This window comes from Methylobacterium radiodurans, from assembly GCF_003173735.1.
In the GTDB taxonomy this organism is placed as follows: Bacteria; Pseudomonadota; Alphaproteobacteria; order Rhizobiales; family Beijerinckiaceae; genus Methylobacterium; species Methylobacterium radiodurans.
Genome location: NZ_CP029551.1, coordinates 1 through 229,194, shown reverse-complemented (window position 1 = coordinate 229,194; position 229,194 = coordinate 1). Strand labels below are relative to the sequence as shown.

Annotated in this window: 191 protein-coding genes, 1 tRNA gene and 1 pseudogene (1 of these 193 only partly in view); 94 read left to right on the top strand and 99 right to left on the bottom strand. The window is 70.1% G+C overall.

Annotated elements, in window-relative coordinates:
• The 3 genes from fliI to DK427_RS00945 all read left to right on the top strand — a co-directional run.
• Positions 1–752, top strand: the 3' portion of a protein-coding gene (fliI, locus tag DK427_RS00955) for a flagellar protein export ATPase FliI (RefSeq protein ID WP_109953914.1). The gene continues 601 nt to the left of window position 1, outside the view; only the last 752 of its 1,353 coding nucleotides appear in the window; its start codon lies beyond the left edge, outside the window; its stop codon occupies positions 750–752.
• Positions 753–814: 62 nt separating this feature from the next.
• A complete protein-coding gene (fliJ, locus tag DK427_RS00950; protein WP_109949627.1) occupies positions 815–1,222 on the top strand; it encodes a flagellar export protein FliJ in 408 nt (135 codons plus the stop codon).
• A 198-nt stretch (positions 1,223–1,420) separates the two neighbouring features.
• Positions 1,421–3,886, top strand: a complete 2,466-nt coding sequence (locus tag DK427_RS00945; protein ID WP_245930744.1) for a PAS domain-containing protein — start codon at positions 1,421–1,423, stop codon at positions 3,884–3,886.
• A 7-nt stretch (positions 3,887–3,893) separates the two neighbouring features.
• Here DK427_RS00945 and DK427_RS00940 read toward each other — a convergent pair whose 3' ends face one another.
• A complete protein-coding gene (locus tag DK427_RS00940) occupies positions 3,894–4,145 on the bottom strand; it encodes a hypothetical protein (protein WP_109949626.1) in 252 nt (83 codons plus the stop codon).
• Positions 4,146–4,490: 345 nt separating this feature from the next.
• On the opposite strand from DK427_RS00940, the gene DK427_RS00935 reads away from it, so the two are divergent.
• Positions 4,491–4,991, top strand: coding sequence for a hypothetical protein (locus tag DK427_RS00935; RefSeq protein ID WP_109949625.1), 501 nt, complete (start codon positions 4,491–4,493; stop codon positions 4,989–4,991).
• 106 nt (positions 4,992–5,097) lie between these two features.
• Positions 5,098–5,391 carry a hypothetical protein gene (locus DK427_RS00930; RefSeq protein WP_109949624.1) on the top strand — a complete coding sequence of 98 codons (294 nt, stop codon included), beginning with the start codon at positions 5,098–5,100 and terminating at the stop codon, positions 5,389–5,391.
• Positions 5,392–5,527: 136 nt separating this feature from the next.
• Here the strand turns inward: DK427_RS00930 and DK427_RS00925 are convergent, their stop codons facing one another.
• Positions 5,528–6,196, bottom strand: coding sequence for a sigma-70 family RNA polymerase sigma factor (locus DK427_RS00925; protein WP_245930743.1), 669 nt, complete (start codon positions 6,194–6,196; stop codon positions 5,528–5,530).
• 479 nt (positions 6,197–6,675) lie between these two features.
• Between DK427_RS00925 and DK427_RS00920 the strand changes: the two genes are divergently transcribed.
• The 4 genes from DK427_RS00920 (at position 6,676) to DK427_RS00905 (ending at position 11,904) form a co-directional block, all read left to right on the top strand.
• Positions 6,676–7,155, top strand: coding sequence for a YidB family protein (locus DK427_RS00920; protein ID WP_109949622.1), 480 nt, complete (start codon positions 6,676–6,678; stop codon positions 7,153–7,155).
• A gap of 471 nt (positions 7,156–7,626) precedes the next feature.
• Positions 7,627–9,024 (top strand): LysM peptidoglycan-binding domain-containing protein, encoded by a 1,398-nt coding sequence (locus tag DK427_RS00915; protein WP_245930742.1) that lies wholly within the window; start codon positions 7,627–7,629, stop codon positions 9,022–9,024.
• Positions 9,025–9,247: 223 nt separating this feature from the next.
• A complete protein-coding gene (locus DK427_RS00910; protein ID WP_245930741.1) occupies positions 9,248–10,561 on the top strand; it encodes an alpha/beta hydrolase in 1,314 nt (437 codons plus the stop codon).
• Positions 10,558–11,904 carry a glycosyltransferase gene (locus DK427_RS00905; RefSeq protein WP_109949620.1) on the top strand — a complete coding sequence of 449 codons (1,347 nt, stop codon included), beginning with the start codon at positions 10,558–10,560 and terminating at the stop codon, positions 11,902–11,904. The genes DK427_RS00910 and DK427_RS00905 overlap by 4 nt, the downstream gene beginning before the upstream one ends.
• Here the strand turns inward: DK427_RS00905 and DK427_RS00900 are convergent.
• Complete coding sequence (locus DK427_RS00900; RefSeq protein WP_109953912.1) at positions 11,889–12,653, bottom strand: tRNA1(Val) (adenine(37)-N6)-methyltransferase; 765 nt, start codon at positions 12,651–12,653, stop codon at positions 11,889–11,891. The two genes, DK427_RS00905 and DK427_RS00900, sit on opposite strands and share 16 nt — an antisense overlap.
• Before the next feature lie 173 nt (positions 12,654–12,826).
• Between DK427_RS00900 and DK427_RS00895 the strand changes: the two genes are divergently transcribed.
• On the top strand, positions 12,827–13,849 hold the full coding sequence (locus tag DK427_RS00895) for a polyprenyl synthetase family protein (RefSeq protein ID WP_109949619.1): 1,023 nt from the start codon (positions 12,827–12,829) through the stop codon (positions 13,847–13,849).
• Between the two features lie 49 nt (positions 13,850–13,898).
• Here DK427_RS00895 and DK427_RS00890 read toward each other — a convergent pair whose 3' ends face one another.
• From DK427_RS00890 to dinB, 5 genes are all read right to left on the bottom strand, one after another.
• Positions 13,899–14,774, bottom strand: a complete 876-nt coding sequence (locus tag DK427_RS00890) for a 4-(cytidine 5'-diphospho)-2-C-methyl-D-erythritol kinase (RefSeq protein WP_109949618.1) — start codon at positions 14,772–14,774, stop codon at positions 13,899–13,901.
• Between the two features lie 143 nt (positions 14,775–14,917).
• On the bottom strand, positions 14,918–16,780 hold the full coding sequence (locus DK427_RS00885; protein WP_109953911.1) for a tetratricopeptide repeat protein: 1,863 nt from the start codon (positions 16,778–16,780) through the stop codon (positions 14,918–14,920).
• A 135-nt stretch (positions 16,781–16,915) separates the two neighbouring features.
• The gene (locus DK427_RS00880) at positions 16,916–17,986 is read right to left on the bottom strand and encodes a sensor histidine kinase (RefSeq protein WP_109949617.1); all 1,071 of its coding nucleotides are present in this window, start codon (positions 17,984–17,986) and stop codon (positions 16,916–16,918) included.
• 71 nt (positions 17,987–18,057) lie between these two features.
• Positions 18,058–18,810: a Crp/Fnr family transcriptional regulator gene (locus tag DK427_RS00875; protein ID WP_109949616.1), complete on the bottom strand. Its 753-nt coding sequence runs from the start codon at positions 18,808–18,810 to the stop codon at positions 18,058–18,060.
• A 132-nt stretch (positions 18,811–18,942) separates the two neighbouring features.
• Positions 18,943–20,031: a DNA polymerase IV gene (gene dinB / locus DK427_RS00870; RefSeq protein ID WP_109949615.1), complete on the bottom strand. Its 1,089-nt coding sequence runs from the start codon at positions 20,029–20,031 to the stop codon at positions 18,943–18,945.
• A 275-nt stretch (positions 20,032–20,306) separates the two neighbouring features.
• On the opposite strand from dinB, the gene DK427_RS00865 reads away from it, so the two are divergent.
• Complete coding sequence (locus DK427_RS00865) at positions 20,307–20,762, top strand: hypothetical protein (protein WP_245930740.1); 456 nt, start codon at positions 20,307–20,309, stop codon at positions 20,760–20,762.
• A 65-nt stretch (positions 20,763–20,827) separates the two neighbouring features.
• Here the strand turns inward: DK427_RS00865 and DK427_RS00860 are convergent, their stop codons facing one another.
• Together DK427_RS00860 and DK427_RS00855 are read right to left on the bottom strand one after the other, a co-directional pair.
• Complete coding sequence (locus tag DK427_RS00860) at positions 20,828–21,034, bottom strand: hypothetical protein (protein ID WP_109949614.1); 207 nt, start codon at positions 21,032–21,034, stop codon at positions 20,828–20,830.
• A gap of 142 nt (positions 21,035–21,176) precedes the next feature.
• On the bottom strand, positions 21,177–21,863 hold the full coding sequence (locus DK427_RS00855) for a DUF3750 domain-containing protein (RefSeq protein ID WP_109953909.1): 687 nt from the start codon (positions 21,861–21,863) through the stop codon (positions 21,177–21,179).
• Between the two features lie 200 nt (positions 21,864–22,063).
• Between DK427_RS00855 and DK427_RS00850 the strand changes: the two genes are divergently transcribed.
• A complete protein-coding gene (locus DK427_RS00850) occupies positions 22,064–25,159 on the top strand; it encodes a glycosyltransferase (RefSeq protein WP_162559634.1) in 3,096 nt (1,031 codons plus the stop codon).
• 229 nt (positions 25,160–25,388) lie between these two features.
• On the opposite strand, the gene DK427_RS00845 is transcribed toward DK427_RS00850, so the two are convergent.
• The 6 genes from DK427_RS00845 to DK427_RS00820 all read right to left on the bottom strand — a co-directional run bounded on the left by DK427_RS00845 (position 25,389) and on the right by DK427_RS00820 (position 32,875).
• A complete protein-coding gene (locus DK427_RS00845) occupies positions 25,389–27,107 on the bottom strand; it encodes an AMP-binding protein (RefSeq protein ID WP_109949612.1) in 1,719 nt (572 codons plus the stop codon).
• 98 nt (positions 27,108–27,205) lie between these two features.
• Positions 27,206–27,979: an enoyl-CoA hydratase gene (locus tag DK427_RS00840; RefSeq protein WP_109949611.1), complete on the bottom strand. Its 774-nt coding sequence runs from the start codon at positions 27,977–27,979 to the stop codon at positions 27,206–27,208.
• Complete coding sequence (mmsB, locus tag DK427_RS00835) at positions 27,976–28,878, bottom strand: 3-hydroxyisobutyrate dehydrogenase (RefSeq protein WP_109949610.1); 903 nt, start codon at positions 28,876–28,878, stop codon at positions 27,976–27,978. Before mmsB ends, DK427_RS00840 begins: the two co-directional genes overlap by 4 nt.
• A 91-nt stretch (positions 28,879–28,969) precedes the next feature.
• Positions 28,970–30,007: an enoyl-CoA hydratase/isomerase family protein gene (locus DK427_RS00830; protein ID WP_109949609.1), complete on the bottom strand. Its 1,038-nt coding sequence runs from the start codon at positions 30,005–30,007 to the stop codon at positions 28,970–28,972.
• The gene (locus DK427_RS00825) at positions 30,007–31,149 is read right to left on the bottom strand and encodes an acyl-CoA dehydrogenase family protein (protein ID WP_109949608.1); all 1,143 of its coding nucleotides are present in this window, start codon (positions 31,147–31,149) and stop codon (positions 30,007–30,009) included. Before DK427_RS00825 ends, DK427_RS00830 begins: the two co-directional genes overlap by 1 nt.
• A 229-nt stretch (positions 31,150–31,378) precedes the next feature.
• Complete coding sequence (locus DK427_RS00820; protein ID WP_109949607.1) at positions 31,379–32,875, bottom strand: CoA-acylating methylmalonate-semialdehyde dehydrogenase; 1,497 nt, start codon at positions 32,873–32,875, stop codon at positions 31,379–31,381.
• A 142-nt stretch (positions 32,876–33,017) separates the two neighbouring features.
• Between DK427_RS00820 and DK427_RS00815 the strand changes: the two genes are divergently transcribed.
• Both DK427_RS00815 and DK427_RS00810 read left to right on the top strand, forming a co-directional pair.
• Positions 33,018–33,932, top strand: coding sequence for a LysR family transcriptional regulator (locus DK427_RS00815; RefSeq protein ID WP_109949606.1), 915 nt, complete (start codon positions 33,018–33,020; stop codon positions 33,930–33,932).
• A gap of 58 nt (positions 33,933–33,990) precedes the next feature.
• On the top strand, positions 33,991–35,154 hold the full coding sequence (locus DK427_RS00810; RefSeq protein WP_109949605.1) for an iron-containing alcohol dehydrogenase: 1,164 nt from the start codon (positions 33,991–33,993) through the stop codon (positions 35,152–35,154).
• A 10-nt stretch (positions 35,155–35,164) separates the two neighbouring features.
• Here the strand turns inward: DK427_RS00810 and DK427_RS00805 are convergent, their stop codons facing one another.
• Positions 35,165–35,428 (bottom strand): hypothetical protein, encoded by a 264-nt coding sequence (locus DK427_RS00805; RefSeq protein WP_245930739.1) that lies wholly within the window; start codon positions 35,426–35,428, stop codon positions 35,165–35,167.
• Positions 35,429–35,922: 494 nt separating this feature from the next.
• Positions 35,923–36,624, bottom strand: a complete 702-nt coding sequence (locus DK427_RS00800) for an HAD family hydrolase (protein ID WP_245930738.1) — start codon at positions 36,622–36,624, stop codon at positions 35,923–35,925.
• Between the two features lie 161 nt (positions 36,625–36,785).
• Here DK427_RS00800 and DK427_RS00795 point away from each other — a divergent pair, with 161 nt between their 5' ends.
• Positions 36,786–37,106, top strand: a complete 321-nt coding sequence (locus DK427_RS00795; protein WP_109949604.1) for a PetM family of cytochrome b6f complex subunit 7 — start codon at positions 36,786–36,788, stop codon at positions 37,104–37,106.
• Here the strand turns inward: DK427_RS00795 and DK427_RS00790 are convergent.
• Positions 37,093–37,587, bottom strand: coding sequence for a PAS domain-containing protein (locus DK427_RS00790; protein WP_109953906.1), 495 nt, complete (start codon positions 37,585–37,587; stop codon positions 37,093–37,095). The genes DK427_RS00795 and DK427_RS00790 overlap by 14 nt on opposite strands.
• Before the next feature lie 121 nt (positions 37,588–37,708).
• Here DK427_RS00790 and msrA point away from each other — a divergent pair, with 121 nt between their 5' ends.
• On the top strand, positions 37,709–38,365 hold the full coding sequence (gene msrA, locus DK427_RS00785; RefSeq protein WP_109949603.1) for a peptide-methionine (S)-S-oxide reductase MsrA: 657 nt from the start codon (positions 37,709–37,711) through the stop codon (positions 38,363–38,365).
• 85 nt (positions 38,366–38,450) lie between these two features.
• A complete protein-coding gene (locus DK427_RS00780; protein ID WP_109949602.1) occupies positions 38,451–38,954 on the top strand; it encodes a TIGR00645 family protein in 504 nt (167 codons plus the stop codon).
• Positions 38,955–38,982: 28 nt separating this feature from the next.
• On the opposite strand, the gene DK427_RS00775 is transcribed toward DK427_RS00780, so the two are convergent.
• Positions 38,983–42,396 carry an acyl-[ACP]--phospholipid O-acyltransferase gene (locus DK427_RS00775; protein ID WP_109949601.1) on the bottom strand — a complete coding sequence of 1,138 codons (3,414 nt, stop codon included), beginning with the start codon at positions 42,394–42,396 and terminating at the stop codon, positions 38,983–38,985.
• Positions 42,397–42,751: 355 nt separating this feature from the next.
• On the opposite strand from DK427_RS00775, the gene DK427_RS00770 reads away from it, so the two are divergent.
• Both DK427_RS00770 and DK427_RS00765 read left to right on the top strand, forming a co-directional pair.
• Positions 42,752–42,967: a hypothetical protein gene (locus DK427_RS00770; protein WP_109949600.1), complete on the top strand. Its 216-nt coding sequence runs from the start codon at positions 42,752–42,754 to the stop codon at positions 42,965–42,967.
• A gap of 86 nt (positions 42,968–43,053) precedes the next feature.
• On the top strand, positions 43,054–43,305 hold the full coding sequence (locus DK427_RS00765) for a hypothetical protein (protein WP_109949599.1): 252 nt from the start codon (positions 43,054–43,056) through the stop codon (positions 43,303–43,305).
• 41 nt (positions 43,306–43,346) lie between these two features.
• Here the strand turns inward: DK427_RS00765 and DK427_RS00760 are convergent, their stop codons facing one another.
• Together DK427_RS00760 and DK427_RS26605 are read right to left on the bottom strand one after the other, a co-directional pair.
• Positions 43,347–43,613: a hypothetical protein gene (locus DK427_RS00760; protein ID WP_109949598.1), complete on the bottom strand. Its 267-nt coding sequence runs from the start codon at positions 43,611–43,613 to the stop codon at positions 43,347–43,349.
• Between the two features lie 50 nt (positions 43,614–43,663).
• Positions 43,664–43,834, bottom strand: coding sequence for a hypothetical protein (locus tag DK427_RS26605; RefSeq protein ID WP_204165244.1), 171 nt, complete (start codon positions 43,832–43,834; stop codon positions 43,664–43,666).
• A 90-nt stretch (positions 43,835–43,924) separates the two neighbouring features.
• Between DK427_RS26605 and DK427_RS00755 the strand changes: the two genes are divergently transcribed.
• The 3 genes from DK427_RS00755 to DK427_RS26600 are packed head-to-tail and all read left to right on the top strand — an operon-like array spanning position 43,925 to position 44,991.
• The gene (locus DK427_RS00755) at positions 43,925–44,194 is read left to right on the top strand and encodes a DUF1488 family protein (protein WP_109949597.1); all 270 of its coding nucleotides are present in this window, start codon (positions 43,925–43,927) and stop codon (positions 44,192–44,194) included.
• Between the two features lie 16 nt (positions 44,195–44,210).
• On the top strand, positions 44,211–44,783 hold the full coding sequence (locus DK427_RS00750) for a DNA-3-methyladenine glycosylase (RefSeq protein ID WP_109949596.1): 573 nt from the start codon (positions 44,211–44,213) through the stop codon (positions 44,781–44,783).
• A gap of 55 nt (positions 44,784–44,838) precedes the next feature.
• Positions 44,839–44,991 (top strand): hypothetical protein, encoded by a 153-nt coding sequence (locus tag DK427_RS26600; protein ID WP_204165243.1) that lies wholly within the window; start codon positions 44,839–44,841, stop codon positions 44,989–44,991.
• A gap of 13 nt (positions 44,992–45,004) precedes the next feature.
• Here DK427_RS26600 and DK427_RS00745 read toward each other — a convergent pair whose 3' ends face one another.
• Positions 45,005–45,958 carry an alpha/beta hydrolase gene (locus tag DK427_RS00745; protein ID WP_281276971.1) on the bottom strand — a complete coding sequence of 318 codons (954 nt, stop codon included), beginning with the start codon at positions 45,956–45,958 and terminating at the stop codon, positions 45,005–45,007.
• Positions 45,959–46,076: 118 nt separating this feature from the next.
• On the opposite strand from DK427_RS00745, the gene DK427_RS00740 reads away from it, so the two are divergent.
• From DK427_RS00740 to DK427_RS00730, 3 genes are all read left to right on the top strand, one after another.
• On the top strand, positions 46,077–46,862 hold the full coding sequence (locus DK427_RS00740; RefSeq protein ID WP_109949595.1) for a glutathione S-transferase family protein: 786 nt from the start codon (positions 46,077–46,079) through the stop codon (positions 46,860–46,862).
• A 161-nt stretch (positions 46,863–47,023) separates the two neighbouring features.
• Positions 47,024–47,902, top strand: a complete 879-nt coding sequence (locus DK427_RS00735; RefSeq protein ID WP_109949594.1) for an SDR family oxidoreductase — start codon at positions 47,024–47,026, stop codon at positions 47,900–47,902.
• Between the two features lie 331 nt (positions 47,903–48,233).
• The gene (locus tag DK427_RS00730; protein ID WP_109949593.1) at positions 48,234–49,781 is read left to right on the top strand and encodes a TolC family protein; all 1,548 of its coding nucleotides are present in this window, start codon (positions 48,234–48,236) and stop codon (positions 49,779–49,781) included.
• 31 nt (positions 49,782–49,812) lie between these two features.
• On the opposite strand, the gene DK427_RS00725 is transcribed toward DK427_RS00730, so the two are convergent.
• The 4 genes from DK427_RS00725 to DK427_RS26870 form a co-directional block, all read right to left on the bottom strand.
• Positions 49,813–50,079 (bottom strand): hypothetical protein, encoded by a 267-nt coding sequence (locus DK427_RS00725; RefSeq protein WP_109949592.1) that lies wholly within the window; start codon positions 50,077–50,079, stop codon positions 49,813–49,815.
• 113 nt (positions 50,080–50,192) lie between these two features.
• A complete protein-coding gene (locus tag DK427_RS00720; RefSeq protein WP_109949591.1) occupies positions 50,193–51,218 on the bottom strand; it encodes a histone deacetylase family protein in 1,026 nt (341 codons plus the stop codon).
• A 19-nt stretch (positions 51,219–51,237) separates the two neighbouring features.
• Positions 51,238–52,035: an MFS transporter gene (locus DK427_RS26875; RefSeq protein ID WP_245930737.1), complete on the bottom strand. Its 798-nt coding sequence runs from the start codon at positions 52,033–52,035 to the stop codon at positions 51,238–51,240.
• Positions 52,035–52,556, bottom strand: coding sequence for an MFS transporter (locus tag DK427_RS26870; RefSeq protein WP_245930736.1), 522 nt, complete (start codon positions 52,554–52,556; stop codon positions 52,035–52,037). Before DK427_RS26870 ends, DK427_RS26875 begins: the two co-directional genes overlap by 1 nt.
• 168 nt (positions 52,557–52,724) lie before the next feature.
• Here DK427_RS26870 and DK427_RS00710 point away from each other — a divergent pair, with 168 nt between their 5' ends.
• Both DK427_RS00710 and putA read left to right on the top strand, forming a co-directional pair.
• Complete coding sequence (locus tag DK427_RS00710) at positions 52,725–53,204, top strand: DUF882 domain-containing protein (protein WP_109949590.1); 480 nt, start codon at positions 52,725–52,727, stop codon at positions 53,202–53,204.
• 87 nt (positions 53,205–53,291) lie between these two features.
• The gene (gene putA / locus DK427_RS00705) at positions 53,292–56,945 is read left to right on the top strand and encodes a bifunctional proline dehydrogenase/L-glutamate gamma-semialdehyde dehydrogenase PutA (protein ID WP_109949589.1); all 3,654 of its coding nucleotides are present in this window, start codon (positions 53,292–53,294) and stop codon (positions 56,943–56,945) included.
• A gap of 112 nt (positions 56,946–57,057) precedes the next feature.
• Here putA and DK427_RS25940 read toward each other — a convergent pair whose 3' ends face one another.
• A complete protein-coding gene (locus tag DK427_RS25940) occupies positions 57,058–57,213 on the bottom strand; it encodes a hypothetical protein (RefSeq protein WP_162559633.1) in 156 nt (51 codons plus the stop codon).
• A 557-nt stretch (positions 57,214–57,770) separates the two neighbouring features.
• On the opposite strand from DK427_RS25940, the gene DK427_RS00695 reads away from it, so the two are divergent.
• The 5 genes from DK427_RS00695 to DK427_RS00675 all read left to right on the top strand — a co-directional run bounded on the left by DK427_RS00695 (position 57,771) and on the right by DK427_RS00675 (position 64,814).
• On the top strand, positions 57,771–59,393 hold the full coding sequence (locus tag DK427_RS00695; RefSeq protein WP_109949587.1) for an ABC-F family ATP-binding cassette domain-containing protein: 1,623 nt from the start codon (positions 57,771–57,773) through the stop codon (positions 59,391–59,393).
• 61 nt (positions 59,394–59,454) lie between these two features.
• A complete protein-coding gene (locus DK427_RS00690; protein WP_109949586.1) occupies positions 59,455–59,673 on the top strand; it encodes a hypothetical protein in 219 nt (72 codons plus the stop codon).
• A 700-nt stretch (positions 59,674–60,373) separates the two neighbouring features.
• The gene (locus DK427_RS00685; RefSeq protein WP_109949585.1) at positions 60,374–61,327 is read left to right on the top strand and encodes a lysophospholipid acyltransferase family protein; all 954 of its coding nucleotides are present in this window, start codon (positions 60,374–60,376) and stop codon (positions 61,325–61,327) included.
• A gap of 9 nt (positions 61,328–61,336) precedes the next feature.
• Positions 61,337–62,635, top strand: a complete 1,299-nt coding sequence (locus tag DK427_RS00680) for an HlyD family secretion protein (protein ID WP_109949584.1) — start codon at positions 61,337–61,339, stop codon at positions 62,633–62,635.
• 28 nt (positions 62,636–62,663) lie between these two features.
• Entirely contained in the window at positions 62,664–64,814 is a 2,151-nt protein-coding gene (locus DK427_RS00675; protein WP_109949583.1) for a peptidase domain-containing ABC transporter, read from the top strand.
• Between the two features lie 85 nt (positions 64,815–64,899).
• Here DK427_RS00675 and DK427_RS00670 read toward each other — a convergent pair whose 3' ends face one another.
• The 4 genes from DK427_RS00670 to DK427_RS00655 all read right to left on the bottom strand — a co-directional run bounded on the left by DK427_RS00670 (position 64,900) and on the right by DK427_RS00655 (position 70,009).
• On the bottom strand, positions 64,900–65,622 hold the full coding sequence (locus tag DK427_RS00670; protein WP_109949582.1) for an ABC transporter ATP-binding protein: 723 nt from the start codon (positions 65,620–65,622) through the stop codon (positions 64,900–64,902).
• A complete protein-coding gene (locus DK427_RS00665; protein ID WP_109949581.1) occupies positions 65,615–67,669 on the bottom strand; it encodes a branched-chain amino acid ABC transporter ATP-binding protein/permease in 2,055 nt (684 codons plus the stop codon). The genes DK427_RS00670 and DK427_RS00665 overlap by 8 nt, the downstream gene beginning before the upstream one ends.
• Before the next feature lie 39 nt (positions 67,670–67,708).
• On the bottom strand, positions 67,709–68,581 hold the full coding sequence (locus tag DK427_RS00660; RefSeq protein WP_109949580.1) for a branched-chain amino acid ABC transporter permease: 873 nt from the start codon (positions 68,579–68,581) through the stop codon (positions 67,709–67,711).
• Positions 68,582–68,797: 216 nt separating this feature from the next.
• Complete coding sequence (locus DK427_RS00655; RefSeq protein ID WP_109949579.1) at positions 68,798–70,009, bottom strand: ABC transporter substrate-binding protein; 1,212 nt, start codon at positions 70,007–70,009, stop codon at positions 68,798–68,800.
• Positions 70,010–70,409: 400 nt separating this feature from the next.
• Between DK427_RS00655 and DK427_RS00650 the strand changes: the two genes are divergently transcribed.
• The 13 genes from DK427_RS00650 (at position 70,410) to DK427_RS00590 (ending at position 82,903) form a co-directional block, all read left to right on the top strand.
• The gene (locus DK427_RS00650; protein ID WP_109949578.1) at positions 70,410–71,222 is read left to right on the top strand and encodes an ABC transporter permease; all 813 of its coding nucleotides are present in this window, start codon (positions 70,410–70,412) and stop codon (positions 71,220–71,222) included.
• A 247-nt stretch (positions 71,223–71,469) separates the two neighbouring features.
• The gene (locus tag DK427_RS00645; protein WP_109949577.1) at positions 71,470–72,420 is read left to right on the top strand and encodes an NAD-dependent epimerase/dehydratase family protein; all 951 of its coding nucleotides are present in this window, start codon (positions 71,470–71,472) and stop codon (positions 72,418–72,420) included.
• A 3-nt stretch (positions 72,421–72,423) separates the two neighbouring features.
• Positions 72,424–73,197, top strand: a complete 774-nt coding sequence (locus DK427_RS00640) for an NAD-dependent epimerase/dehydratase family protein (RefSeq protein WP_109949576.1) — start codon at positions 72,424–72,426, stop codon at positions 73,195–73,197.
• 172 nt (positions 73,198–73,369) lie between these two features.
• Positions 73,370–74,302, top strand: coding sequence for an NAD-dependent epimerase/dehydratase family protein (locus tag DK427_RS00635; protein WP_109949575.1), 933 nt, complete (start codon positions 73,370–73,372; stop codon positions 74,300–74,302).
• A 166-nt stretch (positions 74,303–74,468) separates the two neighbouring features.
• A complete protein-coding gene (locus DK427_RS00630; RefSeq protein ID WP_109949574.1) occupies positions 74,469–75,104 on the top strand; it encodes a D-sedoheptulose 7-phosphate isomerase in 636 nt (211 codons plus the stop codon).
• Positions 75,079–76,392, top strand: a complete 1,314-nt coding sequence (locus DK427_RS00625) for an HAD-IIIA family hydrolase (protein WP_245930735.1) — start codon at positions 75,079–75,081, stop codon at positions 76,390–76,392. Before DK427_RS00630 ends, DK427_RS00625 begins: the two co-directional genes overlap by 26 nt.
• A gap of 1 nt (position 76,393) precedes the next feature.
• Positions 76,394–77,197, top strand: a complete 804-nt coding sequence (locus DK427_RS00620; RefSeq protein WP_109949573.1) for a glycosyltransferase family 2 protein — start codon at positions 76,394–76,396, stop codon at positions 77,195–77,197.
• A 90-nt stretch (positions 77,198–77,287) separates the two neighbouring features.
• Positions 77,288–78,280 (top strand): GHMP family kinase ATP-binding protein, encoded by a 993-nt coding sequence (locus DK427_RS00615; protein ID WP_245930734.1) that lies wholly within the window; start codon positions 77,288–77,290, stop codon positions 78,278–78,280.
• Between the two features lie 55 nt (positions 78,281–78,335).
• On the top strand, positions 78,336–79,292 hold the full coding sequence (locus tag DK427_RS00610; RefSeq protein WP_109949571.1) for a glycosyltransferase family 2 protein: 957 nt from the start codon (positions 78,336–78,338) through the stop codon (positions 79,290–79,292).
• A gap of 30 nt (positions 79,293–79,322) precedes the next feature.
• A complete protein-coding gene (gene rfbG, locus DK427_RS00605) occupies positions 79,323–80,411 on the top strand; it encodes a CDP-glucose 4,6-dehydratase (RefSeq protein ID WP_109949570.1) in 1,089 nt (362 codons plus the stop codon).
• 52 nt (positions 80,412–80,463) lie between these two features.
• Complete coding sequence (gene rfbF, locus DK427_RS00600; RefSeq protein ID WP_109949569.1) at positions 80,464–81,234, top strand: glucose-1-phosphate cytidylyltransferase; 771 nt, start codon at positions 80,464–80,466, stop codon at positions 81,232–81,234.
• A 45-nt stretch (positions 81,235–81,279) separates the two neighbouring features.
• Positions 81,280–81,816 (top strand): dTDP-4-dehydrorhamnose 3,5-epimerase family protein, encoded by a 537-nt coding sequence (locus DK427_RS00595; RefSeq protein WP_109949568.1) that lies wholly within the window; start codon positions 81,280–81,282, stop codon positions 81,814–81,816.
• A gap of 91 nt (positions 81,817–81,907) precedes the next feature.
• The gene (locus tag DK427_RS00590) at positions 81,908–82,903 is read left to right on the top strand and encodes an NAD-dependent epimerase/dehydratase family protein (RefSeq protein ID WP_109949567.1); all 996 of its coding nucleotides are present in this window, start codon (positions 81,908–81,910) and stop codon (positions 82,901–82,903) included.
• Here the strand turns inward: DK427_RS00590 and DK427_RS00585 are convergent.
• Positions 82,875–83,774, bottom strand: a complete 900-nt coding sequence (locus DK427_RS00585) for a CatB-related O-acetyltransferase (RefSeq protein ID WP_109949566.1) — start codon at positions 83,772–83,774, stop codon at positions 82,875–82,877. The two genes, DK427_RS00590 and DK427_RS00585, sit on opposite strands and share 29 nt — an antisense overlap.
• A gap of 440 nt (positions 83,775–84,214) precedes the next feature.
• On the opposite strand from DK427_RS00585, the gene DK427_RS00580 reads away from it, so the two are divergent.
• The 3 genes from DK427_RS00580 to DK427_RS00570 all read left to right on the top strand — a co-directional run bounded on the left by DK427_RS00580 (position 84,215) and on the right by DK427_RS00570 (position 87,914).
• Positions 84,215–85,264, top strand: coding sequence for an FkbM family methyltransferase (locus tag DK427_RS00580; protein ID WP_109949565.1), 1,050 nt, complete (start codon positions 84,215–84,217; stop codon positions 85,262–85,264).
• A gap of 87 nt (positions 85,265–85,351) precedes the next feature.
• Positions 85,352–86,671 carry a lipopolysaccharide biosynthesis protein RfbH gene (gene rfbH, locus DK427_RS00575; protein WP_109949564.1) on the top strand — a complete coding sequence of 440 codons (1,320 nt, stop codon included), beginning with the start codon at positions 85,352–85,354 and terminating at the stop codon, positions 86,669–86,671.
• A 289-nt stretch (positions 86,672–86,960) separates the two neighbouring features.
• On the top strand, positions 86,961–87,914 hold the full coding sequence (locus tag DK427_RS00570) for a UDP-glucuronic acid decarboxylase family protein (protein ID WP_109949563.1): 954 nt from the start codon (positions 86,961–86,963) through the stop codon (positions 87,912–87,914).
• 534 nt (positions 87,915–88,448) lie between these two features.
• Here DK427_RS00570 and DK427_RS00565 read toward each other — a convergent pair.
• The gene (locus DK427_RS00565; protein WP_109949562.1) at positions 88,449–89,966 is read right to left on the bottom strand and encodes an HlyD family type I secretion periplasmic adaptor subunit; all 1,518 of its coding nucleotides are present in this window, start codon (positions 89,964–89,966) and stop codon (positions 88,449–88,451) included.
• The gene (locus DK427_RS00560) at positions 89,963–92,188 is read right to left on the bottom strand and encodes a type I secretion system permease/ATPase (RefSeq protein ID WP_109949561.1); all 2,226 of its coding nucleotides are present in this window, start codon (positions 92,186–92,188) and stop codon (positions 89,963–89,965) included. Before DK427_RS00560 ends, DK427_RS00565 begins: the two co-directional genes overlap by 4 nt.
• A 576-nt stretch (positions 92,189–92,764) precedes the next feature.
• Between DK427_RS00560 and DK427_RS00555 the strand changes: the two genes are divergently transcribed.
• Together DK427_RS00555 and DK427_RS00550 are read left to right on the top strand one after the other, a co-directional pair.
• Entirely contained in the window at positions 92,765–93,172 is a 408-nt protein-coding gene (locus DK427_RS00555) for a Ros/MucR family transcriptional regulator (RefSeq protein WP_109949560.1), read from the top strand.
• A 94-nt stretch (positions 93,173–93,266) separates the two neighbouring features.
• Entirely contained in the window at positions 93,267–93,473 is a 207-nt protein-coding gene (locus DK427_RS00550; RefSeq protein ID WP_109949559.1) for a hypothetical protein, read from the top strand.
• A 76-nt stretch (positions 93,474–93,549) separates the two neighbouring features.
• Here DK427_RS00550 and DK427_RS00545 read toward each other — a convergent pair whose 3' ends face one another.
• Positions 93,550–93,765, bottom strand: coding sequence for a hypothetical protein (locus DK427_RS00545; RefSeq protein WP_109949558.1), 216 nt, complete (start codon positions 93,763–93,765; stop codon positions 93,550–93,552).
• 380 nt (positions 93,766–94,145) lie between these two features.
• On the opposite strand from DK427_RS00545, the gene DK427_RS00540 reads away from it, so the two are divergent.
• Both DK427_RS00540 and DK427_RS00535 read left to right on the top strand, forming a co-directional pair.
• On the top strand, positions 94,146–94,769 hold the full coding sequence (locus DK427_RS00540) for a DNA-3-methyladenine glycosylase family protein (RefSeq protein WP_109949557.1): 624 nt from the start codon (positions 94,146–94,148) through the stop codon (positions 94,767–94,769).
• Positions 94,770–95,055: 286 nt separating this feature from the next.
• On the top strand, positions 95,056–95,265 hold the full coding sequence (locus tag DK427_RS00535; RefSeq protein ID WP_109949556.1) for a hypothetical protein: 210 nt from the start codon (positions 95,056–95,058) through the stop codon (positions 95,263–95,265).
• Positions 95,266–95,299: 34 nt separating this feature from the next.
• Here the strand turns inward: DK427_RS00535 and DK427_RS00530 are convergent, their stop codons facing one another.
• The 6 genes from DK427_RS00530 to DK427_RS00505 all read right to left on the bottom strand — a co-directional run bounded on the left by DK427_RS00530 (position 95,300) and on the right by DK427_RS00505 (position 107,808).
• A complete protein-coding gene (locus DK427_RS00530; protein WP_204165242.1) occupies positions 95,300–96,475 on the bottom strand; it encodes a YncE family protein in 1,176 nt (391 codons plus the stop codon).
• 415 nt (positions 96,476–96,890) lie between these two features.
• Positions 96,891–100,259 (bottom strand): PAS domain-containing protein, encoded by a 3,369-nt coding sequence (locus tag DK427_RS00525; protein WP_425452518.1) that lies wholly within the window; start codon positions 100,257–100,259, stop codon positions 96,891–96,893.
• Positions 100,260–100,927: 668 nt separating this feature from the next.
• The gene (locus DK427_RS00520) at positions 100,928–102,694 is read right to left on the bottom strand and encodes a monovalent cation:proton antiporter-2 (CPA2) family protein (protein WP_109953903.1); all 1,767 of its coding nucleotides are present in this window, start codon (positions 102,692–102,694) and stop codon (positions 100,928–100,930) included.
• A gap of 103 nt (positions 102,695–102,797) precedes the next feature.
• Positions 102,798–103,736, bottom strand: coding sequence for a pirin family protein (locus DK427_RS00515; protein ID WP_109949554.1), 939 nt, complete (start codon positions 103,734–103,736; stop codon positions 102,798–102,800).
• A gap of 580 nt (positions 103,737–104,316) precedes the next feature.
• Positions 104,317–105,018, bottom strand: a complete 702-nt coding sequence (gene bcsS, locus DK427_RS00510) for a cellulose biosynthesis protein BcsS (protein ID WP_245931125.1) — start codon at positions 105,016–105,018, stop codon at positions 104,317–104,319.
• 333 nt (positions 105,019–105,351) lie between these two features.
• The gene (locus DK427_RS00505) at positions 105,352–107,808 is read right to left on the bottom strand and encodes a response regulator (protein ID WP_109949552.1); all 2,457 of its coding nucleotides are present in this window, start codon (positions 107,806–107,808) and stop codon (positions 105,352–105,354) included.
• A 439-nt stretch (positions 107,809–108,247) separates the two neighbouring features.
• On the opposite strand from DK427_RS00505, the gene bcsA reads away from it, so the two are divergent.
• The 5 genes from bcsA to bcsN are packed head-to-tail and all read left to right on the top strand — an operon-like array spanning position 108,248 to position 117,515.
• The gene (gene bcsA, locus DK427_RS00500) at positions 108,248–110,647 is read left to right on the top strand and encodes a UDP-forming cellulose synthase catalytic subunit (protein WP_109949551.1); all 2,400 of its coding nucleotides are present in this window, start codon (positions 108,248–108,250) and stop codon (positions 110,645–110,647) included.
• 7 nt (positions 110,648–110,654) lie between these two features.
• Complete coding sequence (locus DK427_RS00495) at positions 110,655–113,258, top strand: cellulose biosynthesis cyclic di-GMP-binding regulatory protein BcsB (RefSeq protein ID WP_109949550.1); 2,604 nt, start codon at positions 110,655–110,657, stop codon at positions 113,256–113,258.
• Positions 113,255–114,454, top strand: coding sequence for a family 8 glycosyl hydrolase (locus tag DK427_RS00490; RefSeq protein ID WP_425452517.1), 1,200 nt, complete (start codon positions 113,255–113,257; stop codon positions 114,452–114,454). The genes DK427_RS00495 and DK427_RS00490 overlap by 4 nt, the downstream gene beginning before the upstream one ends.
• Positions 114,439–116,499, top strand: a complete 2,061-nt coding sequence (locus tag DK427_RS00485) for a hypothetical protein (RefSeq protein ID WP_109949549.1) — start codon at positions 114,439–114,441, stop codon at positions 116,497–116,499. Before DK427_RS00490 ends, DK427_RS00485 begins: the two co-directional genes overlap by 16 nt.
• The gene (gene bcsN / locus DK427_RS00480) at positions 116,496–117,515 is read left to right on the top strand and encodes a cellulose biosynthesis protein BcsN (RefSeq protein ID WP_245930733.1); all 1,020 of its coding nucleotides are present in this window, start codon (positions 116,496–116,498) and stop codon (positions 117,513–117,515) included. The genes DK427_RS00485 and bcsN overlap by 4 nt, the downstream gene beginning before the upstream one ends.
• A gap of 433 nt (positions 117,516–117,948) precedes the next feature.
• Here the strand turns inward: bcsN and DK427_RS00475 are convergent, their stop codons facing one another.
• The 7 genes and pseudogenes from DK427_RS00475 to DK427_RS00450 form a co-directional block, all read right to left on the bottom strand.
• Positions 117,949–120,540 (bottom strand): TonB-dependent receptor, encoded by a 2,592-nt coding sequence (locus DK427_RS00475; RefSeq protein ID WP_245930732.1) that lies wholly within the window; start codon positions 120,538–120,540, stop codon positions 117,949–117,951.
• Between the two features lie 109 nt (positions 120,541–120,649).
• On the bottom strand, positions 120,650–121,594 hold the full coding sequence (locus DK427_RS00470) for a FecR family protein (protein WP_204165241.1): 945 nt from the start codon (positions 121,592–121,594) through the stop codon (positions 120,650–120,652).
• 165 nt (positions 121,595–121,759) lie between these two features.
• Positions 121,760–122,269, bottom strand: coding sequence for an RNA polymerase sigma factor (locus DK427_RS00465; RefSeq protein WP_109949546.1), 510 nt, complete (start codon positions 122,267–122,269; stop codon positions 121,760–121,762).
• A 1,256-nt stretch (positions 122,270–123,525) separates the two neighbouring features.
• Positions 123,526–124,254 (bottom strand): SDR family NAD(P)-dependent oxidoreductase, encoded by a 729-nt coding sequence (locus DK427_RS00460; protein WP_109949545.1) that lies wholly within the window; start codon positions 124,252–124,254, stop codon positions 123,526–123,528.
• Positions 124,251–124,886 carry a DUF938 domain-containing protein gene (locus tag DK427_RS26865; RefSeq protein ID WP_245931124.1) on the bottom strand — a complete coding sequence of 212 codons (636 nt, stop codon included), beginning with the start codon at positions 124,884–124,886 and terminating at the stop codon, positions 124,251–124,253. The genes DK427_RS00460 and DK427_RS26865 overlap by 4 nt, the downstream gene beginning before the upstream one ends.
• Positions 124,887–124,991: 105 nt before the next feature.
• Positions 124,992–126,242: pseudogene (locus tag DK427_RS26860) on the bottom strand (AAA family ATPase); the annotation flags it as partial.
• A 690-nt stretch (positions 126,243–126,932) separates the two neighbouring features.
• Positions 126,933–127,274 (bottom strand): hypothetical protein, encoded by a 342-nt coding sequence (locus DK427_RS00450; protein WP_109949543.1) that lies wholly within the window; start codon positions 127,272–127,274, stop codon positions 126,933–126,935.
• Positions 127,275–127,950: 676 nt separating this feature from the next.
• On the opposite strand from DK427_RS00450, the gene DK427_RS00445 reads away from it, so the two are divergent.
• The 9 genes from DK427_RS00445 (at position 127,951) to DK427_RS00405 (ending at position 149,996) form a co-directional block, all read left to right on the top strand.
• Positions 127,951–130,893, top strand: coding sequence for a DEAD/DEAH box helicase (locus tag DK427_RS00445; protein WP_109949542.1), 2,943 nt, complete (start codon positions 127,951–127,953; stop codon positions 130,891–130,893).
• Positions 130,894–130,896: 3 nt separating this feature from the next.
• On the top strand, positions 130,897–135,705 hold the full coding sequence (locus tag DK427_RS00440; protein WP_109949541.1) for a DNA methyltransferase family protein: 4,809 nt from the start codon (positions 130,897–130,899) through the stop codon (positions 135,703–135,705).
• Positions 135,705–142,052, top strand: a complete 6,348-nt coding sequence (locus tag DK427_RS00435; RefSeq protein WP_109949540.1) for a DEAD/DEAH box helicase — start codon at positions 135,705–135,707, stop codon at positions 142,050–142,052. Before DK427_RS00440 ends, DK427_RS00435 begins: the two co-directional genes overlap by 1 nt.
• Positions 142,049–144,220, top strand: a complete 2,172-nt coding sequence (locus DK427_RS00430; RefSeq protein ID WP_109949539.1) for a UvrD-helicase domain-containing protein — start codon at positions 142,049–142,051, stop codon at positions 144,218–144,220. The genes DK427_RS00435 and DK427_RS00430 overlap by 4 nt, the downstream gene beginning before the upstream one ends.
• Complete coding sequence (locus tag DK427_RS00425; protein ID WP_109949538.1) at positions 144,217–144,942, top strand: hypothetical protein; 726 nt, start codon at positions 144,217–144,219, stop codon at positions 144,940–144,942. Before DK427_RS00430 ends, DK427_RS00425 begins: the two co-directional genes overlap by 4 nt.
• 81 nt (positions 144,943–145,023) lie before the next feature.
• Positions 145,024–146,559, top strand: a complete 1,536-nt coding sequence (locus DK427_RS00420) for a hypothetical protein (RefSeq protein WP_162559632.1) — start codon at positions 145,024–145,026, stop codon at positions 146,557–146,559.
• A gap of 216 nt (positions 146,560–146,775) precedes the next feature.
• A complete protein-coding gene (locus DK427_RS00415) occupies positions 146,776–147,450 on the top strand; it encodes a hypothetical protein (protein ID WP_109949536.1) in 675 nt (224 codons plus the stop codon).
• Positions 147,451–147,573: 123 nt separating this feature from the next.
• A complete protein-coding gene (locus DK427_RS00410) occupies positions 147,574–148,581 on the top strand; it encodes a nucleoid-associated protein (protein ID WP_109949535.1) in 1,008 nt (335 codons plus the stop codon).
• Complete coding sequence (locus DK427_RS00405) at positions 148,578–149,996, top strand: hypothetical protein (RefSeq protein ID WP_109949534.1); 1,419 nt, start codon at positions 148,578–148,580, stop codon at positions 149,994–149,996. The genes DK427_RS00410 and DK427_RS00405 overlap by 4 nt, the downstream gene beginning before the upstream one ends.
• 69 nt (positions 149,997–150,065) lie before the next feature.
• On the opposite strand, the gene DK427_RS00400 is transcribed toward DK427_RS00405, so the two are convergent.
• Positions 150,066–151,964: a DUF262 domain-containing protein gene (locus tag DK427_RS00400; protein ID WP_109949533.1), complete on the bottom strand. Its 1,899-nt coding sequence runs from the start codon at positions 151,962–151,964 to the stop codon at positions 150,066–150,068.
• Positions 151,965–152,177: 213 nt separating this feature from the next.
• Here DK427_RS00400 and DK427_RS00395 point away from each other — a divergent pair, with 213 nt between their 5' ends.
• Positions 152,178–153,260 carry a DNA-binding protein gene (locus tag DK427_RS00395; protein ID WP_109949532.1) on the top strand — a complete coding sequence of 361 codons (1,083 nt, stop codon included), beginning with the start codon at positions 152,178–152,180 and terminating at the stop codon, positions 153,258–153,260.
• Between the two features lie 69 nt (positions 153,261–153,329).
• Here the strand turns inward: DK427_RS00395 and DK427_RS00390 are convergent, their stop codons facing one another.
• Positions 153,330–154,772, bottom strand: a complete 1,443-nt coding sequence (locus tag DK427_RS00390; RefSeq protein WP_109949531.1) for an ADP-ribosylglycohydrolase family protein — start codon at positions 154,770–154,772, stop codon at positions 153,330–153,332.
• A gap of 99 nt (positions 154,773–154,871) precedes the next feature.
• On the opposite strand from DK427_RS00390, the gene DK427_RS00385 reads away from it, so the two are divergent.
• Positions 154,872–155,546, top strand: a complete 675-nt coding sequence (locus tag DK427_RS00385) for a hypothetical protein (protein ID WP_109949530.1) — start codon at positions 154,872–154,874, stop codon at positions 155,544–155,546.
• An 82-nt stretch (positions 155,547–155,628) separates the two neighbouring features.
• On the opposite strand, the gene DK427_RS00380 is transcribed toward DK427_RS00385, so the two are convergent.
• The gene (locus tag DK427_RS00380; protein ID WP_109949529.1) at positions 155,629–156,168 is read right to left on the bottom strand and encodes a metallophosphoesterase; all 540 of its coding nucleotides are present in this window, start codon (positions 156,166–156,168) and stop codon (positions 155,629–155,631) included.
• A gap of 292 nt (positions 156,169–156,460) precedes the next feature.
• On the opposite strand from DK427_RS00380, the gene DK427_RS00375 reads away from it, so the two are divergent.
• The gene (locus DK427_RS00375) at positions 156,461–157,096 is read left to right on the top strand and encodes a glutathione S-transferase family protein (RefSeq protein WP_109949528.1); all 636 of its coding nucleotides are present in this window, start codon (positions 156,461–156,463) and stop codon (positions 157,094–157,096) included.
• A gap of 92 nt (positions 157,097–157,188) precedes the next feature.
• Here the strand turns inward: DK427_RS00375 and tehA are convergent, their stop codons facing one another.
• The gene (tehA, locus tag DK427_RS00370) at positions 157,189–158,211 is read right to left on the bottom strand and encodes a dicarboxylate transporter/tellurite-resistance protein TehA (RefSeq protein ID WP_109949527.1); all 1,023 of its coding nucleotides are present in this window, start codon (positions 158,209–158,211) and stop codon (positions 157,189–157,191) included.
• Between the two features lie 194 nt (positions 158,212–158,405).
• Between tehA and DK427_RS00360 the strand changes: the two genes are divergently transcribed.
• Complete coding sequence (locus DK427_RS00360; RefSeq protein WP_109953900.1) at positions 158,406–159,239, top strand: oxidoreductase; 834 nt, start codon at positions 158,406–158,408, stop codon at positions 159,237–159,239.
• A gap of 41 nt (positions 159,240–159,280) precedes the next feature.
• On the opposite strand, the gene DK427_RS00355 is transcribed toward DK427_RS00360, so the two are convergent.
• From DK427_RS00355 to DK427_RS00325, 7 genes are all read right to left on the bottom strand, one after another.
• Positions 159,281–160,171, bottom strand: a complete 891-nt coding sequence (locus DK427_RS00355; protein ID WP_109949525.1) for a LysR family transcriptional regulator — start codon at positions 160,169–160,171, stop codon at positions 159,281–159,283.
• Between the two features lie 119 nt (positions 160,172–160,290).
• Positions 160,291–160,620, bottom strand: coding sequence for a hypothetical protein (locus DK427_RS00350; protein ID WP_245930729.1), 330 nt, complete (start codon positions 160,618–160,620; stop codon positions 160,291–160,293).
• 29 nt (positions 160,621–160,649) lie between these two features.
• Positions 160,650–161,114: a nuclear transport factor 2 family protein gene (locus DK427_RS00345; RefSeq protein WP_109949524.1), complete on the bottom strand. Its 465-nt coding sequence runs from the start codon at positions 161,112–161,114 to the stop codon at positions 160,650–160,652.
• Between the two features lie 89 nt (positions 161,115–161,203).
• Positions 161,204–163,267: a 2Fe-2S iron-sulfur cluster-binding protein gene (locus DK427_RS00340; protein WP_109949523.1), complete on the bottom strand. Its 2,064-nt coding sequence runs from the start codon at positions 163,265–163,267 to the stop codon at positions 161,204–161,206.
• A gap of 59 nt (positions 163,268–163,326) precedes the next feature.
• The gene (locus tag DK427_RS00335) at positions 163,327–163,944 is read right to left on the bottom strand and encodes a glutathione S-transferase family protein (protein ID WP_109949522.1); all 618 of its coding nucleotides are present in this window, start codon (positions 163,942–163,944) and stop codon (positions 163,327–163,329) included.
• Between the two features lie 179 nt (positions 163,945–164,123).
• A complete protein-coding gene (locus tag DK427_RS00330; RefSeq protein WP_109949521.1) occupies positions 164,124–164,747 on the bottom strand; it encodes an isochorismatase family protein in 624 nt (207 codons plus the stop codon).
• A gap of 175 nt (positions 164,748–164,922) precedes the next feature.
• Positions 164,923–165,789, bottom strand: a complete 867-nt coding sequence (locus DK427_RS00325) for a LysR family transcriptional regulator (protein ID WP_109949520.1) — start codon at positions 165,787–165,789, stop codon at positions 164,923–164,925.
• Between the two features lie 109 nt (positions 165,790–165,898).
• Between DK427_RS00325 and DK427_RS00320 the strand changes: the two genes are divergently transcribed.
• Positions 165,899–166,645, top strand: a complete 747-nt coding sequence (locus DK427_RS00320; protein WP_109949519.1) for a pirin family protein — start codon at positions 165,899–165,901, stop codon at positions 166,643–166,645.
• A 61-nt stretch (positions 166,646–166,706) separates the two neighbouring features.
• Here the strand turns inward: DK427_RS00320 and DK427_RS00315 are convergent, their stop codons facing one another.
• The 3 genes from DK427_RS00315 to DK427_RS00305 form a co-directional block, all read right to left on the bottom strand.
• Positions 166,707–167,102 (bottom strand): nuclear transport factor 2 family protein, encoded by a 396-nt coding sequence (locus tag DK427_RS00315; RefSeq protein ID WP_109949518.1) that lies wholly within the window; start codon positions 167,100–167,102, stop codon positions 166,707–166,709.
• Between the two features lie 64 nt (positions 167,103–167,166).
• Complete coding sequence (locus DK427_RS00310; RefSeq protein WP_109949517.1) at positions 167,167–167,901, bottom strand: SDR family oxidoreductase; 735 nt, start codon at positions 167,899–167,901, stop codon at positions 167,167–167,169.
• A 41-nt stretch (positions 167,902–167,942) separates the two neighbouring features.
• Positions 167,943–168,665, bottom strand: a complete 723-nt coding sequence (locus tag DK427_RS00305; protein WP_109949516.1) for an SDR family oxidoreductase — start codon at positions 168,663–168,665, stop codon at positions 167,943–167,945.
• Positions 168,666–168,771: 106 nt separating this feature from the next.
• On the opposite strand from DK427_RS00305, the gene DK427_RS00300 reads away from it, so the two are divergent.
• Both DK427_RS00300 and DK427_RS00295 read left to right on the top strand, forming a co-directional pair.
• Positions 168,772–169,743 carry a LysR family transcriptional regulator gene (locus DK427_RS00300; protein ID WP_109949515.1) on the top strand — a complete coding sequence of 324 codons (972 nt, stop codon included), beginning with the start codon at positions 168,772–168,774 and terminating at the stop codon, positions 169,741–169,743.
• Positions 169,744–169,908: 165 nt separating this feature from the next.
• Positions 169,909–170,118 (top strand): hypothetical protein, encoded by a 210-nt coding sequence (locus DK427_RS00295; RefSeq protein WP_109953898.1) that lies wholly within the window; start codon positions 169,909–169,911, stop codon positions 170,116–170,118.
• A 164-nt stretch (positions 170,119–170,282) separates the two neighbouring features.
• On the opposite strand, the gene DK427_RS00290 is transcribed toward DK427_RS00295, so the two are convergent.
• The 3 genes from DK427_RS00290 to DK427_RS00280 form a co-directional block, all read right to left on the bottom strand.
• A tRNA-Ser gene (locus DK427_RS00290) sits at positions 170,283–170,375 on the bottom strand.
• An 86-nt stretch (positions 170,376–170,461) separates the two neighbouring features.
• Complete coding sequence (locus tag DK427_RS00285) at positions 170,462–171,259, bottom strand: glycosyltransferase family 2 protein (RefSeq protein ID WP_109949514.1); 798 nt, start codon at positions 171,257–171,259, stop codon at positions 170,462–170,464.
• Between the two features lie 21 nt (positions 171,260–171,280).
• Positions 171,281–172,822 (bottom strand): acetate--CoA ligase, encoded by a 1,542-nt coding sequence (locus DK427_RS00280; RefSeq protein ID WP_109949513.1) that lies wholly within the window; start codon positions 172,820–172,822, stop codon positions 171,281–171,283.
• Between the two features lie 720 nt (positions 172,823–173,542).
• On the opposite strand from DK427_RS00280, the gene DK427_RS26855 reads away from it, so the two are divergent.
• Entirely contained in the window at positions 173,543–173,938 is a 396-nt protein-coding gene (locus tag DK427_RS26855) for an acyltransferase (RefSeq protein ID WP_342772553.1), read from the top strand.
• A gap of 631 nt (positions 173,939–174,569) precedes the next feature.
• Here the strand turns inward: DK427_RS26855 and DK427_RS00270 are convergent.
• The 4 genes from DK427_RS00270 to DK427_RS00255 form a co-directional block, all read right to left on the bottom strand.
• Positions 174,570–176,795, bottom strand: coding sequence for a xanthine dehydrogenase family protein molybdopterin-binding subunit (locus DK427_RS00270; protein ID WP_109949511.1), 2,226 nt, complete (start codon positions 176,793–176,795; stop codon positions 174,570–174,572).
• Positions 176,796–176,803: 8 nt separating this feature from the next.
• Positions 176,804–177,769, bottom strand: coding sequence for an FAD binding domain-containing protein (locus tag DK427_RS00265; RefSeq protein ID WP_109949510.1), 966 nt, complete (start codon positions 177,767–177,769; stop codon positions 176,804–176,806).
• 10 nt (positions 177,770–177,779) lie between these two features.
• A complete protein-coding gene (locus tag DK427_RS00260; RefSeq protein ID WP_109949509.1) occupies positions 177,780–178,433 on the bottom strand; it encodes a 2Fe-2S iron-sulfur cluster-binding protein in 654 nt (217 codons plus the stop codon).
• A 156-nt stretch (positions 178,434–178,589) separates the two neighbouring features.
• Positions 178,590–179,330, bottom strand: coding sequence for a sigma-70 family RNA polymerase sigma factor (locus DK427_RS00255; protein WP_109949508.1), 741 nt, complete (start codon positions 179,328–179,330; stop codon positions 178,590–178,592).
• A gap of 434 nt (positions 179,331–179,764) precedes the next feature.
• Here DK427_RS00255 and nadA point away from each other — a divergent pair, with 434 nt between their 5' ends.
• The 4 genes from nadA (at position 179,765) to DK427_RS00235 (ending at position 184,213) form a co-directional block, all read left to right on the top strand.
• Complete coding sequence (nadA, locus tag DK427_RS00250; protein WP_425452516.1) at positions 179,765–180,799, top strand: quinolinate synthase NadA; 1,035 nt, start codon at positions 179,765–179,767, stop codon at positions 180,797–180,799.
• Positions 180,796–182,322 carry an L-aspartate oxidase gene (locus DK427_RS00245; RefSeq protein WP_109949507.1) on the top strand — a complete coding sequence of 509 codons (1,527 nt, stop codon included), beginning with the start codon at positions 180,796–180,798 and terminating at the stop codon, positions 182,320–182,322. The genes nadA and DK427_RS00245 overlap by 4 nt, the downstream gene beginning before the upstream one ends.
• On the top strand, positions 182,319–183,170 hold the full coding sequence (gene nadC / locus DK427_RS00240) for a carboxylating nicotinate-nucleotide diphosphorylase (RefSeq protein ID WP_109949506.1): 852 nt from the start codon (positions 182,319–182,321) through the stop codon (positions 183,168–183,170). The genes DK427_RS00245 and nadC overlap by 4 nt, the downstream gene beginning before the upstream one ends.
• A 380-nt stretch (positions 183,171–183,550) precedes the next feature.
• Positions 183,551–184,213: a L,D-transpeptidase gene (locus DK427_RS00235; RefSeq protein ID WP_109949505.1), complete on the top strand. Its 663-nt coding sequence runs from the start codon at positions 183,551–183,553 to the stop codon at positions 184,211–184,213.
• Between the two features lie 54 nt (positions 184,214–184,267).
• On the opposite strand, the gene DK427_RS00230 is transcribed toward DK427_RS00235, so the two are convergent.
• Positions 184,268–184,699, bottom strand: coding sequence for a gamma-butyrobetaine hydroxylase family protein (locus tag DK427_RS00230; RefSeq protein ID WP_109949504.1), 432 nt, complete (start codon positions 184,697–184,699; stop codon positions 184,268–184,270).
• 128 nt (positions 184,700–184,827) lie between these two features.
• Here DK427_RS00230 and moaA point away from each other — a divergent pair, with 128 nt between their 5' ends.
• Positions 184,828–185,856, top strand: a complete 1,029-nt coding sequence (gene moaA / locus DK427_RS00225) for a GTP 3',8-cyclase MoaA (protein ID WP_109949503.1) — start codon at positions 184,828–184,830, stop codon at positions 185,854–185,856.
• A gap of 16 nt (positions 185,857–185,872) precedes the next feature.
• Here moaA and DK427_RS00220 read toward each other — a convergent pair whose 3' ends face one another.
• The 3 genes from DK427_RS00220 to serB form a co-directional block, all read right to left on the bottom strand.
• The gene (locus tag DK427_RS00220; RefSeq protein WP_109949502.1) at positions 185,873–186,085 is read right to left on the bottom strand and encodes a hypothetical protein; all 213 of its coding nucleotides are present in this window, start codon (positions 186,083–186,085) and stop codon (positions 185,873–185,875) included.
• A gap of 84 nt (positions 186,086–186,169) precedes the next feature.
• Positions 186,170–186,760 (bottom strand): BA14K family protein, encoded by a 591-nt coding sequence (locus tag DK427_RS00215; protein WP_425452614.1) that lies wholly within the window; start codon positions 186,758–186,760, stop codon positions 186,170–186,172.
• Positions 186,761–186,919: 159 nt separating this feature from the next.
• Positions 186,920–187,816 (bottom strand): phosphoserine phosphatase SerB, encoded by an 897-nt coding sequence (serB, locus tag DK427_RS00210; protein ID WP_109949500.1) that lies wholly within the window; start codon positions 187,814–187,816, stop codon positions 186,920–186,922.
• 18 nt (positions 187,817–187,834) lie between these two features.
• On the opposite strand from serB, the gene miaA reads away from it, so the two are divergent.
• Positions 187,835–188,866: a tRNA (adenosine(37)-N6)-dimethylallyltransferase MiaA gene (gene miaA, locus DK427_RS00205; protein WP_109949499.1), complete on the top strand. Its 1,032-nt coding sequence runs from the start codon at positions 187,835–187,837 to the stop codon at positions 188,864–188,866.
• Here miaA and DK427_RS25935 read toward each other — a convergent pair.
• The gene (locus DK427_RS25935; RefSeq protein ID WP_162559630.1) at positions 188,860–189,159 is read right to left on the bottom strand and encodes a hypothetical protein; all 300 of its coding nucleotides are present in this window, start codon (positions 189,157–189,159) and stop codon (positions 188,860–188,862) included. The two genes, miaA and DK427_RS25935, sit on opposite strands and share 7 nt — an antisense overlap.
• A 206-nt stretch (positions 189,160–189,365) precedes the next feature.
• Between DK427_RS25935 and hrcA the strand changes: the two genes are divergently transcribed.
• Together hrcA and DK427_RS00190 are read left to right on the top strand one after the other, a co-directional pair.
• The gene (hrcA, locus tag DK427_RS00195; protein WP_109949497.1) at positions 189,366–190,451 is read left to right on the top strand and encodes a heat-inducible transcriptional repressor HrcA; all 1,086 of its coding nucleotides are present in this window, start codon (positions 189,366–189,368) and stop codon (positions 190,449–190,451) included.
• Between the two features lie 168 nt (positions 190,452–190,619).
• Positions 190,620–191,969: an MFS family transporter gene (locus DK427_RS00190; protein ID WP_109949496.1), complete on the top strand. Its 1,350-nt coding sequence runs from the start codon at positions 190,620–190,622 to the stop codon at positions 191,967–191,969.
• Between the two features lie 63 nt (positions 191,970–192,032).
• Here the strand turns inward: DK427_RS00190 and DK427_RS00185 are convergent, their stop codons facing one another.
• A complete protein-coding gene (locus tag DK427_RS00185; RefSeq protein WP_109949495.1) occupies positions 192,033–192,587 on the bottom strand; it encodes a superoxide dismutase family protein in 555 nt (184 codons plus the stop codon).
• 84 nt (positions 192,588–192,671) lie between these two features.
• Between DK427_RS00185 and DK427_RS00180 the strand changes: the two genes are divergently transcribed.
• From DK427_RS00180 to DK427_RS00170, 3 genes are all read left to right on the top strand, one after another.
• Positions 192,672–193,424: a TlyA family RNA methyltransferase gene (locus DK427_RS00180; RefSeq protein WP_109949494.1), complete on the top strand. Its 753-nt coding sequence runs from the start codon at positions 192,672–192,674 to the stop codon at positions 193,422–193,424.
• On the top strand, positions 193,421–194,680 hold the full coding sequence (locus DK427_RS00175; protein WP_109949493.1) for a class I SAM-dependent RNA methyltransferase: 1,260 nt from the start codon (positions 193,421–193,423) through the stop codon (positions 194,678–194,680). The genes DK427_RS00180 and DK427_RS00175 overlap by 4 nt, the downstream gene beginning before the upstream one ends.
• Positions 194,681–194,742: 62 nt before the next feature.
• Positions 194,743–195,009, top strand: a complete 267-nt coding sequence (locus tag DK427_RS00170) for a hypothetical protein (protein ID WP_109949492.1) — start codon at positions 194,743–194,745, stop codon at positions 195,007–195,009.
• 41 nt (positions 195,010–195,050) lie between these two features.
• Here the strand turns inward: DK427_RS00170 and DK427_RS00165 are convergent, their stop codons facing one another.
• The 6 genes from DK427_RS00165 to DK427_RS00140 form a co-directional block, all read right to left on the bottom strand.
• Positions 195,051–198,293, bottom strand: coding sequence for an efflux RND transporter permease subunit (locus DK427_RS00165; RefSeq protein ID WP_109949491.1), 3,243 nt, complete (start codon positions 198,291–198,293; stop codon positions 195,051–195,053).
• 254 nt (positions 198,294–198,547) lie between these two features.
• Positions 198,548–199,207: a response regulator gene (locus DK427_RS00160; protein ID WP_109949490.1), complete on the bottom strand. Its 660-nt coding sequence runs from the start codon at positions 199,205–199,207 to the stop codon at positions 198,548–198,550.
• 83 nt (positions 199,208–199,290) lie between these two features.
• Entirely contained in the window at positions 199,291–199,725 is a 435-nt protein-coding gene (locus DK427_RS00155) for a tellurite resistance TerB family protein (RefSeq protein WP_109949489.1), read from the bottom strand.
• 80 nt (positions 199,726–199,805) lie between these two features.
• A complete protein-coding gene (locus DK427_RS00150; RefSeq protein ID WP_109949488.1) occupies positions 199,806–200,006 on the bottom strand; it encodes a DUF3606 domain-containing protein in 201 nt (66 codons plus the stop codon).
• A gap of 80 nt (positions 200,007–200,086) precedes the next feature.
• The gene (locus DK427_RS00145) at positions 200,087–200,308 is read right to left on the bottom strand and encodes a YbdD/YjiX family protein (RefSeq protein ID WP_109953896.1); all 222 of its coding nucleotides are present in this window, start codon (positions 200,306–200,308) and stop codon (positions 200,087–200,089) included.
• Between the two features lie 4 nt (positions 200,309–200,312).
• Positions 200,313–202,382, bottom strand: a complete 2,070-nt coding sequence (locus tag DK427_RS00140) for a carbon starvation CstA family protein (protein ID WP_109949487.1) — start codon at positions 202,380–202,382, stop codon at positions 200,313–200,315.
• A gap of 237 nt (positions 202,383–202,619) precedes the next feature.
• On the opposite strand from DK427_RS00140, the gene DK427_RS00135 reads away from it, so the two are divergent.
• The 4 genes from DK427_RS00135 to hemW all read left to right on the top strand — a co-directional run bounded on the left by DK427_RS00135 (position 202,620) and on the right by hemW (position 206,121).
• Positions 202,620–203,486 carry an NAD(P)-dependent oxidoreductase gene (locus DK427_RS00135; protein WP_109949486.1) on the top strand — a complete coding sequence of 289 codons (867 nt, stop codon included), beginning with the start codon at positions 202,620–202,622 and terminating at the stop codon, positions 203,484–203,486.
• A gap of 84 nt (positions 203,487–203,570) precedes the next feature.
• Positions 203,571–204,287: a ribonuclease PH gene (rph, locus tag DK427_RS00130; protein ID WP_109949485.1), complete on the top strand. Its 717-nt coding sequence runs from the start codon at positions 203,571–203,573 to the stop codon at positions 204,285–204,287.
• Positions 204,284–204,913: an RdgB/HAM1 family non-canonical purine NTP pyrophosphatase gene (gene rdgB / locus DK427_RS00125; RefSeq protein ID WP_109949484.1), complete on the top strand. Its 630-nt coding sequence runs from the start codon at positions 204,284–204,286 to the stop codon at positions 204,911–204,913. Before rph ends, rdgB begins: the two co-directional genes overlap by 4 nt.
• 35 nt (positions 204,914–204,948) lie before the next feature.
• On the top strand, positions 204,949–206,121 hold the full coding sequence (gene hemW, locus DK427_RS00120) for a radical SAM family heme chaperone HemW (protein WP_109949483.1): 1,173 nt from the start codon (positions 204,949–204,951) through the stop codon (positions 206,119–206,121).
• Positions 206,122–206,201: 80 nt separating this feature from the next.
• Here hemW and DK427_RS00115 read toward each other — a convergent pair whose 3' ends face one another.
• Entirely contained in the window at positions 206,202–207,437 is a 1,236-nt protein-coding gene (locus DK427_RS00115) for a penicillin-binding protein activator (protein ID WP_109949482.1), read from the bottom strand.
• 114 nt (positions 207,438–207,551) lie between these two features.
• Here DK427_RS00115 and rsmI point away from each other — a divergent pair, with 114 nt between their 5' ends.
• Positions 207,552–208,535, top strand: coding sequence for a 16S rRNA (cytidine(1402)-2'-O)-methyltransferase (gene rsmI / locus DK427_RS00110; RefSeq protein ID WP_109953895.1), 984 nt, complete (start codon positions 207,552–207,554; stop codon positions 208,533–208,535).
• Entirely contained in the window at positions 208,516–208,905 is a 390-nt protein-coding gene (locus DK427_RS00105; protein ID WP_109949481.1) for a YraN family protein, read from the top strand. The genes rsmI and DK427_RS00105 overlap by 20 nt, the downstream gene beginning before the upstream one ends.
• 13 nt (positions 208,906–208,918) lie before the next feature.
• Here DK427_RS00105 and DK427_RS00100 read toward each other — a convergent pair whose 3' ends face one another.
• From DK427_RS00100 to DK427_RS00090, 3 genes are all read right to left on the bottom strand, one after another.
• Positions 208,919–209,308, bottom strand: coding sequence for a response regulator (locus DK427_RS00100; RefSeq protein ID WP_109949480.1), 390 nt, complete (start codon positions 209,306–209,308; stop codon positions 208,919–208,921).
• A gap of 263 nt (positions 209,309–209,571) precedes the next feature.
• A complete protein-coding gene (locus DK427_RS00095) occupies positions 209,572–210,672 on the bottom strand; it encodes a L,D-transpeptidase (protein ID WP_109953894.1) in 1,101 nt (366 codons plus the stop codon).
• A gap of 77 nt (positions 210,673–210,749) precedes the next feature.
• Entirely contained in the window at positions 210,750–211,739 is a 990-nt protein-coding gene (locus tag DK427_RS00090) for an extensin-like domain-containing protein (protein WP_109949479.1), read from the bottom strand.
• Positions 211,740–211,918: 179 nt separating this feature from the next.
• On the opposite strand from DK427_RS00090, the gene DK427_RS00085 reads away from it, so the two are divergent.
• Both DK427_RS00085 and DK427_RS00080 read left to right on the top strand, forming a co-directional pair.
• Positions 211,919–213,988, top strand: coding sequence for a M3 family metallopeptidase (locus tag DK427_RS00085; RefSeq protein ID WP_109949478.1), 2,070 nt, complete (start codon positions 211,919–211,921; stop codon positions 213,986–213,988).
• A 92-nt stretch (positions 213,989–214,080) separates the two neighbouring features.
• Complete coding sequence (locus DK427_RS00080; protein WP_109949477.1) at positions 214,081–214,908, top strand: hypothetical protein; 828 nt, start codon at positions 214,081–214,083, stop codon at positions 214,906–214,908.
• A 4-nt stretch (positions 214,909–214,912) separates the two neighbouring features.
• Here DK427_RS00080 and DK427_RS00075 read toward each other — a convergent pair whose 3' ends face one another.
• From DK427_RS00075 to recQ, 8 genes are all read right to left on the bottom strand, one after another.
• Positions 214,913–215,131 carry a hypothetical protein gene (locus DK427_RS00075; RefSeq protein ID WP_162559617.1) on the bottom strand — a complete coding sequence of 73 codons (219 nt, stop codon included), beginning with the start codon at positions 215,129–215,131 and terminating at the stop codon, positions 214,913–214,915.
• Positions 215,132–215,350: 219 nt separating this feature from the next.
• Positions 215,351–216,250, bottom strand: coding sequence for an NAD(P)/FAD-dependent oxidoreductase (locus DK427_RS00070; protein ID WP_109949475.1), 900 nt, complete (start codon positions 216,248–216,250; stop codon positions 215,351–215,353).
• A gap of 119 nt (positions 216,251–216,369) precedes the next feature.
• The gene (gene grxD / locus DK427_RS00065) at positions 216,370–216,708 is read right to left on the bottom strand and encodes a Grx4 family monothiol glutaredoxin (protein ID WP_109949474.1); all 339 of its coding nucleotides are present in this window, start codon (positions 216,706–216,708) and stop codon (positions 216,370–216,372) included.
• 11 nt (positions 216,709–216,719) lie between these two features.
• Entirely contained in the window at positions 216,720–217,604 is an 885-nt protein-coding gene (locus DK427_RS00060) for a DUF29 family protein (protein ID WP_109949473.1), read from the bottom strand.
• A gap of 21 nt (positions 217,605–217,625) precedes the next feature.
• Complete coding sequence (locus DK427_RS00055; RefSeq protein WP_109949472.1) at positions 217,626–217,862, bottom strand: BolA family protein; 237 nt, start codon at positions 217,860–217,862, stop codon at positions 217,626–217,628.
• 16 nt (positions 217,863–217,878) lie between these two features.
• Positions 217,879–220,107, bottom strand: a complete 2,229-nt coding sequence (gene purL, locus DK427_RS00050) for a phosphoribosylformylglycinamidine synthase subunit PurL (RefSeq protein ID WP_109949471.1) — start codon at positions 220,105–220,107, stop codon at positions 217,879–217,881.
• A gap of 173 nt (positions 220,108–220,280) precedes the next feature.
• Positions 220,281–221,486 (bottom strand): hydrolase, encoded by a 1,206-nt coding sequence (locus DK427_RS00045; RefSeq protein ID WP_109949470.1) that lies wholly within the window; start codon positions 221,484–221,486, stop codon positions 220,281–220,283.
• Between the two features lie 112 nt (positions 221,487–221,598).
• Positions 221,599–223,446 carry a DNA helicase RecQ gene (recQ, locus tag DK427_RS00040; protein ID WP_109949469.1) on the bottom strand — a complete coding sequence of 616 codons (1,848 nt, stop codon included), beginning with the start codon at positions 223,444–223,446 and terminating at the stop codon, positions 221,599–221,601.
• 114 nt (positions 223,447–223,560) lie between these two features.
• Between recQ and DK427_RS00035 the strand changes: the two genes are divergently transcribed.
• Positions 223,561–223,770 carry a type II toxin-antitoxin system VapB family antitoxin gene (locus tag DK427_RS00035; protein WP_245930728.1) on the top strand — a complete coding sequence of 70 codons (210 nt, stop codon included), beginning with the start codon at positions 223,561–223,563 and terminating at the stop codon, positions 223,768–223,770.
• A gap of 45 nt (positions 223,771–223,815) precedes the next feature.
• On the opposite strand, the gene DK427_RS00030 is transcribed toward DK427_RS00035, so the two are convergent.
• The 5 genes from DK427_RS00030 to dnaA form a co-directional block, all read right to left on the bottom strand.
• Positions 223,816–224,427, bottom strand: a complete 612-nt coding sequence (locus DK427_RS00030) for a LysE family translocator (protein WP_109949468.1) — start codon at positions 224,425–224,427, stop codon at positions 223,816–223,818.
• Positions 224,428–224,435: 8 nt separating this feature from the next.
• Entirely contained in the window at positions 224,436–225,593 is a 1,158-nt protein-coding gene (gene recF, locus DK427_RS00025) for a DNA replication/repair protein RecF (RefSeq protein ID WP_109949467.1), read from the bottom strand.
• A gap of 82 nt (positions 225,594–225,675) precedes the next feature.
• Entirely contained in the window at positions 225,676–226,020 is a 345-nt protein-coding gene (locus DK427_RS00020) for a hypothetical protein (RefSeq protein ID WP_109949466.1), read from the bottom strand.
• A 109-nt stretch (positions 226,021–226,129) separates the two neighbouring features.
• Positions 226,130–227,251, bottom strand: a complete 1,122-nt coding sequence (dnaN, locus tag DK427_RS00015; protein ID WP_109949465.1) for a DNA polymerase III subunit beta — start codon at positions 227,249–227,251, stop codon at positions 226,130–226,132.
• A gap of 446 nt (positions 227,252–227,697) precedes the next feature.
• Positions 227,698–229,191 carry a chromosomal replication initiator protein DnaA gene (dnaA, locus tag DK427_RS00005; RefSeq protein ID WP_109953893.1) on the bottom strand — a complete coding sequence of 498 codons (1,494 nt, stop codon included), beginning with the start codon at positions 229,189–229,191 and terminating at the stop codon, positions 227,698–227,700.
• Between the last annotated feature and the right edge of the window lie 3 nt (positions 229,192–229,194).

The following is a 229,194-nucleotide window of genomic DNA, read 5'->3' as shown; positions in this document are numbered from 1 at the left end:
TCGGCCTCGTCGGCGAGCGCGGCCGCGAGGTGCAGGAGTTCCTGCAGGACGATCTGGGCGCTGCGGGCCTCGCCCGATCGGTCGTGGTGGTGGCCACCTCCGACGAGCCGGCGCTGATGCGCCGCAATGCCGCCTACGTCACCCTCTCGGTCGCCGAGCATTTTCGCGATCAGGGCGCGCGGGTGCTCTGCATGATCGATTCGATCACCCGCTTCGCCATGGCCCAGCGCGACATCGGTCTCGCGGCCGGCGAGCCGCCGACCGCTAAGGGCTACACGCCGACCGTCTTCTCCGAGCTGCCGCGCCTGCTCGAACGCGCCGGACCGGGCGTGGGGGAGGGGACGATCTCGGCCCTCTTCACGGTGCTGGTCGAGGGCGACGACCACAACGAGCCGGTGGCGGACGCGGTGCGCGGCATCCTCGACGGGCACATCGTGATGGAGCGCGCGATCGCTGAGCGCGGGCGCTACCCGGCGATCAACGTGCTGCGCTCGGTCTCCCGCACCATGCCGCGCTCCTGCGACCCGGCCTTCCTGCCGACAGTGCGCCGGGCGCGCCGGGTTCTGGCCACCTACAGCGATATGGAGGAGCTGATCCGCCTCGGTGCCTACCGGGCCGGCTCCTCGGCGGAGGTCGACGAGGCGGTGGCGCTCATGCCGGATATCGAGGCTTTTCTGGGACAGGGTAAGGAAGAAGCAACGTCCATCGGCGAAGGATATGCCCGTCTCGCCCAGATCGTGGGGGCGGGTTGAGAGGCTCAAATCCGGCGTGACCGGGCGGGGCCTCGATCGAAGCGTGGAGTGAGCGTCCCCCCATGAAATCGCGTGACACGCTGATCCGCCTGCGCCGCTTCCAGGTCGACGAGAAGCGCCGCCGCGTGACCCAGATCGAGATGATGATGGCCGACTTCCTGCGCATGGCGCAGGAGCTCGACCGGGAGATCGCCCAGGAGGAGGCCCGCGCAGGCATCTCCGACACCGCCCACTTCGCCTACCCGACCTACGCCCGCGCCGCCGCGGGGCGCCGGGACAACATGCGCCAGTCCGCCGCCGCCCTGGAGGACCAGCTCGCCGAGGCCAAGGCGGAGCTCGGCGTGGCCTTCGAGGACCTGAAGAAGGTCGAGATCCTCGACGACCGCGAGCGCTCCGCCGAGCGCGCGGCGGAGGCCGCCCGCGAGCAGGCCGCCATGGACGGCATCGGGCTCGGCCGCGCCCGGGCCTGACGACAGCCGCTTCGCCGGCGCGGAGCCGCCGACGCGTGCCGTGATGCGGGGCGCGTGACAGGCTGCCGGCTTGCCCAGAGGGCACCGGGGCGAGATATCCCGCCCCATGTCCAGCCCACCCTCCGTTCCGCGACCGGTCGCCCGCGCCCCTGTTCCCACCCTGCCGCCGCGCGGGCCTCACACCGCTCGGCCGGCGGCGTGAGCGATCCCTTCGCCTTCCTTCCCCCGGGCGGACGCACCGGCGCCGAGATCCGTGCCCACGACTGGTCGGCCACCGCGCTCGGGCCTCCGGAGCTGTGGCCTCCGGCCCTGCGCAGCGCCCTCTCCCTGATGCTGGCCTGCCCCACGGCGATGTTCCTGGCCTGGGGGCCGGACCTGCTCTGCTTCTACAACGACGCCTACCGGCCGATCCTCGGTTACCGGCTGCCGACATCCCTCGGGCGCCCGTTCCGGACGGTCTGGGCCAGCATCTGGGACGAGATCGAACCCCTGGTCGCGGCCACCCTCGCGGGCGAGAGCCAGGTGCTGACCGACCGGATGCTCGATCTCTCCCGGGAGGGCCTGCCCGAGCAGAGCTGGTGGTCCTTCACCTACTCGCCGGTGCGCGACGATGCGGGCCGCATCGCCGGCCTGCTCTGCGTCACCGCCGAGACCACGGCGCGGGTGCTCGGCGAGGCGCGTCTGCGCGAGAGCGAGGACCATTTCCGGCACACGGTCGAGCTGAACCCGCAGGTGCCCTGGACCTGCGATCCGGACGGCAACGTCACCTCCTACTCCAACCGCTGGCTCGACCTGACGGGGCAGGCGCCCGGCGAGCCGCTGGGGGCCGGCTGGATGCGGGCGCTCCACCCGGACGACCTCGCCCCGACCCAGGCCGTCTTCGCGGCGAGCCTCGCCTCCGGCGAGCCGGTCGACGTGGACTACCGCATCCGCGTCGCTGCGAGCGGCACCTATCGCTGGATGCGCGCCCGCGCCTATCCGCGGCGGGACGCGGGCGGCACGATCATCCGCTGGTACGGCGTCGTCGAGGACATCCACGACCGCAGGCGCGCCGAGGAGCGCCTGCGCGAGGTGAACGCCGTGCTGGAGCGGCGCGTCGCGGAGGCGCTCGCCCAGCGCAAGCTCTGGGCCGACGTGTTCGAGACCACCGACGCGCTGGTCGCGGCCCTCGACGCCGAGTACCGCGTGCTCGCGCTGAACCGGGCCTACGCCGAGGAGTTCGAGAGCCTCTACGGCGTGCGGCCCCGCATCGGCGACGATCTCCTCGCCCTGCTGGCGCCCTGGCCCGAGCATCAGGCGGCCACGCGGGCGATCTGGGGGCGGGCGCTGGCGGGCGCGGATTTCACCGTCGTCGAGGCCTTCGGCGACCCGGCGGTCCGGCGCGCGAGCTACGAGCTGACCTATACGAGCCTGCGAGACGCGGAAGGGCGCCGGATCGGCGCCTTCCAGTACGCCACCGACGTCACCGAGCGTCTGCACGAGCAGGAGCAGCTCCGCCAGGCTGAGGACGCTTTGCGTCAGTCTCAGAAGATGGAGGCTGTGGGCCAGCTGACGGGCGGGGTCGCGCACGACTTCAACAACCTGCTGACCATCATCCGCTCGTCGGTGGAGTTCCTGCGCCGGCCCGAGCTGCCGGAGGTGCGCAAGGCGCGCTACTTGGATGCGGTCTCCGACACGGTCGATCGCGCCGCCAAGCTCACCGGCCAGCTGCTGGCGTTTGCCCGGCGCCAGGCCCTGAAGCCCGAGATCTTCGATGCCGGCGCCCGCCTCCAGGCCATCGCCGAGATGCTCGACCAGATCATGGGCGCGCGCATCCGCGTGGCCGCCGCGCTGCCCGAGGCACCCTGCTTCGTGCGCGCCGACGCCAGCCAGTTCGAGACCGCGCTGGTCAACATGGCGGTCAACGCGCGCGACGCCATGGCGGGCGAGGGGCACCTCACCCTGCGGCTGACCGGGGGGCAGGCCCTGCCGGCGATCCGCGGGCACGCGGCCAATGCCGGGCCGTTCGCGGCAGTCTCGGTGAGCGACACCGGCTCCGGGATCGCGGAGGCGGATCTGGCGCGCATCTTCGAGCCGTTCTTCACCACCAAGGAGGTGGGCAAGGGCACGGGTCTGGGGCTGTCCCAGGTGATCGGCTTTGCCAAGCAGTCGGGCGGGGACGTGGCGGTGGCCAGCCGCCCGGGCGAGACGACCTTCACGCTCTACCTGCCGCAGGCCGAAGCACCCCGGGCCGTGGCGGGTCCGGCCGCGCCGGCGTCTGCCCCGGCGGGTCCGGGGCGGGGCCTGTGCGTACTGGTGGTGGAGGACAACCTGGAGGTGGGCCGGTTCTGCACGCAGATCCTGGAGGATCTGGGCCACCGGCCGGTCTGGGCGCACAACGCGGAGGCGGCTCTGGCCGAGCTTGCGCGGGAGGGGGACGGGGGCGCCGCGCGCTTCGACGCGGTGTTCTCGGACGTGGTGATGCCGGGCATGGGCGGGATCGCGCTGGCGCGGCGGCTGCGGGCGAGCCGGCCGGACCTGCCGGTTGTGCTGACCTCCGGCTACAGCCACGTCCTGGCCCAGGACGACGCCCACGGCTTCGAGCTCGTGCGAAAACCCTACTCCGCCGAGGAACTCGCCCAAATTTTCGAGACGCTGACGGCGCGCCGGCACGAGGCCGATTGAGGCTCCGTCAATCCGGTGCGGCGAGTGCGGCGTCGAAGGCGGAGCGGCCGGCCTCCGTGATCTCGTACTCCTCGTGCCGCCTGGCCGGCAGCGCGCGCCCCGTGCGGCGGATCAGGCCGCGCTTCTCCAGATAATGGTTGATGCTCTGGGGCGCGTAGTAGCGCGGGGCAGCATAGAGGAGCCGCAGGCGATAGAGATAGACCGGCTTCAGCTTGCCCATGGACGGGGCATAGATGAATCGGAAGAGCCCGTCAGCCATATGTTTGCGCAAATCTTCTCTTTTTTGCGGGAATATAGTGGAATCAGATTAATTATAAACTTCGGATGCTGATGCCTTCCTTGCTCGCTCGCGGTGGTCGGCCAAGCCATGCGCCCGTACCGCTCCTGAGCCGGAACGGCAGTGGGGGCGGGCCGGAACGGAGCGTGCCACGGAGCACGGCGGTGTCTCCAGCATGGTCCCTGCGCGGGATCTCCAGTTTCGGGCGCGTCCCCGCAAGTGGGAGAAAAGACCTCACGCCCACAGGACTGATCAGACGGATGGTGGCGCCCGGTCACGCCACCGAACGCGAGCGGAACGATTAGCTTGGCCGTTCGTTCTGCTGGTATGGATCATCGCAGATCGACCTTTGCCGTCACGGGCATTGCCGTGCTGGGTCTGCTGGCCGCGGCCGGCATCCTGCATCCGGGCAACTTCGCGGCGGAGCCGCGGTCAGCGTCCGAGAGCCACGCGGTGGCGGCGGGCCCAACGGCCTGGGTCGATCCACCGGCGCGCTCCCGCGTTACGCCCCGGTCCGCGTCGCGCCTGTCGGATACGGCAGCGCTCATGAAGCCTGAGCCGACCGCGGTGCTCTCCGCGGACGGCACGACGGTGCAGCCCCTGCCGGCGCAGCAAACGCAGGTGGCGACGACCGCCCGCACTGCCCGACTTGCGTCCGGGCCGAGGCTGGCGCGCCGCGTCGCGCCGACGCACCAGACCGCGCTGGTCGATCCGGCCTCCGAGACGCCGGGCGGCGCCCAGCGGGCGAGCCGCCCGAAGGCCGCCGATGACAAGACCGACCCGATCGGCGATCTGATCCGCAGTCTCGGCCTCGGCGACCAGGGCTGAGGGTACCGGACGTCGGGTGATCGCCGACCCTGAACGAGGATGCCCACGCCGGGTTGACCCAGTCTGACGCCTTGCGAGACGTCTTGCGAGCGGGAGAAGGCGAGTGATGCAGCAGGATACACCCGAGGTCGACCGGACGGCGCGCACGATCGCCGAGAATGTCTGCGAGGCCTACATGCGCCAGGCCCAAGGCGGCTTGAACCCTCAGACGGAGCAGACCCTTCTCACGCGGCTGGCGGAGGCAATCCGGCCGGAGGTTCCCGGAGGAACGCCGCGCGACATCATCGACGCGGCCAACGCCGCTCTGGATGCGTGGGAGCAGCAGCAAGCCGGGTTTCACGGTCCGCGCGTCAGCGCTCTCAACCGAGCCGACGGATCTGTGGGGATGAACGCGGCCTGAGGCCCGCCTGCACCGGGGCCGCGTAGATCTCATCGTTGCCGGTCTCGATCGTCGCGTCGAGATTACCGCCGTCCCTGCGGGTCAACCGCAGCGCCCGCCGGGGTTCGCGTTGCGGACTCGGGCTCGCGGCGGTCGCTCAGGTCGCGCCAAGCTCGAACGCGAGCCGGCCCCGGGCCCGACTGACCCGGCTTTTCACCGTGCCGGGAGGGCAACCGATCCGTATCGCCGCGTCCTCGTAGGACAGGTCCTCGATGGCGACGAGGAGCAGAGCCTCGCGCTGGGCCGGGTCGAGCCGGTCGAGCGCTTCCTGCAGATCCCGAAGGTCGAGCCGGTCCTCCTGGTCGGCTAGGCTGGACAGCCCAGCCGCGTGCGCGCCGTCCGGGTCCGGAACCTCGCGACGGTGCTTCCTTCGACCGTTGATGTGGCGATTGCGCAGGATCGTGAAGAGCCATGCCTTCAGGCCGGTGCCGGGCGTGTAGCGGGTTCGGTGCTCCCAGGCCTTGAGCAGCGTGTACTGAACGAGATCCTCGCTCTCGGTCGCGTCGCGCGTCAGCGACAGCGCGAACCGGCGCAGATCGGGTAAAACCCCGATCAGATCGGACGTGAAACCCTGCTCGGTGCGCGCTTCGGCAGCGTCAAGTGCCTCGGCAAGCCGGCGCATTCCGAGACCCAGAGGCGGTGTTTCTTCGAGAAATGCGGCCTCTGGACGGAGCGTATATGGATCTCGACCGGATTCAGAGCCCCGGATGGAGATCACGGCGCTGTCTGCTGCGGACGAGTGCAGATGTTCGGCGACATGCGGCACGGTTGTCAGCTCATCATCACCTTGAGTGCTGGGTCCGGACGGTGTGTCGGTCCAGTTGGCTCGATGAGCAGCAATCTTTGGCCGCGTTTTGCGACGTCAATGGTACATTCGTACTAGGATGCTAACATAAATTTTGGAACCGCTTTGCGCGCAACCTGTTTGTCGAGCGCTGCCAAGGGGGCAGTGGCAGCGAACAGGGGCGACGCGAGCCGTGGCCGCATCAGGATTCCGCTTAGGGCCCACGCAGCCTCTTCGGAACGGCCGCGACGGCGTGAGATGGGCGCGCGTCCGGCTCGACCGTCGGCGCCATCCTTCGGAGGCACCGATGATCCCGAAGATTTTGACGGCTCTCATCCTACCGAGGCTGATCGCGTTCCTCACATGCCGGCCGCATGGCCGCCCGCCACGCCGGGGCGGCTGACGACGGCGCGCCGACGGCGCCCGCATCACCACCAGCACCACCACGGAAAGGACATGACATGAGCAAGGGATATCCCTCGATGACTGCCCTGCTGGGCCTGCTCGCGGTGGCGGGCTACCAGAACAGGGACAAGATCGCCGAGTGGCTCGGCAATCCCGGCCGCGACGCGCACGGGTCGAGCGTGCCGCCGGTGGCCCGGAGCGCACCGGCCGCCGGGTCGACGATCCCGTCCAACCTGGAGCGGATTCTCGGCGGCGTCGGCTCGGCCGGTGTCGGCGGCCTGATCGCCAGTGGACTATCGGAACTCGTCGAGCACTTCACCAAGGGCGGCCACGGCGAAACGGCGAGTTCCTGGGTCAATCAGGGCGCCAACCGGGCCATCGCCGAGGCCGACCTGGAGCGCGCCATCGGCCCGATGACCCTCGACCATCTCGCGCAGCAGACCGGCCTCAGCCGCTCGGAGATCCTCTCGCGCCTGACGCGCGAACTGCCCTCGGCCATCGATCGCTACGCGACCGACGGACGCCGCTTCGCCTGACGCCCGAGAGCCCGACACCCGACAAGACCCAGGGCCGCGACCGTCGCCTGCCCGCGACGGCCGCGGCCCTATCGAGGGCCGGCCTAGCCGATCCCCTCCACGCCATCGGGGGATCCGCACGACATGATGACCGGCCTGCGTCGCATCGTCCTCTCCGCACTCGTCGGCGGGCTCGCCGCGTTGGGCGTGATCCTGGCCCTGATCGCACGCCGTCGCCCGCACAGGCGCCTCGGCGCTCCCGTCGGGGATCTCGGCCCCGACCCAGCCCCGGTGCCCAGGAGCCGGCAGGCGGGTGGCGGTCGCAGCCTCGCCACCGGTCTTCTCGTCCTGCTGCTCCTCGTCGGGTTGACCGGGACCATCGTCGGGAACCGTGACGCGCTCCTCGGGCCGGGGTCGCGCACGACCGGCGGGGACGGGCAGCCTCTGGCAGCTTTGTCGCAGCCGGAGACCGGCGCAGACGCCGCTCCGAAGGTGGACACGCCGGCCAGGCCCGGCGCGACGCCCGGGCCCGGGGGAGCGGCCGGCATCGCGCCGGCGAAGCCTTCCGCCCCGATCGTGCCGAGCTTCGACGTCGTGCGCGTCGAGCCGAACGGGGACGCCGTCATCGCCGGGCAGGCGGCGCCCAATGCCGCCGTGGAATTGCTCGTCGATGGCAAGACGGCGGCGCGCGCCCGGGCCGGTGCCGACGGCCGGTTCACCTTCATGCCGCCGACGCTTCCCCCCGGGACCAGCGAGATCGGGCTGCGCGCAACGGATGCCCAGGGCGAGGCACGACGCTCCTCCGCGAACGTGGCGGTCGTGATTCCGCCGTCCCGGGACACGAGGCCGCTCGTCGCCGTGACTGCGCCCGACAGGCCGACCGTCGTCCTCTCGCAACCGGATCGGCCTGCCGCGACCGGGTCGGGGCACGGCGTCGAGCTGGGCGGCCAGGCGCTCCGCGATGCCGGGGCTGATGCGGCGAAGCAGGGCCGGAAGCCCGTCGAGCATCGTGCGCCGAACCCTAGGGAGAGGCCTGACGGCTCGGAGATCGGCGGCCGCCTGGCGACCGGTGTTCAGGCCGGCGCGAGCGAGACGGACGGCGCCCCGACGAATCGTGCGGGCGCGACGGCCTCGGCAGATTCACGAGGCTTGGCCGATGAGCCAGGTCCGGCCGCGAGGCCCTTGGATGGCAGCGCGACGCCCGTGACGATCGTCAGCATCGACGCCCGGGATCGCGGGCAACTCTTCGTGACGGCTCGGGGGGCCGCCGGGGCCGACGTCCGGTTCTATCTGAACGACACGCTGATCGCCCCGGCCACCGTGGGGCGCGACGGGAGCGTGACGTTCACCATCGGCCGCGGCGTGGGGCCGGGCGACTACAGGGTCCGGCTCGACAGCGTCGATCCGCTGACGGGCAAGGTCCGCGACCGGGCGGAGGTGGCGTTCTCGGCGCCCGATCCCGGGCGCGACGAGGTGGTCGCACACGCCGCCAATCCGCAGGACCGGGCGCCCGTGGCTAACGGGCTGGGCGTATCGCAGCGACGGCCGGCCGGGGAGGCGCAGGCGCGGGACGTGATCCCTGCTGGCCCCGCCGATCCGACGCTGTCCTCCGGCACCGGGAGCCCGCCCCCGAGCGACCAGCCCGGAACCGGCACCTCAGAGGTCTATGTCCCAGGGATCGAGACCGCGCGCATCGCGCGAGGCGACAGCCTTTGGAAGATCAGCCGACGGACCTACGGTGAAGGCGAGCGCTACACCCTCATCTACGACGCCAATCAGGACCAGATCCGTGACCCGGACCTGATCTATCCCGGGCAGGTCTTCGTCCTGCCAGGCCAGGGCGACCTCGATACCGTCCCGGGTGCCGACAGGGATCCGAAGCGCGACTGACGGGCGGCGCGTCCGTCCGCACGATCGGGCGCGGCTCCAGCACGGTCATCGAAGGTCCGGCCGGCACGTCGGGAGGGCCGGCGCCCACGATATCGACGGAGAGCATGCCGAGCGGCATAAATAACATGGTATAATCGTACTATTGTGCCTTTGGTGATAGAGGCTATGAACAAGGATCGTTGGCCTCATATCGTGAGTGCCGCCGTGTTACAGGCGGACAAGAATGCCGAAATCCATTGGCTTTACTCCGCCGCTACTCTCTGTCCGTGAGGCGCTGCCGGTAAGGCGGCGGGTCCTCTTCTATGTCCACGGCTACGATCCCGAAGCGGACCGGCGCTATCGGGCGCTCTTCATGCGAGAGCTTCGCCTTTATGCCAAGCGCTTCGGCATCGCGTTCCCGCGTGTCTCACGCACCGCGCTGGATCCGAGCGGAACCGTGCAGACCTGGACGGTCGAGCACGAGGGGGAAGCCGGACGCGTGACGACCACGTACAACGTCCTGCTCTGGCACGACCTCGTGCGCGCAGACATGGCGCGCCCCTATCTCGTGGGGGCCTGCCTCAATGTCCTCGCCTTCCTGCACGTTGCCCTCAGCGGCGCACTGTTCCGCATGTATCGCGCAAGCTGGAAGTGCGGGAACGTCATCCTCTATCCGACCTTGGTCGCTGGCATGCTGCCTTGTCTCGCGATCGGGCTGGGGCTGCTCGCGGCCGGCCTGATCGAGGCCGGCCTCATCGGGCCAGCATGGCTCGCCCCGGTGTTCGGCGCCGCCTGCGGGATCCTGGCTCTGCGGCTCGTCATTCCGCGTCTCGACCGCACCTTCCTGTGGCAGCTGATGAACGACTGGGTGTTCGCCTGGCAGCAGGCGATGGGCCGGCGGGCCGACTACCAGACCCGCCTCGATACGTTCGCCGACCTGATCTGTACCGAGATCCGCAGCGCGGACGCCGACGAGGTGATGCTGGTCGGGCATTCGAGCGGCGCTCTGACGGCCGTCGAGATCGCCGCGCGCGTGCTCCAGCGCGACGACGCCCTCGGCCGGGAGGGGTCGATTCTCTCTCTGCTCACGCTGGGCTCGAGTCTCCCAATCGTCGCGATGCAGCCAGCGGCGGCGCCGATCCGTGCGGCGATCGCGAGCCTGCTGACGTCGCAGCGCCTCGTCTGGGTCGATTATCAAGCGCCGCAGGATTGGATGAACTTTCCCGGCTTCGAGCCGGCCAGAGACCTCAGGCTCCGCGTGCCGCCGCTGCAGGCCACGAATCCGATCGTTCGATCGGCCAAGTTTCGCGACATCATCGACACGCAGACCTATGAGCGCATCAAAAAGCATCCGTTTCGCATGCATTTCCAGTTTCTCATGGCGAACGAATTCCCCGGTGTTTTCGATATCTTCGCGCTGACGCTCGGTGATCAGCGCATGCCCGATCGGGTGCTTGACGAGAACGCCGCACCGCTTCGGTCCCCCGAGGCTCGGGTCGTCGCCGCGATTCCGGCGGGGGGACTCGATGCCCCTGCCGCGGAGCCGGTTCTCCCATGAGGTTCCTGCTCACGGTCCTGGGGACGCACGGCGACGTGCTGCCGTTCCTCGCGCTCGGCGCGGCGCTGAGGCAGCGCGGCCACGAGGTGCTGCTCAGCGCACCGGCGCCCTTCGCGGCCCTCGCGTCCCGCGCCGGTTTCCCCTTCCACGCGGTCGGCACGCAGGACGACTTCGATCGCGCTGTCGGAAATCCCCGGCTGTGGCACGCCCGCCGCGGGATCGAGGTCGCCTTCGGGTACGGCCTGGACTTCGCCCGCGAGGTTGACCGCTGGATCGAGGCGAACCGGACCGAGCGCTGCGCCGTCATCGCATCGTCGAGCAGCTTCGGTGCCCGCCTCGCCCAGGATCGCATCGGCGTTCCGACCGTGACCCTGCACGTGATGCCGATGCTCGTCGAGAGCCGCCACGCGCCGCCGCGCCTGCCGGGCCTTCCGCTGCCCTCCTTCCTGCCGCCGCAGATCCGGCACTGGCTCGGCCGCGGGGCGGACAGGTACGTGATCGATCCGGCCGTCCTGCCGCGCCTGAACGCTATGAGGGCCGAACTCGGCCTCCCGCCGGTCCGGCGCCTCCGCCACTGGTGGAACAGCCCGACCCTCGTTCTCCTGATGTTTCCGAATTGGTTCGCGCCGCCGCAGCCGGATTGGCTGCGGCACGCCGTGCAGGTCGGCTTCCCGATGGCGGACCAGTTCGGCGACACATCGGACCTGGGCGCGGAGCTGCGCGCCTTTCTCGACATCGGCGAACCGCCCGTGGTCTTCACCTACGGCTCCGGGATGAGCCAGGCACAGACGTTCTTCAGGACCGCGCGGGCGACGTGCGAGCTCCTGGGCCGGCGCGGCATCTTCCTGGCGCCTCGGCCCGGGCAGATACCCTCGGATCTGCCCGAGCAGATCCTGCACCTGCCCTACGCGCCCTTCAGCAAACTCCTGCCGCGCTGCGCGGCCCTGGTCCACCACGGCGGTATCGGAACCGTCGCGCAGGCTCTCGCGGCGGGTATCCCGCAGCTCGTCGTGCCCGTGGCGTTCGACCATTTCGACGAAGCGCAGCGTTTGGAGCGCCTGGGTCTCGGTCGGACACTGAGGCGGAGGGCGTTCACGCCGGCCCGGGCGGCGCACGCGATCCGCTGCATGATCGGGGATGCCAGGATGCAGAGCGCCTGCTCCGCAGCGGCAGCACGGGTGGCGGCCGAGGACGGCGTGCGGGGCGCGTGCGACGTCCTCGAACGTCTGATCACGCGGCCGCAGGCCGGCACCGTCCCGCCGGGCCCGTTCCCAACCGCGCAAGTTCAGGGGTACGGAGCGGCCTACGACCGCTTGGGACCGGGCATTCAGAGCCTGTCGTGAGCCACCGGCGGCCAGGGCTCGCCGCCGTGGAGAGCCGCCGATTCCGGGGTCGCCGCACCGTTCGCCGATTGAAGGACCAGCGGCGGCAGCAGGTCCAGGGGAGCGCGGCTGCCCTTCAGGGCGCGGATCAACACCCGGATCGCGGGCCGGTCCGCCCGGGCATGGACCGGGCGGACGCTGATCCCGCCGAAGCGCCGGTCGAGCGCCGCGAGGCAGGCCGGCAGCGCGTCGGCCCTGTGGATCAGGCCGAGCTGGCCGCCGGGCCGCAGGATCCAGGCGCAGGCGCGGATCCAGCCATCGAGGTCGCCCGGGCCGAAGCTGTGCGCGGCCGCTCGTAGGGCGTTCGGTGAGGGCCTGTGCGCGGGGCGGCTCCCGCTCTCGAAGAAGGGCGGGTTGGTGACGACGGCGTCCTGGCTCTCCGGCTCCAGGCCGGCGGCCTGCCGGCTCGCCGCCGGGGCCAGCAGGTCGGTCTCGACGATCGTCGCCGCGATACGGTTGAGCAGAGCGTTCCGGCGCGCCAGCGCGGCCATCTCGGGCTCGCGCTCCACCAGTGTCACCCGGGCGCCGGCGAGCCCGTAGGCGAGGCCGACCGCGCCGCTGCCGGCGCCGAGGTCGCAGACGCGCGCCTCCGGTCCCGGATCGAGCAGGCGCGCGAGCAGCACGGCGTCGGTGCCGGCCCGGTGCGCGCCGCGCGCGGGCTGGAACAGGCGCAGGCGCCCGCCGAACAGGCTGTCGGGCTCCGCGCTCACTGGGCCGGCGCCCCCGTGGCCCGGCGCATTCGCCGCGGGGCCGCACCGGCGGCGCGGAACCATATCCTGCGCATCTGTATCGCTTGCATCCGCGCATGTTGCGGCGCCGAGAGCCCCGTGCGAAGGGGGGCGACGCCGCCTGTCGCGGCCGGACGGTCTGGAGGCATCGGACCTTGGGTGTCGTGGTTCCCGTGGAGAAAGGCCGTCCCGAGGCGGAGGCGAGCCTGAACGATCTGGTCGCGCTCGTCGCCGACGGCATGGCGCGCGTCAACACGACGATCCTGTCGCGCACGGGGTCCGAGGTGGCGATGATCCCCGAGGTGGCGAGCCATCTGATCTCGTCGGGCGGCAAGCGACTGCGGCCGATCCTCACGCTCGCCTGCGCGGATCTCTGCGGCTACGCGGGCGGCGAGGGCGCCGTGAAGCTCGCGGCCAGCGTGGAGTTCATGCACACCGCGACCTTGCTCCACGACGACGTGGTGGACGAGAGCGACATGCGCCGCGGGCGCGTGGCAGCCCGCATCAAGTGGGGCAACGAGGCGAGCGTTCTGGTGGGCGACTTCCTGCTGGGTCAGGCCTTCCGCATGATGGTCGAGGTCGGCTCGCTCAAGGCCCTCGACATCCTCTCGGCTGCCGCCACGGTGATCGCCGAGGGCGAGGTGATGCAGCTCACCGCCGCCAAGAACACCGAGACGACCGAGGAGGAGTACCTCGCCGTCATCCGCGGCAAGACCGCCGAGCTCTTCGCCGCCGCCTGCGAGGTCGGGCCGGTGCTGGCCGGGCGGCCGCAAGGCGAGCAGGACGCCTGCCGCGCCTACGGCATGAATCTCGGCATCGCCTTCCAGCTCATCGACGACGCGCTCGATTACGGCGGCACAAGCGACGCGCTGGGCAAGAACGTCGGCGACGACTTCCGCGAGGGCAAGATCACCCTGCCGATCGTGCTGGCCTTCCGGCACGGCAGCGAGGAGGAGCGCGCCTTCTGGCGCCGGACCCTTCAGGACGGCGAGATCCGCGAGGGCGACCTCGATCAGGCCCGCGCCATCCTGCACCGGCGCGGCGTGCTGGCCGAGACCGTCGAGCGCGCCCGCCAGTACGGGGCGTTGGCCCGGGAGGCCCTGGCGCCGTTCGCCCCCGGGCGGACGAAGGACGCGCTGCTCGAAGCGGTCGATTTCTGCATCGCGCGCGCGCACTGAGGCGCGATGCTGCGCCGGGCGCACGACGCGCGCCCTGACGCCCCGTGCCCTACCGCAGGTAGGATGCGCTCACCCACCAGCCCGGATTGGCGGCCCGCAGCGTGCGCGCGGCGCGCATGGCCGTGCGGCGGTCGGCGAAGACCGCGAAGACCGTCGCACCCGAGCCCGACATCCGGGCGAGCCGGCAGCCGTCCTGCGCGCGAAGGGCCGCGAGCGCGACGCCGATGACCGGCGCCACCGTGAGGGCGGGCGCCTCCAGGTCGTTGCGGGCCGGGCCGATGCGGGCCAGCAGATCCGGCCCGGCGAGATCCGGCGCGATCTCCGGGTGGGCGGCGCCGGCCAAGTCGTCGCCGACCTTGAGACCGAGGGCCTTGAATACGGGGGCGGTCGGCACCGGCACGCCGGGATTGATCAGCACGGCGGGCAGCGGCGAGAGGCCGAGCGCGGGCCCGACATGCTCGCCCGCGCCCCACATCATCCGGGCCCGCGGCTCCAGGCAGACCGGCACGTCGGCACCCGTGGCGCGGGCGGCGGCCACGACGCCCGGGTGATCGAGGGGCAGGCCGTTCAGCTGGGCCAGCAGCCGCAGCCCCGCCGCGGCGTCGGAGGAGCCGCCGCCGATGCCCGCCGCCACCGGCAGGCGCTTGACGAGGCGGAAGGACCCGAGTCGTAGGGCGGGTACCCGGTCCCGCAGGTGGCGGGCCGCGCGCAGGACGAGGTTGTCGTCATCGGGGCCGGCAGGGCCGGCGGTCGGCCCGCTCACGGCGAGCCCGAGCTCCGGACCGGGCGCGAGGCTCAGGAGGTCCGCCGCCCCCGCGAAGGCGACCAGGCTCTCCAGCACATGGTAGCCGTCCTCGGGCCGGCGCCCGAGGACGTGCAGGGTCAGGTTGATCTTGGCCGGGGCGCGGGTGGTAAGGGCGGGCACGGGCGCTCCGGGCAGTGACGGGACGGGCAGGCCTTACGGGGCCGGCCCGGTCCGGGCAAGGTCCGGGCAAGATCCGGGCAAGATCCTCGCCGTGCCGCGCTCTCCTGCGCCGAACCGGCGTCCGCTTCGGCGGAGAGCGCTGTTTAGCCGCCCGTCTTCTTGTCGGCGGCGCCCGGAGGCTCGCTCGGCTGGGGCGCGCCCTTCGGCAGTTCCGGGTTCTCCGGGTTGTGCGGGGCCGCGACCGGGGCCGGCGGGTTCTCGGCGGTGGCGGTCGGCTTCTCGATGTCCGGCAGGCCGTTCTTCAGCTTCTCGTTGATCTGCGCGAGATCCTCCGGCTCGGGGTTCAGGTCCTTGGCGTGCTGCCACTGGAACTTGCCCTCGAGGCGGCGGCCGGCGCGCCAGTAGGCGTCGCCGAGGTGGTCGTTGATGGTCGGGTCGCCCGGCTTCAGCTCGACCGCCTTCTCCAGCTCGCGCACCGCGTCGTCCCAGCGGCCCAGGCGGTAATAGGCCCAGCCCAGGCTGTCGACGATCATGCCGTCGCGCGGGCTCGCGTCGGCGGCCTGCTTGAGGAGCTTGAACGCCTCCTCGATGTTCATCTTCTGGTCGACCCAGGAATAGCCGAGATAGTTCAGCACCTGGGCTCGGGCCGCGGGCTGGCTCGCCGGCACCAGTTCGAGCGCCTTCTTCAGGTCGGCCTCGGCCTTGGGCCACTGCTTGGCGCGCTCGTAGGCGGTGCCGCGGAAGTAGAAGGTCGTCCAGTAGTTCTGCACCGGACGGTCGCCGATCAGATTGATCGCTTTCGTGTAGGTCTCGGCGGCCTCGGCGTACTTCTTGCGCGATCGCTGCACGTTGCCGAGCGCCGTCACCACGTCGATGTCGTCCGGATGCGCTTTCATCACGGCGTCGAGATGGGCCAGCGCCTCGTCGCCCTTGCCCATCTGCTCCAGGTTCAGCCCGATCTGGATGTCGGCATTCAGCTTGAGCGGGGAGGAGGCCGGGATCTGGGCATAGGCCTCGTTGGCCTTCTCGGTCTGCTTCATCCGGTCGAGGATGTCGGCGAGCGTCAGGCGGGCGAGGCCGTGCTCGGGCGCGAGGTAGAGCGCGAGGCGCAGATAGATCACCGCCGGCAGCTCGTCCCCTTGGGTCGAGCCGGCCGAGCCGAGGCCGTACAGCACCTCGCCCGCCCCCTCCTGCGCGGTGGTGATCAGGCGGCCGAGCGGCTTGCCGGCCTTCAGCTTGTCGAGGGCGTCGCGCACGATCGGATGGCGCGGCATCAGGCTCTCGAAGTCGGTGTAGGCCTGAATCGCCACGTCGGTGCGCCCGGATGCCGCCTGCTGGCGGGCGTAGGCGTCGACAACCCGCAGCGTGTTCTTGTCGGCCTCGTAGGCCGCCTTCAGGCGCCGCTCGGCCTCGGCTTGGTCGCCGACGACCGAGGCGATCAGGCCCGCATGGTAGTCGCGGAAGGTGTTGTAGTAGCGCTCGCCGCGCAGGCGGCCGACCGTCTCCAGCGCCTTCTTGCCGTCGCCCGCGCCCGCGAAGGCCCAGGCGGTGAGCAGCGTCGCCGTGAGGTCGGCGGCGGCACCCCGGCCGCTCCGGGCGAAGTTCTGGCGGGCGGCCGACCACTGGCTCGCCTTGATCTGGCGCACGCCCAGCGCGAGGTTGGCGAGCCCGTTGGCGCCGTCGCGGCTCGTCAGGCGCTCGGCCGCCCGGAAGGCGTCCGGCAGGGAGCCGTCGGCCAGCATCGAGATGAAGGCGCGCTCCAGAAGCTCGGCGTTGCGCGGGTCAGCCTTCACCGCCTCGCGGTAGAAGGTGGCCGCCGCGGCGGTGTCGCGGGCCGCGCCCGCGATGTAGGCGGCGAGGAAGTTGCCCTCGAGGGACTCGGCGGGTTCGTACTCGGTGACGGGCGCGGATTCGCGCGGCTGCGCGGCCTGGGCGGCGGGCGCGAGCCCGGCGGCGAGGGCGAGGGCGAGCACCGAAACGGTGCGGCGGACGCGTCGGTCGAGCATGAACAAGGGTCGCGGCTCCTGGGGCGCCGCGACCGGGAACCCGGGAGCGGCGCGAGGTCGGGCGGACAGTGGACCCTTCGGGCCATGCTCGCAAGGCGAAAGGATGGCGCGCCCGGCCAGCCTCCGCCGCCCGCCTCAGACCTGCGGTCGCACCGCCGCGGCCCCGGTTCCCGCGCCGAGCGGCAGGACGATGCGGCAGCTCAGCCCGTCCGGGCGGAAGGCGACGACTACCTGCGCCCGCAGGTCGTGGGGTAGCATGCGCTCCAGCACGTCCATGCCGAAGCCGTAGCGCCGCGTTTCCGGCCCGGCCAGCACCAGGCCGCTCTCCGTCCAGTCGAGTACCAGGACGGGATGGCCCTTCCGCTCCTCCGTCGTCCAGGAGATCGCGATCGTGCCGCTCTCCTGCGCGAGGGCGCCGAACTTGACCGCGTTGGTCGCCAGTTCGTGAAGGGCGAGCGCCAGGCGCTCGGCGGCTCGGGCGGGCACGAGGACCAAGGGGCCGTCGATCGTGAAGTCCTCGCCCTCGCGGGCGTGGTAGGCGACGAGTTCGTCGGCCACCAGCATGGACAGGCTGAGGTCGTCGATCGGGTTGCGGATGATCGCGCTCTGGATCCGCGAGACGGCGCCCAGCCGGCCCTCGAGATGCATGGCGTAGTCCTCCACGCTCTCGCTCGTCTCCGCGGAGCGCCGGGCGATCGCCCGGACCGTGGCCAGCGTGTTGCGGACCCGGTGCTGCAACTCGGAGAGCAGGTGGGCCTGCTGCGCCTGCAGCGTCTTCAGGTCGTGGATGTCGGTCGCGGTGCCGAACCATTCCCGTACCCGGCCCTCGGCGTCGCGGGCCGGCAGGGCGCGGGTCTCGAACCAGCGGTACTCGCCCGTCGCGGCCTGGAAGATGCGGTGCTCGACCTCCAGCCGGCCCTCCGTCTCGGCCCGGGCCCAGGCCGCCTCGGTCCGGTCCCGGTCGTCCGGATGGACGGCCGCGAGCCAGCCGCGGTCCAGGGCTCCCGCCGCGTCCTGGCCGGTGAAGCCCTGCCATTGCTGGCTCGACCAGACCCAGTCGCCACGGCCGCGCGCGCGCCAGACGAGCTGCGGGATCGTCTCGATCAGCAGGCGGAACCCGTCGTCCCGCGGTGCGGCGGCGGACGGGGCCGGTGCGGGCTCCGCTCGTGTCTCCCCCTTGGCCTCCTGCTCCATCCGGTCATTCATGGGTTGTCGCGTCCGCTGGGACGAACCACTCGCCGCTCGCGCCAGAGCCGATTTGCATCGAGCACAACCGACTACACGGCCACGGGTTCAACGGCGTCGAGGTGCCGCCCGATATGGTCGAAGTGCAGGTAGTTCGGCGTGAACAGCGAGGCGGCCTGCAAGGCTGCGAGGTCCGGTATCGTGAGGTTGCGCCCCTTCAGCACGATCAGCCCGGCGCGGCGCAGGTCCTGCAGCGTCCGGTTGATGTGCACCGTCGAGAGGCCCATCGCGTCCGCGAGGTCGGCCTGCGTCGTAGGCAGCACGCAGTGGTTGCCCTCCGTCAGCCCGACGCCCCTCAGCCGCAGGAACAGCTCGCACAGGAGGTGGCCGAGCCGCTCGCTGGCGGAGCGCTGGCCGAGATTGACCGTCCATTCCCGCTGGATCGAGGCCGAGACCAGCGTGTCCCACCACAGGGCCTGCATGATCCGCGGATGGCGCGCCGCGATGGCGCCGAGCGTGTCTCGCGAGACCTCCGCGTAGGTCGCGGGGGTGAGCGTGCCGATGGCGTGGTCCATCTCGCGCAGGACGTCGATATGAGTATCGCATAGGTCGCCCGGCACGAAGAGGGCGACGATCTGGCGCCTGCCGTCTTCCAGCTGCTTGTAGCGGCAGGCCCAGCCTTCGAGGACCAGGTTGACGTGGCCCGTGTGGTCACCCTCGCGGACGATGTCCTCACGGGGGCCGACGCGGCGGCGCTTTTCGCCGACGGCGCTCTCCAACGCTTCCCGGTCAGCCGCCGAGAGGTGGGTGTACAGTTCCAGCTTGCGGAGAAAATGCCGAGGCATCCGGTCCCTCGAACGGTCCTGTGCACGAGCCTAGTGCCGGTGCAACGCCTGAAAAACTCACGTGCGCTATTTTTTATGACACATCCTGTGGTCGTCGTAACGGCCAGGTTAATGAACTTCAGTTGTAGAAAGTCAGATCCCTAACCCAAGTTGCACCGGATCCCCTAGGTTGTTGGAGCTCAGGCCGGACAGGCTGAGGCCGATCAGGCGCGCGCTGCGGCGCAGAGGCAGCGCCTCGTCGAGCAGTGCGAGGGCCAGGCGCTCCAGCCCGGCGCGGTCGCCGACCGGCTCGGCGAGCGAGCGGGCGCGGGTCATCAGGGCGAAGTCGGAGAGCTTCAGCTTCAGCGTCACGGTCCGCCCGCGCACGCCCTTGGCCACGCTCGCCTGCCAGACCCGGTCGATCATAGGTTGCAGCCGCTCGGCCAGCACGGACCGGTCGGCCGTATCGTCGCCGAAGGTGGTCTCGGCGCCGATCGACTTGCGGACGCGGTGCGCCCGCACGGGCCGCGCGTCCATCCCGCGGGCGACCGCGTGGTAGTAGGGCGCTGCGCTCCCGAAATGCGCCGTCAGCTCCTCCAGCGAGCGCTCGCGCAGGTCGCGCCCGGTCTCGATGCCGAGCGCGCGCATCCGCGCCTCGGTGACCGGGCCGACCCCGTGGAAGCGGCCGATCGCCAGGGTCTCCACGAAGGCCGGCCCCATGGCGGGCGGGATCACGAACAGCGCGTCGGGCTTCCGGTGGTCCGAGGCGACCTTGGCCAGGAACTTGTTGTAGGAGACGCCCGCCGAGGCGACGAGGCCGGTCCGCTCCAGGATCTCCGCCCGGATCGCGCGCGCGACGGCGGTGGCACTCGGCAGGCCCTGCAGGTTCTCGGTGACGTCGAGATAAGCCTCGTCCAGGGCGACCGGCTCGATGATCGCGGTGTGCGCGGCGAAGATCGCCCGAATCTCCTCCGAGACCGCCCGGTAGACCTCGAAGCGCGGCTTGACGAAGACGATGTCCGGGCAGCGCCGCCGCGCCGTCACCGACGGCATGGCCGAGCGCACACCGTAGGCGCGGGCCTCGTAGCTCGCCGCGGCGACGACGCCGCGCTCGCGCGAGCCGCCCACCGCGATCGGGCGACCGCGTAAGGAGGGATCGTCGCGCTGCTCGACCGAGGCGTAGAAGGCATCCATGTCGATATGGATGATCTTGCGCGGATCGGGGTCCGTCTCGGGCGGCATCCTGGACTCGCGTCCGTGGCGGCGGGTTCGACTTTCGTTCTCTCGATGCGACCGGGGACCGGTCCGGTCAAGCAGGGCCTCGACGGTCGTCCACCGCCATAACGGAGGCGCCGTCACAACCGCGGGCGGTGCCGCAGGCTCGGCGGGGGAACCGGATTCCGGATTCGGGACCGACTGGGGATTCAGAACCGACTTGGCGGCGGCCGCCCGCGCGCTATCACCCTGGGCGGGTGCCCTCCGCCGGAGGGCTTGGTCGCGTGAGGGTCTCGGGAGCCATGATGCACTGGAGAAGGGGCGCCGCGTTGGCGGCGGCGGCGATCCTCGCGGGTGCCTGGAGCGCCGAAGCCGCGGCCGGCTGCATGCGCCGGGTCTACAACCGCTCGGCCTACCTGCTGGTGGCCAGCCGCGACGGCGGTCCGCCCGTCACGATCCTGCCCGGCCGGTCGGTGCCGCTCCGCCTGGAGCGGCCCGGAACGCTCAGCGTCGCCGCCTATTGCGACGGGGCCGGCCCCGGCGCGGGACCGCTCGCGCAGGCGAGCTTCAGCTACACGGCGGTGCAGGACCGGTGCTTCATCGATTTCGGCGACAGGCTGTTCGTGCCGCAGCTCGGGCGCGGCTTCACGGGCCGGCAGGGCACGGCGCCCTTCACGGTGAACAACCCCGAGCAGGGGGACGTCATCCTGGGCCCCTTCGCCAGCGAGGCCTGCCCGGTCCTGCGCCGGGGCGGGTAGGCCGTCGAGGAAGCGACCGGCCTATCCGGTCGCTCTCTGCGGGTCCCCGGGGCCGCCCCGGAGGATCAGGCCCGGTGGCGGACCGGCATGGTCCGGACGAGGCCGAGGGCGCCCGTCAGGAGGCCGAGATCGGCCGCGCCGCGCCACGCCGCGAGGGCGCCGCCGAGGATCAGGCAGGCCGAGACGAGGAGCGGATTCGCGAGCGGGGCGATGACGAGCGCCGCCGCGAACAGAACCGCGCTGAAGATTCGGAACAGGTGGGCGACGACCATCGGGCTGCCTTCCGCGCTCGCTGACGCGGCAGGCATCGGGCCGGCCGGGTTTCGCCCGTATGTCTTGGCCGTTCGGCCGCCCGTCCGCGGTGTGGGGGCGCACGTCCGTGCGCACCGTAGCATCCGTCCTGTGGCGCCCGCCTCAGAAGCCGAGCCGACCGATCGCCGGGAGCTTCACCGCCGGGCGGCGCAGGTCGAAGCCGGCGACGGCCCCGAGGATGTTGAGCTCGACACCCTCGACCCAGCCGAGCGTCAACCCGAGATAGCCGCCGAGATTGAGCCGGACCCCGGTGCCGGACGGCGTCGGGCCGAACCAGCGCCCGTCATACGGGAAGTCCTTGCCGATCGCGGTCGCCGGAAGGCTCGCGCGCATCTCGGGAACGGCCGCCATCACGGCGGCCACGAAGGTGTTCGAGTTCGGCCCCGGCCAGACCGTGTAGTCGCCGGGCGCGGCGTAGCGGTAGCCCGCGATCACCGCGCGGATGCGCGGGATCGCCGCCGCCGCCTCCGCGCCGTCGAGTCCCACGACGGTCTCCGGCACGCTGCCGAACCAGCGCCCGTCCGGCACGAAGCGGTCGATCCAGATCGGCCGGCCCCAGGCGGTGTAGTCGAAGCGGCTGTAGGTGCCGGCACCCTCCTCCTTCACCACGATCCAGGCATGGGTCGCGAGAATCCCGCGCCAGCTCACCGTGCGCGCCGAGAAGACCCGCACGAGGGCCTGACGGTGCGTGCGCGGATCGGGCAGCAGGCCCGCGCTGGAGCGGTCGGCCGAGCGCCAGTCGCCGCGCGCGCGGGCGGCGTAGAGCAGGGCGGAGACGGCGATCGGCATGAGGTAGAGGAGGACGAGCGCGAGAACGGCGATCCTGAGCACGCGGGGACCTGGGCGGGACGGGGAGCTTGGGCGGGCGTTCGGCGGATATGGTGCCGGCTCAGCGCCGCCGCGAGGGCCGCGGCGTTTCGCGGACAGATCGGAACCGTTATGAGGAGCCGCGCCCGCTCGGGACGCCGATGCTTTGGAGCCGCGCGGCCTTGGATCTTCTGAAACAGCTGAAGCGGCTGGGCACGGACGGACGACGCTGGCTGCGCCGCCCCGGCTCGGTCACCTGGGCCGCGCCGTTCAACGGCGGCGTCGCGGTGGCGCTCGAACCGGGTACGGCGCCCGATTCCGTGCGGATCGCCGTGCGGATGGGCGACGCGCCGGAGCGCGCGATCGAGGGCGTGGAGGTCTTCGCCGGGGACGGCGCGCCGCTCCTCGTCGCGCCGCTGCCCAGGGCCGGTGCGGGCAGCTGTACCTTGAGCGTTCAGACCGGGGGCCGGACGCACCGGCAGAGCTTCGTCCTCGGGCCCGGCCGCTACGCGGGCCGGATCGAGGGCGTGCGCGATTACGGCCTCGAAGGCTGGGTCTCGCCGCTCTTCCCCTGCGACACGCCCCGGGTTCAGCTCGTGATCGACGGCGAGGCTGGGGAGCCCGTCCCGCTCGACCGCTTCCGGCGCTTCCTGATGGCGGGCGGGGAGGGGGGCTGGAACGCCTTCCGCCTGCCGCTGCCGCCGCGCGTGCTGGACGGCTCCGAGCACCGGCTCGGCGTGCGCGCGGGCGAGACCCTGCTCGATCTCGGGTCCTGGCGCGCGCGGCCGAAATTCCACATCGAGACGGCAGGGTCGGATGGCCTCTCCGGCTGGTACTTCGACCGTTCCGCCGAGGACGCGCCGACGACGCTCAGGATCGTCACGGATGGGATCACCCGGGCGAGCGCCACCACCCACGCCCGGGCCGATCTCCGGGCCGCCTTCGGGCGCGGCTGGGCGAGCTTCGCCTTCGAGGAGCCGATCGAGCCCGGCAGCCTGCTCGTCGCCGGCCCCGAGGGCAGCGGCCGGGTCGTCGGCCGGGTCGGCAGCGATCTCCTCGGCCGGATCGGCGCGCACCGGGCGGAGGCGCGGGCCGCGCTTCTCGGCTCGGACGGGCGGGCGTCCGAAAGGGCCGCGCTCAGCCTCGCGCGGCGCCGGGCGCTGCGGGCGCGGATCCACGACGTCGAGCGCCGGGCGCCGACCGCTTCCATCGCTTTCCAGCCCGGCGCTGCGGCGGGTTCCGCGCCGAGCTTCACACCCGGCGAGGCGGTGCGCCCGACCGTGCAGCCGCCGCCGGTCTGCGCGATCGTGCCCGTCTATGACGGGCTCGCCGACCTCAGACTCTGCCTCGCCGCCCTGCTGCCGCAGCTCGCGCTCCGGCGCGTGCGGGCGATCCTCATCGACGACGCCTCGCCGGATCCCGAGGTCGGGCGCTATCTCGCGGAGCTTGAATCCCGGCGCTACCCGGGCCTGACCATCGTACGGAACGCCCAAAACCTCGGCTTCATCGCCACGGTGAACCGGGGGCTCGCGATGCTCGCCCGCGGCGAGGACGCGCTGCTCCTCAACGCCGACACGGTTCTGCCGCCGGGCGCGGTCGAGCGGCTGGCCCGCCACTGCCACGTGCGGCCCGGCATCGCCTCGGTGACGCCGATGTCGAACACCGCGACGATCCTGAGCTTCCCGAGCACGACGGAGCACAACCCCGCGCCGCTCGGCCTCGACGCCGCCGCGCTCGACGCCGCCTTCGCGGGGCACGGGGCGGAGCCGGTCGAGATCCCGACCGGCGTCGGATTCTGCATGCACCTCAACCGGGCCGCCCTCGACGAGGTCGGCCCGCTCTCCCTCGACTGGGGCCGCGGCTACTGCGAGGAGGTCGAGTGGTGCCTGACCGCCCGCGACCTCGGCTGGGTCCATCTCGCGGCGACCGACACCTTCGTCATGCACGAGGGTTCGGTCTCCTTCACCCCAGCGGCCCGGCTGGCGCTGCTCGCCGTCAACCACGCCCGCCTTGAAGCGCTCTACCCGGACTACGTTCCGGAACTCGAAGCCTTCACCCGCGCCGACCCGCTGGAGCCCCTGCGCGAGGCGGTTCTGCTGCGCCTGCTCGCCGGCCGCTTCGCGCGCCTGACGCTCCACCTGACCCACGGCTTCGGTGGAGGCACCAAGCGCTTCATCGCCGACCTCTGCGCCCTGCCGCGCGCCCCCGAGCACGAGGTCGCGGTGCTGCGCCCCGTCGACACCGACGGCGAGGACCGGCGCTGGGAGCTGAGCCTCGACCGGGCGGGCGTGAGCCTCACCCTCAAGGCCGACCGCATCGAGCCGCTTCTCGCCGGTCTGGAGGCGCGCGGTGTCGCGGTCGCCCTGCACGTCCATGCCCGCTTGTTCCTCACCGGCGACGTGCTGGCGGGGCTGCTCGACGGGCGCCGGCCCTACGCGGTGACGCTGCACGATTTCCAGTGGTACTGCCCGCGGGTGAATCTCACCGACGGCCGGCGCTTCTACTGCGGCGAGCCGCCCCCGCAGGTCTGCCAGATCTGCGTCGCGCGAGACCTCGACTACGATTTCGCCGACCAGGCGGGCCTGATCCAGTCGGACATGCCGGGCTTTCTCGCCTTCAACGCGCGCCTGCTGCGGGGCGCGAGCGCCCTGCTGGCGCCCTCACACGACACGGCCGGGCGCTACGCCCGACGTTTCGGCCTCACCGACATCGCGGTGGTGCCCCATCCCGAGCCTGACCCGAAACCCGTGCCGGACCGATCCCGCCGCGCCCGAAATCCGGGCGCGCCGCTCCACGTCGCGGTCGTGGGCGCCATCGCCGAGCACAAGGGCTACGAGATCCTGCTGCGGCTCTGCGAGCAGGCGGCGCGCGAGCGGGCGCCGCTCTTCCTCACGGTGATCGGCCACACGATCGACACGCCGCGCCTGCTGCGCTTCGGCAACGCGGCGGTCACCGGGCTCTACGCGCCGGAGGAACTGCCGCGGCTGCTCGCCGAGACCGATCCGGACCTCGTCTTCCTTCCGAGCGTCTGGCCCGAGACCTACTCCTACGTGCTCTCGGAGATCCGGGAGGCCGGCTACCCGACCGTGGCCTTCGATCTCGGCGCGCCGGCCGAGCGGATCCGGGCCGAGGGCGGCGGCCATCTGATCCCGCCGACACGGGACGCGAAGGTGCTGCTCGACGCGCTCCTGGCGCTCGGTGATCCACCGGCGCTGACGCCGGTACCGCGCCCGCCCGTGCTGAACCTGGAGGCGTACTACCGGGCCTGCGGGTTCTGAGCCCGCCCATCCCCTCGCTCCGCTTGCGGGGAGAGGGGCGAACCCCCCCGTCGGGGGCGAGCCGAGCGATCGATCCCGCAGGGATCGACGCGAGGGTGAGGGGGCGGTTCAGGAAGAGGCTCCTCCGGAGGCGCCCCCTCACCGTCGCCTGCGGCTCGCTCACCCGACGACAAGGTCGGCTGAGCCCTTTCCCCGCGCGGGGAGAGGGGATGGGCGGCCGTTCCGAAGCCTAATCCGGCTTCTTCTCCTCCCGCAGCTCCGGGAAATCCGCCTGCGTGAAGGCCTCGCCGCGGAAGGGGTCGTCGGTGCGTCCCTCGTGCTCCAGGCGGCGCAGCTGAACCCGGCGGATCTTGCCCGAGATCGTCTTCGGCAATTCTTCCACGAATTCGATGCCGCGCAGGCGCTTGAACGAGGCGAGCCGGGCGTTGGTGAAGCGGAACACGTCGAGCGCCGTCGCGCGCCCGCCCTCCGCCGTGCCGACCAGGGTGACGTAGGCCTTCGGCACCGTGTGACGGATCGCGTCGGGGGCCGGCACCACCGCGGCCTCGGCCACCGCCGGGTGCTCGATCAGCACGCTCTCCAGCTCGAACGGGCTGATCCGGTAGCCCGAGGACTTGAACACGTCGTCCGCCCGCCCGACGAAGGTGAAGCGCCCTTCCGCGTCGAGGAAGGCGACGTCGCCCGTGCGGTAGAGGGCGCCTTCCGCCCCCGAGAGGCGGCCCGCGCCGTCGTCGTAGCCCTGCATCAGCCCGGCCGGGCGCTCGTCGTCGAGCGCGAGGCAGACCTCGCCCTCGCTGGCGGGCTGGCCGTCGATGTCGAGCACCCGCGCGCGGTAGCCCGGCAGCGGGCGGCCCATCGAGCCCGGCTGCACCGGCTGGCCGGGCGTGTTGGCGACGAGCGCCGTCGTCTCGGTCTGGCCGTAGCCGTCGCGCACCGTGAGGCCCCAGGCCTCGCCGATCCGCTCGATGATCTCGGGGTTCAGCGGCTCGCCCGCGGCGCAGACCTCGCGCAGCGCGAGCTTTCGCGCCGTCAGGTCCTCCTGGATCACGAGGCGCCAGACGGTCGGCGGCGCGCACAGAGTCGTGGCGCCGCAGGCCGCGATGGCGTCGAGCAGCACCCGCGCGCTGAACGGTGCTTGGTTGACGACGAGGATCGTCGCGCCCGCGTTCCAGGGCGCGAAGAACGAGGACCAGGCGTGCTTGGCCCAGCCGGGCGAGGAGACGTTGCAGTGCACGTCCCCGGGCTGGAGACCGAGCCAGTACATGGTCGAGAGCGCGCCCACCGGGTAGGAGCGGTGGCTGTGGCGCACCAGCTTCGGCTTCGCGGTCGTGCCGGAGGTGAAGTAGAGGAGCAGCGGGTCATCCGCCTCCAAGGGAGCGTCCGGCGCGAAGCTCTCGGATTCCGAGAAGGCGGCCTCGTAGGCCGTCCAGCCCTCCGTTTCCGGCCCGGTGACGACGCGCAGCACCTTGGCCGTGTCGAGCCCCGCGAAGCGCGCGACCTGCTCGGGTCCCGCGACGATCATCCGGGCGCGCCCGCGCTCCAACCGGTCGGCGAGTTCCTCGGCGGTCAGCAGCGTGGTGGCGGGGATCACCACCGCGCCGAGCTTCATCGCGGCGAGCATCGTCTCCCAGAGCGCCGGCACGTTGCCGAGCAGCAGGAGCAGGTGGTCGCCGCGCCGGAGGCCGAGGCGGCGCAGGTGGTTGGCGACCTGATTGGAGCGGCGGCTCAGGTCCCCGAAGCTCAGCGCGAGGTCCGAGCCGGTCGCCGGCTCGACGATCCGCAGCGCCGCCCGGGCGCGGCTCTCCGGGTTGCCGGCGAGTTCCGCGTCGAACCAGTCGAGCGCCCAGTTGAACGGCACCGGGTCCGGCCAGCGGAAGCCATCATAGGCCGCCGCGTAGTCGGTGCGGTGAGCGAGAAGCAGGTCTCGGGCCTCACGAAAGCTCGGCATCGGCGCAATCTCCCAAGGCGTTGTGTCGAGGCGCTTCTTGCGGCCGGAACGGCCCGTCGCCCGTGTGCGGTCACCCGCGCGTGATCATCCTCGGACGATCAGCCGTGCGTGAACTTGGCCGGCCGCTTCTCCACGAAGGCGGCCATGCCCTCCTTCTGGTCCTGCGTGGCGAACATGGCGTGGAAGACGCGCCGCTCGAAGCGGACGCCCTCGGTCAGCGTGGTCTCGTAGGCGCGGTTGACCGCCTCCTTGGTCATCATCGCGATGGGCAGGGACATCGCGGCGACGATCTCGGCCACCCGCATCGCCTCGCCGAGCAACTCGGCGGCCGGCACCACCCGCGAGACCAGCCCCGCGCGCTCGGCCTCGGCCGCATCCATCATGCGCCCGGTCAGGCACATCTCCATCGCCTTCGACTTGCCGACGAAGCGGGTCAGGCGCTGGCTGCCGCCGATGCCCGGCATCACCCCGAGCTTGATCTCGGGCTGGCCGAACTGCGCCGTGTCGGCGGCCAGGATGAAGTCGCACATCATGGCGAGCTCGCAGCCCCCGCCGAGCGCGTAGCCCGAGACCGCGGCGATGATCGGGGTCCGTACCGCGGTGAAGCGCTCCCAGTCGGCGAAGCGGTCGCCCGCGTACATCTCGGCGTAGGTCGCCGCCTGCATCTCCTTGATGTCGGCGCCCGCCGCGAAAGCCTTCTCGGAGCCGGTGATCACGATGCAGCCGATCTCGGGATCGGCATCGGCCTTGGTCACGGCGTCGATGACCTCTGCCGTCAGTTGCCGGTTGATGGCGTTGAGCGCCTTCGGGCGGTTCAGCGTGAGCAGCAGGACGCGCCCGCGCGTCTCGGTGAGGATCGTCTCGTAGCTCATCGGCCCGCATCTCCCGCCTTGGTCCCGCGCAGCATACGGATGATGCCGGAAAAGTCCTCGCCCCCGTGCCCGAGCGCGTCGAACAGGGCGTAGAGCTGCGCGGCCTCGGCGCCGAGCGGGGTCGCGGCGCCGGCCGCCGCCGCCGCGGCCTGGGCGAGCCGCAGGTCCTTCAGCATCAGGGCGGCGGCGAAGCCCGGACGGTAGTCGTTGTTGGCCGGCGAGGCCGGGACCGGGCCGGGCACCGGGCAGTACGAGGTGAGCGACCAGCACTGGCCGGAGGACACCGAGGCCACGTCGAACAGGGCCTGATGCGAGAGCCCGAGCTTCTCCCCCAGCGCGAAGGCCTCGCCGACGCCGATCATCGAGATGCCGAGGATCATGTTGTTGCAGATCTTGGCGGCTTGGCCCGCGCCCGCCGCGCCGCAATGGAAGACCGCCTTGCCCATCTGCCGGAGGATCGGCTCGGCCCGGGCGAAGGCCTCCGCCGCGCCGCCCGCCATGAAGGTGAGCGTCCCGGCCTTGGCGCCGCCGGTGCCGCCGGAGACCGGCGCGTCGATCGAGGGGCAGCCGCGCGCCTCGGCCAGCGCGTGGGCGCGACGCGCGCTCTCGACATCGACGGTGGACGAATCGATCAGCAGCGTGCCCGCCGGCACGCTCTCGCAGAGCGCGCTCCAGACCTCCACCACGTGCCGCCCGGCCGGCAGCATCGTGACGACCGTGTCCACGCCCTGCGCGGCCTCCGCGGCCGAGCCCAGGACCGTGACGCCGGCCGCGCGCGCCGCCTCCAGAGAGGACGGCGCGAGGTCGAAGCCCAGCACCCGGTGCCCGGCCGCTACGAGGTTGGCCGCCATCGGCCCGCCCATGTTGCCGAGCCCGATGAACCCGATGGTCTGCGCCACGCGCTCCTCCCCTCTTGTCGGCAGGCTAGGTCCCGCCCTTCGAACCTGCGCCGCTTCCCGCCTCCGCAGAGGGGAGAGGGAATCGCGCGCCTTACGGGAATACCGGTGCCGCCCGCGGCTCCAACCACCCGGCGATCTTGGCCGGATCGACCGCCTCCAGCGTCGCCGGGTTCCAGCGCGGGTTCCGGTCCTTGTCGATCACGGCGGCGCGCACGCCCTCGCGGAAATCGCCCTCCGCCAGCACGGCCAGCGAGGCGTGGAACTCGCGCTCCAGGCAATCCTCCAGCGACCGCGCCGTGCGGCCGCGGCGCAGCAGGCAGAGGGTGAGGACGAGGCTCGCGGGCGATTTCTCGAGAAGCGTCGCGCACGTCTCCATCGCGAAGTCCGAGCCGTCCGCCTCGAGGGCGGCGAGGATCTCGTCCATCATGTCGAAGGCGAAGCAGCGGTCGATCACCGCGCGGTGCGCGCGGAGCGTGCCGGGCCCCGGATCCCGCGCGAGCGCCCGGATCGCCACCGCGACATCCTCCGCGTCCGCCTCCTCGGGCAATTCCGCGAGCGCGGCGACGAGGCGGGGCAGTGCGTCCACGGGCACCATCGCGTCGGCGAAGCCCGCATCGATCGCGTCGGCCGCGTCCATCGGCGCGCCGGTGAGGCCCAGATAGGTCCCGGTCTCGCCGGGCGCGCGGGGCAGGAGCCAGGTGGCGCCGACATCCGGCAGGTAGCCGATGCCTGTCTCGGGCATCGCGACGCGGGAGCGCTCGGTGACGATGCGGTGGCGGGCGTGGCCCGAGAGCCCGACGCCGCCGCCCATGGTCAGGCCGTCCATCACGGCGACGAATGGTTTTTCGTACGCCGCTATCCGCGAATCGAGTCGGTACTCGTCCCGCCAGAAACCGTCCGCGAAGGCGAGGTCGCCCTCGTAGAGCGAGCGGATGTCGCCGCCCGCGCAGAGGCCGCGCTCGCCCTCGCCGGTGAGCAGCACCGCGGCGATGCCGGGATCGACGGCGAAGCGGTCGAGCGCCGCGTCGATCTCGCCGACCATGCCGTGCGTGAGGGCGTTCAGCGCCCGCGGGCGGTTCAGGCGGATGCGGCCGAGGCGGCCCGTGCTCTCGATGAGAACGTCGCCCATCAGCGGCTCCCGACGAGCTGGCGGGCGATGATCATCCGCATGATTTCGTTGGTGCCCTCCAGGATCTGGTGCACGCGCAGGTCGCGGACGATCTTCTCGATGCCGTACTCGGCGAGGTAGCCGTAGCCGCCGTGGAGCTGCAGCGCCTCGTTGGCGACCCGGAAGGCGGCGTCGGTGACGTGGCGCTTGGCCATGGCACAGAGCGAGGTCGCCTCCGGGGCGCCCGCATCGAGCGCGGCGGCCGCGTGGCGCAGGAAGGCGCGCGAGACCTCCAGGTCGGTCGCCATGTCGGCGACGCGGAACTGCAGGGCCTGCATGTCGGCGAGCCGGGTGCCGAAGGCGCGCCGGTCCGCCATGTAGGCAAGCGTCCGGTCGAGGGCGCCCTGCGCCCCGCCGAGCGCGCAGGCTGCGATGTTGAGCCTGCCACCGTCGAGGCCCGCGAGCGCGATCTTGAAGCCCTGGCCCTCGTCGCCGACGCGGTTCGCCACGGGCACCCGCACGCCATCGAGGCGCACCGCCCGGGTCGGCTGGGCGTTCCAGCCCATCTTGCGCTCGTTCGCCCCGAAGGAGAGGCCGGGCGCATCCTTCTCCACGAGGATCGCCGAGACACCGTTCGGGCCCGGCCCTCCGGTACGGGCCATGACGAGGTAGAGGTCGCTCGCCCCGGCACCCGAGATGAACTGCTTCTCGCCGGTGATGACGTAGTGGTCGCCGTCCCGCTCGGCGCGGGTGCGGAGCGCCGCTGCGTCCGACCCCGAGCCCGGCTCGGTCAGGCAGTAGCTCGCGATCCGCTCCATCGTGGCGAGGCCGGGCAGCCAAGCCTCCCGCTGCGCCGCGCTGCCGAAGCGGTCGACGATGACGGCCGTGAGATTGTGGATCGACAGGAAGGCCGCCACCGTGGGGCAGGCCGCGCCGAGCGCCTCGAAGATGATGGCGGCGTCGGTGCGGGTCAGGCCGGAGCCGCCGACATCCTCCCGCACGGTGATCGCCGCCATGCCCAGCGCCGCCGCCGCCCGCAGGGTCTCGACGGGGAAATGCTTGCGCTCGTCCCAGTCGAGGGCGTGCGGGGCGATGTGCTCGGCCGCGAAGCCGGCGGCCATCTCGCGGATCGCGACTTGGTCTTCGGTGAGGCCGAACGTCATCGGGGAAGGCCCTCATTCCATCGTCCGCAACGCTCCCTCCCCCTCTGCGGGGGAGGGTGGCCGGCCGTCAGGCCGGGTCGGGAGAGGGGTGAGCGGTGCCGGATCGGGCTGCGCCCTTCATGAAGGCCGCGCCTATACCTGAAGCGCCGTCCCCTCTCTGCGGTACTTCGTCCCGACCGTCTCGCTTCGCTCGGCACCCTCCCCCGTAGAGGGGGGAGGGTGATGTCGGTCAGCGCATCGTCGGGATCGAGAACTCGGCGCCGCTCTTGATGCCGGAGGGCCAGCGCTGTGTCACGGTCTTGGTCTTGGTGTAGAAGCGGACCGAGTCCGGGCCGTGCTGGTTGAGGTCGCCGAAGCCCGAACGCTTCCAGCCGCCGAAGGTGTGGTAGGCGATCGGAACCGGGATCGGCACGTTGACGCCGACCATGCCGACATTGACCCGGGCGGTGAAGTCGCGCGCCGCGTCGCCGTCCTGGGTGAAGATTGCGACGCCGTTGCCGTACTGGTGCGTCGAGGGCAGCGCCAGCGCCTCCTCGTAGCTCTGCGCGCGGACGACCGAGAGCACCGGCCCGAAGATCTCCTCCTTGTAGATCGTCATGTCGGGGGTGACACGGTCGAACAGCGAGCCGCCGAGATAGAAGCCGTTCTCGTAACCCTGGAGCTTGAAGCCGCGGCCATCGACGGCGAGCTTCGCGCCCTCGCGCACGCCGGTCTCGATGTAGCCCTTCACCTTCTCGACGGCGTCGCGCGTGACGAGCGGGCCGTAATCGGCGCTCTCGTCGTGCGACGGGCCGATCTTCAGGCTCTCGACGCGGGGGATCAGCCGCTCCATCAGCGCGTCGGCGGTCCGCTCGCCCACCGGCACCGCCACCGAGATCGCCATGCAGCGCTCGCCGGCCGAGCCGTAGCCGGCGCCGATCAGCGCATCGACCGCTTGGTCGAGGTTGGCGTCCGGCATGACGATCATGTGGTTCTTGGCGCCGCCGAAGCACTGGGCGCGCTTGCCGGTCTGCGCGGCGCGCACGTAGATGTACTCGGCGATCGACGAGGAGCCGACGAAGCCCACCGCCCGGATGTCCTCGTCGTCGAGGATCGCGTCGACCGCCTCCTTGTCGCCGTTGACCACGTTGAGCACGCCCGGCGGCAGGCCGGCCTCGGAGAAGATCTCGGCGATGCGCAGCGGCACGCTCGGGTCGCGCTCGGAGGGCTTCAGGATGAAGCTGTTGCCGCAGGCGATGGCCGGGGCGCATTTCCAGAGCGGGATCATCGCCGGGAAGTTGAAGGGCGTGATGCCCGCCACCACGCCGAGGGGCTGGCGCAGGGAGTAGACGTCGATGCCGGTGCCGGCGCTCTCGGTGTACTCGCCCTTGAGCAGGTGCGGGATGCCGCAGGCGAACTCCACCACCTCGACGCCGCGCTGGATGTCGCCCTTGGCGTCCGGCACCGTCTTGCCGTGCTCGGAGGCCAAGAGCTCGGCGAGTTCCTGGTTGTAGCCGCGGATCAGTTCGAGGAAGCGCATCATCACGCGGGCGCGCTTCTGCGGGTTCTGGGCGGCCCAGGCGCCTTGCGCGGCGGCCGCGCTCTGGACGGCGCGGCGCATCTCGGCCCGGCTCGCCAGCGCGACCTTGGCCTGGACCTCGCCGGTCGAGGGGTGGAACACGTCGGCGAAGCGCCCGCTCTCGCCCTGGACGATCCGGCCGTCGATGTAATGCCCGATGGTGCGCATGCGCGCTCCTCCCGTGGTCGTTTCCTCGTTTGTTGGCGCGCAGCCTACCAGCCCGCCTTGGGCGATAAAGTTGGACGCGCTCGCAGCCGTTGTGCATTCTCGCACAATGTAAGGGAAGAGGCGCGGTAGGGGAGAGGCGGTCGTGCGGAAGCGGGCGGGGGCCAACTGGGACGACCTGCGCTTCTTCCTGGCGGTGGCGCGCACCGGCACGCTGACGGCCGCCGCGCAGCTGACGGGGACCGAGCACACAACCGTCGCCCGCCGCATCCAGGCCCTTGAGGAGGGGCTCGACCGCTCGCTGTTCCACCGGAGCAATCTCGGCTACGCGCTGACCGAGGTGGGCGAAGGGCTTCTCGCGACGGCCGAGGCGATGGAGAGCGCCTTCCTGTCGGCCAGCGCCGCGCCGAAGGCGGGACGTACGGTCTCGGGCACGGTGCGGGTCGGCGCGCCGGACGGGTTCGGCAGCGTGTTCCTGGCGCCTCGCGCCCACCGGCTGACCCGCCAGCACCCGGACCTGGAGATCGAGATCCTGGCCACCGCCCGGATCTTCAGCCTCTCGAAGCGCGAGGCCGACATCGTGATCAGCCTGTCAAGCCCGCAGCAGGCCCGGGTGGTGACGCGGCGCCTCACCGATTACCGCCTCTGCGTCTACGCCGCGCCGAGCTACCTCGCGGCGGCCGAGCCGATCCGGGCGGTCGCCGATCTCGGGCGCCACCCCTTCGTCGGCTACATCGAGGACATGCTGTTCGCGCGCGAACTGAATTACCTCAGCGTGGTCGGCCCGGAGACGGTGGCGCAGATCCGCAGCACCAACCTGCTGGCCCAGGTCCACGCGACGCTCGCGGGCGCGGGGCTCTGCATCCTGCCGGCCTTCATCGCCGCGACCTATCCGGGTCTGGTGCCGGTACTGCCGGACGCGCTCGCCCTCTCCCGCGCCTTCCACATGCACATCCATGAGGACAACCGGAAGGCGCCCCACATCCGCGCGGTCGCGGCCTTCATCGCCCGCGAGGTCGAGGCGGCCCAGGGGCTGTTCTCCGGCGCGGGCGCGGTCTAGCGTCGCCGCCGATCAACGAAGAGGCCGCCGGACACGGGCGGCGCACCCTGGAGGAACCATGGCCCACGCGATCGCTCTGCCGCGCCTGATGCGGATCGGCGCCGGGGCCTCGGCGCTGCTGCCGGAGGTGCTGGCGCAGCTCGGCCTGAGCCGCCCCTTCATCGTCACCGACCCCTATCTCGCCCGCAGCGGGCGGGTCGAGGCGCTGGTCGCGGGCCTGCGGGGCGCGGGGCTCGAGGCCGCCGTGTTCAGCGACACGGTGCCGGACCCGACCGTCGCCTCGGTCGATGCGGCGCTCGCCGCGCTCCAAGCCGGTGACCACGACTGCGTGGTGGGCTTCGGCGGCGGCAGCCCGATGGACACGGCCAAGGCCGTGGCGGTGCTGGCCCGGTTCGGCGGCGCCATGCGCGCCTACAAGGCTCCCCACCTCCAGGACGCGCCGGGACTGCCGATCATCGCGATCCCGACCACCGCCGGTACCGGCTCGGAGGCGACGCGCTTCACCATCGTGACGGACGCGGAGACCGACGAGAAGATGCTGTGCATCGGGCTCGCCTACCTGCCGGTGGCGGCGCTCGTCGATTACGAGCTGACGCTGACGAAGCCCCGCCGGCTCACGGCGGACACAGGCATCGACGCGCTCACCCACGCGATCGAGGCCTACGTCTCGAAGCGCGCCAACCCGTTCTCGGACGGCATGGCGCTGGCGGCCATGCGGGCGATCGCGCCGAACCTGCGCCGGGTCTGGGCCGATCCCGGCGACCGGCCGGCGCGCGAGGCGATGATGGTCGGCGCGACGCAGGCCGGCATCGCCTTCTCGAACAGCTCGGTCGCGCTGGTGCACGGGATGAGCCGGCCGATCGGCGCGCATTTCCACGTCGCGCACGGGCTCTCGAACGCGATGCTGCTTCCGGCCGTCACCGCCTTCTCGGCACCGGCCGCGCTCGCCCGCTACGGGGCCTGCGCCCGCGCCATGGGTGTGGCGGCGGAAGGGGAGGGCGACGGGCTCGCCGTCGAGCGCCTGATCGCGGAGCTGCGGGCGCTCAACGCCGAGCTGGAGGTCCCGAGCCCGGCAGCCTACGGCCTCGACCAGGGCCGCTGGCGCGAGTTGACGCCGCTGATGGCGCGCCAGGCGCTGGCCTCCGGCTCGCCCGCCAACAACCCGGTCGAGCCGAGCGCGGCCGAGATCGAGGCGCTCTACGCAGAGGTCTGGGCGAGCTGAGGGGTCCCGCTCAGGCGGCTGTGCGGCGGCGGCCGAGCGCGCGCGAGCGCTCCCGCGCGGCGCGCGCCGCCTGTTCGGCATTGCGGAACAGGGTGCCGTCGAGGCTGTCGAAGGCGCGGGCCGAGGAGAAGAAGCGCACGCCGTGCTCCTCGGGGACGGCGATGCCGACGGCGGTCTCGCCCACCTCGATGATGCGGGTCGGGGCCGCCGCGCTCTGCACGCGCACGTCCGCGCGCGCCTCCGCGAACGGGTCGGCGACGAAGGGATGGGTCATCTGGCAGAATGCTCCTGCGAGCCGGCCAGGGGCCGGACTGTCTGCGGTGTCGGGGGCTTGAGAGGGGCGGAACCCGCGCGGGCGGGCGGCTCAGCGCCGACAGCGAGCACCGGATCGGCCCAGAAGGCTGCACCGGGAGCGGAGAATATCAACATACGATAAGGTCACGCGATGTCCTCCTGAAGAAGGACCACGAAGCCTTGGTTAAAGCCAACGACCACGTGGTGCTTTAGCGTTTGTTATCGCGGCGCAAGCTACGCTCTTCAAATCACCGCGGCCCGAAGCTGCAAGTCCAACCTCGGACACCTGTAAGATGTGCGTGTTACCGTTCCGCGTCAACGGAATGGTCTTTTGAAATTCCGGCCTAGCCTGGGAGGAAATCGGGTTATGGCCGAGCTTCGCGCCGGGTTTCTGCCCGGCGCGCCGGATCGAGTGATGCGTCCGGAACTCCCGGTCGTGATCGGCGCGGCTCGGTCGAGCCGCGCCGATACCGACTATACTGGGCCGGCGCCCGCGATGATCCGGGCCAGCGCCGGATAATCGGACACCACCCGCTCCGCGCCCGCGGCCGTGAGGTCGGCGCCGAGCGGGTCGTGGCCCCAGTGCCCGCCGCCCGTGAAGCCGACCACCCGCATCCCGGCCGCCCGCGCCGCGGTGACGCCCGGGACGCTGTCCTCGATCACGAGGCAGGCTTCCGGGGGGAAGCCCATCCGGGCGGCGGCGTGCAGGAACAGGTCCGGGAAAGGCTTGCCGCGGGTCACCTCGACCGAGGAGAAGATCCGGCCCTCGAAGAGCGGCAGCAGCCCGGTCAGGCCGAGCGAGTGCCGCAGCCGGACGGGATCGCTGCTCGACGCCACGCAGCTCGGCCGATCGAGCACTGCGATCGCCTCAGCGGCGCCCGCCATGGCCCGCAGCTCCGCGTCGAAGGCCCGAAGGGTCTCGGCCTTCACCGCCTCCACGAAGCCCTCCGGGGCCGTGACGCCGTAGTCGCGGGCGACGTGCTGCATGATCGAGGTCATCGCGGTGCCGGCAAACCGCGCCCGCACGGTCTCGACGTCGATGTCCACGCCGATCCGGTTGAGCCCGGCCGTGAGACAGGCGAGGCTGATCGGCTCGCTGTCGACGAGCACGCCGTCGCAGTCGAAGATCACCAGGTCCGGGCGCCGCGCGCCGGCCTCGTCCGCCTGAGGGTTCACCGCATCGTCCTGTGGGAAAAGCGCGCGCCCCTCTCGCACGGGCGGCCCGTCGCCGCAACGCGGGGTGGCATCGCCCGTCTTGCGCTGGCCCCGGCGTGGCCGTACGCCACCGCGTCCGGGCCGAGGTCCGGGCAGGCCCCGGATCGTCAGGACCCCGCGCGATGCTCCGTTTCCTCAGCCGCTTCCTCGGCTTTCTGTGCCTGGCCGGCGGCTTCGTGGCGCTGGTCTACGACGGGGCGCGCTCGATCGCCAACAACGGCCTGCGGGTGACCTCGCTCTCGGACGTGTTCCTCACCCTGTTCAAGGACAAGGCCGCGGGCCTCCAGGCGAGCGTCCAGGGCGTGGCGCCCTGGCTCTGGGATCTGGCCGTGCTGCCGCTGACGCTGGCGCCCGCCTCGCTGATCGGCCTCGTGCTCGGCGCGGTGCTGCTCTGGCTCGGGCAGCCGCCACGCGAGCCGATCGGGTTCCTCACCCGGCCGTGAGACGGGCCTCCGCCTCGGCGAGGCGGCCCTTGAGATCCGCGATCTCGGCGAGCAGCCGGTAGCGCTCACTCACGTCGAGCTGGGAGGCGAAGAAGTAGCGCAGCGCGCCCGCATCGTCGTGGACCGGGCCCAGATAGAGGGCGTTGCGGAAGGTGGTCCCGTCCCGGCGGTAGTTCAGCAGGTCGATCGTGAGCGCCGTCTCGTTCCGGACCGCCTCGCGGATCCGGGCCACCGCCCCTGGGTTGGTCTCCGGACCCTGGAGGAAGCGGCAGTTGCGCCCCATCACCTCGAACCGCTCGTAGCCCGTCAGCGCCAGGAAGGCATTGTTGGCGAACACGATCGGGTTGTCGAACTGGTGCGGGTCCGTGACGATCATCGGCATCCGCGTGGCGCGGATCGCCGCCGCGAAGGGGTCGCCGCGGTGCGACTCGCCCTGCAGGCGATCGAGCAGACGCCCGGGACCGGCTGCCTCCACGCTCATCCTCACCCCCGGCTGCCCGCCGCGCGCCACCGCGGCACCCTGCATCAAGGTCGCGCGCTACCCACGCGATCCTCGATTACCCATATCAGGCATCGAACCCGAGAGACTATCGGAGATCCCCATGTTTCTGTTCCGCAAGCGGCCCGAGATGCCGACGGCGGCCGAAGCCCTGCCGGGGCGCGAGACTCCGCTGCCGACTGCCGAGCGGCACTTCGTCAACGGCAACCCGCTCAAGGGGCCCTATCCGGAAGGCACCGAGACGATCGTCCTCGGCCTCGGCTGCTTCTGGGGCGCCGAGCGCCGGTTCTGGCAGCTGCCCGAGGGCGTGTTCGTCACCGCCGTGGGCTACGCGGGCGGCCACACGCCGAACCCGACCTACGAGGAGGTCTGCACCGGGCTCACCGGCCACAACGAGGTGGTGCTCGTGGCCTTCGATCCCGCCGTGCTGCCGCTCGAAGCCGTGCTGAAGACCTTCTTCGAGAGCCACGACCCGACGCAGGGCATGCGCCAGGGCAACGATGTCGGCACCCAGTACCGCTCCGGCATCTACACGAGCGGCCCGGACCAGGAGGAGACGGCGCGGGCGGTGCGCCAGGCCTATGCGGGCGCCCTGAAGGCGCAGGGCTTCCCGGATGTCACCACCGAGATCCGGCCGCTCGAGGAGTTCTACTTCGCGGAGGCCTACCACCAGCAGTACCTCGCCAAGAATCCGGGCGGCTATTGCGGACTGGGCGGGACCGGCGTGAGCTGTCCGGTCGGGACGGGCGTCGCCGCCTGACGATCCCGGCGGCCGAGCTTCGTCTTGCCGCTGTCGCCGCCCCGTGCGACATCCGGCCCGTTCACGCGGGCCGGAGATAACCGAGTTGTTGGAACGCACGTTCGAGCGGGCGCTGTTCGCCTGTCGCTGGCTGCTCGCGCCCTTCTACGCGGCGCTGGCGATCGGGCTCGTCGTCCTCTTGGTCAAGCTCCTGCAGGAGCTCGGCCATTTCATCCTGCACGCCTGGGAGTCGAACGAGTCCCAGACCATCCTCGGCGTGCTGACGCTGGTCGACCTCTCGTTCACCGCGTCCCTTCTGATCATCGTGATGTTCTCGGGCTACGAGAACTTTGTCTCCAAGTTCGACCACACGGACCATAAGGACTGGCCCGAATGGATGGGGACGATCGACTTCACCGGCCTGAAGCTGAAGCTGATGTCGTCGATCGTCGCGATCTCGGCGATCCAGCTTCTGAAATCCTTCATGGACGTGAAGGCCTACTCGGACCGGGAGCTGTACTGGCTGGTGGGCATCCACATGGTCTTCGTCGTCTCAGGCATCCTGATGGCCCTGACCGACCGGATCGCGGCCGGCCACCACGACAAGTGAGCCGTGCGGGCTCCGCCGGGGCCCGCGCTCACGCCGCCGCGGAGGTCGCGGCGCGCTCGGCGGCGAGCTTCGCGACCGCCACCTGATCGACCTTGCCGGTGCCGAGCATGGGCAGGCGCTCCAGCACCACCACCTCGGCCGGGATCGCGATCTCTGGCGCGCCGCGGCCCTTGGCGAAGCTCTGGTAGGCCGCCCGCGTCGCGTCCTTGACCTCCGTGAACAGCACCAGCCGCTCGCCCTTGCGCGCGTCCGGCACCGCCGCGACGGCGCTCGGCTGCTCGGGCCAGAGCTCGGCGGCCAGCGCCTCGACGGAGGCGAGCGACACCATCTCGCCCGCGATCTTGGCGAAGCGCTTGGCCCGGCCCTTGATCGTAACGAAGCCGAGCGGATCCACCGTGACGATGTCGCCGGTGTCGTGCCAGCCCCCCGGCGGGACCTCCAGCACGCCGGGCCGCTCGCTCCGCAGGTAGCCCAGCATCACGTTGGGGCCGCGCACGGAGAGCCGTCCGCCCTCCTCGATGCCCGGCACCGGCTCCAACCTCCAGTCCATGCCCGGCAGGATCCGCCCGACCGTGCCGAAGCGGTTGAACATCGGCGTGTTGAGCCCAACGACCGGCCCGCACTCGGTGACGCCGTAGCCCTCCAGGATGCGCAGGCCGAACTTCTCCGCCCAGGTCCGCCGGGTCGAATCCTTCACCGCCTCGGCACCCGCCACGACGTAGCGCAGCGAGCGCAGGTCGTAGGCATTTGCGGCCTTGGCGTAGCCGCGCAGGAAGGTGTCGGTGCCGAACAGCACCGTCGCGTTCGAGCCGTAGATCAGCTCCGGCACGATCCGGTAGTGCAGGGGCGAGGGGTAGAGGTAGACCGGCACCCCCGAGACCAGCGGCAGAACGAGCCCCGCGGTCAGCCCGAAGGCGTGGAACACGGGCAGCACGTTGAAGACCTTGTCGCGCGGGCCGAAATCGATCCGCGCCGCGACCTGGGCGGTGTTAGCCAGCATGTTGCGGTTGGCCAGCACGACGCCCTTCGGCGCGCCCTCGGAGCCGGAGGTGAACAGGATCGCGGCCGGGTCGTCGCCGCGCCGGGCGACGAGCGGAGCGCGGGGGCCTAAGAAGCCGCGGATCTTGTCGCCGGTGGTGACCGTCGCCCGCACATCCTCCAGGTAGACGATCTCGACCGTCGCCCCGACCGTCTCCACGACGGCGCCGAGCCGCCCCTTCTCGATGAAGGCGCGGGAGGTGAGGATCTTGCCGACCTCCGCCGCCCGGCAGGCCGCCAGGATGTTGGCCGCGCCCGCCGAGAAGTTGATCATGGCGGGGACGCGGCCCGCGGAGTTCAGGGCGAAGAAGGTCACGGCCGCCGCGTTGGCGTTCGGCAGCATCACGCCGATCGCCTTGCCCTCCGGGCAGAGCGGCATCAGCTTGCGGGCCAGGATGTTGGCGCCCATCACGAGGCGCCCGTAGGAGAGCGTGCCGGTGACCGGGTCCTCGACCGCGGTGCGGCGCCAGCCGTGGCGCTCGCCGGCCTCGCAGAGCGCCGCCATCGCGCCGCGGTCGAAATCCGTGGTGCGGAAGACGAGGTTCGACATGATGCCGTAGAGGGCCGCTCCCGCCGCCTGCCGGCGCGCCTTGCCCTTGAGCGCCGGATCGACCTCCAGCCGCACCGGCGGCTCGATCGTGACGACGACCTTCGGCCACCAGCGCCGCCGCACCTGATCGCGGGCGAGACGCGAGAACACGGTGCGCTCCAGCCCCTCGATGCGGACCGGCACGACCATCGCACCCGACTTGTCGGCGATGAGCCCGGCGCCGTCGTAGACCTTCATCAGGCTGCCCGTGACGGTGAGCCGGCCCTCGGGGAAGATGATCAGCGTCTCGCCGCCCTTGACCGCGTTGATCAGCGTGCGGGTGGCGAGCGGCCGGGTGGGATCGAGCGGCATCGCCTTCGTGACCCGCAGGAACGGCTTCACCCACCAGCGCTGCGCGATGCCGTGGTCGATGGCGAAGACCGGCTCGGTCTCGAGGAGCGAGAGGGCGAGCGGCGCGTCGAGGAACGAGACGTGGTTGAGCGCGACGATCGCGTTCGGGCCGGCGGCCTCGACGTTCTCCAGGCCCCGCACCTCCAACCGGTAGAAGGCTCGGAACAGGATCGAGAGCGCGTCGCGGAACGGGCTCGTCGGCAGGGTCGCGAAGACGACGGCGCCGACCACGAGGTTGAGCACCGCGACGATCGCAAGCAGGCTGGCGATCGAGACGCCAGCGCCCTGGAGCGCGGCGAGCGCCAGGGTGCCCGCCACCATGAAGGCGGCGGTGAGCACGTTGACGGCGCCGATCACCCGGGCGCGCTTCGCCTTGTCGGTCCAGGCCTGCACTGCCGCGAAGGGCGGCACGATGTAGAGCCCGCCCGCCACCGCGAGGCCCACGAAGTCGATCGCCGCGCGCAGGCCCTCGGCCGTGCCGAGGAAACCGAGGGCGTCGAGCGGAGCGCCCGAGGGCGGGGGCAGGTGCGCGACGGTCCAGGCGAGGTCGAGACCGAACAGGCCCATCAGCACCGCGCCGACCGGCGTCGGCAGGAGCACGATGCGCCCGCTGGCGAGCCAGGAGGCCAGCCCCGAACCCAGCGCGATCCCGATCGAGAATAGGGCCAGCAGCAGCGTGACGACGGTCTCGGTGCCGTGGAAGCGCTCCTTGACTAGCACCGGCAGCAGGGAGAGCACCACGACGCCGACGAGCCAGAACCAGCTCACAATGACGGAGCCCCGCCACAGGCGGGTGTCGCCCCAGATGTCGCGCAGGAGCTCGGCCGTCGAGCGCAGCACGTTGCGGTCGATCGCGAGGTCGGGCGCGCCCTCGCCGGTCCTGGGGATCATCCGGGCCGAGAGCCAGCACAGCACGGCGAAGATCATGATCAGGCCCGCGAAGGCGAGGCCGGTGCCGCCCATGGCGCTGGCGAGCCCTGCCGTCATGGTGCCGAGCAGGATCGCCAGGAAGGTCGCGCCCTCGACGAGCGCGTTGCCGGCGGGCAGCTCGGCGCGGCGGAGGTGATCGGGCAGGATGCCGTACTTGATCGGGCCGAACAGGGCCGCGATCACGCCGAACAGGCCGAGCGCCACGAACAGGATCGGCACCGAGTGCAGCACGAAGCCGAGCGCCGCGGCGCCCGCGGCGAAGATCTCGGCGAATTTCAGCCGCCGGGCCATCAGCGCCTTGTCGTAGCGGTCGGCGAGTTGGCCGCCGAGACCGGAGAGGATGAAGAACGGGCCGATGAACACCGCGCTCGCCAGCGTGACCAATACGCCCGCGTTGCCGCCGGCGGTCTCGTTGACCTTGAACAGGATCAGGAAGGCGAGCGCGTTCTTCAGGAAGTTATCGTTGAAGGCCGAGAAAAACTGGCACCAGAACAGCGGCGCGAAGCGCCGCGCGGTCATCAACGCACGGAACATGGTGGTCTCCCGGTCTGCGCCATGGTTGGACCAGGGCGCGCGGCGGCGTCAAATCCGGTCCGGTTCGGCGCTGTCGCCGGACGGGCGGATCTCTGTCGTGAACGATGTTCATAATGCTCCGCCGGCGCCGCTCCGCAAGCGCGGCGGGCATCGGCCGGTGCGGGCTCGCACGGGGATGGAGGTGAGCCTGCCGACCCGCCGCGCGCGTCCTCTCCCGCTGCGGAGGGCGTACGCGCAAGGAGGGGCGCGACACCCCGGTTGGCACACGGCTTGCCAGCGAACCTTGAGGCGGCAATACTGCAGACGAGAAACGGCCGTTGGAGGAGGCGCCCCGTCATGAACGGGGAGAACTGTCTTGCTCTACGGGCTCTACTTCCTCACCTGCCTGGCCGAAAATCCGGCGCACTGCGTCACCCGCGTCCACCTTTTCAGTGACGAGGTGCAGACGCCGCAGCAATGCCTGTCCGTCGCGCAGCCCCAGATGGCGGCGTGGCAGAACGCCCACGGCCGCTGGCGCGTGACCCACTTTCGCTGCGGACGTCCGCCGAAGAGCGACGGGACCCGGATCTGAGGTTTCGCGGCCCGCCCCGAACACGCGGGACGCGATCAATCCGCGCACAACCTTCCGTCATGGGAAGGTTGTGATACGATGTCCCCATGGCACGCCGCGTATTCTGCCGGATCGTCGACAGGCCCGATGGCCTGTTCGACGTCACAGCCACGATCGAGCCGGACCAGATCTTCCGCCGCGAAGGGGTTGCCTCCCTCGCCGAGGCGGAGCGCTGGATCGACGGCCTGCGTACCCTGATGGCGGCGCTCGGCGCGCCCGTGCTCCGCGCCGACGAGCCGGGGGGCGAGGCGGTGGCCGAACCGGCGCGCGCGCGGCTCGACAGCGGGTCCGGCCTGTAGGCGCGGGCCACCATCCCTGAAGCCGCCTGGAAGGGCGGGTCCTATCGCCCGTCGAAGAACGGGCGGAAATTTTCCAGCCAGTCCCTTAGCCAGGTCTCGCAGTGCTGCTGGGCGCCCTCGGCGCTCGGCGCGTGACCCCAGACGTCCTCGGCCAGCGGGCTCCACCACGTCCAGAGCCGGTTCGAGCCGTCGTACTCGCAGATGCCGACCTCGACCTGACCGACCCGGCCGACGCAGCGGCGCAGGGGAACCCCGGCGACGTCGGTCGTGGTCCAGGCGATACGGCTTTCCGGGCGGCTCTCGGGCATGCCCTGAAACGGCCGGAGGGCCGCGCCGGTTCGACCGTGCGGATTTTGTGTCAGCCCTCGGCCTTGTCGCCCTGGCCCTGCTTGGCGCCGCCGGCCGGGTCGGTGCTGTCCTCGCCCGCGACATCGCCGCTGCCGTGACCCTGGGGCGTCAGGCGCGGGCGGTCGAGTGTCAGATCCTCGGGCCGGGTGCCCTCGCGTGCATCGTTCCGCTTGTCGTCCATCGGGTACCTCCGTCCTGGGGCGAACCGCGCGGCGGGGATCCGGGTTGCAGAGGAAGCACCGGGGATCTGCCGGAGCCTGGAGAGTAGCGAATGCCGATGCGCCTGTCCGGAGAGGAGCCGCGCCTGGAACAGGGGGAAGCGGCTCACGTGACCTTCACGATCACGGACGGCCATGTCGTGGTGCCCTGCCGGGTAGGGCACGCGGCGCTGCAGGAGGCCTTCGGCACCCCGGGCGGCAACGCCATGGCGATCTTCCGCGCGCATCGGGACGCGGTCGTGGACGGCGCGATCCGCCGGTACGAGCGGGCGGGCGCCGAGGGTGGGGTCGTGACGCTCGCGGGCGCCGATCTCACGCCTTGAGCGACAGGCCCGGCGCGTGAGCCCCGACTTCTTCGCCCGCGGCGCCGACGCGGTTGCGCCCGAACTGATCGGCTGGCGGCTCCTCGTCGACGGCGTCGGCGGCGTGATCGTCGAGGCCGAGGCCTACGATACGGCCGATCCGGCTTCGCACAGCTTCAAGGGGCCGACGCCCCGCAACGCCAGCATGTTCGGACCGCCCGGCCACGCCTACATCTACCGCTCCTACGGCATGCATTGGTGCCTCAATCTCGTCTGCGCGCCGGGCAGCGCGGTGCTGATCCGGGCGCTGGAGCCGACGGACGGGCTGGAGGCCATGCGGGCGCGCCGGGGCACCGACACGCTCCGCCTTCTCTGCGCCGGGCCCGGGCGCCTCTGCCAGGCGCTCGCGGTCTCGCGGGCGCAGGACGGCCTGCCGCTCGACCGCGTCCCCTTCCGCCTGGAGCCGCCGGCCGGGCCCGTCGCGGTGGCAGCGGGGCCGCGCGTCGGCATCACCCGCGCCGTCGAGACGCCCTGGCGCTTCCTGCAGGCCGGTTCGCCGTTCGTCAGCCGCCCGCTGCCGCGCACCGTCCGGCCGCCCGCGGCGCCGTGAGTGCGCGTGCAAAGGGCTTGGACCCGACCGGTCCGGGATGGCATGGATGGTGGCCATGAACCCCGTCGCCATCGCCGTCATGCTCGGGATCCTGGTCGCCTGGGCGGGCCTGCTCGCCGCGGCCCTCTATCTCGGCAACCCGCTCCTGCTCGCGATCTTCGCCATCGTCTCGGTGGCGATGTTCATCCGCTGGGACGTGTTCGGCTGAGATCGGAGCGCGATCAGAGCCGGCGCCGCAGCCAGTCCGCGATCAGGTCGAGCGCGTCGGCGGCGGCCGCGATCACACCGCCGAGCTCGATGAAGCCGTGGACCATGCCCGGAAAGGTCTTCCGCTCCACGGGCACGCCGGAGGTTGCCAGCCGATCGGCATAGGCCTCGCCCTCGTCGTGCAGCACGTCGCGGGCGCCCCCGATGAGCAGCGCGGGCGCGAGGCGGCTCGCGTCAGGGACGAGGATCGGCGAGGCGCGCCAGTCGAGCGCCAGGGCTGGATCGGGCATGTGCCGGGCGTGGAAGTAGCGCACCATCTCCCAGGTCAGCGGCGGCACCGCGGCGTTGCGGCGCCGCGAGGGGTAGAGGTCCGGGTCGAGGCGGTTGTCGGTGGAGGGATAGATCAGGACCTGCCCGCGCAGGGGCAGGCCCGCGTCGCGGGCCGCGATCGCCACGACGGCCGCGAGGCTGCCGCCGGCACTGTCGCCGCCGACCGCGAGCCGGGCCGGATCGAGGCCGAGCGCCGCGGCGCTATCCGCGATCCACCCGAAGGCCGCAATCGCGTCCTCGGCCGCCGCGGGCGCCGGGTGCTCCGGGGCGAGCCGGTAATCGACCGCCACCACCGCGACGCCCGCCCGCGCCGCGATCTGGCGGCAGACCTTGTCGTGCGATTCTAGGTCACCCAGCACCCAGCCGCCGCCGTGAAGATAAACCAGAGCCGGAGCCGGCCGCTGCCCGAGTTCCTGCCCGAGCCCCTGCGGCCGATAGAGGCGGAGCGGAATCGGACCGCCCGGCCCCGCCGCCGCGAGATCCGCGACCGCTTCCATCTCGACCGTCGATCCGCCGAAATGCCGGCTCTGGCGCCGGTACATCGCGCGGGCCTCGGAGACCGGCAGCTCGCTCATCGGCGGGGTGCGGCGTCGGGCGATGCGCTCGAGAAAGGCCGCAGCCTCCGGATCCAGATCCACCGCACCCTCCCCTGCATCACCGATCCGTGTCCCGCGCGAAGTCTCGACAAGGGCCGCCGCCGCGCCGATGACGGCGCGACGCCGAGCCCGCAGCCCCAAGAACGGTTGAGCCCGCACCATGCTGCTCTACGAGCACCCGCTCTCGTCCTACGCGCAGAAGGTCAAGATCGCGCTGCGCGAGAAGGGCCTGGATTTCACCGCCGCGCTGCCGGAGGATTTCGGCACCGGACGAAGGGCCGGCCCCTTTGCCGAGGCCAACCCGCGGGCCGAGGTTCCGATTCTCGTCGACGGCGACGTGACGCTCTTCGAGTCGACCGTGATCCTCGAATACATCGAGGAGAGCCGGCCGGAGCCGCCGCTGCTGCCGCGCGATCCCGCCGCCCGCGCCCGGGCACGGTTGACGGAGGAGATCTGCGATACCCAGTACGAGGCGGTGAACTGGGGCTACGGCGAGGTGCTGTGGTTCCGCCGCGCCACGGGCGATCTGGCCGAACGGCTCAAGGCGGTCGCCGCGCGCCAAACCGCGGAGCTTCAGGCCTGGCTCACGGAGCGGCTCGGCGCGGCCGAGTGGTTCGGCGGCGCGCGCTTCGGCTGGGCGGACGCCGCGGCGGCCCCGATGGTCAACCGCTCCGTCCATTACGGGCTCGGGCCGGAGGCTGGCAGCCCGCTCGCCCGCTGGCACGCGCGGCTCGGGGAGCGCCCCTCGGTCGCCGCGACCTTCGCGGAGTTCGACGCCGCGGCCGCGCGCATGGCTGCGGCCTCCGCGCACTACACGACGGGCGGGCGCCGCCGGGAGTACCGCGACCACCGGCTCGAATGGATGGTGCGGTCGGGCGGCGTGGAGGTGGTGCTCGCCGGCCTGCGGGACGGCAACATCCGCTTCTCCTGGCCGCACGGCGACTGAGGCGCGGGCACTGACGTCGCGTTCACGCGCGGCACACAGCCTCGGATCTCGTCCTCCGGATGGGTCTGGCACATCGCGTTCGCGGCATCGCGCCGCCCGGCCCGCGGCGGAACGCCCGGCGGCACCACCGGTTGGCCCTGCGACTCCACCGGAGATACGCAATGACCGCCAGCAACCCGCTGACCAAATATCCGCGCCCGCCCTTCGAGGCCCAGCCGCAGAGTTTCCCCGGGAAGACCGGCCGGATGAGCCCGGAGCCGGACCACGGCGAGGAGAGCTACCGGGGCTCGGGCCGGCTCACCGGCAAGGCGGCGCTGATCACCGGCGGCGACTCGGGCATCGGGCGGGCGGTCGCCATCGCCTACGCGCGCGAGGGAGCGGACGTGGCGATCTCCTACCTGCCCGAGGAGCAGCGGGACGCCGAGGCGGTCGGCGCCTGGATCGAGAAGGCGGGCCGGCGCGCCCTGCTGCTGCCGGGCGACCTCAAGGACGCGGCCTATGCCCGCGAGATCGTCGCGCGCACCGCCGAGACCTTCGGCCGGCTCGACGTGGTGGTGAACAACGGCGCCTTCCAGCAGCCGAACCAGGACCTCGCCGAGATCGAGGACACGGTGTTCGAGGACCATTTCCGCACCAACGTGTTCGGGGCCTTCTACGTCACGAAGGCGGCGGCGGGGCACCTCAAGCCCGGCGGCTCGGTGATCTTCACCTCGTCGGTGAACTCGAAGCACCCGATGCCCTCGCTGCTCGCCTACAGCGCCACGAAGGGCGCGCTGAGCAACCTCGTGCTCAGCCTCGCCCAGCTTCTCGCCGCGAAGGGCATCCGGGTGAACGGCGTGCTGCCGGGCCCGATCTGGACGCCCTTCATCCCCGCAGGGATGAGTGAGGACGCGGTGAAGAGCTTCGGCAGCCAGGTCCCCTTCGGCCGCCCCGGCCAGCCGGCGGAACTCGCCTCGGCCTACGTCATGCTCGCCGCGGAGGAGAGCAGCTACACGTCGGGTGCCCTGATCACGGTGGCCGGCGCGATGCCGGTGCTCTGAGGCGCCCGTCTGCCGGGTCACGATCTCGGGCCCGCCCGAGATCGGCTCCGGGGAAACCGAGGCGGGCAGGGCCGGTTGCGAGCCGGCAGGCGTGAGCGCGGACTCTGAGACGTCCGTTCCCATCAGGATCTTCTGCATCCGGCCGCGCCCGCGCGCCGAATGCAGAGGAGACCGGCCGCAGGACCCGTCATCCGCATCGAACGGTCCCTCAACCCGGCGGCGAAAGCGATTTTTAAGCCTAATGTCCGATGAAGAGGCGCGAGGTTTCCGGGCCGGTGCGCCGCTCGAGCCATGGAACACATCTTCAGGCCTTGCCGCCGTAGGACGAGGGATGCCGGGTCGGATCGTCACAGCACGGATGGGGAGGCGGGTGCGGCTCGCGGGCCTTGCCGTGGCGCTCCTCGCCGGTCCGGTCGGCGCCCAGACGCTCGATCAGGCCGCGACCGCGGCGCTGGAGAACAGCTTCGTCCTGCGCGCCGACCGGGCGCGCCAGGAGGGGGCGGAGGCGCGCGAGCGCGGCGCCGTCGACGCCTTCATGCCGACCGTGTCGCTCCTGGGCGACAAGCCGCTCTCCAGCCGCTTCACCTACGGCCCGCGCATCGAGCCGACCCAGATCGGCATCGACTCGACGCCCCGCGCGGCCCCGCGCCAGTACGGCATCACGGCCGACCTGCCGCTCTTCGACGGCTTCCAGCGCCTGCACACCCTGCGCTCGGCCCAAGCCCTCACCGATGCGGGGCGCTTCACAACCCTGAGCCAGCGCCAGCAGGTGCTGCTCGACGCGGCGGTCGCCTACATCGCGGTCCTGCGCGACGTGCGCATCTTGGCCGCCCGGGAGGCCCAGGTCGCCGCGATCATGCGGATCCGCGACGCGACCGCCCGGCAGTTCGAGGTCAACGACGCGACCCGCACCGACGTGGCCCTGACGCAGTCCCGCGTGCAGGAGGCGGAGGCCTCCCGCGACCGCGCTCGGGCGGAACTTGCCGCCGCGCGCCTCGCCTTCAAGCGCGCCACGCAGATCGAGCCCGAGCGGATGGTGCCGCCGCGGTTCCCCGACCGGCTGCCGCGCGACGAGGCGGCCTATGCCGAACTCGTGCGCGCCGCCAATCCGGGGCTCGCCGCCGCCCGTCTCGACGCGAAATCGGCGGCCTTCCAGGCGAGCGCGACGGTGAGCGCCGTGCTGCCGCAGGTGAACCTGCAGGTCACCCACAGCTCGACCTTCGGCTACAGCCCGACGCTCGACCGCATCACCGACACCACCGCCCGGGTGATCGCGCGCGTGCCGATCTACCAGCCGGGCGCCTTTCCGAAGATCGACGAGGCCTCCGCGCTCGCGCGCCAGCGCGGCTACGAGGTGCAGGACCAGGAACTGGCGACGCTGACCGCGGCCCGGACCGCCTTCGCCCGGCGTGTGGCGGTGGCCGATCAGGTGCGGCGCCTGACCGAGCGGGTCGCCTACCTGCGGGCGACGATGCGGGGCTTCGAGGTGGAGCGGGGCGCGGGCTTCCGCACGGTTCTGGACGAACTCAACATCCGGGCCGAACTCGCCGACGCGGAGGTCACGGCCGCCGCAGCCCTCACCGAGCGCGACGCGCTGAGCCTCCAGCTCTCGGCCGCCGCCAACCTCCTCGATGTCGGCCATGGCGTGCCGGCGGACCGCCGCTTCGAGACGCTGGCGTCCGTGCGCGACCCGCTCACGACCGCCGCGCTGCGGCGCGGCGGCGAGGCCCCGCCGGTGAAGCTCGCCGCCCGCAGCGGGGGAGGGCGCCCCGAGGCGGCCGCTCCGGCGCTGCGCGGCCGGATCGACGAGCCGGCGCGCGCCCGTTTCGGGATCGCACCCCACGGCCGCCCGACCGGCTGGGTCGCGATGGTGCCGTAAGCCGGCCGCGCGCCGAGGGCGCCGGCTCGTTTCAGCGGTTGCTGCCGCCGCCGTTGGCGCTGCCCTGCGGGACGGCGCGTTCCGGCTGACCGGCATTGCCGCCGGCGGCCGAGTTCGTGGTGGCGGTCTCGGCCCCGGTCCCGCCGCGGGAGATCACGACGTCGCGGTTGTTGCCCGTGGTGTTCGGCTGCGTCGTCACGACGCCGCCCGCCGGGCGCCCGGCCGGCGCCGCGGTCTGCGCCAGGGCGGGCACGGCCGTCAGGGCGGCGAGGACGGCGAGCGGGGCTGCTTTGATCATCGATGACTCCGAGTGATGGTTTCGATCACGAATGCAACCAAAGGATGTGCCTTTGGTTTCGCGGCCGCGACCGAAAGCCCCGCTCCGGCTGCCGCGCGGCATCCGGCGCGCTCTCAGCTCCGGGCCGCCGCGAAGCCCTCGAAGAAGCGCCGCGACAGGTCGGTCAGCGCCGCGATGCAGTAGCCGCCCTCCTGCACGATCAGCGTCGGCAGGCCGAGACCGCCGACCGCGGCGCTGAGGCGCCCGAAGCCTTCGGGCGTCACCGCCACCTTGGCCTGCGGATCGCCCGCGTAGATGTCGAAGCCGAGCGAGAGCACGAGCGCGTCCGGCCGGTAGAGATCGAGCGCCCGGAACGCCCGCGCGAGCTCGGCGAAGAACGTCGCCTCGTCCGAGCCGTGCGGCATCGGCAGGTTCACGTTGTAGCCCTCGCCCGCCCCGCGCCCCCGCTCGTCAGGGAAGCCCGCCACCGCGGGATAGAAGTTCGTCGGGTCGCCGTGGATCGAGACGTAGAGCACATCCGCCCGGTCGTAGAAGATCTCCTGGATCCCCTGGCCGTGATGCATGTCGGTGTCGAGGATCGCGACGCGGGCGTGGCGGGCGCGCAGGCGCTCGGCGGCGATGGCCGCGTTGTTGAGGAAGCAGAAGCCGCCGGCGGCTTCCCGCCGCGCGTGGTGGCCGGGCGGCCGGCAGAGCGCGTAGGCCTCCCGCGCGCCCGCGTTCAGCGCGTCCGCGCCCGCGACCGCGCAGAGCGCCGAGGCGTAGGCCGCCCGGAATGTGCCGGGCCCGATCGGGGCGCTGCCGTCCGCGATGTAGCGCCCGGCCCGCGCCAGCACGCCCCGGAGCGCGTTCGGCTCGCGCACGAAGATGTTCGAGACCACCTCCTCGCCCCAGTCCGGGCCGAGCGCGGTCCAGTCCGCGTGCGCGTCCTGAAGGAAGCGCAGATAATCCATCCCGTGCACGGCGAGGATCGGCGCCGCGCCAACGTCGGGCGGCGCTTCGAGCGGGAAGCCCAGGGCCTCGACCGCCGCGAGCAGCGCCCGCTCGCGGGCCGGCACCTCCTGCGGCTCGCGCATCTGCCCGCGGGAGAAGTAGGTGCGCGGGTGGTGCAGCGCTTGGTCGGGGTGGTGGAAGGTCTTCATCCGGTCCTCCTCGGGGGCTTCAGGCCGCCCGCTGCAGCGGGCGCTCGCGCAGACGGCGCAGCGCCAGCACCGAGACGAGTGAGATCGCGGCGATCAGGCTGAAGAGGAGCGCGAGCGGCCACCACGCGCCGCCGGCCTTCTCGGCCAGGATCGTGCCGAGGATCGGCGTCAGGCCGCCGAAGATCGCGCCGCTCAGCTGATAGGCCATCGAGATGCCGGTGTAGCGGATGCGGGTCGGGAAGCTGTCGCTGACATAGCCCGCGATCACCGCGTAGAAGGCGCCGAGGCCGGCGACCGCGAGGCCGACGCCGAGGATCATGCCGGTGAGCGTGCCGGAATCGACCAGCGTGAACATCGCGTAGGGTGTCAGCACCGAGACCGCGGCCGTGGCCACGAGGAAGCGGTGCACGCCCACCCGTTCGGCGATGTAGGCCGAGAGCGGCGTGATCAGGAACTGCATCACCGAGACGGCGAGCAGGCAGTCCAGCACCAGGGCGCGCGAAATCTTCAGGTAGGTGGTGGCGTAGGCGATCATGAAGGTGTTGGTGAAGTAGAAGCCCGCGATGCCCAGCACGTTGGCGCAGATCGCGAGCACGAGCAGGCGGGGCGCACCGAGCACCACCTCCCGCAGCGGCGCCTGCGCGGCCTTCACCTCGCCGAGGCGCCGCCGCCGCTCGGCCAGGAAATCGGGCGACTCGTTGACGCCGAGGCGGATGGCGAGGCCCACCACCAGCATCACCGCGCTGAACCAGAACGGCACCCGCCAGCCCCAGGCCAGGAAGTCCGCGTCGGGCAGCGCGGTCACGAGCTTGAACATCAGCATCGACAGGATGAGCCCCGCCGGGCTGCCGGGCTGCCGAGCTGCGCGAAGGAGGCGAAGAAGGTGCGCCGGTCCTGCGCGGGGGCGTGCTCGCCGGCCATCAGCACCGCACCGCCCCACTCGCCCCCGACGGCGATGCCCTGGACGAGGCGCAAGGTCACCAGCATCACCGGTGCCCAGAGGCCAGCGGTCTCGTAGGTCGGCAGGCAGCCGATCAGCACCGTGACGACGCCCATCATCAGCAGGGTGATGATCAGCGAGGTCTTGCGCCCGACACGGTCGCCGACATGGCCGAACACCGCCCCGCCGAGCGGGCGCGCCAGGAAGCCGACCGCGAAGGTGCCGAAGGCGGCAAGCGTCCCGTAGAACCCGTCGACCTGCGGGAAGAACAAGCGCCCGAAGACCAGGGCCGCCGCGGTGCCGTAGACGTAGAAGTCGTACCACTCGATCATCGTGCCGACGAAGGCTGCGGTGGATGCGCGGACCGGTTGGTGCGCGCCGTCGGAAGCCTGTGCCATCGTCCCGTACCGTCTCCCCGGACGCCCGATCCCCCGCTTGCATCAGGCCAGCCCCTGGCCACTGCCGCAAGGGTGCGGCGCGCATCCGCGCCTGCGCCGGCCCCGGTTGACCTGGGCACCGGCCTCCCTTACCCGGCCCGCCTCCTCCAACAATCACAGGATGACTGGATGCGGATCCGGATCGCGCTCGCCTGCCTCGCTGCCCTCACGGGACTGTCCCCGGGTCTCTCGACAGCCGCGCAAGCCCGACCAGCCACCCGCTACGTCTCCTTCCAGCCCCAGGTCCGCGGCCTCTCCTGCCTGCAGCCGCGCACGCGCGCGATGATCGCCCAACTGACCGCCCGCGTCGGACCGATCGAGATCACCTCGACCTGCGGCGGGCGCCACGCCCACAACTCGCAGCACTATCGCGGGGCCGCCGTGGACTTCCGCCCGCGCGGGGCCTCGGTCGGCGCGACGCTCGCGGTCCTGCGCGGCATGCCGCAGGTCGGCGGCATCGGCTCCTACGCGGGCGGCCTGATCCACGCCGATACCGGTCCGCGCCGCCTCGCCTGGCACGGGCGCGCCCGCCACCGCGTCGCCCGGGCGCACCGGTCCTACGCGCGCTACGCGGTGCGGCGCGGCCCGCACCGCTCCGGCGCGGTCTGAGGCGTCGCGTCGCTGGCCACTCCCGCGGCGGATGGTAAGCTCCGGCCGGATGAGGCCGGCCCATCCGGCCGGGGAGGCTGCCGGACGATGCGCGAGACCGCAGGACCGCCCTTCGCCGACCTCGCCGGACCGGCCGCCCCGTGCGGCGCGCTGCGGGAGCGCATCCGCGCCGAGGGCCGCCGACCGGAGCCCGATTGCCTCCTGCCGCTCCTGGCGGAGGCCGCCCCGACCCCCGCCGAGGAGGCGCTGGCCGGTCCGCTCGCCGAGCGCCTCGTGCGGGCCCTGCGGGCCAAGGGCCAGCACGGCCCGGTCGAGAGCCTGATGCGGGAGTACGACCTCTCGACCCGGGAGGGTGTCGCGCTGATGTGCCTAGCCGAGGCGCTGCTGCGCATCCCGGACGCGGCGACCCGCGACGCGCTGATCCGCGACAAGATCGGCGGCGGGGACTGGCGGGCGCATCTCGCCCACCCCGCCTCGCTCTTCGCGGGCGCGGCGACCTGGGGGCTCGTCGTCGCCGGGGAGATCCTCGGCGCCGACGAGGCGGACGGTCTCGGTGCGGTCCTGACCCGCCTGCTGCGCCGGGGCGGCGAGCCGCTCGTGCGCGCGGGGCTCGATCGGGCCATGCGGGTGCTCGGCGGGCAGTTCGTCACCGGCCGCACCATCGCGGAGGCGCTGGAGCACGCCCGCGCCTTCGAGACGCGGGGCTTCACCTACTCCTACGACATGCTGGGCGAGGCGGCGATGAGCGCCGCCGACGCGGCGCGCTACGCCGCCGCCTACGCGGAGGCGATCGCGGCGATCGGTGCCGCCTCGGCGGGGCGCGGGCCCTATGCGGGCCCGGGCATCTCGATCAAGCTGTCGGCGCTCCATCCGCGCTACGCCCGCGCCCAGCGGGAGCGGGTGCTGGCGGAATTGCTGCCCCAGGTCGCCGATCTCGCGGCTTCCGCCCGCGCCCACGAGATCGGCCTCAACATCGACGCCGAGGAGGCCGACCGGCTCGACCTCTCCCTCGACATCCTGGCGGCGCTGGCGGCCGACCCGCGGCTCTCCGGCTGGGACGGGCTCGGCTTCGTGGTGCAGGCCTACGGCAAGCGCGCGCCGGCCGTGATCGCGTTCGCGATCGATCTCGCCCGGCGCACGCGGCGCCGCCTCATGCTCCGCCTCGTGAAGGGCGCCTACTGGGACGCCGAGATCAAGCGGGCGCAGGTCGAGGGTGTGCCCGAGTTCCCGGTCTTCACCCGCAAGCTCCACACGGATGTCGCCTACCTCGCCTGCGCCCGGAAGCTGCTGGCGGCGCGGGACGCGGTCTTCCCGCAATTCGCCACCCACAATGCCCGCACGCTCGCCGCCGTGCTGGCGATGGCGGGGCCGGATTTCCGGCCCGGCGACTACGAGTTCCAGTGCCTGCACGGGATGGGCGAGGCGCTCTACGGGGAGGTCGTCGGCGCAGGGAAGCTCGACCGGCCCTGCCGCATGTACGCGCCGGTCGGCAGCCACGAGACGCTGCTGGCCTACCTCGTGCGCCGCCTCCTGGAGAACGGGGCCAACGCCTCCTTCGTGCACCGGATCGGCGACCCGGCGGTGCCGGTGGCGGAACTGGCCTCGGACCCGGTCGCCGAAGCGAGGGCGGTGGTCCCGCCCGGCGCCCCCCATCCCGGCATCCGCCTGCCCGGCGCGCTGTTTCCAGACCGGGCCAACGCCGCTGGCTTCGACCTTGCCGACGAGGACGTGCTGGCGGGCCTCGCGCGCGGCCTCGCGGGGGCTTCCCGCGCACCGGCCGAGGCCCGGCCGCTCCTCGGCGACGGGCCCGGCACCGGCGAGGCCCGCCCGATCCTGAACCCGGCCGACAGCGCCGACATCGTCGGGCGCGTGGTGGAGGCCGACGCGGCGACCGTCGAGGCGGCGCTTGTCCAGGCCGAGACGGCGGCGCCCGCCTGGGCCGCGACGACGCCGGAGGCACGCGCCGCCATCCTTGAGCGCGCCGCCGACCGGATGGAGGCCGAGCCACACGCCCTCCTGGCCCTGCTGATCCGCGAGGCCGGCAAGACCCTGCCGAACGCGATCGCCGAGCTGCGCGAGGCGGTGGATTTCCTGCGCTACTACGCGGCGCAGGTGCGGCGGGACTTCTCCAACGCCACGCACCGCCCGCTCGGACCGATCGCCTGCATCAGCCCCTGGAACTTCCCGCTGGCGATCTTCACCGGTCAGGTCGCGGCCGCGCTCGCGGCCGGCAACCCGGTTCTGGCCAAGCCCGCCGAGGAGACACCCCTGATCGCGGCGCGCGCCGTCGCCATCCTGCGCGAGGCCGGGGTGCCGCCCGCCGCCCTGCAGTTCCTGCCGGGCGACGGCGCGGTCGGGGCCTGGCTCGTCGCCGATTCCCGCGTCTGCGGGGTCATGTTCACCGGCTCGACCGAGATCGCCAAGCGCATCCAGACCGTGCTCGCGGGGCGGCTCGGGCCCGACGGGCGTCCGGTGCCGCTGGTGGCCGAGACCGGCGGCCAGAACGCGATGGTGGTCGATTCCTCGGCGCTCCCCGAGCAGGTGGTGGCCGACGTGCTCGCCTCGGCCTTCGATTCGGCCGGCCAGCGCTGCTCGGCGCTCCGGGTGCTCTGCCTCCAGGCCGAGATCGCCGACCGGGTGCTCGCCATGCTGAAGGGCGCCGTGGCGGAGCTGCGCGTCGGCGATCCGGTGCGCCTCGCCACGGATGTCGGTCCGGTGATCTCGGAGGCCGCGCGCGCCGGCATCCTCGACCACGTGGCCGGGATGCGGGCGCGGGGCCGGACGGTGCACGCCCCAGCCCTGCCGCCGGACCGCGCGGCCGGCCACTTCGTGGCGCCGACGCTCGTCGAGATCGACGACCTCGCGGAACTGGAGCGCGAGGTGTTCGGTCCGGTCCTGCACGTGCTGCGCTTCCACGCGGAGGATCTCGGCAGCCTCCTCGCCGGGATCGCCGCGACCGGCTACGGGCTGACCTTCGGGGTGCACAGCCGGATCGACGCCGCCGTCCGGCGGATGGTCGAGGCCGCCCCGGCCGGCAACCTCTACGTCAACCGCAACATGATCGGCGCGGTGGTCGGCGTGCAGCCCTTCGGCGGCGGGGGCCTCTCCGGCACCGGGCCGAAGGCCGGGGGCCCGCTCTACCTGCGCCGACTGCTCGCCGCCTGCCCGGCGGAGACCGGCCTCGCCGCGGGCGCGCCGGTTCCAGCGTCCCTGCGGGCCCTGCGCGACGCGCTCCGGGGCGAGGGCCGGGCGGCCGAGGCTTCCCTGTGCGAGCGGGTGGCCGCGCGCGCGCCGTTGGGCCACGCCGCCGTGCTACCCGGCCCGGTCGGCGAGGAGAACCGCTACGACCTGCTCCCGCGCGGTACGATCCTCTGCCTGCCGCTGACCGAGACCGGCCTGTTCGCCCAGCTCGCCGCGGCGCTCGCCACGGGCAACCAGGTGCGTCTCTGCGCAGGGGGCGCCTTGCGCGCCAGGGTCGCGGACCTGCCCGAATCGGTTCGCGCCGTCGTCGGCCTCTCGGACGCGCCCGATCCGGCGGGCTGCGCGGCGATCCTCGCCGAGGCGGAAGGTGCGGCGCTCGAAGCGATCCTGCGCGCGGTGGCCGAGGGCGCGCCCGCCGTGATCCCGGTTCACACGGCGGTGAACGGCTTCTACCCGCCCGAATGGCTCGTGCGCGAGCGCAGCCTCAGCACCAACACCGCCGCCGCCGGCGGCAACGCGAGCTTGATGGCGGTGGGCTGAGATAAGTCAGGCTCGGAGGGGTGCGCGAACTCCTTGACCGGGATTTGAACCCGATCGGCCTGACCATCCGGGAGACCGCGTTCGACCCCTCTTGGATTTGCCGCGCGTCCGGTCATCGGTGCTCTGTTCGAATACTCAGGTCGCGCTTCACGATGCGGATCGAGGAGCTTCCCGCCGTGAAAGGCCGGATAACGGCGGCGATGATGATACCGATCCGCGGACGGGCATGCTTGCCCTGGACGGGGGCGCGACTATCGGCACTGCTCATCGAGCATCCTCGCGAGGTCGAGCCCTCCGAACGACAGGCCGGGCTTGAACGGCGGTCCAGGAGAGATGCGGACGCGACCGTTCTCGCTGAAGAGTTCGAGGGGCTGCTTCACGCTCCAAGACCCGTCCGGGTTGTGCGTGAACCGTGAGCAGTCCAGCTCCATCTGACCTGTCGGCTGCTGCCCATGAGCAGAACCCGCGAGGAGCGCCGATACGGACAAAATCAGTAGAGCAGACCGCGACAGCATGAACGGTTCCCAAATACACGCCCTCTGGGGGAGGGTAGGAGGTTCATTTGCCGAAAGCCAGCCTGGATAGCCGACGCACGACCGCTCGAGGCCCGCAACACTCATCGCTTCCGGGCAGCGGGCGCGCGCCATCGGGATCGAGGTCAATGTCCGCACCGACCCCGAGCGGCCGCTCGCTGGTTCGGGCCGCTCGCGGTTCGACCGGTGGGCCCGTGCGGCCCGTTCACGGGCGGACCCCGCCGGCAAGCCTTCCGCTTGCCCGGCCCATGCCGTAAGGCCCGCGGGATCCTCCCTCAACGTCCGCGACCCGATGATACGCCTCGACAAGATCACCAAGCAGAACGGCCGGCAGCTCGTCTTCGTCGAGGCCTCCGCCGCCCTTCAGCGCGGCGAGAAGGCGGGGCTCGTCGGCCCGAACGGGGCCGGCAAGACCACGCTGTTCCGCATGATGACCGGCGAGGAGCAGCCCGACGAGGGCCAGGTCGCGGCCGACCGCGGCATCACCATCGGGTATTTCAGCCAGGATGTCGGCGAGATGTCCGGCTGCTCGACCGTGGCGGCCGTCATGGAGGGCGCCGGTCCCGTGAGCGCGGTCGCAACCGAGCTGCAGGCCCTGGAGGCGGCGCTCGCCGATCCCGACCGGATGGACGAGATGGAGGCCCTGGTCGAGCGCTACGGCGAGGTCCAGGCCCGGTTCGAGGAACTCGACGGCTACGCGCTGGAGGGCCGCGCCCAGGAGGTGCTGGCCGGTCTCGGCTTCAGCCAGGAGATGATGGAGGGCGATGTCGGCAAGCTCTCGGGCGGCTGGAAGATGCGCGTGGCGCTCGCCCGCATCCTGCTGATGCGCCCCGACGTGATGCTCCTCGACGAGCCCTCCAACCACCTCGACATCGAGAGCCTGATCTGGCTGGAATCCTTCCTCAAGGGGTTCGACGGCGCCCTGATGATGACCTCGCACGACCGCGAGTTCATGAACCGCATCGTCTCGAAGGTGATCGAGATCGATGGTGGCACGCTCACCACCTATTCGGGCGACTACGCCTTCTACGAGCAGCAGCGGTCCATCAACGAGCAGCAGCAGCAGGCGCAGTTCGAGCGCCAGCAGGCGATGCTCGCCAAGGAGATCGCCTTCATCGAGCGCTTCAAGGCCCGCGCCTCCCACGCCGCGCAGGTCCAGAGCCGGGTAAAGAAGCTCGACAAGATCGAGCGTGTCGAGCCCCCGAAGCGGCGCCAGTCCGTCGCCTTCGAGTTCCAGCCCGCGCCCCGCTCCGGCGAGGAGGTCGCCACGCTCAAGGGCGTGAACAAGCGCTACGGCAGCCGCACCATCTACGAGGGGCTCGACTTCGCCGTGCGGCGCCGCGAGCGCTGGTGCGTGATGGGCATCAACGGTGCCGGCAAGTCGACGCTGCTCAAGCTCGTCACCGGCACGACCGAACCCGATGATGGCACGGTGGCGCTCGGGTCGAGCGTGAAGCTCGGCTACTTCGCACAGCACGCGATGGACATCCTCGACGGCGACCAGACCATCTTCGAGATGCTGGAGGAGACCTTCCCGCAGGCCGGCCAGGGGTCGCTGCGCAACCTCGCGGGCTGCTTCGGCTTCTCGGGCGACGACGTGGAGAAGCGCTGCCGGGTTCTGTCCGGCGGCGAGAAGGCCCGCCTCGTGATGGCGCGGATGCTCTACGACCCGCCGAACTTCCTGGTGCTCGACGAGCCGACCAACCACCTCGACATGGCCACCAAGGAGATGCTGATCGCGGCGCTCGCCCGCTACGAGGGCACGATGCTGTTCGTGTCCCACGACCGGCACTTCCTGGCCGCACTCTCGAACCGCGTGCTGGAACTGACCCCGGACGGGGTGCACAATTACGGCGGCGGCTACACCGAGTACGTCGCTCGCACCGGCCAGGAGGCACCGGGCCTGCGCGGCTGAGGCGCAGGCTCTGCCTCACAGGTGAAAGCCTGGCCGGCGCGCAGCGGCTAATCTCGCGCCCATGGCCGACGATCCGCTCCTCGCACGGATGAACGCCGCCCTCCGCCAGGCCGAGGCTCTGCGCGCCGAGGCGCGGCGGGTGCAGCAGGAGGCCGCCGCGCGCGCCGCCGCCCTCCGGCGCGCGCGCGACCGCCTCAGCGAGGCCATGGACTGCAGTGTCGGCCTCGAAACCTGCACCCACCGCCCGCGTGCCCCCGGCCGTCGGCGCGATCCGGCCTGATCCGCAGTCCCGCCGCGCGCCGGGCGTCCTGACCCGCGCGGGCGGCGCCCCGCCTCGGCGGGAAGCGTGCAGACTCCTGGGCTGCAAAACCATCGGTTGTACAGTGTCGGTCTACGTAAGTACTCATACGTAGTCTGTTAACGATTTAACCAAGACCTTCTATCCTGTGCAATGATGGTAGAAAATTCATTAGCACTCGCTGGACAGTGATGTCCCGAATGCGCATTGTCCTCTCACCGAACGGGGGAACACCAGTTCGGAGCAGGAGGCAGAACCATGACGAAGCTCGACGCGAAGACCCTGAAGGCTGTGACCGGCGGCACCGCCAAGTGCGACCCGAAGCCCGACAATTGCGGCCCCAAGGACAACGGCGGCAAGTCCAAGAAGTGCTGATTTGACGGACGCGCGCCGTTCGTGCGGCGCGCGTCCTCCAAGACTTCAAACGGCAGACGCAATCCAGAGATCGGGAGTACAGGCCATGACGAAGCTCGACGCGAAGACCCTGAAGGCTGTGACCGGCGGCACCATCTGCGCCCCCGCGCCGAAGTGCGATCCCTGCGGCCCCAAGGACAACGGCGGCAAGTCGAAGAAGTGCTGATCTGACGGATGCGCGGCCTCTCGCAGGCCGCGCTCAACGAGGATCGAGGTCGGGGTGCGTTCCGCCCCGATCCTGTATGCGTCAGGATCACGGGGCTGCGGCATGACGGAGATCGACCCGCGCATCGGCTCTCTCGCCCGCCGGATCGCCGGCCTGCCGCTCCGGATGCGGCGCCGGGTTCTCAGGACGACCTTCACCCTGTCGGGCCTGGTCCGGGGCTTCGAGAAGACCGGGCACGCCCGCCTGTTCCAGCGCCTCCTGCGCCAGCCGAGCCGTGAGGCCCGGCGCCTGGAGCGCGAGGTGGTGCTCCACAACGTGCAGACCGAGGCCGAGTGGCTGGCGCTCCTCGTGCGCAGCATTCCGGCCCTGAAGCGCGACACCCGCCGCATCGCGGTCTCGGACCCGGCCGCCCTCGAGCGCGCCGCCGCGACCGGCCGGCCGGTGATCCTGACGCCGCTCCACATGGGCGCCTACGTCCTGTCGCTCGCCTGCCTGATGATCCGCTTCTTCCCCGGCCGGCCCCTCCTCGTGCTGCGCCAGCGCGACGACATGCCCCTGGAGACCGCCGTGATCGAGCGGATCCGCGAGGTCGGCGTCGAGATGCGCTTCCATCAGGTCACCGACCGGATGGGCTTTCTCGAGGCCGTGCGCTTCGCCCGCAACGGCGCGGTGATCGTGAACTTCTGCGATCTCGACCCCGCCTACGGCGCGCCGGCCCCGATGCCGGTGCTGGGCCTGGAGACCCGCTTCGCCTTCGGCACGGACACGCTGGCGCGCCTCACCAACGCCCTCGTGGTGCCGCTGGCCTGCACGATGGAGCCGGAGGGCGACCTTGTGCGGGTCGGGCCCACCTTCGAGGTGCATTCGAGCGCGCCGGAGGAGCGCGCCCGCGTCGCCGCCCTGGTGCGGGCCCATATCGAGGCGAGCCTCAGGGCGCGCCCCGAGCAGTGGCACCTGTGGTCGGCGCTGCGAGACTATTTACCGGTCACCGATACAGTCACGGACGACGCCTCCCGGACCAAGGAGGCGGATGAACCGATCCGGACTGCCGCGTGACCCCTGACCATGAGCGAGCCTGACACGCCGGATGCCGGTCCCGACCGGACCTCGGCCGTCGCGGCGTTCCAGAAGCGCCGGCCCGGCGCGACGATCCACCTGCAGCAGGACCGCGGCGCCGCCTGGATGGCGTGGTTCTTCGGCGCGATCGTCGTGGCCCTGGTGGCGGCCCTGTTCCTCGGGCGTTTCGCGCGCAGCGAATCGGTGCGCGGCTACGTGTCGGCAGCCTCCGGCCTGACCCGGCTCGACGCGCGCGCGGCCGGCATCGTCCAGGGGATCGACGTACGCCAAGGCGACCGCGTCGCCCGCGGCCAGCGCCTGATGCAGATCCAGGTGCGCGACCAGACCACGGGCGGCGTCTCGACCGTGACGGCGAACCTGCGCAGCCTGCGCGAGCGCAAGGCCAACCTCCAGCGCGACCGCGAGCGCCTGATCGCCTTCCTCGACGCCACGAAGGGCGACCGCAGCGAGACCGAGAGCAACGTCGCCAACGTGACGCGCGCCTTCGACGAGCAGGAGCGGGCCCTGAAGGAAGGCCTGCGCCAGCAGGAGGAGATGGTCGCGCGCGTCCAGTCCTACATGAACCAGGGCTACGCGACGCGCGAATCGCTCAACAGCCAGCGCCGCATCGCCCTCGACTACGCCCGCCAGATCGCCGAGCTGCGCGCCCGCCGGGCCGAGCTGAAGCAATCGACCGCCGAGCGCCTGACGGGTCAGCGCACCACCGCCACCGAGAAGGCTGCGCAGCTCGCCGCGACCGAGAACGAGCTGAGCGCGATCGAGGCGCAGCTCACCGGCTACAGCGCCCTGGAGCGCCTCGACATCGTCTCGCCCGTGGACGGACAGGTGGCGGGGCTGTTCGTGGAGCCCGGCGCCTCGGTCTCCGCCGACCAGATCCTGGCGATCGTGGGTGATTCGGGCGCCGAGCCGCTGATCGTGCTGGAGGTGCCGGCCCGGGCCATCGGCCTCGCCAAGGTCGGCCAGGACGTGGTGATCAAGTACGACGCCTTCCCGTTCAAGACCTTCGGCATCGCCCACGGCACGATCACGCAGATCGCCGGCACGCCCCTGCGCGCGCCCGCCGTGGCGATGGCGGATGCGGGCGAGGCCGTGTTCGACCCGACCTCGCTCACCCGCCAGTCGACCTACCGGATCGACGTGCGCCCTCACGCCCGCACGATCAGGGCCTACGGCGTGGACGAGCCGATCCGGATCGGCTCGACGCTGTCGGCCGACATCGTCGTCGAGAAGCGGCGGCTGATCGATTGGATGCTCGACCCGATCCGCGCGATGCGCGGGCGCGGCTGATCCTGCCAGGAACCGGAGCGAGGCTCGGATGAGCGAGTGGCTGAAGGGCTTGGCCGGGGGACGGCGGCGCGTGCGCTCGCTGGTGCAGAGCGAGACCAACGAGTGCGGGCTGACCTGCCTCGCCATGGTGGCGAACTACCACCGGCACGACATCGACCTCGCCTACCTGCGCGCCCTGTTCCCGCTCTCGCGCACCGGCATGTCGCTCGGCGACATCGTGGAACTGGCCGACACGCTCGGCCTCGATGCCGGCGGATACGCGCTCTCCAACATCGACGAGCTGAAGGGCGTCCAGCTCCCGGCGATCCTGCACTGGAAGGGCAACCACTTCGTGGTGCTCGAATCGGTCCGGGGCGGCCGCTACCGGGTGCACGACCCGGAATTCGGCCTGCGCCTCTACGAGCGCGCCGACATGGAGCAGCTCTTCTCCGGCGTCGTGCTCGAATTCGCGCCCCGGATGGACCTCAAGCGGGTCCAGGCCGAGAAGAAGCTGACCTTCCGCGAGGTGTTCCGCGCCACGCGCGGGCTCGGCGGCACGGTCTGGCAGATCAGCCTCGTCACGGTGGCGATCGCGCTCCTCGGCCTCGCCATGCCGGTGCTGCTGCAGATCGCCCTCGACGTGGTGATCCCGCAGGTCGATCTCGACCTGCTCCACGTGCTGGCGATCGGTCTCGTCCTGCTGCTGAGCTTCGAGGCGATCGGGCGCTGGCTGCGTGACTACGTGACGCTGCGGGCCTCGACGCTTCTCCAACTGCAGTTCACCCGCAACGTGGTCGGCCACGCCTTCCGGCTGCCGCTGAACTACTTCGAACTGCGCCACCCCGGCGACTTCGTGGCCCGGGTCGACTCGATCGAGCACGTCAAGGCCTTCCTCGTCGGCGGCCTCGTCACGGCGTTTGCCGACAGCGCCACCTCGATCCTGATCATCGGGCTGATGCTCTACTACTCCCCCGCCATGGCGGTGGTGACGATGCTCACCCTGGTCGCGGTGATCGGGATGCGCTTCCTGACCTTCCCGAAGCTCAACCAGGCGACCTTCGGCTCGCTGGAGGCGCGCTCGGAGGAGCGGGCGCGCCTCCTCGACGGCCTGCGCCGGGTCGACAGCCTGAAGGCGCATAACGGCACCGAGCTGTTCGCGATGCGTTGGTTCGAGAGCTTCTCGCGCTTCGCCAACCTCGACTTCCGGGCGCGCAAGGCCGGGATCGACGCGGAGCTGTTCATGCATCTCGTGATCGTGGCGAGCACGGTCGCGACCCTCTACATGGGCATCGTCGGCGTGATCTCGAACACGCTGACGATCGGTACGCTCTACGCCTTCTTCGCGCTGCGCGGCGAGTTCTTCGAGCGCGTCAACCTGCTCACCAGCAACCTGATGCATCTCTCGGCGATGCGGGTGCATTTCCAGCGCCTCGACGACGTGCTCGGCCAGGAGCCGGAATCCGGCCTGCAGGACGCGACCTTCCACCGGACGCTCAACCGCGAGGTGCGGCTGGAGAACGTGACGGTGCAGTTCGGCCGCGCCGACGAGCCGATCCTGCGCGAGGTGAACCTGCGCATCGACCTCGCGACCCACGAGACCGTGGCGATCGTCGGCGTCTCGGGCTCGGGCAAGTCCTCCCTGATGAAGATCCTGGCGAGCCTGCACGAGCCGGCCGAGGGCCGCGTGCTGGTGGACGGCAGCCCGCTCAACCAGTTCGGCAAGCGCGAGTACCGCAGCAATCTGGGCGTGGTCTTCGCCGACGACGGCCTCTTCGCCGGAACCGTGGCCGACAACCTCTCGCTGTTCGACCCAGCCGTCTCGCGGGCCGAGATGGAGGCGGCGCTCGTCTGCGTGGGCCTGCGCGACGAGATCGAGCGCCTGCCCCAGGGCTACGCCACGCAGGTCTCGGAGGAGGGCGGCCTGCTCTCGACCGGGCAGCGCCGCCGCCTGCTGCTGGCCCGCGCGCTCTGCCGCCGCCCGCGCCTGCTGCTCCTCGACGAGGTGACGGCCAATCTCGATCCGACGACCGAGGCCGCGCTGGTGGAGAGCCTGAAGGGCATCCGGGCCGCCAAGGTCTTCATCACCCACAGCGAGCGCATGCTCGATCAGGTCGATCGCGTCCTGCGCATCGAGGGCGGCCGCCTCGTGGAGGACGCCCGCGCGCCGGGCGCCGGCCGGAGGATCCCGTCCAGGGCGTGAGGCCGTCTCGGGGCCCTCCGCGCCCAGTCGGCACCGGGCCGGCGGTCCAAGTGCGGGGCGCCCGGGGAGCGCCCCGCCTCTCCCGTCAGTGGCCGCCGCCGAGATAGGCCGCCCGCACCGCGGGGTCGTTCTTCAACTGCTGCGCCGGACCCTGGAAGCGGATGCGGCCGTTCTCCAGCACGTAGGCGTGGTCGGCGACGCCCAGCGCCGCCATGGCGAACTGCTCGACCAGGAGCATCGTCACCTGATCGGCCTTGAGCTGCCGGATGATCCGGAACACCTCCTCCACGAGCTTGGGGGCGAGCCCCATCGATGGCTCGTCGAGGAGCAGGATCTCCGGGCGCAGCATCAGGGCTCGGCCCATGGCGAGCATCTGCTGCTCGCCGCCGGACAGCGTGCCGGCGAGCTGCGTGCGCCGTTCCTTCAGCCGCGGGAACAGCTCGAAGGCGCGGTCGCGGTCGGCGGCCACGTCGCCCTTCGGCCGCGCCCCGGTGAGCCGGGGAAACGCTCCGAGCGTCAGGTTGTCCTCGACCGAGAGCGTCGGGAAGACCCGGCGCCCCTCGGGCGAGTGGGCGAGGCCGAAGCGGGCGACGTCGTAGCTCTCGAGCCCGCCGATCTCGCGCCCGTTGAGGCGGATCGAGCCTGCCCGCGGCCGGATCATCCCCGACAGCGCCCGCATGGTGGTGGTCTTGCCGGCCCCGTTCGAGCCGATCAGCGCCACGACCTGGCCCTTCGGCACCGCGAAGTCGAGGCCGTGCAGCACCTCGATCTGGCCGTAGCCGGCCGAGAGACCCGAGACCTCAAGCATGGGCCGTCTCCTCGTCGGCGACCGGGCTGCCGAGATAGGCCTCGACGACCTTGGGATCCTGCTGCACGTCGCGGGCGCTGCCCTCGGCGATCTTGTGGCCGAAATCGAGCACGCTGACGCGGTCGCAGAGCCCCATCACCACGTCCATGTGATGCTCGATCAGGATCACGGTGATGCCCGCGTCCCGGATCTTGCGGATGATCGTGGTCAGCTCGGCGATGTCGGGGGCGGTCAGGCCCGCCGCCGGCTCGTCGAGGAGGAGCAGCACCGGATCGAGGGCGAGCGCGCGCCCGATCTCGAGGAGGCGCTGTTTGCCATAGGGAAGGTTGCGTGCCTCCACCTGCGCGAGGGCGCTCAGGCCCACGAAGTCGAGGATCGACATGGCGCGGGCGCGCTGCTCGCGCTCCTCGCGGCGGCGACGCGGCGTGCCGAGGATCGCGTCGAAGATGTTGCCGCGGAAGCTGTGATGGAGGCCCACCAGCACGTTCTCCAGAGCCGTCATCTCGCGGAAGAGCTGCACGTTCTGGAAGGTGCGGGCGACGCCGGACGCCGCGATCTCGGAGGGCGTGCGCCCGTCGAGCCGGGTGCTGCCGTCCGCGCGGGCGAGCGTCACGCTGCCCGCGGTCGGCTTGTAGATGCCGGTGAGCACGTTCATCATCGTGCTCTTGCCCGAGCCGTTCGGGCCGATCAGCCCGTGGATCGTGCCCGGCCGCACCGTGAGGTCGACGCCGGCGAGCGCCTTCAGGCCGCCGAACTGCATCAGCGCCTGCTCGACCTTGAGGAGCGGGTCGGCGCCGCCGCGCCCGCTCTGGACGCTGAGCGCCGCGCCCTCGGCCTGCACGCTCTTGCCCTCGGCCGTGTGGGCCGGGCGGAGAGCCGGGATCTTCTCGCGGACGAAGCCGACGATGCCGTCCGGCAGGTAGTAGACCACGAAAAGGATCATCAGGCCGAAGACCGTCAGGCGGAAGTCGGTCACCGATTGCAGGGCGAGCGTCGCCGGGAAGAAGGCGAGGCAGAGCGCCACCGGCACAAGGATCGCGAAGCGGTTCTCCTGGCGGCGCAGGAAAGCCAGCGCCCCGACCACCAGCGCGACCGCCGCGATGATGCCGGCCATGATCCGCACGAGCTGGATGTCGGCCAGGATGTTGGGCATCATCACGATGATGGCCGAGCCGATGATCGGGCCGGCGCGCGACTTGCGGCCGCCCATCGTGACGGCGAGCAGGAACAGCACCGTCAGCTCGAAGCCGTAGGAGTTCGGCGCGACGTAGCGCTCCGACCACGCGAAGAGCGCGCCGGCCAGCCCCGCGAGGGCCGCCGAGATCACGAAGGCGTAGACCTTGTAGCGGTACACCGAGACGCCCATGCAGTCGCAGGCGATCGGCGAGTCGCGCAGGGCCTCGAAGGCGCGGCCGAAGGGCGAGCGCACCACCCGGTTGACGATGAGAATCGTGGCCAGCAGCGCGATACAGGTGAGATAGTAGAACTCCAGCTTGCGCCCGGCGGCCCCCCAGGGGGCCTGCATGCCGATCAGCGAGAAGTCGAGCACCCGGGCCGGCGGCAGGGTGATGCCCAGCGGCCCGTTCGTCAGCGGCGTCAGCTCGTTGATGAAGATCTGCACGATGGTGCCGAAGGCGAGCGTCACCATGGCCAGATACGGTCCGGTGACGCGCAAAGCCGGCACGGCGAGCAGCACGCCGAAGGCCGAGGTCACGCCGATGCCGGCGAGGATCCCCCACCAGAGCCCGAGCTTGAAGTGCAGGAACAGCACCGCCGCACCGTAGGCGCCGACGCCGAACAGGCCGGCATGTCCGAGCGAGACCTGGCCGGTATAGCCGACCACGATGTCGAGCCCGAGGATCAGGATCGCGTAGATCGCGATCACCACCACGAGGTGGATGTAGTACGAGCTCGTGACCACGTGCGGGAAGGCGGCGAGGAACACCACCAGGAGCACGGTGCCGATGAGGCCCGCGTAGCGGGACAGGCTCGGGGCGGAGGCCGGCGCGGGCGCGGCGGCGGGAGCGGGGGCAAGGGTCTGCGCCATGGCGTCAGGCAGCCGTAGGATCAAGCCGGGGGTACACGCTCAGACCTTCTTGATGACCGCTTTGCCGAACAGGCCGACGGGGCGGATCGAGAGAACGACGAGAAGCAGGATCAGGCCCGGCACGTCTTTGTAGCCGGTCGAGATGTAGAAGCCGGTAAGCGTCTCGGCGACGCCGAGGATCAGGCCGCCGACGATGACGCCGAGGCCGGATTCGAGGCCGCCGATGATCGCCACCGCGAACGCCTTGAGCGCCAGCACCGCACCCATCGTGGCGCCGGTGAGCGTCACGGGGGCGACGAGCACGCCGGCGAACGCCGCCGTCATGGCGCTGATCGAGTAGGACAGGGTGATGACGCGCTGGGTGTTGATGCCCATCAGGCCGGCGGCGTCGATGTCGTTGGATGTGGCAACGACAGCCTTCCCCCAGATCGACTTGCGGTTGAAGATCTCGACCGCGAGCATCATCAGCAGCGCGCCGGCCACGATCAGCAGCTCCATCGGCAGGATGCGGATGCCCGCGACCTGGATCGCCTCCTCGGGGAGCGGAGAGGGGAACTTCAGGTCGTCGCGGCCCCAGACGTTCTCGGCGACGTTCTTGAAGATGATGCCGAGCGCGATGGTGGCCATGATCCACCCGTACTCGGACTTGATCTTCACGGCCGGGCGCACGCCGAGCCGCTCAACCACGGCGCCGAGCGCGAAGCCGAAGACGAGGACCAGCGGGATCATCAGCCAGTAGCCGGTGAAGGGCACCAGTGTCAGGCCGAACAGGGCGCCGAGCGCCAAGGCCTCGCCCTGGCCGAAGTTCAGCGTCTTCGAGGTGGCGAAGGTCAGCTGATAGCCGAACGCGATCGCCGCGTAGATCATGCCGACCGCGACGCCGGACGCGATGAGCTGGAGCAGGATGGCCATGGGTACGCCGTGAGGGGGGATGCCTGGGATCCGCGGACACGGCCGTCGGATCGATGGGAATGGTGCGGCACCGGGAGCGGGCCGGCTGCTCCGGCCCGCTCCCGATCGCCGTGCGCGTATCCGGATCGGAGCCGCCACGCCGGGGGGCCCTGCGGGCCGATCTTCCGCGGAGTCGAGCCACCGGCTTCCGGAGGAAGCCGGTGGCGATGGCCGACCTCAGTTCGAGGTCTTCTCCTTGAGGCGGACGACGCCCGCGTTCTTGGCATCCTCGGGCTTGGCGTAGACGATCTTGCCGTCCTGCACCTTGCCGAACACGACCATGTTGCGGGAGATCGCGTTGTGGTCCTTGGCCGTGAAAGGCTTGTCGTAGGTGGTGACGACGCCCTCGACCTTCTCGTTCAGGTTCTCCAGGGCGGCGCGGATCTTCGCCCCGTCGGTGCTGCCGGCCTGCTTGATGGCCGCCGCGAGCAGGAAGATCGAGTCGTAGCCTTGCGCGCCCGCCACGGGGGTCGGGATCTTCGTCACGCCGTACGTCTTGTAGTAGTTCTCGAGGAACGCCTTGCGCTTCGGCAGCGTCTGATCCTCGATGAAGGTCTGCGGCATGATCACGCCGTTGCCGTTGGCGCCGGCGATATCGATGAAGCTCTGCATCGAGGACGGCCAGCTCGTGATCATCGGCACCTTCCAGCCGAGCTTGGCCATGCCGTTGGAGATCTGCGCCAGCTCCGGCCCGATGCCGTAGGCGAGGATGACTTCGGCGCCGGCCTGCTGCGCCTTCAGCAGCTGGGCCGTCATGTCGACGTCCTTGATGTTGAACTTCTCGACCGCGACCGGCTTCACGCCCTTGGTGGCGAGGTACTTTTCGATGTCCTCGCGGCCGAGCTGGCCGTAATTGGTCGAGTCTGCCAGGATCGCGATCTTCTTGTGGCCCTGGGCGAGAGCCTCGTCGACCATCAGGCCGGCCTGGAGCACGTCGTAGGCGGAGTTCCGGAAGACGTAGTTGGCGTCGTAGTCCGGCTCCTTGAACTGGTTGGTGATGATCGTGCCGGTGGCGACGTTGTTGAACACCGGGATCTCGGCTTCCTGGTAGAAGCGCTGGGCGGCCAGCGCCACGCCGGTGTTGATGAAGCCGACGCTGGCGACGACCTTCTCCTTGTTGATCAGCTCCTGGGCGACCTGGGCGCCGACCTCGTTCTTGGCCTCGTCGTCGCGCTCCACGAGCTGGATCGGCCGGCCGAGCACGCCGCCCGCCTTGTTGATCTCGGCGGCGGCGAGCTTGGCGCCGTCGCGCATCGAGACGCCCATCGAGGAGGAACCGCCCGTGTAGGGCCCGCTCAGGCCGATCTTGATCGGGTCCGCGGCCCGGGCCGGTGTGAGCGCCAGCGCGCAGGCCAGCGCGAGCGCGGACGCGCCTACGGTAAATCGCATCGTTTCCTCTCCCAACAGGCCGCTCGCGCGGCGGTGCCCTTCGCGGTGGCACTCTGTATTCAGTAGCCTTGAATCACGATCGACCGTCAAGCGGTCGCCAGGGGCGATGCCTGGTTTTCTCTGCTGATCATGTGAGCATGTGGCGGAAGAGCTAGTGACAGCGAGGCCCGTTCGATCCGCAATCGTCGATCGAGCCGGGATTAAAGCAACGGGCTATGCCTCGGAGATGCAAGCCAGAGCTCGGAACGCCGTCGTCTGCTCCCAGCGCCGGCCGGCATCGGAGCATCCGGAAAGGACGTCGGCGGCTCGCGCCGCAAGGCCATACTCTCGACGTGTTGCCCGCGCAGAGCCTGCGGCTTAACCGGTGGCTGACGCCCCGATCCGAGAGACGCAAGACGCCATGAGCTACCAGGGTCCGTCGGCCCTCGCGCTTCCGGACGCCGCGCCGCGGCTGAGCGCGACCGAATCCTACCTGCGCGTGCTGCACGCCCTGATGCTGCGCGACATGCGCACCCGCTTCGGCGCCTCCTACTGGGGCTACGCCGTGGTCGTGCTCTGGCCTTGCGCCCACGTCTTCATGCTGGTGGCGATCTACTACTTCCGCAAGGTGCCGGCGCCGATCGGTGAGAGCAGTCCGATCTTCTTCGCGAGCGGCGCGGTGCCGGTGCTGATTTATCAGTACATGTCCCGCGAAGTGATGAAGTCGGTCGGCGCCAATCGGCCGCTCACGTATTACCCACAGGTGAAGCTCATTGACGTGATCTTCGCGCGCCTGCTCGTTGAGATCGTCAGCGGCTCCCTCAGCCTGATCGTCGTGCTGGCGATCCTGGCCGCCCTCGGCGTCGATCCGCGACCGGTTGAACCCTTCACGGCGGTGACGGGATTCCTGGCGGCGATCCTGCTCGGTATCGGGATCGGCTTCGTGAACGTCTGCATCATGGCGTACTTTCCCGCCTGGGCGATGGGCTACGTCCTGTTCAACATCATCATTTACATCACCAGTGGTGTGATGTTCCTGCCGAATTATCTGCCCGAGCAGATCTACTCTATCCTCAAGTACAATCCTGCGGTTCAGATCATCGAGTGGGTTCGGCTGGGTTATTATCCGGCCCTCGATGTCCAAGTGGATTACTTCTACGTGGTCATGTTCGGGCTCACGACGCTCAGCATCGGCCTGCTGATGGAGCGGTTCGTCGTCCGCAAGCTCTCGTAGCGCCGCCGGCCGGCGGAGCGTGTCATCTTCGGCCGGGCGTTCTGCGCCGGCCCATGCCGCGGGTGCGGCCGAACCGGGTTTTGCGTCTCGGACGGACGATCAAGGGTGTGCCTGCCGCGATCACCGAGGGCTGGATCGGGGTGGTGATCCCCGCGAGGATGGGTTGAGCAGGCACCCGAGAGAGCGAGTGCTTGCGAGCGGCCGGGTGCGGTCCTAAAGCGGCGGCCGACGAGAGGACGAGGACGCCATGCCGAAGCGCATCCTGATGACCGGGGCTTCCGGCTTCCTCGGACGCCACACGCTGCCGGTGCTCCGAGAAGCCTATGGTGCGGACAACGTCGTCGCAGTCTCAAGCTCGGATCACGACCTGATGGATCTGCGCGAGGTCGAGCGGCTGCTCGACGCGACCCGGCCCGACGTCGTGGTGCACTACGCCGCCTATTCCGGCGGCATCGGCGCGAACCGGACCTACCCGGCCGACTTCTACTATCGCAACACGATCCTGACCGCGCACATGTTCGAGGCCGCGGCCCGGCGCCGGATCGGCAAGCTGGTCTACCCGATGGGCGGCTGCTCCTACCCGGCGACGGCTGCGAGCCCCATCGACGAGAGCCAACTCTGGAAGGGCTACCCGCAGGACGAGAGCGCGGGCTACTCCACGGCCAAGATGATGGGCACGGTGGCGGCGCGCTCCTACCGCCGCCAGTACGGCCTCGACACGGCCGTGATCATCCCCGGCAACATGTACGGCGAGTTCGACAACTTCACCACCCTCGACAGCCACGTCGTCCCGGCGATGATCCGGCGTTACTACGAGGCCCGGCGGCAGGGCGTGGGCGAGGTCGTGATGTGGGGCAGCGGCCAACCCCAACGCGACTTCGTCTACGCGGGCGACGTGGCGGCGACGATCCCCTACTTCATCGAGCGCTACAGCGCCGACGAGCCGGTCAACGTCAGCCAGGGCGAGCCCACGCGTATCCGTGACCTCGCCGAGATCATCGCCGAGCTGGTCGGGTTCGAGGGCCGCATCGTCTGGGACAGGGACAAGCCGGACGGCCAGATGGTCAAGATCTTCGACACCGCGCGGCTCGCCGGTCTCGGGCTTTCCTGTCGGACGCCCCTGCGGGACGGGCTGCGCCGGACCATCGACTGGCTGGCGGCGAACTACGAGACCCGCGGCGACGGATTGCGGCTCTGAGCCATGATCTACGTTCTCGGCGGTGACGGCTTCGTCGGCTCGGCCTACGCGCGGCTCTGCGCCGCGCGCGGGCTGGAGCACCGTGTGATCACCCGCGCGAACTACGAGGCTCATATCGGCACGGCCTGCGCGCTCCTGATCAACGCGAACGGGAACTCGAAGAAGTTCCTGGCCGACCGCGACCCGCGCTGGGAGTTCGACGCCTCCGTCCGCTCCGTCTGCCACACGCTGGAGGATTTCCGCAGCGACGCCTACCTCTACCTGTCGAGCGGCGACGTCTATCCGGACCCGAGCAGCCCGTCGCTCGCGCACGAAGCCGCTCCCATCGATGTGCGGCGCCAGAGCCGGTACGGCCTGCACAAGTACCTCGCGGAGCAGCTGGTGCTGGCCCGCCACCCCCGGCCGCTCGTGCTGCGCATGGGCGGCTTCGTCGGGTCGGGGATGCGCAAGAACGCGGTCTTCGACATGCTCCACGACCAGACGGTCCGGCTCGCGCCCGACAGCGCGCTGCAGTTCATCGGCACCGACACGGCCGCCGACCTCGTCTGGACCCTGGTCGAGCGGCAGGTCTGCGGCGAGATCGTGAATCTGGGCGCCACCGGCACGGTCCGGATCGGCGACCTGCACGCCCGGCTGGGCGCCCGCGCACCCTTCGCGCCCGAGGCGCCGACCCTCCGCTTCGAGATCGCGACCGACAAGCTTGCCGCGCTGACGGGCCGGCCGCTCCCGGAGAGCGGAGCCGAGGTCGAGCGCTACCTCCGGTCAGTCGGCCGCTAGCCGCGGGCCGAGTCCTCCCGGACACAGGTGCGCGCCGTCGTCGCCCGCCCCGCGCGCGTCGTCTTCAAGCGCGGTGCCGAAGCGTGGTAGGCGCGCACCAGGGCGGAGCGCCGCCGCGAGTGCGGTCCCGCCGGGGCACGGTCTCGGACGAGACCCGAAGCAGGGCGGAACCATGCGCGTACTCGTGACCGGCGGGGCCGGCTACATCGGTTCGATCCTCGTGCCGATCCTCTTGCAGCGCGGCGATTCGGTGACGGTGCTCGACACCTTCCGGGCCGGGGGCACGGAATTGGCCGCCGCCTGCGCCTACGAGGGGTTCAGGCCGGTGCGCGGCGACGCGCGCGACCATCGTCTCCTCGATGAACTCGTGCCGCAGCACGACGTGCTGATCCCGCTGGCCGCCCTGGTCGGCGCGCCGCTCTGCAAGGAGGACGCGGTCGGCGCCACCACCCTCAACCGCGACGCCGTGCGCGACCTCGTCGCCCGAAGCGGCGGCGACCAGATGATCGTCTATCCGACCACGAATTCGGGCTACGGCATCGGCGAGGCCGGAAAGTTCTGCACCGAGGAGACGCCGCTGCGGCCGATCTCGCTCTACGGTGTCACGAAGTGCGAGGCCGAGGACGCGGTGCTCGGCAGTGGCCGCGGCGTCTCCCTGCGGCTCGCCACGGTCTTCGGCATGGCGCCGCGCATGCGCCTCGACCTCCTCGTCAACGACTTCACTCACCGGGCGGTGAACGACGGCGCACTCGTCGTGTTCGAGGGGCACTTCAAGCGCAACTACATCCACATCCGCGACGTCGCGAAGGGCTTCCTGCACGCGATCGACCGGTTCGCGCAGATGCGGGGCGAAGCCTACAACCTCGGCCTGTCCTCGGCGAACCTGTCGAAGCTCGAACTCTGCGCGCGGATCAAGGACCACGTGCCGCGCTTCGTCTACATCGAGGCGCCGATCGGCGAGGATCCGGACAAGCGCGACTACATCGTCTCGAACGACAAGCTCGAGGCGACGGGCTGGTCGCCGGACATCGATCTGGACGCTGGCATCCGCGAGCTGGTGCGCGGCTACACGATGCTGCGCAACGGTCGCTTCGCCAACGTCTGAGCCGGTGCGGCCCCGCCCGAACGCGGGACGCAAGTCTGACACAAGGCGCGTGCGCCAGACCGTAGGCCTGAAGGTCCGCCCCTCGGGCGCGGGTCTTGGCGGGAGCGGCGGGACGGGTCCTGATGGCCGGCCCCGCCGCTCCGCGACAGGCTGGACGGCGCCGACCATGACCGACTTCACCGAGTACCTCGTCAGCTCGCGGGACGTGATCCAGGCAGCGATCGACTGCCCCAACCTGCTCGCTGCAGCCGAGCAGGCCGCCGACCGGATCGGCGCGTCGCTCGAGGCCGGCGGCAAGCTGCTCGTCTTCGGCAATGGCGGAAGCGCGGGCGACGCCCAGCACATCGCGGGCGAGTTCGTCTCGCGCTTCAACTACGACCGCGCGCCGCTGGCGGCGCTCGCGCTGACCACCGACACCTCCGTCCTCACCGCGATCGGCAACGATTACGGCTACGAGCGGGTGTTCGAGCGCCAGGTGTTGGCCCTCGGGCACCCGGGCGACGTCTGCCTCGCGCTCTCGACCTCCGGCAACTCGCCGAACGTGCTTCGCGCCATGCACGCCGCGCAGGATCTGCGCCTCGCCACGATCGGTCTCACGGGGCGGAGCGGCGGCCTGATGGCGCCCTTCGCCGACGTGCTGCTGTGCGTGCCCTCCGACGCGACGCCGCTGATCCAGCAGGTCCACATGGCGCTCGCCCACGCGATCTGCGGCCGGGTCGAGGCGCGCCTGCGCCCGAACCTGGCCGAGCGCTTCGCGCAGAAGGATGCGTCCCGGGATGGTGCGCGGAACCGGGCGGCCTGATCCCGTGCTGCGCCAGGCGATGATCCTCTGCGGCGGGCTCGGCACCCGCCTCGGAGCCCTGACGGCCGAGACCCCGAAGCCGCTCCTGTCGGTGGCGGGCCGGCCCTTCCTCGACACGCTGCTGTTCGAGCTCGGCCGCCACGGCTTCGAGGAGGTGGTGCTGCTCGCCGCCTTCCGCAGCGAGAAGATCGAGGCCTATATCCGCGCCAACCCGGTTGCCGAGCGCTTCGGGATGCGCCTGCGGATCTGCATCGAGCCCAATCAGGCCGGGACCGGGGGCGCGCTCGCCCACGCGGCCCGCCTCGCCGACGATGAGTTCCTCCTGCTCAACGGCGATTCCTGGTTCGACTGTAATCTCCTGGCGCTCGCACCGCTCCTCGCGCGCAACGCCCGGGCGGACATCGCGCTGACTCTGCGCGCGGTGCCCGACGCCGCGCGCTACGGCGTCGCCCTGACCCGCGGCGAGACGGTGACGGCCTTCCTGGAGCGGCCGCCAGCGCCGGGGCCGGGCCTCATCAACGCGGGCATCTACCTCGTCCGCCGCTCCCTGCTCGCGGAGATCACTGGCCCCTGCTCGCTGGAGCGGGACGTGCTGCCCCGGTTGGCGGAGGCCGGCCGCGTCGCCGGACTCATCCGCTCCGGCTACTTCCTCGATATCGGCGTGCCGGAGAGCTTCGCGCGGGCGCAGGTCGAGATTCCGCGCCAGAGTATGCGCCCGGCCGTGTTCCTCGACCGCGACGGCGTGCTCAACCACGACGACCACTATGTCGGCTCGCGAGACCGGTTCCGCTGGATCCCGGGCGCCGCCAAGGCGGTGGCCGCCCTCAACGAGGCCGGCGCCTTCGTCTTCCTCGTCACCAACCAGGCGGGAATCGCCCGCGGGCTCTACGCGGAGACGGATGTCGAGGTGCTTCACGCCGGGATCCGGGCGGAGCTGCGCGCGGCCGGCGCCCACATCGACGACGTGCGCTACTGCCCCTTCCACCCGGAGGGCGTGGTGCCGGCCTACGCGCGCGCCCATCCCTGGCGCAAGCCCGAGCCCGGCATGCTGCTCGACCTCATGGCGCATTGGCCCGTGGACCGCGCCGCGAGCCGCCTCGTCGGCGACCGGGAGAGCGACTGCGCGGCCGCCCGCGCGGCGGGCGTGCGCCCGCATCTCTTCCCCGGCGGCGACCTCCACGCCTTCCTGGTCGGCGAGGGCATCCTCCCGCGACCCCAGGCGGATCCGTCCGAACAGATCACCGACGACCCGTCCGGCACCGTGCCGCGACGGCTGCAAGAGGCGTGAGATGAAGATCGCGATTATCACGCCGTCCCGGCTGAAGCTCTCGACGCTCGCGGGCGACGAGGGCTCGGGCGTCTACTTCCTCGAACACGCGGTCCGCAGCGCGGAGGCGCAGCAACTCGACCGGCCGGTCGAGCTGCGCTTCTTCGTCGGCGTCGATCCCGGCACCGAGATCCCGGCGCGGCTGGCCGAGCACCCGCTGCTCACCTTCGTGCACAGCGACCGCAGGACCCAGGTCGCGGCCCTGAACGCTGCCCTCCAGGCCGTGGACGACAGCTGGGACCTCGTCGGCTTCCTGGAGGACGACGATCGCTGGCTGCCGCAATACCTCTCGGTCGCGATTCCCGCCCTCGACAGCTTCGACTTCGTCTCTTCGACCCAGCTCGAGGTTGACGAGTCGGGCGAGGCCGTGCGGATCAACGACTTTCCCACGCCCTCCGGCTGGCTGATGCGCCGCAGCACCCACGCGCGCGTCGGCGACGTCAGCATGTGGTCGAAGTGGCACTACGACAACGAGTGGCTCGGGCGCCTGGCGGAGACTGGCCTGCGCCGTGGCCATCTCGTCGAGGCGACGGCGCCCGCCAGCCTTCGGGATGCGCAGCAGGTTCGGCCCTGGCTCGCCAACGTGCTCAGCCTCGGCGGCCCGAACAGCCACCTCGTGCGCCACGGCTACGTGCTGCCCCTGGTGCGGCGCCTCGTCCATCCGGGTTCGGGCACCTCGGCGGTCGGCCAGGGCTCGACCGCGAAGCAGGAGAGCGACGCCGAGTACCAGGGGCTCGTGGACCGGTTCGGGCATATCCCGTGGTGAGGGTTCGGACCGGCCCGGATCCCGCGCGCCGCCCGCGCCCGGACGTTCGACACCTCTCGCTCGCATGAGAACGCGCGTGCCATGCTCTGGATGACGAAGACCCCTGTGCGGGTCAGCCTGTTCGGCGGCGGGACCGACTATCCCGAATACTTCCACCGCTATCCCGGTGCGGTGGTCGGGCTGTCGATCGACAAGTACATCTACATCACGGCGCTCAAGCTGACGGCCTTTCAGGCCTACAACTACCGCGTCAGCTACTCGCAGCTGGAGCATTGCGACAGCGTGGAGGAGATCGAGCATCCGGTCGTGCGGGAGGTCCTCAAGCACTACGGCATCTCGGACCGGCTCGACATCAGCGTGATCTCCGACCTGCCCGCGACGGGCAGCGGGCTCGGCTCGTCCTCGGCCTTCACGGTCGGCTTCCTGCGCGCGGTCTACGCCATCCAGGGGCGGCGACCGACGAAGATCGAGCTGGCCAAGGCGGCGATCTCGGCCGAGCGCGATCTCCTGCGGGAGAACGTCGGTGTCCAGGACCAGCTGCACGCGGCCTTCGGTGGGATCAACCGCTTCGACTTCGACCGCGGCGCGATCCGGATCAGCCCGGTCCAGGCCTCGTCGGCGGTTATCGAGGAGCTCAACCGCGCGATGGTGCTCGTCCATACCGGCATCGCCCGCCGGGCGACGCAGGCGGTGGCCACGCAGATCAAGGCGACGGCCGAGCGCCGGATCGACCGGGAGCTGTCGGATCTCTACGCCCTGGTCGGGCAGTGCGTCGACCTGCTGGAACGCGGATCCCCTGGCTGGCTGCGCGAACTCGGCGCGATGCTCTCCCAGTCCTGGCTCATCAAGCGGACGCTCTCCGACCACGTCTCGAACGCGACGCTCGACGCGATCTTCGAGGCGATCACCGCGGCGGGCGCCCACGGGGCGAAGCTGTGCGGGGCGGGCGGCGGCGGCTTCTTTCTCGCGCTGATCGATCCCGAGCGCCTGCCGCTGCTGCGGGCCGGGCTCCCGGGCCACGCCGTCATACCGATCCGCCTCGACGTCGACGGCTCCGCGGTGATCGTCCGCCAGGACACGTGACGCCGCACCGCACGCCGCTTCCGCCCCAGTCCGGCTCCCGATCAAGGACGACCCGATGTCTCAGCCGCTCGTTTCCATCATCATCCCCACGCTGAACCGGCTCGAGTTGCTGGCCCAGTCGATCTGGTCGGTTACCGCGCAGGACTACAAGAACATCGAGATCATCGTCAGCAACAATGCCAGCCGGGACGGGACGGCGGATTTCCTGCGCCGGATCCACAACACGGATTTCCGCGTCATCACCCATCCGTTCACGCTGCCGCTGGAGATCAACGTCGCCGAGGCGGCGCGGCAGGCACGGGGCAAGTACATGCTCGTGCTGAGCGACGACGACCTGATCTCGGACACCTACATCTCGACGATGGTCGCGGCCTTCGAGGCGGACGAGGCGGTGCAGGTCGGGCTCGGCCGCAGGGTCCTGATCAACGAGAAGAACGAGGTTCTGCACCAATCCGAGCCCTTGGCGCCGGCTGCCTACAGCGAATCGGCGGCGACCTGGCTGCCGCGCTACTTCGCGAGCCCGACGGAGCACAACCAGATCAACACGGTGTTCTCGGTCTTCTACCGCCGGTCCGAGTGGCTTCGCTGCGGCGGGCAGCCCGCTCTGTCCTCGTCCTTCTTCGCCGACACGATCCCCTTCATCGGCGTCAACACGCCGGAGACCAAGGTCTTCTACGCCCCGGACGCCATGTTCCTCTACCGGATGCACCAGAGCCAGGAGACGCGGCAGAACGCGGCGAGGCAGACCTATCTCGGCCTGTTCCAGTTCTTCGACCACCTCAGGGGCGTCATCGGACCGTTCGGGGCTTCGGAGGCGTTCAAGGCCGCCGTCATCCGCTACATCCTCATGATGTTCTTCGGTTCCTGCGGACCGTTCGCACAGCAGGAGCGGATCCAGCCGGCCGACCTCTACAGGGTTCTCTTGGAGCGCCTGGGCGAGGCGCCGCAGGCGGGACTGGAGGACGGACAGGACGCTGCCGAGGATCGCGTCCCGTTCGCTGGGGCCGCCTGATGCGCCGCGCGCCGCCTGGGGAGAGCCGCCATGACGCCTGAGCGCTATCGCGACGTCCGCGTCCTCCTCACGGGGCATACGGGCTTCAAGGGCGCGTGGCTCGCCGCCTGGCTTCTGGCCGAGGGCGCGGAGGTGATGGGCCTCGCGCTCGCGCCGGAGCCCGGCCGGCCGAGCCTGTTCGAGGAACTCGATCTCGCCCGACGGATCGAGTCCCGCTTCGTGGACATCCGCGACGCCGAGGCGGTGCAGGCGGCCGTGGCGGCCTTCCGCCCGCAGGTCGTGTTCCACTTGGCCGCCCAGGCCCTGGTGCGGCGCTCCTACGCCGACCCCCTCGCGACCTTCGCGGTCAACGTGATGGGGACCGCCCACGTACTGGAGGCGGCGCGGCGCACCGATTCGGTGCGGGCGGTGGTCTGCGTCACCTCGGACAAGTGCTACGACAACCGCGAATGGGTCTGGGGCTACCGCGAGACCGACCCGCTCGGCGGCAAGGATCCCTACAGCGCCAGCAAGGCCGCCGCCGAGATCGTGGCGGCGAGCTACCGGCAGGCCCTTGTGCCGGGCGACCGGCTGCGCCTCGCCACCGCGCGGGGCGGCAACGTCATCGGCGGCGGGGACTGGTCCGAGGATCGCCTCGTGCCCGATCTCGTGCGCGCCATCCGGGCCGGCACGCCGCTCGTGCTGCGTAAGCCGGGCGCCGTCCGGCCCTGGCAGCACGTGCTCGAACTCCTGCACGGCTATCTCCTGCTCGGCGCGCGCCTGCTCGACGGCGACGCGCGCGCCGCGGGCGCCTGGAACTTCGGCCCGGCGCGCTCGGGCGAGGTCGCGGTGGGCCGCTTGGTCGAGGCCGCCCTCGCGGCCTGGGGCGGCGACCCGATCCCGGTCCGCATCGAGCCTTCCGCGGTCGCCGAGGCCGGGATCCTCAAGCTCGACACGGCCAAGGCCGAGGCCGGCCTCGCCTGGCGCCCACTCCTCGACTTCGCCCGCACGGTGCAGCTGACGATGGACTGGTACCGCGGCCACGACGCGGACCCGGCGGCGGCCCGCTTCCTCGTCGAGACCCAGATCGCCGGTTACCGCCGGCTCGCCGCCGGCGACGAGGACAGCGCCCGACCATGACCGCCCCATACCTGCCGATCCGTGTCCCCGGCCGCGCCGCGGAGGCCCGGCGATGAAGGCCGTCATCCTGGCCGGCGGCCTCGGCACGCGCCTGTCCGAGGAGACCGCCACGCGGCCCAAGCCGATGGTCGAGATCGGCGGACGGCCGATCCTCTGGCACATCATGAAGGGCTACAGCCGGCACGGCATCAACGACTTCGTGATCTGCCTCGGCTACAAGGGCTACGTCATCAAGGAGTACTTCGCGAACTACTTCCTCCACATGAGCGACGTGACGATCCACATCGCCGAGAACCGGATGGAGATCCACCGCAAGACCGCCGAGCCCTGGACCGTGACGCTGGTCGATACCGGCGAGCACAGCATGACGGGCGGGCGCCTCAAGCGGGTTCGGCATCACCTGGAGGGCGAGGAGCTGTTCGCGCTCACCTACGGCGACGGCGTCAGCGACGTCGACTTCACCGCCCAGATCGCCTTCCACCGCGCGCACGGGCGGCGCGCCACGGTGACGGCGGTGCGGCCCGACAAGCGCTTCGGCTACCTCGCGCTCGACGGCGCGCAGGTCACCGCCTTCGAGGAGAAGCCCGCCAACGAGGGTGGTTGGATCAACGGCGGCTTCTTCCTGCTCGCGCCCTCGGTCATCGACGCGGTGGAGGGCGACGAGACGGTCTGGGAGCGCGCGCCCCTGGAGCGCCTGGCGCTCGCGGGCGAGCTGCAGGCCTTCGTCCACGACGGCTTCTGGCAGGCGATGGACACGCTGCGGGACAAGACGAACCTCGAGGCGCTCTGGGCGTCGGGACGGGCGCCGTGGAAGACGTGGTGAGAGCGCCTGCGCGGAACCCCTGAGGAGGGCGCCGGAGAAACCCCGATGTTCGAGATCCACCCGACAGCCCTACCCCAGGTCGCCTTCCTGCGCGCTCCGGGAAGCCGCGACGCGCGCGGCGGCTTCCGGAAGCTCGCTCACGCACCGGCCCTCGCGGCAGCCGGTCTTCGCAGCGACTTCGCCGAAATCTACTGCTCGACGTCCCAGGCCGGGGTCGTGCGCGGGATGCATTTCCAGGCGCCGCCCCACCAGCATGCCAAGCTCGTCTGGTGCCTGGAGGGGCGGGTGACCGATGTCGTGCTCGACCTGCGGCCGGGCGAGCGATACGGCCGCGCCGTCGCCCTGGATCTCGATGGCGCGGCGCGGGACGGCGTCTACGTGCCCGAGGGCTGCGCGCACGGCTTCGCGGTCCGGTCGGACCACGCGACACTGCTCTACATGGTGACCTCCGTTCACGCACCCGAGGCGGATCTCGGCATCCGCTGGGACGGGTTCGGATTCGACTGGGGCGTCGAGAGCCCGATCCTGTCGGAGCGCGACCGCCGCCATCCCGGGTTGAAGGACTTCGCGACGCCGTTCTGATCCGGGTATTGGAGAGCGCGCGTCTCTGCCAAAGGTCGGACCTGTCGCGGATGCGACGGGTCCGGGGTCGCGGCACAGGCTGGGAGCACCGATGAGCGCGATCGTTCGACCTGCCACGGTTCTCGTCACGGGCGCGCGGGGCTATCTCGGCGGCAGGCTCGTCCAGTATCTTGCCGGGCGCGGGCGCGCCGTCCACGGAACCAGCCGATCCGATCGCCCGGCCCCGGACGGCTGGCCTGCCGGCGTGCCGCTGACGAAGCTGGATCCGCTCGGCGATCCCGCCGCGGCGATCGCGGCCCTCTCAGGGGTCGGAACGGTCATCCACCTCGCCGCGGCCAACGAGGGCCGCAGCGCCAGCGAGCCCGATGCCGCGCTCGCCGAGACGGGGGCCGGCACGAGGCGGCTCGTCGAAGCCGCGGTCGCGGCCGGTGTCGAACGCTTCGTCTTCCTGTCGACGATCCACGTCTACGGCACCCCGCTGCGCGGTCTTCTGTCCGAGACGGACCGCGTCCGGCCTGTCCATCCCTACGCCATCACGCATCAGGTGGGCGAAGCCTTCACGCTGGCGGCGAGCGATGCGGGTCGCATCGAAGGCGTGGTGATCAGGCTCTCGAACGCGATCGGAGCACCCGCCTGGATCGACGTAGACCGCTGGACATTGCTCGCCAACGACCTTGCCCGCCAGGCGGTCCGGACGGGCGAGGTCGTGCTTCGAACACCGGGGCAATGGCGCGATTTCATCGCGCTCTCGGATGTGTGCCAGGCCGTGGAGCGGATCATCGATGCGCCGTCGCAGGCCCTTCGAGACGGTATCGTCAATCTGGCAAGCGGCAGGACCAGCCGGGTCGATGACATCGCGGTCCGAGTGGCGCGTGCGGCCGAGAAGGAACTCGGACGACCCATCGTCGTGCACGGCCCGACGCCGGATGTCGGAGCCGCCGAGCCGCCTTTCACCCTCTCGGTCGATCGGTTGCAGAGGCTCGGCCTCGTGTTGTCGACCACTGAGAGTCTCGACCACGCCCTGGCGGAGACGATTCGCCTCCTGAAGCATCGTTCTCTCAGGACCGACTCGCCTCGGCCTCGTTGACCTGCCGCGCAGCCTCGATGAACCCGTCGATATCCTTCGACATGATCAGCGGAAGGTGGGCGTTCACCGTGGCATCGGACCATGTCCACCACTTGGTCTCAACGAGAGCGGCGATTGTTTCCGCTGAGAATCTGGACTTCACGACGCGGGCCGGGTTTCCCGCGACGACGCTGTAGGGCGCGACGCTCTTGGTCACGACGGACTTCGCCGCGACGACCGACCCGACGCCCAGATTCACCCCGGACATGATCGTCGCCCCGTATCCGATCCAGACATCCGGGCCGATGACGATGTCGCCCTTGGAACTGGGCAACGACGTCGCGTGCGCTGCCGGGACCGGAGAGTTGGGCCAGGGCGGATTGAAGAACGGATAGGTCGTGACGGTGTCCATGCTGTGGTTGCCATCCGTGAGCATGAAGACGTCATTGGCAATCGAAGAGAACTTGTCGATGAAGATGCAGGCCGGAGCGCCCCAGCTTCTGACATTGGGCGAGCCGTATGTATACGTTCCGATGAACATCCTGGGGTGGACGATGTGCTCTTGGAACGAAATGCCGGTTTTCCGCGAGAAGAAATTCCTGGCAATCTCGACTGTCCTGTGGCTGACGATCGGAGCGGCGAGAGCCGCGCGAAGGACATCCTCATGGTCGTCCAGCGCGTCGCTCATCGATAGGTGCTGGCAATAGATATCGTATGCCATGCCGAGCGGCTGATGGATCTGATTGTCGAGGGGGTTCGACCAATTGATGCCCTGAAGCGTCTCGACGGCCCCCGCGAAGTCCTGACCATCGACCTGCTGCTGTGCGCGGGCCAGGGCTTGGAGCTTTTGAGCTTGCGTCAGTTCCTGGAACGGGAAGTACGGTGCCGTCAACGGTCGGTCTCCAAGATCATCTGCGAAAACGTGAAGCTATCGGAGGCGGATGGCGAATCTTCTCGTGATCGAGACGATCCCATGATCATACGCGCCTCCGCTTCGCGGGCCGGTGCCCGGCAAGTGGCCGGGACGCCTTCGAAGCGCTTGTCCGAGGAGTATCCCCTCAAATCCGCGCCGGTGGAAGATTCCGATTGCCCGTTCGGATCGTCTGCCAGGTGTTCGCGTCAGCCTCGCGCAACGCTGCCGGCCCTATACCATGCTTGGTCCGAAGGGCCGTACCCGGTTGCCGGTGCCGTGAGCAGCGATATCCCGAATGGGCCGAAGCCATCGCGCGGTCCGCACCGCTCGTGTTCCCGGCCCGGTAGGTCCGACCTGCCGCCCTCCGGAAAGGCGTGGACCGCGGACGAGCTGGGCGGCTGCGAGACCGAGAGGCTACGATGATGGACCAGAGCGAGCTCCTTCGGCAGTTGGATGCCAAGGTACGGATGCTTCAGGAGGAGGCCCAGCAGCTGCGCGTGGAGGTGGGGCTCCTCAGGTCGGCAGCGTACGGTTCGGGTGTGGACCTGGTCATTCTCGATGACATCGTTCTGTATGTGCCGACCAACGACAATCTGTACTCGAACTTCATGCATAATAGTAACAAGAATTACAACATCGGGGTGCACGGTCTGCCGCAAGTAAGGACCGATGGCTTGGTCGATGACGCCGGGAAGGTCTTGCACAACTACCTCGGGCTCGTCGCGCAGGATTGCGGCGCCGTCGATCTGTTCGATATCGGTTCGTGGGCCGGCGACGTCGCGATCCGGCTCGGGCGCTACGCGAAGCTCGCGGGCCTCGATTACCGCGCGCATTGCTACGACCCGTCCTTCGCCGGGTCGCTGGTCCCCTTCAACACGCAGCTGAACGGCGTGTCGGACAGCGTCGATTTCGTGCCGGCCGGGATCAGTCTCGAGGGCGGTCCGCTGCTGTTCAACCAAGTGCGCGGCCACTCGGACTCGTCCGGCCTCTCGACCATGGACAGCTTCGGCCGCCCCGTGGACGCCTACGTGATCAACACCTACACGCTGGAGCAGATCCTGGCCCGCCATGAGCGGGAGGCGCACAAGATCATCAAGATCGACGTGGAAGGCCTCGATGCCCTGATCGTCCGGAGGAACTTCGACCTATTGGCGAATTGCACGATCATTATCGAGTTCAACCCCGGTCAGAGACAGTACGTCGATATCAATCCGTGGAAGTTCCTCGAGGACATGGCCTATACGCACTCCCTGTACGATCTGTTCTATGCTCCGAAGCCCGCCCGGGTCGAGAAGATCGAGAATTATCACGCCTTCATCATGGACGTGGCGCAGCGCCCGCATCGTTACACCGACATCCTGATGGTCCCGCAGACGCAGCCCTTCCACGACCGGTTCGACGCGGCCTCCAGGCTGTACGCGCGAAAGCCCGATCATGCCGTGTTCGCGGAGCCGTTCCGCGGGGCGTAGGCCCCTGCCGGCACAAGCCCGGCACCATGCCGACCGGCTTGTATGGGTTCCGGAGACCAGCGACCCGACGAGAGCCTTTCGCCACCCATGACCGATGCCCTGCGCGCCGAGATCCTGAGCCTCGCCCGGCGCCATTACGAGGCCCGGGCGACGCCCGCCTTCGTGCCCGGCGAGACCTACATCCCGCCATCCGGCAAGGTGATGGACGCGGAGGATTGCGCCCACCTGATCGACGCCTCCCTGGACATGTGGCTGACCGCCGGGCGCTACGCCGACCGGTTCGAGCGCGAGCTCGCCGCCGCCTTCGGGCGGCGACACGCGCGGCTGACCGTCTCGGGGTCGGCCGCCAACCTGCTCGCCTTCGCGGCCCTGACCTCCCCGAAGCACGGCGAGCGCCGCCTGCGTCCGGGCGACGAGGTGATCACCGTGGCGGCGGGTTTCCCGACCACCGTCGCGCCGATCGTGCAGCACGGCTGCGTGCCCGTCTTCGTGGATGTCGACGTCGAGACCCACAACGTCGACGTCGACCTCTTGGAGGCGGCGGTGACGCCGAAGACCCGGGCCGTGATGATCGCCCACTCGCTCGGCAACCCGTTCGACGTGGTGCGGGTGGCCGAGATCTGCCGGCGCCACGGGCTCTGGCTGGTGGAGGATTGCTGCGACGCCTTCGGTGCGACCATCGGCGGCCAGGGGGTCGGCACCTTCGGCGACGTCGCTACCCTGAGCTTCTACCCGGCCCACCACATCACCACCGGCGAGGGCGGGGCCGTTCTGATGGACAAGGGCCCGCTCGCCAAGATCGCGGAATCCTTCCGCGACTGGGGCCGGGACTGCTACTGCAAGCCCGGGACCGACAACACCTGCGGCAACCGCTTCGGCTGGAAGCTCGGCGACCTGCCTCGCGGCTACGACCACAAATACACGTACTCCCACCTCGGCTACAACCTGAAGGTCAGCGACATGCAGGCCGCTCTCGGGGTGAGCCAGCTGACCAAGCTCGATCATTTCGTGGCGCGGCGCCGCGAGAACTTCGCCGGCCTCGACCGGCGCCTGCGCGAGCGCGGCCTCGACCGGATCTTCCACCTGCCGGTGGCCACGCCGGGCTCGGAGCCGAGCTGGTTCGGCTACCTCTTGACCGTCCGGGGCGGGGTGAGCCTCGACCGCAACGCGCTGGTGGCCCGGCTGGAGCAGCTGCGCGTGGGGACCCGGCTGCTGTTTGCCGGGAACCTGACCCGCCAGCCCGCCTTCCGCGACGTGCACCACCGCGTCCACGGGACGCTGGAGCGCACGGACAAGATCATGCGCGACAGCTTCTGGATCGGCGTCTGGCCCGGTATCACCGAGCCGATGCTGGACTACATGGCCGACACGCTCGACGCGACGGCGCGGGATCTCGGCGCCCGATGAGCGCGGGCCCGTGCCGCCGCTCCGGCGGACGGGGACAGTCGAGCTCGATTCGCCGCCGGGGCTTCGGCAATGGTACCACGACCGCCTCGTGCGATGGATCCACGTCGTGCCCGCCTCGGCCCATCTCGGGAAGCTCGCCGAGGTGCGGCCCTGACTCACCCGCGCCGGAGGCGGCGGCGATTGCCGCACGAGACCGGGCGGTCGCCGCCATCATCCTCGATCAGGCGCTGCTCGACGGTACCCCGCGCGTGAGCGCCCATTTCCGAGCCCCAGAGGCCAGCCCGTGCGCATGACAGCCAGACGCGTTCTCGTCACCGGCGGAGCGGGCTTCGTGGGCTCGCATTTGTGCGAACGGCTGCTCGATCATGGCCACGAGGTACTCTGCGTCGACAACTTCTTCACCGGTGCACGGGCGAACGTCGCGCATCTCCTCGTGCATCCGCGCTTCGAGCTGATGCGCCACGACGTGACCTTCCCGCTCTACGTAGAGGTGGACGAGATCTACAACCTCGCCTGCCCGGCCTCCCCGGTCCACTATCAGGCCGATCCCGTCCAGACGACGAAGACGAGCGTGATGGGCGCGATCAATATGCTGGGGCTCGCCAAGCGCCTGAAGGCGAAGATCCTGCAGGCCTCGACTTCGGAGGTCTACGGCGATCCGGACGTCCACCCGCAGCCGGAATCGTACTGGGGCCGCGTCAATCCGATCGGCTTCCGCTCCTGCTACGACGAGGGCAAGCGCTGCGCCGAGACGCTGTTCTTCGACTACCGGCGCCAGCACGACCTGTCCGTGAAGGTGGTGCGCATCTTCAACACCTACGGGCCGCGCATGCGTGCCGACGACGGGCGCGTGGTCTCGAACCTGATCGTGCAGGCGCTGCGGGGCGAGCCGATCACCCTCTACGGCGACGGGGCGCAGACGCGCTCGTTCTGCTACGTGGACGACCTCGTAGAAGGGCTGATCCAGATGATGGAGACGCCTCACGCGGTGACCGGCCCGATCAATTTGGGTAATCCGGGCGAGTTCACGATTCGGGAGCTGGCGGATCTGGTGAGGGAGCTGACGGGCGCGGCCTCGGCGATCGAGCACCGGCCGCTGCCGCCCGACGATCCGCGTCAGCGCCGGCCCGACATCGCGCTGGCGCAGGAACTCCTCGGTTGGGCACCGACGATCCCGCTGCGCGAGGGGCTCGCGCGCACGATCCGCTACTTCGAGCGGGCGCTTCAGCCGGGCGCGGCGTAGATCGGCGCGCGGGTGATCGGGATGGAGATATCGAGCGCGGCATCGACTCGGACATCACACCGTTCCGGGTTTCCGGCCGCAGCCTCCGCGGTCCGGTCCGCGCCCGATATGTCGCAAAGGCGGTGCTGTCCGACAGTCCAACGATGTCCACCTGCTGATCAGGTTCATTGTTGAGGTCTCTGGGTCAGCGTCCTGCTCATAGACGACGGGCGAGCGGTAGCTGAACGCCGAGTGGCGGCGCAGCCGGTTTTAGAAGCCCTCGATGTCGCCGAAGCAGGCCATCCGGGCTTCAGCCTGCGATCGATTCGCATCCCGGAGGCGGCTCAGGCGGAATACCCGGCCTGAGGGACGATCCGCATCGCGTCAGCGGTCTGTGAGGATCGGGCGGCGCCGTGCCAGAGGCCCGGACAGATGCACGCTCCGGCGTCCGGCTGCCAACGGTCGCCGCGGCTTCGATGGGCCCGCCGCCGGACGCGGCGTCGCGCCCGGACAGAATGATCAGGAGGCGCTCAGCGCTCGATGATCAGAAGGCGCTCAGCGCTCGTGGCCCGCGGTCGATGTCGTCTCGCGGATCGGTGCGAACAGGTAATCGATCACCCGGCGCGAGCCGGTCTGGACCTCGACGGTCGCGGTCATGCCGGGGGTGAGCGGCAGGTTCTTGCCGTCGACGAGGAGCGTCGTCTTGCTGAGCGCGATCACGACCGGAAAGACGAGGTTCTGGCCGGCCGGCGTCGCTGAGAAGATCGAGCTGTTCTGCGCACGCGAGGCCGTCGCCGCATCCGAGGTCTGGGACGCGTCCTTGGCGTCGACCGCGTCGCGCGAGACCCGCACCACGCGGCCGTCGAGGGTGCCGTAGCGGGTGAACGGGAAGGCGTTGACCTTGATCGTCGCCTCCTGGCCGATCTCGACGAAGCCGATATCCGTGTTCTGGACCAGGGCTTCGATCTCGATGTTGCCCTCGCTCGGCACGATCACCATCAGCGGCTGGCCGGTGGTGACGACCTGGCCGATCGTCGTCACGGCGAGCTGCTGCACGGTGCCGCTGATCGGGGCCCGCAGTGTCATGCGATCGACGCGGAAGCTCGCCTTGGCGAGATCCTCCTTGAACCGGTCGAGCTTGCGCTGCGCGTCGGTCAGCTTCTGGGCCTGCTCGGCCACCGACTGCTTCTGGAGCTGCTCCAGCTTCTTCACGAGCGAGATGCCGGCGGCCTCGGCCTGCATCATCTGGCCCTTGTCGTAGGCGAGGTTCGTCAGCTCGCTTTCCAGCGCCTGCTGCGACTCGAGCAGGGCGGCGCGGGTGCCGGCGGCGCGCACCACCAGCTCCTGCTTCATGCCGAGACGTTCCTTCAGGACGTCGATCAGGCGCGTGCGGGCCGCGACGCTGCCGGCGAGCCGGGACTTGAGCGCGTCGTTCTCGCCGACCTGACCCTCGAGGCTCGCCTTGGCCGATATGTACTGGGCGAGCTCGGCGACGAGCACGCTCTCCTCCCGCAGCCGGATCTCGGCGCCGATCTCCTCCGGGAAATCGATCTTCGGCGGCACGGTGGCGCCACTCTCGAGAGCCTTGATCTCGGCCTGCCGGCGCGGGATCTCGGCGCGCAGCGACCAGATGTCCCAGGACGAGGCCTGCTTGTCTGCGTTGGCGACGGTGGGATCGAGTTCGAGCAGGATATCGCCTGCCCGCACCTGCGTGCCGTTCTCGACGCGGATCGCCTTGACGGCGCCGGGATCGAGCGGCTGGATCACCTTCGAGCGGCCCGCCACCTGCACGCGTCCGGTGGCGATCGCGAAGATGTCGAGCTTGGCGAAGCAGCTCCAGACGAGGGCCGCCGCGAGCGCGCCGCAGAGCAGCCAGAGCGCGGCCACCCGCTGGGGCGAGGGCGGCGTCTCAAGGATCTCGAGATGGGCGGGCAGGAACTCGGTATCGTCCGTGCGCCCCGAGAGCAGCGAGGACCCCGAGATGTAGGTGCGAATCCGCCCGGTGACCGGGCCGGCCCGCACCGTCACAGCCTTGCCGATGGCGTTGGCGCGACTGAGGACGAGGTCGTTCATGCCGCGATGGTCTCCCCCGATTGCAGGCGCCACAGGCGGCCGTAGAGGCTGTTCGGCCTTGCCACCAACTCGGCGTGAGAACCGTCCTCGACCAGCATGCCGTCCTTCAGCGCGATGATGCGGTCGGCGTCGCGGACCGCGGCCAGACGGTGGGCGATAATGATGACCGTCCGGTTGCGGACAATGTGGCGCATGTTCTCCTGGATGATGCGCTCGCTCTCGTAGTCGAGGGCGGAGGTGGCCTCATCGAAGATCAGGATGCGCGGATTGATGGCGAGCGCCCGGGCGATCGCGAGGCGCTGGCGCTGGCCGCCTGAGAGGTTGCCGCCGCGCTCCTCGATAAGGGTATCGTAGCCGAGCGGCAGGCGGTTGATGAATTCGTCGGCGCCCGCGAGCCGGGCGACCCCTACCACCTGAGCCCGCGACATGGCGGGGTTGGCCAGCGCGATGTTCTCGTGGACCGTGCGGTTGAAAAGCAAGTTCTCCTGCAGCACCACGCCGATCTGGCGACGTAGCCAGGTCGGATCGACCTGCGCGATGTCGATGCCGTCGACGAGCACCTGTCCCTTCTCGGGTTGGTACAGGCGCTGCATCAGCTTGGTGAGCGTCGACTTGCCCGAGCCGGACGGGCCGACGATGCCCACGACCTGCCCGGCCGGAATGTCGAGCGAGACGTTCCTCAGCACCTCATTGCCGCCAGGCTGGTAGCGGAACACGATGTTGCGCAGCTGGATGCTGCCGCGGGCCGGCGGCAGCGAGGCCTGGGCCATGGCGCGGCTCTCGACGGGCGCGTTCATCACGTCGCCGAGGCGCTCGACCGAGACCTTTACCTGCTGGAAGTCCTGCCAGAGCTGCGACAGGCGCAGGATCGGTGCGGTGACCTGGCCCATCAGCATGTTGAAGGCGATGAGCGAGCCGACGCTGAGCTCGCCCGCGATCACGGCCTGCGCGCCGAAGAACAGCACCAGGGCCGAGGCGACCTTGTTGATGTACTGGATCGCGTTCTGGCCGAGATTGGCCAGCATCACGCCCTCGAACGAGGAGCGGACGTAAGCCGCCAGCCGCTCCTCCCAGTGGGTGCGCAGCGTCGGCTCGACCGCCATCGCCTTGATGGTCTGTATGCCGACCACCGACTCGACCAGGAACTGCTGGCTCTCGGCGCCGCGGTTGAAGCGCTCCTTCGTCTTGTCGCGCAGGAGCGGGCGGAGCAGCGCGGCGACCAGGATGTAGCACGGGATCGAGGCCAGCACGATCAGCGCCAGCGTCGCCGAGTACATGAACATGATGACGAAGAAGACGCCCGTGAAGACGAGGTCGAGCACCGAACTCAGGCCCTGGCCGGTGAGGAAGTTGCGCACCGCCTCAAGCTCGCGCACGCGAGCCACCGTCTGGCCGGCCGCGCGCGTCTCGAAATAGGCGAGCGGCAGCCGCAGCATGTGGTCGAACAGCTTCGTGCCGAGTTCGACGTCGATGCGGCTCGTCGTGTGCACGAGGATGTAGGTCCGCAGGTACTGGATCGCGACGTTGAAGAAGCCGATCAGGATCAGCCCGACGACGACGAGCACCAGGGTTGAGTAGCCCTTGTGGACCAGCACCTTGTCGATGGTGATCTGCATGAAGAGCGGCGTGATCAGCGCGCAGAGCTGAACGAACAGCGAGGCGACGATCACGCTCATCAGCGGCTTGCGGTAGCGCCAGAGCGACGGCCGGAACCAGGAGAGCCCGAATTCGGACGGCGTATCGGTCATGCGGGCGCGGCGCGCCACCAGGACGATCGTACCGTCCCAGGTCTCGGCCGCGAAGTCGGCGCCTTTCGGCTGCTCGACCTGGCGGGTCGCCGCGTCGATGATCCGGTAGGTGCCGTCCTCGTACCGGCGACCGATCAGGACGAAGCGACCATCCTTGGTCTGGAGGATCGCCGGGAGAGGGATGCTCTCCAGCCGACTCGGCTTCTGGTTCTTCAGGATGCGCGCCTTCAGCCCGAGCAGCTTGGCGCCGCGCACGATGTCGATGGCCGACGAGGGCCGCTCGCCGACCCCCAGCTCGTGCGCGAGCTGGGCGCTGTCGCAGGGCACCTGATGGAACGAGGAGACGAGCGTGAGCGCGCTCAGGCCGGAATCCGGACGGGGCTGAGGCGGCTGGGGTTGGGCCTGCGGCTGGACCGGCGGCTGGACCGGCGGCTGGACCGGCGGCTCTGCGGCGGGCGCCGACGTTGTGCTCATGGATGAACCCCAATCGTGCCTCGGACCGCCCGGGCCGCGTCCCTGACTGCTCAGTCGCGGGTCAGCGCCGCGCAAAGCCACTTCTGATCATTCACCGCGATCCCGATCCCGGACGGCCCCGAAGACGCCGCGCACGCACGGGGCACTCCTGATCGGGGTACGGCACGACGGCCGCGCCCGCGCGAATGGGTTACGCAAGCGCTATGCCCGGCTACGGCGGCGCCTCTGTCGTCGTCCATTGGGGCGAGATCAAGGATCCGCGGCGGCGATCTGTGGCCGGGATCTCTGAATGGTCCCTGCGATCCTGCGGCTCCGGCGGAGCCGTTAAAGTGGGTCCGCCGAGTGACACCGAGTGACTCCGCGTAACACGGGATGACCAGGGCACCAAGATCAGAATTTACATACAACTTCTGTTAGAATATAGTCTCCCCCATCCTGCTTCGAGGGGGGCGGGGGTGGCTTCAATCGCGGGTATCGCGTGTTCGTCGCTGAAGATCAGCGGAGGTCGATCCGTTTCGACCTGCTCATCTGCAGCCCGGCGGGCCGTGTTCGATGCGTTCTCTCGGACTGAACGTCATGCCAGAGCAGACAACACGTATCGAACTCGTCTCTCGAATCGTCACCGCCTATGTCAGCGGCAATGCGGTCGCGGCCTCCGCAATCGACGGCCTGCTGCGCGATGTGGATCGGGCCCTCGCCGGCCTATCCCGTCCCCCCGAGGCGAAGGTCAGCAAGCCGAGCCCCGCCGAGATCAGGGCTTCGATTCGGCCGGACGGTCTGGTCAGCTTCGAGGATGGGCGGACGTACAAGGCGCTGCGGCGTCACCTCACCACCCGCGGGCTGACGCCGGAGGCCTACCGGGCCAAGTGGGGGCTGCCGGTGGATTACCCGCTGGTCTCCGCCGATTACAGCGCGCGCCGCTCCAAGATCTCGCACGCCATCAGCCGGAGACGTGAGCCCCGCAGCCAACTCGCGGCAGAGTAGCCCGGGGCAGTAGCCCGGGGCCGTATCCCAAAGCTTGGAACCTCGACCCAGCCGGCGCACTTGCTTTGCGGATGCCGTGCAGGGACGATCGGCCATGGCGACGGAAACGGGAGCGGACGCGTCGGACGATCCGGCCGAGCGGCTGGAGGTGGTGAACGCGCTGCTGGCGGAATGGGCGGCCTGCTCGACGGAGGAGAGCGCGCCGCTGATCGAGCGCTTCGAGGCGATGGGCTACGCCGTGCGCGGCAAGTCGCGCGAGGAGGTCGCCGAGGTTCTTCGACGACCGCCCGAGCGCGTGTGAGGCTCGGGCTGTCGAGACGTGGCCGGCGGTGCGCCGGGCGCGGCTTGCCCGGCCTGGCACCCCACGGGGTCGGCCCTCAGCGAACGGCCGCTGCCACGATCCGGGTGCTGCCGGGCGCTGCCGAGACCGGATGCGGGGTGGTGGCCAGCTCCGTCGCCGGACGCACGGGACGCGTGCGAGCCTGCTCCCGGTAGAGCGGCGGCGTCACATGGAGGATGTCGTCCGCAACCACAGGGGTCGCGAGGGTGGCAGCAGCGGTCGCGGCCAGTACGGCCAGATGGATCATGCGCATGGATCGGCTCCGATTGGATCGCCGCAGGGGCGATCGATGGAGCGATTGAAGCACGAGCCTCCTGCACCGAGATCTGTGAATTTTGCAGTGCACCATAGTGCGTTGGCGCCAAGGCTTCGCGGTTATCGTGCAGGCTCCCGAGGGCGATCGACCCGACGCGTTTCAGTCCAGTCATGCTTCAGCCGTATGGACGTAGAAGCGCTTGCGCGAACGATCAAATCGAATTTTTGTGCGTCGCAAAATCAATTTGTGACGCCGTCATCTGCTTCGCCTGATGCCTGTCAGGCCGGCTCCAACGCAGGTCTTCGCGCGGACGACCGAGCGCCTCTCGCGTTGGAGCTCGGAACCCTGCTCGAAGCCTTGGTCCCTCGCGTCCCTCGATGAGCCTCGATCCCGACGTCTTCACCTTCCTGTGCCACGCGGCCTCGATGGTCTCCGAGCCCTTGCAGGCGACCTTTGCTCAGATCGGGCCGATCGCGATCCCTGGGCCGACGCATGCCCGCGTGGCAGACCGCCTGTTCGTCGAGGTCATCAACCAGCAGCTCTCGACCCGCGCGGCGCTGGCCATCTGGGGGCGGATCGAGAGCTTGGCGGCCGAGCGGGGCCTCGTGCCGCGCGATCTGTTCGCGCCGGAGGAGGAGGCTGCTCTGCGCGGGTGCGGCGTGTCCGGCAACAAGGTCCGCGCCCTCTTGGCGATCCGCGACGCGGAGGCGGCCGGCCTTCTCGACGCGAACCTGACGCGGCTGCCCCAGGCGGAACGGTCGGCGGTGCTCTGCCGAATTCGGGGTGTCGGACCTTGGACCGCCGACATGATCGGCATCTTCCACTTCCGCGATCCCGACATCTGGCCGCGCGGAGACGTTGCCGCGGTCGGCACCCTGCGACGGCTCAGCGGCCGGGACGACGACGTCGCCGTCGCTGCGGCCTTCGCCCCGTACCGCTCGATCCTGGCGCGCTACATGTGGCGGGCCCGGGATCTCGAGCCCGGTTCCACGCCGGCCTGACACCGTCGTTCCGGCGGTCATGCGATCGCCGCGGAGGCCGCCTGCAACGATTGGGGCACTCGCACATTTACGCTTGACGAACCGGCGCGCGCGTATCATCCGCTGATGGCCCGCGTCACCGTCCTCAAGGCCGGCCGCGCGGTCTCACAGGAATCCGGAACCCCATGCCCGACGACAGTAGTCGATCGACCAAGCCGCCTGCGGCCCGTCGCGCGTTCGGCGCCTGATCCCCGGATCGGCTCCCTCCCGACCGGCCGAAAGGCGGCTGGTCGCAACGAGGTGAGCCATGACCTTCTCGAACGTATCTACCCGCCGTGCCGCACGTGCGGGAACCGATCGCAGCGTCCTCGTCATCGCGTTCATGATGGCGCTGGTCTTCGTCCCCGTCCTCGCCATGCACGCTGCCGTGCTGTCGCTCGGGCCGGACGGTACGCTCTCGCCCCTGCGCGACGGGGTCGCACAGGTCTCCAAGTTGCTGGAACGCGCGCCCGGTTGATCGCCGGGGTGTTGCTCCATGGCGGCTCGTGGCCTCAGGGCCTGCCGCGCAGTGAGGCCGGCTGACCCGGCAGAGCGAGGCGGACGCCCGTGTCCCGGATCGCGTCGCCCTCGATCCGGTACACGCCGAGGCTACGGTCGGTGTAATTGCCGATGTAGACGTAGGCCCCACTCGGATCGAAGGCGATGCCCTGGACCACGGCACCGGCCGGTGCCTCGCCGAGATAGCGCAACCGTCCCTCCGGAAGGATCGCCACCAGCACGGCCGCGCTTGCCGGCGTGTAGGCGTGGCTCGCCTGAGGTGCGGCCGAGCCCTTCACGACGGCGACAGCCGCCCTGCGGCCGTCCGGGCTGATCGCCAAAGTCTCCGCGGTATCGCCGACTTCGAGGTGGTCGAGGACCGCCGGATGCGCGGTCCCGGCCCGGATCAGCGCGACCGTGTCGGCATGGCCGTCGCTCGGCGCCGGACCGGTATTGCCGGCGAGCGCGAAGGCGCCGTCCGGCGTCACCTCCAGGCCGTAGGTGCCGGGTCCGACCGGCATGTCGAGCGCGGGATCGTGACGCCACTGTCCGTCCACGAGGGTCAACACGCCGACCGTGCCGGCCTTGTTCTTGGCAATGTAGGCCCGCTGCCCATCGGGCGCGAGGGCGACGGCGGCGGCCTCCGCCCCGACATCCACCTCGGCCACGACACGCACGTTCCGGTCTCGGATCGCCAGGACCGACACGCTGCGGCTCTCCCGGTTGGCTACCAGCGCGATGTCGCCGGTCCTGGCGATCGCGAGGCCGGAGGGCTGGCGGCCGACGCGGATCGTCTCGATCAGGGCAGGGGGCTCGGCCGCCAGATCGACGACGTGCAGGCGGTCATCCGCCTGTGCCCACCAGTTCGCCCCCTCCTGCCGCATCGTGACTGGGCTGGTGACGAGGCCGAGACGCCCGTCGGGCGTGATCTGCAGGTTGGTCGGCGGCCCGTAGACGGAGGTGTCGAGGCCCAGCACATGAGCGAGGCGCGGGCGCGCCGGATCCGAGATGTCGACGACGGCGAGCCCGTCTTGGCCGTTCGGGCCGTTCACCGAGCCTTCGGACCGGAAGAATGTCTTGCCGTCGAGACCCACGAGCAGGAAGGCGCGCTCCTCTCGCGCACCGGCATCGCCGGCCAGCAATAGGGTGATCGAGAGCAGGCTGGCAGCCCAGTACAATCCGATCTGCATCACTTGTCTCACGAACCGACCGGGCGGTTCTTGCCCCGGCGCAAGCGAGCTTGCGCCCTGGCGGAACGCTCCGTGGAAAATCGGACGTCGAGACGGGCGCGAGTTGTGCAGAGATCGGCGCAAGATCGGGAAGGGTAAGATCGACAGCTGGTGCATGTCGGTCACAGAGTGTGCTCCGGGCGCAGGGATTAGGCGCCCTGATGAGCCGGTTTCAACCGCTCGCGGTCCCGCGAAATGTCTACCTGCAGGCAACTGAGTTAGCTCCGAACGGCCAGGTTTGGCCGAAAGCGGACCTTTGCCGCGCCCTTGATCCGGGGGCAAAATCGTTGGTCCGAGCTGGGCAGCTGGCTTGGCAGCTGAGTGCGCGGGCGGGCGTGGCGAAGGCGAGGTGACGGCCTCCACGACGTTTCGCCGATCAATGTCCAGCCATGAGCATGGCGAGACTCGACGCTAGCTCGTCCTTGCGGAACGGCTTGGTCAAGCGCGCTAGGTTCGGGTCCACTCCCGCGCGCTCGGCGTAGCCAGACACCAGCAGCACGGGCATGCTAGGTTTGATTGCCCGTATTTCACGGGCCAACTCGGTTCCGCTGATGCCCGGCATGAGGTGGTCGGTCACAAGAAGGTCGAAGTGCTCGCCTTCGCTGATGAGGTGAAGCGCCTCCTCGGCGGACATGGCTTCGACCACCGCATAGCCAAGGTCGCTCAGCATATCTGCGGTGCTCATCCGCACGAGTTCCTCGTCATCGACAAGGAGGGCCGTTCCACGCGTCGCGGGCATCTGGGACGTCCCTGCCGCCGGCCTGACCGCCTCTTGCCTCCCTGTGCTTTGAGGAAGCCACAGCTCGACAGTCGTGCCGAGCCCGGGCCGGCTCTGGATCGCGAGCGCGCCGCCGAGCTGAGACGCAAGCCCATGCACCATCGAAAGCCCGAGGCCCGTCCCCTTGCCGATGCCTTTGGTCGAGAAGAACGGCTCGATGGCGCGCGCGATCGTCGCCTCATCCATGCCAGCGCCCGTGTCGGAGACAGACATGCAAAGGTATCGACCGGCTCGTAGCTTGGTAGGTTGATTCGCGCTTATGTCTTCCAGCCGAGTCGAGATGCGGAGCGTGCCACCACGTTCCCCCATCGCATCCCGCGCATTTACGGCAAGGTTCAGAAGCGCCATCTCGAGCTGGTTCGGGTCGGCGTTCGCCGGTGGCAGATCGTCCGGAGTTTCGACCACGACTTTGATCTGCGGGCCAGTGGTGCTTGCGACCAGTTCGCCCATGCCTGCGACCAGTTTCGCGAGGTCGACGGGCACCGGCTGAAGTGGCTGACGGCGCGCAAACGCAAGCAGTCGCTGGACCAGCGTCTTTGCTCGCTCGGCCGATTGCATCGCGCCCGCTATGAGGCGTTGCTCGCGCGCACCGCCGAGCTGCCTTCGTTGCAGCAGGTCGAGGGAGCCGACGATCGGTGTCAGCAGATTGTTGAAGTCATGCGCGACCCCACCAGTCAGCTGCCCCATCGCTTCCATCTTCTGCGACTGGCGCAGCGCGTCCTGCGCCTCGGCGAGTTGAGCCTCCCGACTTAGTCGCTCCGTCACGTCGTTTGCGAATTGATAGAACCCTACCTGATTGCCGCTTTCGTCGCGGAGAGGTCGGACGTTCACTTCGTAGTAGAAGCGATCACGATTCAGGTTGCTATACTCTTCAACGAAGGTCACCGGCTCGCCGCGGATGCCTTGAGCCCACCTGTTCCGCACCTGCGTCTGATGCTCCGGTTGATCAGCGAGCAGCTCCAACAGGTTGTCGCCTGCCTTGGGACGCACAGCGTAGATACGCTCGAACGCGTCGGCATTGGCGGCATTGATGGCGAGGATGTTGTATTCAAGATCGATCGCCATGATCATGACGTCAGTCATCTCGACGAGCTTCGCGAGCATGTTGCGCTCGGCAATCGCCTCAGCGACACGCCGCTCAAGCGTGTCGTTCAATTCGCGAAGCTGGTCTTCGACGCGCGCACGTTCAATGGCTGTCTTGACGCGCTCGCCGATCTCCTGGAACAGGCCTTCTTCCGAAGATGTCCAACTCCGTGGCCGTGCGCTTTGCAGGGCGAGCATGCTTACCCACCGTTCGTTCTCGAACAGCACAACATCGAGGTAGGCGCCGACCTGCCTGCCCAGGAGGCCCGATCGCGCGTCTTCACTGAATCGCGCATCCGTGCGGACGTCGTCGACTTTGACGATGGGGCGCTCATGGTAGGCGCGCAGCAGGTCCGGTCCGAACGCCGTCAGATCGTGCTCACCGACGAGTGAGCCGACGCCCCTCGTGTAATCGCGCTCCACCCTCATCAGGCTGCCAAAGAACTCAGCGTAGAACACCCGGCTCAGGCCGAAGCGTTCGCCGAGACGCTCGGCCGCCGCCGAGGCGATCTCTGCCGGCGTTCTGAGTGAACGCATCGCGTCTGAGAGCGAGAGCAGGAACGACTGCCTCGCCTCGCTCTCGCGCAGCTTAGCCTGGGCCGTTGTCCGTTCGATCGCGTCGGCCGCTTGGCGGGCGAGCACGTCGAAGAGCCTGAGGTCGCGCTCCGGAGGCGTGTGCGGGTGCTTCCAGTGCGTCGAGATCATGCCGATGAGCTTGCCCGAGCGGGACAACAGCGGCGTCGTCTGGACCGCGCGCATGCCCGTCCAGCGGTAGGACTGAAGATCGCCGCTGTCCTGGGGGAGTCCGCACTCCTGCACGTTGGGTACGATCACGCGCTCGCCCGTCGTCAGGGCGATGCCGCACGTGCTCTTGGAACTCGCGTCGACCGTCTGCCAAAAGGCTGCCGAGCGCGGGTCATAGCCGCGATGCGCCAAGAGCTTGAGGTCACCTGCCGCATCCAGCATCTGGATGCTTGCGCAGTCGGACCTCATCAAATCGGCGGCGGCGGTGAGGATCGCGTCGTAGACCGCCTGCGGAGCATCGTCGCTGACCAGGAGCGTGCTGACCTCTTGCAACCGCCCGAGCGCCGCGACTTCGGCGGCCAGCGCCGCCTCGGCCTCGTGCTCGGAAGTCCTGTCGCGAAACATGCCGAGATCGCGGCCGCCCTCGGCATCGAGCCGCATCGTGAGCCCTGAGGCCCGGAACCGGCTGCCGTCCTTGCGCATGTGCCCGCGTTCGTTCAGCGCACGAGCGCGGTTCATCGCCCGGTTCAACGCGTCGCTGGCCCCGCCCACAGCCCGGTCTTCAGGGGTGAGCAGGATAACTTCGGACCGCCCGACGGCATCGCTCCCGGCAAAGCCCGTGAGACCCTCCGCGCCCGTGTTCCACGTGGTGATGCCCACGCGATCATCGAGGCCCACGATCGCATAGTCTTCGGCGTCCTCGACGATTTGCCGGTAGCGGATTTCACCCTCGACCAGCGCCCGTTCGGCGCGGCGCTGATCGTCGGCCGCCTTGGTGCCGGTCACCTCGGAGAGCGGATGAAACACACCTTCGACCGTCCCGGTCTCATCGCGCAGGGGCTGGAAGCTGCCCGTGAAGAAGCGCTGCTCGACAAGCCCTGACGGCGTCTGCAGCAGCACCGCATGCTCGTCGATCGAGACCGTCTCGCCTTCGAACACACGGTCGAGGATGGGGCTGAGGAATGTATCGTAAGCCTCGCGCCAAGTCCGGGCCGCCGATCGGCCAAGCGCGGCTGGGTGTCGACACGCCGCAACCGCGATGTACGCGTCGTTGTAGAATTGAACGCGCTCAGGCCCCCAAAGAACCGACGCCGGACTCGGCGACGTGAGCATGATGCTGATCGCCGTCTTCAGGGTCATCGGCCAACCCTCGATGGGGCCGAGTGAGGTCCCGGACCAATTCCGCGCCCCTATGAGCAGGCCGGTCGCGCCGCCGCCGATGAGGAAGGCATGCTGGGTCTTGTCGGCCGGTACAGAGGCCACGAAAGGTCCTTTCCGCGGGCGACCCCCGAACGGATGGCGACGCTTCGGCGCGACACTTACCAAAACTGGGCCGCCTCGTCATGAGCGAACCCGTAAGGCTGAGCTTGATCGGCCCCGTCGCGCTCGGACCTAGACCGGACGCATCGATGGCCGAACGTGGGGGAGGGCCCGCCTCCCGGATCGGTGTCAAGCCGCCCCAACGGCCAGCATCGGCGCGAAGCCGGCGAACACCGCAACCCAAGCGAATGTCCTGTTCGTCAAATCCACTTGCCAAAAGCGGGCCGGCAAAGATCCGCCTATTCCGGTCGTAGGTCGCCGTCCCAAGATGCCGCGAAAGCGGCGGACCTTCCTAGGATCTGCAACGGATCGAGAGCAGCGGTTTGCAGCGAGCCGACTCAGAGCCGGCCCGTGGCGCATCTGAGGCCTGTCATCCCGCCTGTGTCGATGTCCGCTTCGGAGATGCCGGCGATGGGGGACGAATGGCCGGCATCGGCGCAATTGCGAAAGTCCGGTGCCTGGCCGAGTGCCAAGGTCCGTTCGCAGTGCTAACCGGCTCGATGCGTCGAGGCCGCCATGTTGCCTTGGATGAGGTCTCGGCCAGCGTATAGGCCGCCAACCACCTCCAACTCCAGGCGCTCGACATCGCGGCGGCGCACTGCCCCTAAGATCGCGCTCGCCGCCTCGGGTTCGGCCCCGACCGTCAGGAGCGCCTGCTCGCCGAGGATCAGCGCTGACTCGACGGTCTCGCGGATCTGATACGCCACGCCCGCCTCGATCAGCGAGACCGCGTGCTCCCGGTCGCGGGCACGGGCCAGGACGGGCACCAGGGGGAACTCCGCCCTGGCGATCTCCGCGATGCGCTTGGCCATCGCAGGGTCGTCGACGCAGATCAGGATCGCCCGGGCCGTTGCGGCGCCGGCCGCGCGCAGGATGTCCAGCCGCGTACCATCACCGTAATAGACCTTGAAGCCGAAGCCCTCTGCGAGGCGGATGTTGCTCGGATTCGTATCGATGATCGAGACGGAGCAACCCTGCGCGATCAGCGGCTGGCTCGCAATCTGTCCGAAGCGGCCGAAGCCGACGATCAGGGCGCTACCGACGAGATCCTCGGGCGCCTCGATGCCGTCCGTGGACGCGGAAGCCTTCGGGCCCAGGCGATCGAAGGCGATGACCATCAGCGGCGTGATCGCCATCGACAGGATGACAGTGGCGGTCAGGACGGCATTTGTGGTCCCGTCGATGATGCCCGCGCTCGCGGCCGCCGTGTAGAGCACGAAGGCGAACTCGCCGCCCTGGGCCATCAGAGCCGCACGCTCCAGCGACTCGGCGTGCGAGGCGCGCAGGACCCGGGCCACCCCGTAGATGAGCAGGCCCTTGACGGCCATGTAGGCGGCAACCCCCGCGACGATCAGGCCGGCATTCGCGGCGATCACGCTCAGATCGAGCGACATGCCGACGCCCAGGAAGAACAGTCCGAGCAGGATGCCCCGGAACGGCTCCACATCAGCCTCCAGTTGGTGACGGAAGCTCGATTCGGAGAGGAGGACGCCCGCCAGGAAGGCACCCATGGCCATGGAGAGGCCGCCCAGCTGCATGGCAAGTGCCGAGCCGAGCACGACCAGGAGGGCTGCCGCCGTCATCACCTCGCGCGCCTTCGCGGCGGCGAGCAGGCGGAATAGCGGGTTGAGCAGCCAGCGCCCCGCGGCCACGAGCGCGGCGACCGAGGCCAGGGCGATCGCGACAGCCACGCCGCGCTCCATCCCGCTCGCCTCGCCGCCGCCGGGCGCCAGAAGCGCGACGACGGCCAGGAGAGGTACGATGGCGAGATCCTCGAGGAGCAGGATGGCGACGATGCGCTGGCCCTTCGCAGTCGAGAGCGCGCCGCGCTCCTCGAGGAGCTGCATGACGATCGCGGTCGACGTCAGCACGAAGCCCGTGCCGGCCACGAAGGCCACCGTGACCGAGAAGCTCAGGGCGATCCCGACTAGGGTGAGGGCCGCGATGCAGGCGCCGACCTGGGCGAGGCCGAGGCCGAAAATCGCGCGACGCATGCCCCACAGCCGCGACGGCTCCATTTCCAGCCCGATGATGAAGAGGAACATTACCACGCCGAGCTCGGCCACGTGGAGGATGGCGTGAGCATCCGTGAACAGCCCTAGGCCGAAGGGCCCGATGGCGAGCCCTGCCAGGAGATAGCCCAGCACCGAGCCGAGGCCGAGCCGCTTGAAGACCGGGACGGCGACGACGCCTGCCGCGAGCAGGGAGACGACTTGGACGAGATCGCTTCCCGCACCGGACGCTTCGACAGCCATGGCATCCTCCAACCTCGTGCCCGTGGGAGCGCCCTCGATCGGACGCAGCATAGCGGGAGCGCTCGTTCACGCCGGCGTGAACGAGCGCTCCGTGCCCGTCAACTCAGGGATAGCGGACGGGAGGCGGGTCCTCGGGAAGCGGGATGAACTCGGCATCGTTCGGCACGGTGTCGAACCGGCCCTGGCGCCAATCCTCCTTGGCCTGCGCGATCCGCTCGGGTCGCGAGGAGACGAAGTTCCACCAAAGGTGACGCGGACCGTCCATCGGTTCTCCGCCGAGCACCATAAAGCGGGCGGCCTCCGTCGCTCGCACGGTGATGCGGTCGCCGGGGCGGAAGACCAGCAGTTGCCCGGGGCCGAAGCCGTCGCCGGCGATGTCGATGGCACCCGAGACCGTGTAGATCGCCCGCTCGTCGTAGGTCGGGTCGAGCGGCAGGACGGCGCCAGCCGCCAACGACACGTCGGCGTAGACCATCGGGCTCGATGTCCGCACGGGCGAGCGCGCTCCGAACGCTTCCCCCGCGATCAGCCGGACAGTCTTGCCCTCGCCCGTGAGGACCGGCAGCGCGGCGGCGTCGTAGTGCTCGAAGCCCGGCGCCGTCTCCTCGTCCCGGGCATCGAGGGCGACCCAACTCTGGATGCCGAACAGCCGCGAGCCGGTCTGCCGGAGGTCCGGCGCGGTGCGCTCCGAGTGGGTGATGCCGCGCCCGGCCGTCATCCAGTTCAGCTCGCCCGGCCGGATCGGCAACTGCGTGCCCAGACTGTCTCGATGCATGATCTCGCCGTCGAACAGGTAGGTGACGGTGGACAACCCGATATGCGGATGAGGCCGCACGTCCATGCCCTGACCGAGCAGGAACTCGGACGGTCCCATCTGGTCGAAGAAGATGAATGGCCCCACCATCCGGCACTCGGCCGACGGAAGGGCGCGGCGCACGGCGAAAGAGCCGAGATCGCGCGAGCGGGGCACGATCAGGGTCCTGATCGCATCACAGCTGAAATGGTCGCCCGGGATCGGGTCGTCGGCACTGTGCCAGCTCATCGAGATGTCTCCTGATTCGGGCCGATCGGGGGCGGCTCTGTAAGACATTGTGTGCCCCGACGGTGCAGCGAGAAAGTACTCTGCGCGAAGCTGTTTCGAGTGGAAACGGAAACGATTGAAACGCATGGTTTCCATTGTTTTACACGAGCCGTCCCTCGTGTGGGGCAGGCGATCATCGGTGTTGGTTCCCGTGATGTGGTAGTACGGTTGACCATCAAGCTGTGGGGGTGCGGGCTCCGGGCCAAGTTTGCCACGGCAGCGCCCGCGCGACGGAGGCGGTCCCTCTCGCGCGATACAGCGACGTCAGAAAGCGTAAGAGCCGCTGCCAGATGCTACGGCGTCAGCCCGGCCACAATTCAGAAGGGGCGGGCGCGGCGAACGACAGTCTCTATGAAATGCAACCTAAGATTGCGTAGCTGACCCCCCTCATCCCCGCACCGCTTCAAGGGCGGCCGGAGACTCGGGACCGGATCTCTGCCCTCCAGGCGGGTCCCATTTTGGATGCGAGCCGTTCCTGGCGCTGGTCCTGGCGCCGTTTCGGCACGTCGGCCTCGATGCAGGACGTGGGCGGTCGTAGCCCTCAGAAGTTCGCCCGCGCCTCGATGCTCGAGTAGTAGCCCGTGCCCTGGATCCGGTCGCGGACGTAGCCGACGGCGAGCGACATCTGGACCGGGCCGAAGCTCAGGCCTGACAGGTGGGCACCGACACGATATTGCCGGAAGAAATCGTCGCCGAGGAATAGTGCCTCTGGCCCGATATAGACGCCGTCAGCGACCATGTAGCCGACCCGGAAGCGGGAATAGTAGGCGTTGAACTTGGTCGAGTAGGAGCCGTAGGCCGACACCATGGTCCGGTCGGTCGGGTTGGCGTAGAAGTTGCCCGCGACCCGGAAGCCGATCCCGGTGCCGACCACCGGGTTGCCGGGATCGAGGATCGAGAGCTGGTTGCTGCGCACGTTGAAGCCGATGAAGCCGGCAAGCGCTGCGTCCCGCCAGATCCACTCGTAGCCACCCATCAGCGAGCCTTCCTGCTGGTAGCCGGTCACCCGCGAGGCGACCTGCTGACCCGGGTAGGAATAGGTGCCGGCAATCCCCTCGACGCGCACGCGCGCGCCGCTCTGAGTGGGCGGCGCGCCGAGCGCCGCCGTGACCGTGACCGAGCCGAAGGCCGAGCTGTTCGAGGTGATGCTGGTCGAGCCGTCGACCGCGACCGCCCAGCTGTCGTCCACCGCCTGGGCCTGCGCGCCGGTGTACCAGTCGGCACCGCCCGAGGAGACCGGCAGGTCGGCGGCGCCGGCCGAGGCGGCGGCGAGGACGGCGAGTCCCGCGAGGCCGGCCCTTAGGCAAGCCCGGACGGATTGATCCCGGTGTGGAGAAACCACGGCCGCTCGCTCCCGGATACGCACACGCTAACGCACCGATTTCTCCGCCATGACGGTTAACAAGCCTTTCTCCGGATCGAGAAAAGTCGCGTGCGGATTGGCGTAATACCTTCGCGTCGCGCGGCGGAATAAGCATTGGCGTCGCGGACTTGCCGGCATCGCAGATTTACCGGAGCGGCGTGCCCGGGACCGTCCCCATCCAGACGCGGCGCAGCCGTGTCGTGCGGTCGCCGCTCAGGCGGCGCGGGCCTCCGGCGGGCCGAGCAGCGCCATGAGGTCTTCCTGCCGGAAGGGCTTGTCGAGCTGCAGGAACCGGCGGCCTGCCGCGGGCAGGTGTCCGTGCGGGCTCGCCAGGATGACGCGGATGCCCGGATGGCGCTCGACAACGGCCGCGGCGAGCTGCAGTCCGGTCATCACCGGCATCGACTGGTCGGCGATCATCGCGTCGTAGGCGTCGCTCTCGGCGAGCAGCGCCAGGGCGTGCTCGCCCGAGGCCGCCTGGGTGACGCGGTGGCCGAGTTCGGCGAGGGCCTCGGCGACGCTCGCGCGCACGAGACTGTCGCTCTCCACGAGCAGGACCCGCAGGGCGCTGGCCCACGCGGCCGGCTCGGCCGGCGCGGTGCGCTCCGCTGCCCGCAGCCAGATCTCGGCCAGGAAGCCCTCCTCGCTGCCGTCCGAGAGGAGGCGCCACACGCCCCCGGCCTCGGCGATCAGCCGCGCGGCGGTCTCGATCCCGTCCATGCCGACCGCGCGCGCGGGCTCGCCGGGCTGGCGCCGCCCGCTGGCGAGCAGGACGTGCACGTAGGTGCCCTCGGGTAGGCCGGGACCGGCCGGGCCCTCCAGCGGCTCCTTCGCTGCGCCCGCAGTCGCGTCGTCCGCAGTCTCCACGCCCACCAGCTGCTCGGCCGCTCCGACCGCGAAGCCGTGCAGGCCGTGGTCGCGGACGTGGAAGGCGACGTTGAGGAGCGCGATCTCCAGGATGCGCTCGGGGCAGAGCACCCGCGGCAGGTTCGCGGGGACGCGGTCGATCACCGGCGCGTCGCGCAGGACGTTGCCCTGCATGAACGGCAGGAAGGCGGCGACGGTGGCCGCGAGGTCGCTCTCGCCGATGCCCTCCTCCGCGCCCCGGGCGAGGCTCAGCATGCGCCGGGTCAGGGCGGCGCCGCGCTGGGCGCCCGCGAGCGCCGTGTCGGCGAGCCGGGCCAGTTCGGGGTCGAGGCCGGGGCGGCGGCGCAGCACGCCGAGATTGGCCAGCACCACGGTGAGCACGTCGTTGAAATCGTGGACGATGCCGTCGGTGACGCGGCGCAGGACATGGCTGCGGCGGCGCTCGTTCAGACCGGCCGGCGTGTCGGCAGCGGTGTCGAGCGCGCGGCTGAGCGCGTGGACGCGCGCGCGGCCCGCCGCGTCGGTGCCGCGCAGGAAGCGCACCAGCACGCGCGCGCCTCCTCCGTCGGCATCCGGGCGCGTGCGCAGCACCGCGTCGTGCGGGCCGTCGGCGGCGAGCGCCGCCCGCAGGGTGAGGTCGAGGAGGGCGTGGTCGGCCGGCTCGAACCGGGCCGCCAGGTCGGTGAGGTCGGCCGCCCGGTCGGCGGGCGTCCCGGCCTCCTCGCGGTCCGACCAGATCACCTGCCGGGTCTCGGGGTCGATCTCCCAGCAGGTCCAGCCCGACATCGTCTCGAAGATGTGGAGCCGTCCGCGCACGCGGTCGAGGCCGGTATCGGCGCGGGCGAGCCGCGTGTCTGCGCTGCGGGCCCGGTCGTGCAACGAGCCTGTCAGGGCCGCGATCTCGCGCACGGCCGAGACCGGCGCCTCGCTCCCCGCGGGCGCGTCCGCAAGACGCGCCAGGGGGCGGGCCGCGCGGCCGCCGAGCATCCAGCCGAGGGCGCCGGCCGCGAGCACAAGAGCGAGGCCGAGGCCGAGGACGCGCCCGTCCGGCGCGGAGCCGGTTCGCTCCGCGACCGGCCCGTAGCCCGTCACCAGCCAGCCCGGATTGGCGAGATCCTGCCCTCCGCGCGTGGGTGTCGCGGCGTGCGGGCGCGGGTCGTCGGTGGGCGGCAGGCTGCCTGCGAGCGCGCGACCGTCCGCGCCCGTCACCGTGAAGACGAGGTCGGCGGGCAGCGCGAGGGCGCGGCGCACGCGGGCGCCGATCTCCTCGAAGAGGACGGGGGCCGCGCGAAGCTGGAGCCGGTCCGAGCGGCCGGGAGGCCCGAGCGCCAGCGCGACCGTGAAGGCCGCGTCCGCCTCAGGGCCCGCCACGACGGCGACGGCGTTACGCGCCCGCGCGAACCACGGCTCGCGCGCCACGCTGGTGCCGAGGCGGCGCGGCTCGCCCGCGGTCCGCACGGTGCCGTCCAGGCCGATTAGGACCGCGTCGCGGTAGCGCGGGTTGAGGGCGAGCCAGTCCCGGACGAGGTCGGCGCGGGCCGCCTCGGTGAGATCGGGATCGTCCGGGCGCAGCAGCAGTGCGACGTTGCGCGCGTCCGTGACGGCGCCGGTCAGCGCCTCGTCCACGGCTTCGGCGAAGCTGCGCGAGGCCTCCAGCACCCGGCGCCCGCCGGCATCGGGATCGATGCGGTCGGGTACGGCGAGGCCGGCGGCCAGGCAGGCGAGCGCGAAGGCCGCCGCCGCGATGCCGGCGAGCTGGGCCGCGTTCAGAACCTTGAGCGGGATCCGGACGGAGTCCAGCATACGGGGGCACCGGGACGGTTTGCTGAGTGAAGGCCCTCGGGCTTCCGGTGTCCCACGAGGCGGCCAACCCGCTTAAGTTCGGGTTAACGCCGTCCGCATGGCGCGACAAAATACCTTTTTAGGTTGTTCAAGTCGCGATTCTGGTCGCCCTGCGGGTATCGAGCGCCGTGCTGCGCTGCATGAACAGCGGTCGCAGCCCTCTGCAAGTAAAGTATTTTCCACCATGCACCGCTTATATCTCAGCGCCTGTCCTTTACGTCGGTGCCGAAAAATGCTGTTAACCCGGCCATGCTTGACCAGGCATGGGCCGGGTGCTCGGTACTGGTGCATACACAGATGGGTCGGTATCTTCTGGTTGAGACAGAAAATATGGCCCCTGAGCGACAAAGCGACATAATCTGATGTTGAGGCGATCTCCGGTCTTGGAGCGGCGGGCGTGATGTGGGCGGTGCGGTGGCTGGCCTGGATGGGGGTGACGGCGGCCGGCCTCGTCCTGCTCAGCCAGCCCGTCGGCACGCAGAACCAGCTCGCCATGAGCCTTGCCGCCATGGCGGCGATGATCGCGCTCTGGATCTTCCTCGACGGGCCGCGCAGCCGCTTCGTGTTCCTGGCGCTCGGGAGCCTCGTTGTGCTGCGCTATATCCTGTGGCGCGTCACCGACACGCTGCCCTCGCCCGGAGACCCGGTCAGCTTCGGCTTCGGGCTGCTGCTGTTGGTCGGTGAATTGTACTGCGTCTTCATCCTCTTCGTCAGCCTGATCATCAACGCCGAGCCGCTCCGGCGCCGGCCGCCGCCCGCGGCAGCGGCCGCGGATCTGCCCTCCGTCGACGTCTTCGTGCCGAGCTACAACGAGGACGCCGCGATCCTGGCGATGACGCTCGCCGCCGCGCGCCAGATGAACTACCCGCCCGACAAGCTCACCGTCTGGCTGCTCGACGACGGTGGCACCGACCAGAAATGCGCCGACCCGACGCCCGAGAAGGCGGCCGCAGCCCGGGCCCGCCGGGCCGAGCTGCAGGCGCTCTGCGCCGATCTCGGCTGCCGCTACCTGACGCGGGCGCGCAACGAGCACGCCAAGGCCGGCAACCTCAACAATGGGCTCGCCCACGCGCGGGGTGAGATCGTGGTGGTGCTCGACGCCGACCACGTGCCCTTCCGCTCCTTCCTCGGCGAGACGGTCGGCTACTTCGCCGAGGACCCGAAGCTGTTCCTCGTCCAGACCCCGCACGCCTTCCTCAACCCGGACCCGATCGAGCGGAACCTGCGCACCTTCGAGCGCATGCCGTCCGAGAACGAGATGTTCTACTCGGTGACGCAGCGCGGTCTCGACAAGTGGAACGGCTCTTTCTTCTGCGGCTCGGCGGCGCTCCTGCGCCGCACGGCGCTCGATGAGGCCGGGGGGTTCTCGGGCATCACCATCACGGAGGATTGCGAGACCGCCTTCGAGCTGCATTCCCGCGGCTGGACCAGCGCCTACGTCGACACGCCGCTGATCGCCGGCCTCCAGCCCGACACGCTGACCGACTTCATCGGCCAGCGCTCGCGCTGGTGCCAGGGCATGTTCCAGATCCTGCTCCTGAAGAATCCGGTCCTGCAGAAGGGACTCAAGCCGATCCAGAAGATCGCCTACCTGTCGAGCATGACCTTCTGGTTCTTCCCCGTGCCGCGGCTGATCTTCATGTTCGCGCCGTTGCTGCACATCTTCTTCGACCTGAAAATCTTCGTCGCCAGCGTCGACGAGTCGATCGCCTACACGGCGACCTACATCGTCATCAACCTGATGATGCAGAACTACGTCTACGGCAAGTTCCGCTGGCCCTTCGTCTCGGAGCTCTACGAGTACGTCCAGGGCCTCTACCTGTCGAAGGCGATCGTCTCGGTGATCTGGTCGCCGAGAAAGCCGACCTTCAACGTCACCAACAAGGGCGCGACGCTGGAGCACGACCATCTCTCCTCGCTCGCCGGCCCCTTCTTCGCGGTCTACGCCCTGCTGGCGACCGGCTGCGCGGTGGCGGCCTACCGCTACCTGTTCGAGCCGGGCGTGACGAACCTGATGCTGGTCGTCGGCCTGTGGAACTTCTTCAACCTGCTGACCGCGGGCGCCGCGCTCGGTGTCTGCGCCGAGCGGCGACAGCTGGAGCGGATGCCCTCGCTGCCGATCAGCCGGCGCGGGCACCTCACGCTCGGCGGCCGGGCCGTCGACGTGGCGATCGAGCGCGTCTCGGCGGAGGGCTGCACCGTGCGGATGCCGGCCGCCGCCCTCGGCGCGGGCGCCGGCCATCGGCCGCTCCCCGGGAGCCTCGCGGTCGTCCCCGTGGCGGGCGCGCGCGCCGCGGGCGCGCTGCCGGTGGTGCTCGGCCCGGTCGATCGCATGGGCGACGAGGCTGTCTGCCGGCTCGCCTTCGGCGCGCTGCGCGCGCAGGACTACGTCGCGCTCTCCGGCCTGATGTACGGCGACGCCGAGGCCATGCGCCGCTTCCAGATGCGGCGGCGCCGGCACAAGGACCTCTTCACCGGCACGCTGCAATTCGTCTGGTGGGGCCTGGTCGAGCCGATCCGGGCCGTGCGCTACGCCTTCGCGGGCGAGCCCATCGTCTCCGAGGCGGCACCCGCCGAGGCCAGGGTCGCGCCGCCGACCTACGACGTGCCGGAGCCGGCGGCCCCGGAAGCGCGTCCGCCGCTGCCAAACCCGGCTCCCGCGCCGATCCCGGCCGCCCGCGCCGCGGAGCCCGCCCGCGCACCGGCAGAGGCCGAGAGCGACTGGGTCCGCCTGATGCTCGACTTCGAGAACGACCGCGCGCTCGCCGGCCAGGACCGGCGCCGCACGGGCGCGGCGTGAGGGTGCGATGAGGATCCGCGCCCCATCCAGGAACGGCCGCAGCGCGGTCGGGGCTCTTGCCCGCGCAGCGGTCGTGATCGCCGGGCTGACCGCCGCCTGGCCCGCCGCGTGGCTCACCGGCGGCCCAGCCGCGGCCCAGAGCTTCCTCGGGGCCGGCCCGGCCGAGCGCCTGACGGTCCCGCCGTCCGGCGACGCGCTTCGTCCGTCCCCGCCGCCCGCCGCGCCGGGCCGGCCGGCCGCGCCCGAGGCGGAGCGCCGGATCTCCGCGCAGGCGGCCATCGCACCCGCCCGGCGCTTCCCCGCGGGAACGCGGGGCTACCGCTTGGCGGGGGAGGAGGCGACGCTGGCGTTTCCGGTCTACCTCACCGAGGCCCAGGCCCGCGGGAGCGCGCGGCTGCGCGTCTCCTACATCTCGTCGATCTCGGTCGCGCCGGAATCCTCGGAACTCGTCGGCAGCGTGAACGGCCAGAAGGTCGGCTGGACCCGCATCCAGGCGCCGGGTGCCGTGAAGGTCGTGGAGTTCGCGATCCCCGAGGGCCTGCTGAAGGCGGGCTACAACGCGGTCACCCTGGGGGCGAGCCAGCGCCACCGGGTCGATTGCTCGATCGAGGCCACCTACGAGCTCTGGACCCAGATCGATCCCTCCCGCTCCGGCCTGGTCGTGCCGCCCGCGGGCGATCTCGACCTGAAGACGCTGGCGGCGCTGGAGCCCGACGAGAGCGGCGCGCTGCCCGTGGGCGTCATCCTCACCGAGAAGCCGGGCCTGGAGCGCCTGGAGCGGATGATCGGCGCCGTTCAGGCGGTGGCTCTTGTCGGGCGGCTCGCGCGGCCCGCCGTGACGTTCGGCGCCCCGCTCAACGGACGTACGGGCGTGAACCTGCTCGTCGGCACCGCCGCCGAGATCCGCGGCTACGAGGGGCTCGACGAGATCGGGCCGATCACCGGGCCGCGCCTCGCCCTGCTGCCGCAGCGGGGGAGCCGGGCGCCCGTCCTCGTCGTCACCGGCCCAGGCGCGGCCGACGTGCGCCAGGCCATCGCGACGCTCGCCGCGCCGGGCAATTCCGGCGAGGGGCCGGCCGGGACGCCGGCCGGGGCGGACCTCACCGTCTCGACCCGCGGCTTTCCCATCCGCGGCGGCGAGAACCTGACGCTCGAGCGGCTCGGGGTCGCGACCCGCGAGTTCAACGGCCGGCAGCTCCGGGTCGTCTTCGAGGTGCGCTTCCCGGCCGATTTCGTCCCGGCGGATTACGGCAAGGTGATGCTGCATCTGGCGGGCGGCTACGCGGCGGGGCTGGAGCCGAGCGCGCAGATCGTCGTGGACATCAACGGCCGCAACGCCGCGAGCGTGGCGCTGCCCTACAGCCGCGGCGAGGTCTTCGACGACAGCGCCCTCCCGCTCCCCCTGAGCCTGTGGCGGCCCGGCCTGAACCGGGTCGAGATCAGCGCCCAGCTGCCGACGCTCGCGGATCGCGCCTGCGACACGCTGGCGCCCGCGATGAAACGGGCCCGCTTCCTCTTCCTCGACCGGACGCGGCTCGTCGTCCCGGCGCTCGCCCGGGCGGTGCGCCAGCCGGATCTCGCTGCCGTGAAGGCCGGTGCCGTGCCCTTCCTGGCGCCGGGCGCGCGCCCGCGCCTCGTCCTGCCGACGCCCGACCGCGACTCGGCGGACGCCGCGGCGACGCTGGCGGCGCGGCTCGCCATCGCGGCGGGCCGCGTCATCGACTTCGAGGTCGCCACCGACGAGCGGGCGGGCGGCGGCGCGAGCCTCGTCGTCGCCCCGGTGCGGGCGCTCAACCCGGTGACGCTCCAGGCGGTCGGGCTGGACCCGGATCAGGTCCGGCGGATCTGGGAGGGGCGGGCCGAGACCGTGGCGACGCCCGGTCCCTTCGGGGCCGAGGGCGTGCTGACCCTCGACCGGCTGCGCCGCAACCTGCCGATGCGCTGCGCCCTGCCGCCCTCCGCCACGCCGCTGCGGATGGCCTCGGCGGCGCAGACCTCCGCGCCCGCCGCGCCACCCGCCCCTGTTCCGGCCCCAGCCCCAGCCCTCGGAACGGGCGTCGCGCCGGCCGCCTCCAGCGAGGAGGAACTGATCGCCCGCTGGGACGAGACCGTGCGCGGCACGAGCGCGCTGCCGGCCGTGCTGGTCGGCGCCTGGGAGGGCCTCGTCCGCCGCCTCGGGCAGGCGCGCGAGACGGTCTCCGGCCTGGTCGAGGGGCCGCCGCCCGATTCGGTGCCGCTCAACCCGCGCGCCTCGCTGATCATGGCCGAGGGCGGTACGCAGCTGGACGAGACCACGGTGCTGGTGACCGCCCCGAACCCGTCGATGCTCAAGGCCTCCGTCTCCTGCCTGGTCGATCCCGTGGTCTGGACCCGCCTCGTCGGTCAGGCCGCCTTCCTGGACGCCTCGGACGGCACCCTCAGCCTCGTCGAGCCCAAAGGCGTCGGACTGATCGAGACGCAGCCGCGCAGCCTCGCGAATCTCCGCCTGGTCTCGGCCGCGTGGCTCTCGCTCAATCCCGGGATCTATGTCGGCATGACGCTGCTCATGGCGCTCTGCCTCGGCCTCGCCACGACCGCCCTAGTGCGCCAGCTCGGCCGGAGGAACGCGTGAGCCTCCCGAGACCCTTCGCCGGATGCCGCGCGGGCCGCCGAGCCCGCGCCCTGCTCGCGGCGCTTCTCGTCGCACACCCGCTCGCGGGCGTTCCCGCGCGAGCCCAGCAGAGCGAGGCCGTCATCGTGCCGCCCGCCACCGCCGTGCCCGGTGCACCCCAGCCCGAGGCCCAGAACCGCCCCGCCTCCGGGCCGGTGCTCGCTGGCAGCCTCGGCGACGATCCCGGCTGGCGCGCCTACCGCGCCCGCTTCGTGACCGAGCGCGGCCGCATCGTGGACACCGCCAACGGCCTAATCAGCCACAGCGAGGGGCAGGGCTACGGTCTGCTCCTCGCCGTGGCCGCCAACGATCGTGCCGCCTTCGAGCGGATCTGGGGCTGGACCCGCGCCAACCTGATGGTGCGCACCGACGAGCTCATCGCCTGGCGCTGGGCCCCCGACCAGCGCCCGGCCGTCTCCGACATGAACAACGCCACCGACGGCGACATCCTCGTCGCCTGGGCGCTCACCGAGGCGGCGGAGGCCTGGGGCGAGCCGTCCTACCGCACGGCTGCGCGCCGCATCGCCGTCGAGTTCGGCCGCAAGACCATCCTGTTCAAGGACCAGCACGGGCCGCTGCTGCTGCCAGCGGTCACAGGCTTCTCGGCCCGCGAGCGCGCGGACGGGCCGCTCGTGAACCTGTCCTACTGGGTCTTTCCGGCCTTCCAGCGTCTCGCGATCGTCGCGCCCGAGTACGACTGGGCCGCGCTGGTCCGCAGCGGCGTCGAGATCCTGCGCGCCGCGCGCTTCGGCCCGGCGAGCCTGCCCACCGAGTGGGTCTCGGCCAAGGACGAGGCCCTGCGCCCGGCCGACGGTTTCCCGCCCCTGTTCTCCTACAACGCGATCCGCGTCCCCCTCTACCTCGCCTGGGGCGGCATCGGCCGGCCGGAGGACTACGCGCCGTTCCAGGCGCTCTGGGGCGGGATCGAGCGCGAGCGCCTGCCGATCGTCGACACGCGGGACGGCCGGCCGGTGGAGTGGCTGAGCGAGCCGGGCTACACGGCGCTGCCGGCCCTCGTCGCCTGCGCGCGTGACGGCACGCCCTTCCCCGAGGGTCTGCGGACGGTGCAGGACAACCAGAACTACTATCCGACGACCCTCCACCTGCTCGCGCTGATCGCGGCCCGGATGCGCTACCCGTCATGCCTCAGATCGTGACCTTGCGGGCCGGCCTCGCCCTCGCCCTCGTGCTCGCCGGGGCGCTCCCGGTCGTCGCCCAGGGCGGGCCGTCCACTGGCGCCCAGACCAGTCCCGCCGGAAGCCCGGCGGGCGGCGAGGCGGCCCCGCGCGTCGTCTACGGCGACGGCACCCGCGCGCCCGCCATCGTGGTCGATCCCGAGACCTCGACGACCCCCGGCATGGTCGACGAGAGCGCGCTTCGCTACTACGCCTCCCAGAAGCAGACCGCCCGCATGCGGGCGGAGATCGCCCGGCTGAAGCGGCTCTACCCGGGCTGGAGCGAGCCCGCCGACCTCGACAGCCTCCAACCGAGCCCGCCCGAGGAGGCCCCGCTCTGGGACCTCTTCACCGCCGGGCGCTTCCAGGACCTGCGCGCCGCGATCAGCGCCCGCCGCTCGGTCGATCCGGCCTGGCAGCCCTCCGAGGAACTGGCGCGCAAGCTCCGCCGGGCCGAGTTCCGCAGCAGCGTCCGAGCCGCGGCCCGGACGCCCGAGGAGGTGGTGGCCCTCTACCGCGCCGACCCCGCCGCGCTCGACCCCGCCGATGTCGAGAGCATCTGGACGATCGCCGACGCGCTGGCTGCCACCGGCGCCGCCGAGGACGCGTTCAACCTCTACAAGTCCGTGCTCGACGGCAGCGGGGACGCGGGGGCGCGCCTCGCCACGATCCAGAAGGCGATGGCCCACCTCAAGATGGATCAGGCCGAGCGCCTGATCGCCATGGGGCGCCAAGATCCCGGGCGCCAAGATCCGGGCCGTCCGGATGCTGAGGGCGGCTCCGAGTTCGACGCGATCCGCCTCGACATCACGCGCGCGCGCATCGCCGCCTTCCTGCACGACGAGCCGGCCCAGACGCCGACGCTGCCGGACCTCACCGCCTTCCAGGTCTACGCCCGCAAGAGCGGTGATCCGAGCCAGACCGGGCTGCTCGGCTGGTACGCCTACAAGCGGCGCCAGTTCCGCGAGGCGCTGGAATGGTTCAAGCTGGCGATCGCGCGCGGCGGCGACGCCATGGTGGCGCACGGCCTCGCCCACACTCTGCGCGAGCTGAACATGATGCGCGAGGCCGAGGAGGTCGCCTACGCGTGGCGCGACCGCTTCGTCGGCAACGAGCTGCTATTCATCGACATCCTTGAGCGGAAGCTGACGCTCGCCAACCCGCCCTTCATCGAGCCCGCCCGGATCGAGCGTTACGCGCGGGTGGTGAACGCGACGGCCTCCGGCGAGGGCGCGCAGGGGCTGGCGTGGTACGCCTACAATTCCTGCCAGTTCGACGCGGCGTTGGAATGGTTTCAGCGCGCTGCCGCCTGGTTGCCGGGCGAGAGCACGGTGTTCGGCTACGCGCTCACCCTGCAGCGGCTGAAGCGCCAGCGGCCCTACCTTGAAGTGGTCAACCGCTACGACGGGCTGTTCCCGAAGGTGGTCGACATGCTGTTCCGCGAGGAGCCGGGCGGACCGCCGCTGCCGTGCGCGAGCTTGCCGGCGCCCGCGCCGGGCGGCCGCACCGCGGCGCGGGCCGAGTCGCGCGCCGAGTCGCCGCGGCCGGAAGCCCAGCGGTCGGACCCCCAGAGGCCCGACCCCCAGACTCCCTACGGCCGCGTGCCCCGCCCGGACGCGGGTGGCCGGGCCGAGGCGGTGCCGCCGGCCGTCCAGCGCAACGAGTTCCCGCTCGCCGTGCCGCTCGACAACCCGCTGCGCTACCCGCCGAGCTCGCTGCAGCGCGCGCTCGCGGAGGCGCCCGCGCCCGGCACCTACGCGCGCGAGCCCGCGGTGCAGAGCCCGCCCCTGGTGGCGCGGCGCGTGCCGGGCGCGGGGGCGATGCCCTACGAGCGCTACGGCTACACCCTGCTGCCCGGCTACAACGGCCTCGACAAGCCCGCGACCCTCGGCCCGCCGCCGCAGGGCACGCTCTGGCAGGAGCAGCAGGCCGAGCGCGGCCGCTCCACCGCGGAGGGCGATCGCTTCTCGGTGCCGGGCCGCGCCACCTCCGAGCCCTCGGCCGCGAACGACAAGGGCTATCCGTGAGACCAGGCCTGCGCGCTCTCGTCCTACCGGTCGTCCTCGCCCTCTCGGCGGCCCGGCCCGCGGCGGCGCAGCCCGCGCCGGCCCTGCGCCTGCCGGGGGCCGGGCCGGTCGAGGCGGTGATCGAGACGCGCCTGCGCGACGGCTTCGACCAGCGCATCCGCTACGCGGGCGGCGACGGGCGCAACCACGCCGAGATCGCGCTGCGCAACGAGACCGGCGACCTCCTGCTCGCCTTCCCGCCCCGGCTCGCCAAGCCCAGCCAGTTCGGCATCGAGGGCGAGATCGCGGTGCGGTTTCCCGGGCAGGTTCTGCGGGTGCAGACCGTGCCGCGCCGGAACGCCTACGGCCCGGTCGGCCTCGCCCTCGGGACCGACTGCCTCTACGCGTGGCAGTGGTTCGAGCGGCCGGCCAACGGGACTCAGGTGGCTGGCGGCGGCCTGTTCGGCCCCCTGTCCGCCGCGGCGACGGGACGGCGTGCCCTCTCGCTGCGGATCCGGCTCTGCCGCACGGCCGAGGCCAGCCTCGCCGACCTCGTCGTCGCCGTCGAGCGCATGACCATCGCGCTGCCCGGCACCGCAGGCCTCGCCGGCCCAGGCCCGGCCGCCCGGCCGCCGGCCGCCGTCCGGCGCGCGCGTCCGAAACCCGCCGCCCCGCGAGCGGCCCGTCCCGCTCCGTCGGAACCCGAGGCCCGTCCGCGGCCCGAGCCGCGACAGGCCTCGCCCGCTCCGCCACCCACGGCCCGGCAGCAGCCCCCGCCGCTCGTGCCGCCGCCGCCGCAGGCGACGCCGGGCGATGCCGGCCGCCGCTATCTCGCCCCGACGGCGCCGGAGACCCCGGTGCCGACCGCCCAGCCCGCGCCCGCGCCAGCCGCGCCCGGCGCGCAGCGCTACATCACCGAACCGCCGCGCTCGCCCGAGATGCCGAGCCCCGCGCCCGGGCGCGGCACGGGCGAGAGCCTGTCGCGCGACCTTCCCTCGGAGGCCTACCGTCCGCCCCCGGAGCGCGGGGGACGCTGAGCCGACGGGAGGCGACACGCTGGGTTCACCCATCCCACTGCGGAGAGGCAGAGCGGGACGGCACTCGCGGGTCCGCTTCCAAGGGGTATGCGGTCCGGTGCGGTCTGCCCTGGGAATGCCGCCTTCCCCACCCGGCTGGGCCTTCGGCTGAAGCGGCCCGAAGGTCTGCAAAGGGTGGATTTCGTTGAAAGGCTCGGCTGTTGCGGCGGCATTTCCGAAGTGACTGACTGCCGTTGTGAGGCGGGGATCGACGCAGATGATGGGATCTTGGCACGTCGAACAGGGCGCTCTGTTCTACGCGTGCTCGCTCGTGATCCACGTCCCCGCCGACCCCAGCCCACCACGAGCCCGGACCAGGCGTGCAGCCACGCCATCGATAGTCGGAAGCCGGGGCGCGTGGATCAGACCGGCCCCCACAGGCAGGATGGCTTCTCTAGAAATCGAGTTGGGCGGAGAGGATGAACGTCCGCGGCGCACCGACGGCGAGATAGCCGCGGGCGGCCGAGGCCCAGTAGGAATCGTCGAGCAGGTTCTGGACGGTGGCGCGGATCACCACGGGCTTTCCGTTGGCGCCCTCGAACGTGTAGCGCAGTCCGGCATCGAAGCGCGTCCAGTCCGGGACCGACTGCGTGTTGGCTTGGTTGTAGAACATGCGGCTCGTGTAGATCGCCCGGCCGGTCAGCGTCAGGCCCGGCGCCAGCCACGGCGGCAAATCGACCTCACCGTAGAGGTTGATCGCGGTGTCGGGCACGCCGGGCGCGGTGTTGCCGTCGAACTGGCGGTTGGCGGTGTTGACCAGCGTCGCGTCGATGAAGGTCACGCCGCCCAGCAGCCGCACGCCGGGTGTCGGCTCGCCGAACACGTTGAGCTCGAGCCCGCGGTTGCGCTGGAGCCCGCTCAGGGTGAAACGGTTCGTCGCGTTGTCGGTGAAGGCGTTCGGCTGCTCGATCTCGAACAGCGAGGCCGTGACCGCGACGGTCCCGAAATCGTACTTGGCGCCGACCTCCTTCTGTCTGCTCACCACGGGCGCGAAGACCTCGCTGGCGTTGACCACCGTGGCCGGCGCGCTCGGGCCCGCGTCGAGGGACTCGATGTAGTTGCCGTAGAAGGCGAGGTTCTCGGTGGGCCGGACCACCAGTGCGTAGGCGGGGCTGAAACGGCTCTCCTTGTAGCTCGTGGCCAGGGTGCCCTGGGTCGGGCCCGGACGCGTGGCGTAGCTCTGCAGGTCGATTTCCTGGAAACGTCCGCCGAGCGTCAACAGGAAGCGGTCGTTGCCGAGTGACAGGGTGTCGGCGATGGCCACGCTGCGGGCGTAGAGCTCGGTGAAGAGGGGCTGCCGCTCGGAGCGGGGGAAGTTGATCGTCGGAACCGAGCCGAACGGCAGGGAGATCGGGTCGTAGATGTTGACCGGGTATGTCGGCAGGGCGAACGGCACGAAGCCGCGCGAGTAGTTCTTGTTGACGGCCTCGCTCGCCGCGACGTTGAACTGGTGCCCGACGAAGCCCGTGTGGAAGCGCGAGCGCAGGCCCACCTCGCCGCTGAAGCCCTCCAGTTCAAGGGGTTGGATCGCGAGGGAGTTGGACGCCAGCCCGGTGACGCTGGTAACCCGGTAGTTCGAGGTCAGGAAGTCCTCGTTGTAGCGGCTGAGGCCGCCCGCGGCGTAGACCGTGGTCTCGGGCAGGAGGTCATACTCTATCCGTCCCGCCGCCATGTTGTAGCGGCTGTCGTTGTACTCGAACGGGCTTGCCGTGTTGCGCCGGGCGTTGGGCGCTCGAGGGACCGGAATGTTCGGCGCGACCGCGTTGAACAGCGAGGTCGGCGCCGTGACGTTCTGGGTGGAGTGGTTCAGGTCGACCGAGGCGCGGAAACGCTCGCCGCGGTAGTCGAGGCCGAGGGCGGCGACGCCTACCTCGATCGCGTTCTTGTCGAGCGGCGTGTTGCCGGTGCGGTAGGCGCCGTTGAAGCGCACGCCCCACTCGTTGAAGGTGCCGAAGCGGCGACCGATATCGGCATGCGTCCAGATCTGGGCATCGCTGATGAAGGTCGTCGTGAACCGCGTGAGCGGCTCATCGAAGGCGCGCTTCGGGATCAGGTTGATGGTGCCGCCGACGCGGCCGGTGCCGCCGCTGAGAAGTGCGGTGGGCCCGAGCAGGATCTCGACGCGCTCCAGTCCCTCGGTGAAGGTGCGGCGCGGATTGGCGAGGTAGAACAGTCCGTCGAAGGCCGTGTCGAGGTTCGTGACCGAGAAGCCTCGGATGAAGTAGGAATCGCGCTCGCTGAAGGGCGGCGCGTCGTTGCGCACCGACGGGTTGTTCAGCACGACGTCGGAGAGCGAGCGAGCCTGCTGGTCGTTGATCAGCTTCTCGGTATAGCCCGTCACGTTGAAGGGCGTGCGCAGGATCGAGCGATTGCCCAGGAAGCCGATGCGCGTTCCCGTGCCCACCTGTCCGCCCGCGTAGGGCACGGGCGGTTGGCCCACGGTCCCGCTCGCTGGCGGGAGGCCTGCGAGCGCGTCCTGGCCTGCCCGTCGACCCTCGACGCTCAGTTCCTCGAGAGTTACCGCATGACCGGTATCCTCCCCGAGCTGGACGTAGCGCGGGTTCACGAGGGTGATCGTGGACGGGCCGACCGCCTTGTAGGTCAGGCCGGTGCCTTCGAGAATCTTGCCCAGCGCCTCGAGGGGGCGGAACGCGCCCTCGACTCCCCGCGTCGTCAGCCGCTCCGTCAGCGCGGTCGCGTAGACGAGTTTCACCCGGGCCTGGGCGGTAAAGGCAACAAGCGCCTCCTCGAGCGGGCCTTGCGGGATAGACAGCCGGACCTGTGCCGCGTCCCGAGGCGCCTCGGGCTCCGACGCGAGCGCGATGATGTTCGGTTGGCGCACCGCGCCCGCCGTGGTGCGGTCCGCGCCCTGGCTCTGGGCAGCGGCTGGAACCATCGCCAGCACCGAGACACCGGCCAGGGCAAGGTTTGCCCGTCGCTCGCCGCCGCCATACCCCCGCATCCGCACCGCCATCCGACGCCCCATCTGTCCGCTCGAGAGGCCGGCCCGCTTCGCGCGCTCTCGTCCCTCACTGATTGAGATCAACGAGGCGGCGATGTCCTGACGTCGAAGCGTGAGATTTTTTCGTGACCGCTCAGGGCGGTGATCCGACCAGGGTGAGGAAGGGAGTCAGACGGGTGACGCGCACCCCCATCGTCGCGGCGATCGCGTTCAAGGCATCGTCCGTGTTGTGCGGGTCAAAGGCCCCCGTGACACGCCGCTCGCCCGCGGCGGGATCGAGCAGGACGATCCGGCCGCGACGATAGCGCCCCAACTCGGCCAGAACCGCGGACAGACGCTCGCCCGCGAAGACGATACGCCCCTCCCGCCAGGCCGTGGTCCGACCCACATCCGCCTTGACGACCGACAGGGAGCTCCCCGTCGCGAGCTGAGCGGCCTCGCCCGCCGAGACCTGTACCTGCCGGCCGGACGCCGTGACCTCGACGCGCCCTTCGGCCACGTCCACAGGCCTCTCCACCCCGTCGACGCGCACGGAGAAGCGCGTGCCCAGTGCCCGCGCGCGCAGCCCGTTCCCGTACACCACGAACGGGCGCCGCGGGTCGGGCGCGACCTCGAAGAAGGCCTCGCCGCGCAGGATCTCGACCTCGCGCCCGGACTCGGTGAAGCGGAGGGCGAGGGCCGTGTCGGTGTTCAGGTCGATGCGGCTGCCATCCGCCAGGGTCGCGTGCGTGATCTCGCCGACGCCGCTCCAGAGATCGGCCCGCGCCCGATCGACGAGGCCGAACTGGTAGGCGAGAGCGGCGCCCGACAGGGCCAAAGCCGCGAGGCCGGCGAGTCCCTTCGGGAGCCGGCGACGCTGGCGCGGGTCGGGAACGTGGCCGAGCTTGCGCCAAAGCGCATCCATCTCGGCGTAGGCAGCTCCGTGGCTCGGATCGGCGGAGCGCCAGACCTCAAAGGCCTGCCGGTCGCTCGACGTCGCATCCGGCGATGAGAGACGTGCGACCCAGCCCGCGGAGGCCTCGTAGACCGGATCCTCGCAGTCTTCTCCCGACGCGCCGGATGTATCGCTCGCGCCCACAAGCGCCTCCCTCAAGGTCGCACAGGGCTCGGCTGCGAGCTTCTATCCCGCCGCGCACTCCTGCGCCGAGCCGGCTTTCGCCCCGGTGAGGAGCGTGCCGCGCCGCCAGCCTGTGTGGTCTCGTGAACTGGGATCATCGAGACGCCGAACTCCTGACGTCGTGCCTCACGAACAGTCGCCGAACCGGCGGCGGCAGTGCAGAAGTGCTTTGATGAGGTGCTTCTCGACCATGTTCCGGCTGATGCCGAGCCGGGACGCGACCTGCCCGTTCGCGAGTCCGTCGATACGGGCGAGCAGAAACACCTCCCGGCAGCGAGGCGGCAGTTCATCAACAGCCGCCGCGAGGCGCCGCAGCTCCTGCCTCGCGATGACTTGGCGTTCCGGCAGGGCGTAGCCGTCCACGATGCCCGCCAGATCCGCGTCGTTCAGGTCCTTGAATAACGTCCCCTCGAACCGCTGCCGATTCCGCATCCGCAGGGCGACATTGTGGGCGATCTGGAACAGGAAGGCCGGCGGCTGTTCCACCTGCGTGCGCGAGAGCGCCGCCAGCATGCGCAGGTAGGTTTCCTGATGAGCGTCGGCCGCGTCGGTCGGATTGCCGAGCATGCGCAGCAGGAATCGCCGGAGCTTGACGCTCTCGCTCCGATGGAGCGCATCGATCGATATCGGCTGCATGACGCCGGCTCCACTCACCTCCAGAACAACGCGTGGCCGATCAATCACTTCACCAGGATTCGATCAAGTTGCCGTAGAGGTCAAATGGAAGGCAGCACATGCGAATTTTTCTAAAATCAATCCGCCAATTCAGACCAAGTCGTTGCGTCGCGATTGAAATCTCTGCAGCGGAGATCAGAGCGCAGCAGCGGGTACATTCGTCGACTGCTCGGCGCGCCGCTGTGGTGTGGCGGTCCAGCCACACCGCAAGGCTCGAAGCGATCCTCTTCGATGGGGGCGGCGCCGCACTGTAGGTGGAGCACCTTTCGGCTCCACATCCTTGATCGACCCGTTCGCCGGTAGCGGCCCATTGATTTGCGCCCGCATCCTTTGGCTCATGGTCCATCTCCCGCAGCGGAGCAGCGGACTCGGCCCCGTCCCGCCGGGCCCGGGGCTGCTCAGCGTTCTGAATGGGCGGTTCTTCACCGGCATGCCGCCGGACGGCGGGTGGGTCGACGCCGACATCACCCCTGCCCGCGACCGAGGCCGCGCGAGAGCGCAGGTTCTCCGGCTTTCGGCGCACGCGCAGGGTCGTACCGCGGATCGAACCGGCGGCCCTCAAGCCCGGATTGCCACCGGACGCGCCACTGGCCCGATCCTAGCGACCGCAAGACGACGCCGCTGGCGCCTTCTTCGAGCAAGGGCGAGTCCGGGATCGTGTCCGCCCACGGGGTCTTCCAGCAGGCGATTGAGGACGCGCTCGCGCAAGCCGGCAATGAGCCACACGTCCAGCTCATGGCGCAGGACACGACAGCGTGTTGCGGCCTCGCGGCCGAGGGGCTCGCAATCGTCGATCCGGTGTCGGCCCGCAATCTGTTCGGCTTGGCCTTCGTGTTGCGGCCGTGCCGGCCTCGCGCTCCGATCGAGGCTGGGCTGATCCGTGCCGCTGGGCGATCGTCGAGGTGCCTGACGGAACGCCCGGTCGGCTATCTCGCAGCCGAGTGCGGCGTCCTTTCGCCCGGACGGTGTCAAACGAGGGGAGCCGTCCCAAGTCTGTGAACCACTCACCGATCCCGGGCGGCAGAACTGAATACGGCTTGTCGACGCCACTGGTAAAACGCTGCGGAATGTCTGAAATGGCTGGAATGGGTCCGAAGCCGCAGGTCCGGTTTCCGGCCGAGACCTGAGGCTCCTTGGCGGCACATGTCGGAAGCGAGCCCGGCTCCAGGCGATCTTAGGGCGTCGCCCAAGTGCATCCGTTCGAGCCGAGACCCCGCTCAGGCGGGGATCAGCGAGCCGTCCCAGGCGAAGACGCCGCCTGTGTCGTCCGCGCCGAGGCCATTCAGCACGCGCAGGAGGTGCGCCGCGCTCTCCTCGGGTGAGAAGACGCCGTCGGCTGTCGGGTCCGGCCGGAAGGGCCGCGACAGGCCGGAGGCGACCGTGCCCGGATGCAGGCCCACGACGATCGCCTCCGGTCGCGTGCGGGCAACCTCGATCGCGAGCGTTCGCAGAATCTGGTTCAGCGCCGACTTCGAGGCGCGGTAGGCGTACCAGCCGCCGAGTCGGTTGTCGCCGATCGACCCGACCCGCGCCGACAAGGCCGCGAACACGCATCGCTCCCGTCGCGCCAGCAGGGGCACGAAATGCTTGGCGACGAGCGCAGGGCCGATCGTGTTGACCGAGAAGATGGTGGCCATCGCGGTGGGATCGAGCGCCCTGACCGTCTTCTCGGGCGAGACGCCTGTCCGGTGAAGAAGGCCGGTGGCGACGATGACCAAGCCGACCGGTCCGGCTTCGCCGACCCTGGCCGCCGCCGCCGCAACCGTCGCCTCGTCGCTCAGGTCGATCGGAAGGGGCCGGACACCCTGTGGGACCGGCGATTCCGAGCGGGAGAGCGCGAAGATCGGCGCGTGGGCCGCTGTCTCGGCGAGCGCGCGGATCAAGGCACCGCCTATGCCGCCGGACGCACCGACGATGACCGCGCTGGTCGGGCGCGAGGCGGTCAAGGCGTAGACTCCCCGCCAACGGCGGAGCCTCGGCGGCCTCGGTGAAAGATCAGACTGAGGTTGTTGGCGGGCATTGCGACACGCTCGGCCAGATGCAGATCGTGCGCTCGGCCGGCGGCCGCGACCGCCTCGATATCGCGGAGTCCCCAGGAGGCATTCCTCGCGCGCAGGCGGTCGTCGAACGCGGCGTTGCTCGGTGCGGTGTGCCCGCCATCCTCCCGAAAAGGACCGTAGAGGTAGAGCATACCGCCCTCCGGGAGCGTCGCTTCGGCGCCAGCCATCAGCCCGATGGTCGCCTCCCAGGGGGCGATGTGAATCATATTGATCGCGACAATCGCGTCCGCCCGCGTCACCGGCCACGGCCGATGGGTCGCGTCGATCGCCAGCGGCGGCCGGATGTTCGCCAGCCCGGCGGCGCGGGCATGGGCGACGATACTGCGACGGGCCGCTTCATCCGGATCACTGGGCTGCCAGACGAGCGCGGGTAGCGCACGAGCGAAGTGAGCGGCGTGTTCGCCCGACCCGCTCGCGATCTCGAGGACGAGGCCGCTGGGCGGGAGAACGCGCTTGAGGAGTTCGGCGATCGGGGCGGCGTTGCGAGCCGCCGCCGGCGAGAACAGGGCATCGGTCATCGGGCTCCCCTTTGTAAGGGCAGCCACCTTCCGGAATGCCGGATCGACCCGCAATAGGTCGAGGGCGTGGTCTGGATCGCCGCGATAAAGCAGGGACGTTCCCAGGCCGTAGGACGCGTGCTTACTCGCAACGAGGCGCGTGGCATGCGCGAGGTCAGAACCCAGGCCGCCGGCGGAGCCCGTCGTGACGCCGCCCCATCGTTCGTCGGCGGCCCTGGCGGCCAGAATGGAGACGACCATGGCGTCCAAGCTGGCGGCATCCATCGACGACGCGTTCTCGAAATGGACGATGGTCCGCCCGGAGAACGAACCCTTCTCGATCAGGGAGACCATCACGACTTCGCCAAGACGCAGCAAGAGGTGACTAACGGCGTGCCCAGCCTCGTGCCTCGCGACCGCGAGAAGCTGAACCGGCGAGCGCGTCTCAGGCGGAGCGACCTGCTCTACGAGATCCGCGAGGACCATGCCGCGGCCAGCGGCCCTGGCCTGCATCCTGGCACTGCGCGCCCATCCGGCGACATCGGCGCCGGTGGCCCCGGTGCCGATAGAGGCCAGCGGCATCAGGTCTTCGCCTGCCAAGTCGCCACCCAGGTGCTGGCGGAGGATGCCGGCGATGGCGGGCACGTCCGGACGCTCGATGTGCACGATCCGGTTCAGCCGACCAGGGCGCACTAAGGCCTCGTCGAGCCGGTTCGGGAAGTTGGTCGCCCCGATGACGATCAGCCGTGAGCTCGGACCGGAGGTAGCTGACGAGAGTGCCAGCAAAACGTGAGCGACCGCGGGCCCCCAAAAGTCTCTATTTCGGTTATCGCAGGTCGCACGGTTCGGGATCTGGTCGATCTCATCTAGCAACAGGACGCAGGGACTACAGGCGATGGCTTGGTCAAACACCGCATCTACTGCCTTGCAGATATCGTGGAGGTAGCCGCCCGTAGAAGCGAACCACGAGGAGACAGATGTTGTGATTAGCGGGATGCCCGCAGACTTAGCTAAACTCCTTGCGAAGCTAGTCTTTCCTACACCTGGATCGCCAGACAATACAATATTACGATCCTCGACGGTACTCCAATCCCGCTCACCGCGCTGGTATTCCCGCACGGCCTCGACCAACTGTAGACCCCATGACTGGGCGTCCCCATAGCCCAGGCAATCTTCAAGCAACGGGACGGCATCGAGGTTCTGGTCGACGCCGCCCAACTTCAACGCAGACGCTTCCTTGAGCCTGCGGACGCACGCGGCCGCGGTGCTTCCCTTCCGGATGCAGGAGGCAAGCTCGGTCAGGGAAAGCCCGTGCCCGAGCCCCGGCGGCACCTTCCGGGGCCGGGTGCCAGTCACGAGGTCGATCACGAGGGCCATGACCGCGCGGTTCGGGGCACCCAATTCGACGCGGATGTCCGCCGACGTCAGAAGAGCGGAGGGAAGATAACGCTCCGGTGCCGTTGATACCCCCAGAACCGAACGGCCCGAACTGAGGCGGTCGCAGACCTTGTCGTTGCCAATATCGGGCTTGTCGCCGCTGCGGCTTCCGCCGACCCTCCGAAAAATCTCCGACCACGAATGCACGCGGGCAAGCGACCGCCCGACGTGCTCCATCCAGTCCGAGGCCGGCACCTTCACGACCATCGCGAGCCCCTGCTGCCGCATGAGGCGGCGGCGCTCTGGCGCGGCCAGGGCGTCGAGCAGCATCGCCGTCGCGAGGATGGTGCCGACGGAGGCGGTCGCCAGGAGGTCTCCCGGCTTGCCGAATGCGTCCCCTTCGGCGTCAGGAACCTCCGGAAGACCGTGATCGAAGTCAATTTCCTCGACCCGGCAGGCGGACCGGCGGGCGTGATCGAGCAGTGAGGAGGGGGTCTTCTTAGTGCTGGTCATGGCAGCCTCCGTCACGAGGCCGCCGTGCGCGTCCGTGCGCGTCGGTCAGGCCCCGGGGGGTGTCTCGGATCGGGTGAGGCAGGGCATGGCCGGCGGCTTCGGAAAGCGGCCGGCGGTGCGCGATATCCATTTCGTGCGGGCGGGCATGGTGCTCCTTAGGTGTCGGGTTTGGCCGGGTCAGTCGCGCTCGCCGGGGTCCCAGCCGTCGAAATCGACCCTACGGGCGGTCGCCGAGACCTTGATGCCGGGGCCTGCTGACGCGGTCCGCTCCCGCAGGCGTCGGGCCTGCAACTCGGACTCCTCCATGGCGGCCCTGCCAAGAGCGACGAGGACGGCAGCGACGATGCGGGCAAAGGCCGTCTCGCCATACGTGGATTGGCAGCCACTCAGTCGCCGGAAGATCTCCCCCACCTGGCGGGCTGGGTCCTCGGTGTCCGGCGGAGGCGCGGCGAAGGACTGGGAAGGCGTGCGGACTGAAGCGGTTCGGGCGTCGACGCGGTCGGTAGTGACGTCGGACATGTGGCCTCTCTCGGGGCCGCCGGACGTCGTGCGTCGGTCAGGCCCCCTGCTGGGCGGATCGGGAAAGCCAGGGTCGGCCGTGGGCCGAGGCTTTCCGTATGAGGCGCAGGGAATGGGACACGCTGGTCTCGCTATGGGACGATTGAACGCCCAGGTATGAAACAAACTGGCAACCGACGCCGATGGCGTCAAGCGTTACAGACGAACTCAGCAATTTATGAGCCTGTGCCTGTGGATCCCTTTCGAGAGTGGTGAGCCGCATTCGGCGGTCTGGATGTCGAAGTACGGTCTCGCCGGCAGGCGACTTCGTGAGGTCGTCGCCAAACGACCACTCTCCATTGTCTGCCGACGAAGCAAGAGCCCTGGACTTCGAAGCTGACTCCTTCCGACCGGAACCTCCGCTCCGCCTTCTGTCGCGCTCAAGGCCCGCGGCGGATGCCCTGGGCGGTCCAGCAACACCTTCTCAGGAAAGCCTTCACCGGCGGCTTCGGTCGTTTCTGCCAAGTTGCAAAGCGTCGACGAATCCGGTGGCAATCGCTACGAGTTCACGTGAGTGTTACGCGTAAGGGGGAAGCGCTTGAACCAGCCACGGACACGTCGGATCGCGATCCCGGGCCGAGCGGCGAATGCCTCTTCGACCACCGCTTCCATTTCCAGACCATAGGCTACGCCCTTCATGTCGCGAGGTTCACTCGTCGCCGGCGCCCGCATCCGCGTCCGCGATGCCGAGTGGGTGGTCGCCCACGTCGACCAAAACCCGGTCTCTGGTGCGCTCGTCCATGCGACCGGGCTGTCCGGCCTCGTCCGGGATAAGGAAGCCATCTTCGTCGAGGACGTCGAGCGCAGGCGGGGAAAAGGCATCGAGGTCGTCGACCCGGCCGAGGTGACCCTCGTCGCCGACGGCTCCCCCGCCTACACCGATACCTTCCTTCACCTTGAGGCTGCCCTTCGCAAATCCGCGCCGACCGGCGCCGCCATCCAGGTCGCCGGCAAGGCGGCCATCGACGACCTCGATTTCCAGCTCGATCCTGTGCGGCTCGCCCTGGGCGCCCCGCGGGCGCGCATCCTGATCGGCGACGACGTTGGCTTGGGCAAGACGTTGGAGGCCGGTCTGCTCGCGTCCGAGCTCATCCTTCGACGCCGGGCCAAGCGCATCCTCGTCGTCGCCACCAAGGCGATGCTCACCCAGTTCCAGCAGGAGTTCTGGACGCGGTTCTCCATCCCGCTGGTGCGCATCGACAGCGCCCGCATTCGGCAGATCCGGACCCGCATCCCCCTCAACCACAACCCCTTCGATCAATTCGACAAGGCCATCGTCTCAGTCGATACGCTGAAGAACGACCACCAGTACCGCACGGCCCTGGAGACGGCTTGGTGGGACCTCATCGTCATCGACGAGGCCCACAACGTCGCCGAGCGCCGCGGGGCCGGCGGCGTCAGCCAGCGAAACCAGTTGGCGGAGCGGCTGGCGTCACGCTCCGACGCCTTGGTGCTGCTCTCGGCCACGCCTCATGATGGGTCCCGGCGCAGCTTCGCCAGCTTGATGCGCATGCTGGACCCGACGTCCATCGCGGACCCCGACAACTACGGACCCGACGACATCAAGGGCCTATTCGTCCGGCGCTTCCGTACGACCCCAGCGGTCAAGGCCGCCATCAAGAGCAAGGTGAAGGACCGCGCCACCACGCGCCTCGCCTTCCCGACCTCGCCGGCCGAGGAGGCGGCCTACGAGGCACTGGCGCGGCTCACGCTGGCAGAGGACGAGGGCGCACGCAACGAGGGTCAGCGGCTGTTCAAGACGCTGCTTGAGAAGGCCCTGTTCTCCAGCCCGGCGGCCTGCGCGGAGACAGTCCGCAAGCGCCTCAAGACCCTGGAAGCGGACGCGTCACCTGCGGGGACGGCGGATCGTACGGCCCTGAGTGACCTGCTGGCGGCGGTCGATGCCATCGACGCGGACGCCTTCTCGAAATACGGGCGATTCCTGCGCCTGCTGAAGGAGATCAAGTGGTCGGCGCGCCGGAAGGATGACCGCATCGTCGTCTTCTCGGAGCGGATCGCGACCATCGAGTGGCTCGCCGAGCACCTTCGTCGCGACCTGGACCTATCGGAAGAGCAGGTGCGCACGCTGCACGCCTCCGGCACCGACGCGGACATCCGGGCCCAGGAGCTGGTTCGCGACTTCGGGCTTGAGAAGTCGCCGGTCCGCATCCTCCTCGCGTCCGACATGGCCTCGGAGGGGCTGAACCTCCACTACCTTTCGCACAAGCTGGTGCACTTCGACCTGCCGTGGGCGCTGCTCACCTTCCAGCAGCGTAATGGCCGCATCGACCGCTACGGGCAGGAGCGGCAGCCGCACATCTGGTACCTCGTCGCGGAGCCGGCCGAGCCCAAGGTCCGGGGCGACCTGCGGGTGCTGGAGCGGCTCGTCGAGAAGGACGAGGCGGCTCAGGACAACATTCGCGACCCGTCAGCCTTCCTCGGCACCAACGACGAGAAGGAGCAAGAGGACGTGGTCGCCGCCGCCATCGAGAGCGGCATCACGGCCGAGGCGTTCTCGGCCCAGATGGACGCGAGAGCGGCTGCGATGGCGGACGCCGATGCCGAAGACCCCTACGCTTCGCTGGAAGCCTTCTTCGGCCTCGCCGAGGCCGAGGCGACGCCGAAGGCACCCGAAACCGGCAGCCAAGGCGGTCGGCCATCCATGTTCCCGGACACGTTCGCCTTCGCAGTCGCCGCCTTCCGGCGGATGGAGGCGATGGGTAAGGCAGCCAACTGCGAGGTCGACGAGCGCGACCGTGTCCTCAGCCTACCCATCCCGGACGACTTCCGCGAACGGTCCGACTTCGGGGGACGCGCCACCCGCGCGATCAACGCTCGCTTCATGCCTCCGGACGCGGAGGCACAGGACCAGATGCTGCGGCTTACCGACAACCGGTCCCTGCTGAACGACCGGATCAAGGCGTCTCGGCAGGGGGCGGGCGGTGGCTGGCCGGATCTCCAGTACCTCTGGGACGTGCATCCGGCGGTCGACTGGCTCGCCGACAAGGTTGGTGGGGTGTTCGGGCGGCGCTCGGCGCCCGTGGGGCGGCTCGTCGGTCGGATGGCCAGGAACGAGGCTGCGTTCGTGTTCAACGGGGTCGTCCCGAACCTGAAGGGTCAGCCCCTCGTCGACGAGTGGCCCGTGGTCCTGTTCCGGGACGGGGCCTTCGCCAGCGTCGAGCCCGTCCGAGACTTCATCGAGCGCATCAACCTGGGCGTAGGCGACATCCCGAACGTGGGCGCAACGGAGGTCGACGACCTCCAGGCCCAGGTGGCGGGGGCGGTGCAGCGGGCGCAGGACTTCGTCCACGGGGCCCGCAAGCGGTACCAGGGCGAGATGGACACCGAGGTGCTGGAGCTGGCCGAGCGGCATGACGCGCTTCGGGCCCGCCACGCCAAGGTCCTCCAGCTTCGTTTCGAGGGCATGGAGCCCACGGCCCCGCAACGGAAGCGGAAGGCCGAGCAGGAAGCCCGGCTGCAAAAGACGTTCGAGGGCTGGTGGGAGTGGGTGAAGCAGACGCGCGAAACGCCCAACAACCCGGACCCTTACGTGCGCCTCGTCGCGGTCTTCAGGGGATAGGACATGCCCATCGCGCTCGCCGGCATTTCGAACGAGAACGAGTTCTACTCGGAGCACTACCTGACCACGGTCTTCGAGGGTGACATCGAGGAGACCTTCGCTGCTTGGCGCGAGGCCGAGAAGGCCGGCGGAACGCCGCCGAACCGCCGGCTCGCGAAGGTTGGGACCGTTTGGCGCCGCCTATCCGCCCAGTACCTCGACGAGCGTTCCGACCAGAAGCGCCTGCTGATCGCGCGCGAGTTCGCCCACGAATTCCTGGACGCCCTCGGCTACGAGCGCCGGTCGGAGCTCCTGCCCGACGCCGAGGAGAAGCTCGTCCCTGTGCTCGCCCGGCGTGCCCTTGGCAACGGCGAGGACCAAGTCTGGGTGGTCGAGGTCCCGTCGCCGGGCGGTGCCGACTTCGAGACCGACCCCCTGCAGGTCCGGTTTCGGTGCGAGCAGTTCGAGAACATCGAGACCGCGCTCGACATCGCCCGTCGGCGCAAGGACACGGCCGAAGTCGCCGTGACCCGCGGAGTGTTCGGCCTGGCCGAGCCACCGCGCTTCGTCCTTCTCCTCAGCCTCTCGCAGGCGGTGCTGATCGACCGGCGTAAGTGGCCGGATAGCCGCCTCCTGCGCTTCCAGTTCGCCGAGATCTTCGGGCGCTCCGAGGGCGCGACCCTGGGTGTCACAGCCGCACTGCTGCACGCCGACTCCCTCGCCCCAGGCTCCGGAACGCCACTTATCGACCGCATCGACGAGGAGAGCCACCGCCACGCCTTCGGCGTCTCGCAGGACCTGAAATTCGCCCTGCGGAAGGCTATCGAGATCCTCGGTAACGAGGCGGCCGAGCTCATCGTCGCTAAGCGGCGCGCCAACAAGGAGGGTGTGTTCTCGGGCGAGAACCTCCTCGACGCCGACCGGCTGACGACCGAGTGCCTGCGGTACATGTACCGCCTGCTGTTCCTGTTCTTCATCGAAGCGCGCCCGGAGCTCGGCTTCGCGCCGATGAAGGCCAAGGCGTACCGGACGGGCTACAGCCTGGAGAGCTTGCGGGAGCTCGAACTGGTGCCTCTTGAAACCGAGGAGGACCGAGAGGGTCACTACATCTCGGACACGCTGGACGCTCTGTTCGCGCTGGTCTTCGAAGGGACACCGGCAGCTCGGAGCGAGGGCGAGGCGTTCACCTTCCACGCAGTTAGGGCGCGCCTGTTCGACCCGGACGCCATCGGCACCTATCTCGGTGGTTTGCGCTTCCGCAACGAGAAGATGCAGCAGGTCATTGAGCTCCTGTCGCTTTCGCGTGGGGAGCGCGGTCGTGGCCGCGGCCGCATCTCCTATGCCCAGCTCGGCATCTCGCAGCTAGGCGCCGTCTATGAGTCCTTGCTCTCGTTCTCTGGGTTCTTCGCCACCGAGGACCTGATCGAGCTCAAGCCCGCCGGGAAGCCGGCGCCGGGCCCCTTGGAGGCGGCGTTCTTCGCGCCCAAGCGCCGGGCCGGTGACTTCGTCCAGGGCGCCACGCCGCTTGAAGGCGAGTTCGTCTACGACGACAACGTGCCTCGGACCTACCCGCGCGGCACGTTCATCTACCGCCTAGCCGGCCGCAATCGCGAGAACTCGGCCTCGTATTACACGCCGGAGCCGCTGGCGCGCGTGCTGGTCAAGTACGCGCTGAAGGAGCTGCTTGCCGGCAAGACCGCCGACGACATCCTGGAGCTGAAGGTAGTCGAGCCGGCGATGGGCTCCGCGGCATTCCTCGTCGAGGTCGTGAACCAGCTCGCCGACCGGTACCTCGAACTCAAGCAGGCCGAGGTCGGGCAGCGCATCCCGCACGAGAGCTACGCCTACGAGCGCCAGAAGGTCAGGGCTTTCCTCGCCGACCGGAACGTGTTCGGCGTCGACCTTAATCCGGTCGCGGTCGAGCTCGGGCAGGTCTCTCTCTGGTTGAACTGCCTGCACGCCGGCGGCTTCGCGCCGTGGTTTGAGGATCAGGTCCATGCCGGCAACTCGCTTGTCGGCGCCCGCCGCGCGGTCTTCCCAGGCGTGTCGCTGACGGCGCGCAAGGAGGAGGACCGTTGGTACAGCCGCAAGCCGCGCGAGATCGGCTGGTCGGGCGAGAACCGCGCGCCCGACGAGGTCTGGCACTTCCTTCTGCCGGACCCCGGCATGTGCGCCTACGACGTCAACATCGTTCGGCCGCTCGCCCCGGACGACTGGAAGACGATGGCCGAGTGGCGAAAGGACTTCGTGCGCCCGCTCGATGCCGACGAGGCCGCGACCGTGCGCCGCCTCTCAGCCACGGTCGATACCCTGTTCGAGGACGTCGCCGACCGGCTGCACGAGATGCGCGGCGAGGTGAACGACGACATCACCATCTGGCCGTCGGCGCCGCGGGGCGACGAGAGGCACGTTGACTTCCAGGAGAAGATCCGGCGGCTCGCAACCTTCCAAGGCCAGGGCGTGCGCAACTCGGTGGCATGGCGGCGTTTGCGGGCTGCCATGGACGCTTGGTGCGCCCTCTGGTTCTGGCCCGTCGACAAGGCCGGTCTGCTGCCATCCCGCACTAAGTTCTTCCAGGATCTCGACCTCGTCCTGACGCAAGGCGTCGAGGGGCAGAGCGTAACCATCAACGCTTTCGCGACGGGCTCGCCGCAGGGGCGCCTGTTTGAGACCATTACCTTGCCGGCCGAGAAGGGCGCGAGCGTGCTATTCCGTGCCGAGGAGCGCGTGGTCGACCTCAGACGGGACGATCTTTTCAGCGATGTCGACGTGGACAAGCTCATCGCGGCGTCGCCGTGGATGCCGACTGCTATGAATGTCGCTAGCAGCCGACGCTTCATGCATTTTGACTTGGAATTTGCGGACGTCATGCGGGAGCGACGCGGATTCGACCTCGTAATCGGCAATCCGCCCTGGCTGAAGCCCACTTGGATCGACGCACATGTTCTGAGTGAGCAGGAACCCATATTCGGCATTCGGGAGGCTAAAGCTGCAGTAGTCGAGAAATCTAAGCTACGGATTTTACGATCTAATGAGGGCGCTGAGCGTAGATATTTGAATGACTATGTCGAGGTTGGCGGCCTGCAATCCTTCTTGGCGTCCCCAACATGCTATCCGCATCTAGGTGGAGGGCAAGCAAATCTCTACAAGGGCTTCATCGACCTGACCTTTCGCATCACATCGAAAGATGGATGTGGAGCCCTCATCCATCAAGACAATCATCTGACTGATCCAGACGGTTCAAATTTCAGAAAGACATGGTACAGCCGTGTTAAGAGTCATTATCATTTCCGAAATTCAATAACAAGGCGCATGTTTGCCGAAGTAAAAGATCGCAAGACTTTTAGCTTGAATGTATATCGCGGCAGCAGCTCCGAGGTAAAATTTGACCATATCGCCTCCCTGCTCCTGCCTTCTATGGTCGATGAATGCTATGAACATGACGGAGTTGGTCCCGTGCCCGGCCTCAGGAAGCAGTCTGGGGGGTGGGACACGCGTGGCCACAAGAAGCGCATCGTGAGCGTGGACGAACGAGTTCTTAGAGTTTTCTCCTCTGTAATCGAAGACGAAGGAAAGCTGTCAACCGAGACAAGATTTCTGTACCCATTTTCAATTGAAACTCTTGACGTATTTCGACAATTTGCAAACGGCAAAGTCACTTTCTCGGAAGAGGCGCAGCCTTTTCAGATGAAACCGCTATGGCACGAAAGCGGCTCATCGCGTGGGGGGACAATCAAGGACGAACTCTCTTTCCCTGCTTCCGCCGATCAAGCAATTCTTACCGGCTCGCTGCTTCATGTCGGCAACCCATTCTTCAAATGCCCCGACTCAACCGGAAGGAAGGAGATTGAAGTCGATTTAAGTGAGACGCCAGACATTTATTACACACGTAATTATTTCGCTCCTGGCGTCGAGAAAATGCAGTATAAGGCTGCCATTACCCGGTTAAATTGGGATCATAAACTTGCACATACGGAACCGTTTCGGATTGCACTTCGAAGGCGTCTGGACGTTTTGAGTGAGAGAACACTTGTCGCCGCTCTCATCCCTCCTGGAGTGGCGCATGTCGACAGCATAGAGAGCATCGCGTTTAAAAATGAGGAAACGTTACTTTCCGCATTGCCTCTGTGGATGTCGCTTCCATTCGATTTCATCGTCAAGGCGACGGGGTTGTCCGACTTCCGTGAGTCAAGCTTGAGGTTTTTTCCGTGGGTAAACGTCGGTGGCACAGCTATACAAAGGGCACTACGCCTTAATTGCCTGACAAGCTCGTACGAAGCCATATGGAATCGCCATGCGTCAGAACTGAAATACCTAGCATGGAGTTCGGACGACGCCCGACTAGCGATTGATGCGAGTCACGACAGCGCTTGCAAATCACCGTGGACAAGAGAAGCTGCTATCCGCACCGATTTTGCACGCCGGATGGCTTTGGTTGAGATAGATGTATTAGTAGCTCAGGCACTCGAACTTAGTCTTGATCAGCTAATCGAAATATATCGCACGCAATTCCACGTTCTTGATGAGAATGAGCGCAACACATGGTATGATGCGCACGGGAAGATAGTGTGGACTAGCTCTAAAAGCGTGACTGGAATTGGTTGGCGCAAGAAAGACGGGAAGAAGCCGACCGGACGCGAATGGGAGGATATGTACGCAAATCTTCCTGCTGGCGAGCAACTTGAATGCGATCAAATGATCGATTTCCTGCCTAGTGGCAAGACCAAAGTCCGCCGCACCTACAAGGCTCCATTCGTGACCTGTGACCGTGAGGCCGATTATCGTCGGGCCTGGGCGTTCTTCGCCTCCCATGAACAGAGGCAGGCCGCCTGATGCTGCCCTCTATCCTCGCCAGGCAGGTTCGGAACGGCGTCGAGGACCAACTCCGCGCCTCGTTCTCGCCCTCGACCAAGGGATTCCGCGGCCTGGTCGACCGGTTCGTCGACGAGCTGGACAGCCTCGCCAAGGGCCCCTGGCTGTCGCTCGACATGCCGTTCCGTCGCAGCGACCGGGCGGGGGAGTTTTTCCCCGCCATCCCGCTCGGCTTCCGCCCCTACAAGCACCAGGAGCGCGCCTTCGAGCGGCTCTCGGCGGCCCGTCCGCTCTCCACCCTGGTCGCCACCGGTACCGGCTCGGGCAAGACCGAGTGCTTCCTTCTGCCCATCCTCGACGGCTGCCTGCGCGCCAAGCCCGTCAAGGGCATCAAGGCCATCCTCATCTACCCGATGAACGCGCTGGCCACCGACCAAGCCCGACGGATCGCGCGTCTGGTCGCGGACAATCCGGCGCTCAAGGGCCTGCGGGTCGGCATCTACGCCGACGAGAAGCCGAAGAAGCCCTCGACGTCGATGACCAGGGAGGGCGTCATCGATTCCCGCGAGGCGCTGGTCAGCGACCCGCCGGACATCCTGCTCACCAACTACAAGATGCTGGACTACATGCTCGTCCGCCCTGACGAGCGCGAGATCTGGTCATTGAACGGCCCCGAGACCCTCCGCTACCTCGTCGTGGACGAGCTCCACACCTTCGACGGCGCGCAGGGCACCGATCTGGCGAGCCTCGTGCGGCGCCTCAAGGCGCGCCTCGGCATGCGGCGGGGCGATCTCTGCTGCGTCGGAACCTCGGCGACGCTGGGGGGGCCCGAGGCTCTCGGCGACCTCGTCGCCTACGCAGAGGAGATCTTCGACGAGCCCTTCGACCGTGCGGCGGTGGTGCTGGAGGACCGGCAATCGGTCATGGAGTATCTCCAGCCGGTGCAGGTTTCGTCGCTCGATGTCCCGGCCGAGACCGAAGTGCTCGGCATTGCCCGGGCCATTGACGACCTCGCGCCGGCCGACCTACTGGCCCGGACCTACCACGCATGGTTCGGGGGCGAGGCGCCGCCGGACCTCGCCGGGACCGCGGGGCGGATCGCCCTTGGCGAGATGGTCGACGGCCACCTCTTCTTCCAGAACCTCCTCAAGGTGCTGCAGGGGCGCCCGACCTCCTACGTAGCCATCCGCGACGGGCTGCGCGGCAACCGCCTCTACCGGGCTTTCGGCGACAGTTACCTCGACGCCCTGCTGGACACCCTGACGGCGCTGATCGCGCATGCCCGCCGCACCTACCCGGACGCGGTCGACGCCGCTGGACACCCGGTGCCCCTGCCGTTCTTCAGCGTGCGCCACCAACTCTGGGTCCGCGAGCTCCGCCGCATGGTGGCAACCGTCGAGGACACGCCCCTGCTGCGTCACCACGACGACCTGGGCCTCGACGAGCAGCGGCGCGCGCTGCCGGTAGTCCACTGCCGCTCCTGCGGGGGCGCCGGCTGGGCGACGACGCTGGCGAACGACGACCGCCGCCCGATCAGCGCCGAGCCAAAGGACGTCTACCAGTCCTACTTCGGCTACTCCGACAGGTTGCGGTTCGTCTTCCGAGAGGTCCCGGTCTCGCGCACCCGGAAGGTGGTGGGCCAAACCCGACCGGTCTGGCTTTGCACGAAGTGCCTGGTGCCGACCGAGGCGGAAGCCAAGCCGGAGGGAGGCTGCACGTCCTGCAAGGCCGAGCCGGACGCGCTCATCCAGGCCTACATCCACAAGCCCGGACGCCTCACCGACGAGCGCTTCCGCGTCGATCATGACTGCCCGTTCTGCGGGAGCCCGAGCGGCATGGGCATCCTGGGCGCCCAGGCAGTGACCCTTGTGTCCGGGATGACCGGCACGATCTTCGGCTCCGAGCACAACGACGACCCGAAGCTGCTGACCTTCTCGGACTCGGTGCAGGACGCCGCCCACCGCGCCGCAGTGCTCCAGGCCCGGAACGCCACGAACGTCTTCCGGGCCGGTCTATCCCGCTTCGTGTGTGAGAAGGTCGATACCGACCTCAAGACCTTGTTCGACGAGGTGCCTGGGGCCCTACACCGTGCGCTCGGGCCGGGCAAAGGCACCGACGACTTCGTGGCGACCTACCTTCCGGCCGACATGGAGTGGAGACGGGACTACCGCCTTCTTCTGTCAGAGGACATGCTCGACAGGACCAGCTTGCTACCCAAGTACCTCGGCCAGCGCCTGACCTGGGAAGCACTCGCGGAGCTCACCTTCCGGTCGCGGCTCGGCGCCACGGTCGAGCGCACGGGCCTCGTCGCGCCGCACGTCGAACCGGCGCTGGTCGAGCGGGCGCTGGGCAATTTCATGGCCCGGATGGGCGACGAGGCCGGGATGCCGGCCCACCTCACGGAAGCCGAGGTTCGCCACTTCGTCCTCGGCACGCTCGATCACATGCGCGCCCGCGGCGCGGTGTTCGACGACGTCACCCGGATGTTCGCCCAGCGCGAGGCGAACTGGTTCGCGGTCACCCGGGCGCACGAGAACGGCAAGTCGCTACCGCAGTACGCCCCGTCGGCGCCCCGCCCGGTCTTCCCTTCCAACCGAGTGATGAAGGGGTTCGAGCCCGTTGCGAGCGACGCCGTCGGCGGCTGGTACGTGCCTTGGTTCCACAAGTGCTTCGACCACGCCCTCACGCTGACCGGCACTCTGTACCGGGACGCTTACGCTCTCCTGTTCCGCGTTCTGGAGCACCAGGGCGTCGTCGAGCGGGTCGCTATCGGCACTGGCCGGGACCCGTCGGTGAGCGCGGCCTGGGGCCTCCGGCCGGAGGCGGTGCGTGCCTATTCAGAGACCGCTCTGCTGCGCTGCAACGCCTGCGGCAACGACCATCGCATACCTACCGCGCTCGGCGGCGCCTGGGCAGGCATGCGCTGCACCCGCGTCGGCTGCGACGGCGCCCTGCAACATGATACGGCCGATGACCGGGGCCGCTACCGGACCTCGCTGCTGACCAAGGGGCGGATCAAGCGGGTACTCGCGGCGGAGCACACCAGCTTACTCGGCCGGGAGGAGCGCCTGCGGGTTGAGAGCCGGTTCATGACCGGCAGCCCGCGGACCTGGTACCCGAACCTGCTCTCGGCGACGCCGACGCTGGAGATGGGCATCAACATCGGCGACCTCTCGACGCTCGTCCTATGCTCGGTCCCGCCCGAGCAGCAGAACTACGTCCAGCGGATCGGGCGCACCGGCCGGCGCGACGGCAACTCGCTGAACGTGACCGTCGCCAACGGACGGCCGCACGACATGTGGTACTGGGTCGATCCGCAGGAGATGATCTCCGGCAAGGTGAAGACGCCCGGCGTGCACCTGAAGGCGGTTGCCATCCTTCGGCGCCAGTTCGCGGCCTACACGCTCGATTGCTGGGTCGCGGAGCAGGGCTCGGGCATCAGGGGCTACGGCAAGGTCGGCGACGCCCTGAAGGCCATCCAGGCCGGAAACCGCAATGCATTCCCGCTCTACTGGTTCGACTTCGTGCAGGCCAACGCCGAGCGCCTGTTCGAGGGCTTCTGCCGCCTGTTCCCGCGGGTGCGGGACGACAGCGAGACCACCGCCATCCTGCACGCCTTCGCCGTTGGCGGCGAAAGGGAGGGCCTGACCCACCTGGTGGCGAGCGAGTACGCCGACGTCGCCCACGAGGTGACTTCGGTCCAGCAGCGGATCTCGGCCTGCACGACGATGGAGACCAAGGCGAAGGCCATGGTGCCGCCGCCCCTGGACCTGCAAGAGCGCGTCACGGCGCTCAAGGCCGAGAAGCGGGCCCTCGCCCGCATCCGCGACGGCATCCGTGACGGCGACAACTTGGGATTCCTGACCGACCGGGGCGTGTTGCCGAACTACGCCTTCCCCGAGCAGGGGGTCACCCTGAAGTCGGTCCTCTACCGGTCGGACACTGCCCCGGACGAGGAGAACGAGCCGGTCGTCACGGAGTACATGCGCCCGGCCGCGGCGGCGCTGGCCGAGTTCGCGCCGAGCGCCGTGTTCTACGCCGACGGCAAGAAGCTGAAGATCGACCAAGTCGACCTGTCGGCCTCGCCCATCGAGCACTGGCGCGTCTGCCCGGACTGCACGCACATGGCGGTTGCAGAGGCGTCCACGACCGAGGCGCCGTGCCCGTCGTGCGGATCGGCCATGTGGGCCGACGTCGGGTCGCGGCGCCCCATGATCCGCCTCAAGCAGGTGTTGGCGGTTGGAAGCGAACGCGGCTCGCGGATCGGCGACGACGCCGACGAGCGAGACCGCCACTTCTTCGACCGCGACTACCTCCCGGCCTTCGAGCGCGACCAGGTGGGGGCTGCCTACGCGGTCGAAGACGCCGTCCTCCCCTTCGCCTACGAGCACCTGCGCCGCTGCACGTTCCGCGAGGTGAACTTCGGCGAACGGGGGGACAACCCCTCCGGTCAGAAGGTCGCCGGCGAACGCCGCCACGGCCACGGGTTCTCCATGTGCCGGAGCTGCGGCAAGGTGCAGGAGGCCAACGAGATCCGGCGCCTCCGTCGAGATGGGTCGAAGGTCGGCCTGCACGTCCCGCGCTGCCAGGAGATCAAGTCCGAGAGCGATGACACCTACGTCTCGGTGGTCTACCTCTACCGCGAGTTCACCTCGGAGGCGGTCCGGATGCTGCTGCCGCTGGCGAAGTCCAGCGACGACAACGCCGTGAAGTCCCTGAGGGCCGCCATTGACCTCGGGCTGCGCCTCCACTTCCGGGGCAAGGTCGACCATCTCCGTTCCTCGCTCGTCGAGACGAAGGAGGGGCCCCTCAGCCGGCGCCACCTCTACGTCTACGACACCGTCCCGGGCGGCACCGGGTACCTCAAGCAGCTCGCCAACAAGCCGGAGGAGTTCCGCGACGTCTTCGCGGGCGCGCTGGCCCATATGCGGGACTGCGTCTGCAACTCCGACCCGCGCAAGGATGGCTGCCCGCGCTGCCTCCGGTCGCACGCGGCCACGTTCGGCCGTGGTGAGATCTCGCGCGACCTCGCTTCCGGCATTCTCTCCGAGATACTCGCCGGCTGGGACGGCCTGCACGCCATCGCGACGGTGAGCGACATCAAGCTCAACAAGGCGCTTGAGAGCGAGCTGGAGCACATGTTCCTAGCCCGCTTCCGCGACGCCGTGAAGGCCGAGGGTGGCAAGTTCACGAAGACCGTTATCTCGGGCAAGCCGGGCTACCTCGTCTCCCTCGGCGCCGGCGAGTGGCGCCTGGAGCAGCAGGTCCACCTGCACGAGAAGTTCCCGGACGTCCCCAAGACGCGCGTCGACTTCGTGCTATGGCCCACGGTGCCCGGTGCCGGAAGGCGACCCGTCGCGATCTACGTCGATGGTTGGGAGTGGCATGCCGCCCGTGTCGCGGCCGACCTTTCGGCCCGCCAAGCCATCGTGCGGTCCGGTCGGGCCTTCGTCTGGTCGCTGACCTGGAACGACGTCGAGAAGTCCTCGGCGGCGGGCGGTCCCAAGCATTTCTGGGATCCTCTGGCCGCGTTCCCGGACACGCTGCTCGAACGGCTGCCCGATGGGCCCGGGCGGATGGCCGACCTCCGGTCCGTGACCGGCGAGGACACTTTCCCGCAGTTCCTCCGCTACGTCCGCGAAGCCGATCCGGCGGCCTGGGCTGCGCGGGCGGCCTTGCTGGCTGCCGGGCTCTTCCTGATGGGCGCGCGGGAGTGCCGGGACCTCACGACGACCCTCGACGCGGCCGAGCGGTTCGCGGGTGAGCGGGCGCGCGAGATGCTGGAGGACTTGGAGGGTACCGCGATGTTCGGGCTCCATGTCGCTCCCAACCTCGGCTGCGTCGCCGCTGCCGTCCCGAAGGGCTGGAAGGGGCAGGCTTGGCCCGAGCCGGACGGGACGGCAGTCGTGGTGGGAATCGAGCATCGCGCGAGTGCATCGCCGGGGGCGCTGAAGGCGTGGAACGGCGGACTGCGGCTGCTGAATCTCCTGCAGTATGGAGCCCGGGTTTACGTCGGCTGCCCGGAGGGCATGACGCTCGAACCGGCGCCCCCGCCGAAGGGCCAAGACGGCACGCCCCACGAGGACGCGGCAGCCTGGGACGACGTCGAGAAGTGGGTCAGCCCCGAACTCCTGGACGCGGTCCGGGCGCTGCGGGCCAAGACGCCGCCTGTGCCGGCCCCGGAGGTACTCTACGAGGTTGAGGGCGCCGACGGCGAGGTCGCCGGCAACCTCGAACTGGCTTGGCCCGCGGCTCGGCACGGCGTGGTGCTTGAGGAGGCCCAAGCCGGGCTGTTCTTGGGTTGGACCGTGGTGGTCTACACCGGGAGCGAGGACATCTTCGCGGACGCGATGGGAGAGGCGGCATGACCGCGAGGAAGCGCGACGTCCACATCATGATCGACGCCCTGCTCTCGCAGAACCGCCTTCCGCGCGGTGTGCAGGACAAGGCGGCCAAGCTCATTTTGCAACTCAAGAACGACCCCGGCGCGAACGGGATCAACTTCGAGAGCATCGAGGGCGCGCGCGATCGGCACATGAAGTCGGCCCGCATCGACCAGGGCCACCGAGCCATCGTGTACGACCGGGCCGGCGCCCTGATCGTGATGTGGATGGACAAGCACGACGACGCCTACCGCTGGGCCCGCAACCGGGTCCTCGACGTGAACCCGACGACGTCGGCGGTGCAGGTGACGGACCTGAGCCTGACCGAGCTCCGACAGGCCCAGCCGGCCGCTGCCCCCGATGTCGGCGAGGCGGCGCGGCCGCTGTTCGAGGGGGTGAATGACGCCGACCTCGTCCGGCTCGGCCTCCCGGAGGCGCTGCTGCCGGCGGTGCGTGCCCTGCGTTCGGAGGCCGAGCTTGAGGAGAGCGGCAAGGGCATCCCCGCCGATGCCTATGACGCCCTGGTCTGTCTTGCGGCGGGCTTCACCGTCGAAGAGACGATGGAGGAGCTGGAGCGGGGCAGGGGCGCCAAGGTCACGGAGGAGGACTTCGCGGCGGCGTTGCGCACGCCTGAGAGCCGGCGGACCTTCTGGCTGGCCGAGAACGACGACGAGCTCCAGAAGATGCTCGACGAGCCGCTGGAGTTCTGGCGCATCTTCCTGCATCCTTCCCAGCGCAAGCTCGTCGAGCAGGCATGGAACGGGCCGGCACTGGTCCGCGGTGGAGCCGGGACCGGCAAGACGGTCGTGGCCATGCATCGCGCGCGTCGGCTCGCCGAGCAGTTGGTCGCGACCAACGACGCGAGCGGTCGCATCTTGTTCACGACGTTCACCTCGAACCTCGCGGCGGACGTGCGGGCCGACCTCGCCAACCTGTGCTCGGCCGAGCAGATGGCCCGCATCGAGGTGGTGAACCTCGACAACTGGGTCACCGACTTCCTCCGCCGGCAGGGCTACACCCGCGAGATCCTCTACGCCGAGGACCGCCGCCAGAAGGAGGCTTGGGAGCACGCCTACCACACGCAGGGTCGCGACCTGTCGGTCACGCTGGACTACCTGCAGAACGAGTGGCGGCAGGTGGTCCAGGCGAACGGGATCTCCGACCTCGGCAGCTATCTTCGGGTGCAGCGGACGGGACGCGGGACCTCGCTCGACAGGAAGACCAAGGAGAAGGTCTGGGCCGTCTTCGCCGCCTATCGCGCGCGCCTCGACGCGGAGGGCCTGTCCGAACCCGAGGACGCCTATCGGGATGCGCGGGAGCTGCTCCAGGCCAAGCCCGCGCTGCTCCCGTACCGGGCCGTCGTCGTCGACGAGGCGCAGGACCTCGGCATGCAGGCGTTCCGGCTCATCGCCGAGATCGCGCCGAAGCTGGACGGCGCGACGGCGCCGAACGGCATCTTCATCGTCGGTGACGCCCACCAGCGCATCTACGGACGCCGGGCCCCGATGGCGAAGTGCGGCATCAACGTGCGGGGCCGCAGCCGGAAGCTCAGGATCTGCTACCGCACCTCCGACGAGATCCGTCGCTTCGCCGAGGCCGTCGTCCAGGGCGTGCCGGTCGACGACCTCGACGAGGCGACCGACGACCTGAGGGGCTACCGCAGCCTGTTCCACGGCCCGGAGCCGAAGGTCGTCACGCAGCCGACCGCCGAGATGGGACGCGCCGAACTCTTCGCGTGGATCGAGGCGTGCAAGGCGGAGGGAATCGACGAGAGCGAGATCTGCGTCCTCGCCCGGACCAACGACCTCGTCCGCGCGTCGGCCGATGCCCTCAAGGCGAAAGGCTATGGCGTGGTCATGCTCCAGCGCCGCGCGCCCGACGACCGGGCGAAGCCGGGCATCCGCGCCTGCACGATGCACCGGGCCAAAGGACTTGAGTTCGCCGCGGTGGCGCTGGTCGAGGTCAACGCCGGCGTGCTCCCCCCACGCTGGCTCCTCGACAACGCACCTGACGCCGCGGTGCGCCGCTCGATCATCGACGCCGAGCGGGCGCTCCTGCATGTCTCGGCCACCCGGGCCAAGAAGCGGCTGCTCATCCTCTCGACCGGCACCGGCAGCGAACTCCTGCCGGGCCCCATGCAGGCGGCGGCGTGATCCCTGGCCTCGCCAAGGATGTGCTCGCCGTCGCCGCTGGCGGGGTCCTGTTCTATCTCTGCTCGGGCGAGGACTGGGACGAGCTCGTCGATGCGTTCTCGCCCACAGTCGACATCTTCTGGTTCTGTGACCCAACGTATGGCCGGATCTGCGCAGTTCCGGTGCCCAGCTTCCGGCTGGTCGACACGGTGGTGGAAGGTGACCCGGATGCAAGAACGTGCCGGGTGGCGGATGGCGGACGTGGCTATCAGGACGTGCCACCTTGCGTGTGGTCTTCTCGGATGGTGAGCGAGGAGAACGGGCGCATGGTCACCGTCAAGCGACGGCGCGGGTTCGGTGAGTATGCGCTCGCAACGGAGTTCCCGGACCGCTCGATCAGCGTCTTCGTCCACCGCGGCGACACCCTGGCCGGAGGGGAAAGCAGCTCCAGCTCGTGCTTCCTCGGACGCCGTCGCAAGTGCCACGAGCCGCTGTCCATGCTTTTCGACAAGCTTGCGAGAAAGCTCCGCGACACCGCTTTGATCGTCTCTGACGGCTCGAACACGGACATCGCCGAGCTCAGGGTCTTTCACCGAAGCGAGACGCCCGGCTCGGATGCATTCGCCGTCGCCAAGGAACGCCCGTTCAGTAGGTGGGGATTCGACTGGCATTGCGTCGGCCACCTCGGGCGTCGCTACGGTCCGACGCTTCTATGGGAAGTGAGGCGGTCCCCGGATGGATGACGGTTCCTGTTCCTGGGCAACGTCCGAGCCCGTTTTCATCCTCGCGGGCTTTGAACGCCGCTAACGCCCCGTGCCTATGAAATGACGACCTTCGACAGGTCCGGACATTACCGGACAAACCAGCACGGCACGACCTTCTGGGTCAGCGACCACAGCGTAAGCCGCGACGACTGGCCGTCCGGTGTGCCGCGCCCGGTCATGCGGGCCTACAGGTGTGAGGACGCGGTCTCACCCTCACGCAATGTGACCATACCCAACGCTCGCTGTCCGGTATGTTACGAGCCTGTCTTCTTCTTCATGGCAGCGAACGGCGGGCGCGTCTTCTTCGACGACCTCGGCCCCCCATGGCACAAGCACGGCTGCACGATCTCGGGGGCCTCGGTCGTCCCGGGCTTCGCAGATGCCGCGGGCATCGCGCGATGGCAGCAGGGGCGCCGTGGGATGCACGGACCGTCGGCGTCGGAGGATGCCCTGGCGGTCCGCCCAGATTGCATAAGAGGCACCGCGAGAATCGTGCGCCGCCGTGGGAAGACGGTCGCGGTAGTCGAGGCTGACGACGGCACCGTCGCATTCGAAGTCGAGGGCGCCTGGCCCGGGCGCTCCTCGAAGACGGTCTACTTCCGCAAGGCGAAGCCGCCCGACGCGCCCGACACCTTGGAATATCTGGCGCCGGCGCTCGACGTGGTCGCGATGCGCGTGGTCGCCGCGGTCGAGATGCCGACCGAGCCCTCGGTCGACGACTTCCCCGCCATCGCCGAACTCGGCATCCCGGAGGTCGATGGATGGATACGGACACGTCTGCCAGGCTTTGTTCGCGGCCCCCGCCTCAAAATAGGGGGACACGTCGTCGGGGTCGCGGGCCGGATCGGCCGTTCCCGCGTCGTCTTGCTGCCGCTGGCCGCCTGGTTCGACAGAGACGAGGATGATTGGGGCCACGACGACGCCGAGCGTGTGGCGAACGGCCTGAGCCAGGTTCGCGAGTGGACGGGGCGGATCAGGCGCATGTTGGACAAGTCCGACCGCACCACCAAAGACGCCTTGTTTCGAGACGTCTTCGCCTGGCTCGTCCCGGAGGGGTCGTGGGCGTTCGACATGGAACGCGCGGTCCGCGACTTCTCAAGGTCGGGGCGGACGCGGCCAGGTGCCTCGCTCGGGCCACCCCCGGTTCACGTGGCGCAGGCCCTGGAGAGTGAGATCGAGGAGGAACTCCGCGAGACCCGCTTTGGCCTGGACGATCTCATGCCCGGCGAACGGGCCTACCTATCTGAAGGGTTCAAGCGGCAAACCGAGAAGCGTTGGCTCGCCGCCATGCAGACGGAGGCCGGGCTAGACTCGATCTTCTCGCGACTGGAAGGAGAGGGCGTGCGGTTCCAGTTCATGGGTACCGTGGTCGGCCTGCCGACGAGGTGGGGTCAGCAAGCCACCCTGCCGGATGGCCGCAGGCTGCTCGTCCTCCTTCACTTGTCCACACCGGAACTTGGGCTCGCCTTCGTTCACTTCGGCGCGCCCGTCGAGGACGAATACGGGTTCGAGACCCATCAGGCCGACGCGATCTTCCATGCCAAGCGACTCGCGACAATCCTCAAGTTCTTGGAGATCGGCCCGGGCGGCTACTGAGCCGATGTGTCCGCGTCGCCGCGGGCTGCCCAGCACCTACGTATGCACTTTGGCAGTAGTTCCAATTCGCGCCCTTGATAGAGCTTGACCCTTGACGCCGCTCAGCTTGGGCAAAGCCGAGTTAAAGTCGAGCCGGATTCGACGAGGAGATCCGCAACATGCACGCCTGCCCGCCAGACCCCCACCCCGCGACGCCTCCGGCCTGAGGCGGCGCCTATGCTGACCTTTTATCGCGGGCTCGCCGTCTCGAAAGCGTCCGCGGACGCCGTCATGGCCGACATCCGGGCGCGCGGCCTCCACGAGTACGGCCGGTCCTACAACCTGTACCACCAGCCCCTCGCCGAGCCGGAGAAGCTGTTCGCCAAGCCAGACCTCACCACCGAAGATACGCGGGGCAAGCACCTCCCCACCGAGCCGGCCATCTGCGCCTGCGGCGACGAGGAAGGCGCCGCCCACTACGCATGGCGCCACAACCGGCACGGCGAGGACGACACCCCCTTGATGGTCGCCTTCGAGGCACCCGTGGAGGACGTTGCCGTCGATGGCCGCGATTTCCTCTACGCCGCCTTCCAGATAGGCCGGCCCGACCGCGCGCGGGATGTCCTGAGGCAGGTCTTTGGGCCCCGGGTGCTCCGATACGCGGAGCGCGCCTGGGATCGGAAGGTAGGTCAGCACGACATCGCCATGTGCGACCTCGCCATCATCGACCCCGAGGTCGTCGCCGCGCACCACGCGAACCGGACCGTGTTGGGTGGCCGGCACCAAACCGTGTTCCGCAGCGCCTTCACCGTGAGGATGCCGGTCGAGCCGGGGCGCATCGTGCGGGTCTGGTCCCCGGAGGTCGCCCCCCGCCCAGCTGTCCCGGAGTTCACCCTCGATGCCGTGCGCTGAAGAGATGGGCCGGCCGCCGTTTGCGAGCGGATCGCGCTGGCGGCCGCACCGCGACGTGCTATACAGAACAAACGGAGAACACGACATGCGGGCGATCTCGGCTCTCGCGGTGGGGGGCCTCGTATGCGGGTCCTGACGGACGAGGAGAAGGCAGCCTTGCGCGTGGAGAGCTTCATCTTCCACGCCGTGCACCACGGCCAACCCGAGCCGACGCTGCACGACGGGGTGTCCATCGGCGGCTTCGCCGAATTCTTCATCGAGCGCGTCGTCGAGACGCTCCGCGGCAACCGCTTCACCTTCGACACGGGTTCGACGACGCTGCGTGCCCTGCGCGGCATCGAGGCGGACCCGGCGACCTTCGTCGAGGCTTCCAAGGATCTCGCGCGGAGGCTGCATCGGACCGAGGGCCACGAGATGCCCGACGGACGCTTCAAGCGCGGTATTCTCATGGTCACGGTCCTGAGCGCCGGGCCCCGCCGCTTCCACTCCCTGATCAAGTACGATCACGGCGAGCGCGTCATCGACATCGTCGAGAGGGGCTCGGCGGCGGTCCTGGAGGAGGTGGTGAACCCGCTGACACAGAACCGGAAGGCGCTGCAGAAATCGGCCCTGATCGAGCTCGACGACGCCGGCGGCCAACTCGTCGTCGTCGACCACAGTAAGCGATCCGGGATCACCGACTTCTTCCGGGGCTTCCTCGGGGTTCGACGCGCCCAAGCCGAGGCCGACCTCACCAAGGCCGTTGAGAGAAGCCTGCGCAAGACGGTGCAGACGCACGCCGCGGAGCTTCCGCCGGAGATCGGCTCGCAGTGGCGGCAGCGCCTGAGGGACATCGCGGCGCGGCGACGAGAGTTCGAGCCGGACCAGTTCTTCGGCGATCTGTTCGGGGCGAACGACACCGCGGCCCTGCGGGCGACCTGGCGGGGACAGCTTGCGGCCAACGAGATCGACGGCGAGCAGTTCACGTTCGACCCCGATGCCCTGCCGGATACGGGGCCGACGAGGTATCGCACGGCAGAGAACATCGACATCACCGTGCCCGCCGCCGCGAGGGACCGGTTCAATTGGGAGAGGCAGGCGGACGGTTCGGTCGTCATCACGATCCGTGCCGGCGCGCTGACGCAGCGATGACCGAGGGATTCGGCCCTTCCTTCCACCGCCTGATCGCCGACCTTGCGACTGATCCCGGCGCGCTCGTGTCCGAGGACGCGGATGTCTGCCGCGTCAACGGGGCGAGATGCGCCGACGCGGCCCTGCTGAACCGGCTCGCCAAGGCCGCGCGGGCTGCGACCGAGGGAGGCTACGGGACGCTTGAGGTCCACGGCGCAGTCATGGACGCGTTCGACCCCGCCTCCACGCCGTTCGAGGACGTCGAGGGCGAGATCCTGCAGGTGATCCTGCGGAAGGCTAGCGCGCCGGGCTGGCGGTACTTCGTGACATGCGGCGGCTTCGCGTCTTCGCTGTCCGATGAACTTGCGTCCGCGCCGCTCGCGATCTGGGTCTGCGAGCCCTTCGAGCCGTTCTCCGCCCTTACGATGTCGGTTTCGCCCTGGGGCGGGGAGCGTACGCCTCCGGAGCCGCAGGTGCTTCCGGAGCGGCCTCGCAAGCTGGTGCGCGACCTCACCTACGGTCGCACGCCGCCCCTCGTCGGGCCTTGGCTGCTGGCTTCCGGTCCAGCGGTCGGATCTGACGTGTTCGATGCCTGGGCGGCCGTCGCGGTCGAAAAACTTGCCTACGTCCTGCCCTACGAGGTCCGGTTCGTCGACGACGAGGTGCGCGTCGTGGTCAAGGGGCCGCGCACCACGCCGGTGGCGGTCGTGCCGATGACGCGGGATTGGCCGTCGAGGATACTGGAGCCGCTGACCGAGGCCGCGACCTGGGTCTACGCTGCGCCGCGCGAGGCCGAGGCGCGGTTCCTGTTCCTGAACAACCATCTCTCCCTCGACTGGCGTGACGGGCTCCACTGGCCGGATGGGCTCCTCCACCTCCTGCGCGGAAGCCTCGCCAGCGCAAGGGAGGCCTACGCCTTCCATCTGCAGGACCAGAGCAAGGACGCCCTGAAGACCCTCGGGGACCTTCGGAAGAGCTTGCAGGACGAGGTGGCCCGCGCACAGGCGGCGACACGCGACCTCCTTTCATCGCTCTGGCGCGATTTCGCAGTCGCCGGCGTCGTGCTGGCGCTTAAGTCCCCAACGGCTTCCCAGATCACCAGCGCGGAGGTCTTGCGATGGGTTACGCTCGCGACCGCGGTCCTCCTCGTCGTCAGCCTCGTCATGACCGTTGTCACGAACGCCCGCTTCAATAAGCTCGCAGATGACGCTCGGGGGGAGTGGAGGAAAAAGCTTTACGCCTTCGTGTCGGAGACCGAATGGATCAGGCTCGTCGAGAGCCCAATCCGTCGGGGACGCATCGTTTACCGCTGTGCCCTTCCCATCGTCGGGGTCCTCTACCTCGCGGCTGCTGCGTACCTCGTGGCAGTCGTCGAGCCGGGATGGGCCGTAACCGTCAAAGACGCTTTGTCAGGGTTTCTGTCGAGGTCGCCCTGATACCTCAGGGCGGTCGAGGGCAATCGTTGATCGAAGGTTGCGCGCCGTGACGAAGAATTTCCGCTCAGGCTAGGTTCTGTTGAGGCTGGGCCAGATTACGACGGACTTATCGGCGAGGGACTGCGCACGCTCGCGGATTGCCGCCTCGTCCCACTTCTCGACCTTCACGATGGCCGAACTCAGGGCTAGGAGAGCATCCTCAAGGTCTGGTCGCTTCTCCTTCCACGGACCGTTGGAGAGGTGACTGTTCAGAGGCTGGGTGACGAGCGTCAGGTTGCCCAAGGTATCGATGAGGGCATCCCTAGCAGTGATGGCGTTCGCAAGCGAAGGTTCGGTCACGACCGTACCAATGGAGGGCGCGAACTCATCGTTCGGCAGAGGCCAATGGGTACGCCAACCCTGGGGCATGACGTGCTCAATGGAAAGGCCGGGTGGTCGGCCTCCTTGCGCTTGGAACTTTGTCCTCGTGGCAAGCTCGATCTCCCACAGGATGTCCGCGATACGCTCCTTGCGACCCATATTGCGGTAGATGGGAATAGTGCCAAGGGCGGCAGTGAACTCTGCGTCATCGGGGAAACGAACCGTGTAAGCAGTCGCATCCTCGAAGAACTGCCTGAACGATTGCAGCGACGCCCCTTTCTCCAAAAAGATCGCAGATAATCTCTCGAAATTCTTATTGTAATTCTTCGGGGTCAGCCCGCATACCGCGCGTCGAACGATATAAGAGTAGATCAACCTGTAGATGGCACTCTTCTCGTCGTCGTCTATTGCGGCAGCGGCGACCATGAAGATTGCCGGATAGATCACTGCGACCTCCCAGGTCGCGAGCTTCTCCCCCAGCCAACCGAGCGCCGAGCCGTCCGGGCGCTCCAATGTCCGGTATGTCGGCGCGTAGAGTGTCAGTGCATCCAATTCATCTGCCACCGTCGAGAAGCGCGGGGTTCCGCGCGGCCGCGCGAAGTCTCGGTACTCGGCATAGACCTCGCGAAGGGATGTCTCTCGGCCGGTCTGCGCCGTCAGGGCGTGGCTGAGGAAATGGTCGATGCGGGGACGGCGGGGTTTGGCTCGTGGGGCGTCCGCCTTCCAGAATGCCTCGTCCTCAAACACCGACCATTTTTCGTCGAAGAGATCCTGGACGGACTCGCCCTGTGCCTCGGCGCGATGAAAGATGTTGTTGCGTACCAAGTCCATCGCCAGAAGAGGCTCTGCCTTGGAATTGAGCGTCTCGAAAATGACTTGGGCGTCGTCATCTTCGCCCAACTGGATGACAACGAGCTTGAGGTACAGCAGCAAGGCCTCCTGGAGGGCCTGCAGGCGTTGCTGTTGGGTGTCGACGTCGTCCGGACCCTGTCGCTCCTGTTCGTCCTCATCCGTGTCGACAATGCCGTAGCGGACGTAGCGGTCGATCAGTTCGCGAAACAATGCCACCGCGCGCATTGGCTTTGGAGCCTGACCCCAAATGAGCGTGCCCTTCTTGTAAAAGTGCTGGGGGTATTTGGCTTTGACGCTATCCCAATTCTCGGTCATCAGGAAACGGAACAATTCCCGGTCAGCAGGGGTGGGGGAGAGCTTGAACCTTGCGTCCTTATCCTTCTCACCGACCTTGGGGACGTTGAAGAGGTAGCCCTGCAGGGTCGCGGCCATGTCGGCGAACCCTGCTCCTTCCGCAGCGACGCGCAGCGCCGCGATGAAGAGTTGGAACGTTGTAAGGCGCTGCTGCCCGTCCACGACCTGCATCGTAGGCGTCTTGCCGACGGCGGTCGTACCGGGTGCTAGGATCAAGGCGCCCATGTAGTGCTGGAATTTTGGCTTCCCGGTTTGCAACGCCTCGCCGGCCTTGGCAGCCACATCATCCCAGAATTGCTTGAGTAAGTTGTCCCCCCATGCGTACTGCCTCTGATAAATAGGAACAATGTAGCAACGAGACTCGCCTAAGACAGTAATTACAGGGTGATCTTTTACGTCCATTAGGTGCTCCGGTTCTTCGTGATCGAAGACGGGTCTCGTGTTCCACGGAGCCAACGTCGCGCAGACGGTGCCGGCTGGCAACAGCTCCTTCGATAGCGTGGTGCCGTGCAATCGAAGACCCGTGGACAAGGTGCCTCTGCACAAGCCCTTGGCGGTGACCGCTTCTTCACGCTCTGGCTCGATGATGGCCCCATAACCAGCGGGGCGGACGTGATGGTGGACAGAACGGAGATCTTCCAGGTCGCGGACCAGTTGCGCAGCCTTAAAGGCGAGCAGGCGGTTCGGGTATCCGTCCGGCGCGTTCGCGATAAGCTCAAACGCAGGGGCTCGTATAGCGACGTCGGACCGGTAGTGAACGACTGGAAGACCACCCGGAACTACCAACCGGTGATCGAGCTGATGCAGTTGCCTGACGCGCTGCAGAAGCGCCTAGGCGACTTCGGCAAGGCGCTACTCGACGAGGTGCAGGCATCCGAGAGCCGCGTCAGGGATTCTGAGCGGGCAAACTTCGAGATCGAGCGGGCGAGTTTCCGGGAGCTTCTAGACGAGGCCAACATGACGGTCGACGTGCTGGAATCGCGCGTCGCGGCGCTGACCGCCGAAGTCGAGCGGCTGCGCAGGGAGGGCGCCGTCGAGGCGGCGGGGCGTTCCTCAGAGGAGATGGCCGAGGAGCTGCGCCGAACCGACACCTGGGAGAAGGGCGCCGCCCTGCGGGCGCTGATGGCGCGCAGCAGGGACGAGAAGGTCGCCACGGGGGCCCAGGAGGCGTTCTGGCGGGACGTGGAGCGCGAGGTGCTGGCACTGGTGCTCAAGCGCGGCCCGATGCCGGCGGGCGACCTGCTGCAGGGCTTGCCCGCGGCGCTACTGAACCGCGGCAAGGACGTCGAGATGCCGCTCTCCGTCGGCTGGCTCCGCTTCAGGCTCCGCGCCCTGACCGGCGACGGCGGCTCCCTCGTCGAGCGCGACGGCCTGTTCGAGCCATGCGAGGCGCGTGGGAGCGCCGCACCGGGCGATCCGGCACCCTGGATGGTTGACGACGAGCCGCCGACCTCGGACGGGGACGCGGTGATGAGGGCGGTGCGCGACGTGCTGGTCCGGCACGGGCCGATGAAGCCGCGCGACATAGTCAAGAAGCTGCCGGCCGAGACTGTCGCGTTGGCCACCGCCTTCTGGAAGGACGGCCTCGACAGGTTCTCGAAGAAGATGGCCGACCGCGTCGGACCGAAGGCGTACTTCCATCGGTGCGGCGGCGGCCTCTACGCCGCGGGTCCCGGGGAGCGGGAGGTCGCGGCGTAGCGACTCCGAGGGTAACGCGTAGCGGATGTCGGCATGCGCTACGCGTGACGGCCCGGAGCGCCGGCTGCCTCAGGCCGCGAGCCGCTCGGCGCCCGCCTCGAACAGGCAGCCGGCCAGCAACTCGATCCGCTCGCGCCAAGCCAGCCTGCCGAGCCACTCGTCCGGGATGGCCGAGGCGCCGTACAGCGCGCCCGCGATCTGCCCCGCGACCGCGGCGGTGGTGTCGGCGTCCTCACCGAGGTTGGCTGCGAGCAGCACGGCGTCCCTGAAGGTCGAGGTGCGCGACACCGCCCAGAGAGCCGCGTGCAGGGAGGCCACCACGTAGCCGGTGCCTCGCACCTCGCGGCGGGCCTGGCCGAGCCGGAAGCCGCGGACGCGGCCAGCGGCTGCCGAGGCGACAAGATCCGGCAGGGTGGTGCCATGAATGGCCGACGCCAGGAGGTGGGCGAGGATCTCGCAGCCCTCGACGGCCTCGGGCGCGCCGTGGGTGGTGCGGGACTGGTCGCGGGCGACCCGCAGCAGGGTATCCCAGTCCCGCCAGTGCCGGACCGCGACGGGGGCGAGGCGCATGATCGAGCCGTTGCCGGCGGTGTCCGGGGTCGTCGAGCCGGCGAAGGCGTCCCCGGTCCGCTCGAACCGGCGCAGCGCGGCGGCAGTGGTGACCCCGATGTCGAAACAGCGTCCGGTGCAGGAGAAGATGCCCTCTCTGTACCAGGCGACGAACCGGCGCATCAGGTGCCTCGGGTCGAGGTCGGGCGCGGCGAGAAGGCTGTCGGCGAGCGCCAGGGCCATCGCGGTGTCGTCCGTCCACTGCCCGGCCTGCAGCCTGAACGGCCCGCCCCCGACCATGTCGGAGAGCACGGCTTGGGCGGGCTTGGCGGAGAACTCGATGGTGGTGCCGACGGCGTCGCCCACCGCCAGGCCGAGCATCGCGCCGACGGCGCGGTCCCGGGCTCCGGCCTCGTCGGGCCGCGGGAGGTCCTGGGGCCGCCCCCGGCGCACCCACGCCTCCTGGGCGCGAGTCTCGACGGCACGCGGATCGCGCGCCCGGCGGACCGCGGCGATGGCCGCCTCGGGGCCGGCGCCCATCTCGACGAGCAGGCGGGCGGCGACCATGCCGGCGCGCCCGAGGCCGCCCCGGCAGTGGACCAGCACGCGGTTGCCCGCGGCGACCAGGGCGCGCAGCCGGGCCGAATGCCGGGGCCAGCCGGCCTCGAAGGCGGCATCAGGCACGTCGACGTCGCGGATGGGGAGGTGGTGCCACTCCATGAAGCGCGTCCGGACCTCCTCGCCGATGGCTGAGATGCGGTAGCGGTCGAGCTCGTCCGCCTGCATCAGGGTGACCACCGCCGCGGCGCCCCAGGCGGCGACCGCGTCGAGATCCGCCGCGAGGTCGCGGTCGTGGGGGCCCGTCAGCCCCGACGCCTGCTTCTTGCCCGGAGCGAAGGTGATGCCGATCATGCCGCCCATGGTCCCGGCGGGCAGTTCGGCGATGCGGAGGTCGTTGGTCATGACGCGTTCCCGTGTGGCTTGTGACGGGGTCACGGTAGGCCCGGCGGGGCGCCCGGACGGGTCGCGTCGGAATTTTCCGGGTTCGGTGTCGAGGGCGTGATGGGTGCTTTCGTCGCGTTCTACTGGACCTTCCCGGTGCGCTGGGCCGGCTTCCTCGACCTTCCGGACGATGCGGCGCGGGCCGCCGAGGCGAGCCGGACGGTCGCCTACCAGCGCGCCCTGGCCCGACGGTTCGTCGAGTGGGAGAACGGCAGCCTCGTCCACGAGGTCGCGGCGATGGAGGTGAGCCCCGACCGGGGCACGTTTGCCATCGAGGGCGACGTCGCCCGGGCGGGGCGCCTGTGCCGGGAGGCGGACGCGACGCTCCTGCACGTCGACTTCCACAAGAACGGCGGCTGGCGGCCGCACCCGTTTCTCGGCGAGGCACTCTCGGCCCTGCGGGGCACCGGGGTGCCGGTGCTGGGCTTGCCGGCGGACGCGATCATGCTCGACGGACGGCCCTTCGACCCGGCGGAGCACTTCTCGCTTTGGCGGGTCCGCGACGCCGAGGAGCGGGACCGCAGGCGGCGGGAGGTTCCGGCGGCGCTCGCAGCTGCGCTGGCCGAGGTGCCCGAGGGCCGCGGGCGTTGGAAGGCGGTGGCGGGTCTCCTGAATGAGCGGGAGGTGCCGACCTTCGGGGGCGGGACGACCTGGACGCCCGACAACGTCCGCAAGGCCGCCAAGGATGTCGAAGAGTTCGCCGGGTATGCCTCCAGGCCCATGAGGACGGATTGAGCGACTCCGAGGGCAATAGGTAACGGGTACCGGCATCCGCTACCCGTTTTGAGGGGTCCGGCTGGCACCCGCGAAGCGCCGGTCAACCGGCGGTATTCTCGGCCAGGCGGACCCGGATCTGGTCGAACGTGGCTGGCCGGAAGCCGAAGCAGTCGACGCCGACGTCGGTGCTGGCTGCGGTGCCCGGCAGTGTGCCGTGGGAGTGCCCGTAGAGGTGGATGTCGCCGCGGTGCATGCGAGGCCAGACCCTGCAGGCGTAGTGGAACATGAAGATGCCGACCGGGGCGCCAGTCACCGGATCGGGTACCACGGTCCGGGCGACGTCGACGACTGGCGCGTCCCACGGAAGGCGGGCGCCGACCTTGTCGTGGTTGCCTCGCACCAGGAGCTTCCGCCCGTTGAGGCGGCGGAAGATCGCGAGGGCGCGTTCCTCGGGGCAGCGGTAGCAGAAGTCGCCGAGATGCCAGACGGTGTCCTCCGGCCGAACGGCGGTGTTCCAGTTCGCGACCAGCGCCTCGTCGTGCTCCTCGATGGAGGCGAACGGACGAGGAGCTTGCATCCTTGGCGAGAGGATGCCGGCATGCCCGAAATGTGTATCCGAGACAAAGAGTTGGCGTGACATGTGAGCCTCGCGGGAAGCGGAGGCTCGGCAAGCGGCGGCACTCCGGCTGTCAGACGGTCGGGTTCTGGCTCGCGTGTTTCATGGAAGTCTCTCCCGAGGCATGGCGACCGTGTCGTGTCCATGGTGCGGCTGCAACCCCAAACCCCACGGATCCACACCCAGCCTAATGACTGGCCGGGCCGGCGGCTCCGCCCTCCGCCCAGACTGGGTGCAGGATGGCGGCGTTCGCTTACGACGCCCTAGTTCATGGGCCGGGAAGACGCCGACGCCATCCGGATGGAGAGAAGCCGCCATGATCACGCTCTACACCTGGTCGACCCCGAACGGTCGTAAGATCCCGATCATGCTGGAGGAGTGCGGGCTGCCCTACACGGTGGTGCCGGTGAACATCGGCAACAACGAGCAGTTCGCCCCCAACTTCCTGAAGGTCTCGCCCAACAACAAGATCCCGGCCATCGTCGACGACGAGGCGGAGGGCGGCCCGTTGTCCGTCTTCGAGAGCGGCGCGATCCTCACTTATCTCGCCGAGAAGACGGGGCGCTTCCTCGCCCCGTCCGGTCCGGCCCGCTACAAGGCCCTGGAGTGGCTGCACTGGCAGATCGGCGGCCTCGGGCCGATGCTGGGGCAGCTCGGCTTCTTCGCGGTGCGCTCCGACGAGAAGGCGCCCCTGGCCATCAAGCGGTTCACTGACGAGGCCGACCGGCTGCTGCGCGTGATGAACAAGCGCCTCGGCGAGGGCCCCTACCTGGCGGGTGCGGACTACTCCATCGCGGACATAGCCTGCTACGCCTGGACCCTGGCGGCGACGTCCTTCCTGAAGGAGCCGCTCAAGGACACGCTTGGCTCAGTCCCGAACGTGCACGCTTGGCTGGAGCGGGTCGGCGAGCGCCCAGCTGTGAAGAAGGGCATGGAAGTGCCGAAAACCTGACGTCGGTCGGGACCGTGCCGCTAACGGGCGGCAGGTCGCTTTCGTGCCAGGATCTCCGGTCGTTGAGTGGTCGTAGTCGGCAGGCTGGGCGCTCACGCTCGCGCCTGGCCGGCCGGCGACGGGAACATCATTCCGCGCGCCAGGAGCGTGATGGTCATCGCCGCGAGGCCGAGGATCAGACCGTTCGCGGCGATGAACAGCACAGGGGCGAGGAGGGCGACCGCACCGGTGTCGCCGTGAGCGACCAGGCGAACTGGCGCCGTGGCCATGGCCGTCGCCCCGAAGCTGAAGGCCCACAATCCGGGCACGAGACCGGCCTTTGCGATCCAGGGAGCCAGCCGGGCCAGGACCAGGACCTGGAGCAGGCCGTAGCCGATCAAGGCGTGCGCGAAGACGTCCGGCGCCCCGCCGCCGACCGAGAGGTAGGCCACCGCCCCGACCGGCGCGGGCGCCAACTGGATGCCCAGGGTCGGCCGCAGGGCGGCAGGCTTCTCGGTCCCGGTCAGCAGGCGATGGAGCAGCACCGATTCCATCGCGAGCCAGGAGAACAGGCCGGCCCCGAACGCGAGCTGATCCCAATCGGCGAGACCGATGGCAGCGCCCACCGTCGCCGTGACGAAGCTGCCGGCCACGGTCGGCAGGTACAGCACCGCAGTCGTGGTGCCGTGGTCCCGGCCGCCTTGCCAGAGACCGCCCGTCCGCCAGACCGCGAAGCCGAGCGTGAACAGGAAGCCGAGGCCGAACAGGACGGTGGCCGCTCCGGGCGAGTAAGTGACGAACCCGCCCGCCACGAGCATGGTCGCCACGCCGGCGAGACCGATGAAGCAGCACTGGACCGGATGGGCGACCTCGGCGGCCAGCTTGTCGGGAGCGAGAATAGCCTTGAGGGCATAGAGGACGACGAGCACGGCCCAGACCGCGCCGGCGAGTGTGTAGACCGCCTCCCCGACGAATGCGGGCAGGTGCCAGGCGAGCGAGGCCGCGCGCCAGGCGCCGCCGAGGCCGGCCAGCCCCAGCACGATGCCGAAGTAGGCGGCCGGCGTGTTCGCGGCGATGTCCCTGAGGCGCTGCGCGAGGTGGAGGTGTGGGCCGCCGACGAGAGATAGTGTGTTCATGATTACGTCCTGCGAAGCCGGGATGTCGTTAGGCGGGCGCTGCGCTCACCACTTCTCGATCAGGATGATAATGGACGGCGGTCCCAGCCTTTATTCCTCTCTTGGTAATGGAGAGGTTCGCGACGCGATGCTTGAGGACGAGCGCTCGGCCACCGATCTCGGCCTTGTCGAAGCATGAAGAAGCGGTGGTGAAGATGGATAGGACGTGGTTCGTCACGGGCTCGTCTCGGGGGCTCGGCCGGGCCTTGGCCCTGGCCGTCGTCGCGGCGGGGGAGCGGCTCTGCGCGACGGCGCGCGACCCTGTCGCGCTCGCAGACCTCGTCGAGGCCGGCGGCGAGCGCGTGCTGGCGCTGCCCCTCGACGTCACTGACGACGCGGCGGCGCGCCGGACGGTCGAAGCCGCGGCGGAGCGGTTCGGTCGGATCGACGTGGTCGTCAACAATGCCGGCTACGGCGACCTCGCGCCCATCGAGGACACCGACCTCGCCTCGTTCCGGGCGCAGGTCGAGGCGAACCTGTTCGGGGTCGTCCACGTGACCAAGGCGGCCATCCCGCTACTCCGGAGGCAACGCCGCGGGCATTTCCTGCAGGTTTCCTCCATCGGTGGGCGAACCGGCGCAACTGGTCGCGGCCCGTACTCGGCCGCGAAGTTCGGCGTGGAGGGGTTCTCCGAGGTCCTGGCTATCGAGATGAAGCCCTTCGGCGTGCACGTTACCATCGTGGAGCCCGGCGGCTTCCGCACCGACTTCGCGGGCTCGTCGACGCGGGTCGCTGAGGGCAACCCGGCCTACGCCGAGACGGTCGGCAAGGTCGCCGCCATGCAGCGGTCCTACGACGGCAAGCAGCCCGGGGACCCGGAGCGCGCCGCCCGGGCGATGATGGCGGTCGTCTCGGCGAAAACTCCGCCGTTGCGCTTGGTTCTGGGTAGCGACGCCTACGCGCGAGCTGAGGCAGGCGACGAGGCCCGGCTGGCCGAGCTGCGCGCTTGGCGCGACCTCAGCCTATCGACCGACTTCGGCGACCGATAACCCCATCGGGCGGGGATCATCTGAGGCTTCGGCGCGGAGCTTCAGTTGAGGAGGCGGTTTCCGCGGAGCGCCGCAACCGCCATATCGACGAAGGTCCTGACCTTCGCCGGCGCTTGGCGCCCCTCGGGGTACAGCACGTGGATGGGCAGCGGCGACTCCTCGTAATCGGCGAGCACGACCTGCAGCTTCCCTTCCAGCAAGGCGGAGCCGATCTGGTAGTGAAGCACCCGCGTGAGGCCCCAGCCCGCCATGGCCGCGGCGATGCCGGCCTCATTGGTGTTGCTCACAAGGGCGGGATGGACCGTCACGCGCTGGTCCTGCCCGAAGCGCCACTCCGTCGACGCCCAGGCGCCCGTCGACATCGCGAGGCGATGGTCCCTCAGGTCCTGCGGTGTCTGCGGGACGCCGTGCCGCTCGAAATAGGCCGGCGCGCCGCAGACGACGCGGCGCACCGAGCCGACCCTGGCGGCCGTGAAGCCGGAATCGGGCAGGTGGCCGATGCGGACGGCGACGTCGATGCCCTCCTCGACGATGTTGACCGGCCGGTCGACGAACAGCGTCCGCGCGGACATGGTCGGGTAGGCGTCGAGGTAGTCGGTCACGATGGGCAGCACGTGCATGTGGCCGAACAGGACCGATCCGGTCACGGCGAGCGTACCGGACGGCGTCGTGTAGGAGCCTGCCGCGGCGGCCTCGGCCTCAACGATGTCGGCCAGGATGCGCCGGCAATCCTCGTAGTAGCGCCCTCCGGCCTCGGTGAGCTTCACCGAGCGCGTGGTGCGCACGAACAGGCGGGCGCCGATGGTCTCCTCAAGCGCGGCGACGGCCCGTGTCACGGCCGGCGGGCTCATGTGCATCAGGCGCGCCGTCTCGGCGAAGCTCGCGGTCTCCGCGACCTTGGCGAAGATGCGCATGGCCTGCCAGCGGTCCATGTCCCTGCTCCCCCCGTCCCGGGCGGCCCGACCATCGTGGCCGTGACGAATACAGACGTTCGCGTCAGCGCGCCGCGGTGCCGTGACCGGATGGTAAACCGCGCGCGACGCCCGCGCCCCTAGCCGGCGGGCAATGCGGCGAAGCTCTCGGCGAGGCGCTCGATCTCGCGGCAGACCTCCGCAGATATGCCCGACCTGGCGGCACGCTCGCGCTCGTCGGCGAGACGGTCGCCGTCATGCGCGGCGGCCGCGAGGGCTAGCGCCAGGGCGCGCGACGTCCGCGCGTCGAAGCTGCGCCCCTGCCGAGCGGCGTCGATCTCGGCGCCGCACAGCCCCAGCCTGCGGGCCTCGGCTTCCCGGTCCGCGGAGACGGGCACGTCACGGTTCCCGTCGACCAAGGCGAGCGCGATGGACAGGCGTGCCCGCCCATCCAGGGTGAAGGACGACATGGTCGGGCTCCTAGTCTTGGAGAGGCGCTTCAGAAGCCGAACTGGCTGAGACCCGGGTGGTTGTCGGGACGGCGTCCGAGCGGCCAGCGGAACTTACGGTCCTCCTCCCGGATCGGGTGCTCGTTGATGCTGGCGTGGCGCGCCCGCATCAACCCGTCCTCGGCGAACTCCCAGTTCTCGTTGCCGTAGGCCCGGAACCATTGGCCGCTGTCGTCGCGGTACTCGTAGGCGTAGCGAACCGCGATGCGGTTGCCGGTGAAGGCCCAGAGCTCCTTGATCAGGCGGTAGTCCAGCTCGCGGTTCCACTTGCGGGTGAGGAAGGCCTGGGCCTCGTCGCGGCTGGTGACGAACTCGGCCCGGTTCCGCCAACGCGTGTCGGTCGTGTAGGCCAGGGCGACCTTGGCCGGATCGCGGCTGTTCCAGCCGTCCTCGGCGAGGCGGACCTTCTCGATGGCGCTCTCTTCGGTGAAAGGCGGCAGCGGGGGACGGGACATCGATTTCTCCTCGGGGTTCTCGGGGTGGATGCGTGTCGAGAGGGCGGTCGGCGGGTCGGCGGGAGGGGCCCCTGCGCCATCGCCGCCGGTCAGAGGGCGAGATGGACGGGCCCGCTACCCGCGGCCGGGGTGGCCGAGCAGATCAGCACCTCGTCGTCGGCGTGGGGCGCGGTGGGCGCCTTTGCGTAGGTGACGGCACCTTTCAGGAGCTTGGTTTTGCAGGTGCCGCAGGTCCCGGTCCGGCAGCTGAACTCCGGGCTGAGGCCGCGGGCCTCGGCAAGTTCCAGCAGCGACCCCGAACCCGGTGTCCAGCGTACCTCCTTCGACGAATTCAGGAAGGCGACCGGGACCGGCTCCGTCGATGTGGGCGGCAGCTTGGTCGCCTCGGCGTCCGCCGGAACGCTCCTGACCAGCGACGAGGGGCCGAAGGTCTCGGCGTGGATGCGGTTGTCGGCGATGTTAAGACCCCGCAGCCCGTCGTAGAGCGCCTGCGTGAAGGCGGTCGGGCCGCAGAGGTAGAAGTCGTAGTCGCCGAACGGCAGCACGCGGGCGAGCAGCGCCATGTCGATCCGGCCGGCGACGTCATAGTCGACGCCTTCCACGGCATCCCCGGGCGCGCTCAGCACCCGCACGACCTTCACCGCGCTCTGGGCCGCGGCGGCGAGCTCCGCCACCTCCCTATCGAAGGGACGCTCGTCCTTGGAGCGGGCCGCCTGGATCAGGGTGGTCGGCCGGATGCCGCGGGTGCGCAGGCCCTCGTAGACGACGTGGCGCAGCATCGCGAGGAGCGGGGTGATGCCGATGCCGCCGGCGAGCAGCACGGCGGGCCGCTTGGCCCGGGCGTCGATGGTGAAGCCGCCGGCCGGCGCGCGCGCCTCGACCACGTCGCCGAACCTCAGCGTGTCGTGGAGGTGCCGGGACACCGCGCCGTCGCGCTTGACGCTGATCCGGTAGACGGCATCCGAGGGCGCGACCGAGAGCGTGTAGGTGCGGATGACCGGCTTGTCCGCGCCGGGGAGCTGCACGCGGATGGGCAGGTGCTGCCCCGCCTGGTGCGGGATCAGCCCGGACCCGTCCGCAGGCTGGAGGTGGAAGGAGCGGATCGCGCGGCTCTCGTCGACGATCTTCGTGACCGTGAACGGGCGCCACTGCGTCGCGAGGTCTGCGGCCCGGAGCCGGTCGGCGGCCTCGCGCCAGTCGCCGGTCATCAGGGAATTCGGCGACCAGCCGTCCGCCCGGAAGGTCCAGCGCAGGGGCAGCGCGCCCCGCCGTCGCACGACCCGGCGGGGCCGGAACGTCCAGAGCCGCTCGGCGCCCTGGAAGGCCGCGATCTCCGGCGAGGACAGGACGACCTCGGCGTCGCCGGTCATCTGCAGCAGGTCGCCGGTTTCAAAGTCGGCGAAGACGAGGCCGGCCTTGCCGTTCAGGAGGATGTTGCCCAGTGTCGCGAAGAAGAGGTTGCCTGCGAAGTCGGGGACCGTGAGCGCGCCGTCCTCGGCGACCCGGACGAAGCCGGCCTTGCCGCCGCGGTGTGAGACGTCGACCTGGCGTCGGCCGTCGCGCTCGGCGTAGGAGGCGACGAAGAAGGTGTCGGCGGTCTCTATCGTGGCGCGCGCTTCCGCGTCGAGCGCGGTGCTCTCCTCGACGGTGCCCGCGAAAGGCTCACTCGGGTCGCGGACGAAGGCGACGTCGCGCAGCTGGATGTACTGCGGGCAGTTGCCGAAACTCTGGTCGACGGCGAAGCCTATGACGCCGTCCGCCATCGAACGGATCAGGCCGTTGACGCGGTTGCGTCGGCGCGTGTGCAACTCGATCCCGAGGAGCCCGATGGCGTCGCCGTCGCGCAGGCCCTGGCTTGCCGGGTCGCTCGGATCCGGCCGCACCGCGATGTCGAGGGTCGTCGGGTCGGGGGAGCCGATGAAGCCGGGGGCACCCGCGATCAGGGTCGCCCAGGCGTCGCCCTGCGGGTCGACGGTGCCGGCCACGATGAAGGGGATCTGCTCGTAGAAGGCGCGGTGCTGGTCGGGCATGAAGTCCCGCACCACGCGCCGGCCTACCTCCTCCATCCGCTCGGCCACGCCGACCTGCTGCTGGATGGCCCTCTCGCCCGGATGCCAGGGCGAGGACTTCGTCATCGTCGTACCGTCGCTCATGTTGCTCTCCCATCCATTCCGGTCGGGGCGCACCCAGAGGTGCGCCCCGACCCGCGAGGTCACGCGGCGGCGGTGAGGCCTGCCGGGGTCTGGACGAAAGGGAGGAAGCCCGGCAGGGCCTCGATCCGGCGCAGGTACCCGTTGACGATGGGATAGCCGGAGAGGTCGACGTTGCCCTCGGGCGCGCGCGCCAGGTAGCTGTAGAGCGCGACGTCCGCGATGGTGGGGCGCTCGCCGACCAGCCAATCACGCCCGGTGAGATGGGCCTCCAGGCGACCGAGCAGCGTGTGCGCCCGGCCGATCACCTCCTCCGGGTTGAACTTGGCGCCGAACACGGTGACGAGACGCGCGGCCGCCGGGCCGTAGGCGAGCTCGCCGGCCGCCACCGACAGCCAGCGCTGCACGGCGGCCTCGCCCTCAGCGTCCTCCGGCAGCCAGTCCGTGCGCCCGAGCTTGCGCGCCACGTAGACGAGGATGGCGTTCGAGTCCGAGATGACCGTCCCGTCGTCGTCGAGCACCGGCACCTGCCCAAACGGATTTAGGGCGAGGAACTCGGGCCGCTTGTGGGCGCTAGCCTTCAGGTCGACCTCGACAGCCTCGTGGGGCACGCCGAGCAACGAGAGGAACAGGCGGGCCCGGTGCGCGTGGCCCGAGAGGGGGTGGTGGTAGAGCTTCATGACCGCGTTCCCTTGCTTTCGGACCGGGCAAAGCCCCGAACCGCAGGGACAAGGTGCCCCGGTGGGCGCGCGGCGAGAATGCTTGCCCTTGGCAGTTCATTGTTGTCGCGAGCGGAACAATCCAACGCGAGGGGAGCCGGTCGTCGCCGTGCGGTCGGTGTCCGGCCCCCTCCAAGCCGTTACGCCTGCCCCTTGGCGGCCAGGAACCCGGCGTAGTTGTTGCCGGCGAAGGGCAGGTGGTCGCCCATCAGCTTGGCGTGCGCCTCGCCGGTGGCGGACTGCCAATGCGCCAGAAGCTCGGCGCCGACCGCGACCCAGTTGATCGGCACGATGCCGGCCTGGACCATGCGGGTGATGGCCGCGTCCTCGACGAGCTTGCTCCAGGTGCCGGAGGCGTCGACGACCGCGTAGACGTCGTAGCCCGCCTCCTTCGCCGACAGGGCCGCGAAGGCGACGCACACGTCCGTCGAGATCCCTGCGATCAGGAGCTTCTTGCGGCCGGTGGCCTTCACGGCAGCGGCGAAGTCGGCGTTGTCGAAGGCGTTGATCTCGCCCGGCCGGTGTACCACGGCGGCGTTCGGCAGGCCGTGGGCCACGACCGGCATGATCGGTCCGTTCGGGCCGTCCGAGGCACTGGTCGTGATCACGGCCGGCAGGTCGTAGACCTGCGCGATGGTGACAAGCGCCTTGACGTTGTTCAGGAAGTCCGCGGGCGACTGGGTCTGCACGCCGTTGGCGAGCCCGGTTTGGTGGTCGACGAACAGGACGGCGGCGTTCTCGGCGGTCAATCTCTCGTAGGACATGACATTCTCCTTCGGGTGGGGCGGGTCCGCTCCGGAGCCGCCTGACACCACGAAGATGCCGTCCCGTATCCGGCTCCACTAGCCGCCATTGCAAGCACACTGCGTCCCTGGATGCGGGACGCAGGCAGGATGGCTATCCCCTTAGGGCTGCATCCCTCGGCAACGGCGAAGCGGCCTAACGACTGAAGCGTTCGATCAGCAGGTCCGTCAGGGCCTGCACCTTGCGCGACGGGTGCTGCCCGGGCGGGCGCACGACGAACATGCCGATGGCGGGCAGGGCGTATCCCGGCATGACCGGCACCAGGGTGCCGGCCGCCACGTAGGGCTCCGCGATGACGTCGGGCAGCGCAGCGACGCCCGCGCCCGCGGCCGTGGCCTCCGCGATGGCCACCGCGCTGTCGGCCCGGAAGCGGCCCGTCGGACGGACCGGGAACGACTTGCCACCGGCGCTGAACGTCCACGTCTCCGTGCCGATCATCACGGCCGGGTGTCCGGGCACATCCTCCGGCGTCTCGGGCGCGCCGTGCGCGGCGACGTAGTCGGGGCTTGCGAATAGCCGAACCGAAAAGGACCCAATGCGGCGTGCGACGAGGTTCGAATCCGCCAGGTAGCCGACCCGGATGCCGCAGTCGAAGCCTTCCGTGACGAGGTCGACGTAGCGGTCGCTGTAGCGGCAGTTGATTTGCAGTTCAGGATGGCGGCGGGTGAGCTCCGCGATGGCCGGCGCGAAGTGCGTCGGGCCGAACGTGGAGGGCACGGCGACCCGCAGGAGGCCGCGGAGCGCGCCGCTGGGAGAGACCGCCTCCAGGGCGGCGTCCACCTCCGCGCAGATCCGTGCGGCGTACTCGCGGAACGTCGTGCCCATCTCGGTCAGGGCTGCGCCCCGGGTGGTGCGGGCGAGGAGCTGGGTACCGAGCTCGGCCTCCAGCCGCAGCAGCCGCCGGCTGACGATGGACTTCGCCATGTTGAGGCGGCGGGAGGCGGCCGAGACCCCGCCCGCGTCGGCGACCTCCACGAAGGTCTTCAGGTCGTTGATGTCCATGCGCGTTCCGTTTCCCGGGACGGAGCTTGCCCAGATCGGACGATACCGTCCCGGTCGCGACGACGCTACGTTCCGTGGCGAAGGTGCCCACCGACAAAGGATGATGGCCATGGATGCGACGAAGCTTAGACGCGGCGACCGAATGGGCGACCCGGCCCGCGGCTTCGCCGTGGAGATCATCCGTCCCGGGCTGAGCCTCGGCGGCGGCGACAGCGGTCTGGGGGCCATCGGGAGGATCGACCGCGCCACGGTGGCGCCCGGGCACGTCATCGGGATGCACCCGCACCGCGACGACGAGATCCTGACCTATGTCCGGGCCGGCCGAATGCTGCACCGGGACACGGTCGGAAACGCGGAGGAGATCACGGCCACGCGGCTCATGATGATGAACGCCGGCCACACCTTCCAGCACGAGGAGCGGATGCTCGACCCGGACCCGGTCGAGGCATTGCAGATTTTCCTGCGGCCGCGCGCTGCGGATCTCGAACCCCGGGTGCAGTTCCACGAATTCGGGGAGGCGGTCAGCCGCGGCGCTTGGCGCCTCCTCGCGGCACCTGAGGGCGCGCCGCTGGAGGTTCGCGCACAGGCATGGGTCGCCGACGCGCGTGTTCCGGCCGGAGCCGCCTTGTCCCTGCCTCCGCTCCCGGCGACCGGAGCGGTTCGCCTGCTCCACGTCTTCGGCGGCGAAGTCGCGGTTTGCGGCTTGGCGCTGCGGGCGGGCGAGACGGCCTACCTGACGGAGGATGGCGGGAGCGCGGAGGCCCGATCCGAAGCCGACCTCGTGCTGTTCGCGACCGATCCGGCCGCGCCGGTGTTCCGGGGCGGTATGTTCAGCGGGAACGTGGTGGCTCGGTGAGCGACATAGTCGCTGACCTGCCCGAACCCGCTCGAACTAGGGCCTTGACGCGGCCGGCGCCTCAGGTCGACGGCGGGTTGAGCAGTACCCAAAGGCGCGCGATCCTTCCGCCGACCATCTCAGCGACGTCTGTCCCGGTAACGGCAACCGGCCCACCATCGGGGCCGGCCTCCCACCGCAGCGTGCCAAGACCGTGGTGCCCCACGGCCACGCCGGCCGGGCTGAACCGGAAGGTCGGCCCGAACTGCTCCAGCAACTTGCCGGCGACGTCGGCGATGGCAGCGCGCCCCCGCACGACATCGTTAGGCTCGTACATGACGGGCTCGTCCACGAAGAGCTCGTCCAGGGCCGCGGCGCGCTTGCCGGCGTCCCGCTCGTTGAAGACGCGATCCAGGTTGGCACGCAGGAGCCGGTCGTAGTCTGGCTCCGCCGCGGTTGAGGTCTCGGTGTCGGGCATTGGTGTTCTCCTTCACATCTGGATGCAGCCGGGCCGGAGGGTGCCGGCCGGGACCTTGGTTAATTCAGGCAAGGTAGCCGCCGTCCGCGGTCAGGGCCGCACCCGTGATGAAGCCGGCTTCCGGGCCGCTGAGGAAGGCCGCGAGCGCCGCGATCTCGGTGTCCTGCCCCATGCGCCCGAGCGCGATCAGCGGGGTGAGCATCGCCTCCATCCCGGCAGACATCTCGCTCACGACCGGGCCCGGCTGGATCGTGTTGACCGTGATGCCCCGGGGCCCGAGGTCGCGCGCGAGCCCGCGGGTCAGCGAAGCCACCGCCGCCTTGGTCATGCTGTAGACCGTGGTCCCCGGGAAGCCGCTGCGGTCCGCCCCGACGCTGCCGACCGAGATGATCCGCCCACCCTCCCGCATGTGGCGGGCGGCCTCCTGCGCGGCGACGAAAGGCGCCCGGACGTTGACCGCGACCTGCCGGTCGAAGTCCGCGAGCGTGACGTCCTCGACCGTGCCGGGCACCAGGATGCCGGCGTTGTTGACAAGGATATCTAGGCGCCCGAACCGCTCGACGGTGGCCTGCACCGCCCCGCGGACTGCGTCCGGGTCGGCGCTGTCGGCCCTCAGGGCGGCCACGTGGGCGCCGGACGCGGCGAGCTCAGCCGCGAGGGCCTCGGCGCGATCCGGCGAGTTCGCGTAGGTGAAGGCGACGGCGGCGCCGTTCCGGCTAAGGCGCCGCACGATGGCCGCGCCGATGCCCCGGGACCCGCCCGTGACGAGGGCGACCTTGCCGGCGAGGGGATGTGTCATGGGATATCTCCTTGAAAGTTCGCCCAGACGGCGAGGGTCGGTCAGACGAGGCGGGCTCCGCCGTCGACGTGCAGGGTCTCGCCGTTCATGAAGCCGTTGCTCATCAGGAAGACGACCGCGGCGCCCGCCTCCTCGGCGGTGCCGAGGCGCCGTTGCGGAAGCTTCTCGGTGAGCGCGGCGACGTAGGCGTCGCGATGGGCGCCGAGCGTGCGGGCGAGCAGCGGGGTATCGGTCGTCCCGGGCGAGAGGGTGTTGACCCGCACCGGCGCCAGCTCCAGCGCGAGGCCGCGGGCGAGCGCCTCCATCGCGGCCGAGGCGGCGGCCAGCACCGCGGTGCCCTGGGCGCTCGGGCGGTCGGCCAGCGCGCCGGAGATGAGTGTCACCGACCCGTCCCGCGCCAGCCGCTCGCCGAGGGCGCGCAGGGCGTGGACCGCGGCCCAGATCCGCTCGTCGAAGGCCCGCTTCAGGTAGTCGACCTCGGCCTCCAGGATCTTGCCGGCCACGAACGTGCCGGCGAGCAGCACGAGGTGGTCGACCTGCGGGATGTCGGCCAGCGCCGCCGCGACCGTCTCGGGGCGGGTCACGTCGGCGGCGCGCCAGCCGGCGAACCCGTTCTCCGCGGCGACGCGCTCGGCGCCCGCGGCGTTGAAGCCGACCACGATGACCTGGGCGCCTGCATCCTTGGCCTGCCGTGCGGCGGCGAGGCCGATGCCCGAGGTGCCGCCGAAGACGACGACGGTGCGGTTCCTGAGGGTGCTGGTCATGACGCTGGTCCTTCCCGGCGGTGCCGATGCGGCGCCTGTGGGAAGGAGAATGGCCCGACATCCTCGGCTTGATAATCGGGCTGATCTTCGCTTCAATCATGCCGTCATGGAACAGATTGGCCTCGACCGCCTCACCGGCATCATCGCCTTCGCGCGCTCGGCCTCTCTCGGCAGCTACACCGCCGCTGCCCGTTCGCTCGGCATCTCGCCCTCGGCGGTAAGCAAGAGTGTGCAGCGGTTGGAGGAGCGGCTCGGCTTGAGCCTGTTCACGCGGACGACCCGCTCACTGACGCTGACGCCCGAGGGCCGCGACCTGCACGAGCGGGCGCTCCGGCTACTGCGCGAGGCCGAGGAGATCGAGCAGGCCGCCGTCGCGGCTCGCTCCGAGCCGGCCGGCACCCTGAAGGTGACGGCGCCGTTCCCGGTCGGCACCCACCTGCTCGCCCCGGCGCTTCCGCGGTTCCGCGAACGCTACCCGAAGCTGTCGGTCGACCTCCGTCTCGGTGACCGCTTCGCCGACCTGATCGAGGAGGGCATCGACGTCGCCATCCGGGTGGGGGAGCTCTCGGATTCGCGCCTGATCTCGCGACGCCTTGCGCCGCACCGGCTCTGCGCCTTCGCCTCACCCGGCTACCTGGCGCGCCGCGGCACACCGGCCCACCCGGACGAGCTCGTCGGCCACGACTGCGTGAACTTCCGCTTCCAGAGCACGGGCCAGGTCCTGCGCTGGCCGTTCAGGATCGGGGGACGCGTCGTCGAGATCACGCCTGACGCCGGCATCGTCACGGACTTCAGCGACGCCGTGGCCGAAATCCTGGCGGCGGGCGGGGGCATCGGCATCTCGCCGACCTACATCGCGGCACCCTATGTCGAACGGGGCGCGCTCGTGCCAATCCTGCAGGACTTCGCGGTCGAGCGGTCGGTCGTCACGGCGCTCTGGCCGGAAAGCCGGCGGGGCAATCCGAACGTAAGGGCGTTCCTGGCATTTCTCGACGAGGTGTTCCCGTCGCCAGCCCCATGGGACACGCTCGTTGTCACGTCTCCCGAAGGCGGGAAGAAAATCCCTGCGAACACGTAGTCCGTTTGAAGGGACGCACCCGAAGAGCCGGTTGCCAACTTTGCAGAGGGCCCTCCTGCGGATTTGCGTAGCGGTTCGCGCTCTCCGTTACCCATTCAGGAACTGGAGTTGCTGGTCGCGCTTGGCTCGACGAGCCGGCGAAGTCAGCCGGTGATGGAGACCGCCATGTCGAGCGATACCGAAAAGCATCAGGCGCTGCTCAGCGCCCTCAAGACCGCCCAGGGCAAGGGTGATGGGTCCTTCGAGCAGGCCGTCACCGAGGCGTTCGAGCACGTCTTCGAGCACCTGAACCGGCTGAACAGCCACGTCTCGCTCGGTGGCTCCGATGGCGAGGACCGCCATCTGAAGCCGGGTGAGTCGCCGACGCTCCGCTAGAAGCAGCGTCCCAATTCTTCGCCAAGCGCGTCGGCAAAGGCAATCTGCCCTCGCGCCCAGGCTTTTTCCACAAGAGCGCTCTGCGGGGACAAATCGGGGACAAATCGAATTTTAGCGCACGCCAACCCGTTGTGACAAAAAACGTTTTTCGGGCTGGGTGTAGATGGCGGAGACGGAGGGATTCGAACCCTCGATACCCTTTTTAGGGGTATGCTCATTTAGCAAACGAGTGCCTTCAGCCTCTCGGCCACGTCTCCGGCGCCGATGGCTCTACGGGTTCGGCCGGCCTCGGTCAAGCGGGTGCCGGCGGGCTACCCGCCGCTTGGGACGGGGAACCCGGGCCTCAGCGCGGGCTGCCCGGGGCGGAGGCGCGGCGGCGGCGCTCGTAGTGCTTGGCGACGCGCAGATGCCGCGAGATCGCGTAGTTCATCGCCGTGAGGAAGCCGTAGGTGCCGCGCGCGAAGTGGCGCCGGCCGAGATAGGCCTTCAGAAAGTTGCCGGGCAGCTCCACGAAGACCCGCCAGGCGGGGATCGTCACGCCGCGGGCCTCCAGATCGTCGGCCTGCTGGTCGGAGTAGCGGTTGAGCTTGGCGAGCTGGTCGCCGAGCGAGCGCACCGAGAAGTGGTGGACGCGCCCCCGCAACAGGCCGGGCTCGATCCCGGCCCTCAGCTCCACCCGGTCGTGGACGGGGGAGGGGGAGTAGCGGCCGGCGTCGAGCCGGTAGAGGCGCACGGGGGTGAGCGTGTAGGCCCAGCGGTGGGGCCGGGTCTCGCCTGGAAAAATCTCCGCGATGGCGAGGCGCCAGGCCGGGCGGGCGGGCTCGCCCATCGCGAAGAGCGCCCGGATCTCGGCGGAGAGGTCGTCGGGCACCACCTCGTCGGCGTCGAGGTTGAGGAGCCAGGGGTGGCGGCACTGCTCCTCGGCGAAGCGCTTCTGCGGGCCGTAGCCCGGCCAGGGGTTGTGGATCACCCGGGCGCTGAGGCTCTCGGCCAGCGCTTGCGTCCCGTCCGTCGAGCCCGAATCGACCACCACGATGTCGTCGGAGAGGGCGCGCACCGCCCGGATCACCGCCCCGATCCGGTCGGCCTCGTTCTGGGCGATGATGAAGACGGAGAGCGGCAGCGGGGCAAGGTCGGCCATGGCCTCCGCCCTAGCGGCGGCTCACCCGGCGGACAAGCCTGCGGCGGCCTCGGGCAGGCGCTTCCGCTGCACCTTGCCGTTCGGGGTGCGGGGCAGCGCGTCGAGGAAGCGGATCTCGCGCGGGCACTTGTAGGCGGCGAGCCGCGCCCGGCACCAGTCGAGCAGCGCCGCGGCGTCGGGCTCCGCGCCCGGCTGCAGCACCACGAAGCCGCAGACCACCGAGACGTCGGCCCGCACGGCGAGTTCCGCCACCCCGACCTCGGCCACGTCCGGGTGCTCGGCCAGCACCCCCTCGACCTCGTTCGGCGAGACGCGGTAGCCCATCGCGTTCATCAGGTCGTCGGCTCGGCCCTCGAACCAGAGGTAGCCGGCCTCGTCGAGCCGGGCGAGGTCGCCGCCGCAGAACCAGTCGCCCCGGAAGACCTGGGCCTCCTCGTCGGGCCGGTTCCAGTAGCCGAGCATCAGCCCGGGCTCGGAGCGGTGGATGGCGAGCAGCCCCGTCTCCCCCTGGGGCAGCGGCGCGGGGGCCCCGTCGCGGGGGAGGATCGCCACGCGGCGGCCCGGCTGGGGCCGGCCGGGCGAGCCCGGCCGCACGGGGGTGGTGGGCCCGCTGGAGATGTAGGTCGAGACCTCGCTCATCCCGAGCGCCTCGTAGAGCGGCTTGGCCGTCGCCGTCTCCCAGGCCTCCAGCAGGTCGACGGGCAGCGCCTCGCCCGCGGTGCAGCCGTGGCGCAGGCCGGAGAGGTCGTGGGCGGAGAGATCCGCGTATTTCAGGATCTGCCGGTAGAGGCTCGGCACCGCGGCGAAGACCGTGGCGCCGTGCTCGGCGATCAGGCGCGGCCAGACGCCCGGGTCGCGCGGCCCGTTGTAGAGCACCGCGGTGGCGCCCGCCGCCCAGGGGTCGGTGATGCCGACGCCCAGCGTGTAGGTCCAGTTCATGGTGCCGGCATGCAGCATCACGTCGGTCTCGGAGAGCCCGAGCCAGTGCGCCAGCATCGGCCGGCGGCCCCAGATGGTGCGGTGGGCGTGCAGCACGCCCTTCGGCCGGCTGGTGGTGCCGGAGGTGTAGACGAGGGTGGCCGGGTCGTCGGCGGCGGTGTCGGCGTAGTCGGGCAGCGGCGCGTGGCTCTTCAGCCGGGCGATGTCCTCCGGCCCGAGCAGCAGGCGGTCACCGAGGTCGGCGGGCTCGATCCGGCAGCCGCCCGCCAGCGCCACCGCGCGGGCCCCGGAATTCTCCATCAGGAAGGCGGCCTCCGTGGGGGTGAGCTGGGGCGAGGAGGGCAGGGCCACGAGCCCGGCGGCGAGCGCGCCGAAGTAGACCAGCACGTAGTCGGCCTCGTTGCCCATGCGGATCATCACCCGGTCGCCGGGCACCAGCCCGAGCCCGAGCAGCCCCGCCGCGATGCCGCGCACGGCCCGGTCGGCCGCGCCGAAGGTGAGGCGGGTGGTCTCGCCCCCTTCGCCCACCAGGACGAGCGCCGTCTTGTCCGGCCGCGCCGCCGCGTTCGCGCCCAGGCAGTAGCGGGCGGCGTTGAAGCGGGCAGGGGGGTGACGGTCGGACAAGGGGCGCTCTCCCGGACGCGTGTTTTGTCCGTGGTGTCAGGTATCGCGGCGGGAGCGTCAACGGGGAGGATGCGCCGCTCCGTTGTGGGATCGGCTTCCTTCGATAGTCTGCTGCGGACCCGTTTTGGACATTCGTGGCGCTGCCACCGAAGGACCGCAAGGGGTGGAAAGCAGGGTTTGGCCCTTAACTTCGAAGCGCACGTTTCATGTCGAGCGCACGGCAAATCCTACAAGAAATGAGCATCGCCAAATAAACTGAAACAAAGTTTGATTTTTCATGATCTGCGCGGCAGTCTGATGAGGATCTGAGCTCTATCCAATCTAATAAAATATGCGGCGCGCGGCTCAGCTGAATTAATTCGAAAGAATGATTGTGCCGGCCGGCGTACCGCCTATCATTTTTTGCATGCGCGAGAAGCAGACGACGTTGAGGATCCCGGACGGCGGCAGGGCAGTCCTGTGCTGGGTAGTTCATTCTTCCGTCAGGAGCGATCGAATTTTGCCTGGCCGACGCATGACCAACATCAGAGGGGATAGAATATCTTGAAATTAATTCATCTCATTTTCGCTCACTTATCATTTTACATTGGCAATGCTATTCCGGGGTTTGCTTTTCTCAGCAATCTCAAAATCAAATTTTACCGCTTATCGGGCATCAAAATTGGGGATAACGCATTAATAGTAGGTCCGATTAAAATCGATTACACTCTTACTGATAATGTGCTAGCGTCTATCAATATCGGCACGGGGACCTATATCGGGAGAGATTTGCGCGTCTCATCATTCAAAAGTACGGTTACGATAGGAAACAACTGCCAAATTGCCTCAGACGTGAGCTTAGAGACCAACACTCATAAATTGAACGAGTGGTCCGGTCCGCTTCGGATACGTTATCAGAAGCCGATCGTCATCCGAGACGGCGTCTGGATTGGAGCAAGGGCGCTAATCCTCCCGGGGGTCACAATCGGGGAGAATGCGGTCGTTGCTGGCGGCTCAGTCGTGACTAATGATGTCCCTGCGAATACGCTTTTCGGCGGATCTCCCGCCAGATTTATCAGACATCTTCAACCGGCAATGACCTACAGCTTTACTTGTCTCGCCGGAATTTGCGTGTAGGCGTGGCAACAAGCGCCATCGCCACGCTGCTGATCTGCGCCTCGCGCTGAACTATCTACGGAAACGCCTATGTTCCGCTCGGCGCCAGTTGTAGATGCGGATTGATAGCGGCAACACCACGCCGAATGTGCGGATGCCCGCTCCCCAACCGACTTGGCCTCGATGGTGCTACCAGAATGCCGGTAAGCAGACCTTCCGGGGGGGGCGCGACGGGTCGAATGCGGCGGTTCAGCGCCTGCCGGCCGAAGGTCGGGTCATGGCGGATTTTGTTGAGAAACTCGGGATCGGTCTGAAGCAGTACCGCCAGCTACGTTTTCAGGAGAGGATCCTACCTCCGGTTTGCCCAAGCTACGCGGCCATCATGGCATCGCATCGCGGCCATCATGGCATCGCATCCATGATGAGAGACGAATATTACCCGGCGACCTGTGCTGGGCGACGCTTTGCGCACGATCCTGGAGTTTTTCAACAAAATCTTCGCAGAGCAGACATTTGCCTACGGAGATCGCCGCGCCTGCACTTTAACCCGTCCCAATCGTCACGATTCCTCAGTGTGAAGGGCCCCTTAAGAGACTACGCCTATGACAGAAATTGCCCAAAAAAATTTGCGCCCTCAAGCTGTGCCGCACGACTAACTCCGCCGCACCCCACGCCCCTCCTGCTCCTCCAACCCCTTCAGCACCTTGTCGAGCGTCATCGGGTAATCCCGGATCCGCACGCCCGTGGCGTTGTAGATCGCGTTGGCGAGCGCCGCGCCCGCGCCGCAGATGCCGAGTTCGCCCAGGCCCTTGCTCTTGAGCGGGTTCGCCTTGTCGTCGAGTTCGGGCAGGAAGACCGCGTCGATGGCCGGGATGTCGGCGTGGACCGGCACGTGGTACTCGGCCAGATCCCGGTTCACGAAGGTGCCGGAGCGCGGGTCCATCACGGCGTCCTCCATCAGGGCGGCGCCGACCCCGAAGGTCATGCCGCCGATGGCCTGGGAGCGGGCCGTCTTGGGGTTGAGGATGCGCCCGCCCGTGAACACGCCGAGCATCCGCCGCAGCCGGACCTCGCCGGTGTCGCGGTCGACGCCGACCTCCGCGAAATGCGCGCCGAACGAGTAGTGCGAGAAGGCCTCCTTCAGGCGGCCGGGCTTGATCTCGCCCCGCGCCTCCAGGCCCTCGGGCCCGGCGAGGTCGGCCAGCGCCTCCGAGCGGTTGCCCGAGGCGGCGCGGCCCTCGCGGAAGGTGGCGCCCTCCGGGTTCATGCCGGCCTTGGCCAGCAGGGCCTGCCGGAGGTTGTCGCAGGCCACGTACAGCGCCGAGCCGGCCGAGCCCGCCCCGAAGGAGCCGCCCGAGCCCGCGGCCGCCGGATAGGCCGTGTCGCCGATCTCGACCCGGATTTTTTCGACCGACAACCCCAGCATCTCGCCCGCGATCTGGGCCAGGATCGTGTAGGTGCCGGTGCCGATATCGGTCATCGCCATGCGCACGGTGAGCGTGCCGTCCGGGTTCAGCCGCACCAGGGCCTGAGAGGGCATCAGCGGGTTGAGGCGGGCGGCGGCCGACATGCCGAGCCCGACCATCCAGCGCCCCTCGCGCCGCGTGCCCGCCGCCTGCCGCCGGTCCCAGCCGAACAGGCGCGCGCCCTCGCGCATGCAGGGCACGAGCTGGCGAACCGTGAAGGGTACCTGCTTCTCCGGGTCCTGCTCCGGTTCATTCCGCACGCGCAGCTCGATCGGATCGAGGTTCAGCCGCTCGGCCAGCTCGTCCATGGCGCACTCGAAGGCGAGCTGGCCCACCGCCTCGCCGGGGGCGCGCATGGACGAGGTGACGGGCACGTTGAGGTTCGCGATGCGGTGGCGGGTGAGGCGGTTCGGCGCGGCGTAGAGCGAGCGGGTGACGTTGGCGGAGGTCTCGAAGAACTGGTCGCCGGGCGTCGCGTCCGACCACGATTCGTGACTGATCGCCGTGAGGCGGCCGGTCTCGTCGGCGCCGAGGCGCACGCGCTGGATCGTGGGCGTGCGGTGGGTGGCGACGTGGAACTCCTGCTGGCGAGTCATCGCCACCTTCACGGGGCGGTTGACCACGCGGGCGGCGAGCGCGGCTAGGATCGCCTCGGGCTGCGGCTGCAGCTTCGAGCCGAAGCCGCCGCCGATGTAGCGGCTCACCAGCCGCACCGTGTCCTCGGGCACGGCCAGCACCGCGGCGAGCGATTTCTGCCCGCGGTTCAGCATCTGGTTGGAGGTGTGGAGCAGGAGCCGGTCGCCGCGCCACTCGGCGATGGTGGCGTGCGGCTCCATCTGGGCGTGGATCTGGGGCGGGGTGGTGTACTCCACGTCGAGCTTCACCGGGGCGGCATGGAACGCGCCCTCGAAATCGCCGAGCGCGCTGTCGGGCTCGGTCTGGGCCTTCTTCGGCTTGTAGGTCTCGGGCAAAGCCGCGCGCAGCGACGCTTTCGGGGGCGCGGCGTCGTACTGGACCGTCACGAGGGCCGCGGCCGCGCGGGCCTGCTCGAAGGTCTCGGCCACCACGAAGGCGACCGGCTGGTCGAAGTGGCGAATCTCCGTGCCCCGGAGCTGGGGGAAGACCTGCTCGCGCTGCTCGCCCTGCGGCGGCACGGTCTCGTGCGTCATGACGTAGAGGACGCCGGGCGCGCGCCGGGCCGCGCCCACCTGGATGGCGCGGATCCGCCCGCTCGCGATGCCGGCGCCCACGATGTAGCCGTAGGCGGGGTTCCTGGGCTCGCGCACCTCGTAGGCGTAGGGCGCCCGGCCCGTGACCTTGAGGCGGCCCTCGTAGCGGTCGATGGGCTTGCCGACGAGGCCGTCGGGGCGCTCGTCGAGCGGGGTCGCGCCGACCGGCTGGTTCATGTCCATGGGGGGCCTCAGGCGATCTCGGCGAGCACGGCGCGCAGCGTCCGGCGGGCCAGCGGGATCTTGAAGTCGTTGGCGCCGTAGCCGCGCGCGCCCTCCAGCACCCGGTCGGCGGCGGCATCCGCAGAGCCGGTCTCGACGAGGGCGGATTCGGCCGCCTCGACCCGCCAGGGCTTGTGCGCCAGCCCCCCGAAGGCGAGCCGCGCGGCCCGGGGCTTGCCGCCCTCGTGCGCGATCACGGCCGCGACCGACACGGTGGCGAAGGCGTAGGAGGCCCGGCCGCGCACCTTGCGGTAGACGTGGGTGCCCGGCACGGGCTTCGGCAGGCTCACCGCCGTGATGATCTCGCCGGGCTTGAGCGCGGTCTCGATCTCGGGCGTGTTGCCGGGCAGGCGGTGGAACTCCGCGATCGGGATGGTTCGCGATGCGCCCTGCGCGTCCACGGTCTCGACGGTGGCGTCGAGCGCGCGCATCGCCACGTTCATGTCGGAGGGGTTGGTGGCGATGCAGGATTCGGAGGCGCCCAGCACCGCCATGATCCGGTTGTACCCGCCGATCGCCGAGCAGCCGGAGCCGGGCTCGCGCTTGTTGCAGGGTTTCGTCGTGTCGTAGAAATAGTAGCACCGCGTGCGCTGCAGCAGGTTGCCGGCGGTGGTCGCCTTGTTGCGCAACTGGCCCGAGGCGCCGGCCAGCAGCGCCTGCGCCAGAACCCCGTACTCCTTGCGCACCCGCGGATGCGCCGCGAGCTCGGAATTGCGCACCAGCGCGCCGACGCGCAGGCCCCCTTCCGCGGTGTCGGCCACCGTGTCGAGCGGCAGCCGGTTCACGTCGATGAGCGTGCGCGGTGTCTCGATCTGAAGCTTCATCAGGTCGAGCAGGTTGGTGCCGCCCGCGATGAACTTCGCGCCCGGCCGCTCGGCCGCGATCCGCGCGGCCTCCTCCACGGACTTCGGGCGCTCATACGAAAAGGCTTTCATGGCGCGCCCCTCAGGCTTTGCGGCCGGCGGCGTCGCGGATCGCCGCCACGATGTTCGGGTAGGCGCTGCAGCGGCAGAGATTGCCGCTCATCCGCTCGCGGATCTCCGCGTCGGTGAGTTCGGCCGCCCGCGTGATGTCGGCGCTGACATGGCTCGGCCAGCCGGCCTCGACCTCGGCGAGCATGCCGGCGGCCGAGCAGATCTGCCCCGGCGTGCAGTAGCCGCACTGGAAGCCGTCATGCTCCAGGAACGTCGCCTGGAGCGGGTGGAGCGTGTCGCCGTCGGCCAGCCCCTCGATCGTGGTGACCGCGTCGCCCTCGTGCATCGCGGCGAGCGTCAGGCAGGCGTTGATGCGCGTGCCGTTCACCAGAACCGTGCAGGCGCCGCACTGGCCGTGGTCGCAGCCCTTCTTCGTACCGGTGAGCGCGAGGTGCTCGCGCAGGGCGTCGAGAAGCGTCGTGCGGCTGTCGAGATTGAGATCGCGCGCCGTGCCGTTGACCGCGAGCCGCACCGGCAGCATCTGCGGGTCTGGATCGCCGGGGGCGGGGGCGGCGACAGATCGCCCCGGCCAGCCGAAGCCCGTCACGCCGGCCAGGGCGGCGCAGCCCTGCATCGCCGTGCGCCGCGTCAGCCCGGACGGGCCGTGCTCGTTCCTGTCGCTCATGGCTCTCGATCCCGCGCCGGCCTCGGGGCCGGTCCCGCGGGACGTGAAGAACCCCGCGCTCTGCAATCCTGGCTGGCAGGGAACGCGGGGTATGCAGCTTGGATCCGGTCCAGGCTGCGCCGTTTCGGCGCGGGCGGGGTGCCGCTCGGACCTGCCTCAGATCTCGGCGGAGAGGCCCTCGTGCCCGAGGGCCGACAGGGTGAGGTGGTCGGCGCCGACCTCGGCACCCGTGTAGCCCAGCATGTGCGCCAGCTGGTCGCGGGCGCGCCAGACGCGGCTCTTCACCGTGCCGATGCGGCACTTCAGGATCTCGGCCGCCTCCTCGTAGGAGGCGTTCTCGACCGCCACCAGGATCAGCGCCTCGCGCATCACCGCCGGCAGCCGGCCGAGCGCCGCCTGCACGTCCTGCAGATCGAGATGGCCGCCCTGGGCCGGCACGGTGGCGAGACGGGCGGCGTGGTCGCCGTCCGTGTCCGAGACCTCGCGCGCCTGCTTGCGGTGCACGCTGTAGAAGGCGTTGCGCATGATCGTGAACAGCCACGCGCCGAGATTGGTGCCCGCCTTGAAGCTGCCCCGGCTGCGCCACGCCCGCAGGAGCGTGTCCTGCACGAGGTCGTCGGCGGCGGTCGGGTTGCGGGTCAGCGAGACCGCGAAGTTGTGCAGGCTGGGCACCGCCTCCAGCAGGCCCGCCCGGAAGGCGCGCTCATCGGCGTCCTGCGCCTTGGCGAGCGCCGCATCGAGCTTGGCCACCAGATCCGCGATGCGGGCGGAGGGCGGTTCGGGCCGCATCGCCGCGTAGACCTCCTGAAGCTGCATGCCGAGATGCAGGCGGATCTGTTCGGTCAAGGCCGGCGAGAGCGCGGCGGCGGAGTCTGTCTGACTGGGTTTGCCGGACATCGGACCTCGTGCGCTGGAGCGGTGGCCGAGAAGCGTCGGGAGCGCTTTCTCATGGATTGAACTTGTTCTCGCGCCGTTCCGCAGGCATCGCAGCAACATAGGTTACCGGTCCTGTCGCAAGACCTGCCGTAAATAGTGCGGCGACACGGGAACTTTTCGTAATTTGCTTGTGCGAGGTCTTGGCAAAGCGCTGCCGGTCTTGCCGGATTGATTGTCCGCAATGCGGATTCTTGCGCATTGCAACACGCGACCTTGTGGCAGTGCCCGAGCCAAGCCTTCCCGTCCACGTCCGGGGGCACAATGAGGAGGCTGCATCGCACCATAACAGTGCGTCGCAAAATCATTATGCTCAGTCTCAGCATATCTGGACAGGCGTGCGGGACCCGCCTAAGTTAGGCGGCACAATGCTCAAACTGAGCATAATGGAGGACGCCATGGCGGCGACCAGTGGACCGAGCCTGCGCAACACGCCTGTCCAGGCGGCACCGCCCCCGGGCCTGCCCCTGCCGGAGATCTTCGCCCGCGTCAGCCGCCACGTGCCGGCGATCGAGTGGCCGGCGCTCGCGCCCGACATCGAGGCGATCCTGCGGCTGAAGCGGGAGCGGAACGCCGTGATCCTGGCGCACAACTACCAGGCGCCGGAGATCTTCCACACGGTGGCCGACATCGTCGGCGACAGCCTCGCGCTCGCCCGCGAGGCCGTGAACGTCGACGCCGACGTGATCGTGCTGGCCGGCGTCCACTTCATGGCCGAGACTGCGAAGCTCCTGAACCCGGCCAAGACCGTGCTGATCCCCGACATGGGGGCCGGCTGCTCGCTCGCCGACTCGATCACCGCCGAGGACGTCCGGGGCCTGCGCGCGCGCTATCCCGGCGTGCCGATCGTGACCTACGTGAACACGTCGGCCGCGGTGAAGGCCGAGTCCGACCTCTGCTGCACCTCGGGCAACGCGGTCGCGGTCGTGCGCTCGTTGAACGCACCGCGGGTGCTGATGATCCCCGATGAGTTCCTGGCCCAGAACGTCCAGGCCGAGGTGCCGGAGGTCGAGATCCTGACCTGGGCCGGCCATTGCGAGGTGCACGAGCGCTTCACCCCGGCCGACATCCGCGACGTGCGTGAGAGCTATCCCGGCGTCACCGTGATCGCGCACCCGGAATGCCCGCCGGACGTCGTCGCCGAGTCCGACTTCTCGGGCTCGACCGCCATGATGATGAACTTCGTCACCGAGAAGCGGCCCGCGCAGGTGGTGCTCGTCACCGAGTGCTCGATGGCCGACAACATCGCGGCGCAGAACCCCGACATCGAGTTCATCAAGCCCTGCAACATGTGCCCGCACATGAAGCGGATGAGCTTGGGCAACATCCGCCGCGCCCTGGAGACGCTGACCCACGAGGTCACGGTCGATCCGGCCCTCGCCGACCGGGCGCGGGCCGCGGTGGAGCGGATGCTGGCGGTGCGCGCCCGATGAACGCGCTCTCCCGCAACCCGGCCGACCGCGTCGTCGTGGTTGGCGCGGGTGTGGCCGGCCTCGCCACGGCGCTCCGGTTGGCGCCCCGGCCCGTCACCCTCGTCAGCGCGAGCCCGCTCGGGCAGGGCACCGCCACCGGCTGGGCACAGGGCGGCATCGCCGCCGCGATCGGTGCCGACGACGACGCCCACCGCCACGCCGCCGACACGCTGGCGGCCGGCGCGGGCCTCAGCGAGCCCGAGGTGGCGGCGCGCGTGGCGGCCGAGGGGCCGCGCCTGATCGACTGGCTCCTCGGCGCCGGCATCGCCTTCGACCGGACGGAGGACGGGGCCCTCGCGCTCGGCCTGGAGGCGGCCCACGGCCGCCGCCGCATCGTGCGCGCGGGCGGCGACGCCACGGGCGCGCGGGTCCTCGACGGTCTGGTGCGTGCTGTCCAGGCGGCGCCCTCCGTCGAGATCGTGGTCGCCACGGTGCGCGACCTCCTGCGCGACGCGGCCGGCGCCGTGGCGGGCGTGGTCTGCGAGCGGGACGGCGTGCCCTTCCGCATCCCGGCCCGCGCCGTGGTGCTGGCCACCGGCGGGCTCGGCGCGCTCTACGCCGCGACCACCAACCCGCGCGGCGCCACCGGCCGCGGCCTCGCGCTGGCGGCGCGGGCTGGCGCGGTGATGCGCGACATGGAGTTCGTGCAGTTCCACCCGACCGCCATCGCGGCCGGCGCCGACCCGATGCCGCTCGCCACCGAGGCGCTGCGGGGGGAGGGGGCCCGCCTCGTGGACGAGCGGGGCGAGCCGGTGATGGCCGGCGTCGCGGGCGGCGACCTCGCTCCCCGGGACGTGGTGGCCCGCGGCATCTTCGGGGCGCTGGCCCGCGGCCGCACCGTGTATCTCGACACGCGCGGGGCTCTGGGCAGCCGCATGGCGGCGCGCTTCCCCACCGTGGCGACGCTCTGCGCGGAGGCCAGCATCGATCCCGCCGTGCAGCCGATCCCCGTGCGCCCGGCCGCGCACTACCACATGGGCGGCGTGAAGGTGGACGCGCAGGGCGCCACCTCGGTGCCGGGCCTCTACGCCTGCGGCGAGGTCGCCTCCACGGGGCTGCACGGCGCGAACCGGCTTGCCAGCAACTCGCTCCTCGAAGGGCTGGCCTATGCGGGCTTCATCGCGGACGGGCTCGACGCGGCGCCCGGCGCTCCCGTCCGACCCGTCGCGACGGAGCCGCGGGCGCCCGCCGACCTCGCCCCGATCCGCGCCCTGATGGAGGCCCGGGTCGGCGTGGTGCGGGACGCGGCCGGCCTCGGCGAGGCCGTCGCCCGGCTGGCGCCGCTCGCCCCCGCCTGCGACGCCGCCCTGGTCGCGCTCCTCGTCTCCCAAGCGGCCCTCGGCCGGCGCGAGAGCCGCGGCGCCCACTGGCGCAGCGACTTCAGCGGTTCCGTGCCCGCCCGGCACAGCGAGACCACCCTCGGCCCCGTGCTCGCCGAGACCGCAGCGGCGGCCCGACCGGCCGCGGAGGCCATGGCCCGATGAGCGATCTTCTTCCCCTGCCCCGGCTCCTCGTGGAGCCCGTCGTGCGCGCGGCCCTGCTGGAGGATCTCGGCCGGGCCGGCGACATCACCACGGACGCGATCGTGCCGGCCGAGGCCCGACTGACGGGCGTGATCGGCGCGCGTCAGAACGGGGTGATCGCGGGCGTGGACTGCGCCCGGATCGCCTTCGAGCTGATCGATCCGGCGGTCTCGGTCACGGTCGAGCGTCCGGACGGTGCGCAGGTCGCGCCCGGGGACGTGGTGCTCCGCCTCGACGGGCCGGCCCGCGCGATCCTCACGGCCGAGCGCGTCGCCCTCAACCTGCTCTGCCGCCTCTCGGGGGTCGCCACCGCCACCGCCGGGTTGGTGGAGGCGGCGCGCCCCCACGGCAAGGCCGCGATCGTCTGCACCCGCAAGACCACGCCGGGCCTGCGCGCCCTGGAGAAGCACGCCGTGCGGGCCGGAGGCGGCTCGAACCACCGCTTCGGCCTCGACGACGCGGTCCTGATCAAGGACAACCACGTCGCGGTGGCGGGCGGCATCGTGCCGGCGATCGAGCGGGCCCGCGCCCGGTCCGGCCACCTCGTCAAGATCGAGGTCGAGGTCGACACGCTGGCGCAGCTCGAGGAGGCGCTCTCGGTCGGCGCCGACGCGGTGCTCCTCGACAACATGGACCCGGAGACGCTGCGCCGCGCGGTCGCGATGATCGACGGGCGCGCGCTGTCGGAGGCGTCGGGACGCATCACCCGGGAGACGGTCGGCGCCGTGGCGGCCTCGGGCGTGGACCTGATCTCCTGCGGCTGGATCACCCACAGCGCCGCGATCATCGATCTCGGCCTCGACGCCTGAGACTAAAAAACGCGCGCTCCTCCGCGATGATGGCCGCAGGAGGATCGCGCGCTTGAGAGGTGGCCCGCGGTCTCAGGGGACGGGCACGCTCACTGAACCGTGATTCGGATCGCGTTTCAGCCCGACGCAGGCGAGAAGTGTATACGATATGCGGCGCCTGTTGCTCGCGGCACGGCGTGCGGCCGGTTTATTCCCTTCTTACGGCTAAGCTGCCACAGTGTTGCCACGGGGTCACGAGCGCGGCGGAAGCGCGACCGGGGCCGGTTTCAAGCTTGGCTTTGCGCGGGCGTCGTTTACCCGTTGGCGAGACGTCGCGCGCCATCGTGCACGCCGACACCTGTCGCGTTCCCGCATTTCCCGCCTGCCTTCGAGAGAGCTCGATGCGTCGTTCCGCCACCGCCCTCGTCGGGCTCGCCTGCGCCGCCGCGGCGTGGGCCTCGCCCGCGCTCGCCTACGAGATCGATCCGCTCACCCGCCAGCCCCTCGACAACGCCCTGACGGTGCGCGTGCGCCCGCAGGCCGTCGAGACCGTGGCCGTGCCGGTGGCCAACGCCTCCCTGAACGCCGCCGACCCGCTGGCCTCGACGGTGCCGCAGATGTCGGCCATCCCGCGCGAGACGGTCGCCTATAACGGCCCCTACGGCGCCGGCACCATCGTGGTCTCGACCGCCGAGCGGCGGCTCTACTACGTGCTCGGCGGCGGTCAGGCCCTGCGCTACGGCGTCGGCGTCGGCCGTCCGGGCTTCACCTGGGGCGGCATGCAGACCATCACGATGAAGCGCGAGTGGCCCGATTGGCGCCCCCCGGCCACCATGCTGCGCCGCCGACCCGATCTGCCGCGCTACATGAAGGGCGGCATCGAGAACCCGCTCGGCGCCCGCGCGATGTATCTCGGCGGCACGATCTACCGCATCCACGGCTCGAACGAGCCGGAAAGCATCGGCACCGCGGTCTCCTCGGGCTGCATCCGCATGACCAACGAGGACGTCACCGACCTCTACACCCGCGCCAAGGTCGGCACGAAGGTCATTGTCCAGCGCTGAGCGCTGGACCGGTTTCGTTCAGTGGGGCCGGCGGCGACGCCGGCCCTCTCGCGTTCAGTGGCAGCCGCAGGAGCCGCCGCCGCATCCGCCGCCGGAGGCTTTGGCCTTGAGATCGGCCTGCCCGCGCGTATCGCGGTCGAGGCCGCGCTCGGCCAGTTCCTTGAGGTAGGTCTGCCACCGACCGCAATACTGCGCGCCCAGCTCGTGCAGATAGCCCCAGCCGTAGATGCCGGTGTCGTGCATGTCGTCGAAGGCGAGCTTCACGGCGTAGTTGCCGACCGGCTGCACCGACAGGATCTCGACGTTCCGCTTGCCGCCGATGACCTTGCGCTCGGCCGGCGAGTGGCCCTGCACCTCGGCCGACGGACTCGACACCCGCAGGTACTCGGCCGGCAGGTCGAACCGCCCGCCGTCGTCGAAGGCCAGTTTGAGGACGCGCCTGTCCGCGGACAGGCGGATCTCGGTGGGCCAGCGTTCCTCGCTCACGCTCGAATCTCCATGGAAGCGTCTCGTGCCCACGCTTGCTCCGGGGCGCGCATCCCCTCATATGCCAAGGCATGCTAGATTCGTCACGCGACGCATCTCCCCATCCGCAGCAGAGCACCGAGTCCCGTATGTGGGGTCCGCGTACCGACACCGCAGCGCCCGTGATGCCGCTGATCGACCCTTTCCAGCGGGCGATCACGTATCTGCGCATCTCCGTCACGGATCGCTGCGACCTGCGCTGCGTCTACTGCATGGCAGAGGAGATGAACTTCCTGCCCAAGCGCGACCTGCTCACACTGGAGGAGCTCGACCGGCTCTGCGGCGTGTTCATCGCGCGGGGCGTGCGGAAACTCCGCGTCACCGGGGGCGAGCCGCTGGTGCGGCGCGACATCCTGCACCTGTTCCGCCGGCTCTCGCGCCACCTCGATTCGGGCGCGCTGCAGGAATTGACGCTGACCACCAACGGCACGCAGCTCGGCCGCTTTGCCGGTGAGCTCGCGGATCTCGGCGTGCGCCGGGTCAACGTGTCGCTGGACACCCTCGACCCGGAGAAATTCCGGGCGATCACCCGGCGCGGCGACCTCAAGGTCGTGCTCGACGGGATCGCGGCGGCGCGGGACGCCGGCATCAAGGTGAAGATCAACGCGGTGGCGCTGAAGGGCGTCAACGAGCACGAGATCGCCGACATGATCGCCTGGGCCCACGGGCTCGGCATGGAGATGACGCTGATCGAGGTGATGCCGCTCGGCGAGGTCGAGGGCGACCGCACCGACCAGTTCCTGCCGCTCTCGGTGGCGCGCGAGCGCCTGGAGCAGCGCTGGACCCTGACCCCGCTGCCCGACCGCACCGGCGGCCCGGCCCGCTACGTTCGGGTCGAGGAGACGGGCGGGCGACTCGGATTCATCACGCCGCTGACGCACAATTTCTGCGAGAGCTGCAACCGGGTGCGCCTGACCTGCACCGGCAAGCTCTACATGTGCCTCGGGCAGGAGGATGCGGCGGACCTGCGCGCGGCTCTCCGCGCCTCGCCCGACGACGCGTTGGTGACGCAGGCGGTGATCGACGCGATCGCCCGCAAGCCCAAGGGCCACGACTTCGTCATTGCGCGCCAACGCCCGGCGGCGGTGCCGCGCCACATGAGCGTCACGGGCGGCTGAGGCGTCAGCACCCCGCTCAGCTTTCGGCGAGGTCGGGCGGCAGGTAGGGATGGCCCTCCGCCGTCAGCGCCCGGTCCACCGCCTCGATCGCCACCAGGATCCGGGTGAGATCCTCGGCCATCGTGACGGGCGAGAAATCCATGCCGGCGATGCGCCGGGCCAGCGCGTCGCGCTCGCGCACGAGGCTCGCCCGCGCCCGGTTGAGCGTGTGGATCGATTCTGCGCTCACGATCTGCCCCCTCTCGCCTGAACGTGGAACGGCCCCGCACGCGGAAGCGTGCGGGGCCGTCGCGAGCCTAGCCGATCTCTCGCCTCAGGGGCAGGAGCGGCGCACGCCGCCCTTGGCGATATAGGTGCCCGTCCGCGGGTCGTAGGTCCGGAAGCGGCGGGCGCAGGCCTCTTCGGCCGAATCGCCGGAGGTGACGACCTCCGTCTCGGAGTAGCCGTCGTTCACCGGGGCGTATCCGTAACCGGCCGGTGCGTAGCCGCCGTAATAGCCGCCCTCGTAGCCGTAGCCCGGATAGCCGTAGCCGCCGTAGAGGCTGCCGGCCGCGAGGCCGCCCGCGAGGCCGAGCCCGACACCTAGGCCGAGCCCGCCGAGCCCGTAGCCGCGCCGGCCATAGCCGTATCCGTAGCGGTGGCCGTAATAGCCCCGATTGAACCCATAGCCGCGATTGAACCCGTAGCCTCGGCCAGCCAGACCGGCGCCGCCGAAGCCGACTCCGCGGTTGAAGCCGCCACCGCCGATCCCGACGCCTCCGCGATTGAAGCCGCCGCCGATGCCGCGTCCGGCAAAGCCGCCACCGGCGGCCGGACCGCCGAAGCCGCCTCCCGCGAGCGCGTTGCCGCCACCGCCGCCGCCCCGGAAGGCCAGGACGTTCTGGGCCTCGGAGGCCGCCGGGATCAGGGTGAGCGCGCCGGCGATCGCCGATGCGAACAGGAGAGAATGCTTGACCATACGGACCTCGTCGAATGCGATGATTGTCTGTCCGGTCAACGTTCGATCGCGTGATGGAGGCCTGCTACACTTTGTCCGGATGCCGGCCGCGCGCGTCTCGGCCCGTCAATCCACGAACTCGGCCGCACCGTAGCCTTGCAGGTAGAGCAGGGCCGTGAGGTCGCCGTGGTCGATCCGAACCCGCGCCGCCTCAGCGACGGCGGGCTTGGCCCGGAAGGCGACGCCGAGGCCGGCCTCGCCGATCATGGCGAGGTCGTTCGCCCCGTCGCCGACCGCCAGCGTCTCGGCCGGATCGAGGCCGAGCCGAGTGCGCAGGTCGATCAGCGTCGCGCGCTTGGCCTCCTTGCCGACGATCGGCTCCTCGACCGTGCCGGCGAGCCGGTCTCCGGCCAGGGTGAGACGGTTGGCGTGGTTCTCGTCGAAGCCGATCTTGTCCGCCACCGCACCGGTGAACAGGGTGAAGCCGCCGGAGACGAGGCAGGTATGCGCGCCGTGCGCCTTCAGCGTCCGCACGAGGGTGCGCCCGCCCGGCGTCAGGGTGATGCGCTCGGCGATCAGCCCGTCGATCGTGCCAACGGGCAGGTCTTTCAGCAGCGCGACGCGCTCGCGCAAGGCCGGCTCGAAGGCGATCTCGCCGCGCATCGCCCGCTCGGTGATCGCCGCCACGTGGGCCTTCAGCCCGACCTCGTCGGCCAGTTCGTCGATGCATTCCTGCTCGATCATGGTCGAGTCCATGTCGGCCAGGAACAGGCGCTTGCGGCGATGGGCGTCGGCCGGCAGCACCGCGAGGTCGATCGGCTCGGGTCCCAGCGCCGCGCGCAGGCGCTCGGTCAGGGCGGGCGCGGAGGCGGGGGCGCCCGGCACCAGGATCTCGGCCGCGACCTCGCCGTGCAGGGTGCGCGGCTGGTGCTCGGTCGCGAGCACGCGCCGCGCCTCGGCCAGCACCGCGTCGGTGATGGCGGGCCGCTCCGAGTTTGATATCAGGACCGCGACCAGGGTCATCGGGAGAAGTCCAAGCTGGTGTCGGGACGCGTCGAGTCACAGGAGCCGCCCGGCGACCGGCCGGCGGCCATCCTCATTGCAGGGCCGACCGCCTCCGGCAAGTCGGCGCTGGCCGCGAGCCTCGCGCTCCGGCACGGCGGCGTCGTGGTCAACACGGACTCGATGCAGGTCTACGCCGACCTGCGCGTGCTCACCGCGCGGCCGGACGCGGCCGAGGAGGCGCGGGTGCCCCACCGGCTCTACGGCCATGTCGACGGGGCGGTGAACTACTCGGCCGGGGCGTTCGCACGCGACGTCGCCGCGCTCCTGGCCCGGCTCGACGGCCGGCTGGCGGTCTTCTGCGGCGGGACCGGCCTGTATTTCCGCGCCCTGGAAGCGGGTTTCTCCGAGATGCCCCCGGTGCCCGAGTCGGTGCGGGAAGCGGTCCGGAGCCGCGCCGCGGAGCGTCCGACCGAGGCGTTGCACGCCGACCTCGCGGCCCGGGACCCGGAGGGTGCCGCGGCACTGCGCCCGAGCGACCGCGCCCGGATCCTGCGGGCGCTGGAGATCCTTGCCGCGACCGGCCGGCCGATCGCCGCCTTCCGGGGGGAGCCCGTGCCCGGTCCGCTCGCCGGGCTGCGATTGCGGAAGATCTTCCTGGCGCCCGACCGGGACGTCCTGCGGGCGCGCATCGACGCGCGCTTCCGCACGATGATCGCGGCCGGCGCGCTGGACGAGGTGGCGCGCCTGCGGGAGCGCCGGCTCGACCCCCTCCTGCCGATCATGCGCGCCCACGGGGTTCCGGCCCTGATCGCCCATCTCGACGGCACGATGAGCCTGGAGGACGCGATCGTCCGGGGGCAGGCCGACACGCGCGCCTACGCCAAGCGCCAGTTCACGTGGTTCCGCCATCAGATGGGGCCGGACTGGGCCTGGCTCGACCCGGAGGCGGCGGCGCGGATGGTCGATCCCGGCGGTGTCCCCTCGCCGGATCACCCTCAGAATTCCGGGCCGGGGGGAGCGGCGGCATCGGATATGCAACCGCCGCCCCCCGTCAGCGAACCTCAGTAGCGGTAGAAGCCGCGGCGGTGATGGTGGTGGTGCCGGTGCCAGTGACGGGGCCGGAAATGGCGGTGGTGATGGTGGAAGTGCCGCCGATGATGCCAGCCGCGGTGCATGCCATGATGCCGATGGTGATGGCGGTACTGCACCGTCTCCAGGCCCGAGGCGGGCATCTCGACGCCCGCCGGGACGGCGAGCGGCGCGGCCTCGGCCCCGCGGGGGGCGACCGTGACGCCGAAACCGGCACAGAGAAGGAGAACGGCGGCGAACTTGAGCAGGATCGATCGTGCACCGAGGCGCATGCGTTGGTCTCCCGGGAGAAGGTCTTGATGTCGTCTAGGCGGGCCGCCGGCGCGTCCGGGGCCCTACTGTTACAACGCACGGTCGCGCGATTCCGTCCCATGCGACCGCGCGGATGCCGCACGATTCCGCCGCGAGCCGTACCGGGCGCGCACCGATTGATTGCGCGCCGCCCTGCGGACACAATCGCCGGCCCAGGATCAGAGCCGTGAACGAGCAGAACCCCTTCCCCGCCCCAGCCCCGCCGCTCAACGTCCTTAGCGAGCGCGCCCGCGAGATCTTCCGCCAGATCGTCGAGAGTTACCTGACGACCGGCGAGCCGGTCGGCTCGCGCAACCTCGCGCGCATCCTGCCGATGACGCTCTCGCCGGCCTCGATCCGCAACGTGATGTCGGATCTGGAGCATTCCGGGCTGATCTTCGCGCCCCACACCTCGGCCGGGCGCCTGCCGACGGAGCTGGGCCTGCGCTTCTTCGTCGACGCGATGATGGAGCTCGGGGATGTCGGCCGGGAGGAGCAGGAGCGCATCGAGGCGCAGATGCGGGCTGCCGCCTCGGGCCACACCTTCGAATCGGCCCTGGCCGAGGCGTCCATCCTGCTCTCGGGGATCTCGCGCGGGGCCGGCGTGGTGTTGACCACGAAGTCGAACGTGCATCTGAAGCACATCGAGTTCGTGCGCCTCGATCCCGCCCGGGCCCTCGTCGTGCTGGTCTCGAACGACGGCTCGGTCGAGAACCGGCTGCTCGACCTGCCGCCGGGCCTGCCGGCGAGCGCCCTGCAGGAAGCCTCGAACTACCTCAACGCCCGGCTCCAGGGCCGCACCCTCGGCTCGCTGCGCCAGGAGATCGAGGTGGAGCGGCAGGCGATGAAGCGCGAACTCGATGCGATCACCGAGCGGCTGGTCGATGCCGGCCTCGCCACCACGGTCGGTCCCTCCGAGGCGCGCCAGCTCATCGTGCGCGGCCAGGCCAACCTGCTGGACGACTTGCGGGCCGCCGAGGATCTCGAGCGCATCCGCCTGCTCTTCAATGACCTGGAGACCCAGAAGGAGGTGATCGATCTGCTGGCGCGCGCCGAGGACGGCGACGGGGTGCGGATCTTCATCGGCTCGGAGAACAAGCTGTTCTCGCTCTCCGGCTCCTCGATGATCGCCGCGCCGTTCCGCGATGGCCAGCAGAAGATCGTTGGCGTCGTCGGCGTCATCGGCCCGACGCGGCTCAACTACGCCCGCATCGTGCCGATGGTCGATTACACCGCCCGCGTGGTCTCGCGGCTCCTCGACGGGCATCGCTGAGGCGGTCCGCCACGTTGGCTGGCCCGAATTTAATCCCGCTGAGAATGACACTTCGCGCGCACCACTCACCGCGCGCGCCGCATCGCCCTGGGCCCGCGGTGGCCCGGCATGCTAACTCCCCCCTCCCGCAGGAGGAGGCTGCCTGCGGTCGTGGGCCAGGGTGACGCAATGTCAGACTTGATCGGGATCGCGCCGTCCGCCGCGGACGCCGCCGAAGACCGTCGCCGCCGCATCAAGGCTATCGTCGGCTCGTCCTCTGGTAACCTGATCGAGTGGTACGACTTTTATACCTACGCGTTCTTCGCGCTCTACTTCGCGCCCGCCTTCTTCCCGAAGGGCGATCCCACCAGCCAGTTGCTCCAGACGGCCGGCATCTTCGCGGTGGGCTTCTTCATGCGGCCGATCGGCGGCTGGCTGTTCGGCCGCATCGCCGACCGGGTGGGTCGCAGGACCTCGATGGTCATCTCGGTGCTGATGATGTGCTTCGGCTCGCTGCTGATCGGCATCCTGCCGACCTACGAGACCGTAGGCTCGCTCGCCCCCGTCCTGCTGCTCCTCGCCCGCATGCTCCAGGGCCTCTCGGTCGGTGGCGAGTACGGCACCAGCGCAACCTACATGAGCGAGGTTGCGCTCAAGGGCCATCGCGGCTTCTTCGCGTCGTTCCAGTACGTCACGCTGATCGGCGGCCAGCTTCTGGCCTCGCTCGTCCTCATCATCCTGCAATCGGTGATGTCCGCCGAGCAGATCACGGCCTGGGGCTGGCGCATCCCGTTCTTCATCGGCGCGGCGGCCGCGATCGTCGCGCTCTACCTGCGCCGCTCGCTCGCCGAGACCGGCGGCTCCGACAAGGAGAACGCGGGCACTTTCAGTGAGCTTTTCAAGCACTGGCGCGCCTTCTGCATCGTACTCGGCTATACGGCTGGAAGTTCTCTAGTTTTCTATACCTTAACAACTTACATGCAGAAGTATCTCGTCAACACCGCGCACATGGACAAGGCAGTCGCTTCGCGCACGATGACGGCGGTGCTGCTGGTCTACATGGTGGTGCAGCCTTTCTTCGGCTGGTTGTCCGATCGCATCGGGCGCAAGGCCAGCATGATCACCTATAGCGGCCTCGGCACCGTGATGGTGGTGCCGCTGATGACGGCGATCGGCGCGAACCAGGACCCCTACGTTGCCTTCGGGCTCATCATCCTGGGTCTGCTCGTCGTGAGCTTCTACACGGGCATCTCGGGCATCGTGAAGGCGGAGCTGTTCCCCACCAAGGTGCGGGCGCTGGGCGTCGGCCTCTCCTACGCGCTCGCCAACGCAACCTTCGGCGGCACGGCCGAGTACGTTGCCCTCTGGTTCAAGGACAACGGCATGGAATCGACGTTCTTCTGGTACGTCACCGTGTTGCTGGCCATCGCCTTCGTGGCCTCGGTGATCATGCCGAACCCGAAGGTGCACGGCTATCTCGACGGCGCCGGCACGGTCGAGGAGGCGCTCGGCAAGAAGCGCGCCCTGGCCCACGCCTGAGGCGGATGGCTCGCACGGAACGGCCCCGGGCGTATCCGGGGCCGTTCGCGTTCCTGGGCGCTGCTACTTGATCACCGCGCAGCCGATCCGGGGGCCCGCACCGCCGATCGGCTGACTCGCGTGGTCGTCCTCGTTGGCGTGGATGATCAGCGCCGAGCCGTCGCCGTCCTTCAGGCCGCCCTCGCCCGTGAGCGGCGTCTCGCTCGACACCTCGGCGTTCACCGAGCCGTCCTGCGCGGCGAAGATGTTGGGCAGGTCACCCTCGTCGGGCCCGTCCGGGTTGAGCAGGCCGTGCTTGCTCTGGTCGTGGTTCACATGGGCCTTCGACTTCTCGAACTTCTCGGGGTCCGAGCAGTCGCCGACCGCGTGGAAATGCATGCCGTGCCAGCCGGGCGGCAGGCCGCCGGCCTGGATCGTCACCCGCGCCACCAGGGTGTTGGCCCCGTCGCGCAGCTTCAGGGTGCCGATCGTGTCGCCCTTGTTGTTCTTGATCTGGGTCTCGTAGGTCTGCGGCTCGGCCGGCTTGGTCTGCTCGGCGGGCTTGGCCGGCTCCTGGGCGAGCGCCGCGGCGGGCACGAGGCCCGCGGCGAGCGCGAGCAGGGGCAGGATGCGTGTCATGCGATGGCTCTCCTCTCGGTGCCGGGCTAGTTAGGCCGACTTGGGCGCGCCGACAGGGCGCATAGGTACGCGGACGAGAGGACGATGACGGGCGAGCGCCTCCGGGCGGACCGCTTCCTGGTCGAGCACGGGCATTTCGAGAGCCGAGCGCGGGCGCAGGCGGCGATCGCGGCCGGGCTCGTGCGCGTGGACGGGCGCGTGCTCGCCCGTGCCTCGGAGGCGATCCCGGCCGGGGCCCGGGTCGAGGCCGAGGCGCCCTATCCCTACGTCTCTCGCGGCGCGCTGAAGCTGGAGGCGGCGCTCGACGCGTTCGGGCTCGATCCGGCGGGTCGCACCGCGCTGGACGTCGGCGCCTCGACGGGCGGCTTCACCGACCTGCTGCTGCGCCGGGGCGCGGCCTGCATCCACGCCGTCGATGTCGGGCGCGACCAGCTCCACGCCTCGCTCCGCGCCGACCCGCGCGTGACCTGCCGCGAGGGAACCGACATCCGCGCGCTCGAAGCCCCGCTCGATCCGGTGCCGGACCTCTGCGGGATCGACGTCAGCTTCATCGCGCTCCGCCTCGTCCTGCCCGCGGTGGCCGGCCTCCTCGCGCCGCGGGCGGATCTCGTGGCGCTGATCAAGCCGCAATTCGAGGCCGGGCGCGCCCGGGTCGGCCGCGGCGGCATCGTGCGCGACCCGGCCGTCCACGAGGCGGTCTGTGCCGAGGTGCGGACCGCCCTCGAAGGTCTCGGCTTCGCGATCCTCGGCCTCCTGCCGTCCCCGATCCAGGGCGGCGACGGCAATACCGAATTCCTGGTCGGCGCCCGCCGCGCGACCTCCGAGGACCCGACATGAGCGAGACCGTCACGATCAGCCGTCTGGGCGCGCGGGGTGACGGCATCGCCGAGGACGGCACCCCCGTTGCCGGCGCGCTGCCGGGCGAGCGGGTCGCGATCCGCCGCGAGGGCGGGCGCGGCGTGCTGGAGTCCGTCGAGGCGGCCTCCCCGGACCGGATCGAGCCGTTCTGCCCCTATTTCGGGCGCTGCGGCGGCTGCGCGACGCAGCACCTGGCGCTCGAGCCCTACGCGGCCTGGAAGCGTGGCCTGCTCGCCCAGGCCCTGTCGCAGGCGGGCCTGCCGGTCGAGCCCGGCGCCCTGATCGACGCGCACGGCGAGGGTCGGCGCCGGATCACCCTGCATGTCCGCGAGCGCGAGGGCAGGGCCGAAGCCGGCCTGATGGCGGCGCGCAGCCACGACCTCGTGGCGATCGACCATTGCCCGATCACGGTGCCGGCGCTCCACCCGGCCCCCGCGATCGCCCGCGCGCTGAGCGCGCCGCTCGGCCACGGGCGCAAGCCCCTCGATGTCGCGGTGACGGCGACCGAGGCGGGGCTCGACGTCGACATTCGCGGGCACGGCCCGGTCGCGGCCGGCGTGCGGGCCGCGCTGGTGCGTCTCGCCGAGGAGCTGCGCCTCGCCCGGCTCTCGCTGCACGGCGACGTGGTGGTGGAGCGCGTGCCGCCGACCGTCCCGTCCGGCTCCGGCCTTCTCTACCCGCCGCCCGGCGGCTTCCTGCAGGCGACGGCGGCGGGCGAGGCGGCGCTGACCGCCCTGGTGCTCGACGCCCTGCCGAAGAGGGCGCGGCGCGCCGCCGACCTCTTCGCCGGCTGCGGACCCTTCAGCCTCGCGATGGCGCGGACCGTGGAGGTCCACGCCGTCGAGGGCGAGGCCGCACCGCTCGCCGGTCTCGACCGGGCCTTCCGGTCGCTCAGCGGCCTGCGCCGGCTGACCCACGAGCGCCGGGACCTGTTCCGCCGCCCGCTGCTCGCCCACGACCTCAACGCCTTCGACGCGGTGGTGCTCGATCCGCCCCGGGCCGGCGCCCAGGCGCAGGTGCACCAGCTCGCCGAGTCGCAGGTGCCCCTCGTCGTGGGCGTCGCCTGCGATGCCGGTACCTTCGCGCGCGATGCCGCGACCCTGGTGGCGGGCGGATACAGCCTTGATCGGGTGACGCCGGTCGATCAGTTCCGGTATTCGGGCCACATCGAGATGGTCGGCGTATTTCGCCGTACAGTCGAGCGGCGCAAGCCCGGTCTGCGCCGAGTGCGCTGAGGCGGGCGTTTACTGACTTCCTCGGCGTGGTAGACTTCGCCTGTCCGCGAAGGAGGCTCGCCATGCCGCTCGCCCGCTCGACGCTCCCCGTCGCCCTCGTTCTCGCCGCCGTACCCGTCGCGGCGCACGCCCAGGCTCCCGACCTCACCGGGACCGGCGGCGGGCCAACGACGACGATCACCGCGCCCTACACGAACCGGGAGGGCGTGACGAAGCCGCCCGGCGCCGCGCTCGGGCCTGGCGACGAGCCCTCGGCCGCCGCGCAGCGCCGCGAGCAACGCGCGATCGAGCGCATCGAGGACAGCATCTGCACGGGCTGCGAGGACTGAGCGGACGCCGGTCGAGCCTGGGTCGGTAGGCGTAAACCAGCTTACGCCGGCTCGGCGCCCTCCAGATAATCGCTCGGCGCCTGGACCGGAGCGCTGCGCAGCAGCGTGTAGAGGAAGGGCACGAAGAGCAGCGTCGCGGGGGTGCCGAAGGCGATGCCGCCCATCACCGCGCGGGCCAGCGCCGCGTTCTGCTCACCGCCCTCGCCGGTGCCGAGCGCCATTGGGATCAGGCCGAGGAACATCGCGCCCGCCGTCATCAGCACCGGGCGCAGGCGCGTCTCGCCCGCCAGCAGCGCGGCCTCCAGCGCCGAGCAGCCCGTCGCCTCCCGGTGCTCGCGCGCGAAGGTGACGAGCAGGATCGAGTTCGCGGACGCGATGCCCACCGACATGATCGCCCCGAAGAGCGAGGGAATGGAGAAGCTGGTTCCCGTCACGAACAGGCTGAACACGATGCCGCAGAAGGCGAGCGGCAGCGCGAGCAGCACCACGAAGGGATCGCCCCAGCTCTGATAGTTCACCGCCATCAAGAGGTAGACGGCCACCAGCGCGATCGAGAGGCCGATGCCGAGCCGGAAGAAGGCCGAGTCCATGTTCTCGATCTGGCCGCGGACCGTGATCTTGTCGGGCGCCGGCAGGTTCTTCTGCTCGTCGTCCACGATCTTGCGGATCTCCGCCGCCACCGAGCCGAGGTCCGCGTCCTGCACCGAGGCGTAGACATTGAAGGTCGGCGCGGTGTTGACGTGGTTGATCACCGTCTGGATGCCCTGGCGGCGGAAATCGGCCACGCTGGAGAGGAGCGTGAGGACGCCCGGCCGGTCGCCCTCGGCGCGCACCATCAGGGGCGTGTTGCGCAAGGCCGTCAGCGAGTCGTTGCGGTATTCCGGGGTCTGCACCCAGAGCTGGTAGGGAATGCCGGTCTTCGGGTCCGACCAGAAGTTCGGCGTCACCTGGAAGGAGCCGGCGAGCGAGACGTTGAGCCCCTGCGCGATCTGCTGCTGCGTCAGGCCGAGTTCCGAGGCGAGGCGCCGGTCGACGTCCACGAAGAACTGGGGCGTGCCGACGATCTGGTGCAGGTGAACGTCGACCGCGCCCGGTACCTCCTTGAGGCGGCGCACGATGTTCTGGGCGACCGCCAGATCCTTCTCGGTGTTGCGGCCCGAGACCTGGATGTCGATCTGCGCCAGCGTGCCGAAGTTGAGGATCTGGGTGATGATGTCGGAGGGCTGGGTGTAGACCACGAGGTCAGGGAAGCGCTCCCGCAGCACCTCGCGCAGGCGCTTGGTGTAGAGCGCCGTGGAGCCGTGGCCCTCCTTCAGGCTGATCAGCATCTGGCCGTCGTTGTAGGCCACGAAGGATCCGTCCGAGAACGCGAAATTGTAGTTGTTCGAGGGCAGGCCGATATTGTCGAGCACCTGCTCGATCTCACCCTCGGGGATCACCTCCCGCACCACCCTCTGCACCGCCGCGAAGGTCTCCGTGGCGGTCTCGATCCGCATGCCGGGTCGGGTGCGCAGGTGCAGGGTGATCTGGCTCGACGCGACCTGCGGGAAGTAGTCCCGCCCGACGAAGGTGAAGAGCGCGCCCGTGCCGGCGAAGATCAGGCCGACGATGACGAGCGTGACCGCGCGCCGGGCCAGCACCGCGTGCAGCAGCCCGAGATAGCCGCGGTGGAAGCGACTGAACCGCGCCTCGAAGCCGTGCCGGAAGGCGCCGGCTGCCCGGAAGACCGGCCCGCCGACGAGGGCGAGGGCCCGCCCGATCCGGGTGCGGGGCGGCTGCGTGCCGCCGCCGTGGTGCTGCGCGTATTCCCGCGCCACCAGCACGTCGATCAGCACCGGCACCAGGGTGCGCGACAGGAGGTAGGAGGTCAGCATCGCGAAGACGACCGCGAGCGCCTGGGGCGTGAACAGGTAGCGGGGCGTGTCGGTGAGCGCGAAGACCGAGGTGAAGGCCGCGCAGATCGAGAGCGTCGAGATGAGCGTCGGCTTCGCGATGCTGGCCGCGCCCTCGACCACGGATTTGCGGAAGGGCTCGCCCTCCTCGAACAGCCGGTAGGTGTTCTCAACCGCGACCGTCGCGTCGTCTACTAGGATGCCGATGGCGAGCGCGAGGCCGCCCAGCGTCATCACGTTGATGGTCTGGCCGAGCGCGGCCAGCACCGCGAGCGAGGTGAGAATCGAGAGCGGGATGGAGATCAGCACCACCAGCGTCGAGCGCCAGGAGCCGAGGAAGAGCAGGATGGTCAGCCCGGTGAGCCCCGCCGCGATCATCGCCTCGTGCAGCACCCCCTCGATCGCCGCGGTGACGAAGACGGACTGGTCGAAGAGCGGCTTGATCTGCAGCCCGTCGGGCGCCGCCGCGCGGATCTCGGGCAGCGCCTTCTTGACGTTGTTGACGACGTCGAGCGTCGAGGCGGTGCCGTTCTTGAACACCCGCATCAGCACCGACTGGATGCCGTCCGCCCGCACCACGTTGACCTGCGGCGGACCGCCGTCGCGGACCTGGGCCACGTCCCGCACCAGCACCGGCTGGCCCGCCACCGTCTTGATCGGCAGGGTGTTCAGCGCCTCGATCGCCTCCGGCGTGGCGTTGAGCTGGACCGGGTATTGCTGCTCGCCGATCTTGGCGAGCCCCGAGGGGACGGTGAGGTTCTGGGCGGTGACCGCGTTGGTGACGTCGAGCGCCGTCAGCCCCAGCGCCTGGAGCGCGTGCAGGTCGAGATCGACCATGATCTGGCGCGGCGTGCCGCCGAAGGGCGAGGGCAGAGTCGAGCCCGGCACCTGCACCAGACGCTGTCGGATGCGGTACTGGGCGTAGTCGTTGACCTTGGTCAGGCTCTCCTTGGAGGAGGTGAGCGCGAGCTGGATCACCGGCACCGAGGATGCGGAGAAGCGCAGCACGATCGGCGGCTGGATGCCGGGTGGCATCGCGGCGCGAATCGAGTTCATCGCCGAGACGGTCTGGGAAATTGCCAGATCGATGCTGACCGCGTCGTCGAAATAGATTTTCTGGATCGCCGTGCCCTGAAGGGTGGTCGATTCCATCCGCTTGATGTTGTTGACGTTGTTGGAGAGCGAGAACTCCGCGTAGGTGGTGACGCGCCGCTCCATCTCGGGCGTGGACAGGCCCGTATAGGTCCAGACCACGACGACCACCGGGATGTCGACGACGGGCAGCACGTCCTTGGGTGTGGTCACGACGGCCGCCGCGCCGCCCAGCATCATCAGCACGGCGAGCACGTAGACGGTGATGCGGAACTTCAGCGCGTACTGAACGAGGCCCATATCTCTAACGGGTTCGCCACTGGGTCCCGGGCGGCGTCCGGCCCGGTCTTGCTACCAGCGATACGATTGTTTCCGCAGGATGTCCGCCCGAACCGCCCATCCGATCGTATGGCGTCGTGTCGCGGATGGGTGACGGCGCGACGATCGCGAGCGCCCCGTTCGCGCGAGCTTCGTGCGTCCGATCGGTTCGCGCTGCCTGCGGACTCGGAGCGGCATCGGCCATCCCGTCCGTCCGCAAGCCCGTCGCTCGCAAGTCAGCCGGCGACCGCCTCCGTGACCCATTCGAGCAGGCGCAGCGATGACGAGGTGATTCCGTTGCCGCCTTCCGCCGTCACGGTCTGCTCGAACTCGGCCTCCGACTTCCCGCTCGAGAAAACATAGAACGGCAGCGATAGGCCCGTCTTTCTGATCGATCTCAGCAGAACGATTCCAGCAATCTTGTTGTTGGATCCGTTTTCCTTTCTCACCATATCGGAGACGATCGCCGCAAAGTTCTGGTCATAGGCCAGGAGCTTCACCGCTTCTTCGGTCGATTTCACGAGCACGACGTCGATGCTGTTCGAATTGAGCTGCGAAATCTCCATCGCGATGTTCGCTGGCACGTCGTCGACCCAGAGAATGCGGCGAGGGCGTCGCTTCACGGCCGAAGCGGCCACCGGCGGCGGCGATGGCTTCACGCCCCGGTCGTCCTGGATCCGCGAGCGGATCACCTCGCTCTGCAGATCTTCCACGCTTCGCTGAAGCTTCTGGGTCGCCTCTTGGACCGTCAGTTCCATGCCCGCGACCTTCACGGAGAAAGCCCGCGAAGCGATGAGCGCGAGGAGACTTGGAAACAGCCTCCACAAGAACGCGGTCGCGACGATCAGCACACCGAGCTTCGTCAAAGCTTCGATGATCTTGGCGACACCGTCCATCGAACACGCGCTCGGTCAGTGCCGTCTGCCGCCGGCCTCGGTCAACCTGCAGGCGTTCGATGATGGCGGAAACGGACAGATTTTCAACCTAGAAGAGCGTCCTTGTCGACGTCGAGGCTCGCGGCGATCTCGGCGAGTGCCCGATGCTCGGCCTCCTTGACGCCGCCCGCATCGGCCACGTCCGCCGCGATCAGGAAGATGTCCTGGCGCTGCTCGACCGGGCGATCGGCCACCGCCTGGACGAGGCGCAGGTTCTCGACGCGGCCGGCGCGCGTCTTGGCGCGAGCGATGCCCTCGTACAACTCCTGCTCGATGCGCAGGGTGTCGTAGGACTTCTCAAGGATCGGGTTGGCGCGCATGCCGGCAATGGCCGACTCGACCTCCTCCTCGGCTATGTCGCCGTCGGCCACGATCACGTTGGCCGCGGCCGACACCGCCGCCTCGAGGAATACCGCGTCGCCCGCATACGAGATGATCGTGCGGCCGAAGCGAAGGATTGCGTCCTGAAGGATGCTCATGCGGTTCTCCCGCGGCGGAGGGACCGCAATTGTCCCGGCCGAGTCAAGACCCGCTGGCCGGGACGAACCTCAGCACGACCTCACGTGATGGTCTCGTGCCCCGGCCAGTCGCGCCCGAGATGGGCGGCGACCTGGGCGGGGTCGTCGCCCACCGCGGCCACTGCCGCGACCACCTGCTCGACCGGCACCATGAAGCGACGCGCCCAGTAGGCCCGCTCCCAGGGCTCGGCCGTGTTCACAGCCCGCGGCTCCGGCGCCTCGTCGGCATGCTCCGCCACCATCGCGTTCCTCGTCCGACCGCGGGCACGAAAACGCCCGCGCGTGGGAACGCGCGGGCGCCGGGTTTCTTTCCGCAGGGGCGTCAGCAGCAGCGGAAGCCGTTGGTGTTGCCGACGCCGAAGCGGGCGTTCTCGCGGTTGCGGAAGAACTCCACCTCGCTCATCGGCCGCTGGTCCGGGTGGGTGCGGCGGATGTGCTCGGCATAGGCCGCATAATCCCCCTGGCCCACCATCAGCCGGGCGCCGTCGCAGACGCACTTCTGCAGCGTCTTCCAGCGCTCCATCAGGCTCTGCGACGATCCCATGGCCTCACTCCGCCGGAACCGCGCGCCCGCCCGCGGGCGCATCGCTCTCGCGCGCCGTCCAGCCGACCGCGCGCAGTGCCCGGATGCACGACAGGATGCCGAAGATGCCGATCGCCAGGACGAGGCCGATGAACACGACGGCGAGCGCCGCGTCGATCCGGTCGTTGAAGATGATCTGTGCCATCTGGTCGGCGTTCTTGGCCGGCGGCAGCACCTTGCCCTCGGCGGCGGCCGCCGCGTAGCGGTCGGCGTGCGCCAGGAAGCCGATGCGCGGGTCGGCCGAGAAGATCTTCTGCCAGCCGGCCGTGAGGGTGCAGATGCAGAGCCACAGGGTCGGGATGATGGTGACGAAGGCGTAGCGCTCGCGCTTCATCTTGAAGATCACCACCGTGCAGAGCGTCAGCGCCACAGCGGCCAGCATCTGGTTCGAGATGCCGAAGAGCGGCCACAGGGTGTTGATGCCTCCCAGCGGGTCGGTCACGCCCTGGTACAGGAAGTAGCCCCAGGCCCCCACCGCGATGGCGGTCGCCACGATGCTGGGTACCCACGACGTCGTGTCCTTGAAGGCGGGGACGGCCAGCCCGATCAGGTCCTGCACCATGAACCGGCAGGCGCGCGTGCCCGCATCGACCGCCGTGAGGATGAACAAGGCCTCGAACAGGATCGCGAAGTGGTACCAGAAGGCCATCATGGCCTTGCCGCCCACCGCCGAGGAGATGATGTGCGCCATGCCGACCGCCAGCGTCGGGGCGCCGCCCGCGCGGGAGATGATGGTGTGCTCGCCGACATCCTGAGCGGTCTGGGTGATGGCCTCAGGGCTGATCGGGAAGCCAAGCTTGGTCACCGCGGCGGCCGCGCTCTCCGGCGTGGTGCCGACGATCGCGGCGGGCGTGTTCATGGTGAAGTACACGCCCGGGTCGATCACGCAGGCTGAGATCAGCGCCATGATGGCCACGAAGGATTCCATCAGCATGCCACCGTAGCCGATGAAGCGGGCGTCCTGCTCGTTGGCGATCAGCTTCGGGGTGGTGCCCGAGGAGATCAGCGAGTGGAAGCCCGAGACCGAGCCGCACGCGATGGTGATGAACAGGAACGGGAAGAGCTGGCCCGACCAGACGGGGCCGGTGCCGTCCACGAACTTGGTCATCGCCGGCATCTGCATGTGCGGGGCGACGACGGCGATGCCGAGCGCCAGACCCACGATCGTGCCGATCTTGAGGAAGGTCGAGAGGTAGTCGCGCGGGGCGAGCAGCAGCCAGACCGGCAGGATCGAGGCGACGAAGCCGTAGCCGATCAACAGCCAGCAGAGCTGGGTGCCCGTGAAGGTGAAGGCCGGGCCCCAGACCGGGCTCGCGGCGACGTTCTGGCCGTAGATGATCGCGGCCATCAGGAGCACGAACCCGATGATCGAGACCTCGCCGATCTTACCCGGGCGGATGTAGCGGGTGTAGACGCCCATCAGCATCGCGATCGGGATGGTCATCATCACCGTGAAGGTGCCCCAGGGGCTCTCGGCCAGCGCCTTCACGACGATCAGCGCCAGCACGGCGAGCAGGATCACCATGATCAGGAAGGTGCCCACCAGCGCGATGATGCCGGGGACGGTGCCGAGCTCCGAGCGGATCAGCTCGCCGAGCGAGCGGCCGTCCCGGCGCATCGAGACAAACAGCACCATGAAGTCCTGCACGGCGCCGGCCAGCACCACGCCCGCCAGGATCCAGAGCATGCCGGGCAGGTAGCCCATCTGCGCGGCCAGCACCGGTCCGACCAGCGGTCCCGCGCCCGCGATCGCCGCGAAGTGGTGGCCGAACAGCACGGTCTTGTTGGTGGGGACGTAGTCGAGGCCGTCGTTGTGGCGCACCGCCGGGGTCTCGCGCGCCGGATCGAGGCGCATCACCTTCTCGGCGATGAAGAGCGAGTAGTAGCGGTAGGCGATGAGGTAGACGCAGACCGCCGCCACCACGAGCCAGAGGGCGTTGACGGCCTCGCCGCGCTCGATCGCGACGATGGAGAGTGCGGCGGCGCCGAGCGCCCCCACCAGGGCCCACGGCCCGTGCTTGCTGATCGCGCCCATCGGCGTCCCACTCCACGAACCGGCTCTTCCGCGGCCGGCAATCCGGGCCCCTTCTGGCGCAGAATCGTGGGCGGGAGAACAGGGAAGGGTTAATTTTCGGGAACATTCCCGGCACCGCCTCAAGCGGTGCGGCGGCCGGTGCGACAACCCGAACCACCACGCGGCCGTGCGGTTTGACCGGCCGCCCGGCCAAATCTAGACCGCTCGCGGCGGTTGCAATTTGCGGGAGACGACACGATGGCGAAGGTAGCCTTTCTGGGCCTAGGCGTGATGGGAGGTCCGATGGCCGGCCACCTCGCGGCCAAGGGCCACGACGTCACGGTCTACAACCGCACGCCCGCCAAGGCCGAGGCCTGGGTCGCCAAGCACGGCGGCGCGCACGCGGCGACGCCCCGGGAGGCGGCCCGCGGCGCCGAGATCGTCTTCGCTTGCGTCGGCAACGACGACGACCTGCGCAGCGTCGTGCTGGGCCCGGACGGGGCGCTCGCCGGGATGGAGCGCGGCGCGACCTTCGTGGACCACACCACTGCCTCGGCCGAGGTGGCGCGCGAACTCGCCGCGGCCGCGGCGGAGGCCGGGATCGGCTTCGTCGACGCGCCCGTCTCGGGCGGTCAGGCGGGCGCCGAGAACGGCGTGCTCACCGTGATGTGCGGGGGCGAGCCCGAGACCTACGCCCGGGTCGAGCCGGCCATCATGAGCTTTGCCCGCGCCTCCCGCCTGATGGGCCCGGCGGGCGCCGGCCAGCTCACCAAGATGGTGAACCAGATCTGCATCGCGGGCCTCGTCCAGGGCCTGTCGGAGGGCGTGCACTTCGCCAAGCGCGCCGGTCTCGACGTCGAGGCTGTGCTGGAGGTGATCTCCAAGGGCGCGGCCGGCTCCTGGCAGATGGAGAACCGCGGCAAGACCATGAATGCGGGCACGTTCGACTTCGGCTTCGCGGTCGACTGGATGCGCAAGGATCTCGGCATCCTGCTCGACGAAGCCCGCCGCAACGGCGCCAAGCTCCCCGTCAGCGCCCTGGTAGACCAGTTCTACGCCGAGGTGCAGACCATGGGCGGCGGGCGCTGGGACACGTCGAGCCTCGTGGCGCGGCTGGAGCGCTGAGGCGAGGTCAGCGGGCGGACGGGTTGCCGCCCGCGCCCGCGGCCCGTAAGAGCCCGGCCTCGATCACCGACAGAGGAGCGGGTCATGCGGCCCTCGAAGCGCGCGCCGGACGAGCTGCGCAAGGTCACGCTCGAGCGCGCCGTTGCGCGCTACGCCGAAGGCTCCTGCCTGGTCAGCTTCGGCGAGACCAAGGTGCTGTGCACGGCCTCCCTCGAGGAGCGCGGACCGCCCTGGCTGCGCGGCTCCGGCAAGGGCTGGGTCACGGCCGAGTATTCCATGCTGCCGCGGGCGACCCACACCCGGACGCGCCGCGAGATCTCCTCGGGCAAGCCCTCCGGCCGCACGCACGAGATCCAGCGCCTGATCGGCCGGTCCTTGCGCGCCGTGACCAACCTGCCGGCGATCGGCGAGCGCCAGATCACGGTCGATTGCGACGTGATCCAGGCCGATGGCGGCACCCGCACGGCGGCGATCACCGGCGCCTGGGTGGCTTTGCATGAGTGCTTCACCTGGATGCGCGGACGCTCGATCATCTCGGTCGATCCGCTGCGCGACCATGTCGCGGCGGTCTCCTGCGGCATCTCGAAGGGTACCCCGGTGCTCGACCTCGACTACGCCGAGGATTCGGCCGCCGAGACCGACGCCAACTTCGTGATCACGGGCTCGGGCGGCCTCGTCGAGGTGCAGGGCACCGCCGAGGGCGCGCCCTTCTCGGAGGCCGAGCTGCTCGACATGCTGCGCCTGGCGAAGGCTGGCGTGGCCGACCTCGTTGCCCTCCAGAAGCAGGCGATCGCGTCGTGAGCCGCATCCTCGCGGGCCAGGTCGTCATCGCGACCCATAACGCCGGCAAGCTCGTGGAGATGCGCGAGCTGCTGGCCCCGTTCGGCGTCGCGGCGGTCTCGGCCGGCGAACTCGGCCTCCCGGAGCCCGACGAGACCGGCACGATGTTCGCCGAGAACGCGGCCATCAAGGCGCACGCCGCCGCGCAGGCGTCGGGGCTTCCGGCCTTCGCGGACGATTCCGGGCTCTGCGTGGACGCGCTCGACGGCGCGCCCGGCATCTTCTCGGCCCGCTGGGCGGGTGCCGCGAAGGACTTCTCCGGCGCCATGGCGCGCATCCTCGCCGAGCTCGACCGACGAGGCGCCACCGACCGGCGCGCGCACTTCGTCTCCGCCCTGGTGCTCGCCTGGCCGGACGGCCATACAGAGCTGTTCGAGGGCCGCGTCTTCGGCGATCTGGTCGAGCCCCGTGGCACCGCCGGCTTCGGCTACGACCCGATGTTCCGGCCCGACGGGTTCGAGCGGACCTTCGGCGAGATCTCGTCGGAGGAGAAGCACGGGGTCGACTGGCAGAGCGGCAACGCGCTCTCCCACCGCGCCCGCGCCTTCGTGGCGCTCGCCGCCGCCTGCCTGCGGCGGCCGGGCTGATTGCGTGTGCCGGGGCAGCCGCTCATAGGGATGCGATGAGCGGCTATCCCGATCACCCAACCCGCGACGCGGGCTTCGGGGTCTACCTGCACTGGCCCTTCTGCGCCGCCAAATGCCCGTACTGCGACTTCAACAGCCACGTGCGCCACGCGCCTGTGGACGAGGGGCGCTTCCTCGCGGCCTTCCAGGCCGAGATCGCCCACACGGCGGCGCGCACGCCGGGGCGGCGGGTCTCCAGCATCTTCCTCGGCGGCGGCACGCCCTCGCTGATGCGGCCGGAGACCGTGGCGGGGCTGATCGCGGCGGTCGATGCGGCCTGGGGCATCCTGCCCGAGGCCGAGATCACCCTGGAGGCCAACCCGACCAGCGTCGAGGCCGGACGCTTCCGGGGCTACCGCGCGGCCGGCGTCAACCGCGTCTCGCTCGGCGTGCAGGCGCTGGACGACGCTTCCCTGAAAGCGCTCGGCCGGCTCCACAGCGCGGCGGAGGCCTTCGCGGCCGTGGAGATCGCGCAGGCCACCTTCGCCCGCACCTCGTTCGACCTGATCTACGCCCGGCCGGGCCAGACGCCTGAGGCGTGGCGCCTGGAGCTCGCCGAGGCGATCCGGCGCGCGGCCGAGCACCTCTCGCTCTACCAGCTGACCATCGAGCCCGGCACGCCCTTCTACGGGCTCGCGGCGGCCGGCCGGCTCGTGCCGCCCGACGAGGAGAGCGCCCGCATCCTCTACGACGTGACCCAGGAGGTCTGCGCCGCCGCGGGCCTTCCGGCCTACGAGATCTCGAACCACGCTCGGCCCGGCGCGGAATCGCGGCACAACCTGCTCTACTGGCGCTACGGCGAGTACGCCGGCATCGGCCCGGGCGCGCACGGCCGCCTCGTCACTGATGCGGGTCGGATCGGCACCGTCACTGAGCGGGCGCCGGAAGCGTGGCTGGCCAGGGTCGAGGCCGAGGGCCACGGCATCGCCGAGACCGAGGCAATCGCGGGCCCCGACCAGGCCGACGAGTTCCTGATGATGGGCCTGCGCCTCGCCGAGGGCATCGACCCGGCCCGCTACGCGGCTCTCAGGGGGGGGCGGCTCGATGCCGTCCGCCTCGACGCGCTCGTGGCGGACGGCCTGATCGCCCGGCTCGGCACCGGCCGCATCGCCGCGACCGCCCGCGGGGCGCCGGTGCTCAATGCCCTGGTGGCCGAACTAGCGGCCTGACCTTGGGCCGGTCCGGTGCCGGCGTTCAGGCGTTTTAGAAGGGGCGGCGAATAGCCTGAAACCGCACCGCTGGCTTCTGCCTATGTCCCCGGCTTGCCGAGCGCGCGCGGGGCCGGGCTCACCACCGTGACGGCGTTGTTGCGGATCTCGTAGACCGCGAGCGACCGCTCGCTCAGGCCGTCGGGCAGGAGCCGGAAGGTGCCGTCCGTGCCGGCGAAGCCCGCGCCCGTCGTCAGCGTCTCCTCGGCGAAGCGCTGGCTGCCGTAGCGCCGGGTCAGCGCCGCGGCGAGCGAGACCGCGTCGTAGGCGAGCGAGGCGACCCGCGGCGGGTTCGTGCCGAAGCGCGCCTGGTAGCGCCCGGCGAAGCCCGTGAAGCCCGCCGTGTCGGGCGCAGCGAAGCGCCCGCCCTGGAGGGCCGGCAGCGCGAAGAGGCGTGGCTCGTTCCACACCGCCGTGCCGACCGGGCGCACCCGGCCCGGGGCGTAGCCGGCCTTGGCGAGCGCGGCGGCGAGCGCCGGCATGCCGTCCGCGGTCTCGGGCAGGAACAGCGCGTCCGCCTGCGGCGCGGGGCCGCCGATGACGCGCGCGAGGCGCTCGACCGCCGGTCCCGGCGCGCCGGCCGGATACCGCTCGATTGCCACGACCCGCGCGCCCTTGCGCGCCACCGCCTCGCGGAACTGGGCCTCGACGGCGTTGCCGTAGGCGGTCTCCGGGATCAGAGCCGCGAAGGAGCGCTTGCCGTCCGCCACGGAGGCGTCGACGATCCGGTCGACCTCCGGCTGGGGCAGGAAGCTCAGGAGGTAGACGCCCTTCGCCGCCACCGCCGCGTCGGTCGAGAAAGCGATGACGGGCTTGCCCGCATTGCGCGCCGGCAGGGCGGCAGCCTGCACGTTGGCCGCGAAGACCGGCCCGAGCACGAGGTCGGCGCCCTCGGCCAAAGCCGCCTGCACCGCTTCGCGGGCGCCATCTGGGATCGCGCGGTCGTCCTTCACCAGGATCTGGAGGTCGGGCTGCTGGAACTCCTCGTATGCGAGTTCCGCGGCGTTGCGCATGGCCGCGCCGAGGGCCGAACCCTGGCCGGTCAGCGGCAGGACCAGCGCGACCTTCACGGAGCCGGAGCCGATGCGCCCCGCGCCACCTGCCGGCACGCCCGGCGTGGCCGGCAGCGCCTCGGCCTGGGGCTGCGGCGCCTCGCGCACGCTCCGGGGCCCGTCCGGACCGCCGATGCAGGCGGCGAGCGGCAGCCCCAGGGCGCCGAGCAGGGCGAGCCGGCCGAGAAGCCCCGGACCGGTTCCCGGCAGCTTTGGGCGCGCCATCGCGGATCTCCTCGGCGATCAGGTCACGATCACGCTAAAGTCTGCCGGTGAAAAGTAAACGCGCCGGCCGGAAAGGCGCCGCGTTCTCCCCGCGTCCGTGGCATTGTGGCCGCAATGAGCCAGCGCCCCGATCCCGCCCGCCGCCCGCCCGGCGCCCCGCCGCGCCGCGAGGGACCGACGACCTTCACGGCCTTCGGGCTCGCCAGCGAGGCAGAGCCCCTGGCGCCCGGCCTCCACGTGGTCGCGACCCCTATTGGCAACCTGCGCGACATTACGATTCGGGCGCTGGCGACTCTGGCTGCCGCCGACGCGGTGCTCGCCGAGGACACCCGCGTCACCCGCACGCTGCTCGCCCATTACGGGATCACCACGCCGCTGCTCGCCTATCATGAGCACTCGACGGATGCGGTGCGCGCGCGGATGATCGAGCGCCTGCAGGAAGGGCAGGCCCTGGCGTTGGTCTCGGACGCGGGCACGCCCCTCGTCTCCGATCCCGGCTTCAAGCTGGTCCAGGCCGCGATCGAGGCGGGCATCCCGGTGACGCCGGTTCCGGGCGCCTCCGCCGTGATGACGGCCCTCGTCGCTGCCGGCTTGCCGACCGACCGCTTCTTCTTCGAGGGTTTCCTGCCGCAGAAGGCGGGGGCTCGACGCAACCGCCTGGACGCGCTGACGGGCCTTCCGGGCACGCTCGTGCTGTTCGAATCCCCGCACCGCCTGCCCGAGATGCTCGCCGACGCCGCCGAGGTGCTGGGACCTGAGCGGCCCGCGGCGGTGACCCGCGAGTTGACGAAGCTTTACGAGACCGTGCGGCGCGGGACGCTGGGCAGTCTCGCGGCCCTCTTCGCAGAGGAGGGCGCACCGCGGGGCGAGATCGTGGTGCTGATCGGCACCGGCCCTGAGGCTGCCCCGGAGGCGGACGCCGACGCGGCGCTTGACGCGGCGCTCCGCACCGCGCTCGCCCGCCACTCGATCAAGGACGCGGCGAGCCTCGTCTCCGACGAGACCGGGCTGAAGCGGCGCCTCGTCTACGCGCGCGCCCTCGCGCTCAGCCGGCAGGAGACGGAGGAGGGCCAGGGGGATGGACCGGACGACGCCTGACCGGACCGCACGCCGCCGGGCCTATGCGAGCGGGCGCCGGGCGGAGTGGCTCGCGCTCGCCTGGCTGATGCTGAAGGGCTACCGTCCGCTGGACCTCAGGGTCGCGCTCGCGGGCGGGGAGATCGACCTCGTGGTGCGGCGGGGCAGCAACCTGGTCTTCGTCGAGGTGAAGGCTCGGGCGGAACTTCACGCTGCCCGGGAGGCGATCGACGCGCGCAAGCGCCGGCTGTTCTCGCGGGCTGTGCGGGCCTGGCTCGCGCGGCACCCCGCTTGCGCCGGTCTCACGCTGCGGGCCGACGCGGTCTTCATCGGGCGGCGCGCTTGGCCGGAGCACAGGCCGGACGCCTTCCCGATCGAGGGGATGGGGTGAGGGGCCCCTGGGCTCAGCCCCGCGCGGTGCGGATCGCCGAGATCAGCGTGCGCTTGAGGTCGGCTTGGCTGAAGGGCTTCTGCACCACCGGGCGGTCGCGGAACGGCTCGCGGATGCCGGCGCCGCCGTAGCCCGTGGAGAAGATCAGCGGCAGGGCGCGCCGGGCGATGGTCTCGGCGACCGGGTAGATCGGCTCGCCCGCGACGTTCACGTCGAGGATCGCCACGTCGAAGCTCTCGCCCTCCGCCATCTCGAGCGCGGTCGCGAGGCGGGCGGCGGGCCCGACGACGTCGCAGCCGAAATCGAGCAGCATGTCTTCGAGCAGCATCGAGATCGCCGCCTCATCCTCCACCACGAGGACGCGTGCGCCCTGGAGAATGTCCTCGTTCGGTTCCGCAGTCACGCCGAGATGTCTTTCCTTCGCTCTCGCCCCGCGATCCGGAGCTCTATCGTGCGGTTGATGCCGGATCCGCGGATGGAGCGGCTCGACCCCCGAAACGCGACCCCGCGGCGCCGAACAGGGCCCGCGGGACAGCCTGAGCCGTCGCCCGGAACGTCAGGCATGTCAAGCGTCCGAGAGGCCTCGGACCCCGTGGCGAAGGTCCAATGTTACGCCCTGATACATTTTGTCCGAGGGCGCGGCACTGAGGCCGCAACCGGGCGGCCTCAGCCGTCCTTGAAGCTCACGCGGGCGCCCTTGGCGACGTGCAGACCGAGGTCGCGCGCGTCCCAGTTGGTGAGGCGGATGCAGCCGTGGGACTCTGTTTTACCGACGTTCTCGGGCTCCGGCGTGCCGTGGATGCCGTAGGACTCGATGGCCAGATCGATCCAGACCGCGCCGACCGGGTTGTTCGGCCCGGCCTTGACGGTAAACTTTCGGCGCGCCTTCACGCCCTTGAAAGCGTATTTCGGGTTGTAGGTGTAGGTCGGGTCGAAGGCGACGCGGGTCACCTTGGTCTCGCCGCTCGGGGCTGGCTTCTCGGCACTGCCGATCGAGGCCGGGTAGTAGGCGACGAGCTTGCCGTCCTTGTCGAGCGCCCGCACGTCGCGGCTGGTCTTGTCGACCTCGATGCGCTCGACCTTCGGCTCCTGCGGCAGCTCCTTCGAGTTCGGTCGCCCGCTCTCCAGCGGCGTCACCGCCGCGACGAGCAGCACCGTCCCGGGCTTGTCGAAGGGCTTGCCGGGGTTCAGCGCGCTGAGCAGGTCACGGCTCATGTGGAAGCGCTCGGCCAGCATCTCGCGGGCGTTGGTGTAGCCCAGGCTGTCGAGGTCGGCCTGCTTCTCCAGTTCGCGCGGCACGCGCTCCACGAAGGGCGTCTTCGCGTCGTCCTCGCTCACCGTGTACTCCGTGACGACGGGCTTCGAATCCGTCCGGAGCTTGTCCAGGAGCGCCGGCGTCGGCGCCTTCGTGGCCGGCAACCCTTGCGCCGCCGCGTAGGCGGCGATCGCGCCTTGCAGGTTGTCGCCGTCGCGGCCATCGATCGCGCCGGGCGAGAACCGGGCTCGGTCGAGGAGCACCTGCACCTTCACGAGCAGCGGGTCGGGCCGCTCGGTCCTGCGCGCCGCCTTCCGATCGGCCCCCTTGCTCCCGGCCTTCGCTTCCTTGCCCGTCTCGGCCTCCGCCGGCAGCGCCGCGTTGTTGATCGCCTCGGCGGTCAGGGGCGGTGGCTCGGGCGTCTTGGGTTGGGTCTTCCGGGCCTCGGCCGTGCCCGAGAGCGCCGCCAGCGCGAGGGCGGCAAGGCCGGCCCGCATCGAGAACCCCTGCATCATCCGCGTCCGAGACTCCGGGAGCTTGGCGCTCCGCCGCGATAAAGTCGCTGGCGAAGCGGAGCGTTCCGTCCATCCTACTGACAGAGGCGGTGGCCGGCGCTGCGCTCGCGCTCGTCGAGGTGGAGATGGTTGGCGTGGGCGGCGTTCGAGCCCGGCCCCAGCACCGTGCGAAAGAAGGCGCAGGCCCGCCCGCGGACGGCATCGAGGAAGCGGCCCTCGTCGGAGCCTGCGGCCTTGGAGGCGACCGTGACACTGGCCCGGCCCTCGACGCCGAAGCTCATCACGTCGATGCCGTTGGCGAAGGCGTGCTCGCTGAGCTTGGCCTCGACGGCGTGGTTCTGGCCCCGGCACTCGTAGGAGGTACCGATGGCGATCGAGCGCAGCGGCTGCTTCAACTCGCGCTCGGCCGCCACCTGCGCCTCGGTCGCCCAGCGCGCCAGCGCCTCCGCCGCCGTGCAGGTCAACGTCGCCGCTTGCGGCAGCGCGATCCCGTCGAGCGCCGTCAGCTTCAGGGGCAGCGGCGCGCCGCACTGGCCGTTCGCGATCGCGGGCAGCGGCTCGAAGCGCGCCCCGAGGCGGGTCAGGCGCGTGCGGCAGGCGGTGTCGTCGGGGGCGGCGACTTTGAGCGCCAGAGCCGCCTCGCCGGAGAGCTCGGGCGGGCGTGCCGGGGGGAGGGGGGCAGCCTGCGCCGCCTCGGATCGCCCGGCCTCGGGAGTCTCGGGTATCACTTCGGACTTGGCGTCGGACTTGGCGTCCGCTTTGGCATCGGCCTTGAGCTCGGCCGGTCGCTCGGGCGGCGTCGGCGCCGCCTGGATCATTGCCCCGGGCGGAGGCGGGGACGTCAGCTCCTGCGGACGCTCGGGCGGGACCGGCGGCGGCAGCGGCACGCTGGCGGCCGGTGCATCCTGCGGCGCGGCGCGGCCGGGCAGGGGGGCGGCGAGGAACAGGGCGAGCGCGAGGGCGCCGAAGGTTCCGGTGCGTGCCGCAAGGCGGAGAACCGCGCTCGGGGAACCGGATGCGATTGCGCAGGCTGGCGGAATGCCCGGTTGCCGGCTCAGGTTCATGATGTCCTCTCCCGAGCGCGTGCCGGCACGCTGCCCTCTTCCGGAACGATCGGGCGCGGCACCCGCCGCGGCAAGGGCGGCGCTGCAACGCTCGGGCGCGATCGTGCTAGGCTCCATCCACCTTTGCGGCGGCCGGACCCGGCCCCATCTGCCAGCCAGACCGAACGACGAGGACCGGAATGACGTCATCCAGCGCAGGGCTCCCCACGCTCGACTCCGAGAACCCCTTCTCGGCGGCGCGCTGGGACACGCCCCACGAGCTGCCGCCCTTCGAGCGGATCCGGCCCGAGCACTACCTGCCGGCCTTCGAGGCCGCGATCGCCGCCCACGAGGCCGAGATCGCTGCGATCGCGACGAATCCCGCGGCCCCGGACTTTGACAACACCGTCGCGGCGATGGAGCGGGCCGGGCTCGCGCTCGATCGGGTGGCGGGCGTGTTCTACAACCTCACCGGCAGCCACACGAACCCGGATCTCCAGGCGATCGAGCGCACGATCGGCCCGAAGCTCGCCCGGCACGGCAGCGCCATCTACCTGAACCCGGACCTCTGGGCCCGCATCGCGGGGGTCTCCGCGGACGGGCTCGGCGACGAGGAGCGGCGCGTTCTGGAGCGCTACCGCACCCGCTTCCGCCGGGCCGGGGCCGACCTCGCGCCGGAGGCCAAGGCGCGCATGGCCGAGATCGCCGCGAGGATGTCCGAACTCGGCACGCGCTTCAGTCAGAACCTGCTCGCCGACGAGAGCCGCTTCGTGCTGCCGCTGGACGGCGAGGACGACCTCGCCGGCCTGCCGCCCTTCCTGCGGGCGGCCGCCGCCAGCGCCGCGGAGGAGCGGGGCGGGGAGCACACCCACGTCGTCACCCTGTCGCGCTCGCTGATCGAGCCGTTCCTCGTCTTCTCGACCCGGCGCGACCTGCGCGAGCGGGCCCACGAGGCCTGGACCCGCCGGGGCGAGTCCGGCGGGGAGACCGACAACCGGGCGATCATCCGCGAGATCGTGCAGCTCCGGGCCGAGCGGGCGCGCCTCCTCGGCTACGCGAGCTTCGCCCATTACAAGCTCGACGACACGATGGCGGCGAGCCCGGAGGCCGCGACCGCGCTCCTCACCGAGGTCTGGGCACCGGCGCAGAAGCGGGCGGGCGCCGAGCGAGACCGGCTCCAGGCCATCATCGCGGAGGAAGGCGGCAACTTCGCGCTCCAGGCGCACGACTGGCGCCACTACGCCGAGAAGCTGCGGCGGGCCGAGCACGACCTCGACGAGGGTGAGGTGAAGGCCTACCTGCCGCTCGACGGCATGATCCAGGCCGCCTTCGACACGGCCTCGCGGCTGTTCGGGCTCGCCTTCGAGGAGCTGGCCGACGTGCCGCGCTACCACCCGGACGTGCGCGTCTGGCGGGTGATCAACCGGGACGGCTCCGAGGTCGGGCTGTTCCTGGGTGATTACTTTGCCCGCGCCACGAAGCGCTCGGGCGCCTGGATGAGCGCCTTCCGCTCGCAGGAGCGGCTCAACGGCACGGTCACGCCGATCATCGTCAACGTGATGAACTTCGCCAAGGCCCCGCCCGGCGAGGCGGCGCTCCTCTCCTTCGACGACGCCCGCACCCTGTTCCACGAGTTCGGCCACGCCCTGCACGGACTCCTCTCGGACGTGACCTACCCGCTGCTCGCCGGCACCGCCGTCTCGGGCGACTTCGTGGAACTGCCCTCGCAGCTCTACGAGCACTGGCTGGAACAGCCCGGGGTGCTGCGGACGCATGCCCGCCACCACCGCACCGGCGAGCCGATGCCGGAGGCGCTGCTGCAGAAGCTTCTAGCCGCGCGCACCTTCAACCAGGGCTTCGCCACCGTGGAGTATACGGCTTCGGCGATCGTCGACATGACGCTGCACCTCTCGAACGCGGGCGAGGATGGCCTCGACGTGCTCGACTTCGAGGCGGAGGCCCTGAAGCGCATCGCCATGCCGGCCGAGATCGGGATGCGCCACCGCAGCCCGCACTTCGCGCACATCTTCTCGGGCGACGGGTACGCGGCCGGCTACTACAGCTATCTCTGGTCGGAGGTGCTGGACGCCGACGCCTTCGACGCCTTCCGAGAGGCCGGCGACATCTTCCACCCGGAGACCGCCCAGCGCCTGCGCCGGTACGTCTACGGCGCCGGGAACCTGCGCGATCCGCGCGAGGCCTACACGCTGTTCCGTGGCCGCCTGCCGAGCACCGGCCCGCTCCTGAAGAAGCGAGGGCTGGCGGCCTGATCCGGGCCGTATGGTAACGGTTCGGTAAACAAGCGTCCTTAACCGAAGCTTTCAGGTTCAAACCTCGCGCGCTTCGGGAGAGGACGACGGCCATGACGACGAAAGCCACCGGACCGGCCTCGCCCGAGGCTCTGCTCAAGGCCGCGGTCTCGGGCGGCAAGGTCGCCCCCGCGGAGACCGCGCCCGCTCAGGCCGGTGCGATGCCCGGAAAGGCATCCTTGCGCCTCGACACGCGCCTCATGGGCGTGGCCGGCGGCGCGCTCGTCCTCGGGCTGATCTGCGGGGCGGGCCTCACCGCCGCCTCGCTGCCGCGCGGTGGCCAGGGCGAGGCCCTGGCCGAGGTCCACGCCGGAATCGACGCCGCCCGCACCGAGTCGGCGCGGGTCGCCACGGAGGTCGAGCAGCTCGGCCGCACGCTCGCCGCCCTGAAGGACGTTCAGGAGGCCGCCCGCAAGGAGGCCGCGAGCCGCAGCGCCGGGCTCACGGAGCGCGTCGCCAAGGCCGAGCAGGGACTGTCGGGCAAGATCGCGGCGGTCAGCGAGCGTGTCGAGCAGGCCGAGCGCGAGCAGGGCGCGAAGCTCTTAGCCCTGACGACACAGATCGAGAAGCGCGCTGCCGTGACGGTGCCGGCCCCGGTGCAGCAGATGGCGGCCCCGGCCGCTCCCGCGAAGCCCGAGCCGACGCAGACGGGCAGCATTGAGCCGAAGAAGGTTCCCGAGAAGCCCGGTGTGGTGGAGGCCTGGGCGGTGCGCGATGTCTATGACGGGACCGCGATCCTGGAAGATCGCCGCCGCCGTCTCGTCGAGGTGGGACCGGGGGATTCAGTACCGGGCATCGGCCGCGTCGAGGGGATCGAGCGCCGCGGCCGCGAATGGGTCGTGGTCACGCGCCAGGGCCTGATCACGCCCCAGGCATGGTAGCGGCTCAGCGGGTAGAGGATAGGGCGGAGGCGACCGTGTCGGCGGCGGGCTCGCACCGCAGCGTCAGCCCAGCCGATCCGGCCGGCATGGTCCCGCGCTTAGCCCGGCGGCGGCCGTTGACCAGAGCCTGGCTGCGGGCGGCACGCGTCGGCTGCAGGATGGCCGCGAGGAGCGCCTGCCCCTCGAGGTCGGCATCAAGAGTCTTGGAATCGAAGACGGGCATGGCCGGCCTTGCGGTGAGCAGCGACTGTTGCGGGGCGATGGCCGAACCAAGCTCGGCCACGTGGGGATAACGGGGACAACCTGAACAGGTTCCGAATATCTCGACTTCGTAACCTGTTCTTAACCATTGCAGAGCTGCGCATCGGTGGTTGTGCCGAATGGCACTCTGGGCGCAATCCGGGCGGGCGATTTTCAGTCCAGCCGCCACGTTCGCGCGCTTTCAGCGGGTGTCCTCGCGCAGCAATTCGGTATTGACCGCGAAGGCCGCCATCGCGCCCTCGGCCGCGGCCACGACCGCGAACTGGACCCGGCGCGAGGCGTCGCCCGCGACGTAGAGGCCCGGCACATTCGTCCGCTCGTAGTCGTTCGTCGGCACCACGCCAGTGTCGGTGAGGTCGCAGCCGAGGCCGGCGAGCAGGTCCGAGGGGCGGCAGCCGGCCGGCATCAGGAACACGGCCCGGCAGGCCAGGTGGGTGCCGTCGGCGAGTTCGAGATGGCTCGGCTCGCCGGCCGTGCCGCGCAGCGCCCGGACCGGACGCTCGTCCACCCGGACCCCGTGGCGGGCGAGGCGGTCGCGGTCCTCGTCGGAGAGTTCCGCCGGCCTGCCGTCCGTGCACAGCGTCACGTCGCGGCTCCAGAGCGTCAGCTCCAGGGCGAAGCCCTTCGCGGCCGGGCCGTGGCCGAGGGCGACGAGGGGTTGATCGCGCGCCTCGTAGCCGTCGCAGTACGGGCAGGAATGCACGCCCGTGCCCCAGAACTCGGCGAAGCCCTCGATCTCGGGCAGGTCCTGATGCAGGCCGGTGGCGACGATCAGGCGCCGCGCGCGCTCCCGCGTTCCGTCGGCGAGTTCTACCGTGAAGCCCTGATCGGTCCGGGCGGCGCCGGTCACCTCGATCGCGCGGCGCTCGACCGTGGGGTAGCGGCGCAGGTCCGCCTCGGCACAGGCGCGCAGCTCCGCGGGCGGGATGCCGTCGCGGGTAAAGATCCCCCAGGTCCGCGGCGTCGCGGCGTTGCGGGGCCGGCCGGCGTCGCAGAGCAGGACGGTGCGGCGGCAGCGCCCGAGGATCAGGGCCGCGTTGAGCCCGGCGGGGCCGCCGCCCACGATGATGACGTCGCGCATGTCACGGCCCGTTCACGGTCCTGTCAGCTGACAAACGGTGCGGCGGTGCCGATCTTTCCGCAGCGCACACGAAAAAGGGCGCTCGCGCGCCCTCTTCCGGTCCGGCGATGCGTCCTGGCTCAGGCCGCAGCGGGCTTCACCGGCACGCCCTTCTCGGAGAGGAAGGTCTGCAGCTCGCCCGACTGGAACATCTCGCGGGTGATGTCGCAGCCGCCGACGAACTCGCCCTTCACGTAGATCTGCGGGATGGTCGGCCAGTTCGAGTAGGCCTTGATGCCCTCGCGGATGCCCTGGTCGGCCAGCACGTTGACGCCCTTGAAGGGGACGCCGAGGTAGTTGAGGATCTGCACGACCTGGCCCGAGAAGCCGCACTGCGGCATCTGCGGCGTGCCCTTCATGAACACGACCACGTCCTGCGACTTGATCTCGTTCTCGATCGTGGCGTTGACGTCCGACATGCGAAAAAACCTCAGTCTCGTTGGGTTGCGTTGATATCGCTGGTCGCGGCAAGCTTCTCAAGGAGGGCTGCGAGCGTAAGCGTCTCGGTGGTCAGATCCTCGAAGGTGAACGGGCAGGTGTCCGGCAGGTCGCGCGGAAGCCGGACAGCGTATCCGGCGAGATCGGCGGCGGCGTCGGACATGCCTTTCCGCCACGTGGTGTCCAAGTCGATCAGCTGCCGCATGGAGGGCTTCGCCTCGCGGGCGATCCGAGTCCGAAAGGCATCGATTTCGACACGCCAGCGATCGCGGGATGGCGCATTCGGGTCGGCCAGAAGCTTCAGGAGATGCTCGAACACCAGCTCCATCTTGCGGACCACGCCGCTGACCTGCGACCGGCCCACGTACAAAAGCTCCTCGACGATGTTCTGCCAATCGACCTCTTGTGACAGCGGGTCGGACCGGCCGGCGAGTTGCGTGAGCAGCGCCGCCTGCCGGTGGCACCACGCGACCGAATCGACGTCGATCGGCTCGGGTCGCGCCCGTCGATGCTCGGCCCTCGCGCGGATATCGTAGGCGCGCCGCACCGCCTCCGTGCCGGTCACGCGCTTGGCCAGCAAGCCGGCGAGCCAGAATTCGAGACCGCCCTCCGCGTCCCAGGCGTAATCACCGAGTGCGGAACGAACCGCGTTCAGGTCGATCGATCCATCCTGTCCCATGAGCTTCGGCACGGCCTCGAACAGCCGCTCGTGCAAACCCGATGAGAAATCCCCAGCACCGACGAGATTGCGCACGGCCTCGTAGACGGACGGGTCATTCAGGACCGTTCCCAGCAGTTCACGCTCCCAGGCGAAGGCCTCGCCCCAGGTCGGAGGCTGGGGTGGACTTTCGACGCGTCGGGAGGGCTTGAGGCTCATGGCTCGGCCTGGGAGTGCCTCTCAATCCTGCGGCAGGCCCGTGGTCAGCGCAAGCGCGTGCAGCACGCCCCCCATCCGCCCCTGGAGCGCGCCGTAGACCATCTGGTGCTGGGCGACGCGGGTCTTGCCCTTGAAGGCGGAGGAGAGGACGGTGGCGGCGTAGTGGTCGCCGTCGCCCGCGAGATCGCGGATCTCGATCTGGGCGTCGGGCAGAGCCTCGCGGATCATCCGCTCGATCTCGCGCGCATCCATCGGCATCGGGGTACTCCTCGGATCAGGACGCGGGCGCGGCCGGCTGGCTCGCCATGTAGTCGGGCAGCCAGCTTTCGTTGGCCCGGCGCAGGTCGGCCACCGATATGGTCTCGCCGCCCGGCAGGGTCAAACGATCGGAGCCGGTGACGCCGACCACTGCCGCGTCGATCCCCTGCGAGGAGGCGCTGTAGAGGATGTCGGAGGCCGCGTCCGCCTCGACGGCGATCAGGTAGCGGCCCTGGTCCTCGCCGAACAGGTAGGCGTGGGCGGGCAGACCCTCGACCGCGACCTCGGGGAGCGCCGCGCCGATATTGCCGGCCATCGCCATCTCGGCGAGCGCGACCGCGAGGCCGCCGTCCGAGAGGTCGTGTACCGTGTCGACGAGGCCGGAGGTGATCAGGCCGCGCACGAAGTCGCCGTTGCGGCGCTCCAGGCCCAGATCGACCGGCGGCGGCGCACCCTCCTCGCGGCCTTCGATCACCGAGAGGTAGGCGGACTGGCCGAGCCAGCCCTCGCTCGCGCCGACGAGGACGAGCACGTCGCCCTCCCGCTTGAGCGCCAGCGTGGCGTGCCGCGCGACGTCGTCGAGCACGCCGACGCCGCCGATGGTCGGGGTCGGCAGGATGCCGACGCCGTTGGTCTCGTTGTAGAGCGAGACGTTGCCGGACACGACCGGGAAGTCGAGCGCGCGGCAGGCCTCGCCGATGCCCTGCAGGCAGCCGACGAGCTGGCCCATCACCTCGGGCTTCTCGGGGTTGCCGAAGTTCAGGTTGTCGGTGATGGCGAGCGGGCGCCCGCCGACCGCCGTGATGTTGCGCCACGCTTCCGCCACCGCCTGCCGGCCGCCCTCGACCGGGTCGGCCTCGCAGTAGCGCGGGGTGACGTCGCAGGTGAGGGCCAAGCCCTTCGGCCCGTCCTCGACACGCACGATCGCGGCGTCGCCGCCGGGCTTCTGCACGGTGTTGCCGAGGATGTAGTGGTCGTACTGCTCGTAGACCCAGCGCTTCGAGGCGAGGTCCGGCGAGCCGACGAGCCGGCGCAGCGCGTCGGCGAGGGAGGCGGGCGCTGCCACGTCCGCGGGCTTCAGCACCGGCTGGTGCGTGTTGGCGATGTGGGGGCGGTCGTAGAGCGGGGCCTCGTCGCCGAGTTCCTTGATCGGCAGGTCGGCCACCGTCTCGCCGTGCCACTTGATGACGAATCGGAGCGTGTCGGTGGTGCGCCCGATCACCGCGAAATCGAGGCCCCACTTCACGAAGATCGCCTCGGCCTCGGCTTCCATGCCGGGCTTGAGCACCATGAGCATGCGTTCCTGGCTCTCGGAGAGCATCATCTCGTAGGGCGTCATGCCCGCCTCGCGGGCCGGCACCTTGTCGATATCGAGCTCGACGCCGAGGTCGCCCTTGGCGCCCATCTCGACGGCCGAGCAGGTCAGGCCCGCCGCGCCCATGTCCTGGATCGCGATGACGGCGCCCGAGGCCATCAGTTCCAGGCAGGCCTCGAGCAGCAGCTTCTCGGCGAAGGGGTCACCGACCTGAACGGTCGGGCGCTTCGACTCCGATTCCTCGTCGAACTCGGCCGAGGCCATGGTGGCGCCGTGGATGCCGTCGCGGCCGGTCTTGGAGCCGAGATAGACGATCGGGTTCCCGACGCCGGCGGCCGCCGCGTAGAAGATGCCGTCCGCCTTGGCGAGGCCGACCGCCATGGCGTTGACCAGGATGTTGCCGTCGTAGCGGGCATGAAAGCCCATCTGGCCGCCGACTGTGGGCACGCCGAAGGAGTTACCGTAGCCGCCGATGCCCGCGACCACACCCGAGACGAGGTGGCGGGTGCGCGGATGGTCGGGCGAGCCGAAGCGGAGCGCGTTGAGCGCCGCGATCGGCCGCGCGCCCATGGTGAAGACGTCGCGCAGGATGCCGCCGACGCCGGTCGCCGCGCCCTGGTAAGGCTCGATGAAGCTCGGGTGGTTGTGGCTCTCCATCTTGAAGACGCAGGCCAGCCCGTCGCCGATATCGATCACGCCCGCGTTCTCGCCCGGTCCCTGGATCACCCACGGCGCCGAGGTCGGCAGGCCGCGCAGGTGCTTGCGCGAGGACTTGTACGAGCAGTGCTCGTTCCACATCGCCGAGACGATGCCGAGTTCGGTCAGCGTCGGGTCGCGCCCGATGAGCGCGCGGAAGCGTTCGTACTCGTCGGGCGTCAGACCGTGCTGGCGCACGAGTTCGGGCGTGATCGGGACATCGTTGCGGAACATGCGCAGGGTCTCGACAAGTGATAGCCGCGAGAGTGGGTGTCCCGCGACCGGACCCCGTGGGGCCGAAAGAGAGCAATCCGCCCCGGCTCTAGAGCGGAAGCGGGCACGGAGGCAACTGCCGGGGAAGCGTGGGTGCGCCTCCCGACGCATGGTTGCGTGCGGATCGCGCCGCCTCAAACCGCCGCGACGGGATCGCGCGCGGATGACCGGCCGCAGCGCCGGACGACCCGGTGCACCGGCTCGGGGCCGGAGACGAGATCGAGGTAGTCGAAGCCCGTCGCCTGCCGGCTCGCCATGAGGAGCTGGAAGTGCATGCGGAACAGGTTCCAGCTCAGGCGCGCCACCTTGTGGGGCTCGACAAGGTCCCGGATCTGCACGCGCAGCACGGCCGGGCGGTCCGGGCCCGGCGAGGGGATGCCGCAGGCGGTCAGCGGGTCGCGCAGGTGGATCGACAGCCAGTCCCAGGGCGCGCGGATGTCGAGCCATCCGATCGCGTCCGCCCCCGCGACGCGGGCGAGGGCGGCACGCATCCGCTCTGCCGCCGGATCGAGGCCGATCCAGGGGATCACGCTGCCCAGCGTCACGAAGGAGACCGGCGTGCCGCGCGTGCCGAAGCCGGGATCGACTGCCAGCACCTGGTCCAGCACCTCGACCCCGAGGAAGCTGGAGGAGGAGTGGCCGATCACCACGATCTCGTCCGCCGTCCCCTCGGCGGCGCGGATGCGCGCCGCGAAGGCGTCGAGGCGGGCCGGCATCTCGGCGACCTCCCCGGCGGCGTGGGCGTGCGTGAAGGCGGTGTCGTCCACGAGATGGGCTACGTAGAGCGGCCGTCCGCGGGTCAGGCGTGTCAGCAGCGCCAAGATGCCGTAGGCCGCGACCGGCACAGCCGGCAGGCCGACGAGGCGCCAGTCCGGCGGCAGGAGGAGCAGCCCGAGGACGGCGAGCGCGAGGCTGAGCACCGCCAGAGCCAGATAGATGCGGTGGACGCCGTGGATGACGATCGAGAACCGCCGGGCCTCGCGGCGTAGGTTCCCGCTGTAGCCGCTGCGGGCGAGGCGCCAGAGAAGCGCCGGTACCGCGGCGAGTCGCCGCCATTCGGGCCGGGGGAAGTGGGCGCGCACCACGTCCTCCCAGCGCAGCAGGCTGTAGCGCGTGCGCGTGCCGTCCGCCTCCACGTCCCAGTCAAGGCTGATTCCGTCCGGGGCGCGGGCCGGCTCGCCGACCATGATCGCGCGGTCACGGCGAACTGCGGTACGCCGCGCCTCGCGCCGGAACAGGCCCCAGTAGGTCTCGGGGTCACGGGGGTCGAAGCCCGGCAGGTAGAACACGGCGCGCCGGGCGATCCGCGGCGGCTCCGCGGGCGGCGCCTCGTCTGTCATTGTCTGGGAAATGGTGATCGCTCGTGCCAGGAACTTTGGCCGTCCCTAACAGACCGAATCGGGCACAGACGAGGAGAAAGCGCGGCCCGAACCTGTCAGCCGGGCTCCTCCGTCAGCCGGCGGGCGTGTGGCTGAGGAATTCGGCGATCGCCCCGACGAAGCGCTCGCCGTAGGCCTCGCGCTTGCGCTCGCCGACGCCGTGGACGGACCGGAGCGCCCAGAGGTCGACGGGCTTCTGGCGCGCCATCTCCACGAGCGTCCGGTCCGGAAAGACCATGAAGGCGGCGATGCCCTCCGCCCGCGCGATCGTGGCGCGCAGGCCCCTGAGGTGCTGGAACAGGGCCTCGTCGGCCTCGGAGAGCGCCAGCGCATCGTCGTCGCGCGCGGCCGACGTGCGGCGGCGCTCGCGGCTCTCCGCCTTCGGCTGTGGGTCTGGCCGCAGCTGCACGCTCTCGCGCCCGAACAGGATCGCCTCGCCGCGCTCGGTCATGCAGAGGCCGCCGTAGCCGTCGTTGTTCTCCGCCACCGCGCCCGCCGCGAAGAGCTGACGCAGAATCGCGCGCCAAGCCGCCACCGGCTTGTCGGCCCCGACCCCGTAGGTCTTGAGCTGGGTGTGGCCGTTGCGGCGGATCTGCTCGCTCTCTTTGCCGTGCACCACGTCGCAGACATAGGCCGCGCCGAAGCGCTGGCCGGTGCGCACGATGGCCGAGAGCACCTTCTGGGCGGCGACCGTCCCGTCGATCAGCTCGACGCCGCCGCGGCAGAGGTCGCAGCGCCCACAGGGTTGGCTCGCCTCGCCGAAATAGCCAAGCAGCGACTGGCGGCGGCAGGTGGCGCCCTCGCAGAGCGCGATCATCGCCTCCAGCTTGCGCCGCTCGACCCGGCGGCGCTCGTCGCCGACCTCTTTCTCGTCGATCTGACGGCGGCGCAAAGCCATGTCGTCGAGGCCGTAGAGGGTGAGCGTGTCGGCCGGCAGCCCGTCGCGGCCGGCGCGCCCGATCTCTTGATAGTAGCCCTCGATGTTGTTCGGCATGTCGGCGTGGCAGACGAAGCGCACGTCCGGCTTGTTGATGCCCATGCCGAAGGCGATCGTCGCGGTCATCACCACCCCGTCCTCCTGCAGGAAGACGTCCTGGTTCTTCATCCGCGTCGCCTGGTCGAGGCCCGCATGGTAGGGCAGCGCGTTGAAGCCGTCCGCCTTCAGGCTGTCGGCGAGCTGCTCGGTGCGCTTGCGCGACGAGCAGTAGATGATGCCGCTCTCCTGGCGGCGGTGCTTCAGGAAGCGCTCGATCTGCCGCGTCGGGTTGTCCTTCGGCATGAAGGTCAGGCGGATGTTCGGCCGGTCGAAGGAGTGCACGAAGACCCGCGGCGGCCGGCCCGCCGGGAACAGGCGCTCGGCGATCTCGTCGCGGGTCGTCGCATCCGCGGTCGCGGTCAGCGCCAGCACCTGGACGTTGCCCAGCGTCTCGCGGGCGCGGGCGATCTCGCGGTACTCGGGCCGGAAATCGTGGCCCCATTGCGAGACGCAGTGCGCCTCGTCGACGGCGAGCCGCCGCACGCCCGCGCCTCGCAGCGCCTCCATGCACCCGTCCATCAGCAGGCGCTCGGGGGAGACGAAGAGCAGGCGCAGGTCCCCGGAGCGGATACGCCGCCAGGTCTCGCGCGATTCCGCCTCCGGCACCGTGGAGTTGAGGGTCGCGGCCGGGATGCCGAAGGCGCGCATCTGCTGCACCTGATCGTGCATCAGCGCGATCAGCGGCGAGACCACGACGCAGAGCCCGTCCTCCACGAGGGCGGGCAGCTGGTAGGTCATCGATTTGCCGGAGCCTGTCGGCATCACGGCGAACACGTCGGTCCCGTCGAGGACGGAGCCGATCACCTCGGCCTGACCGGGCCGGAAATCGTCGTAGCCGAAGGTTTTCCGGAGCGCGGCGCGGGCCTCGTCGAGGCGTTGGGACATGGGTTTGAGGGTCCGGACTGCGAGCGGCTTGAAGCGGGTTTGTGTCGGCCGTAGCGTTCGATGTCTACACGCTGGGGGTGTCCGTGCCGCTGAACATCCCGAACGAGGAGGCCAATGGCTTGGGGGGACAAGCTGGCCTCGACCCGCAAGGCGAGCAAGACCGAACCTGCGCACCGCGCTCTCGTTCGTGACCGCGAACGGGAGGAGCGGAGCAGGTCTCTGGCGGAGCGGCTACAGCCCGTGTTGGACGAGATCGCGGCGGCTCCGAAGGCAGGGCGCGAGGCGGACAAGGCGTTCTACGACGATCTGAGCGGAGACCGATGATGCTCGTGCTGCCGCTCCGATCGTCGTGACCACTGATCGAGCGTCTTACCGCGTCGCGACGGCGAGCGCTGCCCCCGCCATCACGGTGCCGGCTCCGCGGTTGACCGCCTGCCGCGCGCTGACCGCGACGAAGAAGCGCCGGACCCGGGCTGCCGCCAACGTGTAGGCGGCGAGCGTGGTATCGAGCACGACCACGATGGTCGCGGCGATCTCGATCATCCCGAGCGGGGTGAGGTGCTCGAGGTCGATCACGGTCGGCAGCAGGGCGAGGAAGAACAGGACGACCTTCGGATTGCCGAGCGTCAGGGCACGGCCGCCGAGCAAAAGGCGCGGCCCGCTCTCGCCACGAACGGGCTCGCTCTCCAGAGGCTCGACCGGCGCGGTCCAGGCCCGCCACGCGAGGCAGGCCAGATAGGCCGCACCGACATAGCGGATGCCGACGAACAGGGCGGCGAAGCTCTGCGCCAGCAGCGCGGACCCCGTCGCCGCGATCGCGAACCAGATCAGGTCGCCGACGAGGAAGCCTGCGATGAAGGCCGGGATGCCGCGGGTGCCGCGCGCCAGGACGCGGGCGACGAGCGCGAAGACGCCGGGCCCCGGTGAGGTGACGGCGACCGGGTAGACGGCGGCGAAGAGGACCAGGCTCGACAGGGGCAATCGGTGTCTCAGCCGGTTTCCGGGGCAACGACTCGGCCGTCCGCGATCCTGATGACGTCGGCGCGCCCAGCCAACTCCGAGAACATCGCCGGATCGGCCCCCGTCATCCAGACCTGTCCCGGCAGGGCCTCCAGCGCCTCGAACAGCCCGGTGCGGCGGCGCGGATCGAGATGGGCCGCGACCTCATCGAGCAGGATCAACGGTGCGATGCCGCTCATCGCCTGGACGAGGCGGGCATGCGCCAGGACCAGCCCGATCAGCAGGGCCTTCTGCTCTCCGGTCGAGGCGGTGGCGGCCGGCACGTCCTTCGGGCCGTGCCGCACGGTGAGGTCCGTGGTCTGCGGGCCGATCAGGGTGCGGCCGGCGGCGCGATCGCGGTGCCGGCCGCGGGCGAGGGCCACGCGGAAGCGGTCCTCCGCCTCCACCGCCGGCCAGACCGCCACGAGGTCGTCGAGTTCGCCCTCCAGCCGCACGCTGGCCCAGGGGAAGGGCTGGGCGTCCTCGCGGGTCTCGGCGATCAGGCGATCGAGCCGTTCCACGGTCTCGCGGCGGGCGAGCGCCACGGCCACGCCGAGTTCGGCCGCTTCCCGCTCCACGGCGTCGAGCCATTGCCCGTCGTTCGGGCGCTCCTCCAGGATGCGGTTGCGCGAGCGAAGCGCCCGCTCCATCGCGGAGACCCGGGCACCGTGGCCCGCATCGACCGCGAGGACGAGCCGGTCGAGGAAGCGGCGCCGGTCGCCCGCGGGCCCGCGGAACAGGCCGTCGAGATCGGGCGTCAGCCAGACCACGCGCAGGAACTCGGCGAAGGCGATCGGCGAGGGGACGTTGCCGCCGTCGATCCGGCAGACGCGCGCGACCCGGCCGTCGTAGCCGGGCGGCTCGATGCCGGTGCCGAGCCGGTGCGAATCCCCGTCGCGGGCCAGCGTCGCCGAGACCGCGAAGCCGCCGGGCCCGCCCTCCCGCGCCATGGTGGCGAGATCGGCGCGGCGCAGGCCACGGCCCGGCGAGAACAGCGAGATCGCCTCCAAGAGGTTCGTCTTGCCGGCCCCGTTCTCGCCAACCAGGGCCACGAACCGGCGGCCGAGGCCAAGGTCGAGGTCGGCGTGGTTGCGGAAATCGCGGGCGATCAGGCGGGTGAGACGCTGGGCGCCCTCGGTGTCAGTCATGCGGCCAGGGTGAGGGCTGTCGCGGCCTCTCGGGCCTTGTGAGGCCCCGCCGCAAGGCGGCGAGGCTTCATCGGATCGTGCGTCAGCAGCTGAGGCGCCGGCCTTCGCGCTGGCCGAAGGTGCGGTAATGCGCGAGACCCGATGCCATCTGGCCGTTCACGATGGCCCTGCGGACGTCCGGGTTGCAGCGGAGGTACTCGCGCTCGTCGAAGGCGTAGTCGCCGCGATTGCGGCCGCCGCGGGAGGGACGGTCATCGTCGTCGTCGCGGCCGCGGCGATAATCCCCGCGATCGCGGTAGTCGCGGTCCCGGTAGTCGCCGCGGTCGCGGTAATCGCGGTCGCCGTAGCCGTAGGGCTGGGCGGAGGCGAGGTTCATCGGGGCGATCAGGGTCATCCCCGCCACGGCCATCGCCAGAATCGCGCGCATATCGTTCCTTCCCCTTGCAGAAATTCCCGCGCCGCCGGGCGGCGCGTTCACGCGGACCATACCTAGGGCACGCGCGGCCGAAGTGGATGCCGCGCGGCCCGGCGGGAACTCACACCCGCATCGGCATCAGTACGTAGAGGGCCGGTGCCCCCTCGCGGTCCTGGATCAGGGTGGGGGAGCCCGGGTCGGCGAGGCGGAACAGGGCGGTGTCGCCCTCGAGCTGGCTGGTGATATCGAGGAGGTAGCGGGCGTTGAAGCCAATATCGATGCCGGCGGCCTCGTAATCGACGTCGAGTTCCTCGGTGGCGCTGCCCGAATCCGGGTTGTTCACCGAAAGGGCGAGGCGGCCCTCCGAGAGGCCGAGCTTCACCGCGCGCCCGCGCTCGGAGGAGATCGTCGAGACGCGGTCGACCGCGCGGGCGAAAGACTCGCGCTCCACCGTCAGGCGCTTGTCGTTGCCGGTCGGGATCACCCGCTGGTAGTCCGGGAAAGTGCCGTCGATGAGCTTCGAGATCAGCGTGACGCCGCCCGCGAAGCGCAAGCGGATCTTGGCGGGCGAGAGGTCGATTTCGACGGTCTCGCCGCCGTCGTCCACGAGCTTCTGGATCTCGGCCACCGCCTTGCGGGGCACGATCACGCCCGGCATGCCCTGACTGCCCGCGGGCGCGTCGAGCTCGACCCGGGCTAGGCGGTGCCCGTCGGTGGCGACCGCGCGCATCTTCAGCGCGCCCTCCGACTCGATCGTGTGCAGGTAGATGCCGTTGAGGTAGTAGCGCGTCTCTTCCGTGGAGATCGCGAACTGCGTCTTGTCGATCAGCCGCTTCAGGTCGGCGGCCAGGATCGAGAAGCTGTGGGGCAACTCGCCCGCGGCGAGATCGGGGAAGTCGCCCTCCGGCAGGGCGCCGAGCGCGAAGCGCGAGCGGCCCGAGCGGATCGTCATCTGGCCGGACTCGCCGCCGGTCTCCAGCGAGACCTGGGCGCCGTCGGGCAGCTTGCGCACGATGTCGTAGATGACGTGTGCCGGGACCGTTGTGGCGCCCGGATCGACCACGTCGGCCGGCACAGACTCGGTCACCTCGATGTCGAGGTCGGTCGCCCGGAGCTGGAGGCCGCCGGATTCCGCCCGCAGCAGCACGTTCGACAGGATCGGGATCGTGTTGCGCCGCTCGACGACGCGGTGCACGTGGCCGAGCGACCTGAGCAGGGCCGCGCGCTCGACAGTGACTCTCATCGCTCAAACTCTGAAGCTGACGCGCCGCCGCGGCCGGCGGCGCCCTTGAACATCGGTCGGTCAGCTTGGCGAAGGGGCGGAGCGAAGGCAAGGGCGCGGCCGGGCTTAAGGCCGAGCTTGGCGCCCCGCGCCCACAGAGGCTTGGCCCGGAAGCGCCCTGGTTCCTGGCTCGTCGCTTCCTCCAGCAACGCTTCCCCTCTCCCCACCGGGCGGGGAGAGGTCCGCAGGCACCTTGCTGTGCCTGCGGGAGGCGAGAGGCGAAGCCGGAGCGAAGGTGAGGGGGTGTGTCCGGAGGGGACTCCTCAGGCACCGCCCCCTCACCTTCGCCTGCCGGCTCGCCACGCTCCCCGACAAGAAGGAGACTTGGCCCTCTCCCCGCACGGCGGGAAGAGGGGATCCGCGGCCTTCGTCGTGCGTGTACGGAAACGGTGCGCCGTCTCCGCTCGTCAATCCTGCAGCATGCGCTTCAGCAGTTCCACCTCGTCGCCGAGCACCGCGTCCTCGCCGATCTGCTTCTCGATCTTGCGCACGGCGTGCAGCACCGTGGTGTGGTCGCGGCCCCCGAAGCGGCGGCCGATCTCAGGCAGCGAGCGCAGCGTCAGCACCTTCGAGAGGTACATGGCGATCTGGCGCGGCTTCACTACGGCGGCGGTGCGGCGCTCCGACAGGATGTCCGAGCGCGAGACGTTGTAGCGCGAGGCCACCAGCTTCTGGATGTCTTCGATCTTGATGCGCTTCGGCTCGCGGTTCTTCACGAGGTCGCGGATCGCGGTCTCGGCCGTCTCCATCGTCACGGCGGTGCCGGTGAGCGTGGCGTGCGCCAGCAGGCGGTTGACCGCACCCTCGAGATCCCGGCCGTTGGCCGTGATGGCGCGGGCGACGTAGGCTGCCACCGTCGGCGAGACCTCGAAGGTCGGGTGGGCGGTGCGCACCGCCTGGAGGCGGGCGGTGAGGATCGAGACGCGCAGCGCCTCGTCCAGCGTGCCGATCTCGACCACGAGGCCGCCGGCGAGGCGCGAGCGCACACGCTCGTCCAGCGCCTCCAGCTCGGTGGGTGGCCGGTCGGAGGCGACGACGACCTGGCGGCCGGCATCGATCAAGGCGTTGATGGTGTGGCCGAACTCCGCCTGGATCGACTTGCCCTGGATGAACTGCACGTCGTCAAGGATCAGCAGGTCGATGCCGCGCAGGCGCTCCTTGTAAGCGAGCGCGTTCTGGGTCTTCAGGGCGTTGACGAAGCCGTACATGAAGCGGTCGGCGGTGAGGTAGATCACCCGGCGGCCGGAATCGCGCGCGGCGTGGCCGATGCCGTGCAGCAGGTGCGTCTTGCCGAGTCCCACGCCCGCGTGGAGGTAGAGCGGGTTGTAGAGCGCGCCCTCGCCCTCGTGCCGGGCCACGCGCTCGGCCGCTGCATGGGCGAGCGCGTTCGAGCGGCCGACCACGAAGCTCGCGAAGGTGAGGCGGGCATCGAGCGGGGTGCCGTTGAGATCACCGCCGTCCGCGGGCCGCGCCTCGGGCACGGCCGCGACCGCGACGGGGGTCGGCTGCGGCGAGGCCTGGAGACGGGCGAGCGGGCCGCTCGTCGGGCTCGGGCGCGGTGCGCCGGGGGCGGCCACGGGCCGGGCCGGGGCGCCGGTGCCGCGCACGCCGACCTCGATGCGGGCGATGGTCTCGACTTCGGCCCGGAAGGTGGTGAGCACCCGGTCGAGATAGTGCGACTCGATCCAGCTCTTGAGGAAGCGGGTCGGCACGGTCAGGCGGGCGGTGCCGCCGTCGACCTCCTCCAGCTCGAGCCGGGCGAACCAGCTCGCGTAGACGTCCTCACCCAGCTCCGCCCGCAGGCGGCGCTTCACCCGGGCCCAGGCGGCCGAGATCTCGGAGTCGCTTCCGCCGTTCCGGCCGTTCCCGTCGTCGCCTGCAACGTTTCCGTCGACACGCATCAA

Bases quoted from the DNA above. Each gene is read 5' to 3' on its own strand.
- fliJ (WP_109949627.1), top strand. From the start codon at position 815: ATGAAATCGCGTGACACGCTGATCCGCCTGCGCCGCTTCCAGGTCGAC.
- DK427_RS00940 (WP_109949626.1), bottom strand. From the start codon at position 4,145: ATGGCTGACGGGCTCTTCCGATTCATCTATGCCCCGTCCATGGGCAAG.
- DK427_RS00935 (WP_109949625.1), top strand. From the start codon at position 4,491: ATGGATCATCGCAGATCGACCTTTGCCGTCACGGGCATTGCCGTGCTG.
- DK427_RS00930 (WP_109949624.1), top strand. From the start codon at position 5,098: ATGCAGCAGGATACACCCGAGGTCGACCGGACGGCGCGCACGATCGCC.
- DK427_RS00920 (WP_109949622.1), top strand. From the start codon at position 6,676: ATGAGCAAGGGATATCCCTCGATGACTGCCCTGCTGGGCCTGCTCGCG.
- DK427_RS00910 (WP_245930741.1), top strand. From the start codon at position 9,248: ATGCCGAAATCCATTGGCTTTACTCCGCCGCTACTCTCTGTCCGTGAG.
- DK427_RS00905 (WP_109949620.1), top strand. From the start codon at position 10,558: ATGAGGTTCCTGCTCACGGTCCTGGGGACGCACGGCGACGTGCTGCCG.
- DK427_RS00885 (WP_109953911.1), bottom strand. From the start codon at position 16,780: ATGCTCGACCGACGCGTCCGCCGCACCGTTTCGGTGCTCGCCCTCGCC.
- DK427_RS00880 (WP_109949617.1), bottom strand. From the start codon at position 17,986: ATGAATGACCGGATGGAGCAGGAGGCCAAGGGGGAGACACGAGCGGAG.
- DK427_RS00875 (WP_109949616.1), bottom strand. From the start codon at position 18,810: ATGCCTCGGCATTTTCTCCGCAAGCTGGAACTGTACACCCACCTCTCG.
- dinB (WP_109949615.1), bottom strand. From the start codon at position 20,031: ATGCCGCCCGAGACGGACCCCGATCCGCGCAAGATCATCCATATCGAC.
- DK427_RS00865 (WP_245930740.1), top strand. From the start codon at position 20,307: ATGATGCACTGGAGAAGGGGCGCCGCGTTGGCGGCGGCGGCGATCCTC.
- DK427_RS00860 (WP_109949614.1), bottom strand. From the start codon at position 21,034: ATGGTCGTCGCCCACCTGTTCCGAATCTTCAGCGCGGTTCTGTTCGCG.
- DK427_RS00855 (WP_109953909.1), bottom strand. From the start codon at position 21,863: ATGCCGATCGCCGTCTCCGCCCTGCTCTACGCCGCCCGCGCGCGCGGC.
- DK427_RS00845 (WP_109949612.1), bottom strand. From the start codon at position 27,107: ATGCCGAGCTTTCGTGAGGCCCGAGACCTGCTTCTCGCTCACCGCACC.
- DK427_RS00840 (WP_109949611.1), bottom strand. From the start codon at position 27,979: ATGAGCTACGAGACGATCCTCACCGAGACGCGCGGGCGCGTCCTGCTG.
- DK427_RS00830 (WP_109949609.1), bottom strand. From the start codon at position 30,007: ATGGGCGACGTTCTCATCGAGAGCACGGGCCGCCTCGGCCGCATCCGC.
- DK427_RS00825 (WP_109949608.1), bottom strand. From the start codon at position 31,149: ATGACGTTCGGCCTCACCGAAGACCAAGTCGCGATCCGCGAGATGGCC.
- DK427_RS00820 (WP_109949607.1), bottom strand. From the start codon at position 32,875: ATGCGCACCATCGGGCATTACATCGACGGCCGGATCGTCCAGGGCGAG.
- DK427_RS00810 (WP_109949605.1), top strand. From the start codon at position 33,991: ATGGCCCACGCGATCGCTCTGCCGCGCCTGATGCGGATCGGCGCCGGG.
- DK427_RS00805 (WP_245930739.1), bottom strand. From the start codon at position 35,428: ATGACCCATCCCTTCGTCGCCGACCCGTTCGCGGAGGCGCGCGCGGAC.
- DK427_RS00795 (WP_109949604.1), top strand. From the start codon at position 36,786: ATGCTCCGTTTCCTCAGCCGCTTCCTCGGCTTTCTGTGCCTGGCCGGC.
- DK427_RS00790 (WP_109953906.1), bottom strand. From the start codon at position 37,587: ATGAGCGTGGAGGCAGCCGGTCCCGGGCGTCTGCTCGATCGCCTGCAG.
- msrA (WP_109949603.1), top strand. From the start codon at position 37,709: ATGTTTCTGTTCCGCAAGCGGCCCGAGATGCCGACGGCGGCCGAAGCC.
- DK427_RS00775 (WP_109949601.1), bottom strand. From the start codon at position 42,396: ATGTTCCGTGCGTTGATGACCGCGCGGCGCTTCGCGCCGCTGTTCTGG.
- DK427_RS00765 (WP_109949599.1), top strand. From the start codon at position 43,054: ATGGCACGCCGCGTATTCTGCCGGATCGTCGACAGGCCCGATGGCCTG.
- DK427_RS00760 (WP_109949598.1), bottom strand. From the start codon at position 43,613: ATGCCCGAGAGCCGCCCGGAAAGCCGTATCGCCTGGACCACGACCGAC.
- DK427_RS26605 (WP_204165244.1), bottom strand. From the start codon at position 43,834: ATGGACGACAAGCGGAACGATGCACGCGAGGGCACCCGGCCCGAGGAT.
- DK427_RS00755 (WP_109949597.1), top strand. From the start codon at position 43,925: ATGCCGATGCGCCTGTCCGGAGAGGAGCCGCGCCTGGAACAGGGGGAA.
- DK427_RS26600 (WP_204165243.1), top strand. From the start codon at position 44,839: ATGAACCCCGTCGCCATCGCCGTCATGCTCGGGATCCTGGTCGCCTGG.
- DK427_RS00740 (WP_109949595.1), top strand. From the start codon at position 46,077: ATGCTGCTCTACGAGCACCCGCTCTCGTCCTACGCGCAGAAGGTCAAG.
- DK427_RS00735 (WP_109949594.1), top strand. From the start codon at position 47,024: ATGACCGCCAGCAACCCGCTGACCAAATATCCGCGCCCGCCCTTCGAG.
- DK427_RS00730 (WP_109949593.1), top strand. From the start codon at position 48,234: ATGCCGGGTCGGATCGTCACAGCACGGATGGGGAGGCGGGTGCGGCTC.
- DK427_RS00725 (WP_109949592.1), bottom strand. From the start codon at position 50,079: ATGATCAAAGCAGCCCCGCTCGCCGTCCTCGCCGCCCTGACGGCCGTG.
- DK427_RS00720 (WP_109949591.1), bottom strand. From the start codon at position 51,218: ATGAAGACCTTCCACCACCCCGACCAAGCGCTGCACCACCCGCGCACC.
- DK427_RS26875 (WP_245930737.1), bottom strand. From the start codon at position 52,035: ATGTTCAAGCTCGTGACCGCGCTGCCCGACGCGGACTTCCTGGCCTGG.
- DK427_RS26870 (WP_245930736.1), bottom strand. From the start codon at position 52,556: ATGGCACAGGCTTCCGACGGCGCGCACCAACCGGTCCGCGCATCCACC.
- DK427_RS00710 (WP_109949590.1), top strand. From the start codon at position 52,725: ATGCGGATCCGGATCGCGCTCGCCTGCCTCGCTGCCCTCACGGGACTG.
- putA (WP_109949589.1), top strand. From the start codon at position 53,292: ATGCGCGAGACCGCAGGACCGCCCTTCGCCGACCTCGCCGGACCGGCC.
- DK427_RS25940 (WP_162559633.1), bottom strand. From the start codon at position 57,213: ATGAGCAGTGCCGATAGTCGCGCCCCCGTCCAGGGCAAGCATGCCCGT.
- DK427_RS00695 (WP_109949587.1), top strand. From the start codon at position 57,771: ATGATACGCCTCGACAAGATCACCAAGCAGAACGGCCGGCAGCTCGTC.
- DK427_RS00690 (WP_109949586.1), top strand. From the start codon at position 59,455: ATGGCCGACGATCCGCTCCTCGCACGGATGAACGCCGCCCTCCGCCAG.
- DK427_RS00685 (WP_109949585.1), top strand. From the start codon at position 60,374: ATGACGGAGATCGACCCGCGCATCGGCTCTCTCGCCCGCCGGATCGCC.
- DK427_RS00680 (WP_109949584.1), top strand. From the start codon at position 61,337: ATGAGCGAGCCTGACACGCCGGATGCCGGTCCCGACCGGACCTCGGCC.
- DK427_RS00675 (WP_109949583.1), top strand. From the start codon at position 62,664: ATGAGCGAGTGGCTGAAGGGCTTGGCCGGGGGACGGCGGCGCGTGCGC.
- DK427_RS00670 (WP_109949582.1), bottom strand. From the start codon at position 65,622: ATGCTTGAGGTCTCGGGTCTCTCGGCCGGCTACGGCCAGATCGAGGTG.
- DK427_RS00665 (WP_109949581.1), bottom strand. From the start codon at position 67,669: ATGGCGCAGACCCTTGCCCCCGCTCCCGCCGCCGCGCCCGCGCCGGCC.
- DK427_RS00660 (WP_109949580.1), bottom strand. From the start codon at position 68,581: ATGGCCATCCTGCTCCAGCTCATCGCGTCCGGCGTCGCGGTCGGCATG.
- DK427_RS00655 (WP_109949579.1), bottom strand. From the start codon at position 70,009: ATGCGATTTACCGTAGGCGCGTCCGCGCTCGCGCTGGCCTGCGCGCTG.
- DK427_RS00650 (WP_109949578.1), top strand. From the start codon at position 70,410: ATGAGCTACCAGGGTCCGTCGGCCCTCGCGCTTCCGGACGCCGCGCCG.
- DK427_RS00645 (WP_109949577.1), top strand. From the start codon at position 71,470: ATGCCGAAGCGCATCCTGATGACCGGGGCTTCCGGCTTCCTCGGACGC.
- DK427_RS00640 (WP_109949576.1), top strand. From the start codon at position 72,424: ATGATCTACGTTCTCGGCGGTGACGGCTTCGTCGGCTCGGCCTACGCG.
- DK427_RS00635 (WP_109949575.1), top strand. From the start codon at position 73,370: ATGCGCGTACTCGTGACCGGCGGGGCCGGCTACATCGGTTCGATCCTC.
- DK427_RS00630 (WP_109949574.1), top strand. From the start codon at position 74,469: ATGACCGACTTCACCGAGTACCTCGTCAGCTCGCGGGACGTGATCCAG.
- DK427_RS00625 (WP_245930735.1), top strand. From the start codon at position 75,079: ATGGTGCGCGGAACCGGGCGGCCTGATCCCGTGCTGCGCCAGGCGATG.
- DK427_RS00620 (WP_109949573.1), top strand. From the start codon at position 76,394: ATGAAGATCGCGATTATCACGCCGTCCCGGCTGAAGCTCTCGACGCTC.
- DK427_RS00615 (WP_245930734.1), top strand. From the start codon at position 77,288: ATGACGAAGACCCCTGTGCGGGTCAGCCTGTTCGGCGGCGGGACCGAC.
- DK427_RS00610 (WP_109949571.1), top strand. From the start codon at position 78,336: ATGTCTCAGCCGCTCGTTTCCATCATCATCCCCACGCTGAACCGGCTC.
- rfbG (WP_109949570.1), top strand. From the start codon at position 79,323: ATGACGCCTGAGCGCTATCGCGACGTCCGCGTCCTCCTCACGGGGCAT.
- rfbF (WP_109949569.1), top strand. From the start codon at position 80,464: ATGAAGGCCGTCATCCTGGCCGGCGGCCTCGGCACGCGCCTGTCCGAG.
- DK427_RS00595 (WP_109949568.1), top strand. From the start codon at position 81,280: ATGTTCGAGATCCACCCGACAGCCCTACCCCAGGTCGCCTTCCTGCGC.
- DK427_RS00590 (WP_109949567.1), top strand. From the start codon at position 81,908: ATGAGCGCGATCGTTCGACCTGCCACGGTTCTCGTCACGGGCGCGCGG.
- DK427_RS00580 (WP_109949565.1), top strand. From the start codon at position 84,215: ATGATGGACCAGAGCGAGCTCCTTCGGCAGTTGGATGCCAAGGTACGG.
- rfbH (WP_109949564.1), top strand. From the start codon at position 85,352: ATGACCGATGCCCTGCGCGCCGAGATCCTGAGCCTCGCCCGGCGCCAT.
- DK427_RS00570 (WP_109949563.1), top strand. From the start codon at position 86,961: ATGACAGCCAGACGCGTTCTCGTCACCGGCGGAGCGGGCTTCGTGGGC.
- DK427_RS00565 (WP_109949562.1), bottom strand. From the start codon at position 89,966: ATGAACGACCTCGTCCTCAGTCGCGCCAACGCCATCGGCAAGGCTGTG.
- DK427_RS00560 (WP_109949561.1), bottom strand. From the start codon at position 92,188: ATGAGCACAACGTCGGCGCCCGCCGCAGAGCCGCCGGTCCAGCCGCCG.
- DK427_RS00555 (WP_109949560.1), top strand. From the start codon at position 92,765: ATGCCAGAGCAGACAACACGTATCGAACTCGTCTCTCGAATCGTCACC.
- DK427_RS00550 (WP_109949559.1), top strand. From the start codon at position 93,267: ATGGCGACGGAAACGGGAGCGGACGCGTCGGACGATCCGGCCGAGCGG.
- DK427_RS00545 (WP_109949558.1), bottom strand. From the start codon at position 93,765: ATGCGCATGATCCATCTGGCCGTACTGGCCGCGACCGCTGCTGCCACC.
- DK427_RS00540 (WP_109949557.1), top strand. From the start codon at position 94,146: ATGAGCCTCGATCCCGACGTCTTCACCTTCCTGTGCCACGCGGCCTCG.
- DK427_RS00535 (WP_109949556.1), top strand. From the start codon at position 95,056: ATGACCTTCTCGAACGTATCTACCCGCCGTGCCGCACGTGCGGGAACC.
- DK427_RS00530 (WP_204165242.1), bottom strand. From the start codon at position 96,475: ATGCAGATCGGATTGTACTGGGCTGCCAGCCTGCTCTCGATCACCCTA.
- DK427_RS00525 (WP_425452518.1), bottom strand. From the start codon at position 100,259: ATGACCCTGAAGACGGCGATCAGCATCATGCTCACGTCGCCGAGTCCG.
- DK427_RS00520 (WP_109953903.1), bottom strand. From the start codon at position 102,694: ATGGCTGTCGAAGCGTCCGGTGCGGGAAGCGATCTCGTCCAAGTCGTC.
- DK427_RS00515 (WP_109949554.1), bottom strand. From the start codon at position 103,736: ATGAGCTGGCACAGTGCCGACGACCCGATCCCGGGCGACCATTTCAGC.
- DK427_RS00505 (WP_109949552.1), bottom strand. From the start codon at position 107,808: ATGCTGGACTCCGTCCGGATCCCGCTCAAGGTTCTGAACGCGGCCCAG.
- bcsA (WP_109949551.1), top strand. From the start codon at position 108,248: ATGTGGGCGGTGCGGTGGCTGGCCTGGATGGGGGTGACGGCGGCCGGC.
- DK427_RS00495 (WP_109949550.1), top strand. From the start codon at position 110,655: ATGAGGATCCGCGCCCCATCCAGGAACGGCCGCAGCGCGGTCGGGGCT.
- DK427_RS00485 (WP_109949549.1), top strand. From the start codon at position 114,439: ATGCCTCAGATCGTGACCTTGCGGGCCGGCCTCGCCCTCGCCCTCGTG.
- DK427_RS00475 (WP_245930732.1), bottom strand. From the start codon at position 120,540: ATGGGGCGTCGGATGGCGGTGCGGATGCGGGGGTATGGCGGCGGCGAG.
- DK427_RS00465 (WP_109949546.1), bottom strand. From the start codon at position 122,269: ATGCAGCCGATATCGATCGATGCGCTCCATCGGAGCGAGAGCGTCAAG.
- DK427_RS26865 (WP_245931124.1), bottom strand. From the start codon at position 124,886: ATGACCGATGCCCTGTTCTCGCCGGCGGCGGCTCGCAACGCCGCCCCG.
- DK427_RS00450 (WP_109949543.1), bottom strand. From the start codon at position 127,274: ATGTCCGACGTCACTACCGACCGCGTCGACGCCCGAACCGCTTCAGTC.
- DK427_RS00445 (WP_109949542.1), top strand. From the start codon at position 127,951: ATGTCGCGAGGTTCACTCGTCGCCGGCGCCCGCATCCGCGTCCGCGAT.
- DK427_RS00440 (WP_109949541.1), top strand. From the start codon at position 130,897: ATGCCCATCGCGCTCGCCGGCATTTCGAACGAGAACGAGTTCTACTCG.
- DK427_RS00435 (WP_109949540.1), top strand. From the start codon at position 135,705: ATGCTGCCCTCTATCCTCGCCAGGCAGGTTCGGAACGGCGTCGAGGAC.
- DK427_RS00430 (WP_109949539.1), top strand. From the start codon at position 142,049: ATGACCGCGAGGAAGCGCGACGTCCACATCATGATCGACGCCCTGCTC.
- DK427_RS00420 (WP_162559632.1), top strand. From the start codon at position 145,024: ATGACGACCTTCGACAGGTCCGGACATTACCGGACAAACCAGCACGGC.
- DK427_RS00415 (WP_109949536.1), top strand. From the start codon at position 146,776: ATGCTGACCTTTTATCGCGGGCTCGCCGTCTCGAAAGCGTCCGCGGAC.
- DK427_RS00410 (WP_109949535.1), top strand. From the start codon at position 147,574: ATGCGGGTCCTGACGGACGAGGAGAAGGCAGCCTTGCGCGTGGAGAGC.
- DK427_RS00405 (WP_109949534.1), top strand. From the start codon at position 148,578: ATGACCGAGGGATTCGGCCCTTCCTTCCACCGCCTGATCGCCGACCTT.
- DK427_RS00400 (WP_109949533.1), bottom strand. From the start codon at position 151,964: ATGGACGTAAAAGATCACCCTGTAATTACTGTCTTAGGCGAGTCTCGT.
- DK427_RS00395 (WP_109949532.1), top strand. From the start codon at position 152,178: ATGGTGGACAGAACGGAGATCTTCCAGGTCGCGGACCAGTTGCGCAGC.
- DK427_RS00390 (WP_109949531.1), bottom strand. From the start codon at position 154,772: ATGACCAACGACCTCCGCATCGCCGAACTGCCCGCCGGGACCATGGGC.
- DK427_RS00385 (WP_109949530.1), top strand. From the start codon at position 154,872: ATGGGTGCTTTCGTCGCGTTCTACTGGACCTTCCCGGTGCGCTGGGCC.
- DK427_RS00380 (WP_109949529.1), bottom strand. From the start codon at position 156,168: ATGTCACGCCAACTCTTTGTCTCGGATACACATTTCGGGCATGCCGGC.
- DK427_RS00375 (WP_109949528.1), top strand. From the start codon at position 156,461: ATGATCACGCTCTACACCTGGTCGACCCCGAACGGTCGTAAGATCCCG.
- tehA (WP_109949527.1), bottom strand. From the start codon at position 158,211: ATGAACACACTATCTCTCGTCGGCGGCCCACACCTCCACCTCGCGCAG.
- DK427_RS00360 (WP_109953900.1), top strand. From the start codon at position 158,406: ATGGATAGGACGTGGTTCGTCACGGGCTCGTCTCGGGGGCTCGGCCGG.
- DK427_RS00355 (WP_109949525.1), bottom strand. From the start codon at position 160,171: ATGGACCGCTGGCAGGCCATGCGCATCTTCGCCAAGGTCGCGGAGACC.
- DK427_RS00350 (WP_245930729.1), bottom strand. From the start codon at position 160,620: ATGTCGTCCTTCACCCTGGATGGGCGGGCACGCCTGTCCATCGCGCTC.
- DK427_RS00345 (WP_109949524.1), bottom strand. From the start codon at position 161,114: ATGTCCCGTCCCCCGCTGCCGCCTTTCACCGAAGAGAGCGCCATCGAG.
- DK427_RS00340 (WP_109949523.1), bottom strand. From the start codon at position 163,267: ATGAGCGACGGTACGACGATGACGAAGTCCTCGCCCTGGCATCCGGGC.
- DK427_RS00335 (WP_109949522.1), bottom strand. From the start codon at position 163,944: ATGAAGCTCTACCACCACCCCCTCTCGGGCCACGCGCACCGGGCCCGC.
- DK427_RS00330 (WP_109949521.1), bottom strand. From the start codon at position 164,747: ATGTCCTACGAGAGATTGACCGCCGAGAACGCCGCCGTCCTGTTCGTC.
- DK427_RS00325 (WP_109949520.1), bottom strand. From the start codon at position 165,789: ATGGACATCAACGACCTGAAGACCTTCGTGGAGGTCGCCGACGCGGGC.
- DK427_RS00320 (WP_109949519.1), top strand. From the start codon at position 165,899: ATGGATGCGACGAAGCTTAGACGCGGCGACCGAATGGGCGACCCGGCC.
- DK427_RS00315 (WP_109949518.1), bottom strand. From the start codon at position 167,102: ATGCCCGACACCGAGACCTCAACCGCGGCGGAGCCAGACTACGACCGG.
- DK427_RS00310 (WP_109949517.1), bottom strand. From the start codon at position 167,901: ATGACACATCCCCTCGCCGGCAAGGTCGCCCTCGTCACGGGCGGGTCC.
- DK427_RS00305 (WP_109949516.1), bottom strand. From the start codon at position 168,665: ATGACCAGCACCCTCAGGAACCGCACCGTCGTCGTCTTCGGCGGCACC.
- DK427_RS00300 (WP_109949515.1), top strand. From the start codon at position 168,772: ATGGAACAGATTGGCCTCGACCGCCTCACCGGCATCATCGCCTTCGCG.
- DK427_RS00295 (WP_109953898.1), top strand. From the start codon at position 169,909: ATGTCGAGCGATACCGAAAAGCATCAGGCGCTGCTCAGCGCCCTCAAG.
- DK427_RS00285 (WP_109949514.1), bottom strand. From the start codon at position 171,259: ATGGCCGACCTTGCCCCGCTGCCGCTCTCCGTCTTCATCATCGCCCAG.
- DK427_RS00270 (WP_109949511.1), bottom strand. From the start codon at position 176,795: ATGGACATGAACCAGCCGGTCGGCGCGACCCCGCTCGACGAGCGCCCC.
- DK427_RS00265 (WP_109949510.1), bottom strand. From the start codon at position 177,769: ATGAAAGCCTTTTCGTATGAGCGCCCGAAGTCCGTGGAGGAGGCCGCG.
- DK427_RS00260 (WP_109949509.1), bottom strand. From the start codon at position 178,433: ATGAGCGACAGGAACGAGCACGGCCCGTCCGGGCTGACGCGGCGCACG.
- DK427_RS00255 (WP_109949508.1), bottom strand. From the start codon at position 179,330: ATGTCCGGCAAACCCAGTCAGACAGACTCCGCCGCCGCGCTCTCGCCG.
- nadA (WP_425452516.1), top strand. From the start codon at position 179,765: ATGGCGGCGACCAGTGGACCGAGCCTGCGCAACACGCCTGTCCAGGCG.
- DK427_RS00245 (WP_109949507.1), top strand. From the start codon at position 180,796: ATGAACGCGCTCTCCCGCAACCCGGCCGACCGCGTCGTCGTGGTTGGC.
- nadC (WP_109949506.1), top strand. From the start codon at position 182,319: ATGAGCGATCTTCTTCCCCTGCCCCGGCTCCTCGTGGAGCCCGTCGTG.
- DK427_RS00235 (WP_109949505.1), top strand. From the start codon at position 183,551: ATGCGTCGTTCCGCCACCGCCCTCGTCGGGCTCGCCTGCGCCGCCGCG.
- moaA (WP_109949503.1), top strand. From the start codon at position 184,828: ATGTGGGGTCCGCGTACCGACACCGCAGCGCCCGTGATGCCGCTGATC.
- serB (WP_109949500.1), bottom strand. From the start codon at position 187,816: ATGACCCTGGTCGCGGTCCTGATATCAAACTCGGAGCGGCCCGCCATC.
- DK427_RS25935 (WP_162559630.1), bottom strand. From the start codon at position 189,159: ATGCGCCTCGGTGCACGATCGATCCTGCTCAAGTTCGCCGCCGTTCTC.
- DK427_RS00190 (WP_109949496.1), top strand. From the start codon at position 190,620: ATGTCAGACTTGATCGGGATCGCGCCGTCCGCCGCGGACGCCGCCGAA.
- DK427_RS00185 (WP_109949495.1), bottom strand. From the start codon at position 192,587: ATGACACGCATCCTGCCCCTGCTCGCGCTCGCCGCGGGCCTCGTGCCC.
- DK427_RS00180 (WP_109949494.1), top strand. From the start codon at position 192,672: ATGACGGGCGAGCGCCTCCGGGCGGACCGCTTCCTGGTCGAGCACGGG.
- DK427_RS00175 (WP_109949493.1), top strand. From the start codon at position 193,421: ATGAGCGAGACCGTCACGATCAGCCGTCTGGGCGCGCGGGGTGACGGC.
- DK427_RS00170 (WP_109949492.1), top strand. From the start codon at position 194,743: ATGCCGCTCGCCCGCTCGACGCTCCCCGTCGCCCTCGTTCTCGCCGCC.
- DK427_RS00165 (WP_109949491.1), bottom strand. From the start codon at position 198,293: ATGGGCCTCGTTCAGTACGCGCTGAAGTTCCGCATCACCGTCTACGTG.
- DK427_RS00160 (WP_109949490.1), bottom strand. From the start codon at position 199,207: ATGGACGGTGTCGCCAAGATCATCGAAGCTTTGACGAAGCTCGGTGTG.
- DK427_RS00155 (WP_109949489.1), bottom strand. From the start codon at position 199,725: ATGAGCATCCTTCAGGACGCAATCCTTCGCTTCGGCCGCACGATCATC.
- DK427_RS00150 (WP_109949488.1), bottom strand. From the start codon at position 200,006: ATGGTGGCGGAGCATGCCGACGAGGCGCCGGAGCCGCGGGCTGTGAAC.
- DK427_RS00145 (WP_109953896.1), bottom strand. From the start codon at position 200,308: ATGGGATCGTCGCAGAGCCTGATGGAGCGCTGGAAGACGCTGCAGAAG.
- DK427_RS00140 (WP_109949487.1), bottom strand. From the start codon at position 202,382: ATGGGCGCGATCAGCAAGCACGGGCCGTGGGCCCTGGTGGGGGCGCTC.
- DK427_RS00135 (WP_109949486.1), top strand. From the start codon at position 202,620: ATGGCGAAGGTAGCCTTTCTGGGCCTAGGCGTGATGGGAGGTCCGATG.
- rph (WP_109949485.1), top strand. From the start codon at position 203,571: ATGCGGCCCTCGAAGCGCGCGCCGGACGAGCTGCGCAAGGTCACGCTC.
- hemW (WP_109949483.1), top strand. From the start codon at position 204,949: ATGAGCGGCTATCCCGATCACCCAACCCGCGACGCGGGCTTCGGGGTC.
- DK427_RS00115 (WP_109949482.1), bottom strand. From the start codon at position 207,437: ATGGCGCGCCCAAAGCTGCCGGGAACCGGTCCGGGGCTTCTCGGCCGG.
- rsmI (WP_109953895.1), top strand. From the start codon at position 207,552: ATGAGCCAGCGCCCCGATCCCGCCCGCCGCCCGCCCGGCGCCCCGCCG.
- DK427_RS00105 (WP_109949481.1), top strand. From the start codon at position 208,516: ATGGACCGGACGACGCCTGACCGGACCGCACGCCGCCGGGCCTATGCG.
- DK427_RS00095 (WP_109953894.1), bottom strand. From the start codon at position 210,672: ATGCAGGGGTTCTCGATGCGGGCCGGCCTTGCCGCCCTCGCGCTGGCG.
- DK427_RS00090 (WP_109949479.1), bottom strand. From the start codon at position 211,739: ATGAACCTGAGCCGGCAACCGGGCATTCCGCCAGCCTGCGCAATCGCA.
- DK427_RS00085 (WP_109949478.1), top strand. From the start codon at position 211,919: ATGACGTCATCCAGCGCAGGGCTCCCCACGCTCGACTCCGAGAACCCC.
- DK427_RS00080 (WP_109949477.1), top strand. From the start codon at position 214,081: ATGACGACGAAAGCCACCGGACCGGCCTCGCCCGAGGCTCTGCTCAAG.
- DK427_RS00075 (WP_162559617.1), bottom strand. From the start codon at position 215,131: ATGCCCGTCTTCGATTCCAAGACTCTTGATGCCGACCTCGAGGGGCAG.
- DK427_RS00070 (WP_109949475.1), bottom strand. From the start codon at position 216,250: ATGCGCGACGTCATCATCGTGGGCGGCGGCCCCGCCGGGCTCAACGCG.
- grxD (WP_109949474.1), bottom strand. From the start codon at position 216,708: ATGTCGGACGTCAACGCCACGATCGAGAACGAGATCAAGTCGCAGGAC.
- DK427_RS00060 (WP_109949473.1), bottom strand. From the start codon at position 217,604: ATGAGCCTCAAGCCCTCCCGACGCGTCGAAAGTCCACCCCAGCCTCCG.
- DK427_RS00055 (WP_109949472.1), bottom strand. From the start codon at position 217,862: ATGCCGATGGATGCGCGCGAGATCGAGCGGATGATCCGCGAGGCTCTG.
- purL (WP_109949471.1), bottom strand. From the start codon at position 220,107: ATGTTCCGCAACGATGTCCCGATCACGCCCGAACTCGTGCGCCAGCAC.
- DK427_RS00045 (WP_109949470.1), bottom strand. From the start codon at position 221,486: ATGACAGACGAGGCGCCGCCCGCGGAGCCGCCGCGGATCGCCCGGCGC.
- recQ (WP_109949469.1), bottom strand. From the start codon at position 223,446: ATGTCCCAACGCCTCGACGAGGCCCGCGCCGCGCTCCGGAAAACCTTC.
- DK427_RS00035 (WP_245930728.1), top strand. From the start codon at position 223,561: ATGGCTTGGGGGGACAAGCTGGCCTCGACCCGCAAGGCGAGCAAGACC.
- recF (WP_109949467.1), bottom strand. From the start codon at position 225,593: ATGACTGACACCGAGGGCGCCCAGCGTCTCACCCGCCTGATCGCCCGC.
- DK427_RS00020 (WP_109949466.1), bottom strand. From the start codon at position 226,020: ATGCGCGCGATTCTGGCGATGGCCGTGGCGGGGATGACCCTGATCGCC.
- dnaN (WP_109949465.1), bottom strand. From the start codon at position 227,251: ATGAGAGTCACTGTCGAGCGCGCGGCCCTGCTCAGGTCGCTCGGCCAC.
- dnaA (WP_109953893.1), bottom strand. From the start codon at position 229,191: ATGCGTGTCGACGGAAACGTTGCAGGCGACGACGGGAACGGCCGGAAC.